Origin of the sequence: Clostridium sp. UBA7503 (genome assembly GCF_002477055.1) — a bacterium.
GTDB classification, from domain to species: Bacteria; Bacillota; Clostridia; order Clostridiales; family Clostridiaceae; genus Clostridium_J; species Clostridium_J sulfidigenes.
The window spans coordinates 1-230686 of the sequence record NZ_DLNT01000021.1 but is presented as its reverse complement, the minus strand read 5'-3'; the positions used below and the strand labels follow the sequence as shown (position 1 = coordinate 230686).

202 protein-coding genes, 1 tRNA gene, 4 pseudogenes and 2 riboswitches (1 of these 209 cut by a window edge) are annotated in these 230686 nt (G+C 29.6%); of the genes and pseudogenes, 164 read left to right on the top strand and 43 right to left on the bottom strand.

Annotated features, from left to right (window positions below; translation table 11 throughout):
• From fabD to B3630_RS06550, 14 genes and pseudogenes are all read left to right on the top strand, one after another.
• A protein-coding gene (gene fabD / locus B3630_RS06615; RefSeq protein ID WP_346896628.1) for an ACP S-malonyltransferase crosses the window boundary here: on the top strand, nucleotides 1–344 show its 3' end. The gene continues 601 nt to the left of window position 1, outside the view; only the last 344 of its 945 coding nucleotides appear in the window; its start codon lies off the left edge, out of view; the stop codon is at nucleotides 342–344.
• Between the two features lie 14 nt (nucleotides 345–358).
• On the top strand, nucleotides 359–1099 hold the full coding sequence (fabG, locus tag B3630_RS06610) for a 3-oxoacyl-[acyl-carrier-protein] reductase (protein WP_346896626.1): 741 nt from the start codon (nucleotides 359–361) through the stop codon (nucleotides 1097–1099).
• Nucleotides 1100–1121: 22 nt separating this feature from the next.
• On the top strand, nucleotides 1122–2360 hold the full coding sequence (gene fabF / locus B3630_RS06605) for a beta-ketoacyl-ACP synthase II (protein WP_346896624.1): 1239 nt from the start codon (nucleotides 1122–1124) through the stop codon (nucleotides 2358–2360).
• A 3-nt stretch (nucleotides 2361–2363) separates the two neighbouring features.
• The gene (accB, locus tag B3630_RS06600) at nucleotides 2364–2876 is read left to right on the top strand and encodes an acetyl-CoA carboxylase biotin carboxyl carrier protein (RefSeq protein WP_346896622.1); all 513 of its coding nucleotides are present in this window, start codon (nucleotides 2364–2366) and stop codon (nucleotides 2874–2876) included.
• Between the two features lie 34 nt (nucleotides 2877–2910).
• Nucleotides 2911–3366: a 3-hydroxyacyl-ACP dehydratase FabZ gene (gene fabZ, locus B3630_RS06595; RefSeq protein WP_346896620.1), complete on the top strand. Its 456-nt coding sequence runs from the start codon at nucleotides 2911–2913 to the stop codon at nucleotides 3364–3366.
• A gap of 19 nt (nucleotides 3367–3385) precedes the next feature.
• Complete coding sequence (locus B3630_RS06590) at nucleotides 3386–4735, top strand: acetyl-CoA carboxylase biotin carboxylase subunit (protein ID WP_346896618.1); 1350 nt, start codon at nucleotides 3386–3388, stop codon at nucleotides 4733–4735.
• Nucleotides 4736–4759: 24 nt separating this feature from the next.
• Nucleotides 4760–5626, top strand: a complete 867-nt coding sequence (gene accD, locus B3630_RS06585; protein WP_346896616.1) for an acetyl-CoA carboxylase, carboxyltransferase subunit beta — start codon at nucleotides 4760–4762, stop codon at nucleotides 5624–5626.
• Between the two features lie 30 nt (nucleotides 5627–5656).
• Complete coding sequence (locus B3630_RS06580; protein ID WP_346896614.1) at nucleotides 5657–6463, top strand: acetyl-CoA carboxylase carboxyltransferase subunit alpha; 807 nt, start codon at nucleotides 5657–5659, stop codon at nucleotides 6461–6463.
• 239 nt (nucleotides 6464–6702) lie between these two features.
• On the top strand, nucleotides 6703–7578 hold the full coding sequence (locus B3630_RS06575; RefSeq protein ID WP_346896612.1) for a DegV family protein: 876 nt from the start codon (nucleotides 6703–6705) through the stop codon (nucleotides 7576–7578).
• Between the two features lie 87 nt (nucleotides 7579–7665).
• On the top strand, nucleotides 7666–8313 hold the full coding sequence (locus B3630_RS06570; protein WP_346896610.1) for an amidase domain-containing protein: 648 nt from the start codon (nucleotides 7666–7668) through the stop codon (nucleotides 8311–8313).
• A 176-nt stretch (nucleotides 8314–8489) separates the two neighbouring features.
• Nucleotides 8490–9356 carry a type I methionyl aminopeptidase gene (gene map, locus B3630_RS06565; RefSeq protein ID WP_346896608.1) on the top strand — a complete coding sequence of 289 codons (867 nt, stop codon included), beginning with the start codon at nucleotides 8490–8492 and terminating at the stop codon, nucleotides 9354–9356.
• A 211-nt stretch (nucleotides 9357–9567) separates the two neighbouring features.
• Nucleotides 9568–14961: a diguanylate cyclase gene (locus B3630_RS06560; protein ID WP_346896606.1), complete on the top strand. Its 5394-nt coding sequence runs from the start codon at nucleotides 9568–9570 to the stop codon at nucleotides 14959–14961.
• Nucleotides 14962–15217: 256 nt separating this feature from the next.
• On the top strand, nucleotides 15218–18145 hold the full coding sequence (locus B3630_RS06555) for an insulinase family protein (protein ID WP_346896604.1): 2928 nt from the start codon (nucleotides 15218–15220) through the stop codon (nucleotides 18143–18145).
• A 59-nt stretch (nucleotides 18146–18204) separates the two neighbouring features.
• Nucleotides 18205–18720 (top strand): annotated as a pseudogene (locus B3630_RS06550) (nicotinamide-nucleotide amidohydrolase family protein); the annotation flags it as partial.
• Between the two features lie 33 nt (nucleotides 18721–18753).
• Here the strand turns inward: B3630_RS06550 and B3630_RS06545 are convergent.
• The 4 genes from B3630_RS06545 to B3630_RS06530 form a co-directional block, all read right to left on the bottom strand.
• On the bottom strand, nucleotides 18754–20025 hold the full coding sequence (locus B3630_RS06545) for a S8 family serine peptidase (protein WP_346896602.1): 1272 nt from the start codon (nucleotides 20023–20025) through the stop codon (nucleotides 18754–18756).
• A 132-nt stretch (nucleotides 20026–20157) separates the two neighbouring features.
• Nucleotides 20158–21048, bottom strand: coding sequence for a selenium metabolism-associated LysR family transcriptional regulator (locus tag B3630_RS06540; RefSeq protein WP_346896600.1), 891 nt, complete (start codon nucleotides 21046–21048; stop codon nucleotides 20158–20160).
• A gap of 100 nt (nucleotides 21049–21148) precedes the next feature.
• Entirely contained in the window at nucleotides 21149–21580 is a 432-nt protein-coding gene (locus B3630_RS06535; RefSeq protein WP_346869862.1) for a DMT family transporter, read from the bottom strand.
• A gap of 133 nt (nucleotides 21581–21713) precedes the next feature.
• Nucleotides 21714–22262 carry a hypothetical protein gene (locus B3630_RS06530; RefSeq protein ID WP_346896598.1) on the bottom strand — a complete coding sequence of 183 codons (549 nt, stop codon included), beginning with the start codon at nucleotides 22260–22262 and terminating at the stop codon, nucleotides 21714–21716.
• A 340-nt stretch (nucleotides 22263–22602) separates the two neighbouring features.
• Here B3630_RS06530 and B3630_RS06525 point away from each other — a divergent pair, with 340 nt between their 5' ends.
• The 6 genes from B3630_RS06525 (at nucleotide 22603) to B3630_RS06500 (ending at nucleotide 28414) form a co-directional block, all read left to right on the top strand.
• Nucleotides 22603–23859, top strand: a complete 1257-nt coding sequence (locus B3630_RS06525; RefSeq protein WP_346869864.1) for a UDP-N-acetylglucosamine 1-carboxyvinyltransferase — start codon at nucleotides 22603–22605, stop codon at nucleotides 23857–23859.
• A gap of 40 nt (nucleotides 23860–23899) precedes the next feature.
• Nucleotides 23900–24685 (top strand): MBL fold metallo-hydrolase, encoded by a 786-nt coding sequence (locus tag B3630_RS06520; protein WP_346869865.1) that lies wholly within the window; start codon nucleotides 23900–23902, stop codon nucleotides 24683–24685.
• Nucleotides 24686–24824: 139 nt separating this feature from the next.
• Nucleotides 24825–25415: a GerMN domain-containing protein gene (locus B3630_RS06515; RefSeq protein ID WP_346896596.1), complete on the top strand. Its 591-nt coding sequence runs from the start codon at nucleotides 24825–24827 to the stop codon at nucleotides 25413–25415.
• An 83-nt stretch (nucleotides 25416–25498) separates the two neighbouring features.
• Entirely contained in the window at nucleotides 25499–25996 is a 498-nt protein-coding gene (locus tag B3630_RS06510) for an SEC-C metal-binding domain-containing protein (RefSeq protein WP_346896594.1), read from the top strand.
• Nucleotides 25997–26120: 124 nt separating this feature from the next.
• Complete coding sequence (locus B3630_RS06505) at nucleotides 26121–26762, top strand: lactate utilization protein (RefSeq protein ID WP_346896592.1); 642 nt, start codon at nucleotides 26121–26123, stop codon at nucleotides 26760–26762.
• A 317-nt stretch (nucleotides 26763–27079) separates the two neighbouring features.
• Nucleotides 27080–28414: an FAD-dependent oxidoreductase gene (locus B3630_RS06500; protein ID WP_346896590.1), complete on the top strand. Its 1335-nt coding sequence runs from the start codon at nucleotides 27080–27082 to the stop codon at nucleotides 28412–28414.
• 125 nt (nucleotides 28415–28539) lie between these two features.
• Here B3630_RS06500 and B3630_RS06495 read toward each other — a convergent pair whose 3' ends face one another.
• Nucleotides 28540–29397 carry a fused DSP-PTPase phosphatase/NAD kinase-like protein gene (locus B3630_RS06495; protein WP_346896588.1) on the bottom strand — a complete coding sequence of 286 codons (858 nt, stop codon included), beginning with the start codon at nucleotides 29395–29397 and terminating at the stop codon, nucleotides 28540–28542.
• A 280-nt stretch (nucleotides 29398–29677) separates the two neighbouring features.
• On the opposite strand from B3630_RS06495, the gene rlmH reads away from it, so the two are divergent.
• Complete coding sequence (rlmH, locus tag B3630_RS06490; RefSeq protein WP_346896586.1) at nucleotides 29678–30157, top strand: 23S rRNA (pseudouridine(1915)-N(3))-methyltransferase RlmH; 480 nt, start codon at nucleotides 29678–29680, stop codon at nucleotides 30155–30157.
• A gap of 167 nt (nucleotides 30158–30324) precedes the next feature.
• Nucleotides 30325–32292: an AAA family ATPase gene (locus B3630_RS06485; protein WP_346896584.1), complete on the top strand. Its 1968-nt coding sequence runs from the start codon at nucleotides 30325–30327 to the stop codon at nucleotides 32290–32292.
• Between the two features lie 14 nt (nucleotides 32293–32306).
• Here B3630_RS06485 and B3630_RS06480 read toward each other — a convergent pair whose 3' ends face one another.
• Nucleotides 32307–32486 carry a hypothetical protein gene (locus tag B3630_RS06480; RefSeq protein WP_346896582.1) on the bottom strand — a complete coding sequence of 60 codons (180 nt, stop codon included), beginning with the start codon at nucleotides 32484–32486 and terminating at the stop codon, nucleotides 32307–32309.
• A gap of 154 nt (nucleotides 32487–32640) precedes the next feature.
• Here B3630_RS06480 and B3630_RS06475 point away from each other — a divergent pair, with 154 nt between their 5' ends.
• The gene (locus tag B3630_RS06475) at nucleotides 32641–34158 is read left to right on the top strand and encodes an Eco57I restriction-modification methylase domain-containing protein (RefSeq protein ID WP_346896580.1); all 1518 of its coding nucleotides are present in this window, start codon (nucleotides 32641–32643) and stop codon (nucleotides 34156–34158) included.
• Nucleotides 34159–34220: 62 nt separating this feature from the next.
• Here the strand turns inward: B3630_RS06475 and B3630_RS06470 are convergent, their stop codons facing one another.
• Entirely contained in the window at nucleotides 34221–35162 is a 942-nt protein-coding gene (locus B3630_RS06470) for a BsuBI/PstI family type II restriction endonuclease (RefSeq protein WP_346896578.1), read from the bottom strand.
• Nucleotides 35163–35727: 565 nt separating this feature from the next.
• On the opposite strand from B3630_RS06470, the gene B3630_RS06465 reads away from it, so the two are divergent.
• From B3630_RS06465 to B3630_RS06355, 23 genes are all read left to right on the top strand, one after another.
• Nucleotides 35728–36069, top strand: a complete 342-nt coding sequence (locus B3630_RS06465; protein WP_346896576.1) for a hypothetical protein — start codon at nucleotides 35728–35730, stop codon at nucleotides 36067–36069.
• Between the two features lie 5 nt (nucleotides 36070–36074).
• A complete protein-coding gene (locus B3630_RS06460; protein ID WP_346896574.1) occupies nucleotides 36075–36368 on the top strand; it encodes a hypothetical protein in 294 nt (97 codons plus the stop codon).
• Nucleotides 36369–36513: 145 nt separating this feature from the next.
• Entirely contained in the window at nucleotides 36514–36822 is a 309-nt protein-coding gene (locus B3630_RS06455; protein ID WP_346896572.1) for a DUF960 domain-containing protein, read from the top strand.
• A 12-nt stretch (nucleotides 36823–36834) separates the two neighbouring features.
• Nucleotides 36835–37182 carry a hypothetical protein gene (locus tag B3630_RS06450; protein WP_346896570.1) on the top strand — a complete coding sequence of 116 codons (348 nt, stop codon included), beginning with the start codon at nucleotides 36835–36837 and terminating at the stop codon, nucleotides 37180–37182.
• Nucleotides 37183–38078: 896 nt separating this feature from the next.
• A complete protein-coding gene (locus tag B3630_RS06445; protein ID WP_346892579.1) occupies nucleotides 38079–38351 on the top strand; it encodes a Mor transcription activator family protein in 273 nt (90 codons plus the stop codon).
• Nucleotides 38352–38353: 2 nt separating this feature from the next.
• Nucleotides 38354–38626, top strand: coding sequence for a hypothetical protein (locus B3630_RS06440; protein ID WP_346896568.1), 273 nt, complete (start codon nucleotides 38354–38356; stop codon nucleotides 38624–38626).
• Between the two features lie 15 nt (nucleotides 38627–38641).
• On the top strand, nucleotides 38642–39469 hold the full coding sequence (locus B3630_RS06435; RefSeq protein ID WP_346896566.1) for a hypothetical protein: 828 nt from the start codon (nucleotides 38642–38644) through the stop codon (nucleotides 39467–39469).
• Between the two features lie 241 nt (nucleotides 39470–39710).
• Nucleotides 39711–40814, top strand: coding sequence for a hypothetical protein (locus B3630_RS06430; RefSeq protein ID WP_346896564.1), 1104 nt, complete (start codon nucleotides 39711–39713; stop codon nucleotides 40812–40814).
• Nucleotides 40815–40937: 123 nt separating this feature from the next.
• Complete coding sequence (locus B3630_RS06425) at nucleotides 40938–43496, top strand: hypothetical protein (protein ID WP_346896562.1); 2559 nt, start codon at nucleotides 40938–40940, stop codon at nucleotides 43494–43496.
• A gap of 496 nt (nucleotides 43497–43992) precedes the next feature.
• The gene (locus tag B3630_RS06420) at nucleotides 43993–45651 is read left to right on the top strand and encodes a recombinase family protein (protein ID WP_346896560.1); all 1659 of its coding nucleotides are present in this window, start codon (nucleotides 43993–43995) and stop codon (nucleotides 45649–45651) included.
• A gap of 71 nt (nucleotides 45652–45722) precedes the next feature.
• Nucleotides 45723–46640: a restriction endonuclease gene (locus B3630_RS06415; RefSeq protein WP_346896558.1), complete on the top strand. Its 918-nt coding sequence runs from the start codon at nucleotides 45723–45725 to the stop codon at nucleotides 46638–46640.
• Between the two features lie 24 nt (nucleotides 46641–46664).
• Nucleotides 46665–47093: a hypothetical protein gene (locus B3630_RS06410; protein ID WP_346896556.1), complete on the top strand. Its 429-nt coding sequence runs from the start codon at nucleotides 46665–46667 to the stop codon at nucleotides 47091–47093.
• Complete coding sequence (locus B3630_RS06405) at nucleotides 47086–48195, top strand: hypothetical protein (RefSeq protein ID WP_346896554.1); 1110 nt, start codon at nucleotides 47086–47088, stop codon at nucleotides 48193–48195. Before B3630_RS06410 ends, B3630_RS06405 begins: the two co-directional genes overlap by 8 nt.
• Before the next feature lie 357 nt (nucleotides 48196–48552).
• A complete protein-coding gene (locus B3630_RS06400) occupies nucleotides 48553–49110 on the top strand; it encodes a hypothetical protein (RefSeq protein WP_346896552.1) in 558 nt (185 codons plus the stop codon).
• Between the two features lie 260 nt (nucleotides 49111–49370).
• The gene (locus tag B3630_RS06395) at nucleotides 49371–50414 is read left to right on the top strand and encodes a Fic family protein (protein ID WP_346896550.1); all 1044 of its coding nucleotides are present in this window, start codon (nucleotides 49371–49373) and stop codon (nucleotides 50412–50414) included.
• Between the two features lie 301 nt (nucleotides 50415–50715).
• Nucleotides 50716–51426, top strand: coding sequence for an HAD family hydrolase (locus B3630_RS06390; protein ID WP_346896548.1), 711 nt, complete (start codon nucleotides 50716–50718; stop codon nucleotides 51424–51426).
• Nucleotides 51427–51472: 46 nt separating this feature from the next.
• A complete protein-coding gene (locus B3630_RS06385; RefSeq protein WP_346896546.1) occupies nucleotides 51473–52249 on the top strand; it encodes a nucleotidyltransferase domain-containing protein in 777 nt (258 codons plus the stop codon).
• Nucleotides 52250–52615: 366 nt separating this feature from the next.
• Entirely contained in the window at nucleotides 52616–53170 is a 555-nt protein-coding gene (locus tag B3630_RS06380) for a sigma-70 family RNA polymerase sigma factor (RefSeq protein ID WP_346896544.1), read from the top strand.
• Nucleotides 53163–54599 (top strand): DUF4367 domain-containing protein, encoded by a 1437-nt coding sequence (locus tag B3630_RS06375; protein ID WP_346896542.1) that lies wholly within the window; start codon nucleotides 53163–53165, stop codon nucleotides 54597–54599. The genes B3630_RS06380 and B3630_RS06375 overlap by 8 nt, the downstream gene beginning before the upstream one ends.
• Nucleotides 54600–54794: 195 nt before the next feature.
• Nucleotides 54795–55298, top strand: a complete 504-nt coding sequence (locus tag B3630_RS06370; RefSeq protein ID WP_346896540.1) for a kinase — start codon at nucleotides 54795–54797, stop codon at nucleotides 55296–55298.
• Between the two features lie 166 nt (nucleotides 55299–55464).
• Nucleotides 55465–56082, top strand: coding sequence for a cyclase family protein (locus tag B3630_RS06365; RefSeq protein WP_346896538.1), 618 nt, complete (start codon nucleotides 55465–55467; stop codon nucleotides 56080–56082).
• Between the two features lie 233 nt (nucleotides 56083–56315).
• Entirely contained in the window at nucleotides 56316–56933 is a 618-nt protein-coding gene (locus B3630_RS06360) for a hypothetical protein (RefSeq protein ID WP_346896536.1), read from the top strand.
• Between the two features lie 424 nt (nucleotides 56934–57357).
• The gene (locus B3630_RS06355) at nucleotides 57358–57708 is read left to right on the top strand and encodes a DUF2200 domain-containing protein (RefSeq protein ID WP_346896534.1); all 351 of its coding nucleotides are present in this window, start codon (nucleotides 57358–57360) and stop codon (nucleotides 57706–57708) included.
• Nucleotides 57709–57862: 154 nt separating this feature from the next.
• Here the strand turns inward: B3630_RS06355 and B3630_RS06350 are convergent, their stop codons facing one another.
• On the bottom strand, nucleotides 57863–59143 hold the full coding sequence (locus B3630_RS06350; RefSeq protein ID WP_346896532.1) for a M28 family peptidase: 1281 nt from the start codon (nucleotides 59141–59143) through the stop codon (nucleotides 57863–57865).
• A 342-nt stretch (nucleotides 59144–59485) separates the two neighbouring features.
• Between B3630_RS06350 and B3630_RS06345 the strand changes: the two genes are divergently transcribed.
• A complete protein-coding gene (locus B3630_RS06345) occupies nucleotides 59486–60298 on the top strand; it encodes a DUF2225 domain-containing protein (protein WP_346896530.1) in 813 nt (270 codons plus the stop codon).
• A gap of 140 nt (nucleotides 60299–60438) precedes the next feature.
• Here the strand turns inward: B3630_RS06345 and B3630_RS06340 are convergent, their stop codons facing one another.
• Complete coding sequence (locus B3630_RS06340; protein ID WP_346896528.1) at nucleotides 60439–61761, bottom strand: sodium-dependent transporter; 1323 nt, start codon at nucleotides 61759–61761, stop codon at nucleotides 60439–60441.
• Between the two features lie 538 nt (nucleotides 61762–62299).
• Between B3630_RS06340 and B3630_RS06335 the strand changes: the two genes are divergently transcribed.
• Nucleotides 62300–63292: a DUF4003 family protein gene (locus tag B3630_RS06335; RefSeq protein WP_346896526.1), complete on the top strand. Its 993-nt coding sequence runs from the start codon at nucleotides 62300–62302 to the stop codon at nucleotides 63290–63292.
• Between the two features lie 91 nt (nucleotides 63293–63383).
• Here B3630_RS06335 and B3630_RS06330 read toward each other — a convergent pair whose 3' ends face one another.
• From B3630_RS06330 to B3630_RS06320, 3 genes are all read right to left on the bottom strand, one after another.
• Nucleotides 63384–63830, bottom strand: a complete 447-nt coding sequence (locus B3630_RS06330) for a threonine/serine exporter family protein (protein ID WP_346896524.1) — start codon at nucleotides 63828–63830, stop codon at nucleotides 63384–63386.
• On the bottom strand, nucleotides 63830–64612 hold the full coding sequence (locus B3630_RS06325; protein WP_346896522.1) for a threonine/serine exporter family protein: 783 nt from the start codon (nucleotides 64610–64612) through the stop codon (nucleotides 63830–63832). Before B3630_RS06325 ends, B3630_RS06330 begins: the two co-directional genes overlap by 1 nt.
• 235 nt (nucleotides 64613–64847) lie before the next feature.
• Nucleotides 64848–65090, bottom strand: coding sequence for a hypothetical protein (locus B3630_RS06320; protein ID WP_346896520.1), 243 nt, complete (start codon nucleotides 65088–65090; stop codon nucleotides 64848–64850).
• Nucleotides 65091–65381: 291 nt separating this feature from the next.
• On the opposite strand from B3630_RS06320, the gene B3630_RS06315 reads away from it, so the two are divergent.
• The 4 genes from B3630_RS06315 (at nucleotide 65382) to B3630_RS06300 (ending at nucleotide 69915) form a co-directional block, all read left to right on the top strand.
• On the top strand, nucleotides 65382–66050 hold the full coding sequence (locus B3630_RS06315) for a response regulator transcription factor (protein WP_346896518.1): 669 nt from the start codon (nucleotides 65382–65384) through the stop codon (nucleotides 66048–66050).
• 170 nt (nucleotides 66051–66220) lie between these two features.
• Nucleotides 66221–67072, top strand: a complete 852-nt coding sequence (locus tag B3630_RS06310; RefSeq protein WP_346896516.1) for a sensor histidine kinase — start codon at nucleotides 66221–66223, stop codon at nucleotides 67070–67072.
• A gap of 180 nt (nucleotides 67073–67252) precedes the next feature.
• Complete coding sequence (locus B3630_RS06305; protein WP_346896514.1) at nucleotides 67253–68005, top strand: ABC transporter ATP-binding protein; 753 nt, start codon at nucleotides 67253–67255, stop codon at nucleotides 68003–68005.
• Complete coding sequence (locus tag B3630_RS06300) at nucleotides 68005–69915, top strand: ABC transporter permease (protein ID WP_346896512.1); 1911 nt, start codon at nucleotides 68005–68007, stop codon at nucleotides 69913–69915. Before B3630_RS06305 ends, B3630_RS06300 begins: the two co-directional genes overlap by 1 nt.
• A 121-nt stretch (nucleotides 69916–70036) precedes the next feature.
• Here the strand turns inward: B3630_RS06300 and B3630_RS06295 are convergent, their stop codons facing one another.
• Nucleotides 70037–70678 (bottom strand): undecaprenyl diphosphate synthase family protein, encoded by a 642-nt coding sequence (locus tag B3630_RS06295; RefSeq protein WP_346896510.1) that lies wholly within the window; start codon nucleotides 70676–70678, stop codon nucleotides 70037–70039.
• A gap of 161 nt (nucleotides 70679–70839) precedes the next feature.
• Between B3630_RS06295 and B3630_RS06290 the strand changes: the two genes are divergently transcribed.
• From B3630_RS06290 to B3630_RS06260, 7 genes are all read left to right on the top strand, one after another.
• Nucleotides 70840–71517 carry an ABC transporter ATP-binding protein gene (locus B3630_RS06290; protein ID WP_346896508.1) on the top strand — a complete coding sequence of 226 codons (678 nt, stop codon included), beginning with the start codon at nucleotides 70840–70842 and terminating at the stop codon, nucleotides 71515–71517.
• Entirely contained in the window at nucleotides 71517–74042 is a 2526-nt protein-coding gene (locus B3630_RS06285; RefSeq protein WP_346896506.1) for an FtsX-like permease family protein, read from the top strand. The genes B3630_RS06290 and B3630_RS06285 overlap by 1 nt, the downstream gene beginning before the upstream one ends.
• Before the next feature lie 57 nt (nucleotides 74043–74099).
• Entirely contained in the window at nucleotides 74100–74777 is a 678-nt protein-coding gene (locus B3630_RS06280) for a response regulator transcription factor (protein ID WP_346896504.1), read from the top strand.
• Between the two features lie 3 nt (nucleotides 74778–74780).
• Entirely contained in the window at nucleotides 74781–75800 is a 1020-nt protein-coding gene (locus tag B3630_RS06275) for a HAMP domain-containing sensor histidine kinase (protein WP_346896502.1), read from the top strand.
• A 565-nt stretch (nucleotides 75801–76365) separates the two neighbouring features.
• Nucleotides 76366–76677: a thioredoxin gene (trxA, locus tag B3630_RS06270; protein ID WP_035134706.1), complete on the top strand. Its 312-nt coding sequence runs from the start codon at nucleotides 76366–76368 to the stop codon at nucleotides 76675–76677.
• A gap of 57 nt (nucleotides 76678–76734) precedes the next feature.
• Nucleotides 76735–77598 (top strand): NAD(P)/FAD-dependent oxidoreductase, encoded by an 864-nt coding sequence (locus B3630_RS06265; protein ID WP_346896500.1) that lies wholly within the window; start codon nucleotides 76735–76737, stop codon nucleotides 77596–77598.
• Between the two features lie 150 nt (nucleotides 77599–77748).
• A complete protein-coding gene (locus B3630_RS06260; protein ID WP_346896498.1) occupies nucleotides 77749–78180 on the top strand; it encodes a MarR family transcriptional regulator in 432 nt (143 codons plus the stop codon).
• A 107-nt stretch (nucleotides 78181–78287) separates the two neighbouring features.
• Here B3630_RS06260 and B3630_RS06255 read toward each other — a convergent pair whose 3' ends face one another.
• From B3630_RS06255 to B3630_RS06240, 3 genes are read right to left on the bottom strand one after another with little or no spacing between them, the layout of a single operon-like run.
• The gene (locus B3630_RS06255) at nucleotides 78288–79544 is read right to left on the bottom strand and encodes an MFS transporter (RefSeq protein ID WP_346896496.1); all 1257 of its coding nucleotides are present in this window, start codon (nucleotides 79542–79544) and stop codon (nucleotides 78288–78290) included.
• A 33-nt stretch (nucleotides 79545–79577) separates the two neighbouring features.
• On the bottom strand, nucleotides 79578–79826 hold the full coding sequence (locus tag B3630_RS06250; protein ID WP_346896494.1) for a hypothetical protein: 249 nt from the start codon (nucleotides 79824–79826) through the stop codon (nucleotides 79578–79580).
• 45 nt (nucleotides 79827–79871) lie between these two features.
• Complete coding sequence (locus B3630_RS06240; RefSeq protein WP_346896492.1) at nucleotides 79872–79997, bottom strand: hypothetical protein; 126 nt, start codon at nucleotides 79995–79997, stop codon at nucleotides 79872–79874.
• A gap of 209 nt (nucleotides 79998–80206) precedes the next feature.
• On the opposite strand from B3630_RS06240, the gene B3630_RS06235 reads away from it, so the two are divergent.
• Both B3630_RS06235 and B3630_RS06230 read left to right on the top strand, forming a co-directional pair.
• Nucleotides 80207–82222: a penicillin-binding transpeptidase domain-containing protein gene (locus tag B3630_RS06235; protein ID WP_346896490.1), complete on the top strand. Its 2016-nt coding sequence runs from the start codon at nucleotides 80207–80209 to the stop codon at nucleotides 82220–82222.
• Nucleotides 82223–82389: 167 nt separating this feature from the next.
• Nucleotides 82390–83190 carry a MerR family transcriptional regulator gene (locus B3630_RS06230; protein WP_346896488.1) on the top strand — a complete coding sequence of 267 codons (801 nt, stop codon included), beginning with the start codon at nucleotides 82390–82392 and terminating at the stop codon, nucleotides 83188–83190.
• A 60-nt stretch (nucleotides 83191–83250) separates the two neighbouring features.
• On the opposite strand, the gene B3630_RS06225 is transcribed toward B3630_RS06230, so the two are convergent.
• Nucleotides 83251–84132 carry a nitroreductase family protein gene (locus B3630_RS06225; RefSeq protein ID WP_346896486.1) on the bottom strand — a complete coding sequence of 294 codons (882 nt, stop codon included), beginning with the start codon at nucleotides 84130–84132 and terminating at the stop codon, nucleotides 83251–83253.
• Between the two features lie 174 nt (nucleotides 84133–84306).
• Complete coding sequence (locus tag B3630_RS06220; RefSeq protein WP_346896484.1) at nucleotides 84307–84528, bottom strand: thioredoxin family protein; 222 nt, start codon at nucleotides 84526–84528, stop codon at nucleotides 84307–84309.
• A gap of 569 nt (nucleotides 84529–85097) precedes the next feature.
• Here B3630_RS06220 and B3630_RS06215 point away from each other — a divergent pair.
• Nucleotides 85098–86414, top strand: a complete 1317-nt coding sequence (locus tag B3630_RS06215) for an HAD hydrolase family protein (RefSeq protein WP_346896482.1) — start codon at nucleotides 85098–85100, stop codon at nucleotides 86412–86414.
• 207 nt (nucleotides 86415–86621) lie between these two features.
• Here the strand turns inward: B3630_RS06215 and B3630_RS06210 are convergent, their stop codons facing one another.
• Nucleotides 86622–86804, bottom strand: a complete 183-nt coding sequence (locus B3630_RS06210; RefSeq protein ID WP_346896480.1) for a hypothetical protein — start codon at nucleotides 86802–86804, stop codon at nucleotides 86622–86624.
• Between the two features lie 379 nt (nucleotides 86805–87183).
• On the opposite strand from B3630_RS06210, the gene B3630_RS06205 reads away from it, so the two are divergent.
• The 7 genes from B3630_RS06205 (at nucleotide 87184) to nifJ (ending at nucleotide 97291) form a co-directional block, all read left to right on the top strand.
• Entirely contained in the window at nucleotides 87184–87903 is a 720-nt protein-coding gene (locus tag B3630_RS06205; RefSeq protein ID WP_346896478.1) for an accessory gene regulator B family protein, read from the top strand.
• Between the two features lie 41 nt (nucleotides 87904–87944).
• Nucleotides 87945–88679 carry a LytTR family DNA-binding domain-containing protein gene (locus tag B3630_RS06200; RefSeq protein WP_346896476.1) on the top strand — a complete coding sequence of 245 codons (735 nt, stop codon included), beginning with the start codon at nucleotides 87945–87947 and terminating at the stop codon, nucleotides 88677–88679.
• The gene (locus tag B3630_RS06195) at nucleotides 88666–89895 is read left to right on the top strand and encodes a sensor histidine kinase (protein ID WP_346896474.1); all 1230 of its coding nucleotides are present in this window, start codon (nucleotides 88666–88668) and stop codon (nucleotides 89893–89895) included. Before B3630_RS06200 ends, B3630_RS06195 begins: the two co-directional genes overlap by 14 nt.
• A 239-nt stretch (nucleotides 89896–90134) precedes the next feature.
• The gene (locus B3630_RS06190) at nucleotides 90135–90938 is read left to right on the top strand and encodes a hypothetical protein (RefSeq protein ID WP_346896472.1); all 804 of its coding nucleotides are present in this window, start codon (nucleotides 90135–90137) and stop codon (nucleotides 90936–90938) included.
• 13 nt (nucleotides 90939–90951) lie between these two features.
• Complete coding sequence (locus tag B3630_RS06185) at nucleotides 90952–92085, top strand: ATP-binding protein (protein ID WP_346896470.1); 1134 nt, start codon at nucleotides 90952–90954, stop codon at nucleotides 92083–92085.
• A gap of 6 nt (nucleotides 92086–92091) precedes the next feature.
• Nucleotides 92092–93495, top strand: coding sequence for a VWA-like domain-containing protein (locus tag B3630_RS06180; RefSeq protein ID WP_346896468.1), 1404 nt, complete (start codon nucleotides 92092–92094; stop codon nucleotides 93493–93495).
• A gap of 277 nt (nucleotides 93496–93772) precedes the next feature.
• Nucleotides 93773–97291, top strand: coding sequence for a pyruvate:ferredoxin (flavodoxin) oxidoreductase (nifJ, locus tag B3630_RS06175; RefSeq protein ID WP_346896466.1), 3519 nt, complete (start codon nucleotides 93773–93775; stop codon nucleotides 97289–97291).
• Between the two features lie 54 nt (nucleotides 97292–97345).
• On the opposite strand, the gene B3630_RS06170 is transcribed toward nifJ, so the two are convergent.
• Both B3630_RS06170 and B3630_RS06165 read right to left on the bottom strand, forming a co-directional pair.
• On the bottom strand, nucleotides 97346–97477 hold the full coding sequence (locus B3630_RS06170) for a hypothetical protein (RefSeq protein ID WP_346896464.1): 132 nt from the start codon (nucleotides 97475–97477) through the stop codon (nucleotides 97346–97348).
• A 146-nt stretch (nucleotides 97478–97623) separates the two neighbouring features.
• Entirely contained in the window at nucleotides 97624–98544 is a 921-nt protein-coding gene (locus tag B3630_RS06165) for a CPBP family intramembrane glutamic endopeptidase (RefSeq protein ID WP_346896462.1), read from the bottom strand.
• Nucleotides 98545–98800: 256 nt separating this feature from the next.
• Between B3630_RS06165 and aroB the strand changes: the two genes are divergently transcribed.
• The 9 genes from aroB to B3630_RS06120 all read left to right on the top strand — a co-directional run bounded on the left by aroB (nucleotide 98801) and on the right by B3630_RS06120 (nucleotide 106240).
• Nucleotides 98801–99862: a 3-dehydroquinate synthase gene (aroB, locus tag B3630_RS06160; RefSeq protein WP_346896460.1), complete on the top strand. Its 1062-nt coding sequence runs from the start codon at nucleotides 98801–98803 to the stop codon at nucleotides 99860–99862.
• Nucleotides 99863–99873: 11 nt separating this feature from the next.
• Complete coding sequence (gene aroA, locus B3630_RS06155; protein ID WP_346896458.1) at nucleotides 99874–101157, top strand: 3-phosphoshikimate 1-carboxyvinyltransferase; 1284 nt, start codon at nucleotides 99874–99876, stop codon at nucleotides 101155–101157.
• On the top strand, nucleotides 101135–102211 hold the full coding sequence (gene aroC / locus B3630_RS06150; RefSeq protein ID WP_346896456.1) for a chorismate synthase: 1077 nt from the start codon (nucleotides 101135–101137) through the stop codon (nucleotides 102209–102211). The genes aroA and aroC overlap by 23 nt, the downstream gene beginning before the upstream one ends.
• A gap of 35 nt (nucleotides 102212–102246) precedes the next feature.
• On the top strand, nucleotides 102247–102753 hold the full coding sequence (locus tag B3630_RS06145; protein ID WP_346896454.1) for a shikimate kinase: 507 nt from the start codon (nucleotides 102247–102249) through the stop codon (nucleotides 102751–102753).
• 95 nt (nucleotides 102754–102848) lie between these two features.
• The gene (locus B3630_RS06140; protein WP_346896452.1) at nucleotides 102849–104003 is read left to right on the top strand and encodes a helix-turn-helix domain-containing protein; all 1155 of its coding nucleotides are present in this window, start codon (nucleotides 102849–102851) and stop codon (nucleotides 104001–104003) included.
• Between the two features lie 141 nt (nucleotides 104004–104144).
• On the top strand, nucleotides 104145–104636 hold the full coding sequence (locus tag B3630_RS06135) for a sigma-70 family RNA polymerase sigma factor (RefSeq protein ID WP_346896450.1): 492 nt from the start codon (nucleotides 104145–104147) through the stop codon (nucleotides 104634–104636).
• Complete coding sequence (locus B3630_RS06130; protein ID WP_346896448.1) at nucleotides 104633–105301, top strand: zf-HC2 domain-containing protein; 669 nt, start codon at nucleotides 104633–104635, stop codon at nucleotides 105299–105301. The genes B3630_RS06135 and B3630_RS06130 overlap by 4 nt, the downstream gene beginning before the upstream one ends.
• Nucleotides 105302–105477: 176 nt before the next feature.
• Entirely contained in the window at nucleotides 105478–105657 is a 180-nt protein-coding gene (locus B3630_RS06125) for a hypothetical protein (protein WP_346896446.1), read from the top strand.
• Between the two features lie 373 nt (nucleotides 105658–106030).
• Complete coding sequence (locus B3630_RS06120) at nucleotides 106031–106240, top strand: hypothetical protein (protein ID WP_346896444.1); 210 nt, start codon at nucleotides 106031–106033, stop codon at nucleotides 106238–106240.
• Nucleotides 106241–106308: 68 nt separating this feature from the next.
• Here the strand turns inward: B3630_RS06120 and B3630_RS06115 are convergent, their stop codons facing one another.
• Complete coding sequence (locus B3630_RS06115) at nucleotides 106309–106815, bottom strand: ferritin-like domain-containing protein (protein WP_346896442.1); 507 nt, start codon at nucleotides 106813–106815, stop codon at nucleotides 106309–106311.
• 564 nt (nucleotides 106816–107379) lie between these two features.
• Between B3630_RS06115 and B3630_RS06110 the strand changes: the two genes are divergently transcribed.
• The 14 genes and pseudogenes from B3630_RS06110 (at nucleotide 107380) to B3630_RS06045 (ending at nucleotide 120486) form a co-directional block, all read left to right on the top strand.
• On the top strand, nucleotides 107380–108039 hold the full coding sequence (locus B3630_RS06110; RefSeq protein WP_346896440.1) for a CPBP family intramembrane glutamic endopeptidase: 660 nt from the start codon (nucleotides 107380–107382) through the stop codon (nucleotides 108037–108039).
• 149 nt (nucleotides 108040–108188) lie between these two features.
• Nucleotides 108189–109496, top strand: a complete 1308-nt coding sequence (locus B3630_RS06105; protein WP_346896438.1) for a hypothetical protein — start codon at nucleotides 108189–108191, stop codon at nucleotides 109494–109496.
• A gap of 125 nt (nucleotides 109497–109621) precedes the next feature.
• The gene (locus B3630_RS06100) at nucleotides 109622–110179 is read left to right on the top strand and encodes a glycerol-3-phosphate responsive antiterminator (RefSeq protein ID WP_150845407.1); all 558 of its coding nucleotides are present in this window, start codon (nucleotides 109622–109624) and stop codon (nucleotides 110177–110179) included.
• 249 nt (nucleotides 110180–110428) lie between these two features.
• A pseudogene (gene glpK / locus B3630_RS06095) lies at nucleotides 110429–111925 on the top strand (glycerol kinase GlpK).
• Between the two features lie 26 nt (nucleotides 111926–111951).
• Nucleotides 111952–112395, top strand: coding sequence for a GNAT family N-acetyltransferase (locus B3630_RS06090; RefSeq protein WP_346896436.1), 444 nt, complete (start codon nucleotides 111952–111954; stop codon nucleotides 112393–112395).
• Between the two features lie 177 nt (nucleotides 112396–112572).
• A complete protein-coding gene (locus B3630_RS06085; RefSeq protein ID WP_346896434.1) occupies nucleotides 112573–114000 on the top strand; it encodes an NAD(P)/FAD-dependent oxidoreductase in 1428 nt (475 codons plus the stop codon).
• Nucleotides 114001–114012: 12 nt separating this feature from the next.
• Complete coding sequence (locus B3630_RS06080; protein ID WP_346896432.1) at nucleotides 114013–115263, top strand: FAD/NAD(P)-binding oxidoreductase; 1251 nt, start codon at nucleotides 114013–114015, stop codon at nucleotides 115261–115263.
• Nucleotide 115264: 1 nt separating this feature from the next.
• The gene (locus B3630_RS06075; protein WP_346896430.1) at nucleotides 115265–115624 is read left to right on the top strand and encodes a DUF1667 domain-containing protein; all 360 of its coding nucleotides are present in this window, start codon (nucleotides 115265–115267) and stop codon (nucleotides 115622–115624) included.
• Between the two features lie 97 nt (nucleotides 115625–115721).
• Nucleotides 115722–116057 carry a hypothetical protein gene (locus B3630_RS06070; RefSeq protein ID WP_346896428.1) on the top strand — a complete coding sequence of 112 codons (336 nt, stop codon included), beginning with the start codon at nucleotides 115722–115724 and terminating at the stop codon, nucleotides 116055–116057.
• Nucleotides 116058–116259: 202 nt separating this feature from the next.
• Entirely contained in the window at nucleotides 116260–116769 is a 510-nt protein-coding gene (locus B3630_RS06065; protein ID WP_346896426.1) for a methylated-DNA--[protein]-cysteine S-methyltransferase, read from the top strand.
• A 123-nt stretch (nucleotides 116770–116892) separates the two neighbouring features.
• Nucleotides 116893–117825 (top strand): M15 family metallopeptidase, encoded by a 933-nt coding sequence (locus tag B3630_RS06060; protein WP_346896424.1) that lies wholly within the window; start codon nucleotides 116893–116895, stop codon nucleotides 117823–117825.
• A 44-nt stretch (nucleotides 117826–117869) separates the two neighbouring features.
• The gene (locus B3630_RS06055; protein ID WP_346896700.1) at nucleotides 117870–118979 is read left to right on the top strand and encodes an amidase domain-containing protein; all 1110 of its coding nucleotides are present in this window, start codon (nucleotides 117870–117872) and stop codon (nucleotides 118977–118979) included.
• 70 nt (nucleotides 118980–119049) lie between these two features.
• Complete coding sequence (locus B3630_RS06050) at nucleotides 119050–120000, top strand: type I phosphomannose isomerase catalytic subunit (RefSeq protein WP_346896422.1); 951 nt, start codon at nucleotides 119050–119052, stop codon at nucleotides 119998–120000.
• Nucleotides 120001–120165: 165 nt separating this feature from the next.
• Nucleotides 120166–120486: a DUF1622 domain-containing protein gene (locus tag B3630_RS06045; RefSeq protein ID WP_346870102.1), complete on the top strand. Its 321-nt coding sequence runs from the start codon at nucleotides 120166–120168 to the stop codon at nucleotides 120484–120486.
• A 19-nt stretch (nucleotides 120487–120505) separates the two neighbouring features.
• Here the strand turns inward: B3630_RS06045 and B3630_RS06040 are convergent, their stop codons facing one another.
• Genes B3630_RS06040 through B3630_RS06025 form a run of 4 tightly spaced genes read right to left on the bottom strand, consistent with a single transcriptional unit; the run spans nucleotide 120506 to nucleotide 128050 of the window.
• Complete coding sequence (locus B3630_RS06040; RefSeq protein WP_346896420.1) at nucleotides 120506–122362, bottom strand: S8 family peptidase; 1857 nt, start codon at nucleotides 122360–122362, stop codon at nucleotides 120506–120508.
• A 3-nt stretch (nucleotides 122363–122365) separates the two neighbouring features.
• Complete coding sequence (locus tag B3630_RS06035) at nucleotides 122366–124252, bottom strand: S8 family peptidase (RefSeq protein ID WP_346896418.1); 1887 nt, start codon at nucleotides 124250–124252, stop codon at nucleotides 122366–122368.
• 36 nt (nucleotides 124253–124288) lie between these two features.
• Nucleotides 124289–126184 carry a S8 family peptidase gene (locus B3630_RS06030; RefSeq protein WP_346896416.1) on the bottom strand — a complete coding sequence of 632 codons (1896 nt, stop codon included), beginning with the start codon at nucleotides 126182–126184 and terminating at the stop codon, nucleotides 124289–124291.
• A 3-nt stretch (nucleotides 126185–126187) separates the two neighbouring features.
• Nucleotides 126188–128050 (bottom strand): S8 family peptidase, encoded by a 1863-nt coding sequence (locus B3630_RS06025; protein ID WP_346896414.1) that lies wholly within the window; start codon nucleotides 128048–128050, stop codon nucleotides 126188–126190.
• A 245-nt stretch (nucleotides 128051–128295) separates the two neighbouring features.
• On the opposite strand from B3630_RS06025, the gene B3630_RS06020 reads away from it, so the two are divergent.
• Nucleotides 128296–129171 carry a tRNA 2-thiocytidine biosynthesis TtcA family protein gene (locus B3630_RS06020; RefSeq protein ID WP_035134780.1) on the top strand — a complete coding sequence of 292 codons (876 nt, stop codon included), beginning with the start codon at nucleotides 128296–128298 and terminating at the stop codon, nucleotides 129169–129171.
• Nucleotides 129172–129259: 88 nt separating this feature from the next.
• Here the strand turns inward: B3630_RS06020 and B3630_RS06015 are convergent, their stop codons facing one another.
• Nucleotides 129260–131242: a sodium-translocating pyrophosphatase gene (locus B3630_RS06015; RefSeq protein ID WP_346896412.1), complete on the bottom strand. Its 1983-nt coding sequence runs from the start codon at nucleotides 131240–131242 to the stop codon at nucleotides 129260–129262.
• Between the two features lie 537 nt (nucleotides 131243–131779).
• A complete protein-coding gene (locus B3630_RS06010; RefSeq protein ID WP_346896410.1) occupies nucleotides 131780–132544 on the bottom strand; it encodes a SagB/ThcOx family dehydrogenase in 765 nt (254 codons plus the stop codon).
• Nucleotides 132545–132829: 285 nt separating this feature from the next.
• Between B3630_RS06010 and B3630_RS17455 the strand changes: the two are divergent.
• From B3630_RS17455 to B3630_RS05975, 6 genes and pseudogenes are all read left to right on the top strand, one after another.
• Nucleotides 132830–133495 (top strand): annotated as a pseudogene (locus B3630_RS17455) (ATP-binding cassette domain-containing protein).
• Nucleotides 133488–133667, top strand: a complete 180-nt coding sequence (locus B3630_RS05995) for a hypothetical protein (RefSeq protein WP_346896404.1) — start codon at nucleotides 133488–133490, stop codon at nucleotides 133665–133667. The pseudogene B3630_RS17455 and the gene B3630_RS05995 overlap by 8 nt, the downstream one beginning before the upstream one ends.
• A 266-nt stretch (nucleotides 133668–133933) precedes the next feature.
• Nucleotides 133934–134755, top strand: coding sequence for a hypothetical protein (locus tag B3630_RS05990; protein ID WP_346896402.1), 822 nt, complete (start codon nucleotides 133934–133936; stop codon nucleotides 134753–134755).
• Between the two features lie 408 nt (nucleotides 134756–135163).
• Entirely contained in the window at nucleotides 135164–137449 is a 2286-nt protein-coding gene (helD, locus tag B3630_RS05985) for an RNA polymerase recycling motor HelD (RefSeq protein ID WP_346896400.1), read from the top strand.
• 247 nt (nucleotides 137450–137696) lie between these two features.
• Entirely contained in the window at nucleotides 137697–139358 is a 1662-nt protein-coding gene (locus B3630_RS05980; RefSeq protein WP_346896398.1) for a glutamine--tRNA ligase/YqeY domain fusion protein, read from the top strand.
• Nucleotides 139359–139554: 196 nt separating this feature from the next.
• A complete protein-coding gene (locus tag B3630_RS05975) occupies nucleotides 139555–141603 on the top strand; it encodes a family 10 glycosylhydrolase (RefSeq protein ID WP_346896396.1) in 2049 nt (682 codons plus the stop codon).
• Nucleotides 141604–141684: 81 nt separating this feature from the next.
• Here B3630_RS05975 and B3630_RS05970 read toward each other — a convergent pair whose 3' ends face one another.
• Nucleotides 141685–143712 carry a HAMP domain-containing sensor histidine kinase gene (locus B3630_RS05970; protein WP_346896394.1) on the bottom strand — a complete coding sequence of 676 codons (2028 nt, stop codon included), beginning with the start codon at nucleotides 143710–143712 and terminating at the stop codon, nucleotides 141685–141687.
• A gap of 243 nt (nucleotides 143713–143955) precedes the next feature.
• Between B3630_RS05970 and B3630_RS05965 the strand changes: the two genes are divergently transcribed.
• Nucleotides 143956–145041: an ion channel gene (locus B3630_RS05965; RefSeq protein ID WP_346896392.1), complete on the top strand. Its 1086-nt coding sequence runs from the start codon at nucleotides 143956–143958 to the stop codon at nucleotides 145039–145041.
• Between the two features lie 96 nt (nucleotides 145042–145137).
• Here the strand turns inward: B3630_RS05965 and B3630_RS05960 are convergent, their stop codons facing one another.
• Nucleotides 145138–146706 (bottom strand): MutS-related protein, encoded by a 1569-nt coding sequence (locus B3630_RS05960; RefSeq protein WP_414633003.1) that lies wholly within the window; start codon nucleotides 146704–146706, stop codon nucleotides 145138–145140.
• A gap of 197 nt (nucleotides 146707–146903) precedes the next feature.
• Between B3630_RS05960 and lexA the strand changes: the two genes are divergently transcribed.
• Nucleotides 146904–148406 carry a transcriptional repressor LexA gene (gene lexA, locus B3630_RS05955; RefSeq protein ID WP_346896388.1) on the top strand — a complete coding sequence of 501 codons (1503 nt, stop codon included), beginning with the start codon at nucleotides 146904–146906 and terminating at the stop codon, nucleotides 148404–148406.
• Between the two features lie 107 nt (nucleotides 148407–148513).
• Here lexA and B3630_RS05950 read toward each other — a convergent pair whose 3' ends face one another.
• Nucleotides 148514–148882, bottom strand: coding sequence for a hypothetical protein (locus B3630_RS05950; protein WP_346896386.1), 369 nt, complete (start codon nucleotides 148880–148882; stop codon nucleotides 148514–148516).
• 181 nt (nucleotides 148883–149063) lie between these two features.
• On the opposite strand from B3630_RS05950, the gene B3630_RS05945 reads away from it, so the two are divergent.
• The 10 genes from B3630_RS05945 to B3630_RS05900 all read left to right on the top strand — a co-directional run bounded on the left by B3630_RS05945 (nucleotide 149064) and on the right by B3630_RS05900 (nucleotide 159739).
• Complete coding sequence (locus B3630_RS05945; RefSeq protein WP_346896384.1) at nucleotides 149064–149597, top strand: hypothetical protein; 534 nt, start codon at nucleotides 149064–149066, stop codon at nucleotides 149595–149597.
• Nucleotides 149598–149790: 193 nt separating this feature from the next.
• A complete protein-coding gene (gene murI / locus B3630_RS05940; RefSeq protein ID WP_346896382.1) occupies nucleotides 149791–150579 on the top strand; it encodes a glutamate racemase in 789 nt (262 codons plus the stop codon).
• Between the two features lie 80 nt (nucleotides 150580–150659).
• The gene (locus B3630_RS05935; protein ID WP_346896380.1) at nucleotides 150660–151175 is read left to right on the top strand and encodes a peptidylprolyl isomerase; all 516 of its coding nucleotides are present in this window, start codon (nucleotides 150660–150662) and stop codon (nucleotides 151173–151175) included.
• Nucleotides 151176–151190: 15 nt separating this feature from the next.
• The gene (locus tag B3630_RS05930) at nucleotides 151191–151562 is read left to right on the top strand and encodes a DUF3783 domain-containing protein (RefSeq protein ID WP_346896378.1); all 372 of its coding nucleotides are present in this window, start codon (nucleotides 151191–151193) and stop codon (nucleotides 151560–151562) included.
• Nucleotides 151563–151645: 83 nt separating this feature from the next.
• Complete coding sequence (locus B3630_RS05925) at nucleotides 151646–152338, top strand: helix-turn-helix domain-containing protein (RefSeq protein WP_346896376.1); 693 nt, start codon at nucleotides 151646–151648, stop codon at nucleotides 152336–152338.
• A gap of 59 nt (nucleotides 152339–152397) precedes the next feature.
• Complete coding sequence (locus B3630_RS05920) at nucleotides 152398–154119, top strand: S8 family peptidase (protein WP_346896374.1); 1722 nt, start codon at nucleotides 152398–152400, stop codon at nucleotides 154117–154119.
• 92 nt (nucleotides 154120–154211) lie between these two features.
• Nucleotides 154212–155576, top strand: coding sequence for a peptidoglycan-binding protein (locus B3630_RS05915; RefSeq protein WP_346896372.1), 1365 nt, complete (start codon nucleotides 154212–154214; stop codon nucleotides 155574–155576).
• A 162-nt stretch (nucleotides 155577–155738) separates the two neighbouring features.
• Nucleotides 155739–156416, top strand: a complete 678-nt coding sequence (locus B3630_RS05910) for a response regulator transcription factor (protein WP_346879853.1) — start codon at nucleotides 155739–155741, stop codon at nucleotides 156414–156416.
• A 1-nt stretch (nucleotide 156417) separates the two neighbouring features.
• Nucleotides 156418–157929: a HAMP domain-containing sensor histidine kinase gene (locus B3630_RS05905; RefSeq protein WP_346896370.1), complete on the top strand. Its 1512-nt coding sequence runs from the start codon at nucleotides 156418–156420 to the stop codon at nucleotides 157927–157929.
• Between the two features lie 34 nt (nucleotides 157930–157963).
• On the top strand, nucleotides 157964–159739 hold the full coding sequence (locus B3630_RS05900) for a heme NO-binding domain-containing protein (protein ID WP_346896368.1): 1776 nt from the start codon (nucleotides 157964–157966) through the stop codon (nucleotides 159737–159739).
• 106 nt (nucleotides 159740–159845) lie between these two features.
• Here B3630_RS05900 and B3630_RS05895 read toward each other — a convergent pair whose 3' ends face one another.
• Both B3630_RS05895 and B3630_RS05890 read right to left on the bottom strand, forming a co-directional pair.
• Nucleotides 159846–160751 carry a radical SAM protein gene (locus tag B3630_RS05895; RefSeq protein WP_346896366.1) on the bottom strand — a complete coding sequence of 302 codons (906 nt, stop codon included), beginning with the start codon at nucleotides 160749–160751 and terminating at the stop codon, nucleotides 159846–159848.
• Nucleotides 160752–160901: 150 nt separating this feature from the next.
• Nucleotides 160902–161978, bottom strand: a complete 1077-nt coding sequence (locus B3630_RS05890; RefSeq protein ID WP_414633002.1) for a transporter — start codon at nucleotides 161976–161978, stop codon at nucleotides 160902–160904.
• Nucleotides 161979–162488: 510 nt separating this feature from the next.
• Between B3630_RS05890 and B3630_RS05885 the strand changes: the two genes are divergently transcribed.
• A complete protein-coding gene (locus B3630_RS05885; protein ID WP_346896362.1) occupies nucleotides 162489–163424 on the top strand; it encodes a TIGR01212 family radical SAM protein in 936 nt (311 codons plus the stop codon).
• A 27-nt stretch (nucleotides 163425–163451) separates the two neighbouring features.
• Nucleotides 163452–164168, top strand: a complete 717-nt coding sequence (locus B3630_RS05880) for a 2-phosphosulfolactate phosphatase family protein (protein ID WP_346896360.1) — start codon at nucleotides 163452–163454, stop codon at nucleotides 164166–164168.
• 59 nt (nucleotides 164169–164227) lie between these two features.
• On the opposite strand, the gene B3630_RS05875 is transcribed toward B3630_RS05880, so the two are convergent.
• Complete coding sequence (locus B3630_RS05875; protein WP_346896358.1) at nucleotides 164228–164425, bottom strand: hypothetical protein; 198 nt, start codon at nucleotides 164423–164425, stop codon at nucleotides 164228–164230.
• Nucleotides 164426–164694: 269 nt separating this feature from the next.
• Here B3630_RS05875 and B3630_RS05870 point away from each other — a divergent pair, with 269 nt between their 5' ends.
• Nucleotides 164695–164949: a phage holin family protein gene (locus B3630_RS05870; RefSeq protein WP_346870067.1), complete on the top strand. Its 255-nt coding sequence runs from the start codon at nucleotides 164695–164697 to the stop codon at nucleotides 164947–164949.
• A 75-nt stretch (nucleotides 164950–165024) separates the two neighbouring features.
• Here B3630_RS05870 and B3630_RS05865 read toward each other — a convergent pair whose 3' ends face one another.
• Nucleotides 165025–166200 (bottom strand): class I SAM-dependent rRNA methyltransferase, encoded by a 1176-nt coding sequence (locus B3630_RS05865; RefSeq protein WP_346896356.1) that lies wholly within the window; start codon nucleotides 166198–166200, stop codon nucleotides 165025–165027.
• 260 nt (nucleotides 166201–166460) lie between these two features.
• On the opposite strand from B3630_RS05865, the gene B3630_RS05860 reads away from it, so the two are divergent.
• From B3630_RS05860 to B3630_RS05660, 41 genes and pseudogenes are all read left to right on the top strand, one after another.
• On the top strand, nucleotides 166461–168017 hold the full coding sequence (locus tag B3630_RS05860) for an ABC-F family ATP-binding cassette domain-containing protein (RefSeq protein ID WP_346896354.1): 1557 nt from the start codon (nucleotides 166461–166463) through the stop codon (nucleotides 168015–168017).
• Between the two features lie 296 nt (nucleotides 168018–168313).
• Entirely contained in the window at nucleotides 168314–168988 is a 675-nt protein-coding gene (locus B3630_RS05855; protein ID WP_346896352.1) for a SatD family protein, read from the top strand.
• On the top strand, nucleotides 168978–169802 hold the full coding sequence (locus B3630_RS05850) for a DUF3307 domain-containing protein (RefSeq protein ID WP_346896350.1): 825 nt from the start codon (nucleotides 168978–168980) through the stop codon (nucleotides 169800–169802). Before B3630_RS05855 ends, B3630_RS05850 begins: the two co-directional genes overlap by 11 nt.
• A 664-nt stretch (nucleotides 169803–170466) precedes the next feature.
• Nucleotides 170467–171624: a flagellin lysine-N-methylase gene (fliB, locus tag B3630_RS05845; RefSeq protein ID WP_346896348.1), complete on the top strand. Its 1158-nt coding sequence runs from the start codon at nucleotides 170467–170469 to the stop codon at nucleotides 171622–171624.
• 101 nt (nucleotides 171625–171725) lie between these two features.
• Nucleotides 171726–172490: a molecular chaperone DnaJ gene (locus B3630_RS05840; RefSeq protein WP_346896346.1), complete on the top strand. Its 765-nt coding sequence runs from the start codon at nucleotides 171726–171728 to the stop codon at nucleotides 172488–172490.
• A 279-nt stretch (nucleotides 172491–172769) separates the two neighbouring features.
• On the top strand, nucleotides 172770–173912 hold the full coding sequence (locus tag B3630_RS05835; RefSeq protein ID WP_346896344.1) for a 1-propanol dehydrogenase PduQ: 1143 nt from the start codon (nucleotides 172770–172772) through the stop codon (nucleotides 173910–173912).
• 598 nt (nucleotides 173913–174510) lie between these two features.
• On the top strand, nucleotides 174511–175341 hold the full coding sequence (locus B3630_RS05830; RefSeq protein WP_346896342.1) for a MerR family transcriptional regulator: 831 nt from the start codon (nucleotides 174511–174513) through the stop codon (nucleotides 175339–175341).
• Between the two features lie 453 nt (nucleotides 175342–175794).
• Nucleotides 175795–176886, top strand: a complete 1092-nt coding sequence (locus tag B3630_RS05825) for a hypothetical protein (protein ID WP_346870058.1) — start codon at nucleotides 175795–175797, stop codon at nucleotides 176884–176886.
• 4 nt (nucleotides 176887–176890) lie between these two features.
• A complete protein-coding gene (locus B3630_RS05820) occupies nucleotides 176891–177157 on the top strand; it encodes a hypothetical protein (RefSeq protein ID WP_346896340.1) in 267 nt (88 codons plus the stop codon).
• Nucleotides 177158–177277: 120 nt separating this feature from the next.
• Nucleotides 177278–178390 carry a hypothetical protein gene (locus B3630_RS05815; RefSeq protein ID WP_346896338.1) on the top strand — a complete coding sequence of 371 codons (1113 nt, stop codon included), beginning with the start codon at nucleotides 177278–177280 and terminating at the stop codon, nucleotides 178388–178390.
• Nucleotides 178377–178643, top strand: coding sequence for a hypothetical protein (locus tag B3630_RS05810; RefSeq protein WP_346896336.1), 267 nt, complete (start codon nucleotides 178377–178379; stop codon nucleotides 178641–178643). Before B3630_RS05815 ends, B3630_RS05810 begins: the two co-directional genes overlap by 14 nt.
• 294 nt (nucleotides 178644–178937) lie before the next feature.
• Nucleotides 178938–179234 (top strand): BMC domain-containing protein, encoded by a 297-nt coding sequence (locus B3630_RS05805; RefSeq protein ID WP_346870054.1) that lies wholly within the window; start codon nucleotides 178938–178940, stop codon nucleotides 179232–179234.
• 25 nt (nucleotides 179235–179259) lie between these two features.
• Nucleotides 179260–179568, top strand: coding sequence for a BMC domain-containing protein (locus tag B3630_RS05800; protein ID WP_035134854.1), 309 nt, complete (start codon nucleotides 179260–179262; stop codon nucleotides 179566–179568).
• Between the two features lie 40 nt (nucleotides 179569–179608).
• On the top strand, nucleotides 179609–181102 hold the full coding sequence (locus B3630_RS05795) for an aldehyde dehydrogenase family protein (protein ID WP_346896334.1): 1494 nt from the start codon (nucleotides 179609–179611) through the stop codon (nucleotides 181100–181102).
• 49 nt (nucleotides 181103–181151) lie between these two features.
• Nucleotides 181152–183692, top strand: a complete 2541-nt coding sequence (gene cutC / locus B3630_RS05790; RefSeq protein WP_346896332.1) for a choline trimethylamine-lyase — start codon at nucleotides 181152–181154, stop codon at nucleotides 183690–183692.
• 109 nt (nucleotides 183693–183801) lie between these two features.
• The gene (gene cutD / locus B3630_RS05785; protein ID WP_346896330.1) at nucleotides 183802–184755 is read left to right on the top strand and encodes a choline TMA-lyase-activating enzyme; all 954 of its coding nucleotides are present in this window, start codon (nucleotides 183802–183804) and stop codon (nucleotides 184753–184755) included.
• Between the two features lie 39 nt (nucleotides 184756–184794).
• The gene (locus tag B3630_RS05780) at nucleotides 184795–185148 is read left to right on the top strand and encodes a BMC domain-containing protein (protein WP_035134859.1); all 354 of its coding nucleotides are present in this window, start codon (nucleotides 184795–184797) and stop codon (nucleotides 185146–185148) included.
• A complete protein-coding gene (locus tag B3630_RS05775) occupies nucleotides 185145–185591 on the top strand; it encodes a EutP/PduV family microcompartment system protein (RefSeq protein WP_346896328.1) in 447 nt (148 codons plus the stop codon). The genes B3630_RS05780 and B3630_RS05775 overlap by 4 nt, the downstream gene beginning before the upstream one ends.
• Nucleotides 185592–185730: 139 nt before the next feature.
• Entirely contained in the window at nucleotides 185731–186411 is a 681-nt protein-coding gene (locus tag B3630_RS05770; protein WP_346896326.1) for a cobalamin adenosyltransferase, read from the top strand.
• Nucleotides 186393–187238, top strand: a complete 846-nt coding sequence (gene eutJ / locus B3630_RS05765; protein WP_346896324.1) for an ethanolamine utilization protein EutJ — start codon at nucleotides 186393–186395, stop codon at nucleotides 187236–187238. Before B3630_RS05770 ends, eutJ begins: the two co-directional genes overlap by 19 nt.
• A gap of 18 nt (nucleotides 187239–187256) precedes the next feature.
• Nucleotides 187257–187559, top strand: a complete 303-nt coding sequence (locus B3630_RS05760; RefSeq protein ID WP_035134867.1) for a BMC domain-containing protein — start codon at nucleotides 187257–187259, stop codon at nucleotides 187557–187559.
• Nucleotides 187556–187819, top strand: a complete 264-nt coding sequence (locus B3630_RS05755; protein ID WP_035134869.1) for a EutN/CcmL family microcompartment protein — start codon at nucleotides 187556–187558, stop codon at nucleotides 187817–187819. The genes B3630_RS05760 and B3630_RS05755 overlap by 4 nt, the downstream gene beginning before the upstream one ends.
• Nucleotides 187820–187897: 78 nt before the next feature.
• The gene (locus B3630_RS05750) at nucleotides 187898–188560 is read left to right on the top strand and encodes a cupin domain-containing protein (RefSeq protein ID WP_346896322.1); all 663 of its coding nucleotides are present in this window, start codon (nucleotides 187898–187900) and stop codon (nucleotides 188558–188560) included.
• A 17-nt stretch (nucleotides 188561–188577) separates the two neighbouring features.
• The gene (locus tag B3630_RS05745) at nucleotides 188578–189255 is read left to right on the top strand and encodes a BMC domain-containing protein (RefSeq protein WP_346896320.1); all 678 of its coding nucleotides are present in this window, start codon (nucleotides 188578–188580) and stop codon (nucleotides 189253–189255) included.
• A gap of 34 nt (nucleotides 189256–189289) precedes the next feature.
• Entirely contained in the window at nucleotides 189290–190888 is a 1599-nt protein-coding gene (locus B3630_RS05740) for an acetaldehyde dehydrogenase (acetylating) (RefSeq protein ID WP_346896318.1), read from the top strand.
• Nucleotides 190888–191538 (top strand): phosphate propanoyltransferase, encoded by a 651-nt coding sequence (locus tag B3630_RS05735; RefSeq protein ID WP_346896316.1) that lies wholly within the window; start codon nucleotides 190888–190890, stop codon nucleotides 191536–191538. The genes B3630_RS05740 and B3630_RS05735 overlap by 1 nt, the downstream gene beginning before the upstream one ends.
• Before the next feature lie 72 nt (nucleotides 191539–191610).
• Nucleotides 191611–191901 carry an ethanolamine utilization microcompartment protein EutM gene (gene eutM / locus B3630_RS05730; RefSeq protein ID WP_035134878.1) on the top strand — a complete coding sequence of 97 codons (291 nt, stop codon included), beginning with the start codon at nucleotides 191611–191613 and terminating at the stop codon, nucleotides 191899–191901.
• 415 nt (nucleotides 191902–192316) lie between these two features.
• Nucleotides 192317–192500: riboswitch (cobalamin riboswitch) on the top strand.
• Between the two features lie 343 nt (nucleotides 192501–192843).
• Nucleotides 192844–193464, top strand: coding sequence for a DUF4430 domain-containing protein (locus B3630_RS05725; RefSeq protein WP_346896314.1), 621 nt, complete (start codon nucleotides 192844–192846; stop codon nucleotides 193462–193464).
• 72 nt (nucleotides 193465–193536) lie between these two features.
• Entirely contained in the window at nucleotides 193537–198129 is a 4593-nt protein-coding gene (locus B3630_RS05720; protein WP_346896312.1) for a hypothetical protein, read from the top strand.
• Between the two features lie 25 nt (nucleotides 198130–198154).
• On the top strand, nucleotides 198155–202144 hold the full coding sequence (locus tag B3630_RS05715; protein WP_346896310.1) for an Ig-like domain-containing protein: 3990 nt from the start codon (nucleotides 198155–198157) through the stop codon (nucleotides 202142–202144).
• 137 nt (nucleotides 202145–202281) lie between these two features.
• Nucleotides 202282–203409, top strand: a complete 1128-nt coding sequence (locus B3630_RS05710) for a DUF4430 domain-containing protein (protein WP_346896308.1) — start codon at nucleotides 202282–202284, stop codon at nucleotides 203407–203409.
• A 1-nt stretch (nucleotide 203410) separates the two neighbouring features.
• Nucleotides 203411–204397: an energy-coupling factor transporter transmembrane component T gene (locus tag B3630_RS05705; protein WP_414633001.1), complete on the top strand. Its 987-nt coding sequence runs from the start codon at nucleotides 203411–203413 to the stop codon at nucleotides 204395–204397.
• Nucleotides 204387–206117 (top strand): energy-coupling factor transporter ATPase, encoded by a 1731-nt coding sequence (locus B3630_RS05700; protein ID WP_346896304.1) that lies wholly within the window; start codon nucleotides 204387–204389, stop codon nucleotides 206115–206117. Before B3630_RS05705 ends, B3630_RS05700 begins: the two co-directional genes overlap by 11 nt.
• Nucleotides 206096–206977, top strand: coding sequence for an ECF transporter S component (locus tag B3630_RS05695; protein WP_346896302.1), 882 nt, complete (start codon nucleotides 206096–206098; stop codon nucleotides 206975–206977). Before B3630_RS05700 ends, B3630_RS05695 begins: the two co-directional genes overlap by 22 nt.
• On the top strand, nucleotides 206974–207771 hold the full coding sequence (gene srtB / locus B3630_RS05690) for a class B sortase (protein WP_346896300.1): 798 nt from the start codon (nucleotides 206974–206976) through the stop codon (nucleotides 207769–207771). The genes B3630_RS05695 and srtB overlap by 4 nt, the downstream gene beginning before the upstream one ends.
• A 299-nt stretch (nucleotides 207772–208070) precedes the next feature.
• On the top strand, nucleotides 208071–208499 hold the full coding sequence (locus B3630_RS05685; RefSeq protein WP_346896298.1) for a GNAT family N-acetyltransferase: 429 nt from the start codon (nucleotides 208071–208073) through the stop codon (nucleotides 208497–208499).
• 18 nt (nucleotides 208500–208517) lie between these two features.
• A complete protein-coding gene (locus B3630_RS05680) occupies nucleotides 208518–209294 on the top strand; it encodes an HAD-IIB family hydrolase (protein WP_346896296.1) in 777 nt (258 codons plus the stop codon).
• A gap of 26 nt (nucleotides 209295–209320) precedes the next feature.
• Nucleotides 209321–210646: an erythromycin esterase family protein gene (locus B3630_RS05675; protein WP_346896294.1), complete on the top strand. Its 1326-nt coding sequence runs from the start codon at nucleotides 209321–209323 to the stop codon at nucleotides 210644–210646.
• A 28-nt stretch (nucleotides 210647–210674) separates the two neighbouring features.
• Entirely contained in the window at nucleotides 210675–211991 is a 1317-nt protein-coding gene (locus B3630_RS05670; protein WP_346896292.1) for an erythromycin esterase family protein, read from the top strand.
• Between the two features lie 65 nt (nucleotides 211992–212056).
• A pseudogene (locus B3630_RS05665) lies at nucleotides 212057–212624 on the top strand (DUF4269 domain-containing protein).
• 132 nt (nucleotides 212625–212756) lie between these two features.
• A riboswitch (cobalamin riboswitch) is annotated at nucleotides 212757–212947 on the top strand.
• Nucleotides 212948–213085: 138 nt separating this feature from the next.
• A complete protein-coding gene (locus B3630_RS05660; RefSeq protein WP_346896290.1) occupies nucleotides 213086–213511 on the top strand; it encodes a hypothetical protein in 426 nt (141 codons plus the stop codon).
• A gap of 54 nt (nucleotides 213512–213565) precedes the next feature.
• On the opposite strand, the gene B3630_RS05655 is transcribed toward B3630_RS05660, so the two are convergent.
• On the bottom strand, nucleotides 213566–214459 hold the full coding sequence (locus tag B3630_RS05655) for a DUF1002 domain-containing protein (protein WP_346896288.1): 894 nt from the start codon (nucleotides 214457–214459) through the stop codon (nucleotides 213566–213568).
• A gap of 236 nt (nucleotides 214460–214695) precedes the next feature.
• Here B3630_RS05655 and pepV point away from each other — a divergent pair, with 236 nt between their 5' ends.
• Nucleotides 214696–216099, top strand: a complete 1404-nt coding sequence (gene pepV / locus B3630_RS05650; RefSeq protein WP_346896286.1) for a dipeptidase PepV — start codon at nucleotides 214696–214698, stop codon at nucleotides 216097–216099.
• A 422-nt stretch (nucleotides 216100–216521) separates the two neighbouring features.
• On the opposite strand, the gene B3630_RS05645 is transcribed toward pepV, so the two are convergent.
• Nucleotides 216522–216989, bottom strand: a complete 468-nt coding sequence (locus tag B3630_RS05645; protein ID WP_414633000.1) for a YmaF family protein — start codon at nucleotides 216987–216989, stop codon at nucleotides 216522–216524.
• 248 nt (nucleotides 216990–217237) lie between these two features.
• Between B3630_RS05645 and B3630_RS05640 the strand changes: the two genes are divergently transcribed.
• Complete coding sequence (locus tag B3630_RS05640; RefSeq protein WP_346896284.1) at nucleotides 217238–218479, top strand: hemolysin family protein; 1242 nt, start codon at nucleotides 217238–217240, stop codon at nucleotides 218477–218479.
• Between the two features lie 91 nt (nucleotides 218480–218570).
• Here the strand turns inward: B3630_RS05640 and B3630_RS05635 are convergent, their stop codons facing one another.
• Nucleotides 218571–219251, bottom strand: a complete 681-nt coding sequence (locus tag B3630_RS05635) for a lysoplasmalogenase (protein WP_346896282.1) — start codon at nucleotides 219249–219251, stop codon at nucleotides 218571–218573.
• Between the two features lie 433 nt (nucleotides 219252–219684).
• On the opposite strand from B3630_RS05635, the gene B3630_RS05630 reads away from it, so the two are divergent.
• Nucleotides 219685–221592, top strand: coding sequence for an endonuclease MutS2 (locus tag B3630_RS05630; protein ID WP_346896698.1), 1908 nt, complete (start codon nucleotides 219685–219687; stop codon nucleotides 221590–221592).
• Between the two features lie 67 nt (nucleotides 221593–221659).
• Nucleotides 221660–222847: a cyclopropane-fatty-acyl-phospholipid synthase family protein gene (locus tag B3630_RS05625; protein ID WP_346896280.1), complete on the top strand. Its 1188-nt coding sequence runs from the start codon at nucleotides 221660–221662 to the stop codon at nucleotides 222845–222847.
• Nucleotides 222848–222932: 85 nt separating this feature from the next.
• Here B3630_RS05625 and B3630_RS05620 read toward each other — a convergent pair whose 3' ends face one another.
• Nucleotides 222933–223376 (bottom strand): hypothetical protein, encoded by a 444-nt coding sequence (locus tag B3630_RS05620; protein WP_346896278.1) that lies wholly within the window; start codon nucleotides 223374–223376, stop codon nucleotides 222933–222935.
• 141 nt (nucleotides 223377–223517) lie between these two features.
• On the opposite strand from B3630_RS05620, the gene ybaK reads away from it, so the two are divergent.
• On the top strand, nucleotides 223518–223994 hold the full coding sequence (gene ybaK, locus B3630_RS05615; protein WP_346896276.1) for a Cys-tRNA(Pro) deacylase: 477 nt from the start codon (nucleotides 223518–223520) through the stop codon (nucleotides 223992–223994).
• A gap of 67 nt (nucleotides 223995–224061) precedes the next feature.
• Here ybaK and B3630_RS05610 read toward each other — a convergent pair whose 3' ends face one another.
• Entirely contained in the window at nucleotides 224062–224715 is a 654-nt protein-coding gene (locus B3630_RS05610; protein WP_346896274.1) for an HAD family phosphatase, read from the bottom strand.
• 163 nt (nucleotides 224716–224878) lie between these two features.
• On the opposite strand from B3630_RS05610, the gene B3630_RS05605 reads away from it, so the two are divergent.
• Entirely contained in the window at nucleotides 224879–225295 is a 417-nt protein-coding gene (locus B3630_RS05605; protein ID WP_346896272.1) for a hypothetical protein, read from the top strand.
• Between the two features lie 329 nt (nucleotides 225296–225624).
• Here B3630_RS05605 and B3630_RS05600 read toward each other — a convergent pair.
• Nucleotides 225625–225700: transfer RNA gene (locus tag B3630_RS05600), tRNA-Pro, on the bottom strand.
• A gap of 212 nt (nucleotides 225701–225912) precedes the next feature.
• Between B3630_RS05600 and B3630_RS05595 the strand changes: the two genes are divergently transcribed.
• Both B3630_RS05595 and B3630_RS05590 read left to right on the top strand, forming a co-directional pair.
• Nucleotides 225913–226338, top strand: coding sequence for a hypothetical protein (locus B3630_RS05595; RefSeq protein ID WP_346896270.1), 426 nt, complete (start codon nucleotides 225913–225915; stop codon nucleotides 226336–226338).
• Nucleotides 226339–226418: 80 nt separating this feature from the next.
• Nucleotides 226419–227654: a glycoside hydrolase family 10 protein gene (locus B3630_RS05590; protein ID WP_346896268.1), complete on the top strand. Its 1236-nt coding sequence runs from the start codon at nucleotides 226419–226421 to the stop codon at nucleotides 227652–227654.
• A 16-nt stretch (nucleotides 227655–227670) separates the two neighbouring features.
• Here the strand turns inward: B3630_RS05590 and B3630_RS05585 are convergent, their stop codons facing one another.
• Together B3630_RS05585 and murC are read right to left on the bottom strand one after the other, a co-directional pair.
• On the bottom strand, nucleotides 227671–228597 hold the full coding sequence (locus tag B3630_RS05585; RefSeq protein ID WP_346896266.1) for a PhzF family phenazine biosynthesis protein: 927 nt from the start codon (nucleotides 228595–228597) through the stop codon (nucleotides 227671–227673).
• A gap of 77 nt (nucleotides 228598–228674) precedes the next feature.
• Nucleotides 228675–230051 carry a UDP-N-acetylmuramate--L-alanine ligase gene (gene murC, locus B3630_RS05580; RefSeq protein ID WP_346896264.1) on the bottom strand — a complete coding sequence of 459 codons (1377 nt, stop codon included), beginning with the start codon at nucleotides 230049–230051 and terminating at the stop codon, nucleotides 228675–228677.
• A gap of 434 nt (nucleotides 230052–230485) precedes the next feature.
• Here murC and B3630_RS05575 point away from each other — a divergent pair, with 434 nt between their 5' ends.
• A complete protein-coding gene (locus tag B3630_RS05575) occupies nucleotides 230486–230629 on the top strand; it encodes a hypothetical protein (protein WP_346896262.1) in 144 nt (47 codons plus the stop codon).
• Nucleotides 230630–230686: the final 57 nt, after the last annotated feature.

Below are 230686 nucleotides of genomic sequence, written 5' to 3'. Positions count from 1 at the left end.
CACAATTAATGGAAAATGCATCTAAAAAATTAGGAGATGTATTAAGTGAGGTAACTTTTTATGAAAGCAATATAGAAGTAATACCTAATGTTACAGGAGAGGTTTTACAAAACGTAATGGAACTTACACAGTTGTTAGAAGCTCAAGTTAAATCTTCTGTAAAATGGCAAAAGACCATAGAAAATATGATTGATATGGGAATTAATACTTTTATAGAAGTGGGACCAGGAAAAGCCCTTAGTGGTTTTGTAAAGAAAATAAATAAAGATGTAAAAATATTAAATGTTGAGGATAAAGAATCAATTTATAGTACATTGAAATATTTACAAGAAGCTCATGTATAGGAGAGGATATATATATGTTTAAAGGGAAGAATGTGGTAGTTACTGGAGGAAGTAGAGGTATAGGAAGAGCTATAGCTATAGAGTTTGGTAAAAAAGGAGCTAATGTGGTTATAAATTATGTTAGTAGTGATGCAGAGGCAGAAAAAGTTGCCGAGGAAATAAAAAGCCTTGGAGGAAATTCTATTTTAGTAAAAGGAGATGTAAGTAGTTTCGAAGAAGGGAAAAAATTAATAGATGAAACGGTAAAAGTTTTTGGAACTATAGACATATTAATTAATAATGCAGGAATAACAAAAGATGGATTAATTATGAGAATGAAAGAAGAGCACTTTGATAAGGTTATAGATATAAATCTTAAGGGTGTATTTAATACTTGTAAGAGTGCAGTATCTCACATGCTTAAACAGAGAAGTGGAAAGATTATAAATATTTCTTCTGTAGTAGGAGTTGTAGGGAATGCAGGTCAGGCAAACTATGCAGCATCTAAAGCTGGTGTTATAGGACTTACTAAGTCAATAGCTAAGGAAGTAGGAGCTAGGGGGATAACTGTAAATGCTGTAGCACCAGGATTTATAAAAAGTGATATGACAGATGTATTAAGTGAAAAAGTAAAGGATGGTATGTTAGGACTAATTCCTCTAAATAGATTTGGAAATGTAGAAGATGTAGCAAGGACTGTAATTTTTCTTGCATCAGAGGGTGGAGACTATATAACAGGTCAAGTTATAAATGTAGATGGCGGAATGGTAATGTAGTTATTTAAGGAGGACATATAAAGTGAATAGAAGAGTAGTAATTACAGGCATAGGAGCATTAACCCCTATTGGTAATGATATTAACAGCTTTTGGGATGGAGTTAAGAATGGTAAATGTGGCATAGATTTTATAAAATCTATGGATGTAGAAAAGTTTAAGGTTAAAATAGCTGCAGAGGTTAAAGATTTTGACCCTACAGAAGTTATTGATAGAAAAGAAGCTAAGAGAATGGATAGATATTGTCAACTTGCTATGGCAGCAGCAGAGGAGGCAGTAAAATCTTCAAATTTAGATTTAGATAGTATTGATAAATATAGATTTGGTGTTTTAATTAGTTCAGGAATTGGAGGACTCGATACATTAGAAAATGAATATAAAAGAATGTTAGAAAGAGATACAACTAAGGTATCACCATTTTTAATTCCTATGATGATAGAGAATATGGCAGGAGGAAATGTTGCTATAAAATATGGTGCTAAAGGGCCATGCCTATCTGTAGTGACAGCTTGTGCTACAGGAACTAATAGTATAGGTGAAGCTTTTGAGATGATAAAGGCAAATAGGGCAGAGGTAATGATTACAGGCGGTACAGAGGCATCTATAACATCAATAGGTCTTGCTGGATTTACTGCATTAACGGCTTTAAGTAAGAGTGAGGATCCTAAAAAAGCATCTACTCCTTTTGATAAAAATAGAAGTGGATTCGTAATGGGTGAAGGAGCAGGAGTTTTAATTTTAGAAGAGCTCCAGCATGCAAAGGCAAGAGGTGCAAAAATATATGGTGAAGTTATTGGATATGGAGCTACTTGTGATGCTTATCATATCACTCAGCCTAGTGCTGATGGAGAAGGGGCAGCAAGAGCTATGCAACTTGCCATAGAAGAAGGAAATGTAAGGTTAGAAGATATATCATATATTAATGCTCATGGAACTAGTACTCCATATAATGATAAATTTGAAACTATAGCTATTAAAAATTTATTTAAAGAGCAAGCCTATAAGATCCCAGTTAGTTCTACAAAATCAATGACAGGACATTTATTGGGAGCATCAGGTGCTATAGAATCAATTGTATGTATAAAGGCTTTAGAGGAAGGGTTTATTCCAGCTACTATTGGTCTTGAAGAGAATGATGAAGATTGTGATTTAGATTATGTTCCTAATATTGGAAGAAAAGCAGAACTAAAATATGCTTTGTCTAATTCTTTAGGATTTGGTGGTCATAATGCTACACTTTTATTTAAGAAATGGGAGGAATAAATTATGAATTATGAAGCAATTGAAAGGCTAATTAAATTAATAAATGATTCCGATCTTAAGGAATTAGAACTAGAAGAAGCAGGACTTAGAATAAGGATGAGCAAAAATGATTCTAGCAAAATTATTTATAATGAAGATGCTAGAAAATTAAATGAATCTAAAATAACAGATAAATGTGATACAGAGTTTGTTAGTTATACTAACAATATAAGTGATAATACCTCAGTAATATCAACAAAGCATGAAGAAATAATTACTGAAGAGAGTAATTTAGAAGAATGCTTTATAGTTAAGTCACCTATGGTAGGAACATATTATTCTTCACCTACAGAAAATGGAGAACCTTATATAAAAATAGGAGATTCAGTATCAAAGGAGTCAATTCTGTGCATAATTGAAGCTATGAAATTGATGAATGAAATTGAATGTGAAGTTGAAGGAACAGTGGATAAAATCTTTGTTAATAATGGAGATGTAGTAGAATTTGGTCAGCCTATAATGGCGATAAAACTGTAGAAATATAGATTATATAAAGGAGGTAGTATAAATAATGTTAGATGTAATAGAAAGTGATGTAATAAAACTCAATATAAAAGAGATACAAGAAATAATACCTCATAGATATCCATTTTTATTTGTAGATAAAATAGAAGGTTTAGAATCAATGAAAAAAGCAGTAGGGTATAAAAATATAACTATGAATGAATATTTTTTTCAAGGTCATTTTCCACAAGAACCAGTATTACCTGGAGTGATAATAGTAGAAGCTCTTGCACAAGTTGGTGCCATTGCATTACTTTATGATGAAAAGTTTAGAGGCAAGATAGCCTACTTCGGTGGGATAAAAAATGCTAGGTTTAAGAGAAAAGTTATACCTGGTGATAGATTAAAATTAGAAGTTGAAATTATAAAGATAAAAGGACCAATGGGTATTGGTAAAGGAATTGCCACAGTTGATGGAGTAGTAGCTTGTGAATGTGAATTAACCTTCGCAGTAGGAGTATAAAAGTAAGAGAGGTAGCCGTATGTTTAAAAAGATATTAATTGCTAATAGAGGAGAAATTGCAGTTAGAATAATTAGGGCTTGTAGAGAAATGGGAATACAAACTGTAGCTGTATATTCTGAAGGTGATAGGGAAGCTTTGCATGCACAAATGGCAGATGAGTGTGTTTGTATTGGACCATCAGCCTCAAAGGATAGTTATCTAAATGAAAATAATATATTAAATGCTACTATTTTAAAAGGTGCAGAAGCTATTCATCCAGGATTTGGATTTTTATCTGAAAATAGTAGATTTTCCAAAATGTGTGAAGAGTGTAATATTAAATTTATAGGGCCCACAGCAGAAAATATAAACAATATGGGAAACAAGTCAAAAGCCAGAGAACTTATGGAAAAGGCTAATATACCAGTAGTACCAGGATCAAAGGGAATTATAAACAATGAAGAGGAAGCTATAGTAATAGCTAAAGAAATAGGATATCCAGTAATGATAAAGGCCTCTAGCGGAGGCGGAGGAAAAGGAATTAGGATTGTAAATAATGAGAATCAGCTTATAAGTGATTTTAATGCAGCAAAGAGAGAAGCAAAAGTTTCATTTAACGATGATTCAATGTATATAGAAAAGTTTATAGAAAAACCAAGGCATATAGAAATACAACTCATAGCAGATAATTATGGAAATACAGTATATCTAGGAGAGCGTGAATGTTCTATACAAAGAAAAAATCAAAAGGTGTTAGAAGAAGCACCATCAGTATTTATAGATGATAGTATGAGAAAAAAAATGGGAGAGACTGCGGTTAAAGCAGCTAAATCTATAGGGTATGTAAATGCTGGAACTATAGAATTCCTAGTAGATAAGCATAAGAAGTTCTATTTCATGGAGATGAACACTAGAATACAGGTAGAGCATCCTGTAACAGAAATGGTAACAGGAATTGACTTAATAAAAGAGCAAATTAGAATAGCTTATGGAGAAAAGTTAAGTTTTTCACAAGAAGATATAAAAATTACAGGTCACTCTATTGAGTGTAGAATAAATGCGGAGGATCCTTATAAAAATTTTAGACCTTGTCCAGGTGAAATAACTAATTTATATGTACCTGGTGGAAATGGTATTAGGTTAGATTCTGCGGTATATCAAGGATATAAAATTCCACACTGCTATGATTCAATGATTGGTAAACTTGTAGTTCACGGTAAAGATAGAGAAGAAGCTATAAGCAAAATGAAAAGAGCATTAAGTGAATTCATAATAGAAGGAGTTAGTACTAACATAGACCTTCAGCTTGATATTTTAACTAATGAGAGTTTTGTAGAAGGAACGTTTGATACAGGGTTCTTAGAAGCATATCTTAATAAAGTTAAATAGTTTAAATCTAAATGAGGTAATTATATGAAAGATTTAAGGTCATTATTTAAAAAAAATGTTTATATCGAAGTAAAACCGAGTAATAAAGAGAGCGAGATAAAAAAGAGGCCACAAGTACCTGATGGAATGTGGATTAGGTGTCCTAAATGCGGTAATACCATATATAGAGGAGATTTAGTAAATAATTTAAAAGTGTGTTATTCTTGTGGAGGACATTTTAGACTTACAGCAAGAGAAAGAATTAAGCAAACAATTGATGAAGGAACATTTAAAGAATTATTTGCAGATATCATTTCAGACAATCCTTTAGATTTTCCAGAATATACGGAGAAGGTAAGTAAGATACAAAGAGTTACTAATATGAAGGAAGCTGTTATAGCTGGTATAGGAAAGATAGATGGTAATACTGTAGTTATATGTGTTATGGATAGTAATTTTCTTATGGGAAGTATGGGAAGTGTAGTTGGAGAGAAGATTACACGAGCTATAGAATTAGCAACAAATGAGGAGCTCCCAATAGTAATATTTACTTGCTCTGGAGGAGCAAGAATGCAAGAAGGAATATTTTCTCTTATGCAAATGGCCAAAACGTCAGCAGCCTTATCCTATCATAATGATAAGGGGTTACTATATATATCTGTACTAACAGATCCAACCACTGGAGGTGTAACAGCAAGTTTTGCAATGATAGGAGATATAATACTTGCTGAACCTAATGCACTTATTGGATTTGCGGGACGAAGAGTTATTGAGCAAACAATAAAGCAAAAGCTACCAGATAATTTTCAGACAGCGGAATTTCTTTTGGAAAAGGGCTATGTAGATAGGGTTGTACACAGAAAGGATATGAAGAGTACTCTTAGTGCTATTATAAAAATACATGTGAATTGAAGATACAAGGAATAGAGGTGTTGGAAGTAGATGGATAACAAGTTTAGCTCGTGGGAAAAGGTAAGTATAGCACGTAGTATTAAAAGACCTACAGCACTTAACTATATTAATAGTATATTTGAGGATTTTATAGAGTTAAAAGGCGATAGAGGCTATGGTGATGATAGTGCCATAGTAGGTGGTATAGCTAAATTTGAAAATAAAAGTGTTACAGTTATTGGAATACAAAAGGGCAATAGTACTAAAGAAAATATAGAAAGAAATTTTGGAATGCCAAAGCCAGAGGGATATAGAAAAGCATTAAGACTTATGCTCCAAGCAGAAAAGTTTAAAAGACCTGTAATTATTTTTGTAGATACTCCAGGTGCCTTTTGTGGGATAGAATCAGAAGAGCGCGGTATAGGGGAGGCAATTGCTAAAAACCTTATGACTATGAGCAATTTAAAGGTTCCTATAGTTTCTATGATTATAGGAGAAGGTGGAAGTGGAGGAGCATTGGCTCTTGCTGTTGCTGATGAGGTATGGATGCTTGAGAATTCTATATACTCAATTTTATCTCCAGAAGGATTTGCATCTATTTTATATAAAGATGTTACTAAAGCTAAAGAGGCAGCTGAAATAATGAAAATAACATCTTCAGATTTATTAGATTTAGGAGTTATTGATAGGGTTATTAAAGAACCTAAAGGAGGAGCACAGGAAAATTCAAATAAAATGATTTTAAGTATAAAAGCAAATTTAAAAGAAGTATTAGAAAGATTAAGTAAAGAACCTGTAGACTCTTTATTGACTAAGAGATATTATAAGTTTAGAAAATTAGGTAAATATATAGAATAAACTAATAAAATATGGTAATATATGACTAATTATAATATAGTATTGATGTAAATTGTTTTAACTTATAGTAAAATGATTATAATACTAATAATAATTGGTCTATTTTATTTTGTTAATATATAATTAAATGAGTAATTGAACTAGCTATTATAATATAGAAGAGACCATAATTAAAATTAAGTATATAAAATGAATGTAGTAGAAGCTATATAAATTTATAAATGAGAGGAATATGATATATGAATAACAAAGTAGTTTTAGTAGTTGATTCTGGTAGCGATTTACCTATTGAATTTATAAATCAACCTAACATAGTAGGTCTACCTATTGGGTGTAATTTCAAAGGCCAAGATATAGAGGATTATTTTGGTCAAACTTTAGATATTAAAGAGTTTTATGATGGTTTAAGAGCTGGAGATATGTATACTACATCCCAGATTAATGTATATAGATTTGAAGAAGCTTTTAAAAATATAGTAAAAGAAGGAAAAGCAATTATTTATGTAGGACTATCTTCAGGGTTATCAGGAACTGTAAATAATGCAATAAATGCGTCTTTAAGTGTGAAAGAAGAATATCCAGATTGTGATATAACTATAATAGATACATTATCTGCTAGTATGGGAATAGGATTACTAGTATATAAGGTTTATGATATGATGAAAGAAAATAAATCAAAAGAAGAAATAGTTGAGTTTGCGGAAGGAATAAAACTAAAAATAAATCATTACTTTACAGTAGATGATTTAAAGCATTTAAAAAGAGGTGGAAGAGTATCAAGTTCTGCTGCAACGGTGGGAACTTTACTTAGTGTGAAACCGGTACTTCATATGAATAATGATGGGAAACTAATACCCCTTAGTAAGGTTAGAGGTAGAAAAAAAGCTATGCTAGAGCTTGTAAAAAAATTTGAGGAAAGAAGCATAGGAGAAGATCAACTAATAACTATTTCTCATGGAGATTGTGTAGAAGATGCAAAGTTGTTAGAAGAGTTCTGTAGAAAAAGCGGAAGAGTTAAGGAGTGTATAATTAATAATTTAGGACCGACTATAGGCAGTCATACTGGTGCAGGACTATTAGCACTATTTTTTGTTGGTAATAGAAGAGAAGAGTAAACAAATCAGTAGATTGTGAGTATATAGGTATTATAGAGGTTAAATTACAACCTAATTAGTTTTATTATTTAAGATGGGAGGTTGATTATGAAGAGTATAACACTACTTAAAATAATCAAAAGGAGCAAAAGTAAATCCCAACTTAAAGATGAGATAATCAATAGAAAAAACTATGTATATAATAGAGCAAGAGCAAAGGCTTATGCTGAAGCTTATGCAGAGACTCCCAATGTAAAAGAATACCCTGTATTTAAGGATAATGACTGTACTAATTTTATAAGTCAAGTTTTAGTAGCAGGTGGAATGAAAATGAAGGGGGCAGATTATAGAAAGTTTACAGATTGGTTTTGTTATACTAAAGATCCAATGGCTTTAAAGAAAGTTTCCCTGACATGGAGAAGTGCGGAATACTTTAGAAAATATTGGGGAAACAAAGATGGCCATGGAAATAATATGGCAGATGAATTTAAGGAGTTAACAGTAGAAGAAGCAATAGCTAGGTTTGATGAACTATATACTTATATTATGATAGGTGATGTTATACAATATGCAGACAGTAACAAAAAAATATATCATTCTCAAGTAGTACATGCTAAAGAGTTTAATGTAGCATTAAATAGAAATGACTTATTTATAGCTCAGCATTCATTGAATAGAAAGCATGTATCTTTATACGAATACTTAAAATTATTAAAGAACAAAAAGGGAAGATATATTTATATTTATCATTTTTAATTGTTTAAAGTTTTGTAGATGTATTTCTACAAAACTTTTTTATTATTATTTACTATTAAAATATGGGAAGAAGGAATAAGTGATATAATAGAAGTAAAACATATAGTATATAAAATAGAGTAATTATGTAATAGATTTATATATGAATGTAAGAGGTAATTATGATGGAGGTTAACATGGATAAATTAAATAGAAATGATAGTTGTTGGTGTGGAAGTGGATTTAAATATAAAAAGTGTCATATGGAGCAAGATAAGTATTTAGAAAAGTTAAGTGAACAGTATGGATATAAAATACCAAGAGAAATTATAAAATCTCAAAAGGATATAGGGGGAATAAGAAAAAGTTGTGCGCTAACTAAAGAGATACTAGATATGGTAGAAGAAAAAATAACAGTAGGAATATCTACAGAAGAAGTAAATAGATGGGTCCATGAATATACAGTATCCCATGGAGCATATCCAGCTCCTTTAGGATATCATGGTTTTCCTAAGAGCACCTGTGTATCTATAAATAGTGTGGTTTGTCATGGTATACCAGACGAAGAAACTATAATAAAAGATGGTGATATAGTTAATGTTGATGTAACTTGTATTCTAGATGGTTATTATGGTGATTCAAACAGAACATTTCTCATGGGAAACGTTAGTGATAAAGCAAGAGATTTGGTACAAACTGCTAAAGAGTGCTTAAAGATAGGAATAGAGCAAATAAAACCTTTTAATACTTTAGGAGATATAGGATTTGCTATAAATCAGCTTGCAACTACCAAAGGATATTCTGTAGTTTATGATTATGGTGGTCATGGTGTAGGTAATGAATTTCATGAAGAACCTTTTGTGCCTCATATAGGACAAAAAGGCGAAGGAATGATTCTTTTACCAGGAATGACATTTACAGTAGAACCAATGATAAATGAAGGGGTACCAGAAACTGTTGTGTTAGATGATAACTGGACTGCCGTTACAGAAGATAACAAGTTATCTGCTCAGTGGGAACACACCATACTAGTTACTGAAGATGGGTATGAAATATTAACTTAATATATATTTGTATACAATAGGGTTAAAAATTAATATTAAATTGAAGATTTTTGTCTAAAAATACAAGAAATTATTTTGTCATTAAGAAAATGGATAAGTACATTATTACGGTGCTGTATGGTATAATATGTAATAAAGATAGATAGTTATGAGTTATTTAACAATAATCTACATCAAACTTAATATTATTTTAATTAGGTAGGTACTAAATATGAAGATAATTAATGAAAGATATAAAATAGTGGAATTATTAAACCAAAATAGAATTTATTCTGTATATGAGGCCATAGACATAAATAATAACATGTCTATGGTAAACATTTATGTTGTAAATAATTCTAATATAGAAAATAAAATAATTAATTATTGTATAACTGAATATGAAAAAATACCTACTATAAAAAATGATGTTATAAGAATTTTAGATTTTGGTGTAGTAAACAGTGTAGATAACAAAGATAAGATGGATAATTATTATTACACTACAGAGGTTTATAGTAATTACAAGATATTGCTAGATGCTGTAGAAAGCATTTCTGAAGAAATATTAATTAAAGTATTTTTAGAAATATGTGTAGTAGCATATAATCAAAGTTACAATTATATGAAAGTAGTTCCATTTAGTGATGACAATATATATGTAAGTTTAGATTTTAAAATTAAATTAAAAGATAAATTAACCACACTTTTACAATCAAGAGAAACAGGTATAGCTAGTTATTCAGAAGACATAGAAGAGGTTACTTCTAATAAATTTAAAGAAGAGAGATACTATATAAATAGATTATGTGAAATATTAATTAATATTTCATTAAAAAATAAAGGAAGATATAGAGATTCTAAAACTTGTAAAATAATTATAAAACACATGGAAAATAATGAAGGACAAGAATATAAAGAGTTATTTGGAGTAAAACTATATAATTTAATAGATAAACTATGTAGTAGTAGAGATAACTCAATAAATAGTATTTTTGATATTATTAAACAAGTTAATTCTATATATAACATGAACTTTAAATATGAAGTTAATAGTGAAAAAAGAGAGTTAAATTTTAATATCCCATTAATAGGTAGAGATGAAGAGCTAAAAATGATTATGGAGTCCATAAATCATATAGTTAAATATCATGAAACTAAAAATATTATATTAATTCATGGTGAAATTGGAATAGGTAAGACTCGGTTATTAAAACACATAAAATACATTATGAATGTTAAAGAAAATAAAAGGCTTAGATGTTTTTATATGAAAAGTAATAAAGAAGAATCTACGAAAGTTACTATTGCACAGTTATTAAGAAAAATAGTGAGTATTGCAGATAAAAATTTAATTAGCAAATATAAGAAAGAAATAATGCTGCTAGCTCCAGAGATTTATGGAGATAATAATAATGAAAATTTAGGCTATTTTAAACTAGAAAATAAAGAGAGACTTATACTTATAGCTAAGATATCATCATTTTTACAAGAGTATTACTATGATAATCCAGGGGTAATTATCATAGATGATATGAATATGTATGATACATTAACACTAAATTTAATTCAATATATGTTGAACAAAGCCTATTTTAGGACTAATGTTCTTATTATTATTGGATATAGGGATGGTGATTGCCTTAATAACAATAATTTTACACAGTTTATTGAATACATTGAAGACAAAGTTGCGTTAAGTGTTCACCTTAGATCATTAACAGAGAGCAATTCTGCAAAGATGCTAAGAAATATATTAAATGTTGAGAAGATATCTGATGAATTTATAAGTACATTTTATAAATATTCAATGGGAAATCCATTATTCATTGAAGAGTCCTTAAAGGATTTATGTAATAGAGAGATCATATATTTAAACGAAGAAAATGGTAGATGGTATAAGCCTGATAACCATGATATGTATATGCCAATGAATATGGAAAAGGTCTGTGAAACCCAATTAAAAAATGTGGACAAACTATCCTATGAAATTTTATATATAATTTCATTCTTTTATACCCCAATGCCAGTAAGAGTATTAAAAGATGTACTTACAACAAATGAAAGTGATGTAGATAATGTAGTTGATCAGTTGGTAGCTAAGGGTATACTATATAGTTCCATAGGGGATAATGGATTTGTGTATACCTTTTATAATAAATTTTTAAGAAGTTATCTATATAAGGATTTGGAGCAATCTAAAAAAGAAGATATTCACAGAAAAATTGTAGTAGTGCTTGAAGGATATTGCTACGATGAATTAAATATCTATATAGAAGAACTTATCTATCATCTTGAGATTTTAGGGCTTGGTAGAAAACTTATATACTACTATAAGAAAAACGAGCAGAGATTAGAGAATATGAACAGTGTAAATGAGGCTATAAGATATAGTTTTAAGATTCTTCAAATCATTGATAAGTTTGAAAATAGAAATGAATTTATTAATGATGAAATAGAAACTAATATGAATTTAGGTAAGTTATACAATAGTATATCTGAAAAAAGTGTGGCATTAGAGTATTATATTAAAGCTCAAGAACTATGTAAGTTTCAAGATAAGATAATTACTAATATAGATATTATGGTAGAAATGATTTGGATATACATAGATTTATGTATGGAAGAAGAGATTGAGTACTACACTAAGAAGATATCAAAATCACTAGAAAGTGTAGACTATTTAAAAGGCACTATAGAATACTTAAGAATAATAGTGAGAAACTCATACAATACTGGAGAGTATGAGAAGATTAAAGATGTATGCAGGGAAGGAATAAGACTTTGTAAAGAAGAGCATATGGATTATAAAGTTGGTTTCTATAATAGTTATTGTAATGCATTAATTGCCCAATGTAAGGAAGAAGAAGCTTTAAAGATATTAAAAGGAACAGTTACCGAATGTTACGAAAAGAACTATACTAAAGCATTACCTAGAATATATAATAGCATTGGAGTTATATATGGTGATTATTATCAATATGGTGATGAAGCACTGAATTGGTTTGATAGGCTTTATAAAATAAGTAAGATTGAACAAAATAAGTTTTATGAAGTAATAGCTTTATCTAATATGGGATTTTTTAGTTATGTTTTAGTAAATTACGATGAAGCATATAGGTATTTAAATAAGGCTTCGAATATAGCTACTCAAAACGAATTAATATATATGAATTTTTATAATTATGTATATATGGCATCTACATTATATAAGCAAGGAAAGTATTCTGAATGTTTTAGATATATAGATATATGCAATAAATATATAGAAAGAAATTCAATTTTTGAGCAAGAATTAGTTCCATACTACATATTGGAACATTATATCAATTCCTTAATTGGTAATAGACAAAAAGCTATGGATTATTTATTAGAAGGTAAAAAGGCTTTCGATAATACGAATTCTTTAATGAAATATAAAATGGAGCTACTTTGTATTATAAACAATATACTTATAGAGAGAAAAATGAAAAGTATAGAAGAGATAATAGAGGCTAGTGAAAAGATAGTATATGTAGATTTAAGGGTATCAATGCTATCCGATGGAGTTTTACAACTTTTAAATCAAGACTTAAATGGTGTAGCTACAGAAATATTTTATTACATTAAAAATTTTGAACATCAAATAAAGTCTGATCTTAATAAATTGACTTTAATATATATTAAAGCTGTTATAGATAAATATATGCCTATAGATGAATTAGAAGAGGCATTAGCTCAATATAAGGATATTAAAAATTCTAATTTATTATGGAAAATATATTATAAAATAGGATATAACTATTATGAGAATGGAGATAGGGCTAAAGCGGCGTTATATATTTCAGAAGTCTGTGATATAATACATGATATATTATTGCAAATTCCTAAGAACTATAGAAAATCTTTTTTACAGAATCAAGGAAACATGGTGGATTGCTTTCGAATACTACTACAAATAAAAAGTTACTATAATCAAAGAAAAGGAATAAAGTTAGATCAAATAAATATTAATACAACAGAAAACATTGAAGATTTATTTCAAATTATATTAGAGAGTGATTTTGTAAATGAAGAATTTATAAAATCACTAAAGGATTCATCTAAGGATTATCTTACAGATATTGATAGTATTGAGGACTTACTAAATAACTTATGTGGAAATAGTCAAGAAAGTATGGACATCATATGCAAATATATAAATTATGTTAGTTTAGCAACGAAAACTAATATAATAATAGAGAATAATAATACATTTTCTATAGTGTCAAGTGATGGAAATGATGTAGAACTGCCAGATGATATGTCTATAGTTAACATAGCTAGAAATAAGGGAATACCTATTAGGTTAAGTAGAAAAGTTATTTGTGATGCTAATGGGAATATACTAAGTTATGACATTGAAAATGATATAAAAGCAGCTATGTGTATACCAATAACTCAAATTTCTAAAAATAGTAGAGGTATGAGTAAATATGATTATAATCATGATGTATTAGGATATGTATATGTGGAAAGTAAAAGGAAATTAAATAACATAAATGAGGAGACAATGCATCAGTGTGTAACTATATGTAGAATTTTGTACATGATAATTGATAAACTTAATATAAAAAGAAATTCTACTATAGACAAGTTGACTAAGACATTAACAAGAAGGTATTTAGAATCCTTTATTCATGAACAGATAGACAGATCTTTTAATTTCAACTCTGAATTTTCAACTATAATGGTAGATATAGATAAATTTAAAACCATTAATGATACCTTTGGACATAGAATGGGTGACCAAGTATTAAGTAAGATATGTGAAGTAATTATAAAAAATATTAGACAAGATGATGCAGTAGGAAGATATGGTGGAGAAGAATTTATTATAGTATTACCTAATACAGGTATAGAGGAAGCTAAGAGTATAGCTGAAAGAATTAGAGTGAAAATTTATCAGGCAAAAGTTATGGGAGATAAAAGAGTAGTAACAGTAAGTTTAGGCGTAGCTAATTATCCTAATCATACGACTACCTATGAAGAGCTTATTGAAAAAACAGACCAAGCTTTATATGCAGCTAAAAATAGTGGTCGTAATGTTACTAGAGTATGGGAAGAATCCTATGGTTCTAAAATAAGCACTACAAATAAATTAAGTGGTATAGTTGTAGGTAGTGAAAACCAAGACTATAAGAATGTCTCAACTTTAATTGAATTCATAGATTTGATTAATTCAGAGGGAAATGTAGATGAAAAAATTGCCATTACAATTAATAGAATTACAGAAATTGTTGAAGCTGATTCATGTACATTGTTTACCATAAAACAAGGAGAATTAGTCAATAGATACTCTAAAACTATAGATGAAACACGGGATAAATTTGATGAAACACGTAAATACAATAAGATTAAGGCTACAATAAATTCAGGAGAAAATATTTGTGGAGTAGATTGGGATTGCATAGATGAATATGATGAAATTAAAAACATTCCTGATTTAAAATCTAATATTATAGTTTTATTAAAAGACAAAATAGATATAATTGGAGTAATATGCTTAACAGCATCAATTAATCATAAGGAGTTTACTTATGATGAATTAAATTTTGTTAATACTTTAGGTAAAATAATTGTTCCAATCCTAAAAGAATATCAATAATATTAAACTTATAGGTATGAAATTAGAGAGCTAGTTTCATACCTTTTATCATAAATAGATAATTAATAAAAACTTAAAAGTATATATTCTTATATATAGTATATATAAGATATAATTTAAGTATGAGTTATAGCAAAAGGTATTTATAAATTATTTAAAATTTATATTAAAATATAATAATTAATATTAAAGTTTGGGAGATAAATAATAGTAGTACTATTAAAAGATAAAATAATAAAATAGCAGGAGGAGAAAGATGAATTATAATTTAGGAAAAATATATCATGGATTTAAGTTGTATAGAGAAGAAAAGGTTGAAGAAATAAATTCTATAGCTAGAGTTTTTATACATGAAAAAACGGGGGCAAAATTATTACATATGGAAAATGATGATTCTAACAAAGTATTTGCAATAGGGTTTAAAACACCACCAAGCGATGATACTGGAGTTGCTCATATATTAGAGCATAGTGTATTATGTGGTTCACGCAAATTTCCTACAAAAGAGCCATTTGTAGAACTTATAAAAGGATCATTAAACACATTTCTAAATGCTATGACCTTTAGTGATAAAACTATATATCCACTAGCAAGTAAAAATGAAAAGGACTTTTTTAATTTAATGGATGTATATTTAGATGCAGTGTTTTATCCTAATATATATAATACGAAGGAAATTTTAATGCAAGAAGGTTGGCATTATGAATTAGAGAATTCTGAAGATGAGCTAACTTATAAGGGTGTAGTTTATAATGAAATGAAAGGAGCCTTTTCATCACCAGACGGAGTGTTAATGAGAGGAATTCAAAAATCTTTATTTGAACATAATACCTATGGATTTGAATCAGGTGGAGATCCAGAATTCATACCAGATTTAACTGAAGAGGAGTTTTTAGGATTTCATAGTAAATACTACCATCCATCTAACAGCTATATATTCTTATATGGAGATGGAAACTTAGATGAGAGATTAGCATTTATTAATGACAATTACCTAAACAATTTTGAAAAAAAGGATATTGATGCTGAAATATTACCAGAGAAGCCTTTTGAAGAAATGAAAGAGGTTGTAACAGAATATTCTATTTCTAATGAAGATAATGAAGATGAAAAAACTTTCATGGCATTAAACTTTGTTATTGGAAAATGTACTAATGATGAATTATATATTAGTCTAAGTGTTTTAGAATATCTTTTATTAGAAACTCAAGGAGCTCCATTAAAACAAGCAATCCTTGATGCTAACCTAGGAAAGGATGTATATGGAAGCTTTGATAATGGGATTTTACAACCGGTATTTAGTATAGTACTTAAAAATAGTGATGCAAATAAAAAAGAAGAATTTAAGAATGTAGTGTTTGATACATTAAAATCTTTGGTTAAAAATGGAATTGATAAAAAACTAATAGAGGCATGCATAAACATTACAGAATTTAAGTTAAGAGAAGCAGATTTTCAGGGCATGCCTAAAGGTTTATTCTATTATATGACAGCTATGGATAGTTGGCTACATGATGGAGATCCGTTAATTCACTTAAAATATGAAAAGAATATGGAAAAAATAAAGAAAGCACTAACTTCAAATTATTTTGAACAATTAATTGAAAAATATATATTAAACAATAATCATAGCTCATTAATAGTATTAGCGCCTAAAAGGGGTTTAGCAGATGAAAAGGATAAAAAATTAAGAACTGGATTAAAGGAATATAAAGAAAATCTATCTGTTGAGGAAATACAAGACATAATTAATGAAACAAAGTCTTTAATAAATAGACAGAACACTCCTGACCCAGAAGAAATATTAGAGACTATACCAGTATTATCAATAGATGATATAGACGAGAAAGTTGAAGAATTAGGAGTTATAGAGCAGGCTGTTTCCGGAGTGAAGCTACTTCATCATGATGCATTTACAAGTAAAATTGCTTACTTAGATTTTATGTTTGATAGCAGAACCATAGCACAAGAAGATATTTCCTATCTAAGTCTATTAACCACACTACTAGGCAAAATTAATACTAAAACCTATAGTTATGTGGATTTATCTAATGAAATATTAATTAATACAGGTGGAATATATTTTAAAAATGAAGTATATGGCGATAGTAAAGATGTCCTTAGATATAGTACTTACCTTGAAGGGCATTGTAGTGTAGTAGTAGATAGAGTACCAAGAGCTTTAGAAATATTGGCAGATATAATTAAGAATACCTCCTTTGAAGATAAAAAGAGGATAAGAGAACTTATAAGAGTTTTAATATCAAGAATAGAAATGAAGCTTATGGATAGAGGACATCAAGTTGCAACTACAAGATTAGGAGCTTATTTTTCTCCTGCTTATGAATATATAGAAAAAACTTCAGGATATGAGTACTATAAATTCTTAAAGGAAATAGAAAATAACTTTGATGATAGAATAGATAGTGTTATTTTGAAATTTCAAGCTATAATGAATAAGGTATTTAATAGAAATAGCTTAATAGTAGCAGTAACTGGTAAAGATGAAGAAGTTACTGCTGTAAAGAAGAACATTTCAGAGATATTAGAAGTATTATCTGATGAAGAAGTACAAATTAACAAGTATGGCTTCCATGAAGAAAACAAAAATGAAGGAATGCTTACTCCATCTAATGTTCAATATGTGGCAAAGGGATATAACTATAAAAAATTAGGATATGAATACACAGGAAAGTTATTGGTGCTGAAAACTATAATTGGCATGGATTATCTATGGAATAAAGTTAGAGTACAGGGTGGAGCTTATGGAGCTTTTGCTAATATAGTGAGAAGTGGTAATTTTATGTTTGCCAGCTATAGAGATCCTAATATAAAAGAGACCTTAAAGACTTATGATAATGCAGCTAGATACTTAGAAAGTTTTACAACTACAGATAGAGAAATGTTAAAATACATTATAGGAACTATAAGTGAACTAGATATGCAATTAACTCCATCCATGGCAGGAGATGCAGCAGTTAGCTATTATATAAGGAGAATATCTAAGGTGGATAGACAACAGGAAAGAAAAGAAGTGTTATCTACTACAGTTAAGGATATTAATAACTTCTCAAAATTAGTAGCAGATGTTATGAATATGAATTATATAGTGGTTCTTGGTAATGATGGTAAGATTAAAGAAAATAAAGATGTATTTAAAAACTTAGAAAATGTGTTTAACTAAGGGGGGAGAAATTTAATCAGAAGTTATAATTTACTTATGAATTCTGATTAAGATTAACTATGATAAATGATAGTGTGTATGGAGAAGGAGAGATTACTCTAGAAGATGCAATAGGAGAAATGTTAGTTAATAAGGGTTTAACTATTTCTACTGCAGAATCCTGTACAGGAGGAATGGTTGCAGCAAGATTAATTAACTATCCTGGTATATCAAAAAGCTTACTTGAAGGAGTAGTAACCTATAATAATCAGACTAAAATCAATAGAATTAACGTAAAAAGAGAAACTCTTGAGAAATTTGGAGCTGTTAGCCATGAGGTAGCAGCTCAAATGGCTGAAGGAATAGCGAAGACTTCAGGATCTGATATAGGAATATCAACTACAGGAGTAGCGGGTCCAGGTGGAGGAACTGCTGAGAAACCAGTAGGAAGAGTATATATAGGATTATATTATAAAGGCAAGGTTACCACAAAAGAATTAAACCTTTCTGGAGATAGGCAGGAAATACGAGAAAAATCTACTATAAATATTTTAGATATGTTAAGAAATGAATTATTAAATGATAAATTAGTATAAAAAAGTAAAGCACCCCATGTAAATGAGGGCGCTTTACTTTTTATGTTTATGCTTATTTTTATTATCCTTATTAATTAAAATAGAAGACAAATCAGTACCAATTAAGTTGTTAATATTTATATATCCATTACCTTGTTTATATTTTTTATCATTTATCAAGGTTGAATTTATTCTCAATAAAGTATATATATCATCAAAGGTAAACTCGTTGTTTATTTCAAATAATAGTGCACAGATACCTGCTATAAAAGCACAGGATATAGATGTTCCACTACGAATAGTATAAGGTGATGTAAGCGGTGGGGGATATATTTTTTCACCATCTCTCTCGGATATATAATTACAGTCTGTGTTTAAAGATATAATATTATCACTTGCAGCAACAAAATCAGGTTTTTTTAATATTTTATTAGAGCCGCAACAGGAATAATCACTTATTTTATAAGTAGAATTTGTATCTATTCCACCTATTGTAAGCACCTTATCAGATAGAGCAATACCTTTTATAGTATCTTCTTTATCTTCATTATTACCAGCAGGTACAACTATTATTATGTTTTTATTTCTAAGTAAGGTAAAAATTTTATCATATAGAGATAAAATAAACTTATTTAGAGTAGTTATTTCAAAAGGTGCACATACTATTTTTATATTAAATTCATCAATACTATTATATAAACATTCCAAAGCAAATAAAGTAGCTGAAATATACCCTTTACCAAGCTTATTAAAGGCTTTTACCATAACTAAATGGCTATCAACAGCAATGCCATGTTGTTTTACTTTTTTATTTGTACCTTCTCCACATATTAATCCAGAAATAAAAGTCCCATGACCATTGTCATCATAAGGGTATGTTGAACCATTAATTATATCAATAAATTTTTTTACTTTATTTGATGGGGTAGATAAATCTATATGTGGATACACGCCACTATCAATAATGCCAATACCTATGCCTTTACCTGAAACCTCTTTATTTTTTAACACTTCAAATCTCTTGTTATCTAAAAAAATTCCATTGGCATGAAGGATATTTTTGTTGCATAAAAATGCTATGTCATCAATGCATATATACTTAACTTCCGGAAGCTCTATAATTCTTTTAATAGCTCTTTTGGTAGCAAGTACACATAAACAATGCAAGGATTTAATATTATACAAGACTTCACCTTTTGAGGATTTAATGTATTTCTCTATTGAATTTTTAATACTACCGTATTTAATTATTATTCTATATCTATTATAAATATCATTATCCATCACATTTTTAAGAGTTGGGTCAAGTTTTTTATTAAAAAGCATAAAATACTCCTTATATACTTATTACACTTATTAGTATATGTAAACTAGGAGTATTTGTTAAAGCTTTTATTTATTATAAAAATAAAAGCTAAGATTAAGAATTTTTATATTCTCATCTTAGCTTTTAAAGTTTTATAAATTATATATATTCTTACACATAGAAAAAAATGCTCTTGCAATAGGAGTAAGAGTTCTTTTAGAGCTTACTATTAAGAAGAGATCTCTTCTTAAGTCTACATTTTCTACTCGGCTTATACGCATGTTACCACTAATAAAGCCATCATCACATAGACTTTTACTAATTATAGAAATTCCTAATCCTAGATTAATAAGTTTAAGTTGAGCATGTACACTATTTACCTCACAAAGAACTTTTAATTTCTTAGGATCTATTTTGTTAGAATGAAGCTGAGCTTCTAAAGTATGTCGAGTGGCAGATTCTTTTTCTCTTATTATAAAAGGATATTTTATTAAATCATCAATGGAAATAGTTTCAGATAAATTTAATTTAGAATTAGAAACAATAACAAGTTCATCTTCTATTATCTTATAACTATTTATTTTTGAATTATCTATGATTGTACCAACTAAACCAATTTCACATTTAAGATCTATAATATCTTTGATTATAGATACAGAACCTTGTTCTTTAATGTTAAATTTAACGTTTGAGTAGAGTTCACTAAAGGTTGAAACAAGAGTAGGTAGTAAGGAATTGCATGGCGTAGTGCTAGCAGCAATGTTTAAGACACCAGTAATATTATTATTGAAATTAGATAGATCGGTGATAGCATTATTCCTTAAATTTATAATATCATTAGCATATTGTAGAAAAGATTCTCCTACAGGTGTAAGATTAACTTCCTTAGATGTTCTATCAAATAATTGAATATTAAGTTCTTTTTCTAAACTGGAAATATGAGAACTTATAGTAGGTTGAGATAGGTAAATAGCATTTGCAGCCTTAGAAAAACTTCTAAGTTTAGATACTGTAATAAATGCTTCTAATTGTTTAAAATCCATAGTCTACCTCCTATTAATAATAATTTAAGATTTATATGAAAAAAAGATTTCTATTTGAGAACTGTTAAAACTCCTTACGAAAAAATAGAAAAGATATAAGCTATCCTTTCCATTTAAAAACTATAATTCCAGCTATCATTATGACAACACCTATGCATTCTCGTATTCCATATCCAGCTTCAGTAGAGCCAAACCAACCAAAATGATTGATAAGTGCAGCTGCAATAAGTTGGGCAATAAGAATAGTTGCTACAGCTATAGCCGGGCCAAGACTAGACATACCCTTAATTACTGTAAATGTAATAACAGCACCTAATACTCCGGCTAAAAGGTAAAGTTTGTTAGCATATTTTAAATTTCTAAAGGTACCGTCACCTGCAAAGAATAACACTATTAGGGCAGTTATAAGTGCAATAGCTTGAGTTAATACTGTGGTTTCCCATAGTCCGATTTTTTTTGAAAGTTCTGTATTAAATACACCTTGAACACTCATAGTTACCCCTGCAATTATTGAGAAAATTATACCCAACATAAAAACTTTCACCATCCTTTTAAAGATAGCTTACCCTAATATGGATATAATTATTTAAAATTTAAGGGGTATATCTTCGCTTAATTCTATTAATTATAAAGTTAAAATTATAGAAAAGAAATTGTTTTTAATATTAAAACTCTTTTAAATCATAACTTTTAACTAAAGTGTCTCTTCTATTGTTAAGCTGTTTCCAAACCTCGATTTTATTTATCTTAGTAAAATTAAACAAATCAGTTTTATCTTTACTTTCATCTAAGGTAAATAAGCTATTTGAATAAGCCTTTCTAATCGCATTGTTAGCATTAGAAATAGGCATGTTAAAATAGGATAGTGTTGAGAAATCTTTGACACTTATACCATGAGTATTAAGCATGTCAAACATGCTTCTAGATATCTTGTTTATGTATCCTTTATCTTTAACTTTTAAGTTTACAGTATTAGATGTATCGTTAATGAAAATATCATTATCAATTCCAACTTTAAATTTTTTATAAGGAGATAAAATTTTTGAGATTATCTCATCTAATTTATCAAGCTCTGTATTAGACACAGAACCTAGAGGAATGTACAAATTAGATATGTTTTTATACAACTTATATTTCTTATTTAAAAATTTTTGGATAGATATAATGTCATCAACAGATTTATCATCCACCAATGCAACTAAATAATATTTCATTTTTTCCTCCCGAATGTAGATTTTTATTATAAAGTATTATATTATTATAAAATACTTTAACGCTACAATTAACAGTATTATAACATATAATAATAGGTTATAATAGATATATATAGTTAATTATATTTTTACTTTTATATGTATATAAAAATTAAAAATAAAAATTACACTTATAAATTTAAAATTTTTATTAAAATATACGAACATTGTGATATAATTATAACTATGAGATTTTAACATTTAAAAATTAAGTTTAATTGACATAGATATAGATAGACATTAAATTAAGTTAACATATGTAAAGTATGGACATTATATAAATAGTGAGGATGATACCTGTATGGAAAAATTAGTTATAAATGGAGGCAATCCATTATTTGGAAATGTAAATATTAATGGCGCAAAAAATGCAGCTGTAGCAATTTTACCAGCAGCAATTTTAGCGTCTAAGGGAGTTTGTACAATAGAAAATGTTCCTAATATAGAAGATATAAATTGTTTAGAAATTATTTTAGAATATTTAGGATGTAAAGTAGAATCAAGTTGTAATTCAATTAAAATTGATAGCACAAATATAGTAACAACCAATGCTACAATCCCAGAAGTAAGGAATATGAGAGCATCCTATTACTTATTAGGATCATTATTATCTAGATTTAAAAAGGCTAGAGTAGAACTTCCAGGGGGCTGCCCTATTGGAGATAGACCAATAGATCAGCATATCAAAGGATTTGAAGCCTTAGGAGCTACAGTTACCATAGAACATGGTGCAGTAAATTTGGTTGCAGAAAAATTAGTTGGAACAACTATATATTTTGATGTAGTTAGCGTAGGAGCTACAATAAATATCATGCTTGCAGCGGTTCTTGCGGAAGGAACCACAGTTTTAGAGAATGCAGCAAAAGAACCACATGTAGTAGACGTAGCCAATTTCCTAAATACTATGGGGGCAAATGTAAAAGGTGCTGGAACTGATGTAATAAAGATTAATGGAGTAGAGGAACTTTCAGGATGTAATTATTCAGTTATACCGGATCAAATTGAAGCTGGAACCTTTATGATAGCAACAGCAGCTTGTGGTGGAGATGTTACATTAAATAATGTAATACCAAAACACTTAGAATCTATTTCAGCAAAGCTTGTGGAAATGGGTATAGAAGTTATAGAAGATGAGGATAAAGTTATAGTTAGAAGTGGAAATAACCTTAAAGGTGTAAATATAAAGACTTTACCATATCCAGGATTTCCAACAGATGTACAACAGCCAATGAGTACTCTTTTAACTATGGCACAAGGTAGAAGCATTGTAAATGAAAGTATATATGAATCAAGATTTAAGCATATAGATGAGTTAAAGAAAATGGGTGCAAATGTTAAAATAGAAGGTAGAATAGCTATAATAGATGGAGTTAAAAATTTATCTGGAGCTAATGTTAAAGCAACAGATTTAAGAGCAGGTGCAGCTTTAGTTATTGCAGGTCTTTCAGCCCAAGGAAAAACTGAAGTTGAAGGCATTGAACATATAGATAGAGGATATTTGTATATAGAAGAGAAATTTAAAGCTTTAGGTGCAGATATTAGAAGAGTAAATATATAAGTTTTATATGTATTATAGATACTAGATTGAGGAGATAATTATGAAATTTTGCCCATTATTTAGTGGTAGCAGTGGGAATAGTATATTTGTATCAGAAAACAATAGTAACATTCTAGTGGATGTGGGAATGCCCGGTAAGGCTATCGATAAAGAATTAGGGGATATAGGTATAAATCCTAATTCTATAGATGGTATATTTATTACTCATGAACATTCAGATCACATTAAAGGGGCCGGAGTATTTTCAAGGAAATACGATATTCCTATATATGCACCAAGTCTCACCTGGGAAGCCATGGATGGGAAAATTGGAAGTATTAAGGAGAAGAATATAAAAATAATTGATGGTAAGTTTACTGAAATTAATGATTTGACCATAGAGAATTTTCCTATACCTCACGATGCAGCATGCCCTAGAGGTTATAGAGTACATGGCTCTAAAAAATCATGTTGTATAGCTACTGATTTAGGTCACTTTTCTATAGAAGTAAAAATGGCACTAGAAGATAGTGATATGATTTTAATAGAGAGTAATCATGATATAGAAATGGTTAAATTTGGGCCATATCCATATCCGTTAAAGCAAAGAATACTAAGTGCAAAAGGACATTTATCCAATGAAGATTGTGGTAAAGCTATAGTAGATGTTTTAAAAGGAAATCATAAAACTATATACTTAGGGCATCTAAGTAAAACAAATAATTATCCAGAGCTTGCTTATGAAACTGTGGCAAGTGTATTAAGGGAAAATAATATTATCGTACAAAAAGATATAGAATTAAAAATGTGCAATAGAGATAGGCATAGTATATTATCAGAAATATAAACAGGTTCTTAGCTTCTTTGAAGCTCTAGAAATCGTTATCCAGGGACGTAGCCACTCTTTACTCCCACTTTGAAGAAGATGTAGTATTAGAGTAGGTAGTCATCGGATAAAAAGTTTGGTTAGAAATAGGAGGTGTAGAATGAAAAAGAAGACCTTTAGTTTAATATTAACAATAACAGTAGTTATAATAGCACTAGTTGTAGGAGGAATTTACCTTACAAAAACTATGAGTATAAAGAAAGATAAGGCAAGTATAATAAGTAAAGAGAAACTTGAAAATACTAAAGGAGCTACAGAGGATGATGGCTATATTGATATAACTTTATATTTTGGAGGAGATGCTGAAAAGTCCGAGCTTATAAAGGAAGAAAGACTAATTAATAGTGAAGACTTAATAGGTGAAATGATCATGCAAGAACTCATCAAAGGGCCAGCTAAAGTTAGTGAAAAAAGCAAGCCTATTTTACCAAAAGAAACAAGACTTTTAAGTTTTTCTATTAAGGATGGCATAGCAAATATTAATTTAAGCCCAGAAGCTATGTTTCAAATGTCTGAAGTTCAAGAAGTAACAATACTTAAGTCTATATCAAATTCTTTGAGTCAGTTGAAATCTGTGAGTAAAATAATGATTACAATAGATAATCAAGGTGTTGAAAGTTTAGGTGGAAACTATAATATATCAAAACCATTTACCAAGGATGAAATAGTTACTTTAAAAATACAGAAATAAGATATTATTGAAAGATAAATAAAAATTTATTATAATTAATAAAATAGATAAACAAATTTTGTTATAAAGAAGGAGAAAATAACATGAGCATATATAGCAATTGGACAAATTATGTTGTAGAGTATGTAAAGGAAAATGGAGAACCTGCATTTTGGAAAGAGTATGCAAAGGTTGAAAAATCAATATATACAAAAGCCTTAACAATTGATGGCGGTGTTATTAGTGGAAAGTTCTCTGAACTAGTTAAAGAATTTGAAGTTAATGAAATTTACTTTATGGGATTCTTAGATGGAATAAATGAAAGTATAGATAAAGAATTAGATCTTGAAGCTATAGAAAGTGATTCAGAAGTTAGCTTCAAAATAGATTATGAAAAACTATACTTCAATATGCTTGATTCTAAAGCAGACTATCTATATACATTATCACAATGGGATAGAATATTCTCACCAGAAAAAAGAAAAGAGATACAAAAAACTTGGAGAGAATCAAAAACAGTAATAAATGAAATTAAAATTGGTAGAAATGATGCATGTCCTTGTGGAAGTGGCAAAAAGTATAAGAAATGTTGCGGAAAATAATATAAACATTAGCCCTAGTGAATTTTTTATTCATTAGGGTTTTTTATATATGTATTATTGTAAGATATTCTATATATGGCTATGATATAATTAATTATATGATAAATTTACAGGGGGATTGTTTATGGATAAAAATATGAAATGGCTAAAGGAAAGTAGGGTTAATGTCACAATTAATTCACTTAAAAAGAATGGTATGAATGGCTATTTAGTAAATAGTCATGAAGAACTAATTGAGAAAATTAATGAACTTACCAATGATGGTGATACAGTAAGTTGTGGTGGTTCAATGAGCCTATTTGAAACTGGAGTTATTGATTATTTAAGAAGTGGAAAATATAATTTCCTAGACAGATATGAGCATGGGTTAAGTAAGGATGATTTGAAAAAATTATATAGAAACACTTTCTCTGCTGATATATATTTTACTAGTACTAATGCAATTACAAAAAAAGGAGAATTATACAATGTAGATGGCAATGGAAATAGGGTAGCAGCTATGTTATATGGTCCAGATAAAGTAATAATTATAGCAGGAGTAAATAAAATTGTAGAGAATATTGAAGAAGCTATTAAAAGAAATGAAAGAGTATCAGCACCTGCAAATTGCAAAAGATTAAGTAAAGTTACTCCTTGTGTAAAGGTGGGACATTGTATGGATTGTTCAAGTGAAGAGAGAATATGCAATGAATATACTATAATAAGAAGACAGGGAAATAAGGATAGAATACATGTAATTTTCTTGAATGAGGAATTAGGATATTAATTAAAATACAAATATTAGAGTAAGGCTTTAGCAAAATAAGTTAATCTAAAATATTTTGCTAAAGCACTTTTTTTATAATTATATGAAAAATAATGAAAATTAAAGAGAGGTTAAGAGAATGAAAGCTTATCTTTCTATATATACTAATAGCATGGTTGAATAAATTGATATTTGAGGTAAAATATTATTAGATAATGATTGTTAAATAACAAACATTGTTAAAAGAATGTGATTAAATAACTTTTACAATACAATATAATATAAAAATATGTAAGAATAAATTTTATTTAGATGTAAATTATAGGAGGTCATGTATTATGAAAATTGCAGTAATAGGATGTACACACGCAGGAACAGCAGCGGTAGTAAATGCGAAACAACTTTACCCAGATAGTGAGATTACAGTTTATGAGAGAAATGATAATATATCTTTCCTTTCTTGTGGAATTGCTTTAAGTGTGTCTAATGTAGTAAATGAACCAGAAAAATTATTTTATAATTCCCCAGAAAATTTAAATAACCTTGGTATAAACATGAGAATGAATTATGATGTAACTGATATTGATATGGATGAAAAAATAATCACAGCTACAAATTTAAAGACTGCCGATATAGTAAAAGAAAAATATGATAAATTAATTTTAACATTGGGATCGTGGCCAATAGTTCCTAATTTTGAAGGAAGAAACCTAAAAAATATATTACTATGTAAAAATTATAGTCATGCAAAAACAATTATAGAGAAGTCAGTTGATGCTAAGAGTGTAACAGTTGTAGGAGCTGGATATATAGGAGTAGAACTTGCTGAAGCCTTTGAAATGAAAGGTAAAAATGTAACCCTAATTGATGCAGAAGATAGAATAATGAGTAAGTATCTTGATAAAGAATTTACACAAATAGCAGAGAATGAATTTAAAAATCGTGGAGTAAAACTAGCTTTAGGTGAAAAAGTTCAAAGGTTCGAAGGAGAAAATGGTATAGTATCTAAGGTAGTAACTGATAAAGGAAGTCATGAAGCGGATTTAGTAGTACTTTGCATAGGATTTATACCAAGTACAAGTTTAGTAAAAGGAAAATTAGACACTCTTCCAAATGGAGCAATAATAATAGATGAATATATGAGAACTAGTGTTAAAGATGTATTTGCAGCTGGAGATTGCTGTGTTGTAGAATATAATCCAGCAAGGGATAAGAGATATATTCCTCTTGCAACTAATGCTGTAAGAATGGGAACCTTAGTTGCTAAAAACCTAGTAAACCCAACTCTTAAGTATATGGGAACCCAAGGCACTTCAGGAATAAAGATATATGATAAATGTATAGCATCGACAGGGTTAACAGAAGAGGTTGCTAAGAAAACCACATCTATGGAGATTGACTCAGTAATGGTTAGTGAAAATCATAGACCAGAGTTTATGCCAACCTATAAGGAAGCAACCATAAAGCTTGTTTATGACAAGGCAACAAGAAGAATTCTTGGAGGACAGATTATTTCTGATGAAGATTTAACTCAACACATGAATACCCTATCTGTAGTAATTCAAAATAACATGACCATAGAAGAACTGGCAATGACAGATTTCTTCTTCCAACCACACTTTAATAAACCATGGAGCTTATTAAATACTGTAGCTATTAAAGCACTAAAGTAATATATAAGTTATATTATATATAATTTAAAAATAACTCATCATAATTAATATGGTGAGTTATTTTCATAGTAAAATAGATTGCTTTGATAAATTTAATAAAAGTAATGAGATAACAGTTAAAGTTTCTATGAAATCTGTTTATTAGAGTTAGATTCACTAGACTTACAATTATTGTAAAAATTATTTAAAAAATCATAAACTTCTCCTGAATAAAATTTATCACTAGTATTTTTATCCATTTTGGATAATAAGACTTGGCGAGTAATAATATCATTTAGATTAACTTCTTTACAATTTTTCATAATATCGTACATTATCATAAAAGTCGTAGTTCTTTCAAGTCCTTCATTTCCATGGAAATGAAGCCAACTGCCCTCAGGTTGATTTTTTACAACTTCCATAAAATAATTTACCATAGCCTCTGTAGGTAAATTTTTATATGTTACAGGAATACGAATATAAGATAATGAATAAGCTTTAGACTGCTCAGCTTCATTTTGAACTTTTGAAGGTATAATTACATCTTTAAAGCCTTCTAAAGCAATAGCTTTATTAAGTGGAATAGATTTTAATCTAGAGTTTTCATCAGCAATGATTTCATTTACTGTTAAGCCTCTATTTGCATCGTTGTTAGCATTTTGCCAACTTACAGGAATCCCATCAATAAATCCATGGGATTCTTCTCTTAAGTCAATAATCGTTATAGGCACATTACCTATAGACTCTTTCATTAAAGGAACTCCAGTTTTAGAAAATTGACCACTACCAGAAATATTAAGCTTATCTAGACCAGACAAATTTATATTTTCTGAAGGAGTAATTTTATCTGTGCTCTTTCTAAAATATTTTGGTAATTCAAAAGCAGTTGAAGAATCAACCATTAACTTTACATCTGGAATAGGAGTAGCATAACATACAATATAATTAAAGGATAGAATTATAGTTAAAAAAGCAAATAAATTAATCTTTAAAAAATTTTTCATATTTAGACACCACCTATATAATATTTAATTAGTATCTATTATAATTTTACCTATGACATTCTAAATTATTCATAGTAAAATATAGGTATTATTGATGTGGTGCTAGTATAGTTTATTGTAAAACTATACAAATAGATTAATATAAAACTAGAAAAATAGTTAACTATGAAACTATATAACTAGTTAACTATTTGTTCTGTTCATGCGGGTTTTAGCGGTTTTACTGCTTAATAGTATTATGAACTTATTAGTTAAATTAAAAAAATTAGGAGGATGTTTAGTGAATATAACATTAATAACTGTAGGAAAAATAAAAGAAAAATATTTAAGAGACGCCATAGATGAGTATTCTAAGAGATTATCAAGATACTGTAAGCTTGAAATAATAGAACTTCAAGATGAGAAAACACCAGATAATGCATCAGAAAAGGAAGAACTTCAAATAAAGGATAAAGAAGGTCGAAGTATATTATCAAAAATTAAAGATAATGCTTATGTTGTAGCTATGGATTTAAAAGGAAAACAAATTTCATCAGAAGAATTTGCAAATTTCATAGATAACTGTGGATTAGAAGGAAACTCTAATTTAGTTTTTATCATAGGAGGAAGCTTAGGCCTATCAGATCAAGTTATAAAAAGAGCTAATTATAAAATATGTTTTTCTAAAATGACCTTTCCTCATCAATTGTTCAGAGTAATGCTTCTAGAACAGATATATAGGGGATATAGGATAATAAAGGGTGAACCGTACCATAAGTAAATGCGATTTTTACTAAATTTGGATAATTAATCATAGAGAGAGATTAACCATGTGTCGTCTCCATTATGAAACCATCGACAATACAGAAATATGTTGCTGAAGGTTATTTATACTAAATAATATATGATATAATATGTAATATAAATGAATTATCTTGGGAGGGTAAGATGGACATAGAAGGGCTGATAATAGAAGGGTTTAAAAGATTTAATTCAAAAACGGTATTTGATTTTAGTAATTCAAAAAATATTAATACAATAAGTGGTAAAAATGGATCCGGTAAAACTACTATAGCAGATGCGTTATTATTAATACAACAATCCATATTTCTAAAATTATTAAAAGAACAATATAGTAATAATTCATTTACTAAGTTAGTAGAAAAAAATTTTGCAGAGACAGTGAAAGCGTATATGTGCAAAAATAATCTTACCATTGAATTAAAGCTAAAAGATGGAGATGATAATATTGATATTGTATTCTTTGCTTATGAAAGTGAATTGGAAATAAGTTGGGAAATATTATTTAACCAAGGTGAAGAAATATTGTTACAATATTGGAATTTACATCAACCTAATAATATAATAATGTTTGTTGGATCTAATAAATATTATAATGAAAAGAATATAAAATTTTCGGATTTAAATATAGAAACAAGTTATACTTTACCTGTTGATAGAGAAATCTGGTTAACTTTAAATATGATATTTTTTCCTAATAATACATTTAACCTATTATATCAAAACTTATTTAAGGATTGGGCGTATGAAAGATTAATACCAACAAAAGGGAGAATAGATTTATACTTTAAACTGTCTCAAGGGTTTGTAAAGAATATATTTGAAAACTTGCAATTCTCAAATTTTTCTGCAAATAAATTCAAAGAAAATGAGGTTGTTCATTTAGTCTCAAATAAGAATACTGGTAGTAAAAAGTATGATATGAGACAGTTAAGCTCAGGAGAAAAAACTATTTTATATTCTTTTATGTATTTAAATTTAGTTCAACGAGTTAGTGTAATGATAATTGATGAACCAGAAAATAATTTACATGAAGAAGTAATATGTAAATTATTAAATATATTAAAGTTACTTACTAACAAAGAAAGAACTTTTATAGAAACATTAGAAGAGCTGAATTTCGAGGAAAACATTATTGATAAAGTGAAAAAATATAATAAGAAGTTGAATAGCAGTAAAATAGGACAAGTTTTTTTATTTACCCATTCAAAATCTTTAATATACTCAACATTTGAAGATGGAAGTAATTATGTATTAGATGATACTTTGAAATTTATTGATTATGATGAATGTGAGAAAAAATTGAGAGAAGTGGGTATAAGTGCGTTATATAATAGGGTATTATTTGTTGAAGGAAAGACAGAAGTTGAATTATTCAGTGTTTTGACCCAAAAAAATAATATAAGAATAGAGAAAATTGAAAATTGTGATAAATTGGTAGCTACATATAGATGTATTAAAGAAGTAGAACATTATGTTAATGATTTAAAATTTATATTTTTAATGGATTCTGATGAATCAAATATAAAGAAGGTAAACGATATTATAGAAGCTAGAAACCAAGACTTTATATTGCTAGATAGACATGAGATTGAAAATTATTTAATAGACATACCGATATGGGTAAGAGCAGCTAAGAAATTTGCAGATGAAACTATTGTGGATGAAATAACAGAGAGTTATATTAGTGATGAATTATACAATGCTGCTAAAACTCAAATGGACAATTTTAAAAAACAGTATATATCGTATGGGCTAAATAATATGATAACATCAATAATACAAGTTAATCATAGAGACATACCTTTAGGAAATGAAGCGTATAGTAAATTTGTAGATGGTATAATAAATAAAAGAAAAATATTAGATTATATAGAGCAGTGTAAAAAAATTTTTGAAGAATGCAATAATAAGTTCAATGATGAGAGTTTTAACGAAGATTGGATAAAAGTCTGCCCAGGAAAGCAAGTTATAAATATTGCAGCTGCTAGGATTGGTAGGAAAATAGGAGTTTCTAGAGAACGATTAATAAAGGAAGTTAGGATATTATCTAACTCCGATAAAAATTCACCTCTGTATAAATTAATACATGATATAGAAGATAGATTAAAATAAAAGAATAGAATTCTCTATTCTTTTATTTTATTTAGAAAATATAAACATTCTCTTATAAAAAAATTATTTTCATTTATGAGTTCTTCATCAGAATCGCATGAATTAAACCAATATGATATTGATTCATATGAATAATTAAGCAATTTTTCTAGCCTTAAGATTTCTTCGGGTGAAAGATTTAATATCCTATTCAAAATAATAACCTCCTAGTTATTAATATGTATAATTTATAGTTTTTTATAACAAAAAGTATATATTTTAGTATTTAGAGCAAAAGTTTTAGATATACTTTTATTTAAGATTAAGCTACTATATATATATTCAATAAAAAAAGAAAGAGTGTATAAGATGATAGATAAAATAGAAAAAAATCATATAAATAATAAAGAAAACTTTATTGATATTTTTAACAATCAAAACATTTATGTTCATAAAAAGAGCAAAGAGAAATATGCACAATATTATACTGGACAAAATATAGCTAAATACATGGCTAATATGTTCAAAAAGATTAATAAAAAAGTTATAAAATTATTAGACCCAGGATGTGGAGTTGGTATATTAACAGCTGCTTTTTTGGAGAGATTGTTAGAAATAGAGAACAGAAAAGTTCAAAAAGTTATTATAACTTTGTATGAGATAGATAATCATGTAATTAAAACATTAAATGATAATATGAAAAAAATATTAAACATATGTATGGAGCATGGATTAACTATTGAATATCATATAATTAATGAAAATTTTATTCAGAGCACTTCAGTTAAGGATAAATTTGATTATGTGATAATGAATCCTCCATATATGAAGTTAGATGATAATTCTGAGGATGATATTATATTAGAGAGTTTGGGGATAAATGTAACTAATTATTATGCTGCATTTGTTTCACTTGCAATAAGAATGTTGGAAAATAACGGGGAATTGGTTGCTATAACTCCAAGAAGTTTTTGTAATGGAGCATACTTTATAGATTTTAGAAGAGATTTATTAGCAAAGATGACGTTTGATAAAATTCACCTATTTGAATCAAGAAAAGATTTATTTAAAGAAGATAATGTATTACAAGAAAATATTATTTTCCACTGTATAAAGAAACAAACAAAAGATAAAAATAGAATACAAATTATTCATAGTTATGCTAACTTAACAGATGGATTAAGTGTAGAAGAAAAAGTATTTGAAAATGTTGTTTATCCAAATGATAATAATTTACTTATCAGAATTGTAAGGGGATCTGAAGAAGAAGAAATAGCAAAAAAAATTAATTCGTTAGATTGTAGATTAGAGGATTTAGGATTAGAAGTATCAACAGGACCAGTGGTAGATTTTAGAGAACCCAGAGAAACTCAAAGTAAGGAAAGAATTCTTAATGGAATACCATTCTTTTTTAGCGAACATATTTCTATTTATGGGATAGAGTGGCCTAAACTTCAATCAAAGAAATATAATTATATTTCTTTAGATGAAAGTAATATAAATAGGATGAGACATAATGGTAATTATGTGTTACTTAAAAGAATGACTTCAAAAGAAGAGAAAAGAAGAATTGTTTCGGCAGTATGTGAAGGAAATAATTATGATTATGAGTTCTTTGCGTTTGATAATAAATTGAATTATTTTCATATTAATAAAAGAGGGTTGCCAATTAAAATTGCTAGAGGATTATCATTATATTTAAACTCAACGATACTAGATAGATATTTTAGAACATTTAGTGGAAATACTCAAGTAAATGCTACAGATTTAAGAAGCTTACAGTACCCTGCTAGAGTACAATTAATGCAATTAGGTGAGATATATGATTATGTATTTAACAATCAAAAATTAATTGATGCAGCAATCGAAGATATTTTGTTTAACTAATCTAATGAACCTAAGTTTTTTACAACTTAGGTTCATATTTTTATATAATTATAAAAAACAAGCTACTTATATGGTGAATACTCAATTTTTGTTAAAGTTTCTATGATGTATACTGTAGTTTCAGGAGCTATTCTATTTGAAAATTCCTTAAATTTTTTATCTGTTAAAAAAACCGTATTCATATCTAATTCATATGGGCAATACATAAATAATTCTTGTAGTTCTTTATAACGTAAAGTATCTACTGGACCAGAAGAAGCAACAGCTTCAAAGATAATAATTCTTTTTTTATCATTATCAAAGAATATTAAATCAGGATATTTACTATCTTTACTAAAAGGTATATTTAGTTGTTTAACTAATTGCTCATTGAAATATTTGTCTTTTTGTTCTGTATCTCCAATATGAACTATAGTTGGATTGGCTGTTTTAGTTAATATAATATCTTCGACAATAAACTTAGATATTATATTATGCTCCCCAGGTGAGTATTCGAGATCTTTTTTAGTAAAAGTTTCATCATTAAATGGTGGTATAATCTTAATAGATATTAGAGATAAACGTTCTATTTGTTTTTGTCTATCAATAACAGTTTGGTTTATAAAGGAACTTTTTAGTGTATTAAAGATATCACTTCCAAAGCTATAAATTAAAGTTTCAAAATTTGGATTAATAGTGTAATTAGTATTTCCAGAATTAATAGGTCTTTCAGGTAAATCTTTATTTTTCTCTATAAGTCCAAAATCAAGTAAATTCTTTAGCGCAGTCTTTCTAATAGATTCTCTAGTGTTTTCAGCATAGTTTTTTCCAAGTTTAGCATTAGCAAAAGATATTATATCGGTTATTCTAGCACCATCATAGAGACAGCTTTTACCTTTCATAAGAGAAGGTACAGAAGTATCTTTACTTAGTAATGCTAAGAGAGATGTATGAGTAATATCTGTATTTGCATAATTAGGAAATCCTATCTCCTCTAATATTTTTTTTATTACCTCAGAATTCATAATTCTCCTCCTTAAATAAACTGAAAAAATCAGAAATAATATTGAAACTAAAGGCATTTTAAATAAAATTTAAAACTGCAATTTTGCAGATTGTAATTATAATATAATCCTTTTATTAAAAAATGTCAATAAAAATTTGATAAATTTAATTAAATAAATTATTGTAATAAATACATTAGTAGAAGTCGGGAAAAAGAAAATGATACTAGAAATAACATTAACATCATCAGTTTATATTGTATATAAAAACAAAGTGTTATTACATATGCATAAGAAATATAAAACATTTTTCTATTAGGTGGATATATATTGTCAAATGAATTACAACATGAAAACTGTTATTCGGGATTCATACGAAGAATCAGGGTTACGAATAGAGTTATAATAAGTTAAAGGGAATTAAGGAAGAAAAATTATTTTGGAATTTACCTGATATATATCAAGAACAAACAATAAATGTTAATAAAATATTATAATAACTTTACAAATATATATTATAAAAGTAATAATAGCTCCTACTTGTTTTCACAAGTAGGAGCTATTAATATTTTAGGAGGTATATGAAATGGAAAAAATATTTGGTAAGGAGCAATTAGAAAAATTAAGAGATTATCCTATAGAAATTATTAATAGTATATATGAAACTATACAAATACTAGATGTAAATTATGGAACAAATAGACATGTAGATAATGACTTAGGGGGCTATGTAATTATAGTAGAAAATATCGTAGATATCGAAATACTGAAACAAGATAAATTACAAGGATTAGTAGAAGAGTATACTGATTTAATTGAATGTAGTGAAGGAGTTAATTGGACTTCTTCACTATTTTTACTTTCAAATGATTATGCAATAGTAGTAATATGTACGGAAGAACTTTCTAAGTATTTAATCGAAAGGTGATAATTATGGCTCAAAAGGTAATTAAAAGTACTCAATACTGTAACATAATTAAACAAGGAAAACTTAGAGATAAAGAATACACTTATTGTATTGAAAAAATTTATGTTAAGACAATGAGAAGGGAAGAAATAAGATTTAGTCTTTATAAAGATACTGTTAGAGCTGATAATAGGTATATTCCAAGGAGTCTTGATGTAACAGAGGTAGAGTTAATTGAACTACTAAAGAATTCAATTAAAGAAAAAGTGTTTTCAGGTGAATTCATTGAATCATTAAAACAAGAAATAAATAAGTTATAAAGTCTTAATTGCTATTGATGGTAGTAATTAAGGCTTTTTCTATGTTCCAAGGGAGGTAAAAGAATGAAATATGTTATATGTGTTGGAGTTATAAGAAAAGGACAAATGATTATAAAAACTAATAATAAGGAAGAGGTAAAGGTAAATGTTCAATCAAGATAATAGATATATGACAAGAGGTGTACAAGAAAAAGTACCATTGGAGCTACAGCTATTTATGTGGAGGTGTATAGATGAATTAAAGAGTAAAGGAGAAAAGCTAGATTATCTACAAGTATTTAATTTAACCAATGATAGGGTAGATGATTTATTCTTTCAAAAGATAGAACATAGTCAAGAGATACCTAAATATAATAAAGTTTTTAGAATATTTGCAGATGAAATTATAGATGCAAATATTTTTGTAATAGATGATAAAACTCACTCTACAATGCTACTAGCAGAAGAATACTAAGGAGGTTTTAACATGAGAACATTAGTAAAAGAAAAGCCTTTTAGCTATGACAGTAAGGAACTTTTGGGAGTAATGCGTTTTGATTTCTATGATGGTAGATTAGCTAATCAGTGGAACCCAAGGGAGTTAATAATTGAGCTAAATAAAAGAAATGAAATAGACATAGGAAAGCTACAAGAAGAACTCAATTATATTCAGTTCACGTTAATAAAAGACTTGAATAAAGTTGTAGATCTATGTAATGGAATAGGGTATGATAATGAAACTTTAATTTACATAGAGCTTAAAGAAGGTAAATATGTTATTAAGCTAATACCTGTAATAGATAATTATTCTTACATATATGCTTATAAAAGATAGGAGGACGATACATGGATATAGTAACTGTAGTAAGAGTTGTTGGAACAATATTAACTGTGATAGCTGCTTCAATAGAAGCAATAGGAAAAAAAGAGTAATGCGTGTTCAATAATAACTAATAATTGTAATATCGTTGTAATTAAGAATTAATAATCTTAATACAGCGATATTATAATAAAATAATAGTAGTATTTTTTTGTCCTTAGTATTTCTTAAAACAGGAAAGTAAAACAGTGATTGTTTCAACATTTCTAAAAGTAACGAGAGTAATGTTCTAAAAAATAAAAAGAACCCTAAAATCAAAACATTAAAATAAGGAACTTGAAATTAGGAATTGGGACTTGGAAAATCCAACGGGGGGTAGGGGGGCATAAGAACCTGGAAAAATAAAAATTGAAATAGATAGTGGATCTATTTCAATTAAAAATAATAATAAAGATACAATAATTAAAACTAAAAATATGTAATCAATTAATAAGTAATGATATGCAAAATTGATTTAAGAAATGAAATTGAATTAAGTCAGCAAGTAGAATAAACAGATGAAATTAAATAGTTCAATCAACAGAAATACATAAAAAAACCACAATAAACCATCAGAAAACAGCATTTTGGAAAGGTGCGAAGAAATGTGCATTCAACATACAAAGCCTTCAATAAGGGCTAAATCAACTGTTTTTACTCAATGGTTCAAATATATATTATAAATCTGATAACAGAGTTAATGTTTCTAAAAGAGAAGCATTAACTCTTTTTATTAGGGTATTTAAGAAAGGAGCTTCTGATGTGGTTGGAAATGTATCATTTAAGAATTATTTAGCGAATTTTTCATTGAGTTATTCGCATGAATATTCATGTTGGAGCGGTTATTATTTTTAAGGAGGTGAAGCTAATGTATGCAATTAAAAAAAGAAGATTTTAATGGAGTGTATTCAACAATTTTTGAGCATCTGGGAGAAGATATTACTAGGGATTTATACAATTTATTTCGAGGACAACAATTTAATTTTCCAATGAAATTATACTCTAAAGAATATGTCTTAAGATACTTAAGTGAAAATTATGATGGAAATAATATAAGAAAGCTAGCAAGAAACCTTGATTACTCAGAAAGATGGGTACAAGTAATTATAAGTAAAAATAAAATAGAAGTAAAAGGGGATAAGTAAAAATGGAAGTATTAACGGTAATTTGTGCAATCATATTGGGTACAATAATCTTTTTAGGCATCAATACAATTTTTGATATATGGTATGTAGGTTGTGGTGCAATGGTAGGAGAATGGTTTGTCTGTGTTATAATATCAGGAATTTTAGTACAGTTTTTAGGGGGAATAGTTGGGGGATTATTTTCAGCATTGTGGTTTTTAATAAAAATTGTATTAATTATAGCAGTTGTCGGTGGAATTGTAATGTTTATTTACGACAAGGTTAGAGGTAAATAAGGGGGGAATAAAACTATGAAAAAGAAAATAATGATTATTGCGACTATAGTAGTACTATTTATTATAGGATACATAGGGATGGGGAATAATGAAGAAAAGAGAATGATAGAAAATAGTGTGAAAGCCATAGAAGCAAGAGATTATGATTATGCAGAGGAAGCTTTAGGAAGTGTAGTAGATGGCAATAATAAGAAAGTAGACAAGCTATGGAATATTATAAAATGCTACAAAGGTGCACAAACAGAATTTTATGCAGGTAATATTGATAAGGCTAATGAATACTTAGATGACATGAATAGCCAGTATAAGAAGTATGATACATTAAAAGAAGATGTTGAAAATTTAAAAGCCGAGGTTAAAGAAAGAGAAACTTACATAAAAGAGCTAAGGGAAAAAATTCCTGAATATGAAAAGGTACTTAAGAATAAAGAATATGAGAAGTACAATGAAATTCAAAGCGAGATTAAAGAAGTTGGCAATAAAGACTTTTATCTTAAATTACCACAAGATATTTTAAATAAATTAAATCAATTGGAACTTAGTTTGGGAGAAGGTATAGGAGAATATAATTCAATAAAAGCAGAAAAGCAGAAACAAGATGAAGAAAAAGAATTAAAAGCTACTGATGAAAAATTTACACCAGAAATGGCTAAAGAATATGCTGAAAAAGACACTAATATAAACACTGACAATACAAGATTAGAAATCATTCCTACACCAGAATATAACGAAGTAGGAAGAAAGTATTATAAGGTTGCTGTTTATTTAAAAGATAATAATGAATTGATATACTATTATTCAGTTTATGCAACAGGTGGAACACAGTTTTTAAGTTATAACTAAGTGTTAATAAAGCTTTATTTATCATTAGAGATAGATAAAGCTTTATTTTTTTTGATAAAATTAAGTAAAATAAAAATTATTTTTAAAGTAATTTTTATTAGAATAATGTTTTTATTGTTAAAGTTTATTGTAAAATATCGTTGTTATTGTTAAATTCATATTGCAATAATGACTATATTTTCATTATATAATAGAGGTAAGAATTTTTATAACAATAATTATAAAGAGGAGAAATTAAATCATGACAAAGATAAACGATAATAAAGATGATAGGAATAAGTGTGTAAATGAATGTTTGAATGGAGCTAATAAGTACTATTTATCTGGGAAATATGATGTATCTATTAGAACTATTGATAGATGGATATCTGATTCAGGTGTAAGTAAGGTAGAACTTAGGATTTCAAGAAGACATGACAAGATTCCAATGGATATACAATATGAAGTATTTGAAGTCTTAAGTAGTAATCCTATATTTTATGGATACAATAATTCAGAATGGAATGTAAATAGAGTTATTAATTATATAAAAAGGATATATGGCATTGAAGTTAATAGGAGAATGGCAACAGCTTTAATTGAAGATGCGATAAATTTAGACTATATCTATACAATAGACCAAGTTTATGATGATATAGAAAGGTTAGATGAACTAGGCTATAGTGTAGTGTTACTAGATTTTATTAAAATTGGTAGGATTAAAAGATTAGAGGTAGAACCATTAGGTATAAGAGATTATACAGATGATATACTTGATGTTAATCTTGTAATTGCTAGAGCTGATGAAAATGTATATTTAGATGTGATTGTATCGGAATTAGAAATAGTTGATAAAGAAAAGGGAGTTACTGTATATAAAGCTAGAGATAAGCAAAATATAATTAAACAAGAGATTCAGAGAAAGTCAATTGTAAATGATAAATATGAATTATTGAAAAAAATAAAGGAAGTTGAAAGTAGAGAGAACATTGTATTTATAAGTACATATGATAAAGATATTGAAAAGCTACAAAAAAAGAGAAGTAATATAAAATATTTTATTGTAGATGAAGTCATATATAGTGAATTACTACAAAGTAAGTATGAAGGTGAATATGTTAAATCAATACCACAGTATATGTATGATGATAATAATAGAAATAGACGTTTTAGGAATGTAGCAGATATAAGCAAGACAATAGAGGGAAAGGTAGAATCATATGTCTTAAAAGTTACTAATGATAAAAATGACATTAAAAATAATATAAAAATAGAAAATGAAAAAGAAGATTCATTACGTATAACAGGTAAAAATGAAGGAAAACCCTTTAAAATATTAAATTCAGACTTCATATATAACATTTAAGACAGAGGAAATGGTTCTCTGTCTTTTATTTTCAAAATAATTCCATTGAGGTGAGAAAAAAATACCCATATCATATAATAATTCTTGTAAGCAACGAAGATAAACGCCGAGGAGGAATAAAAGATGATAAAGAGAAATAATGAATTTAAAAATGAGGTTATGAAAGGGTTAACAGTACTTGAAAAGATGGACAGACCTATAGAAATTAGGATGATTAAGACTAATGATGGAACAAGAAGTGGGTATTATCAAGATAAGGAGAAACTTATCAGTGATATTGAAAGATATGACGGAGTTAATAACATCTTCTTCACACTAAATGATTTTTCAGAGGACTTATTAGCTAGAGGGAAAGACAGGTTACTAAAGTATGCTAAAAATACTACTACTGACCAAGAGATAGAAAGAAGAAAGTTACTTCTTATAGATGTAGATCCAGAAAGACCAGCAGGTATATCTTCAACTAATGAGGAACTTGAATCAGCCAATGAAGTACTAAAACAGGTAGTTGGATATTTAAGTGATAATGGATTTCCAAAACCAGTAATTGCTTGTAGTGGCAATGGTGGTCATGCCTTATACAAACTAGATGTACCTAACACTAAGGAAGTAACAGGACTAATCAAGGAGTTCTTGGTTACTTTAGATAAGAAGTTTAGCAATGAAAAGGCTAAGATAGATAAAACAACTTACAACGCTTCAAGAATAACTAAGTTATATGGAACAATAGCTTGCAAGGGAGAGAGCATAGAGAATAGACCACATAGAAGGTCAAGGATAATAGAAAGTCCTGATGAACTTGATGTTGTTGAAGAAGCTTTAATAAGCAAGGTAATCTCGATGGAAAATGAAAGTGAGACAGTTAAAGATGAGATAAAAGCAAGTAAAAGTTCAACTAATAAAAATACTACAAATGGTAGTATAAACATTGAAGAATGGCTTGAAAGATACAACATAGAAGTATCGCATAAAAAAGAAGAGTCAGATAGAACTTGCTATGTACTTGAAAAATGTCCTTGGAACTCAAGCCATACAGATAAATCGGCTTCCATAACACAATTTCATAATGGAGCTATTAGTGCTAAATGTCATCATGATAGTTGTTCACATGAGAATTGGAAAACTCTAAGGGAACGTTATGAAGGTAAAAAAGACAAGGGTACAAATTGTAAAGAGGATAAGAAAAGTCAAGCTGATATGATGATTGAGTTAGCAATGGAAGCAGGAGATATATTCTTTCATGATGAGTTAGTTGAGAAATATGTTGCTATCGAAAGTGACGGTAATCCAGTAGTACATAAAATTAGTTCACAAGACTATAAGTCTTTTTTAGTGAAAAGGTTCTTTAAGGAAACTAAGAAAGCACCATCAAAAGATTCAATCAATCAAGCTGTTGGAGTCTTAGAAGCATTAGCTCAATATGAAGGAGAAGAGATTAACGTTGCAAAGAGGTGTACTAAAAAAGATAACGCAATTTACTATGATTTAGGAGATAAGCAATGGACTTTTATTAAGATTACCAAGAATGGTTGGGAAAGTGACAATAGTGGACAGATATTATTTACAAGACGAAAGACAATGAAAGAACAAGTTTTACCTGAGAAGTATGATGATATTTCTATACTTAATAAGCATTGTAGGTTTAAAACTGATGAAGATAAAGTTCTACATATTGTAAGTATCATTACTAAGTTTTTACCTATAGGAAATCCAATAGTGGTTTACCATGGAGAAAAGGGAGCATCAAAGACAACTACAATGAGAATGGATAGAAGTATAGTAGATCCGTCAGCAAGAGATGTTATTTCAATGCCTAAGAGTGGGACTGATTTATCATTGGTTCTCCATAATAATTACCTACCATGTTTTGATAACATAGATAGTATTTCAGCTGAAAAAAGTGACATATTATGTACAGCGGCTACTGGTGGAGGCTTTAGTAGAAGGAAGCTATACACAGATGATGAAGAGACTATATATGAGTATAAAGTTCCAGTAATTCTTAATGGAATAAATGTTGTAGCAACAAGACCTGATTTACTTGATAGAAGTTTACTCTTGGGGTTAGAGAGAATATCAGAAGATGAAAGAAAGGAGGAAAGCGAAGTGTGGGAAGAGTTTAATAGAGATAAACCTAAAATGTTAGGTGCTATATTTAGTACAATTTCTAAGGCTATGGATATTTACCCAAATGTTAAATTAAGTAAATTAGGAAGAATGGCTGATTTCACTAGATGGGGATATGCAATAGCTGAAGCTTGTGGAATTGGTGGAGAAAGATTTTTAAATGCATATCTTGATAATCAGTATAAGGCTAATGATGAAGCAGTTAGTTCGAATCCAATAGCGGTAGCCATAGTTAGACTTATGGAGAAAACTCAATCATTTGAGGGTTCTGCATCAAAACTGTTAGAAGTGCTAAATTCTATAGCAGAGGAGGAAAAAATTGATACTCAATCAAGATTATGGGCAAAAGAACCTAATGTACTAAGTAGGAGGTTAAATGAACTAAAATCTAATCTTCTTATGGAATGCATAACATTTTCTACAAGTAATACTAGTTCAGGGAGAAAAATTCAAATACGTAAAAGTCCGAAGAATCTTATGGAAAGACAAGCCGCTATGGATAAATCAGTAATTAATGATTTAATGAAAGCTGAACCAAAAGAGATAGAATTCTAATTTAATAATGACATTATCGCAGTTCAATACTTCGATAATGTCGGTATTTTCAGATTAACTAAGGGAGCAATCAGGTTAGTAAATATAGATAAAAAGAGGAGAATATTATGGATAAAGAAGTAAAAGTTGATGAAATCATTGATATTATATCAACGATAATTCTAGAGTATGTGGAAGAAAAAGTGGAGTGTAGTACTTAGTTACAAAGGCAAAACCTATGCCAACTAATAAAAAATGAAAATATTGAAGTTGCTGAAGTATGGAAGTATAAAAATAAAAAACAGTAAAGATTATCTAAAGAAGTGTGTGATTAATCAAAGGTTTTCAAGAAAGAACTTCAATTATGAAGATAAGATTATACTTGATTATAGTGAGCAGGATTAAGCAGATGTAATGATTTATTATATTAAATATATATTATTAATGTGGTTAGGGGGTTTCTAAAATAATTCTAGAAACCCTAAGTATTAACTATGTACAAGAGAGGAAGTGTGTTATGAATAGAAAGAAGATAATAGCAATATACACTAGGGTTTCTACATTGGAACAGGCAGAAGAAGGTTACAGTATAGATGAGCAAGAAAGATTGCTGATGGATTATTGTAGAAGGAATAACTACGAGGTTTATAAGTGTTATTCGGATAGAGGTATTAGTGGTAAGGACATTAAACATCGACCTGCACTAAAAGAATTGCTAAAGGATGCTGAAGACAAGAATTTTGATATGGTAATTTCATGGAAGATTAATCGTATTAGTCGTAAACTTGCAGATGTATTAAAGATTATAGATACCTTTGAAAAGAATAACATTACATTTAAATCTTACTCAGAGCCTTTTGAAACAGATACCCCAGCAGGTAAAATGCAATTTCAGATGATGGCACTTATAGGGGAATTCGAAAGAGGTACAATAGCACAGAATGTTAAGATGGGAATGTGTGCAAGAGCTAGACAGGGTCTTTGGTGTGGAAATAGAGTTTTAGGTTATGATTTAGTTCCCATGGAAGATTCAGAAAAAAAGAAGAGGAAAGAAACTAAACTACAGATAAATCCAGAGGAAGCAAGAATTATTAAACTAATATTCAGTATGTATGCTAATGAAGGAAAAGGATATAGAGCTATAACTACTAAACTTAATTACTTAGGATATAAGACTAAGAAGGGAAATGATTTTTCAGTAGGTTCAATTAAAGATATACTTACTAATCCAGTATACATAGGTAAGATAAGATATAACTTAAGACAAGAATGGAGTGAGAATAGAAGACGTAATATTAATCCAGAACCAATAATAGTAGATGGAATACATGAAGCTATAATTGATATGAATACATGGGATAGGGTACAAGCTATAATGGAAGAAAAGAAAGGTAAGCCTTCAAGAATCTATGACGGTGAGTATCCATTAACAGGAATATTAAAATGTCCAGTGTGTGGTGCTGGAATGGTAATAATGAGAAATGGTAAGAAGAGAAAAGACGGAACTAAAGCAACATACTATGCTTGTGGAGCATGGAAGAATAAAGGAACAGCAGTATGTAATAGTAATGCAATAAATGTAGAGAAAGCAAATGAGTATGTTTTTGAAAAGCTATCGGAACTGTTATCTAATGAGACGATGATAAAGGCTATTGTAGCTAATATAAATAAACAAAGAAAAACCAGAGTTGCCCCTGCTAAAAAGGAAACTCAAAGAATAGATAAAGAACTAGAAAAGTTAGACAAAAAGAAGGGAAAAATATTTGAAGCATATGAGGATGAGTTAATCTCTAAAGAAGAGTTCTTCAGTAGGAAGGAAGAATTAAACGAAAAAATACAAAGATTACTAGAAGAAAAAGAACCTTACACAGTAGCGATAAGCGAAGATACTGAGCAACAAGTACCCTATGAATTAATAAAGAGTGTACTAGAAAACTTTAGTATGCTTCTTGAAAAGAGTGGTAGTAGGGAAGAAAAGAAATTATTAATTCACATGATAATATCAGAAATAACCATTAACAGACTAAGAGAAATAGATTCAATAAAGTTAAAAATAAATGATAATTTAATAGAGTATATAAGTAAACAAGAAGGAGTATCTAAGAAGGGTACTCCTTCTTGTTTTATTTTAAGAAATATTGGAATAAATACTTTAAATTTAGAGATTGCTATATAAGTTAAAATGGTATAATTATCTTATGGAATTTAAATAGATAAATTTAAAAAAACTATGGGGAGAGATAGTATATGGCAATACCAACATATGAAAGAATAATGCTTCCATTATTAGAAGTGTTAAGAAGTAATGAGATCTATACTAATAATGAATGTATTGAGATATTGGCTAGAAAATTGAATATTACAGAAGAAGAAATGAACTTATGCTTTCCAAGTGGTAAAAAGAGAGTATTTTATGATAGAGTAAATTGGGCAAAAACTTATATGAAGAAAGCTGGACTAGTAGAGGCACCTAAAAGGGGTTTGGTTAGGATTACTAAATTAGGATTAGAATTGTTGCAACAAAATCCAAAGCAGTTAAAATCTAAAGATTTATTAAGATATGATAGTTTTTATGAATTTGTAAGTTCAAGTAATAGAGATCAAAATCATAATGAAAATAATGAAGTAGCATTAAATGAAAAAACACCATCAGAAGAAATTGCAAATGCTTTTGAAGATTTAAAGACCTCATTAGCAGATGAAATATTAGAAAAAATCAACTCATGTTCATTTGAATTCTTTGAGAAATTGGTAATAGAGTTATTGATTAAGATGGGATATGGTGGTTCAAGAGAAGAGGCAGGAAGAGCAACTAAGAAAACAGGTGATGAAGGTATAGATGGAATAATTAATGAAGATAGGCTTGGTTTAGATAGTATATATATTCAAGCGAAAAGGTGGAAAGACACAGTAGTTGGAAGACCTGAAATTCAAAAGTTTTCTGGTGCACTAGACACTCCAGGGGCAAGTAAGGGGATTTTCATAACAACTTCAACTTTTTCTAAAGAAGCTAGAGAGTATGTTAAAGCTATAAATACAAAAAATATAGTTTTAATTGATGGTATGCAGTTAGCACAATATATGATTGAATTTAATGTTGGAGTATCTACAGAAATAGTATATGAAGTTAAAAAGATAGATACAGATTACTTTATTGAAGACTAGTTTTAGGATTTATGGAGGTATATTATGATAAGGCACTTAACAACTATGTATGCATATGAAAAAGTATTGCAAGATGGTGTTATAAAGGCACGAAGAAAAAATGGGAGAGAGAAGGATGTTATATCATTTGAAACATTTAACAATAATGATGTTCTAGTTTCTATTTTTCTAAAAGAAAAGGGGAAAAATATAATTGCAATTTATTTAGATGAGAATAGGCTAGAGAATGATGGATTTATAGTTTATAAAACAAATTCATCAGATTTAAAAAGTAGACAAGAATCTAAGTATACAACAAAATATGAAAATATAGTCAGATATAAAGGGGATAAGGCTGATAAAGATTATCGCAGTATAGGAGAATATGTTCATGTGCAAGGAGATATACCTGTAAAATATATAGAATATATCAAGGAATATAATTATAAAATTGAGGTGATAAAATATGAATGAAAATAATTTTACATTATATTATCCAACTATTGAATTTAAAAATCCTTTATGGCTTTGGTCAGCAGCTTTATTATGGGATAAAGTTTATCGTATCGTACCAGCAGGATATAAACCTAAAGATTGTGAAAATATAAGAAGATTAATAGAAGAAAGTGACTTTGTTAAGTCTATGGACCCAAAGCAATACTCAAAAGAGTCTGTAGAAGAATTTACGTTATTTATTAATGATAAAGAGAAATCATGGGCATGTGCATTAGAAAGTGCAAAATATCGTAACGAACAATATACTAAATTTCATAAAGATAAAGTTGATGTGAAATTAAGAGAAATGATTTTAGCTAAAGATATAAAAAATAGTGATTGGTTAGATGTTGATGATGAAATGGCTTCGTTATATATGTTGTATTTGGCAGGAAATATAGCTAAAAAAAATAATCTAATACTTTCAACTGATAGTTCAGAAGCTTGGTGTGGAAGAAACTTTTTTAATTATAATGGGAAAATTGACTCGGAAATATTGGATGAGGATGTAACAGCTTTAAGCGCTGTAACAATTAGTGAGGTAATACCTAATAGTATTATTAATCTAACTCCAAATGAGTTGATAAAATTTAGAAATAACTCTAATGATGAAAGAAGGGAATTTTTTAAAAGCATTAATGAGTTGAATAATGCATTAAGTGGGTGTTGTGACGGTCAAGTAATTAAAGATATTTTAAATGAATATATATTAAAGATAAAAAAATCAAAAGAAGAGTATAAGAAAAGAATGAGAGATATAAAGGTATCAGGCTTTTTAGGAGTAAAAACAGCTGTAATTCCAATTGCTATTCCAGTAATGGAGTCAATTACTAATATCTCTGAAGCTATGAGAAAAGAATTAGGCATGCTAGGAATTGGAATAGGGATTGCAGGAACATGTTTTGATATACATAAGGCGATTAAAAATGAGAAAAAAAATCATGAATGTAATTATCTTTTAGAATTAGGACGAAGATGTATAAACCCTAGTTTTGGATATCCTACTTTAAATAAAAATAATGTTCATGAAGGATATCATAGTTTATTGAACTATGAATTAAATCATTTCATATATGATTAATAAAGGAAATTTATTTAATTTATTAATCATATTATTATATAAAAAAACCTCACTTAATACCGATACGGTGAACCGTACCATAAGTAAGCCTCTAAATCTTTGATTTAGTTAGGCGAACTTACTCAGCGAACGAAGTGAGTCGAGTTTCCTTTAAGACCAAGTGCGGTTTATAGCTTTAGGCATTGATATGAATGCCTAAAGCTATTTTTATAAGTAAAAATACCGTACCATAAGTAATAAGATAAAATGATTTTTATATACAGTATATAAAAAATATATAATTAATAGTAGAATCGGTAGTGCAATATACTTTTTAAATATAATATAAATAGTAAATTGGTGGGGGTGAATTTTGCTATGAGTAAGAAACCATATGTTATTACCATCAACGCTATATCTGGCGGAGGAAAAACAACAATAACTAAAGAGTTGCAAAAGCAACTACCAAATTCAAAAACATTATATTTTGATGATAGATCCTATGATTCTGATAGTGGTGTAGACGATATTTGTAAATGGATTGAAGGTGGTGCCGATGTTAATGTATTCAATCTTGATTTGTTAGCAGAAGATATAGAAATGCTAATAAATAAAACACCGGATTTTATTGTTATGGATTATCCTTTTGGATACAGGCATAATTTGATTGCTAAATATATTGATTATTCAATATTTATAGATACTCCGTTGGATATTGCATTAGCAAGACGAATTATTAGAGACTATGATAATACAACTATTCGCAATATATTTGATGACATGAATCATTATTTAACACAAGGAAGAAATGCTTATTTATACGGTTTAGATTCTACAAAATTAAGTGCTGATTTTGTAGTAGATGGTAGCAAATCAGTTAGTGACATTGTAGCTATTATTATTAAAAAGATACTTGATATTAATTACACAAAATGAACACACTTGGCACAAATACAAATACAAATACAAATACAAATACAAATACAAATACAAATATAAACTTATAACTTAATAAATTGAAAATCTTATAATAATTCCACATTAAGAATAAATCTTATCGTTTATAGTTAAATGATAAGGTTTATTTTATTTTAATATAGTATTTTAAGAAAAAATATAATCATTTTAATTTAAATGATTATATTTATGATAAAATGAAATAATAAAAATATAATATGAATGAGGGAGAATATATAATGATTTCTTTTGAAAATAATAAATTGAATAACTTATCATTACCAATGAGTATAGTGAGAATGTTAACTACTATAAATGAATATAAGGGGAAGCAAGATTTATATAAAAAACAATCCCCTCAAATATTAAGCACACTTAAAAATGTAGCAGTTATACAAAGTGCGGAATCATCTAATAGAATAGAAGGTATTTATACGTCAAATAAAAGATTGCGTGAAATAATGGATAACAAAATAGAACCAAGGGATAGAAGTGAAAGTGAGATAGCAGGGTATAGAGATGTATTAAATACTATTCATAGTGCTTTTGATGCTATACCTGTAAAATCATCTGTATTATTACAATTACATAGAGATTTATATAAATTTTCATCAGCTAAAGGTGGAAATTATAAAAATACTGATAATGTGATTGAAGAAATATTGCCTAATGGAACTAAATATATAAGATTTAAGCCTGTAGATGCTTTTAGTACTCCAAGCTATATGGAGAGACTTTGTGAAGAATATAGAAAGGAGATTGCAAAAGAAGAGATAGAGCCATTAGTTTTAATAGCTGCATTTATATTAGATTTTCTTTGCATCCATCCTTTTAATGATGGAAATGGAAGAATGTCTAGATTATTAACACTTTTACTTTTGTATCAAAGTGGTTTTGAGGTTGGAAGATTTATTAGTCTAGAAAAAATTATTGAGGATAGCAAAGAAACTTACTATGAAGCACTGAATAAATCATCAATGTTATGGCATGATGGGAAAAATAATTTATATATATGGCTTGAATATTTTCTTGGAGTTATTATAAAAGCATATAAGGAATTAGAGGATAGAGTAGGCTGTATTGAAAATACTAAGGGCAGTAAGAGTGAAAGAATAGAAATGGCTATAGAAGGTAAATTAGGGTATTTTACTAAGAATGAAATAAGAACTATATGTCCTGATGTGGGAGAAGCCACTATAAATAGAGTGTTTGAAAAGTTGAGAGTTGAAGGAAAGATAGAAGCTGTAAGTAAGGGAAGAAATTCTAAGTGGAAAAAACTATAGGGAGAAGATGTATATAATTAAAATCGAAAACCTTACTTGCAATGGATACGGTGAATCATACAATAAGTAAGCCTCTAAATTTTTGATTTAGTTAGGCGAACTTACTCAGCTAACGAAGTGAGTCGAGTTTCCTTTAAGACCAAGTGCGGTTTATAGCTTTAGGCATTGATATGAATGCCTAAAGCTATTTTTATAAGTAAAAATACTTTATCATAAGCAATAGCATACTTACAAAATATGTTACAATAAAATTATGAACAATTTTGAGTAATAGACAAGCGGTAATTTATGGAGGGGTTTTATGCGAAAAGCTAGAGTTATAGTTTTTGACTTATTTGACACATTGCTTCATGATATTAAATTTGATTTTAATTCGGGCTTATGTTATCTACATGATAGTATTTTATCAGAAGATACGGATAAAGTTGAATTTCTAGAGTATGCAGTTACATATTGGAAAGATCTTTATGATAAAAGATGCGAGGATAATTCAGAATTAGCATTTGAAGATGAGCTTTTAGATTTCAAAAATAAATATGGTTTTAAAGTGAATCATCCACTAGAAGAAATTCTATATAATTGTGCACTAGAAATAAATACCACTGAATTATTTAATGACACGATTTCTACTTTAGAGCAACTTAAGTTGTTAGGAATTCCTGTTTATTTATTAAGTAATTCCATATTTAAAAAGGATGTAATGAAAAAATTCATTAACCAATATGATTTAGAAAAATATTTTGTTAATGTACATTTTAGTGCAGATTATAAGATAAGAAAGCCACATAAAGATTTGTTTAAAATTGTATTTGATGATATTAAAGAGTATGATGCTAGTATTGAAGCGGGACAAGTTTACTTCATTGGCGATAATTTTGAAGCTGATGTTCTTGGAGCTGAAAATTTTGGTTTTACACCAGTTTTTATAAACCGTAAACAAGATACTGACATTAATAATAAAAATTTTATTGAGATTAAATCGCTAAGTGAATTATTGAAAGTAATTAGATAAATTCTAATTTTATATAATTAAGATTAAACTTTTAGAGGTGATAAAAATGAATTTTCCAACTAAGATTGGAACAGATAAAGATGGATATATAATGAAATTTGCATCTAAAGATAATATAAATTCTAATTACATGACATTAATAGAACAATTGATAGAAATATTAAAATATAATATTGGTAATAAGTTACATAGCATATATGTATATGGTAGTGTTGGTAGGGGAGAAGCCATTTTAAGCAAATCTGATGTTGATTTATGTATAATAATAAACACACCTCTTAATGCAATAGAATTAGATAATTTGAGAAAAGACAAAGAACAATTTTTAAATAAAAATAAAAGTATTCCAAAGGTAGATTTTGATATTGGAATGATAGATGATGTTTTAAATCCAGAAAATTTATATTATTGGGGGTTTTGGATAAAGCACATATGTGATTGTTTATATGGAAAAGACTTATCTGTTAAATTTCCTAAAATGAAACCTAATAAAAATATATGTAAATCTTTAAATAATGATATTATTGGAACTCTCTCGGAGTATAGAGAATTAATAGTTAAAGATAATTTTAATAATTTAGATTTAAAGTCATCCTTAAAACGAATTATAAGAGGAGCATACTGTTTAGTGTCAGCAGAGGATAAAAGCTGGGTAATTAATACAGAAGATATATTAGGTATACTCAATCATTATTTTCCTGAAGAATCAAAATTTAAAGAAATAGAATTAATTCTTAAGGATAAAGCAGAAAATTCATCTACAAGAATTTTAGAAATTATTGAGTATTTTATACTTTGGTTTAAGCAGAATAAAATTAAATAATTAATGAATTATAATTAAGAAATATAAACACGCACCGTAGAGTAAGGTACGAAAACCGTACCGTAAGTGATGCTCCAGATCTTTGAATTGGTGAGCAGAATTTATACACCGTACAAATAAATGTGAAAAATAGCTTTAGCCATTGATTTAAATTGGCTAAAGCTATTTCTATGAGTGAAAATATCATATAATAAGTAATATTAAATTTTTAAGAATGGAGAAATGTAATAAACAATTATATATGATAATTATAGTAAAATTAAGTATAATAAATTAAAAAAAATATTTTAATACAAAAATGTCGCAAATTTAAGTTTCGTTCGTTATATTAGTTGAGAGTACTCTTAAAGGATAAGGAGTGATTAAGTGAAATCTTCATCAGATGAAAATATTCAAAATAGCATGTTAGAACAGCTTTATGATGCTTACGAACATAAAATGTACGGCATAGCATATTCAATTTTAAATAACGTAGGTCAAGCTGAGGATGCAGTTCAAGATGCATTTATAAAGTTAATTCCATATATAGAAGATATTAACAGTATAGCAAGTGTACAGACAAAACGATTAATAACATACACAATAAAAAATATTTCAATTGATATATATCGTAGGAATATGAAAGAATCTGAACTATTTACTAAAGGGTTAGAAGAACCAATGGTAAGTGAAAATCAAAAAGAAAGTGCTTATGTAAAAACAGTAGAGGATAGACAAATCGTCATACATTTACTTTCTAGTTTACCATCAAAATACCGTGAGATAATTAGGTATCGTTGTTATTACGAATTTAGCTATAAGGAGATATCACTATTGTTAAATATCAGTGAAAAGGCAGCAGCTAAAAGATATGAACGTGGAAGAAAGTTGCTAAAAGAACTGATGGAAAAAGAAATGATGGGAGATGAAATGTATGGATAATAAGATTGATATTGATAGAATGACATATCTTATAGGTGAAGAAGATGCTATGGAAGAATTGGATAAATTTACAGAACTACATGATTTCTCAAAAAAATATGAAAGTGAGAAGATAAAAATGATTAAAAAGGTAAAAAGTGTAGAGCCTATTCATATATCAAATAGAAAAAGGAAAGGAATGACAAGGAAAAAGACTATAGTGCTTATTGCAGCTATTACAGCCACCTTAGCACTATCCTTAACAGCTTATGGGATAAGTAAAGGAATTATATTTACAACAACTAAGAACGAAGAAACAGGAATTACTACTGTCGAGGCTCAATCAGAAATTCCTATTGAAGGAATACCACTAATCAATATAACTCCCGGATATCTTCCAGAAGGATATAAACAATATAAAGGAGATGCCTCCAAATATTTTCTTAATGGTGACGCTTCTGCAGGAGGTGGTGAGATAATAATATATCAATGCGACTATGTGTATGAACCTCCAAAGTATGAAAGTATAGAGGAAACTACTATTGGTGGTGCAAAAGCGCTGATTACCACATACAAAGCTGGAGATAGTACTATCGATTTATGTTATGAAGGGGATGGGCAAATTATTAGAGTTCGCGGACTTAATGGCATTTCTTTAGAAGAACTTAAAAAGGTAGCAGAAAACATTAAATACGAAGTAATTCCAGGAAAATTCATGGTGCAATATAATCCAGCTACTCATGAATTTATTGATAGAACAGGAGACACCACTGAGCGGCCAATTCCTGCTGATGGTATACGTGCTATGGGAGAAGAAATAACTAGTAAAAAGTCTGCTCTAACTTATATTGTAAAAAACGCTGAAATTATGGATAAATTACCTGCATTAGATAAAAGTGATTTCCATAATTATGATGAGTATTCTAAAATGATAAATAAAGACGGAACATTAAAGGATTATAAAAGAGTTTCTGTTAAATGGGAAAACAATGAAATGAAAAAAGTTACTGAAACAGCAAAATTAAAGTTTGCCTACGTAACTGTAATCATGACAAATCATTCTGATACAAAATTAATAAACGAATTTATTAATCCACAAGTTGAGCTTAGGACGAAAACACCAGATGGCACCCTTGAAGCTTTTACTAATAATCGTGATTTTAGTAGCGACCTTGCAAAAATTAAAGTACCAATATATTTTGATCAACTTAAGCATGAAGAAACTAAGAAATCAGATATTGATCAAACGGAGCTTGATAAGTTAGGCTTTAAAAATTATGATGAGTATAAATCTTTCTATGAACATATAAAATTTATGTTGTGCGATTTTGAACCAAATGAAACTAAAGAAGCCCATTTTATTTATGTAGTAGACGCTGATCATATTGATGATGCCTACATTCACATATCTGCTGGTGTTCCTCTTTCAAATTATGTTAAGCTAAAGTAATTAAATTAAAATCTATGAGGGCTATCTTAAAAAATACTTTGAGATAGTCCTTATCATAAGTAGTAATAAAAACTATTTAAATATACAATTTTTAATAAAATGATATAATTAATAGTAGACAATGTTTGTATAATCTATATTTTAAATATGTGGTATAAAATGTTAGTTTAGTCAATTTGAAAGGACATATAATATATGGATAAAGAGATTAAGTTAATAATACTAAGGGGCAATTCAGGAAGTGGTAAAACTACAACAGCAAAGGCATTACAAAAAAAATTTGGTCATGGAACCATGTTAATATCACAGGATGTGGTTAGAAGAGAAATGTTATTTGTGAAAGATGGGCCTGATACAGAAGCAATTAATCTATTAAATGAACTTGTACTATATGGGAAAAAGCATTGCAATGTTGTAATTTTAGAAGGTATTTTAAATTCAAAGTGGTATAAAAAACTATTTGAAAATTTACATGATGAATTTGGTAATGAAATTTTTGCATATTATTTTAATATACCTTTTGAAGAAACCTTAAATCGTCATAAACAAAAACCTAATGCACATGAATTCGGAGAGAAAGAAATGAGAAAATGGTGGAATGAAAAAGATTTAATAGGCTTCATTCCAGAGGTATATATACATAAAGATTTAAGCTTAAATGAAATAGTGAATATCGTTTTTCAGGATGTTATAAAGTGAAGACCATAATTTAAAACTAGGCACCGGGTGGTGGAAATACTACCTTATTGAAATAACTTAAGGGGTTTTGACAAAGGACTTTTGAGTAGATTTTTTGATTATTGCTTTTGTTTTCTCATCAGAGGAGAGATTAGATAGATTAGCAATTGTAAAGGAGAATAAATAGATGGATAAATATATTGATTTAAGTTATACCATAGAAAATGGACTAAGTACTCATCCTTACGATGAAGAGCTAAAGTTATATAAAAATAGATTTTTGGTTAAAGATAAATACAATGACACTAAACTAGAAACTGGTATGCATGTTGGAACTCATATTGATGTTGTTAGTCATATGTTAGATAGTAATGTTTTAATTGATGATTATCCAGCAGATAAGTTTATTGGAAAAGGGTGTTTACTTGATGTTAGAAACCAAGATATTATTAAAATGAAAAAGAAGTATTTAGATATTGTAGAAAAGGATAGCATAGTTCTTCTATATACTGGTTTTGATAACCAATTTGGATGTGCTGAGTATTTTACTAACCATCCCATAGTTGAAAAGGAGTTAGCTGAATTTTTTATAGATAGAAAGATTAAGATGATTGGGATGGACTTGCCATCTCCTGATAAATACCCATTTCAAATTCATAAAATGCTACTAGATAAAGATATTCTTATTATTGAAAACATGAAAAATCTCGGAAGTTTATTGAATGTAGATAAATTTGAGATTATTGCATTGCCTCTTAAAATAAAGGCAGAGGCATCGCCTGTGAGAATTGTAGCTAGGATTTAAATTTAGAATACTAATTCAAAAAATTGATAGTATAACGATACTTAGAACTCTACTATAAATAAATAAGAAAAATAGTATTAATATACTATATTTACAAAATGTTGAGGAAAATAATTTGTTTCTGTATCAAAACCAATTAACTGAAAGATTTATGGAGGAATTTATGCTTTTATACATTAGCTGAGAATGTTTTGTTTAAAATGTAGATATAACAGTAGATAGGAAGTGAGAAAATGAATCATAAAATACAAAGAATTAATAGCTATGAGGATGATAGGTTTGATAAAACTATTTTAAATCAACATGGGGCCTTTATTGTTGATGAAAAGTATAAATGTAGTTTTAAAATAATAAATAAAGATTCTGCTATTGTATTATTTGATAAGGAAGTTGATATATTTCAATTAATAGATGAATTTAGATTTTATTCTGAACATATTATTAGTTTCTATGAGGAAAATATGGAATTAATAAAAGCTTTTCCACCCAATAATATATTTCACATAACTATTAAGGATATTCAGCCTTCACAGTTTTTCGTTGATATAGACAAAGTTAAAGCCATAGAGTCTTTCATAAAAAATGAAGAAGATATTATCATTCCTCTAACAAAAATCAATGGTTCTTTTATATCTTTGGATGGACATACTAGACTTTATTATGCAGTAAGTAAGGGATATTCTAAGGTAAAAGGCTATTTAACAGAATCAGATGATTACCTAGAGGACTTTGTAAAAGAAGCAAGGAAAAGAAAAATCTATTCGCCATATGACCTTAAGTTAATATCTCATGAAGAATATAAGATAAAGTGGTATAAGTTTTGTGATGATTTTTTTAGTGAGAGAGAATAAAAGATTTAAAGCTTTAATGCATTGTATAGTAGTTGAAAATAGAGAGAGAACTCAATGAAATTGGGAAACTAACATTAACTTAGATGAAAAATATAAATATATAAAGCCATAGAATAGAGCTTCTGAAAACAATGATTTTATAAGTAGTGTTTCTGCTAAAGCTTATCCCACTGGAATGGTTGATATCTCCTTTATAATAATAAAAAATACTATTGATTTATATTAATAACACAAAAGAGTCCAAATAAATAAAACTCTATAAAAGTTAGTAGTATAATAGGTGTAAGTTCATAGATTCCTAGGATTAGATAAAGCAGACTTAATTTTATAGTAAAATAGAAGTGCAAGCTCACCTCTATTTTTTCATTTTTGAGTAGATATTTTTGTGGTATAATATAAAAAATTGTATAAGGGAGAATTTATTATGAGTAAACATAATATCTATACAATGAGTGTAGCAAAAATCTATCCTTTTTTGGTTACAAAGGCTGAGAAGAAGGGACGTACTAAAGCAGAAGTGGATGAAATCATCTGTTGGCTCACAGGATATAGCCAGGAAGAATTAAAAGCTCAATTGGAAAAACAGATAGCATATGAGACCTTCTTTATGGAAGCTCCTAAGCCGAACCCAGCAAGGGTTTTAATTAAAGGTGTGGTTTGTGGTGTACGAGTGGAAAATATCGAAGAACCAATTATGAAGGAAATTCGCTATCTGGATAAGCTCATCGATGAGTTAGCAAAAGGAAAATCCTTGGATAAGATTTTCAGGAAATAATGATTAAAGTGAAAACAAAAAATACTAATGATATTTTGTAGAACGTGATGGATGAGATTGCCTCGTTATTTACTGCGGATTCAAGAATATCACAAGTAACATAAATTATATAAATAAAGAAGCTTACAGCTGGTGATGTAAGCTTCTTTTCCTATTATTTCTTTTCGGATATTTCTTCTTTTTTAGGGTCTTTATCAAAGTATTCATCTAATTTCTTTCTCATGTTCTCTGGAATCTTTTTCTCTATTGGGAAGGCTACTGAATTTATAACTGATTCACTGAATTCTTTAGTTATAATAGTAGTCAATTCTAAGGCTTCAGCACTTAAATATTCCATAACGTCGTTTCTTGTGTGAATGAAGGCTCCACCCTGTGGTGCAAAACGACAGAAGGTAAGTGATGGGATTCCCACATCAGCAAAGGCTGTAGAATCACTTGAGTATATGTCTTGTTCCACCTTAAGTGGGAAACCTTTAATCTTAGCCATTTGATCAATATAATTAACTAAACTTTGCTCTGCAGTAATCAGAGCCATTTCTTTTCCAAGAACAGAGCCAGCCACGTCTACGTTAATCATTAGAAGGTGTTTTTTAAGCTCTTCCTCGTGATCCTTTAAGTAAGCTTTACTTCCAAGAAGTCCAACTTCTTCAGAGCCATACCACATAAATTTTACAGTTCTCATTGGTGGATTTTCTTTAAAGTGTCTTAGAAGTTCCATTATAATAACTGAACCAGCTCCGTTGTCATATACTCCAGTACTGTAAGGAACACTGTCATAATGAGCACCGAAGGAGATTATCTCCTCAGGGTATTTAGTACCTTCTAAAGTTACCACCACATTTTGAGAAGTTAGCTCTACATCTTCCATGATTATCTCTACATGGATTTTAGAAGTTTTGTTCTTAACCATATGGAAGCAGTCTTTCATACGCATGTTAATTGTAGGTATTCTTCCATGCTGTGTATTCTTTTCACGGATTCTAGCTATAGAAATATCAGTTTTATCTTCTTCATCCATGGCAGTACCAGACATAGTTATATATCCAGCAATACCAGCATCCATAAGTTTCTTATAAAGTTTAGGATTTGGACGAGTATTTATAAGTACAAATTTTCCTTTAAGATCAACTAAATTCACATCCAACCCGTCTTCAATGTATACAAAATCTGCAGTTATTCCACCCTCAGGTGTACCGATTGAGCAGTTATATGGCTCAACCTTATATTCTTTTTCAAAGGGCTCTAAAACCTTTAGTGTAGCTTTTTTAATTACAGAGCTAGGAGCTTTGAAAGACTCTAAGTGTCCTTCATAGTCAATTGAGGATATTTCCTCTAATAAAATGTTAGCAGCTTTTAACTCTTCCTCTGAGCCACTGGCTCTTACAAAACCAATTTTCTTTAGTAATTCAAATTCTCTTTCAGCATTAATCTTCATTATGTTTCCCCCCCTTATTTGTCCATCTAAATATATTATACTAGAGTTGTATGAAAATTGAAAATATAAATATATGTTTCTAAAGCTTGCAAATAACTTACTACAAGATATATATATATGGTAAAATTCAATCAAATTAAGTTAATAATATCTCACAATAATAGCTACTAACCTAATGCTAAATCCATGATGAATTGAAATAAACCTTTATTTTATTATATAAATTTGATATAATATAAATTTATGTTAGTAGAATTACATATATTTAAATACACTTGTTAGTATAGAATGCTATAGCGTATGATAAATGAAGAACATTACTAAAGTAGGGGGCAACTTAGTATGATTAAAATTTTTTCTTCGTTAAAAAGCTTAGGACTTAATTATGAAGACGATATAGAGTTATATACAAAAAAAGAAGATAAATACGATGAAGAAACAAAAGATAAAAAATCAACAAAAATTGATATTAATACATTACTTTATGATAAGAAGGTTACTTGTCCAGTTTGTTTAAAAGCTTTTACATGTAGAGTTGTAAAGGCGTATGTTCCTAAAGTAAAATCAAAAGATACAGATGCTTTTATAAGATATGAGGGGGTAAATCCATATTTTTACGAAGTATTGGTATGTCCAACATGTGGATATGCAGCATTAAAAAGTGATTTTCAGAAAATACAATCCTATAAACGTGAAGTTATACTTGTAAAGATAGGCAATCAATGGCAAGGTAAAGAATATCCTCAAGTTTATAATGAAGAAATCGCAATTGAACGTTATAAACTTGCATTACTAAATGCAGTGCTAGGAGAATTTAAAGATAGTACAAAGGCAATGATTTGCTTGAAAATTGCATGGATGTATAGACTTCTAGAAAATAAAGAAGATGAGAAGGCATTTTTAGAAAGAGCACTTCAAGGATTTGTTATTGCTTATGAAAATGAACGAACTCCAATATACGGATTAAGTATTTATTCTTTACAATATATTATAGGTGAGTTATATAGAAGAATAGGGGATTATACAAATGCTAAACTATGGTTAGGAAGAGTAATCTTAAGCAAGGCAGATCAAAAACTAAAAGATAAAGCTAGAGACATGAGAGATTTAGCAAAAGATTTAGAGATAAAAGCAAATGAAGCTACTTATGAATAGAGATATATGATTGTATATTAATGAGGTATTTAAAAGACTTGTGGTTATCTACTATTAAGTATATAAATTTTAGCTAAGATTATAATAAAGCCTATAGTTTATTTTATAAAAGAAAACTATAGGCTTTATTATATTATATATTAACCAATACCACCGTATATTAATCCTAAAATTATTACAATAATAGTTGTTGGCACAAAAACATATTTTCCAAAATTCATAAACCATATATCAATTTTATATTTTGATCCTAAATTTAACTGAGCTAGAGTCTCATCTCTATCAAGTATGTAGAAGAATACAACAGCAGTAATTAATGCACCCAATGGAGATAGTACTATAGTAATAAAATTTGTGAAATTGTTAAATAAAGGGCTACTTAAACTTAACGGTATAGCTAGTATAAAAGCTGAAATAGCAGTAATATAAGTGGTCTTCTTTCTACCCCATTTAGTTAAATTCATAATTGCTTCTACGGGACCCTCTAACATAGCGATAGAAGATGAAATAGAGGCAAAAATAATACTTAAGAAGAATAAAGCACTTAATACTTGCCCAAGTTTCATAGTCTGGAATATACTTGGTACAGTTACAAATAGTAAAGCAGGTCCAGAGGTAGGGTTTAGACCTAAAGCAAATACTGCTGGCATTATTACAAAGGCAGCAAGGATAGCAGCTAAAGTATCAAAGGACGCTGTAGTTATAGCACAAGTAGGTATATCAAAATTTTCATCTGTATAGCTACCACACATAACCATACAACATCCTGTTAAGGATACTGTGAAAAAAGCTTGTCCAAGAGCCATAACCCAAGTACTTGGATTTAAAAGGTATGACCAATCAGGAGTAAGGAGATACTTCACACCCTCCATGGAATCTGGTAGACTTAATGATTTGGCAATTAGAAGTATAAATATAATAAATAATAAAGGTATAATGATTTTATTTATTTTTTCTATACCCTTAGAAATTCCAAAACTAACTATTATTAAAGTTATAACAACAGCTAAACCATGCCAAAATACTGTAATATTACTATTTATAAAAGTAGTGAAGTAAGACTCTATATTTATAGTTAGTATCTCACCAGATAAACTTATGAAAAAATATTTTAATACCCAACCAATAACAACGGTATAGAACATAAATATACCAGTTAGTCCTAGGGTTGGAATTATAGATATAATAGAGCCATGTTTAATATTTCTTTCTTTGAATACCTTTTTAAGTGCACCCATTGACCCTATTCTAAACTGTCTACCAAAAGAAAACTCAGCAATTAACCCAACTGTTCCTAGTAGTACTACGAAAATAAAATATGGAATTAAGAATGCAGCACCACCATTTTCACCTAATCTATAAGGGAACATCCATATGTTTCCTAATCCAATAGCAGCTCCAACACATGAAAGAATAAATCCAAATTTACTAGAGAATTTTTCTCTGTTTTTAGCGTTTTGCAATTTTATTACCTCCTAGAAATATGATATAAAATATTTATAATAATAAAAAAGACTCATAGTTTATACTATGAGACCCTTAACCTAGGATATAAAAAGCCTCATAGTTTATCTATGAGGCTAAATTTATTGCAACATAAACTCTTTAGCTATCATAGATACAAAACACTCCATTGGTGTGGTTTGTATCTATGATAATTGTTATATAGACACAAACCTATCTAAAAAAGCTAAAGAAAAAGTCATTATTTAATTTTGAAATTGATAGGTTCGTTTTTAAATTCATAATCTTATCTCCTAATACGATATTTTATGTTATGTATCATATCATTGAAAAATATAGAAGTCAATAGATAGATACAGAATATATATTACTATAGTTATACCTATGAATAAAATATAGAAGAGTAGAATTTAAAATGCTATAATAAATTATATGGAAATACAGTAATTATTTATAAAAATTATTATAACAATCATATTATAGAGTAGGAATCAGGATTATAGTCAATATGAGAAATTAAAGGAGAATATTAAAATAATGAATACTAGAATCGAAAACAGATTAGATATATTTGCAGATTATACAATGCAATTAGGTAAAGTAATGAAATGGGATTATAAACTGTCACATATGTTATGTTCAATGCTATATACCAATGAGGAACGTATATTAGATGCAAATCGTATAAAAGAAATGAGAGAATACATTAAAAAGAATACAGGAATATTTTCTAGTTTTAAAGGGACTACTCTCCCAATAATAGCAACAATACTATCTTTAGATGAAAATCCAGAGAGATTATTTACGGAAACTAAAATGTTATATGATAAAATGAAACAGCAGAATTTTCGGGGGTCCGAGTATCTTACCATTGCGGCAATGCAGGTTGCTAAAATAAAAACTGAATGTGAATACAATAGAATTATTAGTCGTATGAAGGAGTTTTATGATAGATTACGTAAAGTACACCCATTTTTAACAAGTAAAGATGATTATATTTATGTTGCAATGGTGGCAATGACAGATATTGATTTGGAATTGGCAATGAGACGTGTAGTAACAATAGAAGATAGATTAAGACCAACCCTTGGCGGAGGAAATGATATGCAGGCCTTGGCACTTGTGTTACTTCTTGCAGATAATGACGATGATGAATTATGTAAGAAGGTTTTAGAGTTATATAAGTGCTTAAAGGATAAGAAGTATAAATTACGTTATAACGGAACAATGTCAACTCTTGGAGTTCTTGCCATGACTTCTAATGATATGAACCTTATAGCAGAAGAATTAGTGAATGGTGCAGAATACTTAAAAGATAAAAAAGGGTTTGGAGCATTTTCCATTAGTAAAGTGCAACGTGCTATGTTTTCTGCAAATTTTATAGCACTTCAATATGTTGGTGACATGAAGAATAATCTATTAGAAGGAACCATATCTAATAATATTACTAATATTATTATTGCACAACAGATGGCAACCATTGCAGCAACTATGGCAGCAACCTCAGCAGCGGCGAGTTCAGCAAATTAGAAATATAAAAAGTCTATACACATAAAAGTCTGTTGAAGTAAATAATTAAACTTAACAGACTTCTTTATTTTTAAATTTTTTAATAGGTAATTTATATTTTACTGCGTTTACATTTATAATTGGTTAAATGATAGACAACAACTGAAACTACAATAATTCCAACAGCAATCCCTAAGGAGGTTTTAAGTGTATTAAGAGCGTAAAGATCAAATTTTATTTTATTTCCAGCTAAAGCATAACTCATAGAATAGTATAAGCTGCCACCAGGTACAAGAGGTACGATAGATGGCAATAAAAATACAGTTGTAGGTGCTTTATGAATTCTAGCTAAGAATTCAGAGTATGCTGTACCTAGAATTGAGGCTATCATGTTAGATATAAAAATATCATTCCAATAATAAAAGGAAAGTAAATAGATACACCAAGTAATAATACCACCAATAGATGCATAGAATATTCTTTCCTTTTTTATATTAAATAATAAGGCAAATCCTAGGCTACCTATGTAAGCAGTAATGATTTGAATTAAATACTTCATTATTGCAATATACCTCCTAATATAATCAATGAAATAGCAAAACCACAGGCAATAGCTATGGCAATTAATATGGATTCAGTTAATCGTAATAGGCCAGCTATAATATCACCACAAAGCATATCGCGAACGGAATTTATTAATGGAATTCCGGGAATAAGAAGCATAATATCTCCTATAATAATTTTATCAACATTAGAGCCTATTCCTATTTTAGTAAATAAAATTGCAGCTAGCCCAGTAATAATTGAGCAAACAAAGGTATATATTAATTGATTAATGCTTTCTCTTTTGATAAAAGTATCAATAAGGAATATAAGTATACCAATGATTGCAGTAGCAACAGCATCTATAAGATTACCACCAAAAAAGATAGAAAATCCACTAGAAGCTAATATGTATCCTAGGCAGGAACTCCACCTTATACTGGGTTCACTTACTGATAGTTGTTGTATTTTATCCTTTATTTCATTGAAAGAAGGTTTAGTTTGACATATATATCTAGATAAGGAGTTAAGCCTCTCAAGTTGACTAAGGTCTGTTCCATAGGAGTAAATCCTTCGTGTTTGTGTTAGAGTTTCTTCATTACTAGTTTTTATTGTAGCTATAATTAATGATCTTATTGAAAAAACATCTATACGATCAATTTCATAAACCTTACAAATACGAATAATTGTATCTTCAACACGATTAGTTTCACCACCAACTCGTAGCATATGCTCACCAATATCTAAGGAAAGGCTTAGTATTTTGGACGCTTCAATTGTAATTTCATTCTCCTTCATAAATATCTCCTTTAAGTTAGTTTATATTCCCATATCTATAATATTAGAATATAAATATTATTACAATGAGATAATTCTAATAAGTTTAATTTATGTATTTAAAATACAAATAGATGTTAGTCAGAATTAAAATGTTAAAGAAAAAAATCAAAACACCTGAATAGTATTTTAACTAATCAGGTGTTTCTTTATATTGATTTATGAATTACCACAAGTGTGAAAATTACTTAAGTTACTACCAGAATAATCCACGTCTACAGCAGTTGTTTCCAAAGCCACCAAAACCGCCACAACCCAATAATACCAACCATATTAGCCATTGGTTATTATTACAATCACAACCAAAATTAGAATTGCAATTACGGTTTGAAAATCCTGTACAACAAGAGGTTGGACATCTGTCACAACATGAATGTATATTACAACAACAGCAGCAATCACATTTACAATTAGAATGACGTCTTCTATGACTACTCATATATATTACCTCACTTTTTATATTTACTCCTAAGATTATGTTTTGGGAGTATGTAATATAAAAGGAATTTGAAATACACTAAAATAAATACATATGATTTATAAAGATGTATCTCACTATTATGATATGAAGATATTGAATTTAAGTTACAGGATAATGATGATTAAAGTTGACAGGTGTAAATGATTAAGTAAAATAAGGAATATTTTAATGAGTTTGTTTTTATTGTATAATGTAATAAATGTAAGTAGTGTTTTATATTTAAATATAAAAAGATAAGAAGGAGAAAGTATGAAGGAAATATTATTAGTGGAGGATGATTTAGATTTATCAAAGGAATTGTCTTTATCATTAAGTAAATGGGGATTTAAAGCAAACGTAATAGAAAATTTTGATAGGATACTAAAGGAGTTTATAGAAAAAAATCCACAGCTAGTAATAATGGATGTTAACTTGCCTTATTATGATGGCTTTTATTGGTGTAAGAAAATTAGAGAGGTTTCAAAGGTACCTATAATATTTTTATCATCAAGAGATTGTAATATGGATCTGGTTATGGGAATTAATAATGGTGGAGATGATTATATTACAAAACCATTTTCCATGGAAGTTTTAATAACTAAAATAAATGCATTACTTAGAAGGACATATGATTATGCAGGAAATGATTCCATAATGTATTACAATAATGCAGTTTTAGATATGGAGAGATGTACATTTAAATATGGTAATAATATTATTGAGTTAACCAAAAATGAAATTAAGATATTGTCTGTGTTAATTAAAAGCAGGGGTAAGATTGTCTCTAGAGATAGGCTTATGATGAGCCTTTGGAATGATGACGAATTTGTTAGTGATAACACATTAACGGTTAACGTAACAAGGCTTAGGAATAAGATTAAAGAAATTGGGCTTGATGACTTTATTAAAACAAAGAAGGGTATTGGATATATGGTTTAATGAACACAGGAAGATTTATTAATGAAAAATTATTAAATATAATATGCTTTATAACTGTATTTATAGTATTAAATTTATTTTTATTCTGTTTAACTTCATTTAGAAACAACTTGAAAGATTTAATATATGTAGATTTTATTATTACGAGCATATATTTAGTGTTTTTATTTATGGAATATAGTAAGTGGAAAAAAGTATATAGAGAAGTATATAAGTTAATGAATGATAATAAAGAGATTTTAATTAATGATATTAATGGTGAATCATTAGAAGAGGAAATAATGTCTTATATCATTAGAAGTAAAGATTATAATAAGTATAAAAGCATAAAATTATATGAAGAAAATTTAAGTGATATGGAAGAGTATATTTCTAAATGGGTACATGAAATAAAGATTCCTATAAGTGCATTAAATATAATATCAGAGAGAATAGAAGATGGAGATATAGGACATAGCGTAAAAAATGAGGTTGAGAAGATTAATTTTTTAGTAAATTCAGTTATGTATGGGAGCCGGTCTACCGCTTCAGCTGAAGATATATTTCTTAAAGAAGAAATATTACAGGATATAGTAAAACAAAGTGTAAAAAATAATGCCTTCTTTTTAATTAAAAATAATATAGAAATTGAAATAAAAGATTTAAATTATAATATTTATACTGATAAGAAGTGGTTAGCTTATATTTTGGATCAAATTATTAATAATTCTATTAAATATATAAAAGGGCAGGGGAAGATACAATTTTATGTTAAAAATAATGAAAAGTATGTAGAATTGTACATCAAAGATAATGGAATAGGAATATCTAAAGAAGATATAGACAGAGTTTTTAACAAAGGTTTCACAGGAACTAACGGAAGAAATACCACATATAAATCTACTGGTATGGGTTTATACTTCTCTAAAAAAATAATAGATAGATTGGAACATAAAATAGAGATTGAATCAATTCAAGGAGAATACACTATTTTAAAAATAAGATTTTATAAAATATCAGATTATCTAAAAAGCTTGACTTAATTAAAGAGTTATCTATGTAATGGCGTTACAATTAATCCTCAATGTTACCAAAATGTAACCTTAGAACTTTAAAAGTAACTTTAAGCAAAGGAAAACCAATATAAAAACTATTATAATTAAATTAAAGATTAGATATTGATCTAAAAATAATTAAGTGTGATTATATTGGAGGAAAAAGCAGTGAAAGAAATATTGAAATTAAATGACGTAGATAAGGAATATGGAATTAAAGGATTTAGGAATAAGGTTTTAAAAAAGGTTTCTCTTACAGTTAATGAAGGAGATTTTATTTCTATAATGGGGCCTTCAGGAGCCGGAAAAAGTACTTTGCTAAACTTAATATCTACACTGGATAAACCAACTAAAGGTGAAATAATGCTAGATGGAGTAGATATAACTAAAATTAAAAATAAAGAATTATCTAAACTTAGAAGAGATAATATAGGTTTTATATTTCAAGACTATAATCTTTTGGACAATATGAATTTAATGGATAATATAGCATTACCCCTTGCATTAGGGAAGAAAAAAAGTAAGGAGATAGAGGACAGAGTTATAAAAATTGCAGATTTATTTGGACTTAAAGAGCACTTGAGAAAATATCCTTATGAGTTATCTGGTGGACAAAAACAAAGGGGAGCTGCTACTAGAGCTTTAATAACAAAGCCTAAGGTTATATTTGCTGATGAACCCACGGGGGCTTTAGATTCAAAGTCATCTTCAGATTTACTAGAATGTTTGAATAGGGTAAACAAAGAGGAAAGGGCCACAATTATAATGGTTACTCACGATGCATTATGTGCCAGTTATTCAGATAGAGTTTACATATTAAATGATGGAGAAATAAAATGTCAATTGAATAAGGGTGCAAATAGAAAAGAGTTTTATGGAAGGATAATAGATTTATTAGCATCTTTAGGAGGTGCGAAGTAATGAGTATTTTCCAAATAGCTTATAACAACTTTAAAAACAACATAAAGGTATATACTATGTTCTTTATTTCAATGGTATTTTCTGTAGTTATCCTAAGTAATTTTATGATACTAATGGATGGAGATGCTTTGCAGTATTTAGGTACTTTAAATGAGAAATATACAAAACTACTATTACAGATGTTAACTTCAATACTTGTAATATTTATGTTTTTCTTCATATGGTACTCATCAAATATATTTTTGAGAAATAGAAAAAAGGAGATTGGTATTTATACTTTTATGGGGCTAGACTCTGCTACAATTGGGGAGATTTATTTCATTGAGATTATGCTTATTGGATTAAGTTCATGTTTTCTTGGTACAGGAATAGGTATTATATTATCTAAATTTTTTCAAATGATAGTGTTTAAGTTAGCAGAATTTAATATAAATGTTACTTTTAATGTAACAGTAAATTCAATAGTGTATACAGTTTTAATATTCCTTGGAATATTTTTATTTATGAGCGTAAAAGGATTTATAAGTATTATTAAAAGTAATGTGATAGACCTATTAAATGATAGTAAGAAGACGGAAAAAATGCCTAAGATAAATTGGAAGATATATATAGCTTCGTTTGTTTCATTAATGTTAATTATAGCTGGATATTATCTAATACTTCATAATAAAATGAATGCAGTTACTACATTACTTCTAGTTTGTCTAGGTACTTATGGACTATTTGGGACTGTGTTACCAGTTGTATTTGATTTTTTTATTAAAAGAAAATCTATTTTATATAATGGACAGAATATAATAACTATTAATAATTTAGCTTATAGATTAAAGAAAAATTATACAACTTATGCAACTATAGCAATTCTTACAGCTTGTACAGTAACAGTACTGGGGACATCAGTTGCAATGAGAGCATCATATAGTGAATCAGATGCTAATAATAGATTATATTCAATATCTTTCTCTTCATCAAATGAAATAACAAGTAAAGAAAAAATTAAAGATATCTTATCTGTAGTTGGAGAGGAAGAGTATGAATTAAATACTAAAGTATTAAAAGCCAAAGAGACTCTTAAAGATGTACCTGATTATAATAATAGTAATTATATAATAGTATCATATAACCAATTAGTTAATATATTAAATACTAATAGAAATAAAGATACCTTAAATAAAATAAATGAAGAGATGGTTAAAGGCGATCAAGTAATTTTAATTGAGAAGCCAGGAACCATAGCTAGTCTTTATAGCTATGATAATATAACTGTAAATGATATTAAATTTAAGGTGAGTGAAAGTAAGTTTAGGTTACGTACTTTTGGTCCAGAATTAAATTTTAGAACTATTGTTGTAAATGATGAAAATTATGAGAGAATAAAATCTAATAGTAAATTAGTTAATTTCTATGGAATTAAGGTAAATAATGAAGAAGAGTTTCTTAATATGAAAAAATTAGAACCTATGCTGGATGAGCTGAGTAAACATATTGATATAGAAACAACTCATGCTACCTTGGGTATATATGAAAGTAAAAGAATTGAGTGGATGAAAGGTATTTATGCAATAGGAGCATTTTTATTTTTAGTATTTATTTTAGCAGAAGCTAGTATAATCTATATTAGGATATACAGTGATGCCAATGAAGATAAAAGTAAATATAAAATATTATTGAATATTGGAGCATCTAATAAAGAATTAAGAAAATCTATAAATAAAGAGATTTTATTATTTTATGTAATACCAGTATTAGTAGGTCTAGTTCATAGCTACTTTGCTATTAGAACACTGGGAGACTTTATGTCCATAGATTTAAAGAGTACTTATATTATAAGTGTATTAGTAAGTATGCTTATATTTGGAGTTAGTGCAATTATTTCAATGAAGACATTTAAAAATATAGTAAAGGTATAAAATATTACATTTATAACTTTCAGTTCATTCATAAATAGGGAATATTAGATTTAAAGTTTTGAATAAGATAAAAAGATATTTAAAGTGAATTACTTTAAATATCTTTTTTATTGAACTTATTTTAACCACCAAGGGTAACATCTTGTTCATTGTACCAATCTAAAGCATTGTAGAAGTCTATAGAAGTAAAATTCGGCCAATAGGTGTCTATTACGTAAAAATCAGAATAAACAGACTGAATTGGTAAGAAACCACTGAGTCTTCTTCTACCTCCCCATCTTATTATTAGATCAATTCTAGAAATATCCTCTGAATGTATATAGGGTAGAATATGTTTATTAGAGGACTTGGATTCTTTTAATAGATTTAAGTCCCACTCCCATCCATAATGGATTAGAAAGTTTACTTTAATACCGCCATTACCAAATTTTTTTCTAGTTGTAAAGGGAATTAAAGCCGTAGGAAAAGTACTTGATTCAGTATTTCCAATAACTAAAATTTCACAATCCTCCTTTGTTAAAAGCATGACAGAATCAATGCAAGCTTGTATAAAAGCAAGCTTTTGCTCAGAGGGACGTTTGGTATTGTCTATAGTAAAACCGTAAAATGTCAACTCTTTTATATTTTCTTTTTGGCAAAGTTTAAATACTTCAAGACCAGGATTTATGCCATGTTCATATCCTTTATCTTTGGTCAGATTATTAAGTAAAGCCCAGCGTCTGTTGCCATCAGGAATTATTCCAATATGATTTGGTATTCTCATATGATCTCAATTAACCTCCGTAAAAATTAAAATTATAATACTATGTTTTCCTTAAAAATATAAAATAAACATAGATAAAAAATACTATTTTGTAAGAAGGTTGTAAGAAGTTAATGATAATATACAATATATAGGAAATAATTATTATGGAGTGATTAAAGATGATTATGTTAAGAGCAGATAAGCTAATCAAAATTTATGGAGAGGAACCCAATATAGTTAAAGCACTAGATGATGTAAGTATAGATATAAATGAAGGGGAATTTATAGCAATAATAGGTACATCAGGTAGTGGTAAGTCTACTTTGCTTAATATGTTAGGGGGCTTAGATAGACCGACTAGTGGTGATGTTCATATACTAGAAAAGAAATTAAGTGCTATGAAGGATGAAGAACTTACAATTTTCAGAAGAAGAAATATAGGATTTATATTTCAAAATTATAATCTAGTGCCAATATTAAATGTTTATGAAAACATAGTACTTCCTATAGAGTTAGATGGAGTAAAGATTGATAAGGAATATGTAGATTCAATTATTGATACTTTAGGATTAAAAGAAAAACTCACTAATATGCCTAACAACTTATCAGGGGGACAGCAGCAGAGAGTTGCAATTGCAAGAGCACTAGCGACAAAACCTGCAATAATATTAGCAGATGAACCAACGGGAAACCTAGACAGTAAAACAAGTATGGATGTTATTGGACTTTTAAAGATGACTAGCAGTAAATTTAATCAAACTATGGTCATGATTACTCATAATGAAGAAATTGCACAGCTTGCTGACAAAGTTATTAGAATAGAAGATGGTAAGGTAGTAGTAAGAGGTGATAGGTAATGATATTTGAAAATAATAACAAGGAAGTAGTTAAGAGAATAACTAAGAGATCTCTTAAAACTAATAAAACAAGAAATATATTTGCTATTGTGGCTATAATTTTAACAACTTTTATGATTTCCACAGTTTTTAGTATAGGCATTAGTTTCGCTAAAAACTATAGGGTACTAAATTTACGTATGCAAGGTACAACGGCTACTACAACTTTAAAAGGAGCAACCAATGACCAATATGAAAAATTAAAGAAACTAGATATATTTAAAAGTTTAGGATATGAAATTAATGTAGGTAGGGTTAAGGCAGATTCTTTAGAGAAGAATAAAACAAAAATAAATATGGAATATCATGATAAAGTAGATTGGGAAAACCAAATAACTCCTTGTATAAGCGATATTGAAGGAGAATATCCTAATGAAGAAAATCAGATTATGGCATCTACAAAAGCATTAGAATTTTTGAATTTAAAAGATGTTAAAATAGGGGACAAAATAAAAGTTTCCTATGAAACAAAGAGTGGGTCAAAAGAGTCGGAATTTTTGTTAAGCGGGTATTATACTAACTATGATATTGTTCAAGATACAGGATATTTAATGGTTTCAGAAGAATTTATAAACAAAAACAATCTATCCTTGGAGAATGATGGAATTGCTCTTATGACTTTAAAGAGTAGTGAAAAGGATAGTGCACCCGATATTTTAGGTTCGAAAATTCAGTGTAAACAAGGACAAGAGTTCCAATATAGCTATGATATAAGTGAAGAGTCATCAAGTGCTGCAATTGCAACTGTAATTACAATAATAATAATAGCATTATTTATAGTGCTAAGTGGATACTTACTTATTTACAATGTTATGTATATATCCGTAATCAAGGATATTAATTTTTATGGTCTTATGAAAACTATAGGAACATCACCACGACAAATAAAAAAAATCGTTAAGGGGCAAATTTTAAGATTATCTAGAATGGGTATTCCTGTAGGCTTAATACTAGGAGCTATATTTTCTTTTTTTATTGTACCAATAGTTATGGGTGCTCTTAAGAATGGAAGATACAATGAAAGCGCAATGCCAGCTAATGTATCCTTTAATCCTCTAATTTTTGTTGGAGCGGCACTATTTGCACTATTAACAGTAATACTAAGTTGTAATAAGCCAGCTAAAGTTGCTAGTAGTATTTCACCAACGGAAGCTTTAAGATATTCTGGAACAAAGGTAAAGAAACAAAAGAAAAGTAGAAAATCAACTAATGGAGGAAAGCTTTATAAAATGGCTTGGTATAACGTTTTCCGTGATAAAAAACGTGCGATAGTTGTATTTCTTTCATTATTCATGGGTATTATAACTTTTCTCAGTATCAATACATTTCTAGATAGCCTTGGGGTAGATAATTTTATAAATAGGTATAATAAAAATGATTTTGAAATTCAAAATATTAATACTGATAAGGAGAAGTTAGATGAAAATTTAGTAGATAATATTAAAAGTTTGCAAGGAATTAAAAATGTAGCTATAACAAAAGTAAGTATGGGTGAGTTAGACATGACTAATAACTTCTTTTTACCTTTAATTGAAGAAGAACATATAAAAAGAGGAATATCTCAAGAAGAATTAAACGCATTTTTAAATAAAATTAAAGAAGAACCTAATATATATTCTAGTTGGATTCTTGGAATAGATGATGAAATTATAGAGAGATACAATGAATATGCTGATTATAAAATAGATATAGAAGAATTTAAAAAAGGGAGCTTAGCTTTAATTCAGCCAAGATTTTATGACGGAAAGGATAAGTCACCTTATACTGAATTGAAAGGTAAAAATTTCAATATGAAAGATAAAGGGGTTACTGCTAGATATAAAGCACAAATTATTAGTGATGCTAATGGAGACCTACCTTATGGCTTAGGTGGAGTAGTGGGTGCACCAACAATTTATATTAGTAATTCAGCTATGGAGAAATTAGATAAAGATGCAGTATATTACTTATTACAAATAAATGTTGAGGATGCATATGAATCTGAAATTAAACAAGAATTAAAGACATTAACTAATAATCGTGGTTTATGGTTAGAATCCAAAAGTGATATTAGAGAAGAATTTAGTAGTACATCAATGGTAATGAAAATATTTGGGGGAGGAATTTCTGGCATTCTTATATTAATTGGAATTTTAAACTTTATAAATGTAATGATTACAGGAGTTAATGTTAGACTAAAGGAATTTGCGGTGATGGAAAGCGTGGGTATGACTAAGAAACAAATTAAAAAGATGCTTACTGTTGAAGGAGCATATTATGCAAGTATAACTACTTTATTTATTTTAACTTTGGGAATGGGAATTATATACGGAATAGCAGAGTTAACAAAGAAAATGGCAGATTATGCAGAGTTTGTATTTCCTACAGTGCCACTATTAACTTTAGTAGTATTTATATTTTTAGTATGCTTAATTACACCTTGCGTTGTATTTGAAACATCTTCAAAGAAAAGTGTAATAGAACGTATAAGAGAAACAGAAAATTAATTTAAGTGGCAGATTTATACAATCTGCCACTTTTGTTATAATGGAAAAAGAGGTGGTATGATGAGGACAATTCTAATAATTGAAGATGATAAAATTCTTAATAGGGGTGTTACCTTTGCATTAAGAAAAGAGGGATATAATATACTCTCGGCTTATACAAAAGAGGATGGAAAGAATTTAATTTTAAGTAATGAAATTGACTTTTTGTTACTTGATGTAAATTTACCTGATGGAAGTGGACTGAAGTTATGTGATGACATTAGGAAAACAGTTAATTTCCCCATTGTACTTTTTACTGCTAACGATACAGAAGAGGATATGGTGAAGGGATTTGAAAGTGGTTGCGACGATTATTTAGCAAAGCCATTCTCCTTAGAAGTATTAAAGCATAAAGTTAATGCTATATTAAGAAGGCAGTCAGTTGATACTAAAGATATTTTTCAATATAAGGATTTAAAAGTAGATTTTTATAGAAAATCTGTTTTTGAAAGAATGAATGAAATTAATTTAACTAGAACTGAATATAAGCTTTTAGAACTACTTGTTAGAAATAAAGGAAAGGTGATGACTAAGGGAATGCTTCTAGAAAAGCTTTGGGATGTTAAGGGTAATTTTGTAGATGAAAATACTTTGAGTGTAAACATAAGACGTATTCGCAAGAAAATAGAATCAGATTCTAAAAATCCTAAGTATATTATTACGGTTTTTGGTATTGGATATGTGTTTGGAGAATAGTATATGAGAAGTAATTTTTATAATATAAAAAAGATGTTTCAAATAGCAATTATATTAATTTGTTTAGTATTCACTACCTTTATAGCTATTGAAATGAAGAATACTAAGGTTATTATTGCTTCCATTCTTTTTTCAATAATAATTATTTTAGTATTTTATATATATGAAAGACTATTTGAAAGTTATATGAAAGATATACTTGTAAAGCTTTCTGATATGTTAGCAACAATGGCTGATATGAAGGAGAAAGAGGTATTTTCTATAGTTGAAGATTCGATTTTTTCGAAACTTCAATCACAAACTATTAGGTTAACTCGAATTTTGAAGGCTCAAAACAAACAAATAGAAGATGATAAGAATGAAATAAAAGCGTTGATTTCTGATATATCTCATCAGTTAAAAACACCACTGACAAATGTAAAAATGTATGGAGAGTTACTTCAGGGCAATAATTTGACAGAAGACGAGGAAATAGAGTTTCATGAAATAATGATGAATTCTTTAAATAAGCTTAGTTTTTTAGTGGAAAGTATGATTAAAATGTCTAGGCTAGAGAGTGGAGTGATTCAGCTAAAACCATCATATGAAAGCTTAAATGAAACTATATTATTAGCAATAGGCCAAATTCGTAAAAAGGCAGAAAATAAAAATATAACTCTAGAACTAAATGAAAAAGATAAAGTTATAATTTTGCACGATAGAAACTGGACAACAGAGGGTGTATTTGATATTCTGGAAAATGCAGTAAAGTATACAAGAGAAAATGGAACAATTAATATTACCATACAAAGTTATGAAATGTTTGTAAGAATAGATATACAAGACAATGGTATAGGGATTAGCGAAGAGGAACTACCTAAAATATTTAGTAGATTTTATAGAGGAAAGAATGTTGGAGATTCTGAAGGGATTGGTATAGGACTGTATTTAACAAGGGAAATTATTTCAAAGCAGGGTGGGTATATTAAAGTAAAATCAGATGATGAATGTACTGTGTTTTCAGTATTTTTACCTGTTAAGTAAATTATTATCTAATAAGATAAATTAACATTTTTAATGATTCAACAAAAAATAGTTTGCAGAGGAAATGGAGTGTTCTAATGAGAATTATTTTTTTAATTATTTTATAGGAGATTAATTATTAAATATTTTTACAAATGATAAAGGTGATTCAATGGACATATTAAATAGCAGTATAGGTATTATATTTATTTCATCTTTAGCTTCTGTATTATACTACTTTGAGATAATGCAATTTGTGTAAATATAATAGGTGACCTTTAACAAAAAACTGCAGCTACAATGACTTTTTCACTATGTGGTTTTGCAAACATATCTTAATAACTTCATAATAAAAATATCATTATAATAAATAAAACCTATTTAAGTATGAAATAATATAATTAAAGGGTTTACTATTATTAAATTTTAAAACATAAGATTTCATTATGTAATTATATAAAAATATTTTTAAAATGACTTGACATTTAATATATAAACATGTAAATTAGTATTAATAAATTAAATTGAACAAAATTTAATTTATATAAATAATATTTTAGTAAATTGATTTTAGGAGGAATAAAAGATGGCAAAGATAGTTAATTCGGCTGAATTTAATAATGAAATAAAAGATGGTGTAGTAGTAGTAGACTTTTTCGCAACTTGGTGTGGACCTTGTAAAATGTTGGCTCCAATATTTGAAGAATTATCAACTGAAATGGAAGGCAAAGTTAAATTTATAAAAGTTGATGTGGATCAATGCCCAGACATATCAATGCAATATAGTGTAGCATCCATTCCTACAATAATAGTATTTAAAGATGGAAAAAATGTAAATACTACAGTAGGTTTTGTACCAAAAGAAAGAATAAAAGAAATTGTAGAAGCTTATATATAATAAAAATATAGGAGATTACTCCTATATTTTTAATCTGTAAATTTGGAGGATAAAGCTATGAGTGAAAGATATGATATTGCAATAGTTGGTAGTGGACCAGCAGGAATATCAGCAGCTTTAAATGCAAAAATAAGAAATAAAAGTTTTGTCATATTTGGTAATGATGAACTTTCAAATAAATTAGTAAAAGCTAATGAAATTAATAATTATCTAGGTTTCCATGGTAAAAGTGGTAAAGAGATACAACAAGAATTTATCAATCACTTAAGAGCTATGGATATAAAAATAACAGAAGAAAAAATAAATAATATATATGCTATGGGAGATTACTTTGCTTTAATGGTAAATAATAAAACCTATGAAGCAACTTCAGTAATATTAGCTACAGGAATTCAATATGGTAAGCTATTCCCTGGTGAAGAAAAACTTCTAGGTAAGGGTGTTGGATATTGTGCTACCTGTGATGCACCACTTTATAGAAATAAAGTAGTTACAATAATAGCCTATAGTAAAAAAGAAGAGGAAGAGGCAAACTTTATTACTACTTTAGCATCAAAGGTATATTATATTCCTATGTATAAAGAGTTTGTAAATGTTCATTCATCTATAGAAGTAGTAAATGATACACCAGTAGAAATAATTGGTGAAGATAAAGTGGAAAAGCTAGTTTTAAAGAATAAAGAAATTACTACTGATGGTTTATTTATACTAAGAGATAGCATATCACCAGGTCAATTAGTTCCGGGATTAAAAATCGTAGATAATCATGTAGAGGTTGATAGGCTAATGCAAACGAACTTAAAAGGTTGTTTCGCAGCAGGAGATATAGTAGGAAGACCTTATCAATATATAAAGTCTGCAGGAGAAGGAAATGTGGCTGCATTATCAGCGGTTTCCTATGTAGATTCAAAGGAAAAGTAAAATAAGAGATATTTGTATGAATTATTTATAATGTTATTCAAATTATTTGTTGTATTGACATATAAATTTTAAAATTGTAAAATAATCTCAAACAATATGGTTTATTAAGAATTAATTTTAATAAGTCATTCTGTGAAATGGAGAATTTATATGAAGAATTGTGAATGTATTAAACTAGAAAATCAAATATGTTTTTCTCTATATGCAGCATCAAGAGAGGTAATAAAGTTGTATAAATCCATTCTTGATAAGCATAATCTTACTTATACACAATACTTAGCTATGTTAGTGTTATGGGAAGAAGAAAAAATGACAGTTAAGGACATTGGTAAAAGACTACACTTAGACTCAGGTACTTTAACTCCATTATTAAAAAAGATAGAATCTATGGGGCTAATTACAAGACATAGAGACGTAAATGATGATAGAGTAGTCATAATAGAATTAACAGAAGCTGGCTTAAAGCTAAAAAGTGAGATTTTAGATGTGCCAGGAGAAGTATTTTGCAAATTGAATATATCTAATGATGAAGCAAAGGAGCTTAAACGCAATTTAGATAATTTATTACAAAGTTTAGAATAGTGTAGCAAAAGCTTAATAACTATAGTAAATATTCATACAAAGTTAGTTATAGAAAAAACTATGGATAAAAACCTCTTTAGATTTAACTAAAGAGGTTTTTTCATGGGTTAAGCTTGAACTTTAATAGAGTTTAGTGAATACATAAAAACTGAACCTATTCCTACTACTATTGCTACTATTATCCAAGCTTTATTCATTCCTATAGAGTCTATCATAGAACCCATTATGCTTGGTCCTATGGCGTTACCTGTACCATAAATAAGTGGTAAGAATGCATTTACTCTACCCCTATGAGAAGCAGGAGTTAAATTAGCTATAAAGGTTCCAGAATTTGTAGAGATTGCAATTTCCCCAATGGTTATTATTAATATTACAATGAAGAATAATGACAGTTGGGATATAAAACTGCAGGAACCAAAGGCAATGGCATATAGTATTCCTCCACTAGCAATTATACTAAGGGTTTTATATTTCTTTGTTAGAGAGGTAATTATAGGAGTTAATAGAATTACTATAAGACCATTGCAACTAGCTAATATTCCAAAATACCTAGCTCCATTACCAGAACCAAAGATTTGTCCTAATTGAAGTGGAATTGCAAAACCCCATTGAGCATAGGCGAACTGAAAGGTAAGCATAAGTAAAGCATAATATATTAGAATAGGCCTCTTTAAAAACACCCTAAATACAGAACCAGTTTCTTCTTTTTCAAGACTGGATACTTGATTTTCATAATCCGATTCAGAACTATTAGAATTTATTAATTTAGGATGAGTTTCTTTAATAAATAAGGAAATTAATCCAATAGAAATTAATGTAGTTATTGCATCACCAATAAATACTAAAGGAAGATAGCTTTCAAAAAGAAGTCCACCTATAAAGGGGCCAATGGCAAATCCTAGATTAAGTCCCATATAGATTAAAGAAAAAGATGCTTTCCGATTCTCACTTGTAGTAATATCTCCAACCATTGAATCGTAAGCTGGTTGTGCTAATGAAGAGAAGCAAGAAGCTAAAATTATGAAAAAGATTAGGGTAGTAGAGGGTTTTATAAAGCCACAAACTATAAAAAATACAGCAGCAAAACTTTGAAAAAATATAATAACTTTTTTTCTACCAATTGAATCTACTAGTTTACCACCTAATATTATGCAAAGACCTTGAGGAATTGCTGTAAGCGTTAGAATTAAGCCAGCATCCTTTATGGACATTCCAACCTTTTGGGTGATAATTAGGGATAATAAAGGATAAACAAATGCACCTATACAGTTGATCATTTTACCTAAAAAAAGTATGTACACTTCTTTTGGTAAGCCTGTATAGGTACTAAAAATATCATTAAATTTATTTTTATTAATATGCATAAAATCTCCTTTTATATAACATATAAATTAAGTTTATAGTAGTTCTAACTCTACTACTGTATCTTTTTCATCAGGAAGAATTGCACTAGGTAAGTTTATAAAGGCATCAGCTTCAAATTCTTCTGCCATCCATGGAAACTCTACTTTAATTTCAGAACAGTCTTTAAGCAATCTAGCTTTTTTAATTTTGCCCCTTAGATTGTTTAGATTAGTGTGACCGATTCCTCTATCATAAATATGAGCATAAAGTAGCTTTCCACTTTTCACCGATAATATTATCATATAAAAAGTCAAACCACATTATATCAATTTTACCGTAGCCAGTAACTAATTCCTTAACTTGATTATGAAAATACTTAACATAATTATCATTCCAAATCTAGCTTCTTGGAACCATTTAGTTCTTTCTTCACTTTGAAGATAAATTTTGCTTTCATTTTCAATATTTATCATGATTTTATCAATCCTTTCTATTTAAATTATACATTAATATTTTTAAAATTTGTAAAAGCTTCACTTTTATTTTTAAGAAAATTCATTGAATAAAAGTTTATATAAACTTACAATAGAGATAGTAGTTTATTTATTGAATTGAATAGATAAGATTATATTCAAACTGTGAAATATCCAGTAAGAAAATACATTTTATAAGGAGGATAGCAATGAAAAATAATTTAAAGAAACTAAGCTTAATTATTGGAACTATAATTATAGGTATAGCTTTATTTACAGGTTGCTCTAGGAAAGATGAAATAAAAGATGCCTTTAATATTTATAAAAATGCTTGGATTAAGCAAGATTTTAAAAGTATGTATAATATGCTTTCAGTGGAATCAAAAGCATATATAAACGAGGAAGAATTTTTAGAAAGATACACTAATATATATAACGCTATTGTAGCTAGTAATATGGATATTCAAATAGTAGGAGAAAAGGAAAGAGATAAAAAGTCATTAGAAATACCATTTACTATGACCATGGATACAGTAGCAGGAAAGGTAGATATCAAAGATTATAAAGCAACTTTAGTTAAAGAAGAGAATGGATATAAAATAAAGTGGAATGAGAGTTTAATATTCCCTGAAATGGAAAAATCAGATGACAAAGTGAGAGTAGAAGATTATTACTCTAAACGTGGAAGTATATTAGATAGAAATGGAAACTTTTTAGCACAAGATGATATAGTAAAGTCTGTAGGAATTCATCCAAGTAAATTTGAAAATAAAAAGTCAGAAAAAATAACAGCTATGGCAACTATATTAGACATAAGTGAGTCATATATAGAAGAACAGCTAGCAGCTAATACTAATCCAGATTATTTTGTACCAATAGTATCTGTACTTCAATCTGATTCTGAAAAGTTAAATAAGCTTTCCACTATTGAAGGTGTTCAAATAAACAATAAAAACTCTAGAGTTTACACTGGCGGAGAAGCTTTTGGAAATCTAGTAGGATATGTGGGAGCCATTACAGCAGAAGAACTAGAAAATAATAAAGATAAGGGCTATTCACAAACAAGTCTCCTTGGAAAAGCTGGTCTTGAGAAGGTTTATGAAGATATATTAAGGGGTCAAGATGGTGGAGAAATATACATTGAAAAGGGAGAAGAAAAAATAACTTTAGCTAAAACAGAAGCAAAGAATGGTCAGGATATAAAACTATCAATAGACCCAGAGCTTCAAAGTAAGGTATATAGTGAAATGAAAGGTGAGAAGGGAGCATCTACTGCAGTAGACCCTAAAACTGGAGAAGTTTTAGCTATGGTAAGTTCACCTTCCTATGATCCAAATATATTTGTAACATATAAAACAAAATCCTTAAGTGATCAGTGGAAAAAGCTTAATGGTCAGCAGTTTGACAATAGGTTTAATAATGTATACGCACCAGGCTCTACAATGAAGCTAGTTACAGCTGCTATAGGATTGGATGTAGGCGCACTTAATCCAGGAGAAACTATGGATATTAAGGGATTAGATTGGCAAAATAATTCATCATGGGGTGGATATAAGGTTACGAGAGTAAAAGATCCTGGTAAGGCTATAAACTTAAAAGAGGCTACAAAATACTCAGATAATATTTATTTTGCAAGAGTAGCATTGAATATAGGAGCAGATGCCTTCATAAATGGAGCTAAAAACTTTGGGATTGGAGAAGAGATAACTTTTGATTTCCCAATGGAAACTTCTCAAATTAGTAATGATAATACTTTAAGTAAAGAAATACTTCTTGCTGACACAGGATATGGTCAAGGTGAGGTGCTTATGTCACCATTAGATATTGCATTATCATATAGCGCATTAGGAAACAATGGAGATATAATGCAGCCAAGACTTAACATTGGAAAAAATCCGGAAGCAAAAGTTTGGAAAAATGCTATAAAGGCAGAAAAAGTACCAGCTTTAGTAGATGCTTTCTCAGCTGTAATAAATGATGCAGATGGAACAGCTACCACTGCAAAAGTAAATGGATTTAATATAGCTGGTAAAACTGGAACTTCAGAGATAAAGAAAGACCAAAAAGATGAATCGGGTAAAGAAAATGGATGGTTTGTAGCTGTAAACACAGATGATTCTAAAATTGCCATATCTATGATAATAGAAGATGTAAAGGGTAGAGGCGGTAGTGGAATACCAACAGCTATGGTTAAAAATGTTATGGAATACTATTTAAAGAAATAATTATTCTTTATGGTGAAAAGTTATGCGTAAGATTTTTATTACTGAAATCATTTCAGTGTGTAAGGAACTTTTATTTTACAGTAGTGTAAAAACAGGAGACATAATGTGTCTCCTGTTTTATTATAATATTAGACTTAATTTTATTTAATATATGAGGTGAAAATGAAGTGAAATTTAGTATAGGTGAAATGGCTAAACTACATAATATAAACATACAAACTTTAAGATACTACCATAATATTGGATTATTAGTTCCTGTAGAAGTAGATTCTAAGTCAGGTTATCGATATTATGATAGTACATCTAGTCAGAGGTTGTGGAAAATAAAAGCATTACAGTCTACAGGATTATCTCTTAGTGAAATTATGAAGATTTTAAGTGGGGATATATGTGAAACAGAAAATTTGTTTAACAATTTGAAAAATGTAATTGATGAAAACATAGAGAACTTAAAAAAAGTTTCTTATTATGTAGAAGAACAATTAAAAAATATAAATGATTTAAGGGAAGGAAATTATTCTACAGAGCCGAGAATTATGGTATTAGAAAGAAGAGAAGGATATTTAATAGACGTAAATGAGAATAGTACTATAGATAATGTAATAAGGTCTTTAGTAAGTTTTGATAGAAATTTTAGTATTAGTGTAGAAGTTATGTTTAAGCCGTCAAGGTTAATAAATATTAATGATAAAGGAGAAACTCATCTTAAAAGTTATCTGGCTCTTAGCAAAGAAGAAAATCTAAATGATTCTAAGAATAAATACACATTAAAAGAAGGGGTCTATGGAGTCATTGACCATATAGGTAGTCGGGACAGTTTAAAAGAAAGTTATGATAGCCTATTAAAATATATAAAATCTTCAAAGATGGAATTACAAGGAATCGGTATAGAAGAGTTGATTATAGGTCCAAACATATCTGATAATAATGAAGAATGGGTGAGACAGATTCAGCTATTATTGAAATAGTAATTATCGTAAAATATTTAAAGGATATAATTGGTACATTATATCCTTTAATTTTAACATCTATTTGTCACCAGTAGGAAAGTCCTCTCCCATAATCCATGTAAATCCATATGCCTTAAGGGCTTCTATAAAATTCTTATTTCCTATACAAGACCAATTTGCTTTATAGTGAAGACCAAAATATCTTTGCGCCATATTAATATAACCTTGCTGTTCTATAGATGTAATAATTTTATTACTGTAATCTTTGCCACCTATATCTAAAGTCACTTCTTTCATTGATTCCATATTAGTTGGACTAAGGGGGAATTTTTTAGAATTGTATTTTTCATTTTGCAGCTTTACTAAAGTATCTATAGTTAAGTCTTTATAGCTTTCCTCATGAACTATGGCTTCTATGCCTAACTTTGGAGCAGGAATTAAAGGTTGATTTGGATATCCAATACTTAAAAGAACTACAGGGAATACGCCTTCTGGAATATTAAATATAGATTTTAATTCCATAAAACAACTTTCTACTGTACCTATATATACAGAACCTAAACCTACAGAATCAGCAGCAGTACAAATATTTTGAGCACATATTATTGTATCTTGAAGAGCAATCCAAAAATGCCTATAACTCTTGGTAGCTACAAAAGGAGCATCAGAGGCTTCACACCAACGTTGAATTCTTCTCCAGTCAATACAGAATAGAAGATTAACAGGTGCATTTTTAACTAGTGATTGCATATCGCATTCATTAACTAAACGTTCCTTAGTCTTATCATCAGTTATCTTTATTATAGAGTAAGGTTGAAGATTTCCTCCAGTAGCAGCATGTAAGCCGCAAGATATAATCTCATTTAGTAGTTCATCAGGAATTTTCTTATCTAGAAAGCTTCGGCAACTTGCACGTTCACATAATAATTTGATAGTATCATTTAAATATTCCTTATTCATAAAATCATCTCCTAAATTTAATATTTTATATTTCAAAGGTTAAACCCTATAGGGGCTATAGAGTCAAGGAAGTTTATACAAATATAAAATAATTTTAATAATTATCTTAAGTTAATATATAAAAATTACCTTTTAGTTATTATAAAAATTACTAAAAGGTTGAAAAGGATATTATTAAAATATTAAACTATAATATCTATTTATATTTTTATCTAACTCATTTATGACAATGAACCTAGATTTTCTTAGGGTTTCTTTTCCTTGAGTAAAAAGTAAAATTGTAGGGGCTATAAAAACTGAAAATTCTGCACACAAGGAAGGAAATTCATCAATACTAATTTTTATAGATTTAACCTTAGGATAATTAGAAAGCAAGTCATCTACTTTACAAAGCAAGTCATCATTTCCTCAAAAACATTTCCCAGTAAAGAAGCATAAAAGTAAATCAGAAGTATCAATTAGTTTTAAAAGATCTTCTTTAGAATTTAAGCTATTCATTTATGAACCTCCTATTAAGTTTATATATTTATATTATCTAATAAGATATAACTTTATTCATTATAAAAGTCAAATCAAAACTTAGATAAATACGTCATTTAAACAGCTTATTAATAAGTAGAAAGACACCAATTCCTAGGCAAAGAAATATAATCATAATAATTATAGGTATGAGTTTAAAAAATTCAAGCATGAGTTTCTCCCCCTTAAAATCCTATATTTATAGTTATACTTATTATATAAAGGTAATAACAACAAATTCCATATAATTGGAATAATTATATATGGAAAATATGCTGAATGTCAATATGAATTATTTATGTAAACTTCAGAATAACTAAAGTTCATTGGATTTTAAAGAATATTTGAATATTTATATGTAAAATTAGAATACGTTTAAATATAAAAAGTTATAAATACTCATGGTATAATGTATTATAAATTATAAGTTAAAGAAGGGGATTTTAATGCCAAGGATAGGAATGAGGATTATAAAATCAGCAGTGGCAGTCTTTATATGCTTTTTAATATATTTAGTAAGAGGCACAGGAATGCCATTCTATTCAGCAATAGCGGCAATTTTATGCATGCAACAAGGTGTGGAGAGTACTAAGCAGGTTGGTTTAAATCGTACCATTGGGACTTTAATTGGAGGTATCTTTGGAGTGATAGTGTTATTATTAGAAAGAAGATTTATACCTGAATATATGCCACAACTAAGATATCTATTAACATCTATAGCTATCATACCTTTAATATATACTACTATATTACTTGAAAGACAAACAGCATCCTATATTAGTTGTGTAGTATTTTTAAGTGTCGCTATAAATCATGGAGATGATGTAGTTCCTTATGCATTTACTATTAATAGAATTATAGACACTTTAATTGGGATTTTTGTAGCTTTAGGGGTTAATGCTATGAGGTTACCTAAGAAGAGGAATACTAAAATTTTGTTTGTAAGCACACTAACGAATACTTTAATGGATTCTAAAAATCAAGTTAGTGCCTATACTAAAGTAAAACTAAAGGAAATGATAGAAGAAGGAGCACTAGTGACATTAGTAACAGATAAAACTCCAGAAACTGTAGCACCTATAGTTAGTAGTATGGATATTAAATTACCAGTAATTACAATGAATGGAGCAGCAATATATGATTTTAATGAGAAAAGCTATGTTTACCATGAAGGAATAAATAATGAAATAGCTGAAAGAATTTTAAATATATGTGATGAGTTATCTATAAACACCTTTACTCATACTATAATTAATGATGTGATGCACATTTATTATGGTAATTTTACCAATGAAGAAGAAAAGAGATTTTATAATTTAGAGAAAGTACTTCCACTAAAAAATTATATATATAGTAAACTACCACAAGAGCTAGATGTAGTTTGCATCATGGTTATTAACAAGATAGATAAAATAGAAATACTACATAATAAGCTTAAAGGATGTAGCGATTATGAAAATATCAAGGTTATCTATGAAAGATATAATGAAGATTACTATATTTTAAAAGTATATAGTGGTAAAACATCTAGAGGAAGCGCTTTGATTAAGTTAAGAGAGATGATTAAAAGTGACAAAGTAGTTGTATTTGCTGGTGTAGAACAGGATAGTTCTATGCTTAAAGTAGCGGATGAAGGATATATAGTAGAAAATGCATCTATTAAAGTTAAAGAAAATAATTCACAAATCATAGGAGATAGTGAAAGTGATTCTGTAGTAAAGACTATTAAAAAAATATTTTATTCAAAAGTAATTAATTATTAAACTAATATATTAAATTTAAAGCTTCATTATTTTTATTTATCAACAAAAATAAAACACAGTAAAGTACTAAAAGATTAGATACTTTACCGTGTTTTACTTTTTATATAGGGGACATTGACTTTACACTCTATAGTCACAATTACAATTAAATTGATTAATTACATATATTAAGTTAAATTATTGAATACAATTTATTATAATAATAATCTAATCATTACTATGAATTTTACGTAAGTTACATATAAGGAGTAGTAATACACAAATACCTAAAAATGTAACAGTAGTAGGGTCAGATGTCTTTATCAATCTAGGCACTGAAAATAAGAAAATCAATATAGCTATAATAGAAGCTATCAAATCTAATTTTAAATCTTTTCTGATAGATTTCATCAGAAGCACCTCACAATAAAAGATTCTAAATATAAATATAAGTTTAGTATAAAGTGAATATAGAGGTGCTTTATGTATATTAATGAAAGGAATTTAAGATTATTATTTCTATTAATATTTTACTGGTGTTGTAATTAAACCACCTCTATATAAGTGTGTTATTCATATATGATTATAGCTTAAAATAATCTTGTAGTGTGGTTTTTGGAACGAAAGGTCAAATATCGAACATGTAAGTTAAGAATTAATGTAAAATAAAGTTTAAGTGTGAAAAATAAGGAATTTTAGGTATGGAATAAGTAATTTCATGAAAATTCAAAATAAATCATATGGAAATGGTGTATAATTTTGTTAAAACTTGAAATTAAGAAGGGATTTTATGATTAGTATTTTAGTAAAAAAAATTGTAAATTTTATTGCCACAGAATCTAATATAGAAGATATATATTATCTTGATAGAATTAGATATGGGGTAGAGATTTTTATAAGTGAAGGGATTAAATTCTTTATAATACTTTTAATATCTATTATACTTAAAAGATTACCTGAATTTTTCATAATTACAGTATTAATTTTAGGTGTTAGAACTAAACTTGGAGGTGGGCATTGTAAAAGCTTTGCAAGATGCTTTATAAAGACTACAGGAATATATTTAAGTATGTATTTTTTATCTTCTATAATAATAATACCAAGATTCATAAGAGTTTTAATATTAGTATCTGTTGTAGCTACAATTTTTACTGCTAAATATAGAACTAAGATTAAAGTAATAGAAGCTCCTAAGGTAATTTTAAAATTAAAATTAAAGACAAGCTTCATATATTTATTTACATATACTTTAGTAAGAGTAATAAATGATTCTGTGTACATAAATCTTGTATTATTATTTGGAACATATATGATTTATGAATATTATATGAATAACAGGGGGAAATCTGTAATGAAAAATTTAATGAAAAAATTCGACTTAAGAAAACTTATGAGTGGTGTATTAACTAGTGCTAGTATAGGAGTAGGAGAAGCAGCTTTGAAATCTCCTTCTATATTCTTTTGGGGAGAAGTAGAATTACCATTAGAATTAAGAGAAAAAATTAAGTAATAATTATCTAAAATGTGCTATAATTGTTAGGGGTGATGAAGATGCAATTATTGTTAATAGAAGATGATATTATTCAAAGTGATAATTTATCTAACCTAATTAAAGAAAGCTATAATAATGTGGAGCTCCTAACGACACATTCATTTAAAGAGTCATTAAAAGTCATTAGTGAAAAAAATGTTGACTTATTCTTTATTGACATCAACTTACCAGATGGATCTGGGATAGATATAGCTAAAAAAATTAGAGCTATGGAAGGTTATGAATTAAAAGGAATAGTATTTATAACAAGTCAAGGCTATCAGATGGTAGATGCATTTAAAAATATACACTGCTATGATTTTTTAATAAAGCCTTATAGTAAAAAAGATATTAAAAGAATCATAGATGTGTTTATGAAAGAAAATGTTAAGAAAAATGACAATCGAAAGTATAGTATGATAACTATAGAAAATAAAATAACCTATAAACTATATCATGATGATATAGTTTTTGCTGAGTATATACCAAGGAAGTGCAAAATTGTAACAGTTAAGAATGGAGTAATTTATGCAAAATTATCTCTAGGGAAGCTTTTAAGTATGATTGAATCAAATAGTATAGTACAATGCCATAAATCATTTATTGTAAACACTAAATATATAAAAAGAATAGACAAGATGTATACTAAATTATGGAAAGTTCATTTTGTTAACATTAGTGATATTATTGATTTATCTATAAGTTACTGTGAAAAAGTGTTTGAAATTTTAGGGTATGAAAATGAGTATAAATAATTTTTTAGAGTTGTTTACATTAGGTATGATTTGCAATATTTTATTTGATAAAATTAATATTAAAAATGTTATAATTTCTATCATATTAGCATATGTTTTTGGTATTGTTATAAAAATACCAGTAGTTACTTTAGGAGCTTTAACTATAATATATGCATTAATAAATAAATTTTTACATAATGACACTTTTTATAAATCTCTAATAAAGATAACTATATCATTATTAGTTTTAATGATAGCAGAAAGTATTGTTGGAATTATAGTAGGTATATTAGATATAAATACAGAAAGTATAAATTTAACCCTAACATTAGTGGGTGTATTTACAATTACCTTAGGTACTATATATTATTTTACTAAATATATTAAGTTGAATATTTCAACTATACCTAAAATAAGTACTAAAATTATCATAACAGGAATAGTGAATTTATTTCTAATATTAACTATATTAATATTTATAAATGATAGTCATTTTATAGGCAGTGGATTAAGAATTGGATTATTTTCAGCATTGTTAGTATTTATTATAATAACTATGATTTTATGTAGAGATATATATAAAATTATGAAGGAGAATGAGATATTAGAAATTCAAAATAAATATAATTTGATTTTAAATGAGTATATTGAGAAGTTAAGGGCAAGTGAACATGAATATAAAAATCATTTAAATGTGATATACTCTACCCTTCAGGTGGGAAATTATAATGAAGTTAATAAAGTCATAAAGAAGTATATAGAAGATATAACTTATAAAGACACTTTAACAAAGCTAATGACTATAGATAATATAATTTTAAGAGCTCTTATTTATAGTAAAATTTGTGAAGCAGAAAAAGCCGGTGTAGATATAAAGTGTAACATTAAAAATAGCTTGAATAATATAAAGATTAGTCAATCAGATATGGTAATTATATTAACTAATTTATTAAATAACGCTATAGAAGCAGCTAAGGAAAGTTCAAATAAATTAGTTGATATATATATAGATGAAGATTATTCAACTAACGGTAGATATGTTATCACCATAAAAAACACTGTAAAAGATATGAATAAAATAAATATATCATCAATGTTTAAAGAAGGATATTCAACGAAGGGTTCTAGTAGAGGTTATGGACTACATAATGTGCAAAAAATAGTGAGTGGTAATAAAGGCAATATTTTAATAGAAACAGATGACGATATGCTTTCTGTTGAAATACATATTTAAAAACTTAAAAAATGGATATCAATAAATTTTGATATCCATTTTTTTCGAAAATAATCATATATAGCTTGAAGAAATTATAATAAAAATATTCAAAAAAGTGCTTTTAAATATACTATAAAATGATATAATTAAATGGATAATTATTATTACTTAATAAAGTTATTGTTTAGTAAAGGGTATGTAGTTATAAGATTTTTTACAAATCTTATATGCGCTATGAACCTAGGAGGAATATGGTTATGGATTATAATAGAGCTATAGAAATGGTAAAGAGGAATCCAATTATTATAAAAACTATAAAGAACCCAACAGAAGAAATGAAGCTTTTGGCTGTAGAGAAGGATGGAATGTCTCTACAGTACATAAAAAATCCAACAGAGGAAATGAATATAAAAGCATTGAGGAGTAATATAAATGCTATTGAATTTATAGATGAGCCTACCTTAGAAATGAAAGAGTATGCAGTAAAAGAAAGCTGGAATACTTTAAAATATATAGATACTCCTAGTGAAGAGCTAGTAAAGCTAGGGATTGAACAAAAGGGATGGGCTATTCAGTATATAAAGAATCCTAGCTGTGATCTTCAGAGATTGGCTATTGAGAAAAACTATGATTCCATTAAGTATATAGAAAATCCTTGTGAAGAGGTGCAGCTAGTAGCTGTAAATATTAGCTATGATGCCCTAAGGTATATTAACAATCCTAGTGAAAAAGCTGAGATATCTGCCATTAGAAATAATGAAGCTGCTATCAAGTTTGTTCATAATCTAAATAAAGAAAAGATGATAAAATTTTTGAAAGAAAATATACTAGTAATTAAATATCTTATAAAAGACATATCTATAGAAGAGCTTGAAGGAGTATTAAAAGAAAGATTATCTAGTGAAGATATAGAAGAGAGCTATATAAGAAATTTTATCAATTGTGAAAGTATAAATAAAAAGTATAATAATATTTCTATGGATAAGATTATATTTATTCATAAGTATGGAAGTAGTAGAGCAAAAAGAGTTGCTATAGATGAAAAGCTAAAGATTATGTAGGAGGATAATACAAATGAACTTTAATGATACATTAAAAAGTGTAGAGCTTGTAATAGAAACTAATGAAGTACCTCTTATTGTAGGAGAGAGTGGAATAGGCAAGACTGCTCTTGCAAAGACTTTGGCGAGACAAAGAGAATGGAGTTTAGTTGTTATAGATGGAAACCTTTTAAAGGAGGGTGAAATAGGTGGACTCCCTACAGTGGAAGAATATACTATTAAAGATGAACATGGAATAGTTGTAAGTAAAAGGGCAACCATTTATGCTATTCATACAAAGCTTAGAGAAATAGATAATCTTATTTTAGATGGTAAAGAGGTACTTTTGTTTATAGATGAAATAAATAGGTGTGATCATAGTGTACAACAAGAGCTTATGAATTTGATATTAAATAGAGAGATAAATGGATATAAGCTTCATGATAAAGTAAAGATATTAGCTGCAATGAATCCATCCAGTAAATACGGTTCAGACTTTGATTATCAAGTAGTAGATATGGATGCGGCCCAAGAAAATCGCTTTGTTTGGCTTAACATGGAAAGTGATGCAAAGGGTTGGATTAAATGGGCTTCAGAAAATAAAATTGATAGAAAAGTAATAGAATTCATATCTACTTTTCCAGAGCATCTACACAATATTAATGAAGAAGATATAAGGGCTACACCGCGAAGCTTTGAAAGAGTGTCTAAAAGTTATAAGTTATATAAAGAAAATAAAGACAGTATACCAAGAAGAGTATTTTTAAATGTTTTAAGAGGTAATCTTGGAAGGGTTATCGCAGAGCAGCTTATGGATTTTATAGAATCGGATAATACTGCTTTAATTTCTCCAGAAGAAATATTTGAAGAAGACGTTTTATCAGAGCAGGTTAAAATTAGAATATCCAATGAGAGCCACACTAGATTATATTTAACAGGTAGTAATATGATAAATTATATTAGCAACAAAGTTGAAGAGCTAGAAGGAGCAGGTATAAATAAAGTTATAGATAGATTTGTAGAGTTCCTTAGCTTTTATCCAGTAGATTTAATGATTGGAATTATGCAGGATATGCGAGAAAGACAAAAGAAAATATATGATTTCATATTAGAAAATGAAGACTTTGTAGAGAATTACTTTGCCGCTTATACTGAAATAAAAGGGTAGATAGCCATGAGTAAGAATTTTGAAGAATTAAGGGTTAAGCTTTACAATAGGATAGCTAATATAGTTAATAGTGGAGAGATGTTTAAAGCTAGAAGAGATGGCGAAAAATTTATAGTAGATATGCCAGAAGAGTTAGAGGTAGAGTTTTATAGACTAATAGATAGAGTAAATCTAGCCATTATGGAGGATAAGGAAAATTTCTATGGATACTTTTTATTTCAGGTAAAAAGAGAAATAAGATATGATATAGCTACACCTACAGCTATAAGTTTTAAGAGAGCTAAATATATAATTTATTTTAATCCTCTTATGTTTTTACAACTTAATTTGAGTCAGATGCAAGGGACTATAAAACATGAAATACATCATATTTTAGCATTGCATCTAGTAAGAGCAAAGGAATTAAGAAAAAAATACAGTACCTTAGCTGTTAATATGGCTATGGACATAGTTTCAAATCAATATATTGATTTCTTACCTGCCTATGCAACTACCTTAGAGTGGGTAAATACAAAATATAATTTGAAGTTAGAACCATATAATTCTATGGAGTACTATGTGAGAGAAATACAAGGAGAATTAGATTTGTTAGAAGAGGACGAAGAAGGAGAAGAGGATGATTCTAAAGGCGATACTAAGGATGAATATGATCCTAAAAAGACTCATGATACCTGGAATGAATCTGATGATATAGATGATAAAACTCTGAAATCCTTTACGGAGAAATTTGCAGAGCTTTCTAGTAAAGGAAAGCTTCCAATAGAGATAGAAGCTATGCTAAAAACTTTAAAGGGAAGTGAAAATGAAATCCCATGGAATATTTATTTGAAAAAAATAATGGGAAGCTTAGAGAGTAGTAAGAAGAAAACTATAACAAGAAGAAGTCGAAGACAACCAAATAGATTAGATTTAAAAGGGGAGTTAAGAGGTCATAGGGCTAAAGTTGCTGTAGCCATTGATATAAGTGGAAGTATAAGTGATGCTGAGTTTATGCAAGCTATGAAAGAAGTACTTTCAATAGTAAAAAATTATAATAGTGAAGTAACTATAATAGAGTGTGATAGCAATATTAGAAGAGCATATAGGGTTAAGTCTGTAAAGGATATAAGAGAAAGGGTTACTAAAGGGGGAGGAACACAGTTTACTCCTGTATTTGAATATATAAATAACACTGATACTAACTTACTTATATATTTTACCGATGGTAAAGGTGAAGATAAATTAAAGGTTACTCCAAAAGGTTATAGAACTTTATGGATAATATCAGGCAGAGGATATAAATTATCTTTAAATGAGCCTTATGGAGTAGTAAAGAGGCTCAAGGCTATAGAAGATAAGGATGAGTTTATAGATATACATGACGTAAGAAATGATGGTTGGTCCATGAATAGTGTTGAACCTACAATATAAAGTATTAAAAATTATATAGTTTTACCAATGAGGCTTTTACAAAATGGATAATTCTATTTTTCAAAGCCTCATTTTCTTATAGTTAGGTAATAAGTCTTTAATAAATTCTAACGCTATACATAATATCCACCTATTTAGCTCAACATATAAATGGTATAAGAGTAAAATTAAAGATTTATAACTTAGAGAAAAGTAACAAAAGGATATTGAGGCATTAGATATATGTCTAAATACCTTCATACCAATATATTTAAACTGTAAGAAAAGAGGTAATAACATGAGAAAAATGAAGACTATGGATGGTAATACAGCAGCAGCACATATATCATATGCATTTACAGAAGTAGCTGCTATATTTCCAATTACACCATCTACACCTATGGCTGAGCTAGTAGATGAATGGGCCGCTAAGGAAAGAAAAAATATATTTGGTCATCCTGTTAAAGTAGTAGAGATGCAATCTGAGGCAGGGGCAGCTGGAGCATTGCATGGTTCCTTACAAGCAGGAGCTCTATCATCTACATATACAGCATCACAAGGCCTATTACTTATGATACCTAACATGTATAGGATGGTAGGAGAAAGATTACCTGGAGTTATACATGTTGCAGCTAGAGCTCTTACTACGTCATCCTTAAGTATATTTGGTGACCATCAAGATGTTATGGCTACAAGACAAACAGGATTTGCAATGCTTGCAGAAGGTTCTGTTCAGGAGGTTATGGATTTAGCAGCAGTAGCACATTTAAGTGCTATAAAGGTTAGAATGCCATTTCTTAGTTTCTTTGATGGCTTTAGAATTTCCCATGAAATACAAAAAGTTGAGGTTATAGAACAGGAAGAACTTGCAAAACTAGTAGACTATAAAGCTATTGATGAGTTCAGAAAAAATGCTTTAAACCCAGATCATCCAGTTACAAGAGGAACTGCTCAAAACCCTGATTTATATTTCCAAATGTGTGAATCACTTAATAGATATTATGAAGATATACCTACTGTAGTAGAAAATTATATGAGTGAAATAACAAAACTAACAGGAAGAGAATATCACTGTTTTGATTACTATGGATCACCGGATGCAGATAGGATAATCATATCAATGGGTTCTGTATCTGAAGTAGTTGAGGAAACCATAGACTATCTGAGTGCTAAGGGAGAAAAGGTGGGTCTTGTAAAAGTAAGACTTTATAGACCTTTCTCTATAGAGAAATTTATAAAAGTTATACCAAGTACAGTTAAGAAGATAGCAGTACTCGATAGAACTAAGGAGCCAGGTTCCATAGGGGAACCTCTTTATCTAGATGTAGTAAGAGCACTATTTGGAAAAGAAAATGTTCCATTAGTAGTAGGCGGAAGATTTGGACTTGGTTCAAAGGATCCAATTCCAGCTCATATAGCTGCCGTATTTGAAAACTTAAAGGAAGATAAACCTAAGGATAGATTTACTATAGGAATAACTGATGATGTTACAAACTCATCTTTATTGCCAAAGGAAGATATAGATGCTACGCCAGAAGGAACAACTTCTTGTAAGTTCTGGGGATTAGGGTCTGACGGTACCGTTGGAGCTAATAAGAGTGCTATAAAGATTATTGGAGATCATACAGATATGTATGCTCAAGGATATTTCTCTTATGATTCTAAGAAATCAGGTGGAATAACTATTTCTCACTTAAGATTCGGTAATAAACCAATTAAATCGCACTATACCATTGATAAAGCGGATTTTATTGCTTGTCATAATCAATCTTATGTCTATAGTTATAACTTATTACAAGGGCTAAAAAAGGGCGGAAAGTTTCTTTTAAATACTCAATGGACAGAAAAGGATTTAGAAGATAGATTACCAGCTGACTTAAAAACATATATATCAGAAAATAATATAGAGTTTTATACCATAAATGCAGTTAAAATAGCCCAAGATATTGGGTTAGGTGGAAGAATAAACATGATAATGCAAGCTGCTTTCTTTAAGATAGCAGATATCATACCTATTGAAGATGCGGTAAAATATTTAAAAGAAGCAGTTATAACTTCCTATGGCAAGAAGGGTGAAAAAGTTATAAATATGAACCATGCTGCCATTGATTCAGGAATAAATTCTATAACTAAGGTAGAAGTTCCAAGTAAATGGAAGGATGTTAAGGATGATAAGTTGGATATAAAGAAGGAATATCCTGCTTTTATTAAGGATATTGTAGTACCAATGAATAGAATGGAAGGAGATAATATTCCAGTTTCTACATTGGTTAGAGAAGGAGTAGATGACGGTACTTTCATGGCAGGTACTACTGCTTTTGAGAAGAGAGGAATAGCAGTAAATGTGCCACAGTGGATTCCAGAGAATTGTATTCAATGTAATCAATGTTCATATGTATGTCCACATGCCACTATTAGAGCCTTCCTGTTAGATGAAAAAGAAAAGGAAAATGCTCCGAAGGATATGAAGTTACTAGAAGCTAAAGCTCTTAAAACTGAACCTGCAATGTTTTTTCATATAGGAGTTACACCTTTAGATTGTACTGGATGTGGAAACTGTGCGGAGGTTTGTCCAGCCAAGGAAAAAGCTTTAGTTATGAAGCCTCAGGATAGTCAACATGATCAAATAGAAGTTTGGAATTATGCTGTAGAAAACATTGCAAACAAGAAGAATCCATTGAATAAAAGTACTGTGAAGGGTAGTCAGTTTGAGCAACCTCTACTTGAATTCTCAGGTGCATGTGCAGGATGTGGAGAAACTCCATATGCTAAACTTGTAACTCAATTATTTGGAGATAGAATGATGATAGCTAACGCTACTGGTTGTTCATCAATTTGGGCAGCTGGAGGACCATCAACAGCCTATAGACCAAATAAAGAAGGCTATGGACCAGCATGGGCTAACTCACTCTTTGAAGATAATGCTGAGTATGGTTTTGGGATGTTCATGGCTGTTAAAACTATAAGAGAAAGAGTTGCACAAAACATAAGAGAAGCTCTTGACAGTAGCATTTCAGAGGCAGCTAAACCAGTGTTACAGGATTGGTTAGATAACATGGATAAGAGTGAAGGTACAAGAGATAGGGCAACTAAGTTAACTCAAGTTCTTCAGAAAGAAAATAGTGAAATAGCTAAGAAGATACTAGAAGATAAAGAATTCTTTGTTAAGAGATCTCAATGGTTATTTGGAGGAGATGGATGGGCTTACGATATAGGATATGGTGGCCTTGACCATGTATTGGCATCAGGAGAAAATGTAAATGTATTAGTCTTTGATACAGAAGTTTATTCTAATACAGGAGGTCAATCATCAAAATCAACTCCAACTGCTGCAGTAGCTAAGTTTGCAGCATCAGGAAAGCGAACTAAGAAGAAGGATTTAGGAATGATGGCTATGAGCTATGGTTATGTATATGTAGCTCAAGTATCCATGGGAGCAGATAAAAATCAAACTGTTAAAGCCATAGCTGAAGCTGAAGCTTATGATGGACCATCATTAATAATAGCCTATTCTACATGTATTAGTCATGGTATTAAAGCTGGAATGTCTTATTCACAAGAAGAACAGAAGAGAGCAGTAGAGTGTGGATATTGGACTTTATATAGATATAATCCAGATTTAAGAGGAACTAAAAATCCATTCTCCTTAGATTCAAAAGCACCAAATGGAAGCTTTAAAGACTACTTATTAGGTGAAGTTAGATATGCATCCTTAGCGAAGGTATTCCCAGAAGTGGCAGAAGAATTATTTGCAAAGACAGAAGCAGATGCCATGGAAAGATATAATACCTATAAGAAGTTATCAGTTCAAGAATAAAAAATTAGAAGGCCATGTCATAGTGATGATATGGTCTTCCATAATTTAAATGCATTATGAATTTTTATTGATATAAATTTTTAATGCTTTAATTACAAGTATAAGTACATAAAGACCTAAACCCCAAAATAATAAAATTATTGGTAAAACAATTAACATAGGAATAAAAGCAAATAAAGTCTCCATAAAAACCCCCCTATAATAAATTAAATTTATTTTTTATATATAATCCCATGAACCCCCATGGTTACAACAGCTAGTAAAATAGGAATATATATAAGTAGTGATATAGTTCCATATATAACTATATCATAATTTTTATATATAATAATTTAAAATGATTCATCAGATGCTTTAGAAACAGAATTTTTAGGGACAAATATCACAAGCAATATAGATACAATTAATACAATTGTACAAGCAAGGCCACCTTCAGCTCCAAAGTTACCACCAGAAAGTAAAGAGTAACTAAAGCTATTAACTTTCAAAATAGAAGGTCCTATGTTCATTCCACTAACAAGAATTCCATATATATTACCTTGAGCAAAGTTCCACATGGTATGAATTGCACATACTCCAATAATATTATCTGTACGATAAGCATAAACGGAAAAGAATATGCCAACTAAAATAATATTAATCATTGGTAGTATAGAAAATCCTGAATTGAAAATATGGAGAAACCCAAATAAACAGGAATTCAAAATAATACCGAGAACAATTCCATTTTTAGCAGCAATAGAAGTTAATAAAAAGCCTCTACATAAAAATTCTTCGCTGGCACCTTGTATCATAAAACCGATAAAGAAAAGAATAATTATAGGAAGAGAAGACAGGGTAACCTTAACAAAGGTTAATTGCCCAGAAATCATTAGAATCAAAACAACAGTACTAAACATAATAAATCCTACTATTAATCCAATTCCATATTCTTTAAATGCACCTTTTTTTATTAATCCCATAGAGCGAAGGTTTCTTTTTTCGCTAAATTTGCAGTATAAAATACAGATGATAATTAAAAATACAGTACCAAATAAATCTATAAGATTTAGAGTTTCATTAGCTATAGTCATAGATAATCCATTGGATTTAATAATGCTTATAATACCTATTATTGACATAGGAATCACAAGTATAAATTGACTTACTAAAATAAGAACTAAGGATATAAGTAAGTTGAGAAACGGATTATGTTTGAGTTTAGCTTTTTTTGCTTCCTCAATCATAATAGAAGGTGTGTTAAAAAATTTCATAAAAATCCCCCAATTAAAATTATAAAGCATATACAATGATGTATATGTAACATTATATTATATTTTACACTATTTATATTAATGTACAATATATATAATATAAAATGAGTAATTTAATACATAAGTTTCTATTAATGATTTCATATGTGAAAATATAATTCATTAATGTATAATAATTAGTAATAAATAACTTATAATAACAGTAAGTAACTATTTAAAATAAAAGGAGAGAACAATAAAGCGGAGGAAGATAATTATGAGAAATTTACAAATAAACCTTCCCAATAATCAATATGAAATTCTTATTAAATCAGGAATTATAAACAGTATAGGTAAAGAGATTTCAAAGATTTATAAAGGAAATAAAATAGCTTTAATTACTGATGAAAATGTAGATGAATTTTATGGAGATATAGTTAAAAAGTCTTTAGAGGATAATAATTTTAAAGTTTTAAAGGTAGTTTTGAAACCTGGTGAAGGTAGTAAATCAATGGAATCTTTAATGAAGCTTTATAATGAACTTTTAGATTTCAAGCTAAATAGAGGAAATTTAGTTATAGCTTTAGGTGGAGGAGTCATTGGAGATTTAGCAGGCTTTTGTGCAGCCACTCTCTTAAGGGGAATTCCTTTTGTTCAAGTTCCAACATCACTACTTGCCCAAATAGATTCATCAATAGGAGGTAAGGTTGCTATAGATTTACCTAGAGGAAAAAACTTAATAGGTAATTTTTATCATCCTAGGGCAGTATATATTGATCCTCAGGTGCTTAAAACCCTAGAGAAGAGATATGTAAATGATGGATTAGGTGAAGCTATAAAATATGGATTAATAAAGGATAAACAGCTCTTTGAAAAGTTTGAAAGTATAGAAAGCTATGAAGTTTTATTTGAATATATAGAAGATATAATATATAAATGCTGTAATATAAAAAAACAAGTAGTAGAGCAGGATGAAAAGGACAAGGGAGAGAGGATGACTTTAAATTTTGGTCATACTATAGGTCATGCTATAGAAAAACTTGAAAATTACAAGGGCGTTTCTCATGGAGAAGCCGTGGCTATAGGGATGTATTCTATAGCGCTTAGATGTGAGGAGCTAAATATATGTAAGGATGGAGTTGCTAATAGAATAAAAAGATTACTAGATAAATTTAACTTGCCCTATGATTTCCAAGGAAAGACCAGGGAAGATATTATTGATGCTATTTCAGTAGATAAAAAGACAATAGGAAATTTTATAAACCTAATTCTTATTGAAGACATAGGTAAGGTTTTTATTCATAAGGCTAGCCATGAAGAATTAAAAAAGTTTATTTAGGAGGAAAAGCGGTGGATAAAATTATAATAAAACCCAAGGTACTTAAAGGGAATATAGTTGTTCCTCCTTCTAAGAGTTTAGGACATAGAGGGATAATAGCTACTGCGCTAAGCAGAGGAATATCTAGAGTGGATAATATACAACTCTCTAAGGATATTGAAGCTACTATGGAGATAATGAAGGAGTTAGGAGCAGTTGTTAACATTGAAGGTCATAGTTTGCACATTGATGGAAGGAAGATGTTTTCCTATGAAAAGAAACTAGATTTAAGGTGTAAAGAATCTGGCTCCACCCTAAGATTCCTAATTCCACTAGCTTTAACTAAAGAGGGGGACTATATATTTCATGGAGAAGGAAAGCTGATTTCAAGACCACTAGAACCATATTATGAAATCTTCGAAGAAAAGGGTATAAAATACTCAACAGAAGATGGCGGTTTGCCTTTGAAAGTAAGGGGAAAACTTACTAGTGGTACATATAGAGTTAGGGGAGATATAAGCTCACAATTTATAACAGGGCTACTGTTTTCTCTTCCCATTTTAGATGGTAATTCTAAAATTGAGATAACTACAAAACTAGAATCTGAGGGATATATAGATCTTACTTTAGATATTTTAAAGGATTTTGGCATAGAGATAGAAAATAATAATTATAAAGAGTTTAATATTAGAGGAGCTCAAAAATATAATAGTAGAAATTATTATGTAGAGGGAGATTATTCACAGGGAGCCTTCTTTTTAGTAGCAGGAGCATTAGGTTCTTCTATAGTGTGTTCTGGTCTAAATAAGAATTCCCTTCAAGGAGATAAGGTCATATTAGATATTCTAGAAGCTATGGGGTGTAGTATGGAAGAAAGTGAAGAAGGTATAAAAGTAAAACCTTCTAGGACTAAGGGCATAGAGATAGATGCCTCTAATTGTCCAGATTTAGTTCCAGTTCTTACGGCTCTTGCTAGCCTTTCAGAGGGGGAAACTAGAATAGTAAATGCTAAAAGACTTAGAATTAAAGAGTGTGATAGACTACATGCTATAACTAAAGAGTTAAATAAACTAGGAGCAAATATAATAGAGTTAGAAGATTCTTTAATAATATCAGGAGTTAATGAATTAAAGGGTGGAGAAGTTGATTCCCACAATGATCATAGAATAGTAATGGCCTTGGCTATAGCAGCTACAAGAGCTAAAGGTAATGTAATCATAAATAATCCTATGGCCATAGAAAAGTCTTACCCTAATTTCTTTAAGGATTATTTTAAATTAGGGGGTGAATGTGATGAGTTCAATTATAGGGAATAAAATAAAAGTATCAATTTTTGGAGAATCCCATGGTGATGCCATAGGAGTTGTTATAGATGGGTTACCAGCGGGTCATAGGATAAATTTTGACTTTGTTCATGAAGAAATGAGAAGAAGAGCACCAGGTAAAGATTCATTGTCTACTTCTAGAGTAGAAAAGGATATGCCTAAGGTTTTAAGCGGGATTTTTGAAGAAAGAACTACAGGAGCACCACTATCAGCCATAATTGAAAATAACAATACTAAATCTAGGGATTATTCAGAGCTTAAGGTAAAGCTAAGACCTAGCCACTGTGATTACCCAGCTGTGATTAAATATGAAGGATATAATGACTATAGAGGTGGAGGACATTTTTCTGGTAGGCTCACAGCACTTTTAGTCTTTGCAGGAGCAATATGTAAGGAAATTTTAAAAGAACATGATGTGTATATAGGTTCACATATAAAGTCTATAGGAAAGATAAAAGATCATGGCTTTGACAAAGTAAATATAAGAAAAGAATTATTACAAGAATTGAGGGAGGATAGATTTCCTACCTTAAATAAGATTATTTCCGAAGAAATGAAAAAAGAAATTTTAGCGGTTAAAGCTTTAGGAGATTCTATTGGAGGTATTATAGAAGGCGCTGTTATTAACCTGCCAGTAGGACTTGGAAGTCCAATGTTTCACTCAGTAGAAAGTATATTATCCCATATGCTTTTTTCTATTCCAGCAGTTAAGGGAGTAGAATTTGGAGAAGGATTTAATATCTCAACCCTAAGAGGTAGTGAGGTAAATGATCAGTACTATATTGAAGGCGAGGATATAAAAACCTATTCTAATAATAATGGGGGAATTCTAGGTGGAATTACTAGTGGAATGCCAGTTACATTTTCAGTAGCATTTAAACCAACGCCATCTATAGCTTTACCACAGAAAACTGTAAACATGGAGACCAAAGCTGATGATATTTTAGAAATTAAGGGAAGACACGACCCTTGTATAGTACAAAGAGCAGTGCCAGTGGTGGAGTGTGTCACTGCCATTGCTATTTTAGATATGATGCTTCAGTAGAATAATATATAGGTATTCTAGAAGGGAGAATAGTTTTGAATAATATCATATTAATAGGTCTATCAGGATGTGGGAAAACATGTCTAGGTAATATAATTAGTAAAGAGGAAGAAATAAGTTTTATTGACTTAGATGAATATATAGAAGAAAAAAACAATATGACTATAAAGGATATGTTTAATATTAGTGAAGAATTCTTTAGAGAAAGGGAAACAGAAGCAGCTAAAGAGGTTTCTAAACTAGAAAATACTCTTATAGCCACTGGTGGTGGAGTTATAAAGAGAAAAGAGAACATGGATGCTTTAGGAAGAAGTGGATGTATAATATTTATAGACAGAAAACCGGAAAAAATAATAGAAACTTTAGATATATCAAATAGACCGCTTTTAAAAGAAGGAAAAGAAAAGATATATGATTTGCATAAAGAGAGATATATGCTCTATAAAAAATATGCTCATATTACTATAGATAATAATGGTAGCAAGAATAAGGCTATTAATATTATAAAGGATATAATTAAAATTAAGCTCCACAAGGGTTAGTATTAATAGATATATTCCTTAAATCTTATATATTTATAAAGTCATATATGGATCCTTTTTAATATTATATTAATATAGGGAGTTGAGGTGAGATCATGGATACTAAGAAAATACTGTCTATCATAAAACGGCAAGAAGGATTAAAGCTAGATTTTAAACAAAAGCTTTCTTTAGATTTTGAAAGTGGAAAAAAGGAACTAGCTAAAGACGTTTGTGCCATTGCTAATTCAAAGGGTGGAAGAGGATATATAGTTGTAGGTATTGAGGATAAAACAAAAGAGTTAATAGGCTTAGATGAAAGTGAGGTTTTCACAGAAGAACAAGTGCAGCAAATAATATCCTCTAGATGTGAGCCACCAATCCCAATCTCTGTAGATGAGTATAATATAAGTGAAAAAAGGATTTGTATAATTACAATATATGATGGAGAACAAAAGCCATATCAACTTAAGGAGAACGGAGCATTTTATATCAGAAGAGGCTCTACTACTGATACTATGAGGAAACAAGAGCTAGTAGAAGCTTTTGAGGAGAATTTAGATTTTTTTATTGAAACTTCACAAGTGGTGAGAAGTGATATAAATCTTATAAATATGGAGATAGTAAAAAAATATTTTCATAAAAAAGGTATAGTTATAAATAGTTCTAATGAAAAATTTCTTATGAGAAGTGCAGGAATATCATACACAGATAATGATACTGGAGAAGAGAAATGTACCTTGGGAGGTCTTTTAGTATTCTCCGATAATAATAGTCTTTGCATACCTCAAAATATGATCAGGATAACTAATAATTTAGGGAAGGTAAAAGAACGAGTAAATGTTGTACAAGGTAATCTTCTATCTATGATAGATAAAAGCGAAGATATATTAAGAAAAATATTGCCCAAGAATTATCCTATAGGAGCTATAGTTGAGGCAATAAACAATGCAGTACTTTATAGGGAGTATTCTTCTATAGATAGAGTTATAGAGGTAGTAATATCTAGAAACAGTATAATAGTTAATAGCCCAGGACAAATGATACAGAACAATTCCACAGGAAAAAGAATTAACTATAATAGAAGAAACATGTGGCTTTATGAAAAACTAGTAACACTAGATGAAAATAAAAGATTTTTAAACAATGAAGGTGGATTTGGAAGGATAAAAAAGCCTTTCAAAAAAAATGTGACCTTTATAAACTCTAGAGCAGAAGATTGTTTTAAGGTAATCTTACCAGGAACAAAACTCTATGAAGGTAAAAGATAGTGATTAATAAGGTTAATTAGCAGTAAGTTTATAATCCTTATAAGTAAAAGATTAGACGATAAAGTAAGAATTAGAATTTATCGTCTAATTTTTTTGTAACGAAATTAATATTTTACGTACTTACTATTAGGAGGTGAAAATGTGGAAGATATAGAAGTATACTATAAAAACCATGGGAAAAAGGTGTATTACTATTTATTATCTATGGTACATGATGATAATTTAGCAGAAGAGCTAACACAGGAAACTTTTTATCAGGCTATGAAAACTATTAATAAATATCGTGGGGATTGTAAACCTTCTGTATGGCTTTGTCAGATTGCTAAACATGTTTGGTACAAACACCTTGAAAAGAATAAGAAATATGAAACTATTTCAATGGAAGAAATAAAAATAGATATAATGGATTCTTATGATCTAAATTCTGAGGTTATGAATAGATTTGATAAGTTAGCTTTTTATAAGAAGTTGCGGGAATTAGATGATAATATGAAAGAGGTTATTTATTTGCGAATTTCGAGTGATCTATCTTTTGCAGAAATAGGTGAAATAATAGGGAAATCAGAGAACTATTCAAGGGTAATGTTCTATAGGGGAAAAAAGAAGTTAATGGAAGGAGATCTGACAAAATGAAAATAAATTGCTATATAGTAAAAGATTTATTGCCAAGTTATGTTGATAATTTGACAAGTGATGAAACCTGTAAAGATATAGAAGAGCATCTAAAAGAGTGTAAAGATTGTAATAAAGAATTTCAGCAAATGATAAAACCTATGTCTGTTACAGATAAAGAGAAGCAAAACAATACCAAGGAAGTACATTATTTTAAAAAATGTAAGAAAAAATATTCAACCATGGTTAAGTTATTGATTGCAATAGCAGTTATATGTGCATTGCTATTTGCAGGATTAGTTATAATACTAACCTCGGCATATCATCAGCAGTATAATAATAAAGGCGTAGGTAATTATTTGCATATGAGTATAGAAGAGAATGAAAGTATCGATTTTATTGGGGATTATGATGATTATAATATATATACATATAGATTAGAAGAAGCATACTTTATTGATTTTTTTGCAAATCGAATAGAAATAAAAGATGCATTTCAAAATGGTAAAACATCATTAAAAGATATGACTAAACATTTAGAACTAGTAAATGAAGAAAATGGTAATAAGATATATGAATTTGAAAACTATCAAATTATTTTTAGTAAGGAGATATGTGTAATAGCTCCATTATCTATAAAGGGAGAAGTTATAATTCAAGCTGTTGAAGACTACGTAACAGAATAAGATTATTTGTTCACCAATTTTGCTATTAAGTTGGAATTTCATGCACAGAATATAGAATTTTGTGCATTTTTCTATAAAATAAGCTGATTACAGGTTACAATGTGGTTATTAAAATCAATACCCTTTAAGTGGAGATAGATTTAGTAGTTTAGCCATTGAAAGGAGGAAAAAAGATAATGAAAAAAGTAATGTGGTTAGGTCTTTCTATAGAAATAACAGTATTGATAATAATGTTATTATTTGTTGTATTCAAGAAGCCAGTACCAGGAGTACTCGTTGGTATTTTTGTAGCTGGAATGTTAACAAGTATAATATCTTCATTTTTCGTACAACGAGAGAAGATTAAAGAAAATTAAACTATTTATCTGTACAAAATTTTATATAGGAAATTAGTCATATTTTAAACTATGAAACTAGTTAAATATAATCCTAGGTAACTATATAACTTTTTAACTAGTTAACTAGTTGTTGTCACCTTGGGGGTTTGCGGGTTTTTTGAATATTTTATTTATTAATGAATAGAAATTTATATTAATTTAAGTGGAGGAGCAAAATGGTTAGTTGAAATTAAATAAAAAGTATTAAACTAAAAGGAGAAAAATTATAATACGAATTATTTATCAGGATTTACTGTAATTTTAACCTGTTTTTTTACCTTCTACTGTTTTTATGAATCTATGTTTTCAATACACTTATGTGATAGTGATAATATTAATAAGGAAGATTTCAATGAAGTATTGTATTTTTATTCCATGGAAAGTAATTGGATTTATATTTGAAGAATTACTTCTAGGAATAATATCTGTTGGTATTACAATACAATTTCAATGGTCCTGGCCAATTATGTTAATATTGTATATAGCACTTAGTAGTATAGGACATTTTATTATTTTGACAATTAAAAGTAAAGAAGAAATAAAAGAAGAGTATTTTAATTAAGGAGAGAACCCATTACAGATTGAGTATATACATTCTGTAATAGGCTCTTTAAAATTCAGAGTAGGAGCCTACCTTCTTCTACAGACTTCATTATAAAGTAAAACTAAAGTTTTAATGTGAACTTCTTCGTCCTTTACTATTCTTTCAAGTATTTCTGTTACCTTTTCATCTTTAATTAATTTTATAGTTTCTTTATATTGTCTAATGGTAGCTTTTTCACCGTCTATATCTTCACGAAGCATGGAGGCTAGATTTGAGCCATATTCAATAAATTTAGGTGTCCAATGTCCTTTATTAATTTCAAATCTAGGATTTCCACCAAGAGCTATGATAAGTTTCCCCAAGATTTCTAGGTGCTCCAGTTCTACCCTAGCTATATCCTTTAAGCAATGGGATACATCTTCAAATTTTTCAGACATAGCTAGGCTGTGATATATATATTGATTTACATAAGTTAGTTCTGAAATAGCACCAGCATAGTTAATTTGTATTAAGTGTACATAAGATTTATTTTTATCCTTGCAACCTATTTCTGGATAAGGTAAATCTGCTTTATATATATTCTTAGCTTCCATAGCATATCTCCTTAAAAATTTTTACCATATATAATATGGGGATGAATATATTTTAGTGAGAGTTATTTATTACTATTGTTGAAAAAATAACATAACATATATCTAAAAATGTAGTTTTTATCTATAAGGCTTAATCCTAGTTGTATAAAAGGTTCAAATGGAGTGGAATATTGGAAATGTGGAAGACCAAAAGTTAAGAAAAAGGGAAGGGTTATAAGAAAAATTTGCAAAGGGAAGTTAATGAGAGGATGCCTTGACTGTTCTTATGTGGAAGTCATATACTTAATTTATAAAATTATACTTTTTAATTAAAAACATATTTAAGTTTATAAAAGTTGGAAATTTTTACATTAAAAATAATTGTACGAATTATTTAATATCCATAAGAGACAAAGGAGGGGGTTAGCAATTTAGGTCTAGTAATTGATTGTCATATAAATTTAAGTCATGACATGCTAAAAATTCAACTTAAGCTGTAACTTAAATTTATGTACTATTTTTAACTGACAACATTGGAATTAAGCCAACTTAAATTATAAAATACATAAAAAGGGGAGACTTTAGATGAAAATTAACAAAAAAATCATATATCCCATAGCTCTTATAGGTATATATATGGTGTATTTCTTTTTCTTAGTAAAATACTTATATAATAATGATTTACTTATAGGTGTTAATAGTATTACTAAAGCAAATATTGGAATACAATTATTAGGTGACTTTCTAGCTAACTTACTTATTGTAATAATTATTATGTCAATTATGCTTAGAAGAAAACAATCATTAAATATAGCTGGAACAACGAGAAATGGCAAGATAGTTGCTTGTATTTTATTTGCAATTTATATAGGAATATTTTTTATCAAAGGTGATTTTTCACTAGCAGGTATATATAAGCCCTTCTTTTTTCTAATTGTTGTAGGATTTTCAGAAGAGTTTATTTTTAGGGGATACTTATTTACAGAATTAGATAAAGAGCTACCAACATATTTAGCCATAATAATCAGTGGGATGATGTGGGGTGCTATGCATGCTGCAATTCCAATTGCTGTAAATAGCTATTCAGGTATCCAATCTTTCAGTGCTATTATATCAACCTTTGGAGGATATACTGCCGCTGGAGCAATATTTGCTTTATTATATAAAAAGAGTAATTCTTTGATAGTTCCTATTTTAGTACATGCACTATTAGATTTTTATCCTGTATTGATGAACAAGATATAACTATTATCTTGAAAAGTTCGCAGTGTAAACATATTCATTGTATAAGTTTAACTAATAAACAGTAAGAACATACATAATTTATTTTTAAAATATAATATTGCCAAGTGAACTATTGATATAGCTATTATATAGAAAGGAAGAAAGTTATTATGAAAAAAGTGAGTGTAAGATTACTATCAATTTTCTTAATACTAGGTATATTATTAACTGGATGTAAGAAAGAGGAGCGTTCAATTGAATTCTCTGATAAAAGTTTAGAACAATCACCTGAGAATAGAAAAATCATGCAAGAGTATTTAAAAGAAAACTATAGTGCTATAGATTTAGAAGATGAAAGTGAATTTAAAGATTTAGACATTATGGATTCAGGTATAGAGGGAAAGGAAATCTTTTTTACTGCAGAGCTTCATGGCACTAAGGCTAATGAACAATTAAACATGAAATTCTTAAAATATTTTAAAGAAAAAACAGATTTTAAATATTATTTATGTGAACTTCCCTATAGCGATGCTTATTTTATAAATAAGTATTTAGATACTGGGGATATAAAAATATTAGAAGATATATATAAGCCACTAAAAGGAACATTTGGATGGAATAAAGATGGTTATAACCATTGGAAGAAATTATATGAGTATAATAATACTCTACCTAAAGAGAGTAGAATAGAGGTTATAGGTGTGGATATAGAACATCAACCAATTAATGCCTATAGGTTTATAGTAGATATTTTACCAGAAAAGGAAGCTCCTGAAGAAATAAAAGCAGTAATAGATAGGATTAAAAGTACATTTAATGATTTAGATAAATTTGATGAAACTTTTGCTCAATATTCAAAGGAATTGCAAAAGGATATAGAAAATAAGGAAGATATGTATAGAGAGTATCTTGGAGAAAACTTTACTGGTTTTAACCTTGCAAATTTGAACATATTAAATAAAGTGAATATAGATAATCATACTGAAGATCAAGTGGATTGGAATAATACTAGAGATAAAATGATATATGAAAATTTTCAAACTCTTCAAAAGGAATTACCTAAGGGGAAATATTATGGACAGTGGGGACTTAACCATACATTTCAAAGTAAAGAAAAAGATAAGATGTGGTTTGCTGCCTATTTAAATTCTGATGACTCAATATTTAAAGATAAGATTTTGACAGTGATATATAATTACGATAGTTGTGAGAGAATGGGTAAATCAGGAGATGGTGGCTATACCACCAATGAGCTCCATGTTGTTTATCCACAAATCAAGGAAACTAATGATTTATTAGAAGGCAATTTGAATATTTATAAATTAACGGGTAAGGATTCACCTTTTTCTGAAACACCAATGTATTATACTAATAATAACCTAGAAGAGCTAGAAGCAAGTATGTTAGATTTTTTTCAATATATCGTTTGTATAAGAAACTCTAAAGCAACAGAACCACTTAATGATGAATATAATTAAGTGATGATGACTTTAATTATAATTTCTGAGGCTATCAAAATAAAATTTTAGCTTAATTGACAAAAAAATTTAAACATGTAATAATTAAAAAAACATGTTAAAACAGTTCCGAAAGGGAGTTAAGTATGGATTTAATAAAGTTATTAGAGGAAAATCCTATAATAGCAGCAGTTAAGAATGAGAGTGAACTAGATATAGTACTAGATTCAGATGTTCAGGTAATATTTGTCCTATTTGGTGATATACTTAATATTAAAGAAATAAGTGAAAAGATAAATTCTAAAAATAAGATAGGTATTGTTCATATCGATTTAGTAGATGGTATTACTAATAGAGAAGTTGGAATAAAGTACTTAAAGAAAGAAACTCAGTTTAAAGGCGTAATAAGTACAAAACCTCAGGTAATTAAATATGCTAAGGCTTATGACTTGTTAGCAATACAGAGAGTATTTATCTTTGATACTCTTTCACTAAATAATGCAATAAAGCATCTAGGAGAGGCCTGTGATGCTATAGAGATATTACCAGGGGTTATACCAAAGGTTATAGAAAAACTTGCAGAAAAGTCTAATAAACCTATAGTCGCTGGAGGACTTATTGAAAGTAAGGAAGAAATAATTACAGCTTTAAAATCAGGAGCAACCTGTGTATCTACTACAAAAGAAGAAATTTGGGCTATGTAGGCTAAGAGTGATGAGAGAGGCTACATAAGACTAGAATGCTAGTTTTATGTGCCTTTTTATTATTTATAAGAATGATTTTATCCGATGACTACCAGCTCTAATACTCCTACCTTCTTCAAAGTGGGAGTAAAGAGCTGTTACGTCCCTGGATAACGATTTCTAAGCTTCAGAGGGAGTAAAGACTCCCTCTGAAGCAAAGAATTCTGTTTAAACATAGATATTTAAGTAATTTATGGATGGAGGATTAAAATGGCAGATTATATAATTGCATTAGATCAAGGAACTACAAGTTCTAGAGCGATAATTTTTGATAAGGAACAAAACATATTAGGGGTGAGTCAAAAGGAATTTACACAAATATATCCTAAAGAAGGATGGGTAGAACATGATCCTATGGAGATATGGAGTAGTCAGTACTCTATGCTTCAAGAGGTTATGGCAAAGTGTAATATATCACAAAAGGATGTAGCTGCTATTGGAATAACTAATCAGAGGGAAACTACTATTGTATGGGATAAAAACACAGGGATGCCAATATATAATGCAATTGTATGGCAATGTAGAAGAACAGCTCATATATGTGATGAGTTAGTAGATCAAGGTTTTAGTGAATATATAAAAGAAAATACAGGATTATTAATTGATGCATATTTTTCTGGAACAAAGATTAAATGGATTTTAGATAATGTGGACGGAGCGAGAGAAAAGGCTGAAAGAGGAGACCTTTTATTTGGAACTGTAGATACTTGGCTAGTATGGAAGCTTACTAATGGAAGAGTTCATGTTACAGATTATACTAATGCTTCAAGGACTATGCTCTATAACATCAAGGAATTAAAATGGGACGAGAAAATATTAGATATATTACAGATTCCTAAATCTATGTTACCTGAAGTTAAAAATTCCTCAGAGGTATATGGTCACACTAATTTAGGTGGAAATGGAGGAATTAGAGTTCCTATAGCTGGAATAGCAGGAGATCAACAGGCAGCTTTATTTGGTCAGGCGTGTTTTGAAAAGGGAAGTGCTAAAAATACTTATGGTACAGGATGCTTCTTATTAATGAATACCGGTGATGAGATAATTAGAAGTAAAAATGGATTAATAACTACTATTGCCATAGGAATAGATGGAAAGGTTCAGTATGCTCTTGAAGGTTCTGTATTTGTTGGAGGAGCAGTTATCCAATGGCTTAGAGATGAATTAAGAATGATAACTGATGCTGTGGATACTGAGTACTTTGCTAATTAGGTAGAGGATAATGGGGGAGTATATGTAGTTCCTGCTTTTGTAGGACTTGGAGCACCATACTGGGACATGTATGCAAGGGGAGCAATCTTTGGATTAACCCGTGGAGCTAATAGAAATCATATTATAAGAGCTGCCTTAGAGTCCATAGCCTATCAATCAAAGGCTGTTATTGATGCCATGGCTGAGGATGCTGGCTATAGAATTGAAAAGCTAAAGGTAGATGGAGGAGCAAGTAGAAATGGATTTTTGATGCAATTCCAATCAGATATTATATGTCAAGAAGTTACTAGACCGATAATATCTGAAACTACGGCCTTAGGGGCTGCATATTTAGCTGGTCTTGCAGTAGGTTTTTGGAAGAGTAAAGAAGAAATTGCAGAAAAGTGGTTTGCTAGTAAGACTTATACGCCAAACTGCGATAAAGAGACTTCAGAGAAACTTTATTCTGGATGGGAAAAGGCTGTGGCAAGGACTAGACAATGGGAAGAAGATTAGTTAAATTTATTTTATGGAGGTAGGCTATGGAAATTAAAATAAAGAAATTTAATGAATTAACTACAGAAGAGTTGTATAAAATTTTAAGAGTAAGGAATGAAGTATTTGTAGTAGAACAAACTTGTATTTATCAAGATTGTGATAATAAGGACTATAATTCATATCACTTGTATGTAGAAGAAGGAAATGAAGTAGTAGGATATTTGCGAATAGTTAATAAGGGAATTTCCTATGATGAGATGTCTATTGGAAGGGTATTAGTTAAGGAGAATCATAGAAATAAAGGATTAAGTAGAAAAATCATGTTAGAAGCTATTAAGTTTATAGAAGAGAAACTTAATTCTACTGAAATTAGAATATCTGGCCAAGTTTATATAAAGGGATTTTATGAAAGTCTTGGCTTTAAACAAGTATCAGAGGAGTACCTAGAAGATGACATCCCTCACGTAGAAATGGTATATAAAAAGTAAATTATCCCCTTAAGCTTAATAACTAAATAGCAGTTTCATGGACACTTTTTAAAAAAAATGATATACTATTAGTGTAAATGAAATATTAGTGCTGATAAGAGATTTAGAGACAAGCACAAAATAAGGAGTTATCCTTGTTTTGTCTTGTCTTTTTTGCGATTAAAGGAGGAAATTTTAATGTATGATATAGCTATAATAGGTGCTGGAGTAATTGGAGCTTCGATATTTAGAGAACTTATGAAATATGATTTAAAGGTAGCAATAATAGATAAGGAAAATGATGTTTCAATGGGGACAACTAAGGCAAATTCAGCCATTGTCCATGCAGGCTACGATCCTAAAGTAGGAACTTTAATGGCAAAGTATAACCTTAAGGGTAATGAGATGTTTGAAGAAATTTGTAATGAGTTATCAGTACCTTTTAAAAGAAATGGTTCTTTAGTAATTGGATTTGATGAAGAAGATATGGAAACTATAAAAGAGTTATATGACAATGGAAATAAAATTGGTGTTAAGGGACTACAAATTTTAAATAGAGAAAAAGTACTGGAAAAAGAGATTAATTTAAGTGATAAAGTTATGGGTGCGCTATATGCACCAACAGGAGGAATTGTTGGCCCTTTTGAATACACAATAGCCCTTGTGGAAAACGGAGTAGATAATGGTGGGGAGGTTAAATTAAATAGACAAGTAATTGGTATAGAAAAGAAAGAACATTTTATTATAAATACAGCTGAAGGTGAAGTTATAGAAAGCAAATATGTTATTAATGCAGCAGGGGTTTATGCTGATAAAATACACAATTTAGTTTGTAAAGAAGCCTTTAAGATAAATCCTATTAAGGGAGAATATTTTGTTATGGACAAGAGCCAAGGTGAGGTAGTTAGCCACACTATATTTCAATGTCCTTCTAAACTTGGGAAGGGTATATTAGTGACACCTACAGTTCATGGAAATTTATTAGTAGGTCCAGATGCAGAAAGTGTAGAGGGTAAAGATAATGTTGCAACTACAGCAGAAAACTTAGAGTTTATTAAAAATACTGCTGTGAGAACCACAGATAAAATTAATTATACAGAGAGTATAAGAAATTTTGCAGGACTTAGAGCAAATCCAGATTGTGGAGATTTTATTGTAGGAGAAGCTAAGGACGTAAAGGGCTTTATAGATGTAGCAGGAATGAAATCACCAGGATTGTCTTCAGCACCAGCAGTGGCTTTAGATGTGGTAGAAATTCTAAAAAATTCCGGACTTAAGGCTGAGTTAAAAAACAATTTTAAAAATACTAGAAAGCAAATTAACTTCATGGAATTATCCAGTGAAGAAAAGGCAGAGCTTATAAAAAAGGATAGTCGATATGGAAAAATAATCTGCAGATGTGAAAGTATAACAGAAGGTGAAATTATAGATAGTATAAAGAGATCCTTTGGAAAAGTAACTCTAGATGGAGTAAAGAGAAGGTGTAGACCAGGTATGGGAAGATGCCAAGGTGGCTTCTGTGGTCCTAGAGTTCAAGAAATAATTGCAAGAGAGCTAGATGTTTCAATGGAAGATATAGTTCAAGAAAGCGATGGATCATATATTTTAATTGGAAGAACTAAATAGGAGGAAACATTTATGTATGATTTAATAGTAATAGGTGGAGGTCCAGCGGGACTTGCAGCAGCTTATGAAGCTTATAATAATGGAGTAGAGAAAATACTAATAGTAGAGAGAGATAGAGAGCTTGGAGGAATACTAAATCAATGTATTCATAATGGCTTTGGACTTCATACTTTTAAAGAAGAGCTTACAGGGCCTGAATATGCTGAAAGATTTATCCATATGATAAGTGATACTAGGGTTGAAGTTAAACTTAATACCATGGTATTAGAAATAAAAGAAAATAAAGAGATTCATATGATAAATGAGGAAGATGGATATTTAATTCTAAAGGGAAAAGCTATTATTCTTGCCATGGGATGTAGGGAAAGAACTAGAGGAGCTATAAATATGCCAGGGGATAGACCTTCAGGAGTGTTTACAGCAGGAGCTGCTCAAAGATATATAAATATGGAAGGATATATGCCAGGAAAGGAAGTTGTGATCCTAGGATCAGGTGATATAGGTCTTATTATGGCAAGAAGAATGACTTTAGAAGGTGCAAAGGTTAAGGCTGTAGTAGAGCTGATGCCTTATTCTAACGGACTTAATAGAAATATTGTTCAGTGCCTAAATGATTATGATATTCCCCTTTATTTATCACATACTGTAACTAAAGTTGTAGGAAGAAAGAGATTAGAAAAGGTGGTAATTGCTAAAGTAGATGAAAGCAAAAAGCCAATAAAAGGTTCTGAAATTGAGTTTCATTGTGATACTTTATTATTATCTGTAGGACTAATACCAGAAAATGAGTTATCTTCTAAGGCTGGTATTGATAAGGATAGAAGAACAAATGGACTTATAGTGAATGAAAGCATGGAAACTTCTGTAGAAGGAATATTTGCCTGTGGAAATGTAGTACATGTTCATGATTTAGTAGACTTTGTTAGTGCAGAATCTAAGCATGCTGGATTTTGTGCTGCCAAATATATTAAAGGTAAAAATGACAAGGGGAGTTATGTAAATATAATAAATGGTGAAAGAATTAATTATACAGTTCCTCAAAGATTAAATGTAGAGGCGATAGAAGATAAACTAACTGTATTTATGAGAGTAAATAATATATATCATAATAAGAGGCTTGTGGTTAGATGTGGTGATGATATAATCACTAGCTTTAAAAGAAGTCACTTAGCACCATCGGAAATGGAAAAGATTTTACTTAGCAAAACTCAATTAGAAAAGATTACAGGAGATATAACAATTTCTCTGGAGGATGGTGAATAATATGATAAAAGAATTAATTTGTATAAGTTGTCCTATGGGATGTCATTTAAAGGTAAATACTGAAACAAAAGAGGTTACAGGAAACACTTGCAAAAGAGGTGAAATTTACGGGATAAATGAAGTAACGAATCCTGTAAGAGTTATAACTACCACAGTAAAAGTTAAATATGGTGAGCTCCCTGTTATACCAGTAAAAACAAAAACACCTATTCCTAAAGAGTTAAATTTTAAAGCTATGGAAGTATTAAATTCTATAGAGATAGAAGCTCCAATTTCTATGGGGGATATTATAGTGAAGGACATGCTAGGGACTGGAGTAGATGTGGTGGCTACTAGAAGCTTAAAGAAGAATATAGAATAGGATAGTAAATATATTTTAAAAATAATAGAGATTTAGAATAATAATTTATAGGTTGGAATAATATATTTACAATGAAGCATTTTTAAGGTAGGAGTTTATGACGCAGAGAAGAATTATTGAAAGTTATGGAAGAGATCTAGGTTTTACTATAGATCAGTTATGTAGACTTATAGGTTCCTATAAAATCTTAGTTGATACAGCAAGCAGTGTGAACTGTATTACCATTGCTAATAAAAGGGACATTAAAGGTGCTCTTAAAAGAGCACAGGAAGTTGGTTGCTTAATAGATGAGCTTATAGATGTTTTAGATTGTAGTATATGTACCTGGGGCAATTATATGAAATTAAAAACTGAGTATATAAACTCTAGATTAGATTTATGCCTAATAGAAACCGAAGTTGAAGAAGAAATCAGATTACAACCAGGGCCTTAATTAAATAAAATATATTATAAAATAATCGAGAAGATGTTAATATATATGTATTAACATCTTTTAATTTTATCCGATGACTACTAGCTCTAATACGCTCACTTATCTTAAAGTGGGAGTAAAGAGCTGCTACGTCCCTGGATAGCGATCTTTAAAGCTTCAAAGAAGCTAAGAACTCTGTTTATAACGAAAGAGGGGTAACTTTATGTGGTATGATTATTTTGACTCTATTATAGGAACTATATATGTGGTTATGGATGAAAAGGGCGTAGTGAAGATAGAACTTTTTCAAGATGGATGGAGAGAATACCATAACCTTAATAAGGGAAGTTTAGAACATAATAAAGAGAGGTGCTTAACGGCTATAACTCAGTTAAAGGAATATTTTAATGGAGAAAGGGAAGAGTTTAACTTACCATTGTCAGTAAGGACTACAGAATTTAGAAATAAAGTTTGGCAGGAGCTTATGAATATACCCTATGGAGAAACTAGAAGTTACAGTGATATTGCTATAGCAATTGGAAATCCTAAAGGTGTAAGAGCTATAGGTGGGGCCAATAGAGCTAACGAGTTCCCAATAATAATTCCTTGTCACAGAGTGATTGGAAAGAATGGGAAATTAGTAGGATATGCCGGAAATCATACGCACATAAAAAGTAAACTTTTAGAATTTGAAAAAAAAAATAAAGATATTTTTATTAAAAAAACTCATTAATTTACCAGTCATAAATAATTGTATATTTACACAAAATAGGCTAAAGGACATTTTAGTCTATTTTTTATTTTAAATAAGAGCGTAAGTCATTTTTGTGTTAGTTTTTTTGCTAGGAGGATATATATGAAAAAGCTATTTTTATATGGAGTCATAATTTTAACTATATTAGTTACTTTCCCTAATAGTATGGAAGTATTTGCAGATGACATAGAAGATAATGATGAAATTAATTACAATACTACAATGAAGCAAGATATTCTTGCCTTAATGATGGCGTATCCGGAATTTATAACTGGAGTTGAAAAAAGTGAAGAAGGAAAGGTATTTATAATAACGGCTACAGGAAAGAAAATACTATATGATGATAAGCAATCTAAGGACTTTAACGGAAAAATGGATAATGCAGACCTTCAAGATATACTAGAAGATATTTATCCGCTTACTATGCCTGATAAGCTTTTAGATATAAATAGAGATCCAGGTAGATTTAGAAATTATAATCTATTAAATGAAGCTTATGGAGGTAGTGAAAGAGTAGTATCATCTAACCTTATAAGTGTTCCAGCACCTTATAAAAACTATCAATTTAATAAAAATAATGGGGCTGCAGAAAGTTTAAAGAAGGCTATGGAGGAGTTAAAACAATTATCTTTAGGCAACGGAGCTGTATCATCACTTCTAAATCCTATTAATGGAACTTTCAATTATAGAGTTATATCAGGTACAGGGAAGCTGAGTCCTCATGCCTATGGTATAGCTATTGATATTAATAGTAATCCTAGTGACTATTGGAAGTGGGCATCTAGAGATGCTGGAGAAAAGAGGATGTTATCCTATCCTAAGGAATTGGTAGATACTTTTGAAAAAAATAACTTTGTATGGGGTGGAAAATGGGGTCATTTTGATATTCTCCATTTTGAATATAGACCAGAGGTATTAATAAAGGCAAGATATTTTGGCGAAACCTTTAAAAAAGATATGGATTGGTTTGGTGAAGTACCAAGAGATGAAAAAATAGATAATTATATAAACATTATTGAAGGAACTTTAAATTAATAATTAACTAAAGAGCTAAAATGAGGAGGACCTTTATGAACATTATGAGATCCATAAAAAAGATACTTACATGGAAGCTGATATTTGGAATATTACTAGCTATTATTATTGCAAATATATTTTTTTCTAGGGCTAATGCTGAAGATGTAGATGAAGAAGTAAAGCTAGAAATTAAGAATTTTATTGAAGAAACTATTGCAAAGCGTAATAGAGCCATTGTAACTGGAGAAGAGGAAAGCATTAAGTCAGTTTATGATATGGGAACTAAGTATGGTACATGGGCCTATGAAAATGAAGAGAAAAAGATGATTTATCTTCACAATTGGGAACAGAAGCAAGGGGTTAAAATTACAGAAATACTTCCCAAGGTAGTTGTAAATCGTATAAGTGAAAAGGATAATGGATTCAAAGTTAACTTTACATGTTCTACAGAATATAGGTATGTTTATGAAGATAGGCCTGAAGAAGTTAATGCGGCTAGGATAGGGACTTATCATGTGCTTACTTTAATAAATAAAGGGGACAATTTCTTGATAAATAAGGAATGGTATACAGATCCCTTTGCAGATTCTTTAAATTTAGAAAAATTAAAAGTAGATGATGTAAAAGAATTTATTTTAGCTCAAGAACCTAAAGATTTCTCAAATTTAGATGAAAGAAGGAAAGCGTCGGTAGAATATGCCAATAAATATTGTGGAGCAGCTACAGAAGAAGAATTTGGTTATAAATATAATAAAGATTATAGAAATTTTAATCCAGAAGGTGGAGATTGTGCTAACTTTGCTTCACAGATATTGCATGAAGGCGGTAAATTTAAGAAAAATTCATCATGGAATTATTCCAAAGGAGAAGCTACAGCATCTTGGGTAAATGCAGATAAGTTTAAGGGTTATTGGGTATATAGTGGAAGGGCTTCAGTAATAGCTCATGGAACCTACGATAAGGTATATAAAGCCTCTTATCAGCTTATGCCAGGAGATTTTGTTGCTTATGAAAAAAAGGGGGATATTAAACATATCTCTACTGTAACAAATGCAGATTCTAGAGGTTATGCTTTAGTTACTTGCCATAATACTGATAGAAATGATGTGCCTTGGGACTTGGGTTGGAGTGATAAAAATATTAAATTTTGGCTTATAAGAGTTCATTATTAAAAATATTTAATTAACCTTATTAGGATACATAGCATACCTTAAAATATAAACATTTATATTAGAGGGCAATATGTATCCTATTAAATTTGAAAATTTATATTATGAAAAGATTTGGGGAGGAAGAAAGCTAGAAGATTATAGAATAAATCTTCCTAAAGGAAACATAGGAGAAAGCTGGGAAATTGCCTGTCATAAAAATGGAATGAGTATTATTAGTAATGGAAAATATAAAGGAAAAGCACTTATTGAAATAATTAAGGAATATAAAAACTTAATTGTAGGAGATAAGATATATATAGATAAATTTACAGATAGAAATTTTCCACTACTTATAAAGATTATAAATTCTAATGAGAATCTATCTGTGCAGGTACATCCTAATGATGAGTATGCTCATAGAGTAGAAAATGATAATGGTAAGGTTGAGGCTTGGTATATTATAGATTGCAATGAGGGAGCAGAAATAATTGTTGGTACAACAGCAGGATGTACAAAGGAAGAATTTAAAAGAAGTTGTAAGGATGGTACTGTGGAAGATTGCATGAATAAAATATTAGTTAAACCTGGGGAGTTATTTTTAATAGAACCTGGATTACTTCATTCCATAGGAAAAGGCATATTACTAGCAGAAATACAACAAAATAGTGATATTACTTATAGAGTTTACGATTATAAGCGAGGAAGAGAACTCCACATCGACAAAGCATTGGATGTAGTTAATTTTAATGGCATGCCTAAGAGTCTATGTATAAACAATGATTTAGTAGTACGAAATCATATGAATTCAGAAAAATTTAATATAGATATATACAATATAAAAGGAAGCTATAGTGAAACTAGTGATAAAAACAAGTTTTTTGTATTTACCTGTGTAGAAGGTAAAGGTAAAATTAGCTTTGTTGATGAAGGGATTAGAAAATTTATTGATATATCTATTTTGGAAAGTTTTCTAATACCAGCATATTTAGGTGAATATATTTTAATAGGGGATATGAAGTTAATAAAAAGCCATATATTTTAAAACAAAAATAGTCCTAGACTTATATAGAGAAATCTATATAAGTCTAGGGCTGAAATTTTCAAGCTAATAACAAACTGTTACATAACTGGTTATTAATAAATGGACAAGTCGCTATTAATATAATAATATACAAGTAATAGCAAATTAATAAGGGGGTGTTTAACATTGGAACATATTATTACAGCCATAATAATACCTAGAGTTATTTCATTGTTAGAATTAATGGGAACTACAGTAATTCTAGTAGCTGGAATGAAGGCATTTTATAGATATATTCTAAGCTTATTTAAACAAATTAATTGTTCTATAAAGGTAGATTTTGCACAAGCATTAGCACTTGCACTTGAGTTTAAATTAGCTGCAGAGATTTTAAAAACTGTAATAGTAAGAAATTTTGATGAGATGTATATATTAGCTGCAATAATATTACTTAGAGCTATACTAACCTTTGTTATTCACTGGGAAATAAAAAGTGATGGACACTAAGTATATTATCAATTTAAGCCTACTCATTATACTTTAATCTATTCAATAGACTTACTGGTAGTGAAGTTTCTACATTATCATCAAATTTCCTAGTAAGATTAGCAGGTTGTGAAGTTGGACTTATAAGTGGTGCTAGCTGACCTTGTTGAGAGTAAATTCCCCTGATAGCATCAAAGACTCCTCGCATATCCAGAATACCGTAGCCCCAAAATTCATTGGGATAGACCTCGTTAGGTCTTTTTCGAGTTCCTCTTATTAAAAAAGTTTTTATGCTTTCAGAAGACAATATAGGAATATTTCCTTCAGTTATACTCCATTGATAAAAAAGAGCTATAGCACCAGCAAGTACTGCTGTGGCAGCACTAGAACCTGATATAGTAGCTATGGTGTTATTTAATCCAGTAGTTAATACATTTATTCCTCCACAGGTTATTTCAGGCTTTATCTTATTATTTGAGGTAAATCCAACTCCAGAATTTGAGCCTATAGTATTAGTATTTTGGTTATAAAATGCAGTAGTAATAGCTAAATTACTAGTTGAAGGTATAGTGAGAGTTGTAAAATTATCTGGATTTAGTAGTGCTGTACCAAGCTTAGATAAAGGTCTTTGATCAATCCAAACATTAAATAAACCATTTACTATATAATCTCCATATAAACTTATATTCCATACACCTGGAGCGATGTTTGAAAAAGTTAAAAAAATTAGCTGATTACCGGATACAATTTCAGGGAAATAATAAACTATTCTAGTAGTAGTATTTTCATATAAAAAGCTAATGTTTGCACTTTGACCAATCTTTACAGGAATTCTGGGAATTACCTGTCCACTAGGAGAAGTTAAACCCAAAGACATTTTGTCTGGGTAGGCACACCATATAGCTATATTTAAATCACCTTGATTTGGATCTACTGAAAATTCGACAGATTGAGTTTCTCCAGTATTAGATATATATCCAGAAGCATGAGTTTCAGAACTACCTTGATTACCTGTGCCTAAAGCAAAGGTTACTGTAGTAGAAAAAGAATAGTAATCAATAAGTTCCTCTAGAGCATTAGTGCCATCATGAGCACCTAGGTTGCTGCTAACAGGTAGAAATATAACCATAGGTCGTAGGTATATAGAACGTTGACGTAAAAGATAAACCATAGCTGTAGCTATATCTGTATTACGATAAACTGGAGTGCCAGGAGCTGACGGGTCTAGCGTATCTCTTATCTCCCTTATAGGTCTTAGTTTAACAGATATAAAATCACAGTTTGGAGCTGCTCCTTTTATATCTCCATATCCTCTAGCACCAATTATACCTGCACATTTAGTTCCATGTCCATTAGTATCTATTTGTGGAACTATAGAATAAGGATTACCACCTGATTTATTTAGGGAAATAGCTTCATTTATTTGTGCTTGTGAATACTCACTACCGTAACCGATACCAGATGGTGTAAGTCCAGTAGTATCAGTTTGATCCCAAATAGATAATATCCTAGAGGTATCGTCTTCTCTGGTAAACTCTACATTTAAGTAATCTATACCGGTATCAATAGTACCTACAATTACACCAGTTCCTGTTAAATCTATAGGATTACCTTCAGAGAATTGAACTATGTTAGAAGTTTCTAGGGGGGACAGTTGCGTAAGTATAAAATCATTAGGCGGCTCAATTATATTAACAGTAGGTAGAGAAACAATTAAGTTTTCATATCCAACTTCCACAAATATAACAGCCATATAGGGGGTTAGGATTACAACACTAGCTTGAGGTATTTCAGCAATAGAAGCAGCTATATTACCAGTATAGTAAATTATAAAGCTATTGTACTGTAAAGGGTTATCTAATTGTTGGGTTACTTCTCTTAAATCTTTTAGATTCATGGATTAATCCTCCTTATAGATATCATCTATTCGTGTATATAATTCAATAGGCATTTTTATAGACGAATTAAGTGGCAAATGTTTTTCATAGTAAGAATTATTAACGCTATAGTTCCTAGGTAGACTTGATGATCTAAGATTTTCAAAGGAGCCAAGAAGATTTAGCATGCCATAACCCCATTGAGGATTTGGGTATATATCACCAGATCTTTTACTAGTTCCTCGAGTTAAATAAGAAATAATAGAAGGTCCATATATATTGGGATCATTACCAAGAATTATGCCCCATTCTAGGATAAGAAGGGTAGCACCACAAAGTACAGCTCCAGCTACAGAACCACCAGAAATTATATTAGTTTCATTATTTAATCCCGTAGTTAATGCCATAACACCACCAGTAGTTAAGTTAGGTTTAATTCTATTATCTGCAGTAAAACCTCTACCAGATTCTACGGCTATAGTATTATTATTTTGATCGTAGAAAGATGTTGTTATGGCTTTTCTAGCATTTGCAGGAGCTTGTAAAGTTGTGTATGGATTAGGATTAATTACTCTAGTGGTCAACTGTATAAGAGGTCTTTGGGGTAGCCACATATTATATTGCCCATTAACTATATAATCCCCTCTGAGTCTCAGTTGCCAAAGTCCGGCTTTGGGATTTTGTATAGTTATATATACAGCCTCATTTCCGGTGGAAAATTCGGCACTGGTAAAGGCAATACTAATTACACTTTTTTCAAGGATAAGAGTGACTTGCTCAAACTTATAGCCTACTAGTTGAGGTTGTACAGGTTCCGCAATTTCACCATTAGGAGAAACTATAGATATAGATATTTTATCAGGTCTTTGAAGCCATAGCATAAGAACTAAATTATCTTCATTTAGCCCTACAATAAATTCTATAATTTCTAAGGAATTGGTCTTTGAAAATCTACCATAGGCATGAGTTAAACTAGAACCTTGATTCCCAGTATTAGTAACGAATACAAGCCCCCTTCGCGATGAGAAGAAATCAATATCTTGTTCTATGGATGATAAACCTTCGTGTCCACCCCAATTTGTTCCTGTAGATAACAAAACACTCATAGGTTGCAATAGATTTCTATCATTATAATTTATAACAAATCTTATGCCAAGATAAATATCAATACCTTCAAAAATTGGAGTGCTTCTTCTATTGTTAATTCCTACTAACTTAAGATTGCTGTTTTTTGCTTCCTTCAGCTTAACAATTATAAATTCACATTCAGGAGCACTTCCTACTATGCTATTTAGACCCCTTGCACCAACTAAACCAGCCATATTTGTACCATGCCCTATTTCATCTCTTGAAGGGACTATGTCATAGGGATTACCACCTTCAGTAGAAGCTTGGATAGCTCTATTTATATCATCACGGCTATAAATTGTACCAAAAAATGCTATATCATCATTAGTATTTATGTCACTTTCAATAGTCTGATCCCATATTGCCGCAATTCTTGTATTTCCATTTGGATATTGAAATTGTGGGTTTAAGTAATCTATACCAGTATCAATAATTGCAGCTATTGTGCCATCTCCTGTAAGATTTAAAAAAGTTTCTCCATGAAATTGTGTTATGTTAGCAGCATCTACTGGTTGGATAGCTGTAAGTGTATATGGAAAACTAACATCTATAATTAGATTATCTGTTATTCCTGAATACTTGGTAATAAAGTCAATATAACTATTGGCACGAACCACTACAATATAATCTATTTCAGAAACTTTAAAGGCACAGGCATAATCTATATCATTAAGTATGCTAACAAGATCCCTATCATATTGAACAAATAGGCTTACATAATCTTCACTAAGATAGGCTTCTTTACATGAATCAATTTGTCTAGATGTATTTAAATTATTCATTAATAAACTTACATCTCCTAAAACTTGCTTATCTATCTATAGTATTCTAAACAATGTAAAGTAGTTACAATTAGAATAAAAAACCCTGGAAGGGTTTAGTCTTCTAAATAAATCATAAGGTATATATGTCTCAATATTATCATTGTAATATCTAGAGAAGCTAATATCTCCTAAAGTTATAGGTATTGCTAATAAATCTGGATGAGAATAGATACCTCTAATAGAATCGAAGGTTCCACGGATATCAAGAATTCCATAACCCCAAAATTCATTAGGATATGCTTCATTAGGTCTCTTTTTTGTTCCTCTAATTAGTAAGGTTTTAATATTTTCAGAGGATAACATATTGAAATTACCATTTGTTACTCCCCATTGATAAATTAAGGATATTGCTCCAGCCAATACTGCAGTAGCTATGCTAGAGCCGGATACAGTTGTAGTAGTATTATTTAGTGAGGTAGTTAACACATTTACACCACCACAAACTAGGTCAGGTTTAATCTTATTATTTGCTGTAAATCCAATGCCGGAATTTAAATCTATATCATTAGTATTTTGATTATAAAATCCAGTGGTAATAGCTAAATTGCTAGTAGATGGAATTGTAAGAGTTGTAAAGTTGTCAGGATTTAATAGTTCAGTTCCAGGTTTGGATATAGGCTTTGGATAAATCCAAATATTATATAAGCCATTAACTATATAATCACCGTATAAATTTAAAGTCCATATGCCAGGGGCAATATCAGGAAATTCCAAGTAAATTAATTCGTTACCAGATATGGTTTCAGGGAAGTAATAGGTTAAAATAGCAGTATTTTTTTCATACAAAAATTTAAGAAATGCTTTTTTCCCAAGCTTTACAGGAATCCTTGAAATTACTTGACCGCTAGGAGAAGTTATGCCTAAAGAAATTTTATCGGGATAGGAACACCATGTGCCTAAGTGGAATTCTCCTTGATTTGGTGCTACAGAAAATTTAATAGAGGCAGTTTCTCCCGTGTTATTTATATAACCAGAGGCATGGGTTCCAGAATTGCCTTGGTTACCAGTGCCTAAAGCAAAAGATACCTTATTACTAAAAGAATAGTAGTCTATGAGTTCCTCAATAACATTAGTACCATTATGAGAGCCTAAATTACCACTAACTGGCAAAAATATTACCATAGGAAGTTCAGAGATATAATGCTGTTGTATAAGATAAAGCATAGCTGTAGCTATATCACAATTACGATAAACTGGAGTACCATTTTGGGAAGAATTTATAGCATCACCTATTTTTCTCCAAGGTCTTAATTTTACACATATAAAATCACAGTTAGGAGCAACACCTTTAACTTCACTATAACCTCTAGCACCAATTATACCTGCGCATTGAGTACCATGACCATCAGTATCAATTTCAGGAACTATAGAATATGGATCACCGCCATCAGCTTTAAGGGAAATAGCTGCATTAATTTGTTCTTGTGAATATACAGTACCGTAATTAATATTAGGTGGACTAGGGCCATCATTATTTGTTTGATCCCAAATAGATAATATCCTAGAGGACCCATCTTCTCTAGTAAATTCTTTATTTAAGTAATCTATGCCGGTATCAATGGTGCCAATAATGACTCCTGTACCAGTTAACTCCATGGGGATACCTTCAGAAAATGGTATTATGTTAGAAGACTGCAAAGGTGATATTTGAGAAAGCATAAAGTAATTATCGGGTTTAATTATATTAATATTGTGAATATCAACTATTAAATCTTCATATCCAATTTTAATGAAGATAACTGCCATATATGGATTTAGGATTATAACTGTAGCTTGGGGAATAGTACTAATAGGAGTAATTATATCACCGGTATAATAAACAATATAACTATTATATTGGGATGTATCATCTATTTGTGTAGTTATTTCTCTTAAATCTGATAGATTCATATATTATTCCTCCATATCCATAGTATCATCTATTCTTCTATATAGTTCCTTAGGCATGTTTATAGAAAATATAGAAGGTAGATGATTTATTGTTTTACTATTACACTTATTGTACTTTCTAAATAATGAGGTTGATCTTAGATGTTCGAAAGAACCTTGAAGATTAAGCATACCGTAGCCCCATTCAGGATTTGGATATAAATCTCCAGCTCTTCTATTAGTTCCCCTAGTTAAATAAGAAATAATAGTAGGACCATACATATTGGAATCATTTCCTAGTATAATACCCCATTCAAGCATAAGTAGGGTAGCACCACATAATACTGCTCCAGCCACGGAACTACCAGAAATTACAGTATTCTTATTATTTAAACCAGTAGTTAATGCCATGATACCACCTGTAGCTAAATTTGGTTTAATTCTATTATCAGCAGTATAACCACGACCAGAATCCACAACCACTGTATTGTTATTTTGATTATAGAAAGCGGTAGTTATAGCTTTTTTTGCATTGCCTGGAATTTCTATTGTATTATAAGGTGTAGAGCTTATTATTCTAGTAGTTGGTTCTATTAAAGGTCTTTGGGGAAGCCACACATCATATTTACCATTTATTATAAAATCACCTTTAAGTCTTAATTGCCATAGACCTTCTTTAGGATTTTTAATTGCGATATATACAACTTGATTTCCAGTTGTAAATTCTGAACTTGAAAATAGAATACTAATTGTGCTATCTTCAACCACAGAAATAATCTCTTCAAATTCTGTAGCTACTAATTTAGGTTGTATAGGTTGTGAAACTTCACCACCAGGAGAAACCACAGATATGGATATTTTATCTGGTCTTTGAATCCAAAGCATGACAGATAGATTGCTTTCTTTTGAACCTACAATAAATTCTACAATATCCTGGGAATTGCTTTTAAGGAACCTTCCCTCAGAATGGGTAGCATTAGCGCCCTGATTTCCACAACTGGTTACAAAAATAAGACCTTTCCTAGAAGAAAAATAATCAATATCTTGCTCAATAGAGGTTAGTCCTTCATGGCCACCCCAATTAGTTCCTGTAGATAATAAAATACTTATTGGTGTTAAGGAATTAGAATCTTTATAATTCATAACGAATAACATTGCAAGAAGTATATCAAGACCTTCGTAGATGGGTATGTTTTTTCTGTCATTGACACCAATTAATCTAAGATTACTGGTTTTAGCTTCTTTAAGTTTTATAACAAGGAAATAACATTCAGGAGCACTACCTGTTACTCCATTTAAGCCCTTGGCCCCAACCAAACCAGCCATATTTGTACCGTGTCCTATAACATCTCTTGAAGGAACTATATCATAAGGATTTTCTCCCTTATCAAAAGCTTCAATAGCTTTATTAATTTCTTCCCTAGCGTAAAAGGTACCGAAAAATGCTGCAGGATCATCATTTATTTTATTATTTTCAATGGTTTGATCCCATATACCTATAATTCTTGTGGTTCCATCATCATTTTGAAATTGAGGATTTAAATAGTCTATACCTGTGTCTATAATTGCAGCTACAGTATTTTTACCCTTAAGATTTAAGAAGGTATTTCCATGGAAGGGAGCTATAGAAGAAGACTGTATTGGGTCTATAGATGATAAAGTATAGGGATAGCTAACATCTACTCTGAATATTTCTCTGAATTTACGAACAAAAGGACGGTACTCCCTAGCTATAACGGAAACATAGTATATTGTATCAGATAGCTTGTAAGCATAAGCATAGTCTACATCTTTGAGAATATTAACAAGATCTTTTGTAGATAAAATGAATAGAGTAACATAATCTTCACTTAGATAGGCATCTTTAAATGAACTTACATTATCCATAAAAAACTTACATCTCCAGAAAGTGTTTATCTATTTATAGTATTCTATAGTTCTTAAAGTAGTTACAAATAGTATATTTTATCACTGTAATTTTTAATTAATCTATGGAGGGAAGAACAAATAGTGGTATGACAAAAATTTATAAAGGTGCTATAATATCAAAGTAAGTTTATAGTGTAAAGATATAAACTTAATATTAGAATTATGTAAAGTACATATATTAAAAAATATACGAGGTGAAATAAATGAGTGGTGTAGCAGGAGAAGGTTGTGAAATATTAGTCCCTTTTAATGAGAGAAAGCCATTAGAAGAAATAGAAAGAAGTTTAATTAAAAAATATAGAAAGTCAGTATGGTCTAAGTTTATTAAGGCTATTAGAGAATACAACCTAGTAGAAGAAGGAGATAAGATAGCTGTTGGAATATCTGGAGGTAAGGATAGTATAATAATGGCTAAGTTATTTCAAGAATTAAAACGTCATGGTCAAGTAAATTTTGAATTAGAGTTTATTGCTATGGATCCAGGATATCATCCACAAATTAAAGAACTTTTATTGGATAATTGTAATTATTTAAATATACCAATACATACCTTTGATTCAAAAATATTTGACATTATTGATGAGATAGCAAAGGATTATCCTTGTTATATGTGTGCTAGGATGAGAAGGGGGGCATTATATTCTGAAGCTGAAAGGCTTGGATGTAATAAGCTAGCATTAGGACATCACTTTAATGATGTCATTGAAACTACAATGCTTAATGTACTTTATGGAGGAACTTTTAAAACTATGCTTCCCAAACTTAAAGCAACCAACTTTAAAGGATTAGAGCTTATACGTCCTCTTTATTATGTTGAGGAAAGCTACATAGAAAACTTTATACAAAGTAGTGGTATATGGCCTCTTAACTGTGCATGCATGGTAGCAGCAAAGAAGATTGGTAACAAGAGACATGAAATAAAGGATATGATAAAAGAAATGAAAAAGAATTTTAAAGATGTGGATAAATCTATATTTAAGGCTGCTGAAAATGTGAATATGGATGCAATTTTAGGTTGGCAAAAGGATGGACAAAAACATTCTTTCTTAGAAGAATATGATGGAGAATTTTTAGATTAGAAATCAAGATATTAAATTAAAAAACCTCTTATTTTAGAATTAAAATTCTAAAATAAGAGGTTTAATATTTTAACTTATAATTAGATTTCTATAAAAGTCCACCTATTGAAACAAATAGTGAAGCAAAAACTAAAGAAACAATTGTCATAAGTTTTATTAATATGTTGATTGATGGACCTGATGTATCCTTAAATGGATCACCAACAGTATCTCCAACAACAGCGGCTTTATGAGCATCGCTACCTTTACCACCGTGAGTACCTTCTTCAATGTACTTCTTAGCGTTATCCCATGCACCACCAGAGTTAGACATGAAGATAGCAAGCATAACTCCAGAAACAAGAGCTCCTACTAGAAGTCCACCTAAAGCCTCTGTACCAAGTAATATACCAATTACTAGTGGCATAGCTACAGCCATAACTCCAGGAAGCATCATTTCTTTTAATGCTGCAGCTGTTGAAATTTCAACACATCTTTTGTAATCAGGTTTTCCTGTACCTTCTAAGATACCAGGAATGTTTTTAAATTGATTACGAACTTCAACAATCATTTTGTTAGCAGTTTTACCAACTGACTGCATTGTAAATGCTGAGAATAAGAATGGAAGCATACCTCCAATTAATAAACCAACAATTACTTTAGGATTTAAACAGTCTATAGTAGTTAATCCAACAGCTTGAGAGTAAGAAGCGAATAATGCTAATGCTGTAAGTGCAGCAGAACCAATAGCAAATCCTTTACCCATAGCAGCTGTAGTATTACCTACAGAGTCTAATTTATCTGTAATCTTACGAACTGATGAATCAAGTCCTGCCATTTCTGCAATACCACCAGCATTGTCAGCAATTGGACCGTAAGCATCAACTGCAACAGTTATACCAGTAGTTGAAAGCATTCCAACGGCTGCAAGAGCAATACCGTATAAGCCAGCGAATGAATAAGCAACTAGTATAGCAATAGCAATTAATATTATAGGAAAAGCTGTAGATTCCATTCCAACAGCAAGTCCAGATATTATTGTTGTTGCAGAACCAGTTTCAGATTGTTCAGCAATTTTCTTTACTGATTTATAATCACTTGAAGTGTATACTTCTGTTAACTTACCAATTAATAAACCAACTATAATTCCAGAAATTATTGCGAAGAATGGTAAGAAATCTCCAAAGAATTTTTTACTAAGTATAGCAGAAGATATAACAACTAATATACTAGCTAAGTAAGTTCCACTATTTAAAGCTTTATGTGGATTTTGGCTTTTACTATTATTTACAAGCACAATACCTATTATAGAACAGAAAATTCCTACTGCAGATATTATAAGTGGGAAAAGAGCTCCCTTTACTTGAAAAGCAACTACGCCTAGTGTAATAGCAGATATGATAGAACCAACATATGATTCAAATAAGTCTGCACCCATACCAGCAACATCACCAACATTATCACCAACGTTATCAGCAATTACTGCTGGGTTACGTGGGTCATCTTCAGGTATACCAGCTTCAACCTTACCAACAAGGTCAGCTCCAACGTCAGCAGCCTTAGTATATATTCCCCCACCAACACGTCCAAAAAGAGCTAGAGTAGAAGCTCCTAAACTAAATCCAGTAAGTATTTCTGTTTCCTTTGTAAAAAAGTAAACTACACTTACTCCTAGAAGTCCAAGACCTACAACACACAGACCCATAACAGCTCCACCAGAGAATGCAATTGAAAGTGCTTTACTCATACCAGATGTTCTAGCACCTTCAGCAGTTCTTACATTAGCTTTAGTAGCTGTATGCATACCAACATAACCTGCTAGAGTTGAGAATAATGCTCCAACTAAGAAGCAAACAGCTGTAACCCAGCTACCTATTCCTACACCAATTAATACAAAAATAATTGCACAGAAAATGATTAATACTTTGTACTCTGCCTTTAAGAAAGCAGCAGCACCTTCACTTATAGCTGAAGCGATTTCTTTCATTTTATCTGTACCTTCACTACTTTTATTAATTTTTGATAGTAGTAAAAAGGCAGAGATTAAAGCAAGCAATCCAGCAACTATACAAACATAGATAAGATTGTTCATAATAAAGTCCCCCTATATATTCTTATTTAATTTTATTTAACAACTGAAGTGAAGGGTTTAACCTAGACTTCAATTGGATTTGTCCTATGTATTAACCTTGTATATGATACAAAAAATATTACGATATATCAAGCAGAAAAATTAGCCATTTTAAGTTAAAATGGGTAATTAATATATAAATTCATGTGAATAAAGATTCTAGAGAGATAAACTGAATTAATTGATATTTCATAATAAATATGTATTTAAATACAGTTTAAATCTTATTAGTACTAATAAATGTTATCATCATAATAATTTTATGTCAAATATAAGTTGAATTTTATTTAAATATCTTTGAATATATTAAAAGAAAATATAGAATTATTTTAATATACTAAATTGTGATACATTTTATATGTAGAAAGAAAGTATTAATGCCACCTTATAAATATAAATTATGATTAATAATTGTAGTTAATTTATATAAAAAGGACACCTTAAATTTTACTTAAGCTATCCTTTAGATTTTGTTAAATATGGTATACTATTAGTAAATTATTTACTTACTTTGCCAACTGGAGCTACATAGACTACAAATTCATTTTCGCCATCTAATCCAAGAAATTTATCTATAAGTTTTTGGTCATAGGCTCCTACAGCACAAGTACCACAATCTATAGCTTGGCAAGCAAGATAAAGGTTTTGACATACATGACCTGCATCAAGTAGCATAACTTTATGGGCAGCATCTAGATATCTCCATTCACCTCTATAGGGAATACAACTCCATATAAATGTTACGGCACTATCACCAACAAAGGTTTGCTCACAAGCTATATCAGAAAGTTGAGATGATAAAGTAGAATCTTCTAATATAAGAAGTAATTTATGGCTTAAGGGAAGGTATCTGTATAAGCCATTCTTAATGCCCCTAATGTGATTTATTACTAAGTATGTCTCAAAGGGATGACGAGCACCTCCAGAGGGTACGGTTCTTAGGGTTGCATAGTTATTAGCAGTAACTTTTTTTACACCTTGTGTACACCAAAGAAGAAAGGATAGTTCCTCCAAACTTAGATTATTATCAGTAAATTTACGATGACTTTCTCTTTGATTTATAATGTCTAATATATTAGATCTAACTAAAATTTTATCTGTTACCTCAGGTAAGTCTATAGTTTTTTCACTTTCATCATAAGGTTTTTGTAAAGGTGGTTGAGGTAATTTTTTTTGTTGATCGGATAACTCATATTCCCCTTCATCCTCTTCTGTTGAAAAGCTAGATTTCATAAAGTGTCGAAATTTCCCAATGTTTTTCATTAAATACAACTCCTTAAAAAGTAAAATAATGTGTTCATAAATGAGCTTAGTTAGATTTATTCTTGATTCTAAGCAATTACTTAAGAGAATAACCTCATCCTATTATTTCATAATAAGGTGCAATTTTAAATAGATAATTTGTAAAATATGTGATTTAATAATTGATAGGATATATGAAAAAATTTCTTATTTAAATAGTTGTTCTGCCCATGCGGATTTGAGAAGATTAGGGGGAGAAAAGTGGAGTTAATATTAAAAGATATACAAAAAAGTTTTGAAAATAAAATGGTGTTAAAAGGAGCATCTTTTACTTTTAAAAAAGGAAAGATATATGGACTATTAGGAAGAAATGGTGCAGGTAAAACTACTTTATTTAATTGTATAAGTGGAGAGCTAAGCAAAAATTCAGGGGAAATCATCTTAGAGAATGGATTGGGTAATGAAGGAGAGTTAGATTATTCTAATATAGGATTTGTTTTTGCAGATCCAGTATTACCAGAGTTTTTAACAGGTTATGAGTTTGTTAAATTCTATATAGATATAAATAAGGATAAGATTAATGACATTAAGGCCGTAGAGGAATATTTAAATATCATAAAAATATCTAAGGCTGATAGTCATAGATTAATTAAAACCTATTCTCACGGAATGAAGAACAAGCTCTAGATGTTATGCTTTTTAATAAGTAGACCACCTGTAATTTTATTAGATGAACCACTAAGTTCTTTTGATGTAATTGTGGCACTAGAAATTAAAAATTTATTAAAGGAAATAAAGAGTGAGCATATAATTATATTTTCAACTAATATATTACAGCTTGCCATGGATTTATGTGATGAAATTGTAGTTCTTAATTACGGAATATTAGAGGAAGTTCCAAGTGAACTTATAAAAAGTGGAAAATTTGAGGAAAGCATCATGGAAATCTTAAAGGAGGACAATTATGATTAGAACTTTTACTAATACATACAAATTCTCCTTTGTACAAGGTGCAAATACATTCATATATTTCATCAAGAGGATTCCGCTAATAGGTAAAAAAGTTCCAGAGAGTCTTTACAGTAAAACAAAGGCTAAAATTACTCTTGGAATTATATTTGAAATATTGTCTTTTTTATTTTAAGTCCTATTCTAGGACCCATTATAAATACTACTTTAATGCCACGAGATGAAAAACCTTTCAACATGATAAGATTAATGAGGGTGTATGCTAAAAAGTACTTTATAAGTGAAATGGTTTATACCAAAATTTTAGCTTTTATACATTTTACTCCCGTGATGATGGTACTGTTTTCTCCAGTAAAGGGAATAATTTTGACCTTTGAGTTTATACTCATTAGATTCATATGGGAGTTTATTCATTTATTTGGATTTAGTAGATTTAATGAGATGATATCAAATATGGATATATTTATTGGGACATTGGTGATTATTTGTCCTTTACTAGCTTATGTTCCTTTATTTTTTCATGTTAATATAGGACTTCATAGGTGGATATATGATTACAGGATTATTATCCTATTATTTTTATTGTCAGTTTTATCTCTTAGATATATCTTTAAATACAAAAGATTTAAGGATATTGGTAAAATTATATGCACTAAGGATAATGTTTTAGAGAAACAAAAATTAGTAAAAGATGTTGAGTTTAAAGATGTAGAAATAAATGAGAAGAAGATAAAAGTAGAAGACTTGAATTCCAGTATCTATGAAAATAAGCAAGACTATGAATATCTTAATGCTATATTTTTCAAAAGGTACAAAAAACTTTTATCAAAGTCTTCAAAATATATAATTATAGGAAGTTTTATAGTAACGATGGTTGCCATTGGATTTATTTTGTGGAAACCAAGTGATAAGGTGGGGATTATAGATTTTTTCAAGAATAAAACTTCTGGTTGGATATTTGCAATGTACTTTTTATCTACGACAGAAAGAATTTGTAAAGCTATGTTTTTTAATTGTGATATAAGCTTACTTAGATATGGGTACTATAGACAAAGGGAAGCTATATTTTCTAATTTTAAATCTAGGTTAAAAAGGGTAGTTGTCTTTAATATTCTTCCTGCTTTAGTAATTTGCTGTTGTATAATTTCCATACTAATAGCATCTGGAGACCTTAAGGCAATATTAGAATTAAGCTATTTATTTTTAAGTATAATAGCCTTGGCTTGCTTTTTTTCCATACATCATTTAGCCATATACTGCTAACTTAGAGGTTAAAAGTCCACTATTCAGGGGAATTAATACAGTAATGTATGTAGTTTGTTATATGTGTTCAGGAACTGATAGCTCTTCCTATATGTTTAGTATAGGAGTAATCATATTCACTGTAATATATATGATTATAGCATTAATATTAGTTTATAAATTAGCACCTAAGACATTTAAACTTAAATAGATAACAAATATTAAAAAACTTCTATGAATTTGTAAAGATTTAATGTATAATATATAGGCAACTCATAAACAAAGAAATATTTCATTATGATTATGATAAGCTCTTAGAAAATTATAGGATTAGTGCAAAAAATATTACATTATAAGCAAAGAGGAAGAATCCAAGGGGTTTTTCCTCTATATTTTTTCAAAAATACAAGAAGTGAGAGGTGAAAAACAATGACAATTAATAGAGAAGAGACTTTGAAGGAAGAAATGAAATTCAGTAGTACTAAGGAATGGATAGAAGAACAACTTTTAAACACTGAGAAAAAGTGTGAAGAGTATGAAAAGAAAGTAGCAACTCTTAAAAAATCTTCAAGGGGTACTTTTAGTACAGAACTAATTTTAGCTGAGAACATTCAAGACTTCGCCAATAAAGATTTGCACAAGTATAGTGAAAGCAAAGATAATCCATACTTTGCAAGAATTGATTTCAAGGAAAAGATAAGAGATGTGGAAAGTTTTTATATTGGTAAGTTTGGACTTATAGATGAAGTTAAAAACGAAGAGGTTGTCATTGATTGGAGAGCACCTCTTGCCAATTTATATTATAGTGGAACTTTTGGAACAGCATCTTATACTGCTCCCATGGGAGAAATCCAAGGTGAGCTACTATTAAAAAGAAAATTCCAAGTTAAGGATGGGAAAATAGTAAATATCTTTGATGAGGGAGTAAATGAATTAATAGTTCCAGTATCAGAAGATGGAGAAGAACTAGTAGATGAGTTTTTAAAAATAAATCTAGAAGAAAATATGAGTAAAAAGCTGAAGGATGTAGTAAATACAATTCAGAGGGAACAAAATGAAATTATTAGGGCATATAAAAATAAACCAATAATTATTCAAGGTTCTGCAGGGTCAGGAAAGACTACGGTAGCATTACATAGATTAGCATACCTAGTATATACTTATGGAGATGAAATGAATAATAGAAACATACTAGTAGTTGCACCAAACCAGTTATTTTTGGACTATATATCAGATATTTTACCAAACTTAGGAGTTAGTAATGTAAAACAGTCAACCTTTGAGGAGCTTTGTAGTACAATTTTAAATGTTAAATATAAAATAATAACTAAGGATAAAAAGCTTGCACATATAATGGAGTGTAGGGATGAGGAAGAAATTAAATACATTACCGCATCCAGCAAGATAAAAGGTACTATGACCTATAAGACCATTATGGATAGGTTTATTAAATATTTAGAAAGAAAAAGTTCTGAAGTAGAGGATATATTAGTAGATGGATACATTTTATTTTCATCAAAGGAAATAAAAAGATTATATATAAAGGATTTAGAAAATTTACCTATTAACAAAAGAAAAGATGAAATAAATAAATACTTTAAAGGTAAATTGAAAAGCCGAATAGAAGAAATTAAAGAAAAGATAGAAAATGTATACTTTTTTAAGATAAAAGATATAAAGGATAGAAAAGATATATCAGAGGAAGATAAAAGAAAAGAAATAATTAAAACCTATGATGAACGAGATGAGCTTATAGCAGGACTAAAAACTAAAGGTAGTAAGGCATTAAAAGAGTTCTTTGGTAATTGGAAGAAGATAAGTGTAGTAGATAGCTATATAAATTTTTATAATGATGAGGAAGCATTTTCATCTGTAACAGATAATTGCATACCTAAAAAGTTAGCTGATTATATGAGAGATGAAATAAATAATAATATTGCCACTAAAAATATAGACTGCGATGATTTAACGGCGTTGACATACTTACAATTGAAGTTAGAAGGTGTCAAGGGAGAGAATTATATTCATACTGTCATTGATGAAGCACAAGATTATAGTATTATGCAGTTTAGTGTATTGAAGGAGATATCAAAGAATAACTCCATGACTATAGTGGGGGATTTAGGACAAGGAATCTATAATTATAAAGGAATTAATTCATGGGAAAGTTTAATAGAAAAGGTATTTAGCCAAGATGCCACTTATATAACTTTATCCCAAAGCTATAGGTCTACAGTAGAAATAATAGAGTTTGCAAACAAGGTATTAGAAAAGCAAGAGTTAAATATAAAACCAGCTCTTCCTATATTAAGACATGGAGATGAACCTAGGGTTATTAATGCTAAAGAAGATGAAGAAGTAAGAGTTATTGAATCTTTATTAGAAGAAATATATAGTAAGAATAAAAAAACTGTAGCTATAATTTGCAAAACCTATACTGAGTGCAAGGAATTACATAAAAGGCTTAAGAAGGAGTCAAAATATAAATGGGAACTTATAGAAGAAGGTCAAAGTAAATTAGATATAGATAAGTTAATTATACCTAGCTATATGACCAAGGGGTTAGAGTTTGATGCAACTATTGTTTACAATTGTAATGAAGATATGTATAGAAATGAAGCCTTAGATAAAAAGTTGCTATATGTAGCTTTAACTAGAGCATTACATCTTCAATATGTAATGTATAAAGAATCACTTTCTTCTTTACTTGTATAGGTATAAGCATAATTGCACTAAGGAATAATAGGTTATAGTTTAAAATAGAAGTTATTGTACTATAATTTAAAGGGAATAGAAAAAAAGTGTAAATTATGATATATTTAAGGTTGTGTAAGTCAAAATAATTAGATAATTTATTGATAATATGAATTATGTTTCGATAATGAAGGTATATGAATGCCATTATATTATTAAATTATTTGATAATAACCTAAATAAAATATAATAAGAGGAAGTGATTATTATGGGAGAAAATATAGGAAATACGTCTTCAAATTTTATTAAAAGAATAGTGGTGGATGACTTACAGAGCAAGAAACATGACAATATAATTACTCGTTTTCCACCAGAACCAAATGGATATTTACATATAGGACATGCAAAATCTATAGTTTTAAACTTTGAGTTAGCAGATGAGTTTAATGGAAAGACAAACTTAAGATTTGACGATACAAATCCTACTAAAGAGGATACTGAATATGTTGAATCTATAAAAGAAGATATAAAATGGCTTGGATTTAACTGGGATGATTTATACTTTGCATCAGATTATTTTGAGGAAATGTATAATAGGGCAGTACTCTTAATTAAAAAAGAATTAGCCTTTGTATGCGATTTAACTCCTGATGAAATAAGAGAATATAGAGGTAGTCTAAAGGAACCAGGAAAAGAAAGTCCTTATAGAAATAGAACCGTTGAAGAAAACTTAGATCTATTTGATCGTATGAGAAAAGGTGAGTTTAAAGATGGAGAGAAGGTTTTAAGAGCGAAAATTGATATGAACTCTCCTAATATAAATATGAGGGATCCTATAATCTATCGTATATCTCATACAGCTCATCACAATACAGGAGATAAATGGTGTGTATATCCAATGTATGATTTTGCGCATCCACTAGAAGATGCAATTGAAGGCATAACTCATTCAATCTGTACTTTAGAATTTGAGGATCATAGACCACTTTATGATTGGGTAGTAGAAGCGTGTGAAATGGAAAGTACACCAAGACAAATAGAATTTGCAAGATTAAATATTACTAATACAGTAATGAGTAAAAGAAAACTTAAAGCTTTGGTAGATGAAGGTATTGCTGATGGATGGGATGATCCAAGAATGCCAACTATAGCTGGATTAAGAAGACGTGGGTATACTCCTGAGTCTATAAGAAACTTCTGCAGAGAAATAGGAGTAGCAAAAAATGATAGTATTGTAGATGAACAATTATTAGAACATTTTATTAGAGAAGATTTAAGTGCTAAAGCACCAAGAACCATGGGAATTATCAGGCCTTTAAAGGTGGTTATAACAAACTACCCAGAGGGTGAAGTTGAAATGTTAGAGATTGAAAATAATCAAGACGACCCATCTATGGGTAAAAGGATGGTACAATTCTCTAAGGAAATATATATTGAAGAAGAAGATTTTATGGAAGAGCCACCTAAAAAGTACTTCAGATTATTCCCAGGAAATGAAGTTAGACTTAAGGGAGCATACTTTATAAAGTGTAATGATTTTATTAAAGATGAGTCTGGAAAAGTTGTTGAGATTCATTGTACCTATGACAAGGAAACTAAGAGTGGAACAGGATTTACAGGTAGAAAAGTCAAGGGTACAATACATTGGGTAGATGCTAGCTCTGCTATACCATCAGAATTTAGACTATATGAGCCTTTAATAAAGGATGAAGAAATTGATGAAAATAAAACTTTCCTAGAATGTGTTAATCAAAACTCTTTAGAAGTATTACAAGGTTATGTTGAAGATAATATGAAGGATGTAAAATCAGATGAGAGCTTCCAGTTCTTCAGGCATGGATATTTTAATGTAGATTCCAAATATTCTACAGAGGATAAACCTGTATTTAATAGAATAGTATCTTTAAAAAGTTCTTTTAAAATAAAATAAAAATATCACCTCTTAATTTTTAAAAATTAAGAGGTGATATTTTTCATAAAGTATAATATTAAATATACTCATAGATTTACTATATATGAATTATATGTTACATTTTAGGTAGTAATATAAACATTAATGGTGTAAGGTCGTTAATTATAATATATGGACAAGCATAAAAACTGTATGTAAGAATAAAGGAGGAACTATGAAAAAGATATTAACTGGTTTACTAGGCATCTTTTTAGTATTTTCAGTGATGAATACTACTGCTTTTGCAGATACTAAAGAGATGAGAGGCGCATGGATTAGCACCGTGTGGAATCTTGATTGGCCAACTGTTGGTGCTAGAAATAATGTGGTCCAACAAAAACAAGAATATATAGCACTACTAGACAAGCTACAAGCAGCAGGACTAAATAGTGTTATAGTGCAAGTAAGACCTAAGGGAGATGCTCTATATAATTCTAGCCTTAATCCTTGGTCTGATATACTTACTGGAACTCAAGGCAAGAACCCAGGATATGACCCATTGGCATTTATGATTGAAGAAACTCATAAAAGAGGAATGGAGTTTCATGCTTGGTTTAATCCCTATAGAATAACAACTTCTGGTACAGACGTAAATACACTAGCATCAAATAATATGGCTAGGAAGAACCCTAGTTGGGCTATAGCTTATAACAATGCATTATATTATGATCCAGGCAATCCACAGGTGGTAAATTATTTAGTGGAAACTGTAGCTGAAGTAGTGAAAAATTACAAGGTAGATGGAATTCATTTTGATGATTATTTCTATCCAAGTAAATCTTTTAATGATGATACTAGCTACAGTAAGTATGGTAATGGAATTAATAAAGATGACTGGAGACGTGCTAATGTCAATACATTGATTCAGAAAGTACATGCCAAAATTAATAGTATAAACTCATCAGTATCCTTTGGAGTAAGTCCAAGAGGAATATGGAAAAATGCATCTAGTGATCCAGCCGGTTCAGCTACAAATGGTGGACAAAGCTACTATGATATATATTGTGATTCTGTAGCATGGATAAAGAATGGATGGGTTGATTATATAAATCCACAAATATATTGGACTTTTGAAAATAGTGTAGCTCCCTATGGAGTTCTTGTAGATTGGTGGGCAAAACAAGTTCAAGGCACTAATGTTAAGCTTTATATTGGACATGATGTTTCTAAAACTGAGGTATCTAATCAAATAGAAAAACAAGTAAATTATAGTAGAGCTAATTCAGAAGTAGATGGAAATATATATTTTAGAGCAAAATTTATATCTGAAAATAGTACACTTCAATCAAAATTAAAACAGTTAAATAAAGTTACACATAAACAACTTAAGGGTTTAAATAGATATGAAACATCAGTAAAGGTAAGCAAAGAAGGTTGGAGTAGTGCAAATACTGTGCTATTGGTAAATGGATATGCAAATGCTGATGGTCTTGTAGCAACTCCATTGGCATCGGCTTATGGAGCTCCAATAATTTTATCAGAGAAGAATTCATTACCAAGTGAAACTAAGGCAGAAATAAAGAGATTAAATCCATCTAAAGTAATACTTATAGGTGGGAAAACAGTTCTTTCAGATAGTTTGAAAAAACAATTACAAGAAATCAAACCTAATTTGGATATCGATAGAATAGGCGGTGCTACTAGATTTGATACTTCACTTTTAGTAGCTAAAAAACTAGATACCATAGTAGATGTGAATAAATCTTATGTATGCTATGGGTTAGGTGAAGCAGATGCACTATCTATAGCAGCAAAAGCTGGAGAGGATAAAGCTCCTATAATTTTAGCTGAAAAGAATGCTATACCTAAGAGTACTATAGATTGGCTAAGAGGTGAAAGCCTTCAAACTGCATACTTTATTGGAGGAACAACCAATATAACTAAAGCTGTAATATCACAAATGAATTCTATAACATCTTCAGATGTAAGTGGAAATAGAGTTGCAGGTAATAATAGATATGATACAAATGCAGCTGTGATTAAAAAGTTTTATACTAACTCAGGTCAATCTGGTATTAGTGTTACTAAGGGATTAGTATTAGCAGATGCATTAACATCTGGTCCATTAGCAGCAAAATTAAAGACACCTATAGTGCTTGTAGACACTGAACTAAGTAACAATCAAAAACAGGTTTTAAGTACAAAACAAGCATCCTTAGTATATGAGATAGGAGGAGGCATAAATCCTTCTGCAGTGCAAGATGTTATAAATAGAGTAAGGTAATTTGAAATATTATTCAAATTAAATAAACTCAGTTAATGTAATGATCATTACATTAACTGAGTTTTTTAATATATGATATTATTATATGTTTATGTTAGAGTCTATGTCAGAGAATTCTACCATGAGTTTCTCGCTATTATTAGTAATATTTTGTGATATATGATTTTCCACATCTAAAGTGGCCCTATCAACTTCCTTTATAGGAAGGGTAAATATAAATTCACAACCTTTGTTTGGTTCACTTTTAAGAATAATGGAACCATCTAAAAGTTCTACTAGAGATTTTACCAAGGAGAGACCTATACCACTACCCTCTTTACTTTTAGATTTTTCATTTTTTACTTGAGTAAATCTTTCAAAGATGCTTCTTTGCTTATCTTTAGGAATACCAATTCCAGTATCCTTTACTGAAACAGATATGGATTGTTTTAAACATTTTAAAGTTACGTATATACATCCTCCTTTAGGGGTAAATTTAATAGCATTTGAAAGAAGATTTAATATAATTCTATCTAGTTTTTCAGAATCTAGGGGCATATAAACTTCTTCTTCATTAGTATCAAATACTATAGAAATTCCTCTAGCAGATGCATATTCAAGTACAGACATAGTGATATCTTCTACTACTTCTACTATATTTTTAACTTCAAATTCTACATGATAAAATCCAGAATCAATTTTCGTCATATCAATTAGATTATTTATAAGCTTAAGTAGTCGAAATCCATTTTGACGTATATATATTAGTTTAACTTCATCATCTTTATTAGCAAAAGTAAGTTTGCCGTTATCTTTATATATATCTAAAAGTTGTAGCCCGGATAGTATAACATTAAGTAAAGTACGTATTTCATGAGAAAAGTTAGCTAAAAATTCAGTTTTAATTTTATCACTTATCAGAAGTTCATCATATCTTTTCTTTGCAACAATCATATTTTTAGCATTATTTGTTTTTTGGATTGTTTGAATAGCTAACATTATCATACATACTAGCAAAATTAGAAGTAAAAGAAATACTATACCTAGAGAGACGCCTTTATTTATCCAACTATCATTTATAAATATAACATTCTCGGGAAGAGAAGAACGAGATATATTTTTTATTGTTACTTCCGATGCATCAAATAACAAGGTACTACCAGGATCGTATATACTTGGAATATCCTTTGGTTTTGTACCATTTATTACACGAATAGCAGTTTCATAAATGATTTTACTGTGATTTTTTGCAAATAATATATGTCCACCGATAGCTCCATTTCCAACATAAGTTTCTTTAAAAGTATATAATTGACCATGGGAATAGTTTTTTATAATATGTGTTGTATTCTTGGGTGAAATTATAATGTTAGAAGTATCTTTGAAATTACCAACAATTATTGAAGGTGTATTGCTAGGGTATTGAGATAATTTATAGCATAAATCATCAATATAATCACTTTTTATAAAATTAAATCTTAACACATTAGTATAATATGGAATAGTATCTCTTACTTGGTTTTCTATATACTTAGATTCTATAGTATTATCCAATAAAATATTTATTTCAGAAGTGTTTGGATTTGTATGTAAAATTAAATCAACTAGGGTACGTACATTAACTGGTTCCATTACTCCAGTAAAGTTATTAAATGGATAGGAAGACAGCTTACTAACATCATTAATACCACCATATACCACAGGTACATTTGTAAACATAGGAGTATTATAATAATTTCCTACAAAATTCAAAGATTCATCATCAAGAGTAACAATTAAATCAAATTTAGTATTTTTATATTTTAATGACCATAGGTCAGCTTGCTTATCTAAATAGGATTTGTCATCATTTGTTATAGATAGGAATTCTGTTCGTGTATGAATATTTAAGTCGCTTGAAGTTAGTGAAGTTTTGAGATTATCTAGGAGATAAGATTCCCAGAGTTCATTTTCGCTTTGAGAAGATAAAATTAATACTTCTTTATACTTTAAAAGGGATTGATCAGTATCACTTGATGGCGTAGCAAAAACTGTGATAGAGTTAAAGGACATAACTATGACTAAAACTAAATTCACTAATACATATATAAATTTATTTCTTTGACAGGAGAATACATATTTATCATTCATACAAATCACCTAACATATCTATACTTGATTTTAAAATATATTTAATTGACTTGGAATAAAGTATTTGAGCAAGCATCCCAAGAAAGTATATATATCGACATAATAATTATATCATGAAAATTATATAGATAATAGAATATTTTTAACATTGTATTAATTATTAATATATTTATTATTATCTTAGAGAATATAATAAATATATTTCCATAAAATAATACTATTAAAATTGTGGTGGGAGTATATATGAGTAGTGACTGTGGTGTGAAATGNNACGGTAAAATATTAAAATTTAATTATGAAAATCTAAAACTTAATGGGAATACGAAATCAGATTATAATAATATTAATTTAGAGGATGTATGTTATAGTAATTGTGAATTTAAAAATATGAATTTTAAAAATAATTGCTTTGCAAATGTTATATTTATTAATTGTAAGTTTGTAAATTGTAGATTCATTAGAGGAAAGATAAATTTAAGAAATTTTTTGGAGTTTAATAATTGTATTTTAGACAAAATATACATTAATAATTGTAATTTTTCAGCTTTATATATAAAGGAATGTTCATTATATAAGGTTGATTTTAAAAATAGCTTTATGAAAGGTTGTAATTTTGTAAAAAATAGTTATGATGAGGTTAGATTTATAGATGATTGTAATTTAATGGACTGCATAATAAAAGATATGGAAGAAACCATGGATATAAAGTTTATTAACGAGAAATCTTATACTAAGCTTAATTATGGTTCTTATATAGGAAAATTCAACTATAAGGATATGAAAAAAAATAATACCTGTAGTAATAATAAAGAGCCATGTAATTGCATATGTAATTGTAATTATCTAAATATTAGTTTTAGCTACATGGATTTTGGTGAACAATATTTAAGAAATCATGTAGGTGGAAGGTATGGTAGGTGTTTTTATCAAAGTAAATTAGCTTTTCATAGGACGCTTAGAGGTAGGAAGAAATTTTATTCTTCCGTGGCCAATATAGTATGTGGCTATGGTGAAAAGCCTTATAGAAGTTTTATGTTATCTTTAATTATTATTTTGATATTTGCTTTATTATACATGATTACTGGTATAAACTGCTCCAACGGAGTAATTGGAATTAGTGGGTTAGCAGGTAATTTTTCTGTTAAAATGCTATTTAAAAATATAATTTATTGTATTCACTTTAGTTTAGTTACATTTTCTACAGTAGGATATGGTGATTTATTGCCATATAATATGATGGGGGTTATACTAAGCAGTATAGAAATACTTATAGGAATTATAATGATAGGAATTTTGACATCTACTTTAGTTAGAAAGATGACAAGATAAACAGATTTACAATTATTAAAGCATGTACATAGAATATAAAGCAAGGTAAATTTTATGGGAGGTCACTTTTGAGTGAACTCCCATAAAATTTTATTGTTATATAAAACCTTCTATATGTTTTGCTCTTTCAAAGGAATTTTCTATGATTTCATCTGGATATCCAATATATTTTAAAAGTTTTATTGCATTTTTTGTTTGAGATACTCCTTGTTTCAGTTTATAGTCAAAGGAAAGCCCTTCGTTACTATCTACATCTTCACTGAAATAAAAGAAATCATAGTAATCTTTAAGAATATCAGCTAGTTCCCTATCATGAGTAGCAACTATAGAAATTGCTTTTTTAGAGTTAATATATTTTAGGATTTCAGCTGAAGAAGCAATTCTTTCTACAGGATTTGTACCTCTAAAAATTTCATCTATGGCGCAGAAAATAGGAAGAGGTTTTTCTGTAGCTTTTATAATTCTAAGGATGGATTCAGCCTCTGCCATGTAATAGCTTTTCCCTGCATTTACATCATCGCTTGGACTAATTGAAGATACAACATTGAAAAAGCTAGCTTCGTAATTTTCAGCTAGTACAAAATTGAAACTTTGTGCAAATACTATGTTAATTCCGAGCATCCTTAAGAAAGTTGATTTTCCAGACATATTTGTACCGGTAAGAATGATACCATGTTTATTAATATTAATGGAATTTGCAACAGGATTTTTAACAAGGGGATGAATTCCTTCAGAAATATTTAGCTTTAGTCCCTGATAAAATTTTGGTTTGGTATATGGTATATCAAGTCCACTTTGGTAGCTTGCCACAGATGCTAAAGCTTCAATTTCTCCAATTATGTAATATAAGTCTAAGAGGTAATTCTTTTTCTCCTTAAGTTCACTACTAAGTTTATAGTAAGCGGCTTCTTCTAACAAAAGTGGTACAGAGATGAACTCAAAGAAACCTTCAAACATGGTGGTAAACCCAACAAGTCTAGTTCCTCTATCTATGGTTTTTATATTGTTTAAAATATTGGTTATTTGGCATTTATAGTCCTTAAGTTCAGAAATATTAAGATTTTTTAACTTTTTCGCAGCAACGATTATTTTTCGTAGGTATAATAATCCTTTATCTTTGATATTTTTAGCTTCAGCCATATTTATAAATGCATTAACCCATAAAATTATAGCAAAACCAAACATATACTTAGGATTTTTGGTCATTATAGATATAAGTATTATTAGTATAGGTAGAAATTTACCTAAGAAAGTATATAAGTAATATTTACTCTTATTAACTTTAAGATATGTTTCTAGCATTTCTATAAAACAGTCTTTATTATCGAATCCCATATTAAAAAAATGCATTTGAACTTGGCATTTTTTATCTTCATTATCCTTAAAGAAGCTAATTATATTATTTCTTCTGTTAAGTTCTTTTTCATCTATAATAATATTCCTTATCATAGAATATAAAGCAGATTCTCCTGCGCTACTATAGGTTCTATCGAATTTTTCGTAAACTCTATTCATATCTAGATCATTGAAACTTTGTTCATCTAGAAAATATTCAGTTTTAGGTCTGATATCAAATAACCGTCTAATAGACTTGAAGTTACGTACCCTTTCATTATCTCGTTTAGAATCTTCTTTAATATAGTTAAATTTGATTTTAGACAATATATCACTTCCAATACATGTTATTATTTAACATTATAACTCATTATTATATTTTAGTCTAACAAGTAGGGACGACCTACTATTTTTTTAGGAAGAATATGAGAGTTTATGATATAATATGAGGTATATTATAAATGTAGTAGAAGAGGATATATTAATTATATATTTTAGTGAAATAGACAGTGAATGGAGGTGATTTTATGGATATTAAACAGGCCTTAAGTAAATTTAAAGCGGATAAGAAGCATAGATTTTTTATAATCAATGGCAAAGAAGGTATAGGGAAAACTAAAGCAGCTTTATCAAGAGCTATATTTTTACAAGACAATTATTGCATTAGAGAAAATGAAAATATATTATTTATATCTAATGAGGTTTTAGAGGATACTTTAGAAGAGGTAAAGCAAGATGTAAATAGAAATAATACGTTCTTTGCATATTTAAATAATAATGTTGAGGTTTGCAGTAAAAAACAATTAATAAATAAATGTTTCCAGTATATAACATCACGCAACCCTTTGAAAGGTAAAAGGTTTTGCAATAAGGATGTGACAAAGGCTTTCATTTTAGAAGGAATTGGAGAATTGCGACAGAAGGAAAGAAGAATAAATAAGATTATATTAACAAAAAATATAGATTTTTTATTCGATGAAATTCTCTATATAAAACATTTGAATATAAGCTCCCTTGAAGAATATCAAAATTTAAATAGAAAAAAAAGAGGGTTTTCATTAAGAAAGAATTCTAATAGTAGAGAAGCTATTTATAAGTTATATATGTGGTATTGTAACTACATGGAAGAAAATAGGCTAATTGATTATATAGATGAGTTTAAAATTGTTTATGATAATATAGATAATCTTAAAGACTTAAAGTATGCACATATAATAATAGATAATGTAGAACAGTTAACCATTGAAGAAGTAAAATTTATTCGTGGACTTTTAAAAGATTTTACTTATAGTAACTTTATTTTGGTAAAAAATATTAATCCGATTGACACAGGAAAACCTTGGCTTCAATACTTTAAACGAAATAAGGATGTTAATATTTTTGATAGTAATAAATATAAGGTTGTTAATTGTAGTAAAGTATCAAAGAAAAATGTGACTAAAAAAATTATAGAACAAACTATCGAAGACCAAATTAATAAAGAGTTGAAGGAAAGTGAAATGGTTAAAAACAATGAATATATTGAAACCTATAAATATGTAGATTTAAAACATAATATATCTCATGATTTTGCCATAGATACTAGTAATTATAATGAAGTTATTTTAAGCCCTAACACTACTAGTGAGATAATAGGAGATAAGGAAATAAATAAAGTTCCAGTGTACAATGAGATTGCTGCGGGGCAACCTATTTCTATTAATAATGAAATAGAAGGGCAATTTAATGTTCCTATATATTGGCTTAAAGGGGTACAACAACCTTTTATATTAAAGGTAAAAGGGGATAGTATGATTAATGCTAATATTGAAGATGGTGATTATATAGTTATAAATAAGCAAACTATGGCAAATCATAATGAGATAGTTGCTGTAAGTATAGATGGAGAAGCTACCCTTAAGAGGCTATGGTTAAAAGGAAATAAGGCAGTATTAATGCCAGAAAATGATAAATACTATCCTATAGAGATTAAAGAGGATAATGCTTATATTATTGGGAAAGCTGTAGGGTTAATTAAGTCTATTAGCTAGCATCTATGTAAGTATTAAAATAATAACAAATTATTTTATGTATACAGGTAGAGTAAATAATTTATCTAAGTTTACTCTACCTTTTTATTTTATAGTCTCAATAATGCTTATAAAATAAAGATCAATAGAATGTCTATAAAGCCACCTATAGCTATAGAAATCCAATTTAGAAAAAGATGAAAATTTATATTATTAAGGGTATTAAAAATGTTATCTTTATTTTTTGTAAAATCTTTATTGTCCATATATTTAGAATATATTTCATTTAAAATATAATATGACATACCTAAAGATTTGCTGTTTATAGCTGATGTAATAGACATTAATAACATGATTAAGCCTTCTACAAATATAATATCTTTAAAGAAAAAGTTAGTTAGTGGTGTAAATATCCCTGCTATAGCTAGAGTTAGAATACTCCACATCACACCACAGATAAATAGCTTTAAAGTAATTTTTACTGATGTATTTTTCATGAAATTCACCTCGCTTGAAAATGAATTCTTATTAAATTATAAGAGTTTAATATAATATATGATTAAAAAGCCATTTAGGTAATGGAAATAAGAAAAATGTAAACCGTAGAAACTTACTAAGCCATGGTGTATAATTATCTGTGAAGTTTGGTTTAATCTGATTATGAGAGGGAGAGATTTTATGTTAAGTAGAGTGAGATTAAATTTAGAAGCAGTAGAAGCAATGCTTTATTATTGGCAAGCAGCGTCTGAAAAGGATAACATTTCAGAATCATTTTTCTATGATGTAGCAAAAATGCCAGGATTAATTGTTGCCTATGATGATGAATTTAATGGAGAATCTGTAAGACGTGCTTTAAGCGCTATAAAAAATAGAGAACCTTTTGATGGAACTAAAAAAGAAAAGAAGTTCTGGAACAACAATATGTGGATGATGGAAGACTTAGAATTTACACATGCAATGGCAACACCACTAAAAGTATTAAATTTAGATTCATTAGCAAGTGAATTTCAGAATGAAGAAAATAAATATAATTATGATGAAGTAGAAGTTATTTTCTCACCATTACATTCTGATGAATATATAATCTCGGGAAATAAGTTAATTATAAATTTCTTTAGAATAAAGATTGATTTAATGGATGGTAAACCAACTATTGGAGATATAGAAATAATAGAATATATTAAAGAAAAGATTAAGGAAGTATTACAATAGTGACAATACTGTAAAATTAATTGAAGAAAGGGTGTTGAAAGATGACCTAAATTAGTCATAAACAATACTCTTTTTTAACTATATTTTTACATAATGCATGTCTCATACTTTTAATAATCTTTTAGCTGTAGTATTATAGTTATAGGATATATGAAGAAATATCTAAAAACTAAGTAGTGTGGTGTAATGAAGTATGGACAAAACTAATTTTAGTATAGGATTTTTTGATTCAGGGGTTGGAGGTATTAGTGTCCTAAAGGAAGCAGTGAAGCTACTACCTAAAGAAAATTACATATATATAGGAGATTCTTTAAATGCACCCTATGGAGTGAAAACTCCAGAGGAAGTTAGAAAGTTAACCTTTAATATGGTAGATAAGCTTATTTCTATGAATGTGAAAGCTATAGTAGTGGCATGCAATACTGCTACTAGTATCGCAATCGATGAATTAAGAAGGATTTATAAAGAAATCCCCATAATTGGAATAGAGCCAGCTTTAAAGCCGGCAGTAGAGAATTATGGTAATGGAATAATAGTGATAATGGCTACACCAATGACTTTATCTGAGAATAAATTTAGTGAACTAAGAGAAAAATATAATAAGGCTTCTGATATTATTTCAATGCCATGTGATGGTTTGGTGGAAATCATTGAAGGCGGAAATATTAAGGGTGAAGCTGTAGAGGGATATTTAAGAAATAGGTTTAAAGATGTACCTAAAGAGAGAGTGTCCTCTGTAGTTCTTGGATGTACTCATTATCCATTTATTAAAGAAGCACTAGTGAATGTTATAAATGATGATGTTGCTATTATAGATGGTAGTTTAGGAACAGTAAAACAATTGAAGCGTAAGTTAGATCAAAAAGGTTTATTAAATAATAATAATGAACAAGGCACTGTTAAAATATATAATTCTAAGGATGATAAAAGTTTAATAGAATTGTCATATAAGTTGCTTGATGCAGATAAAAACAGCAAATAACTCTGCTTATAATGAGTATAATAAATTACATAGACATAATTAAACAATTAATAATATAAAGAAAGAAAAGAGGAAGATGTATGAATCCAATAGTAACTTTTGAAATGGAAAACGGAAAAATAATGAAGGCAGAATTATATCCTGAAATAGCTCCGAATACAGTAAAAAACTTTATAGACTTAGCTTATAAGGGATTTTATGATGAATTAATTTTCCATAGAGTAATACCAGGTTTTATGATTCAGGGTGGTTGTCCAGAAAAATCAGGAATGGGTGGCCCAGGATATTCAATTAAAGGAGAATTTAGTGGAAATGGATTTAAAAATGATTTAAAACATAATAAGGGTGTTTTATCAATGGCTAGAGCTCAACATCCAGATTCAGCGGGTTCTCAATTTTTTATAATGGTTGCAGATGCACCACACCTAGATGGAAGTTATGCTGCCTTTGGTAAGTTAATAGAAGGTCAAGATGTAGCAGATGAAATAGTAAGCTCTCAAACAGATAGAAGAGATAGACCATATGAAGATCAAGTTATAAAATCTGTAACTGTAGAAACTTTTGATGTAAACTACGGAGAACCAGAAAAATTATAATGGAAGGTATTTAATATGAATATACTTAAAGATAGATTAATTATAGCTTATGGGCTTAATGATGAAGAGATAGAAAAATTAAATATAAAGTTCAAAGATATATGTATAAAACCATGTGTATCAATAAATGAAAATATGGGAGAATATACTTTAGAGCATATATTAAAAGAAGAGAGCTTATCAGATAGTGATACTAAACTACCTGAAGAAAAAGTTATTATACTTAATGGGTTTTTAGGGATTTATCTTCAACAAGCTGTTAAAAAGGTTAGAGAAGTTTTAGGTCCAAAGCCAATATTAGCGTCTACTACCCCAAATTCTATTAAAATGACTCTTCATGAATTGATAGATCATTTAGTAAAAGAAAGACAATATTATCAGAAATAATTTTTAAGCCAAATAATTTAGAAATCCTCTATGACTAGAGGGTTTCTATTTAGATTAAGGAGATACAGGGAGGATAATTAAGAATGAGTACTGTTGGAGAAAGAATTAAGCAAGGAAGAAATACTAAGGGAATGACTCAAAAGCAACTTGCTAAGAAGCTTGGAGTATCAGAAAACTATATAAGTGACGTTGAAAATGGAAAAAAAGTTGTAGAAGAAAAGTTTATAGAAAGAGTAGGTAAGGTTTTAGGTGGAGATCTTGCAGAAATGACTACGCTGTTTGATAATATAGCTTATGAAGAAAGAAAATCTTCAGAAAGTAATCTAAAGACACATAATGCAGTAAAAGCTAATAAAGTAAAAAAAACTATAAATGAAGTATGGAATGATGCCTTTAGTTCTGTTCTTAAGTCTGTAGGAATTTATACCTATGATTTAAACAAGCCTATAGGAAAAAAAGAGTTGCCTGTTATATCAAATAAAATAGAAGGATATGCTCAGGATAAGGTGTTATATATTAAAATTGAAAATGATGATTTGTTAGGGTTTAGAATTTGTCAAGGAGATTTAGCATTTGCTAACTTAACTTCTGAAATAGAAAATAATAAAATATATCTCATTGATATAAATGGAGAAAGAGTGATAAGACAGTTAAAGAAGCTAGATAGTAATAAGGTTTTAATAATAAGTAACAAAAATATGGTTCGTACAGAGACAGCTCATCCTAAAGATATAAAGGTTATTGCAAAATTAAATACATTAGAAGTTCGACTATAATCAATTTAATAACATTTTTAGCATACATTCATACTATAACTATATAAGAATTTGGAGGTATGGGTGTGCAAAAGGCTGATGGGTTATTAAATTTACTTATAAATGTACCAGAGAGCATAAGAAATGAGATTATATATGGATATGGAATTGGAGATGTTGAAGAAACTAACATTGAATTGATTATACTATATAGTGGAACTCCAGAGGTAATGAAAGAGAAAATAAATGCTATTGGAGGTACCTTTGAAGACTTAGATTTCGGTTATGGAATTGTAACTATACCAAGAGGAGATATTGAAAAGCTAATAGGAATAAGAGAAATCAACTATATAGAGTTACCTAAAAATTTATATTTATCCTTTGAACCTAGTAATAGAGCTTCATGTATAACAGAGGTAAATACTAATTATGGATTAGAGGGAGAAGGGGTACTTATAGGGTTCATAGATTCTGGAATAGATTATGTAAATCAATCATTTAGACTTGAGAATGGGGATACAAGGATTGATTTTATTTATGATTTATATGAAAATAGAAGAATTTATACAAGAGAAGAGATAAATGCAGCTTTAAGAAGTCCAGATCCATACTCATTAGTACCACACTTTGATAGAGCAGGCCATGGTACTCATGTGGCTGGTATAGCTTGTGCTGGAGGGAATATACCAAGGAGGTTTTATGGGGTAGCTCCTAGAAGTTCTATAGCTATGGTTAAAATGACAAGAGAGATAGGAGGACAGGGAGCAAAAAGTACCCAGTTAATGAGAGGAATTAAATTCTTAATTGATAGAGCTTATGAATTAAAAAAGCCTCTGGTTATAAACATAAGTTTTAGTACAAATGATGGAGCACATACTGGAGATAGTTTGTTAGAGCAGTATATAGAGATAGTTTCTACAGTACAAAGAGTTAACATAGTTGTAGCAGCAGGAAATGAAGGAGATAGAGCACATCATGTTGGTGGCGAACTGGTTGGAGAACAAGAAATACGATTTAATGTTGGAATAGATGAAAGATTATTAATAATACAGTTATTTAATTCATTTTTAAAGGATATTGATTTAAATCTTATATCACCAAGTGGAAATAGTAGTGGTGAATTAAGATTAACTAATGCATTAAATCAAGGAAGAATAGGTAATACTGAGTATATTGTATTCAATACAGGGCCAACACCTTTTAGTATAGATGGTGAAATAATAATTGTACTTTCAGGAGTAGGAGAAGAAACCATTGCTAGTGGAATATGGACTATGAACATGACTACTAATGAAAATGTTCTAGGAAGTTATGACATGTGGTTACCTATTGCAGAGGGATTAAATATTGCTACGAGATTTCTAAGACCAAGTACAAGTAATACTGTAGGTATACCGGGAACTATAGCAGATGTAATAACCGTTGGTAGTTATAATTTTATAAACTCTACTATATCACCTTTCTCAGGAAGAGGAAATGAAGAATTAAATCCTGTAAAACCTGATTTAGTAGCACCAGGAGAAAATATTGAATCATCTACTCCGGGAGGTGGTTTTGAGCCACGTTCAGGAACATCGATGGCTACACCTCAAGTGGCTGGGGCATGTGGACTTTTAATGGAATTTGGAATTGTAAGAGGAAATGATCCTTATTTGTATGGAGAAAGGTCAAAATACTTTTTATTAAAAGGAGCAAATAGAAGTAGGATAGATGTACAGTATCCTAATAATAGTTGGGGATATGGTACCTTGTGTCTTGCAGGAGCTCTTAAGGTATGGAATAACGAAGTAGCTTCAAGGTAAGATTAATTACAATTTTCTTATAAATAATATGTAACTTTTCTATGAGGGTAATCATAATATATATATTGAAGTATTATTTTAAGGAGAAATTTATGGCAGATATAGGCAGGTTACAGGTTCAAGTGTATAGAGTAAATACAGCTATACCGATAAGTAATGCCGATATTACAATATCAAGAGCAGATGGAGAAACTAGAGAGCAAGTTACTACCCTAACTACTAATCCAGAAGGACAAACGGAGACTATAGAATTAGAAACTCCAGAAATAGAAAGGTCATTAAATCCAGATAATACCCTTATACCTTATGCTCTTTATGATATAAATGTAACGGCAGAAGGCTTTGATGAAATAAATATAAGAGGATGCCAAGTGTTGCCGAGACAAACAGCGTTACAGATATGTAATCTGATTCCAACAAGTCTTAATAGAGAGATCACAGAGGATGAAGATGTACAGGTAGTCAGGGTTATAGAAATTCCACCTAATGTTCAATTTGGTGATTTTCCACCTAAGATACCTGAGGACCCTGATAAGGCTTTGCCACCTCCACCAAGTGGTTTTGTAGTTTTGCCGGAGCCAGTTGTACCAGAGTTTATAATCGTACATGCAGGAGCACCAACTAATACAGCAGCACCAAATTATACTGTTCCATATACAGACTATATAAAAAATGTAGCTAGTTGTGAAATTTATGCGACTTGGCCAGAGGCAACTATAAGAGCTAATGTATATTGTATTATTTCATTTACTCTAAATAGAATATATACAGAATGGTATAGAAGCAAGGGATTTAATTTTGATGTAACAAATTCTACAGCATATGATCAAGCTTTTGTTTACGGAAGAAACATATTTGATAACATAAGTAGGATAGTAGATGAGTTATTTGCTACCTATGTAAAGAGGTCAGGAGCTAAACAACCTTTACTCACGCAATACTGTGATGGTAGAAATGTTCAGTGCCCAGGATGGCTTACTCAATGGGGCAGCAAGGATTTAGGAGCTCAAGGATGGATTCCATATGATATATTAAGAAACTTTTATGGAAGTAATATAGTTCTTGAAAGAGCTGAAAAGGTTTCTGGAAGTCCAAGGTCATATCCAGGCTTTACCTTGAAACAGGGAGCAAGTGGAGAGCCAGTTAGAACCACTCAAACCTTTTTAAATAGAATATCACAAAATTATCCTCTAATACCTAAAGTAGCTATTGATGGAAAGTATGGTTCTACAACTGCCAATCAAGTAAAAGTATTTCAACAGGTATTTGGTCTTCCGCAGACAGGTGAAGTAGATTATGCTACATGGTATAAGATTTCGGCTATATATACAGGAGTAACTAAAATCGCAGAATTAAGAAGTGTTCATGAGGAAGAAGTTGAATATTCATACTTTGTTCCACATTGGCCATATAAAGATGCACCGGATTTACCTAGAATTAAATATCCTAAAAATTGAGTATATAATCTATTAATGAACTTCGAAGTTATCTCGGAGTTCATTTTTGCGTATAAAAACAACATGCAAAAAATACTTTAATAAAATATTCAAGTAAATAATTATAGAGTAAAAAATAAGGTATAATTATTGATAAGAAGAAAAATACAAGGAGTTATGGATATGGATAATATAAAGGTATTATTAGTTGATGATGAAGAAAATATTAGAAACTTGTTGGAAGCTTATTTAAAAAAGGAAGGGTTTATAACATTACATAGCTCTAATGGTAAAGAAGCTATTGAGATTATAGAGAATGAATCAGTAAATTTAGTGGTACTAGATATAATGATGCCTGTTTTGGATGGATTTGAGACATTAAAGGTTATAAGAAATAGATGGAATATACCAGTAATAATGCTTAGTGCAAAGGAAGAGGAAGAAGATAAGCTTTTAGCATTGGGATTTGGTGCAGATAATTATGAAACAAAGCCCTTTAGTCCAAAGGTTTTAGTAGCTAAAATTAAAGCATTAATAAAGAGGAGCTATGGAAGTAGTATAGATAAAAGTACGGGAATTGTGATAGGGAATCTTTATATAGATGAAGAAGGTCATAGAGTTATGGTAAGTGATGAAGAAATTAATCTTTCACCAACAGAATTTTCTTTGCTTATATATTTCCTGAAAAATAAAAATATAGTTCTTACTAGAGAGCAAATTCTTACAAAAATATGGGGTTATGATTTTGAAGGAGATATACGGGTGGTTGATACTACGATTAAGAGACTTAGAGAGAAGCTAAAGCACATGAATAAAGTGATAGTTACAGTAAGAGGCTTTGGTTATAAGATAGAGGTTTAGTATGAATAAAATAATTAACTACTATAAAAAAATAAAAGAAAATATAGAAAAAAGTATTACATTGAAAATGTTTGTTGTAACTACTGTGGTGTTTATAGCATTTTTGACTATTACTCTTTTAAGTCAGAGAATATTGTTTGAAAAGATATATAATGATAAAAAGGAAAATGATATTAAAAGCAATGTGATAAAGTTTAGGGATACTCTAAGTAATCCAAAGGATGAAAGGGAAATAATAGAGAGTATTAAGAAGTTTGAGAATAATTATAACACATCTATAGGAGTGGTAAACACAGAAAATAATATTATAGTGACCTTTAAAACTGACTCAGAAACTATAGATAGTAAAAATACAGAAATTTTTAATTATGTTATTAAAACTATAAAGACAGATCCGGAACTATTAAACGAGATGATTAATAAAAAACAGGTAACTATTTCATTTAAGAATGGCGAGAACACTAAATATTTAGCTTCTGCACTTCTACATGAGAATAATATAATAGTAGGATTTACATCTTTACAATATGTAAAAGAAGCCATGGGGGTTATAGGGATATTTTATAAGTATTTTTACTTAGGGGCTATAGTAGTAATAGTTATATTAGCATTAATTTATTCGAAATTTATTACAAAGCCATTAAGAGAAATAAATAAAGTGGCAGTAAGAATGAGTAATTTGGATTTTAGTCAGAGCTGCACTATGGTATATGAAGATGAAATTGGAAACCTTGGGGAAACATTAAATTTTTTAGGACAAAACTTGGATAATTCTTTAAATTCATTAAAAGAAGTTAATAGAAAACTACAAAATGATATCCACAGAGAAAGAGAAATTGAGATTATGAGAAAAGAGTTTATAGCAGATGTATCCCATGAATTAAAAACCCCTATTACTTTAATAAAAGGATATGCAGAAGGTATTAAGGATGGCGTATTTTTAGAAGACAATATGAATTCATCATTAAATGTAATTATAGAAGAATCTGATAAGATGAGTAATTTAGTTAGAGATATGCTTCAAATATCATCTTTGGAAAGTGGAAAGGTAATCCTTAATAAAGAATTATTTTTTATTGATAATTTAGTGAAAAATGTTGTAAAGAAATTACATCATAGTATCGATAATAAGAATGTAAAAATAGATTTGAATCTATATGAGAAACAAATTTATGGGGATGCATTTAAGATAGAACAAGTAATAACCAATTTTCTTACGAATGCAATAAGGCATACTCCCTGTGAGGGAAGTATATTTGTTAAAATGTACCCACGGCGGAATATGACTCAGTTATCTTTTGAAAATACAGGCGAGCTTATTAATAAGGAAGAAATTGATAAGATATGGGATAAATTTTATAAGATAGATAAGTCAAGAAATAGGAAAGATAGTGGTACAGGGCTTGGACTATCAATTGTTAAAAATATAGTAGATTTGCACCAAGGTAAATGTGGAGTTGAAAATACCAAAAGAGGTGTAAGATTCTATTTTGAATTGCCAAATCAGTGCTAATATACTATAGCCATAGAAAAGAGGGGTATTAATTATGAAGGGCACAGTTGTATCAATATGGCTAAATACTTGTAGAAAACTTTATAATGATTCACAAGTAAATGAAGCTATGAATCATGCTGGATGGGAGACAAATAAGATATTTTCTCCACTAGAAGAAGTAGACGACAAAGTAATAGCTAAGTTTATTTCAAAGCTATCAGAAGCTAGAGGTTTAACTAAAGAGAAATTATGGAATGATATAGGAAAAGACAATATACAATCCTTTGTTAATGTATATCCAGTATACTTTAAAAAGAGAAGTGCATATGAATTTTTAAAATCACTAAATGATATACATATAGCAATAACTAAGAAAATTTCAGGAGCTAAGCCTCCAGCAGTAGATATTGTTCAGGCATCTAAAAGAAAAGCGGTGATGACTTATTCATCTAAAAGAAAGATGTTTGATTATTTCTTAGGTATGCTTGAAGGAACTTTTGAATATTTTAATGAACAATTAGAGTATGAAATTTTAGAAAAGTCTGGAGATGTGATGAAAGTGGAAGTGACTTTTGAAAAAGAAATAAATAGCAAAAAAAGTTATGGATTTAATAAAATCTTATCACTTGGATTTGTAAAATCATTATCAGTTAAGGCATCCATATTTACTTTTATATTAACTCTTATTGGATCAACATTAATACTTGGAGTTAAAAGTATAGTTCCAGCTTTAGAAATTACAGCTGTAGCTACAGTAGTAACCTTTATAGGTACATATTTATTATTAAGACCTGTTAAAGCTATCACTGGATTAAAAGAAGATAAGGAAACATATGATGTTATTAGCACCAAGGATGAGCTTGAAGGATTATATGAAGTTATAAAATCAGGAACTAATATATCTTCAATGGATATGACAGAGTTTGATGCTAATGTTAGTGAGATGGTAGAATATCTTAATAAGGTTAAAGCTATTTCAAATGTAATGGAAGGCTCATCTAAAGAAATATCTACAGTAGTAGAACAAATGTCAGAAACTAGTGTGGATCAAGCTAACAATACAGAAAGAGTAGCATCAGGATTGAATGATAATATTAGAGCTTTAAATAACTTAGTAAATAGTGAAAATGAAAATAAATTAGCTATGGAAGATACTATAACAAAAATTACTGCTGGATTTGATGAGATAAAGACAGTAAGTAATAATATTCAAAAAACATTAGACAAGTTCCAAGAAGTAAAAGAAACTGGAATAAAGTTAAACAATAAAGCTAGTGATATTACTAATATAGTATCAATAGTAGCTCAAATTTCCGACATGACAAATCTTTTAGCATTAAATGCTTCTATAGAAGCAGCTAGAGCTGGAGAACATGGTAGAGGTTTTGCTGTTGTTGCAGAAGAGGTAAGAAAGCTTGCGGAACAAACTAAAGATGCTGTTGAAGAAATTAATTTAAATCTTAAAGAATTTGCAGAGGATATTAAATATACTGTAGACAGCATAGATGAGCAGTATGTAGCCCTTGAAAAACAAACTGATGGATTAGAAAGAATTAGGGATATAAGTGCGGGTACTACTACTGCTGTTGATAAAGTATCAGAATCAATGATTACTACAATCAATGATTTAGGTAGAGAAGTTAAAGCTATAGAAGGAATGTATGATAATGTGGAATCATTAGCAGCTATTGCAGAAGAAAATTCTGCATCATCTCAAGAAGTTAGTGCTAGTGTAAATACCTACACGGATGAAATGATTAAACTTACAGAAGCTATAGGTGAGGTTCAAAGAATTACAGAGTATTTTAGAAGTACACTAGATGTATAATTAATGATGAAAGCATTCTTAAGGTAAAGTTAATGAGATTTTACCTAAGAATGCTTTTTATTTTTTTAGTTTTATTATTTTCAAAGAGATTTATAATATTTGAGTTTTAAATCCCTTGTAGATTGAAATCTGGCACATAAACTGTTGAGTTAGAGCCAGGTTCTTGGATAAAGGCATTTTTAAAGCCTAAATCTATACAGTAATCTATTAAAGAGTCATAATGAATAGGGTTAAGAGGTTTATTAATTTCATCATATTCTGCTGCTTTAAACATAGGTGTATACTGATTCATTAGGCTTAAATATACTGAATCTCCGAAGGTTTTGTATATGTAATCTACTATTTTTTTTGAATCGAATAAAAGTCCAGGGAGCATTAAATGTCTTATGATAACACCTCTAATCATAATTTCTTTATTATTAAATATTGGAATACCTACTTGATCCACCATTTCCTCAATAACCTTTGACGCTATGGTGAAATAGTTAGGAGCAGAAGAATACTTTATTGCATATTTATCATTAAAATATTTTAAATCAGGAATATACACGTCTATGTATCCTTTAAGAGTTTTAATGATTTCTATGTTTTCATAACCATTGGAATTATAGACTACAGGTATATTAAGTCCATTTTCTTTTGCTTTATCTAAAGCAATTATTATTTGAGGTATATAGTGAGTAGGATTAACTAAGTTTATATTATGGTATCCTTTAGATTGTTGCTTTAAGAATATTTCACTTAATCTTTCTATAGAAACTTCCTTACCTATGTCAGACTGACTAATATCATGATTTTGGCAAAATACACATCTAAGGTTACAATTTGAAAAGAAAACTGTACCAGAACCATTAGTTCCAGATACACATGGCTCTTCCCACATATGACCATAGGCCTTAGCAACTTTTACTTTAGCTCCACTTTTACAAAAGCCTACCTTTGTAAAGTTTCGATTTATACCGCAATTACGAGGGCATATATTACAATTATTGAGAGCAGTTAAATCTTTCATAATTAAGTATCTCCTTACATAATAAATATAGCAAATACTATATTTATATTTCAAAGTAAATAAACACTACTAACATAGTAGTGTTTATCTTATATAACATCAGTATAATTAAATAGGAGCAAAAAGTGAAGTAGCCTATATAGGTTTTAATTATTTTTTTACCTTATTCATCTTAAAGTAGAATCCAATGCATTGAGCTATAAATACCAAGCTAATTATCCCAAAACCGGGATATAAGAAAGTTATAAGCTTTTTAAAGCCTATTTGAGATATAGGAAGAGCTATTAAAAGAATGAGTACAACACCTCTCTTATAAGGGATGTTATATTTATTTTCAAGGGTTTTACCAACACTATATATATCTGAAACTTCCGTAGAAAACATCTCACACCAAATAATACATAAAAGAAGAATTTGCATTAAAGAGATAAACTTACTAGCTACAAAGAGTAGTGGAATTTCATATTTAAAGATTTCAGGTATATTGGCCATTAACATTGAATTAATTAAGAAAGCAAGTAGAGTAAGGATAAGAGCCCCAATGGTTAATCCACAAATAATAAGGCGCTTATTTTTGATTTCTTTACTAATGGGAACAAGAACTCCGCTACAGGATAACATATTAAATCCTGCATAGAGAAGTGATGATATAATCCACTGTTTATCAATAATAAGGTTTTTATATACGGGTACTTGCTTCATATAGTCTATAGATATAGTATCCTTTGAAAAAATAAGATAAAGGACAAATATAGTAATAATTATAGTAGTAAGGCTAGGTACTATTATAGAATTAATAGCTATTAGACCCTTAGTATCATTTAATAAGGTAATAAGTGCTATTCCAGCCATTAGAAATACTCCAACAAGTCTTGGAATACCAAAGTGTTGATAAAGTAAAGCACCACTACCTGCAAGAATTATAGCAGCTCCTGAGATCAAAAAGAAGCTAGTAAGATAATCCGTTATTTTTCCAAAGAAGCCAGGGCTTACAAGGGTTATAAAATCAGTATAGGAATTTAAGTCATATTTTAAACTTATAGACACTATAATGGAGCTTATTATTATGTAAAATACTGCACAGAGAAGAAGTCCATAAAAACTTGAAAACCCATAGGTAGAAAAAAATTGAGTTATTTCTTGACCAGAAGCAAGGCCTGCTCCTACAATGGTGCCAATAAAAACAGTGGCAGCTTGAAAAATTAATTTAAGATTCTTCAAAGTTATCCCTCCAAATTATGATAGCTTGTATATTTATATTGAAGTCCACAGAAGAATATGTGGAAAAGTATTAATATGTGGAAAACTTTTTAAAGGATTGTTAGTAAATTTTCATATAGGTATCTGAAAATAAATAATAAGTCAAAGATGAGAAGTATATTTTGAGTTAGACAAGGAAACAGGTTCCGCAGATAGTAGCACTATCTAAGGATTCTGTTGACGAAGTATAAACAGAGTTCTTTGCTTCAGAGGGGGTTTTTTTACTCCCTCTGAAGCTTAGAAATCGTTATCTAGGGCCGTAGCCGCTCTTTACTCCCACTTTGAAGAAGATAGGAGTATTAGAGCGGGTAGGCATCAGATAATACAAAATAGGCCAGCATTCTGACTTATTTATTTTTTGAAGATGACTTAGTGGATTTTGAAAGATAAAAGAGTTAAACTATAATTGAATATAGAAGATTACTATATAGATATATTTAAAATAGATAATAGAAGAATAGGATAGGAAGATTAGAAATGAGAAAAGATTTTAATGGAAAGAGATATCATAGTTTAAATTATTTTTTAAGAAAAAAGTTTAATGGACAAAAAACTTTTAAAATATCATTAGATGGTGGATTTACATGTCCTAATAGAGATGGAAAATTATCAAAAGGTGGGTGTATATTCTGCTCTGAGAGTGGCTCAGGAGATTTTGCTGGAGATAGGTTATTGTCTATAACTGAGCAGTTTATTGATGTAAAGGAAATGATGAATAAAAAATGGAAAGATGGTAAGTATATAGCTTATTTCCAAGCCTATACAAATACCTATGCGCCTGTAGAAGTATTAAAGAAAAAGTATGATGAAGCATTAATACAAGAGGATGTAGTTGGACTTGCCATTGCTACAAGACCAGATTGTTTAGAAGAAGATGTGTTAAAATTATTAGAAAACTATTCAAAAAGGGTATATACTTGGGTGGAACTTGGACTTCAAACTAGTAATGATACTACAGCTATCCTTATAGATAGAGGATATAAGTTAGAAGTATTTAAAAAAGCAGTGGAGGAGTTACATAAAAGGAACATAGATGTGGTGGCACATATAATCTTTGGACTTCCAGGAGAAAGTAAAGAGGATATGTTAAGAACCGTTAAGTATATTTCTAAGCTTCCCATAAAAGGAGTTAAGATTCACCTTCTTCATGTAATGAAAAATACAAGGCTAGAAAAGCTGTTAGATGAAGGCAAGATTACATTACTAGAAATGGATGAATATATTGACCTTATAACAAAGGCTATAACAATGTTACCACAGAATATAGTAATTCATAGACTTACAGGAGATGCTCCAAGAAATTTATTAGTAGGTCCTATGTGGAGTTTGAAAAAGTGGGAAGTCTTAAACGCCATAGATAATAAGTTAGTCACTGAAGACCTATATCAAGGAAAATATTATAAAGAAGATTGATTTAATTATAATTAGGGGGAATAGTACATGAATATTGATATAGTTATATCTGCACAACATATTAAACCAGAAAAATTTAAAGATAGGATAGTGGTTGTTATTGATGTCTTAAGAGCAACTTCAGTAATGGTTACAGCATTAAATAATGGTTGTGATAAAATAATTCCTGTAAAAGAGATAGAAGAGGCTATAGATATTGCAAGTAAAGATAGAAATAAATATCTTTTAGGAGGAGAAAGAGGAGGGATAAAAATAGATAAATTTGATTTCTCCAATTCACCTTTAGACTATATTGAGGATATAGTAAAAGGTAAGAGTCTTATAATGACTACCACAAATGGGACTAGAGCTATTAAAAATAGTGAGGAAGCAGAGAAGATATTTATAGGTGCTTTAATAAATGGAAGAGTAGTAGCAGAAAAATTAGCTAAATTAAATAAGGATGTAACCTTTGTAAATGCAGGAACCGATGGAGAATTCTCTATGGATGATTTTATAGCAAGCGGGTATATAATCAACTGTTTAAGAGATATAATGAAAAACCATTTCACCTTAACAGATATAGCAAAAACTTCAGAATATGTATATATAAATAATCCTAGTATAATAAGTTTTGTAAAAGATGCATTTCATTATAAAAGGATGAAGGATCTTAAGTGTAATGAAGATTTAAGATATTGTCTTTCAAAGGATTTAATAAATATAGTTCCAGAATACAAGGATGGAGAAATAAAGATATATTAATGAACAGAGTTATGAGCTTCAGAGGCAGTTTTACTCCTACTGAAGCTTAGAACTCTATTTTAAGAACTGCTACTTTTAGTAGTTCTTTTTCTTTTAGCTAAAGTTAAAAATATAACTTCATATACTACAGTATATAAGGTAAAGAGAGCTATGAAAATAATTTGCTCAATATCATTCATTTTAGACGTAGCAAACAATATTATTATAGGGAAACAAAAAACAATCTGAACAAATCTTAGAATGGATAAGCCTTTCATAACATCACCTCTTACCAAATATTACCATATTATTATTATTACACTTTTAGAACTAACATTCAATAAAAACTGTACAACAAATTTATATCTCATTATCCTTATAATTTAAGAAAATGAAAGAATAAAATTACATTATGTAAAAAAGGAAAATATTAGATGATATGTATGAAGATATATAATAGTAAATAACTAAAATTTTATTGAATTTATATAAAATAATGTACTCATATAAGTATAAAATGAATAAAATATATAAAGGGGGAATATTTATGGAATTCTTTAGTTATATTACAGAGAATGCATTGATACTAATACCAGTGCTATATATAATTGGTATGATTTTAAAAGGAACAGAAAAGATAAATGATAAATATATACCAATAATCTTGCTTCCTGTAGGCATACTGTTATCTATAGGAGTTATGCACAGTTTTAGTGCTGATGCTATAATTCAGGGTGTTTTAGTTACTGGGGCTAGCGTATATGCTAACCAACTAGTAAAACAAGGTCAAAAGAAAGAGTAAATAAGATTTAAATATAAGAGCTATATAATTTATAAATCAAATAAGATTATAAATTATATAGCTCTTTATAAGTAATTAAACTACTTGGAAGATATAAAATTTTAAGTAGTATGATTCATCACTATTCCATAGAATTGGGTGGTCAGGAGCTTGAGTTCTAAATTCTACTTGTCTTAGGGTAACCTTTGCATCTTTAGCTGCACTAGCAATGGTATCTCTAAATAGTTCAGGATTCATAAAGTGAGAACATGAACATGTTATAAAATAGCCGCCTTTATTCACTAATTTCATTCCTCGAAGGTTTATTTCTTTATATCCTCTTGTAGCACTTTTAATAGTAGAACGAGATTTAGTAAAGGCTGGTGGGTCAAGGATAACCACATCATATTTTCTGCCTTCATCAGACCACTCACGAAGTACATCAAAGGCGTTGTGACATTCAAATTTAACTACATCTTGTAGATTATTAAGCTCTGCATTACGTCTACAGAATTCTACTGCATGCTCTGATATGTCTACTCCTAATACTGATTTAGCACCAGCAACACCAGCATTTAATGCAAAGGAACCAGTGTGAGTAAAGCAGTCTAGCACAGTGGCATCTTTGCAAAGCTTATGTATAGTAGCTCTATTTTCCTTTTGATCTAAGAAAAATCCTGTCTTTTGACCATTTTCAACATCAACATAGTACTTAACACCATTTTCAACTATCTGAATCATAGTATCAAATGGTTCAGTTAAAAAGCCTTTAATCTGTTCCATACCTTCAAGGATTCTAACCTTAGCATCACTTCTCTCATAAACCCCTTTAGCACCATATTCTTCTACTAGAATTTTTACAATAATATCTTTATATTTATCAATCCCTAGAGCTAGAGACTGAATAACGTAGTAATCTTCTAATTTATCAATTATAAGTCCAGGTACAAAATCAGCTTCTCCAAATAAAAACCTACAGCTAGAAGTATCTATTATTTTTCTTCTATATTCCCAAGCAGCTCTAAGTCTTTTTCTAAAAAATTCTTCATCAATTTCTTCATCAATATCTCTAGTCATAATTCTTATAGTAATTTTAGAAACATCATTAATATAACCTTTTCCGATGAATTCCTCTCTGCAATTATATACTTCTACAATGTCTCCATTTTCATATTCACCATCATATTCTTCTATATCAGTAGAGTAAACCCAAAGGTGACCATTCTCCACACTTTTCCCTTTTCCCTTTAGTAGATAGAATTTACAAGCCATTTACATCCTCCTATTATCAAAACAATTAATTATTAATAATTTATATTGGTAAATTTAAAATTGTTATATCTAAGAAATAAATTTACTAAACTTTATTTAGACCTCTTATAGTATAAATTTATAGAGAGGATTTTGCAAATAAATTATTTAATTTTTACCATAGAAAAATCTTTATTAGTAAAGTATAATATTCTTGGTTTGAATTTTTCGAACACATACCATTTAATGGTAATAGTCAAAAGGATATAGGAGGAAAATATATGAGTATACTTACAGTCAAAAATATAAGTCATGGTTTTGGGGATAGAGCAATATTTGAAGATGTATCCTTTAGATTATTAAAAGGGGAACACGTAGGTTTAATTGGAGCTAACGGTGAGGGTAAATCTACATTTATGAATATAATAACTAGTAAACTTATGCCTGATGAAGGTCAAGTGATTTGGTCTAATAATGTTAGAGTAGGATATATGGATCAACATGCTGCTCTAGAACAAGGATTAACTATAAGAGATGTGCTAAGAGATGCATTTAAATATCTATTTGATTTAGAGACTGAAATGAATGAACTTTATGGCAAAATGGGTGAAATGGACGAAGATCAAATGAATAAGGCATTAGAAAGAACTGCTGTTATTCAAGATATGCTAGATAATAACGGGTTTTATGTTATAGATGCAAAGGTTGAAGAAGTTGCTAAGGGATTAGGACTTTTAGATGTAGGACTAGATAAAGATGTAACGGCTTTAAGTGGAGGACAAAGAACTAAGGTTTTACTTGCAAAGCTTCTACTTGAAACTCCAGATATATTACTTCTAGACGAGCCTACAAACTATTTAGATGAAGCGCATATAGAATGGCTAAAGAGATATTTACAAAGCTATGAAAATGCATTCATCCTAATATCTCATGATATTCCTTTCTTAAATTCTGTAATTAATCTTATATACCATGTGGAAGATAGAAAGTTAAGTAGATATGTAGGAGACTATGAAGAGTTTAAGCGAATATATGAAGCAAAGAAAGAACAGCTTGAAAGAGCATATCAAAGGCAACAAGCTGAAATTGCAAAACTTGAAGATTTTGTTGCGAGAAATAAAGCTAATGTTGCTACATCGAACATGGCTAAATCAAGGCAGAAGAAGTTGGATAAAATGGATAGAATAGAGCTTTCTAAGGAAAAACCAAAGCCAACATTTAGCTTCAAAACAGGAAGAGCATCAGGTAAGGTTATCTTTGAAACTAAGGACTTGGTTATAGGATATGATAGTCCATTAACAAAGCCTCTTAATATTTATATGGAAAGAGGACAAAAGATTGCCCTTGTAGGAGCCAATGGATTGGGAAAAACAACTCTACTTAAGAGCCTTATGGGAGACATAAAACCTATAGGTGGAGAAGTTACCCTAGGTGACTATCAACAAATAGGATACTTTGAGCAAGAAGGTGCATCAGGAAATAAAAATACTTGTATAGAAGAGTACTGGAGTGAATTTCCTAGCTGCACTCAATACGAAGTCCGTGCAGCCTTAGCTAAATGTGGTTTAACTACTAAGCATATAGAAAGTATGGTTATGGTACTATCAGGAGGAGAAGCTGCAAAAGTAAGACTTGCAAAGCTTATAAATAGGGAAACCAATATATTAATCCTTGACGAGCCTACCAACCACTTAGATGTAGAAGCAAAGGATGAGTTAAAGAGAGCATTACAAGAATATAAGGGAACTATATTACTAGTTTGCCATGAACCAGAGTTTTATAAAGATGTAGTAACTGACATATGGAACTGTGAGGACTGGACAACAAAGATTGTATAATAAATATGTAAAATTATGTTGTTAGGTGAGGTGTTATTTTACACCTCATTTTTAACTTTAACATACAGTATAAGCAAATAATTTAAACTACTAAACAATATATTATTCCAATTAAAAAAATTATTTTTAAGAAAAAAGAAAAAGTATATTAATACTACTGCAAGAATATCAAAAAAGATGATGCTATTGTAAGTGCATCAAAAAAGATGATGCTATTGTAAATGCATCATTGTTGAAAAAGTATCTAATAAATGTTAAAATTAAAGAAATATTTATGAAATTATGAGGTAATAATTATGTACTTTGCAATTATAGGTGATATAGTTGAGTCAAAAAAGATATTAAATAGAAATCAAGCTCAAGAAACACTAAATCATATATTAAAAGATATAAATATTGAATATGAAAGAAACATTGCTGCAAAATTTATTATTACATTAGGAGATGAATTTCAAGGCTTATTAAGTAATCCTATTCATTTATTTGATATTATTGATAAAATTAAGTTTAAAATGTATCCTATAAAAATTAGGTTTGGAGTTGGGATTGGTAATATTGATACTAATATAAATAAAGAGATGGCATTAGGGGCTGACGGTCCAGCATATCATTATGCTAGAAAAATGATAGAGAAAATTAAAATATTAAATAAAACAAACAGTAAATCACAATACAATACAGATATAGGGGTTAGTTCGATTTATAAAACTGATATAGTTAGTTTAATCAATAATAATTTATGTTTATGTTACTTTATAGAAGAGAAGTGGACAGATAAGCAAAGAGAGCTTATCGAAAAAATAATGTTTTCAAATAAGACTCAAAGGGAAATTGCTAATGAATTAAATTTAGCTCAATCAAGCGTACAAAGGAGATTAAAAAGCTCAGGATATTATAATTATATTTATGTAAAACATAGTTTGAATAGAGTTTTGATGGAAGTATGGGGAGAATATAAATATGCAGATTAAATTTATTGTATTATGCTTGATAGCACATGTAATTGGGGATTATTATTTTCAAGATGATGAAATGTCAGAGTTAAAGAAGAAAAAAATAGGTGGCATATTTAAACATTCAGTATTGTATAGTATTCCATTTATTTTAATTTTATTTTTGTTTGAAAAAAGTTATAGGATAACAGGATTAATACTATTATTATGTTTAGCTCATTTATTGATAGATGTAGTAAAATATTATTCATATAAGGGATATTTAAAAATATTTCATACTGCATGTAAAAAGAATAAAGTAAAAAAGTATATTAAACCATGGATAATATATATATTTGATCAAGTGTTACATATAATTTTACTTATAGCTGTAATAGTTTGTTTTAGGGAGAATTTATATTATCCAATAGATACATTGTATATTGTATATAGTATATTGGGTATCGATGGATTAACGGTTTTAAAATGGGTATTGATGGTGTTATATATGCATAAGCCAGCAAATATAACTTTTAAAATAATATTTTCAGGATGTAAACCTAAGGAAAACTTAGTTACTAGTAGTAATAATTTGATATTTAACAATAGCATCAATAGCAGTGTTGATAATAATAGTAGTAATAATGGTGCAATTATAGGTTTTTTAGAACGTATAATAATTGCTATGTTTTTATATAACAATCAATACTCGGCTATAGGATTTATTTTAACAGCAAAGTCAATTGCTAGATATAATAAGATTTCTGAGAATGCAGAATTTGGTGAGTATTATTTAATTGGAACATTATTTAGTACTTTATTTGTTATAGTTATTTATAACTTTATTTTTTAATCAGTTAATAAGATATTTTAATATATTAACTTGAATTATTAATTGAAATTATTTTTATAAGGACAACTACTGCATAGTTTAAATGTTAGATATCTACAGCCAGTAACAATCTTAGTAGCTATCGATTATTAAATTAATTTTCTTATTAATTTACATATTTTTCTATTGGGATATTCATATGAGTCTCTCCATTGTTAAGTGTTTTTCTGCAAATTAACCATAACAAAGGAGAGGCTCATTTTCTATACTTTTCATCACTTTTTATGTGAAAAGCAAAATATTAATAAATATAGATATTAAGCTATGCATGGTTTTTATTTTTTTATTAATAATTCAGGATAAAGCATATAGTTTTTGATAAAAGTATATTTTCGAAAAAATAAGAGTGTGAGAAGAAAAGAATGATGTTAGAATAAGTAAAAGTATATTTACAATATAAAATTATGAGAATATGATAAAATAGAATTTAAAATAAGGCATCTTCAAAAATAAATAAGTCAGAATGTTCGTCTATTTTGTGTTATACTGCGTCAACAGAACCCTTAGATAGTGCTACTATCTGAAGAACCTGTTTCCTTGTCTAACTCAAAATATACTTCCCATCTTTGACTTATTATTTATTTTCAGATACCTTAAATATATAATAAAAACTTTGAGGTGAAAAATGAAAATAAGAGTACCGAAATATCTTAATAAATTCAAATGTATAGCAGATAAGTGCGAGGATACATGTTGTGCTGGTTGGGAAATTGTTATTGATAAAGAAACTTATAATTACTATGAAAATCTTAGTGGTAGCTTTGGTGAAAGACTAAGAAGTGAGATAGTCAATGATGGAGAAGATAATATATTTGTATTGAAAAATGGAAATTGTGCCTTTCTAAATAAAAACAAATTATGTGATATATATAATGAACTTGGAGAAGATGGTCTTTGCTATACTTGCAAGAGGTATCCTAGGTATATGGAGGAATTCGGGAGCTTACGAGAAATAGGTATATCACTTTCCTGTCCAGAGGCAGCAAGGATAATGCTAGGTGATTCTAATAAAGTAGAATTTGAGTTAAGTGAAGATTATGAGATTATAACTTCTTATAACGATATTGATGGAATGCTTTTTATTGAGCTTATGCAGTGTAGAAATATAATTTTCAATATATTTCAGAATCGTAATATTGATTTAAATATAAGAGCTACTATAATTCTTGACTTTGTAAAGGAAGTTCAAGACAAAATAGATGAAGATGATCTAACTAACTTAAATACCATTAAAGAAAGATATTTGGATAAGAATTTTATAAATAAGACTATTAGTGATTTGGATAAGCATAGCAGTGATAAAGAACATTGGTATAATGATATAGAAGAATATTTTCATATATTTAAAGGCTTAAAGCATATAAATAACAATGATCCCTTAGGCTTAGATAAGGTGTTATCTTATATTAAGAGTAGTGATGAGAATAGAGAAATTTATCTAGATAAATATAAGGAATTTAACAATTTTTATAAAGGTAATATGTATAAGTTTGAAAATATATTAGTTTACTTTGTGTTTAGATATTTTATGAAAGCTGTCTTTGACTATGATGTGGCTGCTAAAGTAAAGACTGCCGTGGTGAGTTACTTAATAATTAAGCAGTTATGTGTAGTAAGGTGGATAGAAAGTGGAGATTTTAGTGAGGAGGATATTGTAGGTATAACCCGTATCTATTCTAAAGACATTGAACATTTAGAGGAAAATATAGATACCTTGGCAGAGATTTTTAAAATAAATCCTGTATTTAGAGAAGATAGAATTATAAATATATTAATAAATTAAAAATAGAGTACTGGATGAACAAGTGATATTTAGGTTATTTTGACTATAAAATATTAGATTACAAATGAAAAAGTTAAACTTATAGTTAGAGAAGGAGAGATATGGAACATTATAAAATTTTAGGTGTTGATAAAAATACATCTATGGAAGAGATAACAAAAGCTTATGAAGATAGGGTAAATAAATTTAAAGAAGAGATAGAAGATGAAAAAAGAGTAAAATCTTTTATAAATGTGTTTGATGAAGCCTATAAAAAAATAAAAGAAGAGAGAGAAAAAAATCGAAATGAGCAAACTGTGATTATAGATAATCAAGTGAAAGATTTAAATAATAACTTTCATAAAGATGATAGTAATGGCTATGAGAGCTTTAATCAATATGAACAAGAATCTACAGCTGGTAGAGAAAAGAAGAGATCATCTTCCAAAAGCACATCAATAGGAAAACAAAAAAGAGCTAAAAAGAAATCTACAGGATATAGAGAAAATATTAAATCTGAAAAACAAAGCAAAAATGACAATAGTAGAAAAGCAGGAAGTAATAAAAAAAATAGTGCGCCTTCCCTCACGCAATTGCCGCTTAAGATATTGTTTATGCCTGTAGTAGCTATATTATCCATAATAATATTTCTATGTAAAATATTAAATATAATATCTTGGATTGCATCTAAGATTATAATAATAGCAGCCATATCTATATCTGCTATTCATGGATATCAAATTTATATTGGACATGTTATTCAATATAAGATATTTGTATTATGTGCTGTGGGCTTTGTAGTTTCTTTATTTTTACCAAGCATCCTAAAAATGCTTGTATCTACGTTAAGTAAAGTAAATAGCACATTAAAAAAGTTTGTTTTTTAATGTTAAGTGGTAGAAATGTAACTATGATTGTTTTTTATCTTTACGCTTCTAAAATATAACTTATCATATATTTTACATGAAGGTAATTTGAAAAATTTTTACTTAATGCAAACTGACTGAACCTTATGTTGCAATAGTATTTTATTACTGATATAATGAATCAAGTAAAGTTTAATATAAACTTTTTTGATTGTTATAATTGTGGGTTAATTTTATTTTAAAGCAAAGAAAACTAATTCATTCATATCTTGAATATTTTTAAAATAGGAGAGATTGTATATGAAAGAATTTAGTATCAACACAAAGGTCTATTTTGGACAAGGCTCTTTAGAAAAACTAAATGAAATCAAGAATAAAAGAGTGCTAATTGTATGTGATAAATTCATGGAAACATCAGGTATGGCTGAGAAAGTAAAGCAAAAGCTTGTTGATTGTCAAGTAGCAGTATTTAGTGATATTATACCTGATCCATCTGTAGAAGTTATTGCTGAAGGCATTCAGAAATTACAAAATTGTGATGCTCAGGTTATGATAGCTCTTGGTGGAGGTTCATCAATTGATGGAGCTAAAGCTATGAGAGAATATGCAAAAAAAATTACTGGTGGAGTTTCTTGTATAGAAGAATTCTATGCTATACCTACTACAAGTGGTACAGGGTCTGAAGTAACTGAATATGCAGTAATCACAAATAAACAAGAAGGATTAAAATATGCTCTTGCAGATAAATCCCTTCTTCCAACAGTTGCAATTCTTGATCCGGAACTAGTAAAATCTGTACCTAAAGCTATAACTGCTGATACAGGAATGGATGTTATTACACATGCTTTAGAGGCTTATGTTTCAAAGAATGCCACTGATTTTTCAGATGCTCTTGCAGAGAAAGCACTTACTTTAGCTTTTAGATTTTTACCACTAGCTTATGCTGATGGAAATGATGTATTGGCAAGGGAAAAATTGCACAATGCATCATGTCTTGCTGGGATGGCATTTAATGCTGCGGGCTTAGGAATTACTCATAGTTTAGCTCATGCTGTAGGTGGGAAATTACACATTTCTCATGGAAGAAGCAATGCAATGATACTTCCTTATGTAATAGAATATAATGCCAATTTAAATAAAGGTGCTTTTAATGTAGAATATGACCTAGCATCTAAAAAGTATCAAAGAGTTGCCAAGTTATTAAAATTACATGCGCCAAATGTAAATATTGGTGTTAATAATTTAATTAAAAGCATTATAGAACTTCAAAAGACTTTGATGATTCCAACAACATTAAAAGAACAAGGTGCTGATATGGAGCTAGCTGAAGCATCAAAAGAAGAAATAATTACAGCCGCTCTTAATGACATATGTACAACAGCAAATCCTAAAGAAGTAACAGGGGAAGATTTATCAAAAATTTTAGAAAAAGTTTTTGGATAAAATTTTGTATTTTATACCACTCATTAATGGGTGGTTTTTTTATTGGTTCTGCTAAACTCCTTAAATTTAGGCTAGAATGTTATACATTCAACTTAATGTAATAAATTTCCTCTTTACAGTTTGACTATAATATGTAATATTATTTATACGAATAATATATTTTTTCTTTAATTTTATATGGTAAAATATTCATTTTAAGGTTAAATATTATTTTTCAATTATTTTTGAATATTATCAAATTTTGTTTATTTAAATTCATATAATTAAGTATTTACAACTCTCGTCATAATAATATCCATTTATTTATATAAAAAGTTTGATATAGCAATTAGCTAAGATTTCATTAGGATTTTTATTATATATAAGTTTATGATAAACATTTTGAAAATTGCAAGGAATTTGTGTCTCTTAGAATAAATTTAAAATCTTTATAAATATTACAAGGTGAAGTTATTTTTTTAATGCTTATAAGGACTCCTCCTTATATTCTTTACATTTAGTGGGGGAAATTCTTTTTAATAAAGTTTTAAAATCTTTAGAATAAAATGATTTAGATTTTAAAAACAGCTAAAAATATTATAAAAGAGGTGAACTTAGTATGGGAGAAGAATTATATTCCATAGGCAAAGTGGAAGAGATATGTAAAATAACAAAAAAAGCACTTAGATATTATGATAAAATGGGCATATTATCACCTGATAAAGTAGCTGATGAAAGTGGTTATAGATATTACAGCAAGAAAAATTTACTATCTGTACCAGTAATAAAATATTATAAGCAAAGTGGATTTAAGCTAGAAGAAATGAGATCTTTTTTACAAGGAACAACCTATGATTTTTTTGATAAAAGTTTTAGAACAAAAATTGATGAATTAAGAGAACTTGAGAAGGAAATAAATTTAAAGATAAGATCTGTAAGAGATTGGCATGCACTTATAGTTGAGGCGCAGATGGTAATTGAAAATAATGTTTGTGATGTCTCTATAAAATATATAGATGAGTGCAATTTAATCTTCTTAAATCAAAATTTTAATTATGATTATATGGATTGTATAATTAACATAGAATTTAACAATTATATTGATAGTATAAATAATGCAATAACAGGGCCTGTAATTATATGTTTTCCATCTTTTGAGGATAAGATTAATGGGAAATGTAGTAAGATGAAAATAATGCAAGAGACTATTTTAAAATGTAAGGATGAAGAAAGTATTGAATATGGTGGATGGTTAGCAGCTTCTTGCTATCATATAGGTACTCATGAAACAATTAATGAAACATATAAAAAAATAAAAGGATGGGCTAAGGAACATGATTACATATGTTCTGAAGAATCTTATGAAAGATATGTAACAGATTATTGGACAACTAAAAACACTGACAAGTTTGTAACGGAAATTTTGATTAAAATTAGAAGAAAGAGATAGATTCATTAAACTGAAAATACTGAAAACGTTGACCGTAGGGTAAGGGATAAAATGTCGATAAAACTCGGTTTGTAAAAAAATACAAATATATCTTTTAAAAAAAATACATATATTTCTTTTATAAAATAAAATTTCTACTCCTTGATATTGGCGGAAACTAGTATTTAGCACTTAAAATAACTGGCACAACTAACTTATAATTATTTATTAAGTTAGTTGTGTTAATTTTTTTTGAATTTTGATGGTAATTACATGTTGACTTTACCCCATAGGGAAAGGCATATAATTTAATTGTTAATAAAATAACCACAAGATATCAAATGAAAAGTTATTCAATAGTTTAAAATGAAATATCCCAAATTATAACAATCACAAAACATTCTCATTGTAAATTTTTATTTAATGATATAAATTTAAAAGTTATTATCAAATAAGTGGAAGGGGATTTATTTTATGAAGGAAGTTTCGAAAACGGTAAGTTTAGAAGCCATTACTGCAAAAAACAAATTATCATCTGATTTCCTTAAAAAAGGTATTTCAATTGCTCTTTTTTCAGGTCTTATGTATGGATTTTATTCAGCATTTTTAACATTGGGAATGACTAAAGGAGTATGGGGTGATTGGTATGGTGCTAATACAGCAGGTTTATCAGCAGTAGTTATTACATATGTACTTGGTGCCCTTGGTAGTGCCGTAAACGATACATGTAGTGCTGTTTGGGCAGTAATTTATGCAACTGTTAAAGGTAAACTTGGAGATTTCTTTAGATGTCTTAAAACCAAACCAGGTGCTGTAATGATATTGGCAGCTCTTATCGGAGGACCAATTTCAAGCACAGCTTTTGTTGTAGCTTTACAGATGGCGGGTTCAATTGTTATTCCAATTACAGCTCTTTGTCCAGCTATCGGTGCTATTTTAGGAAGAATATTATTCAAACAAAAACTAGATAAACGTATGATGCTTGGTATTGCCATATGTGTTGTATCTAGCTTTATGATCGGTAGTACTAGTATTGGTGGAGATGCTCCAGCTGGAATGTTCCTTGGAATTTGTATTGCATTTATTGCAGCTCTTGGATGGGGATTTGAAGGTTGTGTAGCTGGATATGGTACATCTATGATTGACTCAGAGATTGGTATTACAATTCGTCAAGCTACATCTGGGCTTTCAAACTTAATAATATTAGTACCTTTATTTGGAATGATATTTGGAGATGGAATTAAATTTTCAACTAATTTAGTTACTCAAGCATTTACAAGTGGGCCTGCAATGATATGGTTTGCACTAAGTGGTCTTTGTGCCTTTGTTTCATACATGAGTTGGTACAACGGTAATAGTATGTGCGGTGCTGCTCTTGGTATGGCTTGTAATGGTACATATTCCTTCTGGGGTCCATTCTGCTGTTGGATAATTCTTGGAGTGATAGGCGGTATGGACGGATGGGCATTACCTCCAATCGTATGGATTTCTGCGGTATTAATGATGTTCGGTATCCTTGTAATAGCTATGAATCCAATGGATTTGTTTAAAAAGAAGGAGGTATAAGATAATGAAGCCGCTTAATTATGCAATATTAAAACATTTTACAGAAATTGATGAAGCTTGTGCTGATGATGTTATAAATGCTCTAAAAGGAGAATATGGCAACTTTAAAGCTTTAAAAAAGAAAGCTGTAATTACAGCTTTAATGACAGCAGAGGCAAATAGTCTCATTGAAGAAACAAGATTTGAATTAGATAAAAATGGTGAGTTGAGAGTTTATTATCGTGCCCACGAAGATGGTGCTGCTACAATCAACAAATATATAAAAGATTAAGAAAAATTTTTGAATTAATTAATTAAAAGGCTCATTGCTATAATTTATGTTTCATAGGGATGAGCCATAATTATTTATTAATATACAAAAGATATGGTTAATTGAAAGGAGTTTTATTTTATGAAAGAAGTTTCAAAAGCAGTAAGCCCACAAGCTATGGCTGCAAAGAAGAAATTATCAAGTGATTTCTTCAAAAAAGGTATATCTCTAGCTTTATTTTCAGGACTTACCTATGGGTTATATACAGCATTTCTGACTATGGGTATGACAAAAGGAGTATGGGGTGACTGGTATGGCATTAATTCAGCAGGTTTATCGGCATTTGTTATAGCATACTTACTTGCGGCACTTGGTAATGCAATAAATGATACATGTAGTGCAGTTTGGGCGATTTCATTTGCATTAGTAAAAGGTAAATTTAAAGACTTTGTAAGATGTATTAACACTACTCCAGGACGAATTATGATATTAGCAGCTCTTATTGGAGGACCTATAGCTGGTACTGCTTATGTTATAGCTCTTCAAATGGCTGGACCAATAGTTGTTCCAATATCAGCTCTTTGTCCTGCTATTGCTGCTATATTAGGAAAAATTTTATATAAGCAGGAGTTAAATAAACGTATGGCTTTAGGTATTGCAGTATGTGTATTTGCTAGTTTCTTAATTGGTAGTACAGGCTTTAGCGGTGGTGCTTCAGCGAATACTTTAATCGGTATTTTAATAGCTATTATTGCAGCCCTTGCATGGGGGTTTGAAGGTTGTGTAGCTGGATATGGCACATCAATGATAGATCCAGAGATAGGTATTTGTATTCGTCAAGTTACATCAGGTATAGCAAATTTATTTATCCTAGTTCCGGTTTTTGGAATTATGGCTGGTGGAATGAATATTTCTATTGACCTTGCTATACAAGCATTCACAAGTGGTCCTGCAATGATTTGGTTTGCATTAAGTGGTCTTTTATCATTTATCACATTTATGACATGGTATGCTGGAAACAGTATGTGTGGAGCAGGGCTCGGAACTGCATGTAACGGTACATATTCATTCTTTGGACCATTATTCTGCTTATTATTATTAGGAGTATATGGTGGAATGGATGGATGGTCATTACCTTCAGTTGCTTGGATTGGAGCTGTAATAATGATGTTTGGTATCCTTACAATATCTATGAATCCGCTTGATTTATTAAGAAGAAAAAAAGAGGAGGATAAAATAGATGAAGCCGCTTAATTATGCAATATTAAAATATTTTACTAAAGTAGAAGAAGCTTGTGCAGATGATGTTATAGAAGCATTAAAGGGACAATATGGAAGTTTTAAAGCTTTAAAAAAGAATGCTGTAATTACTGCGTTAATGACAGCAGAAGCAAATGGTCTTATTGAGGAAACAAGATTTGAATTAGATAAAAATAACGAACTAAAGGTTTATTATCACGCCCATGAAGATGGTGCAGCTACAATTGACAAATACATAAGAGATTAATTTTTAACATTACCCTATGGGTAATGCTCATAAAGAAAAATATCTTATGAATTTAGTAAAATAGTTATTCTTATTAAACATTAAGAAAAGACTTTACTCTTAACAGCATAATTTCTTGTAAAAATATTTAAGAATTTTAATGCAAGAAATATATTGACTTTCCCCCAAAGGGTAAGGGATATAATCAATATATAAGAACAAACAAAAGATGCATGCAAACATAGATATAATATATAGAAGTTATGTAGTTAAGCTAAAGTATATTGAGCTAAAAATAGGAAGGAGGAATTAGTAATGAGATATTATGGAGATGAGGCTTTAGGCCTTGTAGAAACAATAGGATTGGTTCCTGCACTTGAGGCTGCAGACAAAATGCTTAAGGCAGCTAATGTTGAATTAATTTCATATGAAAATATTGGTTCAACACTTGTAACTATTATGGTAAAAGGTGATGTTGGTGCAGTAAGATCTGCTGTAGAAGCAGGTGCTGAAGCAGCAGCAGCAATTGGTAAATTAACAGCACACAATGTTATGCCACGTCCAATTAGAGAAGTTGGAGATATCGTTTCAGTACACGATATCGACGCATAAAGCATAGAAAGGAAATGATTTACATATGTCAAGATATGAAGCTTTAGGATTAATCGAAACTTTTGGTCTGGTTTTTGCTTTAGAAGCAGCAGACGCTATGTGCAAAGCAGCAGATGTAGAACTAATAGGATATGAAAACGTTGCGTCAGGTTATATATCTGTTTTAGTTCGTGGTGATGTTGGTGCTTGTAAAACAGCAGTAGATGCTGGTGTTGCAGCAGTTGAAGGAATGGAAGGTGGAAGCCTTTATAGTTCAATAGTTATTCCAAGGCCACACCAAGATTTAGAAAAAATAATAAAACGTTATGCAATTACAAATCTTGTAACAGAATAATAAATAAAAAAACTTTTTATAAGGAAAAGGAGAGAGAAAAATGAATATTATTGATAATGATTTACTCTCCATGCAGGAAGCGAGAATTCTTGTTGAAAATGCTCGTGAGGCACAAAGCAAATTAGCAGCTTTCCCACAAGAAAAACTTGATGAGATAGTTGAGCGTATGACCGAAGAGATTGAAAAACATTTAAAAGAACTTGCAAAAATGTCTAATGAGGAAACTGAATGTGGAAAGTGGGAAGATAAACATATTAAAAATCACTTTGTGTGTAAGTATCTGAAAAACAGACTTAAGGGTATGAATTGTGTAGGTGTCATTAGTGAAGATAAAATGAACAAGACAAAGGATATAGGAGTACCAATGGGTGTTATTATAGCCTTTTCTCCATCAATGAGTCCTGTTTCTACAACCATATATAAGGCCTTAATTGCAATTAAGTCAGGAAATGCAATTATATTTTCGCCTCATCCAAGAGCTAAAAATACAATTTCTAAAACAATTGATATTTTAATTAGAGCTGGAGAAGGGGTAGGGCTTCCAGAAGGTGCACTTGCATATTTGCATACAGTGACTTCAAGTGGTTCATTAGAACTTATGAATCATAAAGATACTTCACTAATAATGAATACAGGGGTTCCAGAAATGCTTGATGCAGCTTATAAGTCCGGCAAACCAGTAATTTATGGTGGCAATGGAAATGGTCCAGCATTTATAGAACGTACTGCTGATATTGATCAAGCTGCTAAAGATATTATTGACAGTAAGAGCTTCGATTATGGAGTTGTATCTGCTGCTGAGCAATCAATTGTTGTGGATAGCTGCATAGTAGCTGAAGTAAAACAAGAACTTATTAAAAATGGTGGATACTTTATGACAGAAGAAGAGGCTGAAAAATTGGCATCAATCTTATATTACAAAGATGGAAGTTCTGACATGGATATGATTGGGAGATCGCCACAATTTTTAGCTAAAAAAGCTGGATTCAGTGTTCCTAAAAATATAAGAGTGCTTATATCTCAGCAAAAATTTGTATCTCAAAAAAATCCTTATTCAAGAGAAAAGCTTTGTCCTGTTTTAGCTTTTTATATAGAAGATGACTGGATGCATGCTTGTGAAAAGTGTATAGAATTATTACTTAGTGAGAGACATGGACATACACTTATTATACATTCAAAGGATGAAGAGGTTATTCGTCAATTTGCATTAAAAAAACCTGTTGGAAGAGTACTTGTTAACACTCCAGGAACTTTTGGGAGTATGGGAGCAACCACAAACTTGTTTCCATCAATGACTCTAGGCAGTGGATCTGCAGGACATGGAATGACTTCAGATAATGTTTCACCTATGAACTTAATATATGTACGTAAAGTTGGATATGGAGTTCGTAAGGCAGATGAAATTGTTGGGATGATGGACAATGTAGAGAATTCCAATTGTGAAGTATTAAAAGATAAATTAAATGTAAATGAAATTGATAGCGTAAAGCTATTAGAGAGTATTTTGAAAAAAGTTTTAAATGACTTAAAATAATAGGTCATACTAAATGTATGAAATATATTAAAGAATGTGAGGGAATAAATTGGATATTCGTGAATTTTCAAATAAATTTATGGAAGCTACTCAAAATATGTCTGATGAGGAACGTGCTAGTTTAATGAAGATGTTTTCTAGTGTTTCCAAAGAAATAACAAAGGAAGAATCAACTACTAGCTGTGTTGTGTGTGACAATAATGGTCAAATTCCAGATGGAATAACAGAGCGTTTAGTTAAGTTAAAGGAAAAATACTTAACTCATGTACCAACAATCACTACTCACAAAGCAAGAGTTATTACTCAAATAGCAAAAGAAAACCCTGGTATACCTAAGGCAATTTTACGTGGTAAGTCTTTCAAGCGTTGCTGTGAAACTGCACCATTAGTAATTCAAGATAATGAGCTTATCGTTGGTGCACCAAATGGACAACCTCGTGCTGGATCTTTCTCTCCTGATATATCTTGGAGATGGATGAGAGACGAGATTGATACAATAGGAACTCGTGCACAAGACCCATTCTATGTTTCAGAAGAAGATAAGAAAATCATGCGTGAAGAATTATTCCCATTCTGGGAAGGTAAATCAATTGATGAATACTGTGAGAGTCAATACAGAGAAGCTGGAGTATGGGAGCTTTCTGGAGAATCTTTCGTATCAGATTGTTCATACCACGCATTAAACGGAGGAGGAGACTCTAACCCAGGATATGATGTTATCTTAATGAAAAAAGGTATGATTGACATAGTAAAGGAATGTAACGAGAAATTAGCTGACCTTAGCTACGAAAGACCAGAAGATATGGAGAAAATATACTTCTATAAATCTCTAATCGATACTGCAGAGGGTGTTATGATATATGCTAAACGTATGTCGGACTATGCTGCTGAACTTGCTGCAAAAGAAACTAATCCTACTCGTAAAGCTGAGTTATTAAAAATTTCAGAAATAAATGCTAGAGTTCCAGCTCATAAGCCAAGCACTTACTGGGAAGCAATCCAATCAGTTTGGACTATAGAATCATTACTTGTAGTTGAAGAAAACCAAACAGGTATGTCTATAGGACGTGTTGACCAATATATGTACCCATTCTATAAAGCTGATATTGAAGCTGGACGTATGACTGATTTTGAAGCATTTGAGTTATCTGGTTGTATGCTTATAAAAATGTCTGAGATGATGTGGCTTACAAGTGAAGGAGCTTCTAAATTCTTCGCAGGGTACCAACCATTCGTTAACATGTGTTTAGGTGGAGTTACTAGAGAAGGAAGAGATGCTACAAATGAATTAACATACCTTCTAATGGATGCAGTTCGTCATGTTAAGATATATCAACCAACTTTAGCTTGTCGTATACACAAAGCATCACCTCAAAAATATCTTAAAAAGATAGTTGATGTTATCCGTGCAGGTATGGGATTCCCAGCATGTCACTTTGATGACGTTCATATAAAAATGATGTTAGCTAAGGGTGTTTCTATAGAAGATGCAAGAGATTACTGCTTAATGGGATGTGTTGAGCCACAGAAGTCAGGAAGATTATATCAATGGACTTCTACAGGATATACTCAATGGCCTATATGTATAGAACTTACTCTTAACCACGGTGTACCACTATGGTATGGTAAGCAAGTATGTCCAGATATGGGAGATTTAAGCAATTTCAAGACTTACGAGCAATTTGAAACAGCTGTTAAAGAGCAAATTAAATTCATTACTAAATGGACAAGTGTTGCTACAGTAATTTCTCAACGTGTTCACAGAGATCTTGCACCAAAACCACTTATGTCTATGATGTATGAAGGATGTATGGAAAATGGTAGAGGAGTAGAAGCAGGCGGAGCTATGTATAACTTCGGACCAGGAGTAGTATGGAGTGGTCTTGCTACTTATGCAGACTCTATGGCAGCTATAAAGAAATTAGTATTTGAAGATAAAAAATATACACTACAAGAAATAAACGAAGCTTTAAAAGCTGATTTCGTTGGGTATGAACAACTTAAAAAAGATTGTTTAGAAGCACCTAAGTATGGTAACGATGATGATTATGCAGATTTAATCGCTGCAGATTTAATTAACTTTACTGAGCAAGAACATCGTAAGTATAAGACATTATATTCAGTTCTTAGCCATGGTACTTTGTCAATCTCAAACAACACTCCATTTGGACAACTTACAGGAGCTACAGCAAATGGACGTAGAGCATGGATGCCTTTATCAGATGGTATAAGTCCAACTCAAGGAGCTGACTTTAAAGGACCAACTGCTATAATTAAATCTGTTTCTAAAATGTCTTGCGAGGATATGAATATAGGTATGGTTCATAACTTCAAGTTAGTAGCTGGTCTTCTTGATACACCTGAAGGTGAAAATGGAATCATTACATTATTACGTAGTGCATGTGCCCTTCAGCTTGGAGAAATGCAGTTCAACTATTTAGATAACAAAACATTACTTGAAGCACAAAAACACCCAGAGCAATACCGTGATTTAATTGTTCGTGTTGCTGGATACAGTGCATTCTTTGTTGAGTTATGCAAAGACGTTCAAGATGAAATTATCAGTAGAACTGTGCTTACACACTTTTAATTAAAAAAATTGTATAAAATCTGTAATCTGCAGCAGTGTTCTGTAGATTACAGATTATAAATAAGATATATATTAAAAATCAAGGTAATGAAACTGGAGAATGAAAAATATGAGTAATGAAAACTTAGGTATAATCGAACGAAAAGCGACGATTTTTAATATACAGAAATATAACATGTATGATGGAGATGGAGTAAGAACTTTAGTATTCTTTCAAGGATGTCCTCTTCGTTGTAAATGGTGTGCAAATCCTGAAGGACTAGTTAAAAAGCATAGAGTTATGTTTAAAAGTAATTCATGTGTTAATTGTGGGGCTTGCGTTTCTGTTTGTCCTGTTGGAATACATACCATATCTAATGAAACTTTAAAGCATGAAGTTAATCGTGATATTGATTGTATCGGATGTGGTAAGTGCAAAGAAGCTTGTCTTAAATCTGCTTTAACAATAGTTGGAGAAGTAAAAACTATTTCGGAACTATTGGAGATTGTAGAAGAAGATAGAACTTTTTATGAAGTTTCTGGTGGTGGTGTTACATTAGGCGGTGGTGAAGTTTTAATGCAGCCTGAAGCAGCTTGCAGTTTGTTAATGGCATGTAAGCAATCAGGGATAAATACTGCAATTGAAACTTGTGGTTATGCAAAACTTGAATCAGTACTTAAGGTTGCGGAGTTTACAGATTTATTCCTATTTGATGTTAAACATATTAATTCTGATAGACACTTTCAGTTAACAGGTGTGAGGAATGAACAGATTTTAGAAAATCTGCAAGAACTACTTCGCCGCAAATATAATGTGAAGATTCGTATGCCTTTACTTAAAGGTATAAATGATTCTCAAGATGAAATTGAAAAGACTATGGAGTTTTTAACACCATACAAAGATTATAAAAATTTTAAAGGGATTGACTTACTTCCATATCATAAGATGGGGGTAAATAAATACAATCAATTAGGAATGGAATATCCTATAAAGGATGATCCAAGTTTAAAAAATGAAGATTTAGATAGAATAGAAGGATGGATTAAAAAGTACGATTTACATGTAAAAGTAATCCGTCATTAAATAATTTTCAAATAGATAATAAGATGGAAGGTAAGGTTTATGGGAGATTTTCTTGATAGAAACATACAGCGTGTTATACAAGAGTCAGTGCCAGGAAAGCAGATTACAATAGCACATATCATTGCATCACCTATGTCTGATATATATGAACGTCTTGGAATCGATGAAAAAGGAGCTATAGGGATTTTAACTCTTTCCCCATATGAAACTGCAATTATAGCTGCAGATATTGCTACAAAATCTTCTAATGTTGAAATTGGGTTTCTTGATCGTTTTACAGGTTCTGTTGTAATAAATGGTGATGTTCAAAGTGTGGAAACAGCACTTGGAGCAGTAAACGATACGTTAAGAGATATGCTTGGATTTACTCCGGCACCCATTACAAGGACATGAGAAAAAAGCGCATAATGGTAATTGGACCTTCAAGATGTGGTAAAACCACATTAGTTAATGCCTTAAATGATTATGATGGTCCGCTAAAACGAACACCAGATTTAATTTATGGAAAAAATACTATTGATGTTCCAAGTGCTTATTTAGAAAATTCATGGATGTACAAGCATATAATAGCAGCAGCTCAAGATGCATCTCATGTGCTTATATTGGTTGATCAGTCTAATTGCAATGAAATATACTCCCATGGATTTGCAAAGTCTTTTAGATGCCCGGTGATTGGAGTTATTACAAAATGTGACTTGATACCTGAAAATGAAGAAAAATGTTTGCGACAGCTAAAGAACATAGGAGTATCAAAGCCATATTTTAATATTAGTTTTCCAATGGGAACAGGAATTGATGCTTTGAAAAAGTATTTATCCGATGACTACCCGCTCTAATACTCCCAGCTTCTATCAAAGTGGGAGATAAGGGCGGCTACGTCCCTGGATAACGATTTCTAAGCTTCAGGTGGAGCGAAAAAACTCCACCTGAAACTAAGAACTCTGTTTATTTGAAAAAGGTGAGGAGTAAAGGTCAATGATGAAATTTATTACCGAAGAGTATTTGAGAGATTTATATCGAAAAGAACCTTTTAATACCTACAAGTTACAACAAGGACAGCGCCTTACACCTGGAGCAGCTCAATATTTGTCTGACAAAAGAATAACAATGAATAATGATGATTCTAAAAAAGATAAAAATGTTTCTCAAGAAAATAAGACTGAAGCAGTAAAACAAGAGAGAAACACTAATTTAAATTTTAAGAAACTTTGTTGTAAGTTGAAATCCATGGAGGCAGTATTTCTTGTTACTAGTAGTGAAATATTAAAAAAAGATATCATTTTAGCACAAAATGTTATGAATTTAGGTAGAAAAATATCAAACATCAGAAATGTTGTGGAAGGAAAAGGTGTTCTTGAGCCTATTTACTGCAAAGAATGCACTGGAATTAATCCATTAAATTTCATGACTGACCTTGATGATTGTTTTGAAATAACAGAATTTCATATGCAGCTTGAAAAAAGCAATGCAATTTTAAAAATGAATGCACTACGTTGTGCTTTACGAGAATTACAATTTGATATAATTGATACCTACAAAAATGATGATGACGGTTTAAAAAATAGAATTATGGAGAACACTAATTCAATAATTAATTCGCTGTCTCAATTGATTTGTTCAGCAGTAGGAGGAGAAAAATGTCAAAGAAAAAATTAACTTTTGGATATTGTGATAAGATGGTTCAAGATTTTGAAGAGGTTATAGAAAAGCCAATCCTTAATGGATCTTCTGTTTATTATACAGGTGTGGACTTAGGTACTGCTTGTGTAGTATTGGCTGTTTTAGATGAAAACTATAAGCCAGTGGCTGGTGCATATAGATATGCAGATGTGGTTCGTGATGGTATGGTTGTAGACTATATTGGTGCCATAAGAATTGTTAGAGAACTTAAGCAAGAAATTGAGGAGAAATTGAATACAGAGCTTCTTTATGCAGCAGCTGCAATTCCACCTGGAACAGATGCTTTAGATTCTGGAGCAATTAAAAACGTAGTTCAGTCAGCAGGATTTGAACTAACGAATCTGTTAGATGAACCTACTGCTGCCAATGCTGTACTTAAAATTCAAAATGGTGCAGTTGTTGATATAGGTGGTGGTACAACTGGAATATCAATTTTAAAAGATGGAAAGGTTGTTTATGTTGTTGATGAACCAACAGGAGGTACTCATTTCTCATTAGTTATTTCTGGTGCTTATGGAATGCCTTTTAAAGAGGCAGATAAGTTTAAAAGAAATAATGAAAACCACAAAGAAATTTTACCTGTGTTAAAGCCAGTAGTTGAAAAGGTGTCATCAATTATTAACCAGCATATCAAGAATCATGATGTGAATGAAATTTCTTTAGTTGGTGGTACTTGTTGTTTAACTGGAATTGAAGAAATTATTCAGAAACAGACTGGAGTTTATACTCACAAACCTAAAAATCCTATGTTTGTTACACCACTTGGAATAGCATTAAGTTGTACACAAGATATTATGGAATAATAAGGAGAGTGTTTAAAAGTGGATTTTAGAATTATAAAATCACCTTCCCAGAGCACTAAAGACATTCTTATAAGACGAATCGGTGGAAATTGTAAAACCAAATTAGACGGTGTTGATGCAATAGGACTTGTTCAAGGCAAGCTTATCGATATGATATATGCTACAGATATTGCTGAGAAAAGTGCTGGTGTCACTGTTGAAGATATAAAGGGCACATGCCCCCAACATATGGTTTTAATTGGAATTTTTGGCGACACATCATCAGTTGAATCTGCAATAAATGAGATTAAACTGAAAATGAAAGAAGGAAAAACAATATGATAGTAGCAAGGCTTATTGATAATGTATGGGCAACTAGAAAAGCTGAATCACTTAACGGACTTAAATTTATGCTTGCTGAGGAAATTGGTGGAGTAGATGAAGGACGTAGATTTATTGTTGTTGACAATATCAGTGCAGGTATTGGTGATAGAGTTATCGTTAGTACTGGATCATCTGCTCGTAGAATGTTAGGTGATGATAATATACCTGTAGATGCAGTTGTTGTTGGAATAGTTGATAATGATTGTAACTTTGGTTAAACACAATCTTTCTTAAAAATAATCATAGGATTTTAGGTTTTTTATAGATACCAATATTATTTGAAAGGAAGTGAAAATGTGAAAAAATTAATCTGTGCAAAAGATATTGAACAATTAATATTAAAGGGTGAAAAAGTATTTTATATAGATGGTAGTGAAATAATTACACCATCAGCTAAGGATCTTGCAAAAAACAATGAAATACTATTTACTACAGAAGCTCCTGCACCTAAGGTAGAGACTTTAAAAGTTAAAAAGGTTCCAAGCATAGAAGGTATGGATAGTGAAATGATGCTTAATTTCTTCAGAGCAATGATGGACAAGGGTCTTTTACAAGAAATGCTTGAATGTTTAAAACCAAAAAATCTTCTATTTGAAGCTGAAAGTGATCCTAATGGACTTAAAGTTGTTAGAGGAAAAACAGTAAAAATGGATGTGTTCGACACTGGAAATCCAAATGCAAAGGCTTATTTTCAAGAGTTAGTAAGCAAAGAAGAATCAAAAATGAGTGCTGGATTTTTAGTTATTGAAAATTCAAAATTTGATTGGGAATTAACTTATGAAGAGATTGACTATGTTATCGAGGGAACTTTAACAGTTGAAATCAATGGAAAAACATATACAGCTCATGCTGGAGATGTGGTATTTGTTCCATCTGGTTCTAAGGTAGTTTGGGGTTCTCCAGATAAAGCAAGGGTATTCTACACAACATATCCAGCTAACTGGGCAGATCTTTTATAAATTAGGGGGATTGACCTATGCAAGCACTTGGTTTAATAGAAACAAAAGGATTACTTGCATCTATTGAGGCAGCTGACACAATGGTGAAATCCGCAGATGTAAGTATTATTGAAAAGACCTATGTAGGTGGCGGTCTTGTTACAATTGCAGTTACAGGTGATGTAGGTGCAGTAAAAGCAGCTATAGAAGCTGGAGTAGCAGCTGTCAAAAATCTTAATGAAGAAGCTTTAGTATCAGAGCATGTAATCCCACGTCCTCATGAGGAGTTGGAAAGCATAATTGGAGCTAAATCTTCAGTGGAAACTCAAGAGGCTTTAGTATCTGATGAAAAAGTTGAAGAACCTGAAGAGATTCAAGAGATTCAGCAGATCCAAGATGCAGAAGACTTAGAAGTTGTAGAAGAAATTCAAGAAACTGAAGAAGTTGAAGAAATTCAAAATAGTGATGCTTTAGACAATGATTTAGATAAACTTCATAAGGGAAGTTTAGAGAATCTACATAAAGATGATGTAGATAATTTAGTTATTAAAAATGGTATTGAAAAAACCATTTTAATATTATCTAAGCTAAAGGTAGTTAAGCTTAGAAATCTAGCTCGTGAATATAAAGATTTTGGAATTACAGGTAGAGTAATTTCAAAAGCAGGTAAAAATCAATTGCTTACCAAATTCAAGTTGTATTACGAGAAAAATTAGATATTGTAAGGTTTACGAAAGGAAGTAATGACCAATGGAGAACTTTGATAAAGATTTACGTTCAATACAAGAAGCGAGAGATCTTGCTAGACTTGGAAAGGTAGCAGCTAATAAAATTGCTGATTATACTGAAGAGCAAATCGATAAAATTTTACGTAACATGGTTAGAATTGCAGAAGAAAATGCAGTTTGTTTAGCACAAATGGCAGTTGAAGAAACTGGTTTTGGTAAAGTTGAAGATAAAACTTTTAAAAACCATTTAGCAGCTACTATACTATATGAATCAATTAAAGATATGAAAACTATCGATATAATTAGAGAAGATGAGGTAAACAAGCTAATAGAGATTGCTGAGCCAGTTGGTTTAGTTATGGGTATAGTACCTTCAACAAACCCGACTTCTACTGCTATTTTTAAAGCTATGATTTCAATTAAATCTCGTAATGCTATAGTATTCTCACCACACCCATCTGCTGCAAAATGTACAATTAAAGCAGCTCAATTAATGCACGATGCAGCTGTTGAAGCTGGTGCGCCAGAGAATGTTATAACATGTGTAACTTCACCTTCAATTGGAGCTACAAATGAGTTAATGAAAAGCAAAGAAGTTGCTATAATAATAGCTACAGGTGGTCCAGGAATGGTTAAAGCTGCTTACAGTGCAGGAAAACCAGCTCTAGGTGTTGGTGCAGGAAACTCTCCAGCATACATAGAAAAAACTGCTAATATAGAACAAGCTGTTAGAAATATTATGGCAAGTAAAACTTTTGATAATGGTACAATCTGTGCATCAGAACAATCAATAATCTGTGAAGAATGTAATGAAGCTGCAGTTATTCAAGAGTTCAAAAAGCATGGTGGATATTTCATGACTAAAGAAGAAACTGATAAAGTTTGTAAATTATTATTCAAAAATGGACATGCCATGAATGCTAAATTTGTAGGAAGAAGTCCACAAGTTATTGCAAGTGCTGCAGGAATTGAGATTCCTCAAGGAACAAAAGTGCTTATAGGAAGACAAAACGGAGTAGGTGAAGGTAATCCATTATCATTTGAAAAACTTACAACAGTTCTTGGATTCTATACAGTAAAAGATTGTTATCAAGCATGTGATTTAAGTATTGAATTACTTCAAAATGGAATTGGTCACACAATGAGTATCCATACTGAAAATAAAGATATAGTTATGAAGTTTGCTAAAAAGCCAGCTTCTCGTATCCTTGTTAACACTGGTGGAACACAAGGTGGAACAGGTGCAAGCACAGGTCTTAATCCTTCATTCACTTTAGGTTGTGGTACATGGGGAGGAAGCTCAGTATCTGAAAATGTTACTCCTGAGCACCTTATAAACATTAAGAGAGTTGCTTATGGTTTAAAAGATTGCGCAACATTAGCATCTAATGACCCAACTTTCAACTGTATAAAAACTGCTGAGAATTGTCACAGCGTACAAAATCAACTTATGAATATGAGTCCAGCTCAAATTGCAGCAGCTGCAGCGGCTTTAAATAAAGATAACACTTGCGTTAACAGTACTAATACTTGCACTGAATGCAATACTGATAGCACAAAAAATGAAGAGCTTTTAGATTTAGTTAATCAAATAGTTGCCGCTATGAAAGGGGCAAACTAATGGATAATTGTGAAGCAGTATTAAAGCTTTTACTAGAAGCTGTGAAAAACGATGGACAAAAAACTGTATCTCAGGGAAATTCATCTGAGATTCCAGTAGGAGTTTCCAATAGACATGTACATCTTTCACAAAAGGATTTAGAGAGTCTTTTTGGTACAGATTACAGTCTTACAAAACTAAAAGACTTATCTCAACCAGGTCAATATGCATGCAAGGAACTTGTAACAATTTGCGGACCAAAAGGTGCAATCGAGAAAGTTAGAATCCTTGGACCTGTAAGAAGTAAGACTCAAGTTGAAGTATTAAATGGAGATTGCATTAAACTTGGAGCAGCATCAAATGTAAGACTATCTGGAGATTTAAGCAGAACACCTGGAATCACATTAGTAGGACCAAAAGGTTCTGTTCAAATTGAAGAAGGCTTAGTAGTTGCTCAAAGACATATTCACATGACACCTGAAGATGCTAAAAACTTAGGAGTTTGTGATGGAGATACAGTATGTATAAAATTTGACGATTTAAGAGGCGGAATATATAGTAATGTAGCTATTAGAGCTAATGATGCTTCAAAACTTGAATGTCATCTTGATATAGAAGAAGCTAATGCAATGGGCATTAACTCAAAGTCAAAAATAACAATAGTAAAGTAAAAAAAGCAACAAAATAAGTGGTTATAATTAAAAATTATAATATAAATAAAAGATATTTAGGAGGATTATAAAATGAAATACGATGCATTAGGAATGATAGAAACAAAAGGTTTAGTAGGATCAATTGAGGCAGCTGACGCTATGGTTAAAGCAGCTAACGTATATTTAATAGGTAAAGAATATGTTGGAGGCGGACTTGTAACTGTTATGGTTAGAGGAGATGTTGGAGCTGTTAAAGCTGCTACAGATGCTGGAGCTGCTGCTGCACAACGTGTTGGAGAATTAGTATCAGTTCACGTAATCCCACGTCCACATTCTGAGGTTGAAGTAATTCTTCCATCTTCTAAAGAAGCTGCAAAATAGGATTTTAATAACGTTTTAAAATAGAAACGTCGCTAAAGATAATTTAGCGGCGTTTTCTTTTTTGACAAAAATAATACTTTATTTGTTAATTATATTAATCATGAGTAACTGTTATATAGAATTGTGGGAATGGAAATTGTTTGTACCTTAAGAAAATATGGAATTTTATTTGTATATTATTATATTTAGTTATGGGTAATGGTTCTAGTATAATTATTTTTGAATACTATTTTAATATGAAAGTTTAATTAAAAATTATAGAATTTATTGTAAAACAATATATGTATAAATATATAAATAATAACACATATATATATAGTTGACAATTTACATAATTATACCTATAATACAAATTGTAATAGTAGTATAATTTACATAAAATAATATATGTAGAACTACTAATAAAAATTTAATCGTAATCATTGATTTATTTTATGACGAAAAATATTCGTTAAGGAAGTCGGTGTAAATCCGACACAGTAAATCCCTACTGTAAGGGTGACGAACAAAGCAAAATGCCACTGGTATAAAAACTGGGAAGGCGCTTTAAGTAGGATGAACCTAAGTCAGAACACAACAGTAAGATGAATCAATAGATTGCATTGTACAAGTTTTACCAATTATAAAGCATGGATATCTGAAGGCATAACAGGTGTTTATTTTTTACGTCCATTTTTAAAAAAATGGGCAGAAAAGCTTAATTACAGAGCACAAAAACTAAACTTCTATAGACATAAAATTTTTAGAAATTTATAAAAATGACTGAAATGAAAATTATAGATAATTACATGCTGAAATAAGGGGGGATGAAATTATTGGTAAAATTCATAACATTACTATTCATAAAAAATGATATAAAGGTAACAAATACTTTTATTATGGCGAATTAGAATGGCAAAAAAGTGTTGTGTTCAGGGGATAAAAGAATGGGGAGGATTATAAATGAGTAAAAAAATGAAAAAGTTTTTGGGTTTTCTTTTAGTTTTAGTTATGACATTAGCTATTAATGTAAATGCAAATATAAATGCTAATGCCTTTGCAGATGCTAATGAAACTGTTAATGTTCAGATTAAGGCGTATGGAGATACCTATATTAATGAAACAGTAAATCTTAATGATTTAAAATCTAAATTAAGTTCAATAAATTCAGATCATTTATATAGTACACAACCATATACTAATTATTCTACCGAAGGTATAAAGACACCAACTACAGCTGATGCTTTAATTTTTGCTTATAACCAATACTATATGAGTCAGGGAGCAGCAGAGGTAACTCCATTACTTGATACTAATTATCCAAATACATCAGCTGCTATTAGCTATAATTGGGATTTAAAGCCATATGCTGGCAAGCCAGGAATCTACTTTCTTTACTTCGACGGAATGACAACTGTAGATAATGGTACTGTTCAAAATCCTGATGGCACTCATACTTGGACTGGTGATACATGGACTTTCTATGTAAATGGAGTTAAATCAGATTTATATGCTAGTAACATTTCATTAACAGATGGTATGACAATTGTTTTTGATTATGGTACAGTATCCGAAACTTGGTAAAATTAGATAATAAAAATATTTTAACAGATGATTAAAGAACTCCTTTAATCATCTGTTTATTTGGGGGATAAAATGAATAAAATAAAAAGATTTATCGTATATCTATGCGTAATGTGCATTGTTATAACAGCGATACCTGTTAAAGCCTTTGCTAAAGATGAAGAATCTAGTAAATCTACAGAGTTAACCAGTCTAATAGTAGCATGTTCTACAGCTCACCAGCCGAGTTTGGTTTGGCGTGGTTCACAAGCCACTAAAATAGATGGTAAAGATAATGTTTATTACGTTGATCTTTCTAGTGGGATTATTGGATGTCTAAGAATCACAGGTACTAGAAAATCAAATACAGCAAAAATTACTATTGAGGATATGACAGATCCAGAGAATAAATCTAAAACAAATTTATCTATTAACTATGATAAGGGTTATGAACTTAATGAAAATAATAAACTAGTTGAAAATAAAGACAATAATCCCTTCTGCAGTTTTGAAAAGTCTACAAATCAGAGCGATTTTATAAAAGCTGCTTATGGAAGCAATGTATTTAAAATAACAGTAGAAGATGGGGATAAGAAAGAAGAAAATTATTTAGTAGTTTCCTTTAAAAAATCTACCAATGATTTAGAGAATAATTGGCCAGATAAAATTAATATATTAGATGGAAAAACTTCTAAGCCCTTAACTAATGAATATCAATGTGGCAACGAAATCATGGCAAAAACTAAGGGAATTGGGGTTTGTGGAGAAGATGGAAAGTGTAAAATTCCAGAGGATACTTCATCTATAAGATTGCAATTAGAAAAATCAGTGACGTCATCTAAAAATGCTTTTTATGAAGGTTGTGAAGATGGCTTTTATAGGACAAATTCCTATGAAGTTAGCTTCAATGGAGGACCATGGAAACAAACTGGTGGTAATGAAATAAGTGAAGAGTTTGCTTTAAAACAAGGATTAAATATAGTTCAGCTTACTACAAGTTCAATTGAAGCTTTCCAAGAACCAAGAAGAAAGTCACTTGGAGGAATAACTCTTTTATTATATAGAGATGGAGAAAATACCTATGAAGTTCCAAAAGGAACGGATACTTCTATAAAATCTGTAAAGATATTTCAAGGGGCTAATGATAAAGCTCATGCAACAGATAGATTTGCAGAGCTATTGTATACTAATAAAATTGATGAAAAAGCAAGTATTAATTTAACTTCTTCAAATCCCTATGTATATATTCAAGTGGAAACTAATGATCCAGCAGCAGAGGTATTTATACCAAACAGTAAAGTCATTGATGGAGGATACTTTTTTAAATTAGATAGTGATAAAAATGATGTAATTCCAATTAGTGTTATCCCAGCTACTGGAGATATAGGTGCTCAGGCATTGCATAATATAAATATTAACTGGCAAATTACAGAGGCAAGTCTAGACAAGTTAGAGGTTATTGGAGGAAAACTAACAAAATATTATAAGAAAAATTTAAAGGATTATTATCTTATACCTGACTCCTATGATTCTAATGTAAGTTTAAATTTTATTCAAGGAACAGAAAGTAACATTGAAGTTTATTTAAATAGAATTGATTCTAAGCCTATTGAGATTACAAATAATACTGTAGAAGTAGATCCTTCAAAAGTACATCAGGTTATACTAAAGGCTACTTCTTTAGATGGAATTACAAATAGTTATACTGTTGTAATTAAGAGGCCAGATTCCAAGGATACATCAGGAGATTATGAGAAGACAAAGGGAAAAGCTTCAGCAATATTAAAGAAGGCTATTGATGGATATAAAAATAAAGAAAAAGACAAAATAAATGGAAATTATTGGGACGTATTTTCTATGACTAGTGCTAATGAAAGCTTAGATGGATACTATGTATATGATGTAACTAAGCATAGATTAGGTCAAGCTACGGATTATGCAGCTATTATTTTACAGTTAACTATGATTGGAGAAAATCCTTATAATTATGATGGTGTAAACTATGTAGAAGGACTTAAAAATTGTAAAGATGAAATGGGGTCTTATGGACCTTTTGCTTGTAATATTTGGGCATTATATGCACTAGATGCTGCGGGATGTTATGATGAGAATTTAGTTAATATTGTAGCTGGCTCAGCATATAGTAAGAATTTTGATTTAGATATGCGTGGTTGGGCTCTTGCAGCAATTCAAAACCATTTAGATGTGGAGGGAGTTGCTGAAAAAAGCTCTATAGCTATTGAGCGTATGAAGTTAAATCAAGATGGTTCTGGTACGGATAAGGCAGCCTTTGAAAACCCTTACTATTCCAATAGTAATCTTTCTAGTCATGCTTGTGTAATAATGGGGCTTACTTCTGCAGGAATTAATATAGAAGATGAAGATTGGAAGGTAGATGGAGTTTCTCCATTAGATGTAATAGACAAACGTCAGGATAAAGAGAATGGGAAATTTACAAGTACAACCTATGGAGATTCCTATAATACACAGGTTATTATCGCTTTGGGGGGAATTATTAATAGAGATAATGTTTGGGCAGCTCAAGTTCTTACTTTAGATAAGGTAGAGAAACTTTTAGAAAAAGCAAAGGAAATTAAAACTAATCCAATCCTTCAAAAGCAAATAGATTCACAAAGAGAAACGCTAGAAGAATTATATAATAAAAACTCTGGTAATGCCCTTGGCATGGGCGAAGATTATTATGCTTTATATGACTTAGTAGGTTTAGCTGATGAAAGTTGGAAACCTAACACATTTATGGGGACAGAGGAAGAAAAGCAGGAAGTAGAGGATGTTATAAAACAAATTGAAGAGATTTCAAATATAGAAAAGTTAACTTATGCAGATAAAGCTAAAGTAGAAGCTGCAAAAAGTGCTTTTTTTAGATTAAAACGTGTTCGTGTTGAAGGAAAAGAAGTTGGATCGATATTATTACAACACTATGTAAATAATAGTTATATTTTAGATGAAGCTATTGCTTTCATTGAAAATGAAGAAAAGCTACATAAGGAAAATGCAGAAAAGTTAACTAATGAAATATTAAAGTATAAAGATGTGGGTTCTATTAAGTTAGAGGATAAAAACAACATTATGGACTTAAAGCAGAAGGTTGATGGCTTAGGTGAAGAAGTTTCTAAGTGGATTTCAGGTGAAATAGTACAGATTTTAAATGATGCTATTAATCGTGTTATTAATTTAGAAGTAGTAACTCCAGTTATTGTGGAAATTAAGAAATTAGAAGAGGGAGTTACTATCTTAGATGGACCTTTCTTGAAGGAAGTAAGAGCTATGTATGAAGCATTAACTAAAGAACAAAAAGCTTTGGTTAAAAATTATTACTTACTTGTAAGCTCAGAAAAGGAGTTTAATAAGCATCAGATTGAAAATGTAGTAAATCAAATTAAGGAATTACCAGAACCAAGTAGTTTAAAGAAAATACTTGATGGAAAAGCAGAAGAAATTACAATTACTCCAAAACAAATTGAACAGATTGCAAAAGCAAAAGCTGCATATGATGCTTTAACACCAGAGCAACAAGTTGCTATTGAAGCAATGGAAAATGGAGAGGTCTTAGTGACAAAATTATCAGAGGATGTACTTATAGCTGAGGAATATGAAGGTTATATAGAAGCATACTTAGATCCATTAGTTGAAAAAGTTAAAAACTTTAATATTCCAATGAGTGCAAATCAAGTAAGTTATGCAAAGGAAATTTTTAATGAATATAACAAAAATGAAAGTGTGAAGACGTACCTAGATAGTATACCTGGGATAAAGGAAAAAATTACTAGTATTAAAAAAGGTATTGAAGAATGGAATGAAGCATTTAAGAAAGCTGATTCTGTTAAGATATATTTTACTGATGCAACTGAGAATGCGGATGAAAATCTAGTTTCAAAAGATACCGTACAAGGTATTAAACTAGCATTAGAAAAATATGAAGAGTTACAAAGAAATTCAGAAAATGCAGCAAGTATTTTAGAAAATGAAATGGCTAGTTTAGAAAGGCTAAAAGATAAAATTTATGCAAAGAAAAAGCAACTTAATGAAGAGAACAAGGTAGCTAGAATTTCAGGTAAAATTCCATGGGATGTGGAATTAGAAATCAAGGAAGTAGAAGTTAAAAACTATGATGCGTTAAAGAGTTATTTATCTAAATATAAGGATGCTTCAATGGTTAAAGCAGTAAGTGTTAATAGCCTTGAAATAATGTCCGATGGAAGATTAAAGCAGTATATTCCTGAAAAAGATTACATTGCTACTTTATTTACTCATGAAGATTTTGCAAATAAAAATGTTTATTTAGCTATGTTATCAAAGGATGGAGTGAATATTTTAAATAGTAGTGTGTCTGGTAGTGATGTTACCTTTACTATGGATAGTAGTAGTGGAGAGTATGCAATAGGTGTCAAAGCTGTTAAAACAGTAGAGCCATCCAGTGATGATACAATTGATGGTAATAAAGAAGGGGATATAAATAAAAACAGTGGAAATAAACAAGGAAAGGCAACTAGCTTGCAGCCATCAGATAAAGGTGAAAATATAAGTAATAGTTCTGGAAAAACTTCATCAGCACCTAAAACTGGAGATGTTTTACCACAAAAGATGTCAATTATGCTTACTTTAATTGTTATAGGTATCGGTATATTTATTACAGCAAAAAAATACAAGGCTGCCAATAGGTAGGTTTTATAGAATTGGGGTTGAAAAAATGAAGTATAAGAAAAAAGATAGAATTCGAAAGTTAACAGCAGTTCTTTTGCTTCTATTTATGACAGTTACCACTTTTCTGGGAAATTATAAACCTGCTTGGGCAGATGCGGAAAATGGTATTGTAACAGTTACCGTTGAGAGATTTTCAATAGGTAAAGGATATGTAATTGAGCCTAATATGGTATCAATAAGAGAAGGGGAAAACTATGTTTCTCTATTAAAGAGATTTTTAAGTTCTCAGGGATATGGGTATGATATTCACGATACTCAATATGGTGCATATTTAGCTTCTGTTCATAATGCAGATACACAAGATATGAAGTTAAATATTCCTAATTCCATATTAAAGATGGCTAGTGCAAATGGAGATTTTACATTAAATAATAATTTGACTAATGCTTATGCACCAAAGTTATCAGAATTTTCCTATACAGGAACTTCTGGATGGGTATATTCCATTAACAATGTGTTCCCTAACGTAGGAATTGGCAATACGTATCCTAAAAATGGTGATGTATGTAGGTTACAATTTACTATTTATGGAACAGGAGCAGACGTAAGTGGTAAAGATGTAAGTAGTGGGAAAGTTTACTACACTCCAGCCGATAGAAGTAAATTATTATGTAAGGTAGCAACAATAAATCAAGCAAAGGATATTTGGTTTACTGTAGATGGATGTGAAGTGGCTTATGATAAAGCTATGAAGGTTTTAAATAACTTTGATGCAACTCAAGCAGAAGTAGATACAGCATTAAGTGAACTTCCTTCCATGGAAGCTGTTTATCCTAAATCTGTAGCATTATTAGACAGTAATCTATCTATAGATATAGATGAAAAAGATAAGCAACTTAAAGTATCTCTTTATCCTGAGAATACTACTTTTAGTAAATTAGTATGGAAGTCTTCGGATGAAAGAGTGTTACAGGTAGATGAGGAAGGAAAGCTTTTACCAATTTCAGTGGGTAAGGTTGATATTACGGCAAGTACAATAAATGGATATAGTGCTACATGCCATGTTACAGTAAAGAATCGACCATTAACTGAAATTGTATTAAATAAGTCAAGTTTTTCTTGTGAAAGAGATGATACATTTCAATTAAAAGTAGTAGAATGGATACCTGAAAACACTACGGATGATAAAAATGTAACCTGGACAACTAGTGATGAAAAAGTTGCTACAATATCTGAAAATGGGTATGTTGTTGCTAAAAAATCAGGTGAAGTAGATATTAAAGCTACAACAAAAACTGGAATTAATGCCATATGTCATGTCACTGTAGGAAATAGTAAAGAATTAGTAGCAGCTATGGAAAAGAAAATTTCTCAACTTCCAAATTCTGCTGATATGAAAATAAAAGATGTTAAGGGAGTTTATGCGCTTAGAGATGAGTTTGAATCTTTAAAAGATGAAAGTAAAGCCTATATTTCTGAGACTATAATAAGTAAACTAAAAGCTTGTATAGAAAAAGCTGATATATTAACTGTAATTTCTAAAATTAATAATTTGCCGTCTATATCTGTTCTTAGGCTTGAGGATGAAAGTAAGGTGCAAGAAGCAAGGACATATTATGATGCTTTAAGTAGTAAAAATCAAAAGCTTGTTGGAAGACCTTATATAAACCGACTTTGTAAGGCCGAGAATCGCTTAAAAGACTTAAAGAAAGAAGCAAAAGATGTAGAAGATAAGATGATGAAATTACCTGACAAAGTAACAATAGCTGATATTGACTTAGTTATTTCTGTAAGAAATGCTTATGAAGGTGAGCTTACCCAGGCACAAAAAAGTATTATTTCAGAAGAAGCTAAAAACAAGTTGACTCATGTAATAAGTAGTTTGCAAGGATCAATTACAAGGGTCATAGATGCAGTAGATACTAGTCAAGAGGTTGATATTAATTCAAAGGAAATTCAAGAATTTCTTAAAGCTATAGCTTTTTATGAGGATATGGAAGGAATAATGGAAATTCCAGAGGATACAAAGAATAAAATTGATGCTACAAAAAAATGGATTGAACAAGCAATTCATACTTGTGAAGGTATTACTGTAGAAAGTCCTTGGTATATAAGAACTAAGGTATCAGATATAAATGGAAAAACAGAATTCCTTAAACAGATAAAAAAGGCTTATGATTCTTCTAAAGCATCTATAGTTTTTGCAGAAGAGATTAGCTATGAGGATATCAGAAATAAATCTAATTATTCTCAAGAGAAGACTGTGGAAATTACCTTTAAGTTACCGGCAGAATATGATTCTATGGAAAATCCAAAGGTATTCATGGTGAAGGATGGAAAAATTAAGGAGTTAGATGCAACTTATAATGCTGAAAGTGATAGTATAACTGTTCATTCTCGCTCCATTGGAAAATTGATTTTAGCTGATGTACCAATAGCTATAAAGGATATTTCTGTTTCTTCTACAGCACAAGTAGAAAAAGGTGGAACTATATCTTTAAAATCCTATAAACTACCTGAAAGTGCTACAGAACCCCTAGAAATAAGATGGAAGTCATCTAATGATAATATAGCTACTGTAGATGATAATGGTGTAGTCACTGGAATTAGTGAAGGTACTGTAACAATTACAGCTTCCTTAGCTAGCAGTATGGATATTAAAGCTGAATGTAAGGTTACAGTAGTTACAAAGGCAAACTCTCTTTCTAAAAGTGTTGAAGAAATTTTAAAGGAGACAAGAGGATATATTATTTCTATTGATAAAAATCCTGCAAAGGGTAGTGAATGGTTTGTAATAGGTTTAGCAAGAGGTGGAATGGACATAAATAGTGATTATTTTGATACTTATTATAATCATATGGTAAATTACTTAAAGGAGAAGAATGGAAAGCTAACAGATACAGTTAAATATACTGAATACTCTAAAGCTATTGTTACTATGACTTCCATAGGAAAAGATGCTAGGAATATTGGAGGATATAATTTACTTGCTAACTTAGCTGACTTTAATGAAATTAAAAAGCAAGGAATTAATGGACCAATATGGGCTCTTATTGCTTTAAAGACAAATCCATATTATGTTATTCCTGAAGTTTCTGGAGTATCAAAGCAGACGACAGAAGAAGGATTAATAGATTATATTCTTTCAAACGCAAAAAGTGATGGTGGATGGAATTTATCAGGAAAATCAAGTGATGTTGATTTAACAGCAATGGCGTTACAAGCTATTGCACCTTATTACAATAAAGAAGGAAGAGAAAAGGTAACTATAGCAATAAATAAAGCACTTTCATTTTTAAGCAAAAATCAGCTAAAAAATGGAGGATTTGCTACTAGTGGTGTAGAGACTTCTGAATCTAATGCTCAAGTTATTACTGCTCTTTGTGCTCTTGGAATTAATCCAGAGACAGATAATAGATTTATTAAAAATGGTTATTGGTCAGTGGAAAATATACTTAAATATCATATACCAGGTAGTGGGTTCATGCATGTAAAAGCTGAAGCAGGTAATAATGGAGGTGCTGAAGCAGGTATAATTGATGGAATGGCAACTGAACAAGCTTATTATGCGTTAGTTGCTTATAACAGATTAAAAAATGAAAAAACTTCTTTATATGATATGTCAGATTTATCCATAAAAATTGGTGATAGTGGAGATAATTCAGGTACGGGAATTAACAATGAGAATCCTGGACCTGAAGTAGAAGTAAATAAAGTTGAGAATAATATCTCCAGTATTTTAAGTAAAGCCATAAAGGGAAAAAGTGTTTCTAAAGTTTCCAAAACTACTAATACTGCAAATAAAAATGATAAGAAAAGTGTAAATAAAAACACTAAAAAAGATTCCAAGGCAGATGAAGAAGGCTGGAATTTTAAAGGTGGAGAATATGAAGGCAGTAAGGGTTCTTTAGATGCTAGATTAGAAGGAAAAGCAAATGAAACTGAAGGTATAAAAGAATATTTACCCTATGCCCTTTGTATTTTATGCGGAGTTACAGTTGTAGGAGTATGTATTTACTTTAAAAAGAAAAAGTAATAATTTTAAAATGACGCTGATTCTCATATATAGAATTATGGGAATTGCTCGTTAAAATGTAGTTTTATATGTAAGGAATATGCTGAACATTAGTGTATTTCTTACATATAATTCATTTTCGCAAGGAGGAAAATAATATGCGCAAAACTTGGTTAAAAATAATTGCGTTATTAATATGTATAGTTTTTTTTATTACTGGTTGTGGTAAAGCTAATAGTACTCATAACAAAGACATGCAGAGTAAAACAATACCAGAAAAAAATATCTTATCGGAAGATGGTATAGTATCAGAGGATATTATGCTAGGAATATCTGGAGTAGATAAGGTTTTTTCCTTTGAAGGAATGGATAGTAATGGAATTAAGTATACTTGGTTTTATGATGGAAAGAAAGTTCAAAATCCTATAGAGCAAAAGTTGAAAGTAGAATTTTCTAAGGAAAATTTAGATGATATAAAAATTGCAGCTAATAATGCTACAGTTGGACTAGAAATGAAACTTGAGAAAATGCAGTTGGCAGCTCCAGTACAATTAAGCATTATACTTACTGAAAAGTGGGATGCTGATAAGATTTTGCTTTGTAAGTATATAGATGATAAAGTTAAAAAAATGGAGGAGGTTGAGATTGAAAACACTAATAATGAAGGGAAAGAATGTACTAAGTTAACTTTTCAAGTTACAGAAGCTGAGGGTACTTATTATTTATTAGGAGGTAAAACAAAAAAGAAATTAGATAAAGAAGTAAAAAGTGAGGTAAATTTACAACAAGGGAAAAGTGAAAACTCAAAAGAACAGGCTAGTGTAAGTGAAAAATCTGATGATAAAATAAGTACTTCTTCAGGAGATAATTCTTCTCCAAAGTATACTTGTACAATATCCGTTGAATGTGGAACAATACTAAATAATTGGAATGAGCTGAATAAAAATAAAGCTGATTTTGTTCCATCTGATGGTTGGATTTTAGGAAGCACAACTGTGGAATTTACTCCAGGAGAAACGGTTTATGATATTCTTGGAAGAATATGCAAGGAATCTAATATACAAATGGAGGCAAGCTTTACTCCGATGTATAGTTCCTATTATGTAGAAGGTATAAATCAACTTTATGAATTTGACTGTGGGAGTCTATCAGGTTGGATGTATAGGGTAAATGGTTGGTATCCTAATTACGGATGTTCTAAATATGAAGTAAATGATGGAGACAATATTGAGTGGAAGTATACTTGTGACTTAGGAAGAGATGTTGGAGGATATATGGGTGAGTGATATGGAAGAAGAGAAAAGAGATATATTTGAATCTTATCATCCTATAGTTAATTTTCTTTTCTTTTTATTAGTCTTAGGAATAACTATGTTTTCACAGCATCCTATGGTTTTGATTATTTCATTTTTATCAGCATCATCTTATGCTATTTTTTTAAAGGGATTAAAAAAGGTAGCAAAATTTAATTTTTTATTTACACTTCCAGCTATGATAATAGTGGCTTTGGTTAATCCTGCATTTAATCATTATGGTGTAACACCATTGTTTTATTTAAAGACAGGAGCAGTTACTTTAGAAGCTATTGTTTATGGAATAGTATTAGCATGTAATTTATTTATAATTATACTTTGGTTCACATGCTATAACGAGATAATGAGTAGTGATAAGTTTATTTATCTATTTGGACGTATAATTCCAGCAATATCCTTAGTATTGTCCATGGCTTTACGATTTGTTCCTAAATTTATAGAGCAAGTTAAGGAAACTAGAAATGGACAAAAATGCGTTGGAAGAGACATTAAAAATGGTGGTTTTATAAAAGGAATAAAATATGGAATTAAAATTATTTCTATTTTAGTTACATGGTCATTAGAAAATGCCATTGAGACTTCGGATTCCATGAAAGCAAGAGGTTATGGATTAAAAGGAAGAACAGCTTTTTCATTATATAAACTAGATAAAAGGGATAAAATTATGCTCACAATTCTAGTAATGTTATTTTTAATATTTTTTCGCGGAGTAAAAGCTGGATATACCAATGCAATATATGATCCTATGATTAAAATAGGCGGCATGACATTGTCTGTAGGTGTAATGTTAACATGGTTAGCATTTGCAACCATATGTTTTATACCTTGTATTTTGAAAGGTTATGAGGTTATATTATGGAAAAAGCTATATAGAAAGATAGAGAGAAAAAGAAATATTCCGTCTTATTTATATACATTGATGGGAGAAGAGAGGATAGGTGAGAAAGAACATGGAAGATAAGAATTGTATTATAGAAATCAAAAACCTTACTTTTTCTTATCCGTTGCAGAAACATGCTTCTCTAAATAACATTAATTTGTCCATTGAAGAAGGTGAATTTATAGTATTTTGTGGGAAAAGTGGTTGTGGAAAAAGTACTCTTTTACGTCATTTAAAATCAGTACTAGAACCTCATGGAGAAAGGTTCGGTAAAGTGCTATATTATGGAACAAAATTATCGCAAGTATCTGAAAGAATTCAAAGTGCAGAGATCGGATTTGTATTACAAAATCCAGATAATCAAATAGTAACGGATAAGGTATGGCATGAATTAGCCTTTGGCTTAGAAAGCTTAGGATATGATACTCAAACCATTAGACTTAGAGTAGCTGAAATGGCATCATATTTTGGAATACAACAATGGTTTATGAGAGGTGTTAGAGAACTTTCAGGTGGACAAAAGCAACTATTAAATTTAGCTTCAATTATGGCAATGCATCCAAAGGTATTAATACTAGATGAACCAACTTCACAGCTTGACCCAATTGCTGCTTCAGATTTTTTAGAAACTGTTAAGAAAATAAATAGAGATATAGGAACAACAGTTATACTGACAGAGCATCGTTTGGAGGATGTAATCCCCTTTGCAGATAGGATATATGTTATGGAAAATGGAGAGATATTAACTGAGGGAACCCCTAGAAAAATTGGAGAAAGCTTAAAAAAGCTTGAAAATGATATGTTTGTAGCAATGCCGACGCCAATGCAAATTTATACTGGGGTGAATAATGATTATATATGCCCATTAACGGTAAGAGAAGGAAGAAGATGGATAGATAATATAGTAAAGAATAAGAAAAGTGTTGATTTTAAAAATATAGAAGAAGCAAAAGAATCAATAAACAATGTAAAAGTGAAAAATAATATAGATGTTCCAGCTATAAAAGTAAAGGATGTATGGTTTAGATATGGTAAAGATATGGTAGACGTTGTAAAAGGTTTATCAATGGAAGTCAAGGCAGGTGAATTTTTTGCCTTGGTAGGAGGAAATGGAACAGGAAAGAGCACAACACTTAGCTTGTTAGCACGTATAAGGTTACCACATAGAGGTAGAATATGGTTAGATGGAAAAGCGTTAGAAAAATATACAGATAAGGAGCTTTATAATGGATTCTTAGGAGTATTACCTCAAAACCCTCAAAGTTTATTTGTGAAAAACACAGTAGAAGCAGATTTGTATGAGATGATTGATGGAAGAAAACAACGAAAAACCGACGCTTATCCAATTGATATGAAAAAGTATGATGCAATAAATGGTATAGTATCTCTGACTAAGTTAGAAGCATTAATGGAGCGTCATCCCTATGATTTAAGCGGCGGAGAGCAGCAAAGACTTGCCCTTGCAAAGATGCTTTTATTAAGGCCTAAAATTCTTTTAATGGACGAACCTACTAAGGGCATTGATAATTACTACAAACAAGAATTAGGGAAAATACTAAAAAAACTTACAGAACATGGGGTTACAATTTTGCTCATATCCCATGACGTGGAATTTTGTGCTCAATATGCAGATAGGGTAGGGTTATTCTTTGAAGGAAATATAGTGTCAACTTCTAAAGCAAAAGAGTTTTTTGCAGGAAATAGTTTTTATACTACAGCTGCCAATAGAATGGCTAGAAAGCATTATCCAGAGGCAGTTACTGTAAAGGATGTGATAGCGTGCTTAGGGAAAAAGCTTTAGATGAATTTTTAGACATGTTTCTAGAGAATAAAAATAAGGCAGAAGTTGATATAGATTTTTGGAAAGAAGATAAGAAAAATATCAAAGAGGTATTAAAGGGCAACATTTTCGAAGAAGGAATAAGAATTTCTAAGGAAGAAAAGAGAAAAATCCCCAAACGTACGTGGGTTGCAATGTTTTTAATATTAGTAATGATTCCAATTACTGTGTGGATAGGAATTACATATTTAAATGATAGAAAGTATTTGTTTATTAGTTTAGTTATAGTGATTTATTCCACAATTCCTTTTTTTATGATATTTGAAAGTCGTAAGCCAAAGGCTAGAGAATTAGTTATAATAGCTACATTGTCAGCCATTGCAGTGGCTGGTAGAGGCGCATTTTTTATGCTTCCTAGTTTTAAACCAGTAGCAGCTATAGTGATTATATCTGCCGTTTGCTTTGGAGGAGAATCAGGTTTTTTAGTAGGAGCCGTATCAATGATTGTATCAAATATGTTTATGGGACAAGGTCCATGGTCTCCATGGCAAATGTTTGCTATGGGTATAATTGGATTTATTGCTGGGATTTTATTTAATAAAGGCTGGTTAAAAGCAAGTAGAGGTTCTTTGTGTATATATGGTTTTTGGTCTGTATTTATTATATATGGAGGAATAATGAATCCTGCCTCTTTAGTAATGATGTCTAAAAGGATTACTTGGAAAGGGTTATTAGCTGTATATATTTCAGGAGTTCCTGTTGATTTGGTACATGCTACAGCTACTGTTATCTTTTTATGGATTATAAGTAAACCTATGATTGAAAAGCTAGAGAGAATTAAGGTTAAATATGGATTGATTGAAGGGGAAGATACTAAATGAAGAGAGAAGAAATATCTGAAAAAGCTAATAAAGAGAACAGTGAAGCTAAAGATAAGAAAAAGAAGGATAATAGAATATTAAATATTATTATGATTTTTGCTATATGCATTATAGTTTATGGAATATGGAGTGTAATATCTTTAAAGACGCAATATAAAAAAGCAGGAGAAGAATATGAAAAGTTACGTAAAACAATGAGTATATCCTCTGAAGAAAATTTACTAGATAAAGATGCTCCTAACTTAAATATAGATTTAAAACAATTAAATAAAGAAAATCCAGATACTGTGGGGTGGATTTATTACCCATGTCTTAATATCAATTATCCAATTATGAAAGATGAGGATAATACTTACTATATTAAGCATACATTCTCAGGGGATAAAAATGATATAGGAAGTATTTTTTTGGACTGCATGGCAAGTGAAGACTTTACTGATGACAATACATTTTTATATGGACATAATGCAATGGATGGTTCTATGTTAGGTAGTTTAAAAGATATAAGAGAAGTGGGTGTAGTAGAGAAAAATCCTTATTTTTGGATATATACTGAGAATGGATGGCAAAAGTACAGTATATTTTCTTATCATGATGCTAAAAAAACAGATAATACTTTTAAAATAAAGTTTGACAATGAAGAAGAACATAAGGCGTTTTTAGATCACATAGTAGAGCTATCAGAAGAAAAAATAGATGTTAAAGTTTCAGAAAAAGATAAAATTGTAACACTAGCTACATGTACAAGCAACTCATCTATACGATTTGTAGTCCATGGAGTAGAAATAAAGTAAAACTGAGTAAAAACTTCATTTGATTCAAAGAACTATGTTTATGTGACTCTGTGTTAGTGTTTGTATAGTCCATAGTGATTATTCTCTGTGTATGTATTTTTTTATAGATTAAATCATAACACAGAATAATCCACTATGGTTTTTTTATTGGTTCAATTTGATTATACAGCTAGTCTAAAATTTTATAAGTAAAGTTAAGAGAATAAATTTAACATAATTTTAGAATAACTAGATAATTATGTATAATATGTATTATACTTATTTAAGTAAGATAGTAAAGGTATTCGGAGGATTTTAGTATGGAAATATTAGAAATGAAAATTTCAAACTACGAGGATATTTTTAAATTATGGACTTCTACCCCTGGAATGGGTCTAAGAAATTTGGATGATTCTAAAGAAGGTATAGATAAATTTCTAAGGAGAAACCCTACTACTAATTTTATAGCTGAAGAGGATGGTAAAATAGTAGGAAGTATATTATGTGGACATGATGGTAGACGAGGATATATTTATCATACTGCTGTAGATATGAGATACAGAGGAAAAGGTATTGGGAAAAAGCTAGTCAATTCAGTTATTAATGCCTTAAACGGTGAAGGAATAAATAAAGCTGCACTAGTTGTATTTACTAATAATGAAGTTGGGAATGGGTTTTTGAGATCTATGGGATGGGAGAAAAGAGAGGATTTAAATTACTATAATTCAAGCATTAATAAAGAAAATTAATTTAGTTGGGGGATTAATATGGAGAAGAAGATAAAATTGATTATAACTGATTTAGATCGAACCTTTTTAAGGACGGATAAAAGCATTTCTAACTATAGTTTAGATGTTATAAGAAGATGTAAGGAACAAGGAATATATATTGCTATAGCTACAGCTCGTTCTGAACGGGCAGCTGCTAAATACATTGGATTAATTAATCCTGATATTGTAATTTCTAATGGGGGAGCATTAGCAAAGTGTAAAGATGAGGTTATTTATAAATGTATGCTATCAGCACAGGTATCTGATTCCCTAATTAAAGATTGTGTTATGAGTTCAAATATTGGTGAAATAACTGTTGAAACTGAAAGTGGATATTATAGCAATAGTGAAGAGTTAAATAAACATGGCGAAGATTATACTCATGCTAAATATACTGATTATTCCAAATCACTAAATTGCATGACCTATAAAATAACAGTAGAAGTTTTAGAAAATAGTATTGCAGAAAATCTAGCCTTTAAATATCCACAATGTAGTTTTCTAACTTATGTTGGAGAAAACTGGTGTAGATTTGCTCATAGAGATGCCACAAAAATTAATGCTATTAATGAGATAGTTAAATATTTAAATATAAGCCTAGAAGAGGTAGCTGCATTTGGTGATGATATTAATGATATAGGAATGACAAAACATTGTGGACAAGGCATAGCAATATCAAATGCAATTGAAGAAATTTTAGAATGTGCATCGCATATTACAGGAAGTAATGATGAGGATGGTGTAGCAGCTTATATTAGAGAAAATTTCTTATAATAAATTCATTAAAGGAGTGCTTTAATATGAAAAAGAAACTAAGACTTATATCAACATGTTTAATCTCTATTCTTTGTTTAACTGCTTGTTCAAAGGTAAATGAAAATCCGGAAGTAAAGGCTTTGAAAAAAAGTGTAATACCAATAAGTACAGTAGAAGCTGGTAATGGCTTTAAAGATTTAATGCCACTTAAGGATATATTAAAAGATAAAAAAATAGTTGCCATGGGGGAAGCAACTCATGGCACTAGTGAATTTTTTAAAATGAAGCATAGATTCTTTGAATTTTTAGTAGAAGATATGGACTATAGAGTATTTGCTATGGAATGTGACGGGGGTGGCGGACAAGTCATAAATGATTATATTTTAAATGATAAAGGTAGTTTAGAAGAGGCTTTAGAAGCTACTAAATTTGCTGTATGGAGAACAGAAGAAGTAAAAAACATGATAAAGTGGATGAAGGAATATAATGATGATCCATCTCATAAAGAAAAAATTAAATTTTATGGATTTGATATGCAGGGGATAGTAGATACACTTCCTAAACTTAGTTATTATTTAGGGGAACTAGACAAAGAGCTACAGACTAAGGCAGAAGAAGATACTCTTAACACAATTTATAGAAACGATATTAAAGCTCTTACAAATGAACAACTTGATAGTATCCTATTAAATATAAATGAAATTAAGAAAGATATGGAGAATGTAAAAGAAAAGTACTTAAATAACAACTTACAGAATGAGTATGAGTTAGCTATATGGAATCTGAACCTCGTATCCCAATGTGCAGAATATAATATAGAAGTTAATAAAAGTGTAGATCAAATGGTTCAATCAGTTGCAGCAAGTAATTTACGAGATAAATATATGGCGGCCAATGTTAAATGGATACAAGAGCATGAAGGTAAATTAGGAAATGATAAGGTTATGCTATGGGCACATAATTTACATGTATCATCTATGGACGGCAATTTTAAATATATGGGTAAAAATTTAAAGGAAATGTATGGAGATAAGTATTATTCTATAGGATTTGAATTCTCTAGGGGAAGTTTTAATGCATCTAATGATATGTCTACTGGGACTATGACAAGATTTGATATAGATAATAATGGTCCTGAATATTTAGCATCAAAATTTGATAAAACTCAGATACCTATATCATTTTTAGATTTCAATTCAGCATCTGAGAATAAAGAGGTATCAAAAATATTATCAAACAATCAAACTTTTAGTCTTATCACTGCATTTTATGATGAGAGTATTCCAAAAAGCTTTCAATATATACCTAAAAATTTGTTTGATGGGTTAATATATATAAAAGAAACTACAGAGTCTAAGCTAGTAGACTAAAATAATAGCTTAATGGGGGATAATGAATATGAAAAAGAAACTAAAACTTATATCAACGTGTTTAATCTCTATTCTTTGTTTAACTGCCTGTTCAAAGGTAAATGAAAATCCGGAAGTAAAGGCTTTGAAAAAAAGTGTAATACCAATAAGTACAGTTGAAGCTGGTAATGGCTTTGAGGATTTAATGCCACTTAAGGATATATTGAAGGATAAGAAGATAGTTGCTATGGGGGAAGCAACTCATGGGACTAGTGAATTCTTTAAAATGAAGCATAGATTCTTTGAATTTTTAGTAGAAGAGATGGGCTATAGAGTCTTTGCTATGGAATGTGATGGTGGAGCTGGACAAGTTATAAATGACTATATTTTAAAAGGAGAAGGTAATATAGAGGATTCTTTACCTGCATTATATAGAACTAAAGAAGTAAAAAACATGATAAAGTGGATGAAGGAATATAATGATGATCCATCTCATAAAGAAAAAATTAAATTTTATGGTATGGATAATGTCATTATAGTAGATACACTTCCTAAACTTAGTTATTATTTAGGAAAACTTGATAAAGAGCTACAGACTAAGGTAGAAGATACTCTTAGCATAATATATAGAAACGATATTAAAGCTCTTACAAATGAACAACTTGATAGTATTCTATTAAATATAAAAGAAATTAAGAAAGATATGGAGAATGTAAAAGAAAAGTATTTAAATAACAACTTACAGAATGAATATGAGCTAGCTATATGGAATCTAAACCTTATATCTCAATGTGCAGAATATAGCATAGAAGTTAATAAAAGTGTAAATGTATATGTTCAATCAGTAGCAACAAGGAATATACGAGATAAATATATGGCGGCCAATGTTAAATGGATACAAGAGCATGAAAGCAAATTAGGAAATGATAAAGTTATGTTATGGGCGCACAATACACATGTATCATCTATGGATAATATATATAGATATATGGGTAAAAATTTAAAGGAAATGTATGGAGATCAGTATTACTCTATAGGTTTAGAATTTTCTAGAGGAAGTTTTTATATATGGAATGCAGGCGATATTTATAGTAGAACTTTGACAAGATTAGATATAGATAATAATGGTCCTGAATATATATCATATAAGTTTGATAAAACCCAGGTACCTATATCATTTTTAGACTTTAATTCAGCATCTAAAAGTGAAAAAATATCAGAAATGCTATCGAAGAATCAAACTTTTAATTATAGTGGTGGATTTTACGATGATGAAAATACTCCAAAAAGTTTTCAATATATACCTAAAAATTTATTTGATGGATTAATATATATAAAAGAGACTACACCTTCCAAAATACAATAAGGCATTAAAGTTTGCAAAAATTATTAAAATGAAAAAAGAGTAACACAGTTAAGAGGATAATTTAGATGAAGAACAAAGATTTTATAAATATAGACTACCTTAAACATGGTAATATAAAACAACAAAATGCATATAAAGTACTTAAGGAGATAGATATATTTAATGTTTTAAGAAAGTTTAATCCAATATTAGTAGGGACTATACCTATTAATATTGATATAGAAAACAGTGATTTAGATATAGTATGTGAAGTTTATGATTTTAAGGAATTTCAGAAGATAGTAGAAGATAGGTATTCTATGTTTAGTAAATTTCATATAAGTAATAATAGTACAGATAATGAGACAATATTAACTATAAATTTTTATGTGAATGATATTGAAATAGAAATATATGCTCAGTCATTGGATAGTTGTAAGCAGGCATATGGTAGTTGAAGATAGAATACTTAGATTAGGTGGAGAAAGAACTAGAGAAGAGATTGTTATACTTAAGAAAAGTGGATTGAAAACAGAACCAGCTTTTGCAAGATACTTAGGCATTTATGGGAATCCATATGATGAGCTATTGAAATTAGAAGAATATAGTGATAAAAAGATTAGAGATATGTTAGATAATATTAGAAATAGTTAGTTATATTTAGATATTTAACAATAAGCATTAAAAGAAGTACTAAAACTTCTAATTTGAAGGCAAAACAATGGTTAGGGCTATAATTAATGGTTTGACATGAAAATTAGAAGGGTATATTATAATATTAACAATTGAATATTATGGAATATGGGTTCAGTTATATTTTCCTATAACTGATTAAAAGAGAAGTTGGGTGAAAATCCCACACGGTCCCGCCGCTGTAAGAGAGGAGTTTTCTTCTAATTATGCCACTGTTTTTATGGGAAGGCAGAAGAAAATAATGATACTTGAGTCAGAACACCTGCCTATTTTTTACGCTATAATTCTACGAGAGATGGAAGGGTGTGATTTAATCTATGATAAATAAGATTTAAGACCTTTTAGTTTTAGTAGCTAAGAGGTTTTTTATTATACCATTAATAAAGTATTAAATTTATGTTATTAATAAGGAGTGATTGTATATGAAAAGAGCGCAATTTGATAAAGAAAGCTTATTACTAGTTATATCAGAAGTGCCAAAGGTCTTAAAAAACTTAGATAATATTATAGACACAAACAATGAAAAAGTAGATTCTACAGAAGGCAATTTTAAGATAGAATTCACTAAGTTTATAGAGCTTTTAGGTAAATATATGAGTAAATGCTTAGTAACTATAAGCGAACCTTATAATGAAAATTTATATAGTGTAAGTATAGACAAATCAGTAGATGCTGGATTTTTACCACAAATATCATCTGAATTTTATAACTATTTAAAAGGCTTTAGAAACTGTGAAGAAACTATAAAAAATGTATCGTATAATGAACTATATAAATTCTATGTGGATAACCATGGTAACATGGATAAATTATATGAACATATGATAGAGTTTACTAACAAGTTATAAAAAATAAACCGTACCCTAAAAGGTACGGTTTATTTTTATAATTGAATCTTTATTTTAGTTAAAAAGTGAACTGAAGAATTCGCTAATCCAGCTAAATAGTTTATCGAAGAAGCCTGAATCCTTAAGTTCTTTTCCTAGAGCTTCCATTTCATCTTTAAATTTAGATGCACTTTTGTCTAAAGTATCCTTAAGTTTAGAATAGTCTAAGTCTAGGTCATTTATATTAGACATTAATGTAACCATATTGTTTTGAATGGTAGCATTTATATCTACATCATATTTTTTTTCAACTTTTTCAATAATTTCTTTAATTTCCTCCTCGTTAGAAGGCTTGTCTTTTATAACAGCTGTTTTAACTTCGTTGATAATTGCAGAAGCTTCTGTATCACCTATCTCTTCAGCTAAGTCTAGGGATACATCTATCTCTTCTTGAGCTGCTTTTTTATTAGAGGTAGATAATTCACCACCCATTATATTCTCAGCACCAGCAAGTATTCCAGCAAGGGCTGATTCTCCAGTTACTTCAAAAGGAGCTGAGGCTGTAACCTCTGCATTCAATATTCCAGAAGTAATTAATGCATTTGCAAGCATATCATTAGTTACTAGTGTTAAGTTAGAAGAGTTTACTGTTACGCCATTTTCCTTTTGTAATAGCTTAACATAGGCACTAGAATACCATCCACCTGTAAAATTGGCTAATTCTTTTTCATCAAGACCAAATTGTTTTAGTGCCATTTTACTGTCTACATATATAGCTTCAATATTGTCTGGAGCTTTAAAGTACTTTCTTAATTGAGCTTCTTGGCTATCACTTAAATCAGAACCAAAGCTTAGAATTTCACCACTTGGGTATTCACCATGAATATCTGCAAAAGCAGTTGTAGGTATAGATATACATGTTAAAATACCTATAGTCATAGCTAATTTTTTAAAAAATTTCTTTGACATGTTAAATTCTCCTTATACTTAAAATGTAAGTAATACTATCTAATAATAAAATCTAGATAGTTACTTTATATATCTAATTATATATATTATATTTTATATTTATATGATATAGAATAAATATTAATAAATTTGTAAGAAATGAAAAAAGTGAATTAACTGTGACATCTATGGAAATAAAACAATTTTAGTATTAGAATGGATTTATAGTTAAATTTTAAAATAAAGGTGGGATTTGGGTGTATAAAAATCAAATAGAAGAATATTTTCACAATCATAAGGATGAAATGTTAAATGACATATGTGATTTAATAAGAATAAGAAGTGATAGATCAGAGGCTAAAGAAGATATGCCTTTTGGAGAGGGTCCAGCAAAGGCTCTTAAGGCCGCTTTAGAGCTAGCAGAAGGTATGGGGTTTAAAACTACAAATTATGATAACTATGTAGGAGCTATTGATTTTAATGATAAAGAAAAGCAATTAGATATTTTAGCCCATCTAGATGTAGTACCGGTTAGTGATGATTGGACAGTTACAAAACCTTTTGAGCCAATAATAAAAGATGGTAAATTATATGGAAGAGGTTCAGCTGATGACAAGGGACCAGCATTAGCAGCTTTATATGCTTTAAAGGCTGTTAAAGATTTAAATATACCTTTAAGTAAAAATGTTCGTCTTATATTAGGAACAGATGAGGAATGTGGAAGTTCTGATATAGCATATTACTATAAAAAAGAGAAAGAAGCACCTATGACTTTTTCACCGGATGCAGACTTCCCTGTTATAAATATTGAAAAGGGAGGACTACATAGTCCCTTTGAAAGTAAGTTTGAAGAAGATAACAACCTGCCAAGAGTGATTTCTATGACTAGTGGAGTTAAGGTTAATGTGGTTCCAGATACTGCAATTGCAGTTGTGGAAGGCTTCACAGAGGAAGAAATAAATAAATATTGTATAGATGCAGCAAAAAGTACAAATTTAAAATTCACCTTTGATAAAGATGGTGAAAGCTGGGTTATTAAGGCTAAGGGAGCAGGAGCACATGCGTCTACTCCTGAAAATGGAAATAATGCTCTTACAGGAATGTTACAATTACTCACATCTATGTCATGCGCTAATAGTGAAGGATTTAAGAAACTATGTGCTGTTAGCAAGTTATTCCCACATGGAGATTTCAGGGGGGAAGCTTGTGGTGTTAAGATGAGTGATGATTTATCTGGTGAATTAACTATAACTTTAAATATATTTAAATATACTACTTCAGAGTTAAGTGGAATCTTTGATTGTAGAGCGCCACTTTGTGCAACTAATGAAAATGTGCGTGATGTTTTAAGAGACAATATGGCAAAGGATAATATAATCTTATCTAGTGATGATATGTTCCCAGCTCATCATGTTGATGAAAACTCTGAGTTTATACAAACTCTTTTGAAATGTTATGAGGAATATAGTGGACAAAAGGGTGAATGTATAGCCATAGGAGGAGGTACCTATGTTCACCATATTAATAACGGAGTAGCTTTTGGATGTACAATGCCAGGTACTGATAATAATTTACATGGTGATGATGAGTTTGCAGTAGTAGATGAACTTCTACTTAGTGCTAAAATATTTACTCAAGTAATTATTGATCTATGTAAATAATATTTTAATTTAATAAGCCTAGTTAGGATAAATAGAATAATAATTTCATTTATCTTAGCTAGGCTATTTTATAGTAGTTAAATAGGTAAGAAGAGTATTGAATATTCTTATTAGTATAACATGAATTTAACCATGTTATAAAACAGCAAAATTCCTGAAACCCGCATGAATAAAACAAATAGTTAACTAGGTTTATATGTAAATAGTTTCCTATATAACTATTTATATAGGAAACTACTCGACTTAATAAGTTTTGGGTTGTAATGAACTCTAGTTTCATTCCTTTAAAAATACCTGGGGGGGACAAATTTTAAAAGGGAATCTTATGAAGCTAGAGTATGTATAGATAATATTGTTTATACTACAACCTAGACTTATACCAGGTTGTAGCAATTATATTATATGTCAAAGAAGGATGTATATTATCTTCTACCTTCGCATACAGTTGGACCTTCAATTAAAGTTGCAAAATTGTATTTATGAGTATGATCATCTTCTTCAGTAGTTGTTCCCTTTACAAAGTGAACATGTCTTCCATTTCCAACAGGAATAGCCGGACTGGTTGTATCAGAAATTTCATGAAAGTGATTATAAAAATCAGTGTTTGTTTCAAGTCTATGCACATGTGAATTTCCACTAGGAATGGCTTCTCCAGTTACACCAGCAAATCTATGATTATGAACAGAACAATCTGCACAAGCTAATTTTGTACTACCATTATATTCATGGACATGTCTTTGAACTCTATGTCTATTACATTCACTACAAGGACTACTATTAGAATCAAAGCTAGAGCAATTGTTGTTATCATATTCATAATTATTATAATCAGAATAACACTCGAAATCATCGGAGTATTCAAAATCATTATTATTAAATGTATTACTCATTTATATTCCCCCTATGCCATAGTGACATATTATATATTATGATTATTCTGATATATTGGTTACACCTTTATAATGATTTTTAAAACTTATTTTATTAAAAGATATATTTTTCTTATAAAACCTTTTAGATAATATTTTAGAGTGAAATGTAGCATAATTAAGATATATATTTTATTTCATTAATACTTTTAAAGTTTGATTTAATTCCAATAGAATTAGATATTAGTTAAGGGAGAGGAGGAGTAGATTTGAGTTCAATAATATATATACAGATTATAGGATTAATAATATTAATAATGCTATCTAGCTTTTTCTCTGCATCGGAAACTGCCTTAATGTCTATTAGCAAGATAAGAGTTAGACATATGGTAGAGGAAAACATAAAGGGAGCTAATAAAGTTAAGGAATTAACGGATAATCCTAGTAGTTTATTAGCATCAATCTTAGTTGGGAATAATATTGTAAATATAGCATCATCTTCTTTAGCAACGGTTTTAGCTATTAATCTTATTGGAAGTAGAGGTGTGGCTATAAGCACTATAATAATGACTGTAATAGTACTTATTTTTGGCGAGATTACCCCAAAAACTTTAGCTTCACAAAATTCAGAGCAGGTATCACTAAGAGTTGCAAGTCCAATATTTATTGTAAGCAAGATATCTAAACCAATAGTTATCATAACCACTACAATATCAAGTTTCTTTATAAAACTACTTGGAGGGAAAAGTGATAGTAATAAACCATTTATAACAGAAGATGAATTAAAAACCATGGTAGACGTTAGTGAAGAAGAAGGTATATTAATGTCAGAAGAAAAGGATATGATTCACAATGTGTTTCAATTTGGAGACCTTTATGCAAAGGATGTTATGGTTCAAAGGGTAGATATAATAGCTTTAGATATAGAGGAAAGTTTAGATAAGATTATTTCAGTTATAAAGGATGAGGGATTTTCAAGGATACCTATATATTCAGATACTATAGATAATATTGTAGGTATATTAAATGTTAAAGATATTATATTTATGGAATATACTAAGGATTTTAGTTTGAAAAATTATATGAGAGAAATAACTTATACCTACGAATTTAGAAAAGTTACAGAGCTCTTTAAAGATATGAATAAAAATAGGCAGCACATGGTAGTAGTCCTTGATGAATATGGTGGAACCGTTGGGATTGTAACTATTGAAGATTTAATAGAGGAGATAGTTGGAGATATAAGCGATGAATATGATGATGAAGAACCAGAAATATATGTGGTAAAGGAAGATGAGTATATAGTTGGAGGAAGTGTTAAAATAGAGGATATAAATGAACTTATAGGAACAAAAATTGAGTCCGAGGAATTTGACTCCATAGGTGGATTTATAATAGGTGTGCTAGGAAGATTCCCTAATATAAGCGAAGAAATAATTTATAGCAATTATAGATTTATAATTGAAGATATAGATCGGAATAGGATAAAGAAAATTAGAATATATACATAGGTTGGAGCAAATAAAGAATAGATATTAATAAAGCATTACTAATATCTATCTTTTTATTTATAAAATTTATATTACTTATGTTGTAAAGCTGCTATACAGCTAAACTAAGAGCTATAAGACCTTGTCCTACATAGTAACATAACAAGTTCAATGCTGTCATGTAAGATGGTGATTTTTTATGAAAATATATAAAGCATAAAATTAAATCAGATAAAAAGAAGAGACATGCACCTATAATTATAAGTATAGTACTTAAAAAGGTTTCATGGATTAAGGAAGTTAATGACAATGCCCTTGTAACCATAAAACTAATTATAATTGAATAAGTAACAACTAGTTTATAGGCTCCCTTAAAATCAAAGCCTTTTATTAGATTTAAAAATAGAATAGAGATTATTGAAATTAGTATAAATAATAGAACATGCCAAATTAGTACAGGTGTAAGAGTAGCAAAGGCTAAAGAAAAGAATATATGTGCAATAGAAAAACTAATTAATCCATATACAAACATTTTACTAACTTCATTCGACTTAGTATTATTAAAGGCAAGAAATATATCCCCAATCAAAGACATTATTAATGCTAAAAGTACAAAGATGAAATATTGTGGATTGGAATCAAAGGTTTTATATCCACATATGCATACAGAGATAAATAGTAAGCTGGTAATAGTTTTAACAATGGGCATTTTATATCCTTGAGGATGATAATTAAAGTATATTAGAAATCCTAGTGATATTAGCATGAATATAAAAAATACAAGTGATAACATACTTAACCCTCCTTTTAATAATAGTGTTAAAGTAATTATAGCATATGTTACATATAAGTAAAACAATGGAAATGAGAATATTTTTATTAATAGACATATATTATTTAATAAAAATATATTGATTTTTTATAAATTATGCTTTAACATTAAATTACATAGATTTCGAAAATGAAAGAGAGGTATTTTTGTGAGTGTCTAGTATCTAAAATAGTAATTAAATATTAATCTTAAAAATTAGGGTAATAGGTACCTTTGTTTGTTGTGGGATTAATTAAAACTATTAAAGATACAAGTCCACGAAATTTACCTTAGGATAGCTATAGCTATCTTTGTTAATGGCAAGTTTAAAGCGGTGGGAGTATCCATGGCTTTTTTATTTTGGAAATCTATGAAAGATTTCATGGACTTAATAATAAGTAAAGGAATCGTGAAAATGAATATTAGTACATTGGAAAAATTACATTATAATAAAATAAAGGAAATTATTAAATCTTATTGTGTAAGTGGATTAGGAAGAGAATTACTAGATAAACTTCAACCTAGTAATAATATTAAACAAGTGAAAAGAATGTTAGAGGAAACATCTGAAGGAAGAAATCTTATAGATGCTTCTTATCACATGCCATTAAAGGGAATATTTAATATTACTCCTTTGATAGATAAGATTGAAAAAGGCTCAGTCCTTGAACCATCAGAGCTAACAACAATAGATAATTTTTTGCGTGGATGCAGAAAGGTTAAAATTTTTATAGAAGATAAAGAAGGATATGCTCCAACTTTAAGTGCTTATGGTAAAGGTATCACAGAATTAAAATATATTGAAGAGGAAATAGAGATTTCAATTAAAGGAAGCATAGTGGATTCTAATGCTGGTAAAGAACTTAAGAGAATCAGACGACATATAGAAAGTTGTGAAGAAAAGATAAAAGAAAGGTTAGATAAGTTTATAAGAAGTAGTGCCAATAAAGAATATATTCAAGAATTTTTTATAAGTCAAAGGAATGGTAGATATACAATTCCTATAAAGGTTTCCTATAAGAATCAAGTTCAAGGGTCCATAGTAGAAGTGTCTTCTAAAGGGACTACTGTATTTATAGAGCCAAGTTCTGTATCAAAGTATACTACAGAGCTGACTACACTAAAATCAGAAGAGGCCATGGAAGAATATAGAATACTTGCAACTTTAACTGATATGATATTTGAGAGGATTAAAGAGCTAAAGATAAATATAGAAGTCATTGCAGAATATGATATGATTCTAGCAAAAGCAAAATATAGTAAAGATATAGATGGAATACAGCCGATTCTAAATAATCATGGATATATAAATATAATTAAGGGTAGATATCCATTAATTAAAAATGCCGTTCCACTAGATTTTAATATAGGAAATGATTATAGAACCTTGATTATAACTGGACCTAATGCAGGGGGGAAGACAGTGGTGTTAAAGACAGTGGGACTTCTTACATTAGCTACGCAAAGTGGATTTCATATAGGTGCTCAATCAGGAAGCGAGGTAGCCATCTTTGAGAAAATATTTGTGGATATTGGAGACGACCAAAGTGTGGAAAATGCTTTAAGTACATTTTCATCTCATGTCAATAATCTTAGCGGAATTTTAAAAGAGAGTAATAAAAATACACTTCTTCTTCTGGATGAGATAGGAAGTGGCACAGAACCTAATGAAGGAGCAGCACTTGCTATTGCGATACTAGAAGAGTTATATCATAAAGGATGCATCACCATAGCATCTACTCATTATGGGGAGATTAAAAACTTTTCTCAAAATCACCCTGATTTTGAGAATGCGGCTATGGAATTCCAAAGGGAGACATTAGATCCACTATATAAGCTTTCTATTGGGAAGAGTGGAAATAGTAACGCCCTTTATATTTCAAAGAAAATGGGTATATCTGATAAAATAATAGATAGAACAAGAAAATATATTGAAACTAAAAGTTATAGCTATGAATTGTTAAGAGATAGCAAGATTACTAAAAATAAAGAAGTTGATAATTATAGTGATGAATCCTATAACTATGAAAAAGGTGATAGAGTTATTGTTCTAGATAAGAAGTTACCAGGGGTTGTGTATAAAGAAAAAGATGAATTTAATAATGTAATTGTATTTTTAGATGGTCAATTTATTGAAGTGAATTATAGAAGATTAAAACTAGAGATTAGTGCTATAGAGTTATATCCTGAAGGTTATGACTTAAATCAGATTTTTATAGCTTATAAGGAAAGAAAATTAGAACATGATATAGAAAGAGGTTCTAAGAAAGCCCTTAAAAAAATACAAAAGGAATCTAAAAAGGGAATTGTAAACAATAAGTAACTTTTGATTTTTTATAGAAAATATTGTCCATAATATAGAAAGAGTTTGTTGATTAATGGAGGAAATTATGGCAATAGAAAAAAGTTTAATTGAAGGATTTTTAAAACAGTTTGATACCACTCCTTTTTCGGTAAAATATAAGGATGAAGAGGAATTTATTATAGGTGAAGGTGAACCTAAGTTTAAGATAGCTATAAGAAAATTACCTAATAAAACTGATTTACTAAAAAGCACTTCTCTCACTTTAGGAGAAGCTTATATGAATGGAGATATAGATTTAATAGAAGGAGATTTATACTATGCTCTTGATACCCTGTTAAGTCATGTAGATAGGTTTACTTTAGATATGAAAGGGCTTAAAAAGTTACTTCATACATCTACGTCATTAAAACATCAAAAGGAAGAGGTATGTTCTCATTATGATATAGGAAACGATTTTTATAAGTTATGGCTTGATAAAACCATGAGCTACTCTTGTGCTTACTTCAAAAATGGTAATGATACATTAGAGGGAGCTCAGATGAATAAAATACATCATATACTTAACAAGCTCAATTTAAGAGAAGGTATGAGTTTACTAGATGTTGGATGTGGCTGGGGTTATTTACTAGTGGAAGCCGCTAAGAAATATAAAATTCACGGTGTTGGTATAACTTTAAGTGAAGAGCAGTATAAAGGGTTTACAGAGTTAATTAGAAATGAAAATCTAGAAGATTATCTACAGGTTAAGCTGTTAGACTATAGAAAGTTAAAGGATTCAGGTATGACTTTTGATAGAGTAGTTAGTGTTGGTATGATAGAACATGTTGGCAGAGAGAACTATAACTTATTCTTTAGTAATGTAAGTGCTGTATTAAATCCTAAAGGTGAGTTTTTACTACACTATATAAGTAGTCTTCATGAATCACCAGGAGATCCATGGATTAAGAAATATATTTTTCCAGGGGGTGTAATTCCTAGCATAAGAGAAATAATGAATACTGCTTGTGAGCATAAGTTTTATACTATAGATGTAGAGAGTTTAAGACTTCACTATAAGAAAACTCTGCTTTATTGGTATAAAAACTTTGAAGATAATATTGATGAAATTAAAAAAATGGTAGATGAAAGGTTCATAAGGATGTGGAGAATATATTTATGTTCTTGTGCGGCTTCATTTAATAATGGAGTTGTAGATTTACATCAAATGCTATTTACTAAGGGAGCTAAAAATGATCTTCCACCTACAAGAGAATATATGGATAAATATTTCTAAACAATAAAACGACTAAGTATATCTTAGTCGTTTTATTTTAAAATCACAATAATAAATAATATAAATATTTTCTTTAGCTGAAGTTTTAATTTTTTATAATGTGGGTTTCTATAATTTGAAGTTCTTTAACCAACTCTTGTCTAACAAAACCTTTTGTATTTACTGTGTCAGAGGTTATAACGCGTACCTCGTACCATAAGATTTCCAAAGCTTCAACTGAATCGAGAATTGCTACTCGTGAGTTAGATGGTATGGAGCGGAGTATAGGACTATTACTGAGAGGTGAAATATAAAGAGAGCACCGCTTTATTGTTTCACCAGTATTAAATCTAATAGGCCTAGAGTAAACTTTTAGAGTTTCATTTGGCTTATTAATGGTATTTAATTGAGATGTTAAACTATTATTTTGTTTTGTTAGAACTCTTACTTGAATATTTTGTTTGTTATATTTATCATTTAAAAGATAATATAAAATTCCTAATCCACCAGAGGTAAGAAGTAGGACATAAATGAAAAAAGTTTTTATCATGAATATACCTCCATAAAAGAGCTTGGTAGTATAAATATATTCCTTTTATTTATGAAATAGACTTAGTAAAATTAATATGTAATATTAATAAAACTAGTAAAAGTTTAGTGATATAATTCTATGTGAGGAGTTGATGAATAAATGGCTAATACTAAAACTAATGTGATGAGGATACTAGATAATAGTAATATAAATTATAATATATATACATATGAGGTTAAGGATAGTGATGTAGATGGAATATCAGTAGCTAATAAACTAGGAGTAGCAGTAGAAAAGGTATTTAAAACTCTTGTTACAAAAGGTCATAGTGGAGATTTTTATGTGTTTATAGTTCCTGTTGTAAAGGAACTGAATCTTAAGGCGGCGGCAAAGCGTGTAGGAGAAAAGTCGGTGGAAATGATAAAAGTTAGTGATATGCTTAAGATAACGGGATATATTAGAGGAGGATGCTCCCCTATAGGTATGAAGAAAAATTATAATACTGTAATTGATGATTCATCCCTGAATTTAAATAAAATCATTGTAAGTGGTGGTAAAATTGGATTTCAAGTAGAAATAGCACCAAAGGATTTAATTCAGCTGATAAATGCTGAAACCAGCCCCATTGTGAATTAAAATATATAAAAGAAATAAAGGTTGTCCTAGAAGATAAATTAATTCTTACTAAGACTACCTTTAATTATTATATAGCTAAAGAAAAACTAATATAATCTAATATAAAATCATCAGCTAAAGCTTTCATGTCATTATGCTGCTCTAAAGAATGTTCATCATATACGCCTATAACCTTCATACCAGCTTTTTTAGCACCTTGTATGGCTGGAAGTAAGTCTTCAAAAACCATGCACTTATCTGGAGAAACGCCTAATTTATTGGCTGTTAGAAGATATACATCTGGAAAATCTTTTCCCCTTTTTACCTCATTAGTTAAGGTTATTGTATCAAAATATTCATATATTCCATTAGCTTTTAAGCAAGCTTCTAAAAGTAAAGTGTTATTGCTTGTAGCCAGTGCAATTTTTATACTATTTTCTTTAAGTAGATTAAAAAATTCTTTAACACCAGGTTTTAGTTTCACTTTATTACAGTAAGCTTCGTAAGCCATGTCATTCCAATGCTGTTTAATTTCTTCTAAGGTATAGGGCAAATCAAAGGAATTCTTAAAGTAAATAGCTACTTCATTAAAGCTAAGATGAGCAATGTCATTATTTAATGATGGAGGTACATTTAAATTATGTTTAGCTAGGTATTCTGTATCGATTTTATTCCATACCCACATAGAATCAACTATAGTACCATCCATATCAAAAATTGCAGCGTCTATATTTTTAAACATATATTATCACCCCCGCATATTAACATAACAAATAAAACTTTTAATGTAAAGTGTAATGAATATAATATGGAAACTATCTCTTACTACTAATAAAATTAATAAAAAAAGAATGTAATAAAATTAAAAACATATAATGTATTAGTAAAATATAAGGGGGAAAACTATGGATTTCTTAGGTAAGTTTTGGGGTATTATTTCGATTATATTTACTTTAGGAGCATTATCAAGAGTAGTATCTTTAGGATTTTATAATAAGTTTATTAAAGGTTTATCAAAGAAAAAACATAGAGCTATAATAACTAAAACTATTAACATAAATAGTATTTTAGAAGAAAATCATGGGGTGTTTGGAGTGGGTGCATTTATTTCTTGTATAATTCATATGTTAATAATGAATTATAAGGAAAGTTTTTCTTTTTGGGGGATTGCAACCTTTATATGTGTTTTAATAATGGCAGCTACTGGAATTATAAATAAATTTATTTATAGAGATAAGGGGGGACAAGTAAGAAAATTTCATACAACTATAATATTAATATATATTGTGTCCTTAGTAATGCATATAATTTTCACCAAATGATATATTATTTAAGATAAGATGATAATAGGTGTAATAAAAAAAGATAGTGCTCTTGTAACAGATTTTAGATTTAGTTACAAAACACTATCTTTCTATAGTAAATCAAAACATATATTGTAAACAGAGTTCTTTGCTTCAGAGGCAGTTTTTAATCCCGCTGAAGCTTACTAACAGAATTCTTAGTCTCAGTATTTTCGATACTTAGAATTCGTTGTCCTTTAGGGGAAATCGTTATCCAGGGACATAGCAGCATTTACTCTCACTTTAGGAGTATTAGAGCTGATAGTCACCGAATAAAATAAAAAGGAACATGACATTCATGCTCCTTTTGGTCGGGGTGACAGGGATTGAACCTGCGACCTCATGGTCCCAAACCACGCGCGCTCCCATCTGCGCCACACCCCGCCGACAAAAATTATTATATGATATATTTAATAGGTTGTCAACATATTTTATGCAAAAAGTTTTGCGATATTATATATTATTTTTAAAAGTGTAATAAAAGGTATTATAAAACCAGTATATTGTAAATAATAAAAGATGTTACTGAATATAAAAAGTTTAATAGATATATTTACATAATATGATTGTCATTAAAAAATGGAGGAGTACAAAAGATGAAGGAATATAGTTTTAGTGAGGCTTCTAAAAGATATATGAGAAAGCAATTGTCTAATAGTATACTTTTATCAAGTCTTTTACTGATAATTACAATAGGATTATTTATAAGGAACAATCTTTTTTATGGGAGATTTTTATTAGTGTTTTCTATAGTAGGACTAATAGTTACAGGCCTTGTTACTAAAAAAATAAGAATTATTGATGAGCTAAATTATATAAAAGTATACAAAGATAAATTTTGTATTAATAATAATATGAATGGAAAATCAAAAATTTTTTATTTTAAAGATGTATATAAAGCAAGGAGGGATAATAAAGGGATTATATTTTACGTAGGGAAAAGAGATTATAGAATATTATCTAGTTTTTTAGAACAAAGTGAAGTTGATGAACTTTGGAAGAAATTTTCTAGGTATAAATAGATATATTTACTATAATTAAAGTCTATAGATTAGATTATAAGCATAGTTATATATTATTCTTAAATTAAGGGGGAGCATAAATGAATAAAATGAATCTTGCTACTTTAGGAGTAATTATATTAGTTATTTTGGGATTAGTGTGGATTATATATTTTGATAATATAGATAATAGTAGCCATAAAATAATTAATAAAAAAAGAGAAATAATAAATTATGATGAGATAAAGGGAATTTGGTTATCTTATTTAGATTTATCAGCTATGCTTAAAGGGAAAAATGAAAATGAATTTAGAAAAAATATATCACAAGCAATAGATAATGTAGAATCTATGGGGTTGAATACTTTAATTGTACAGGTAAGACCTTTTTCTGATGCCTTATATCAATCTAAATATTATCCATGGTCTATATATTGTTCTGGCATAGAAGGTAATGCTCCGGGCTATGATCCTCTTCAAGTTATTATAGAGGAAGCGCATTTAAGAAATTTAAGAGTAGAGGCTTGGATTAATCCCTATAGAGTTAGAAGTGATAGTGTTAAGTTGCCGCTGTCTTCAGAGAATCCTGCTAGTAAATGGGTAAAGGATGGTAGTGATAATATAATAAAATGTAATGGTGGAATATATTATAATCCTGGCAAAGAAGAAGTTAGGCAACTTATAGTAAATGGAGTAAAAGAAATAGTGGAGAACTATGAAGTTGATGGAATACATTTTGATGATTATTTTTATCCATCTAGTGATGTGTCTATAGATAGTAAAGCTTATGGTCAGTATGCAAGTTCAGGAGGAGAGTTAGATTTAGAGAGTTGGAGACGTGAAAATATTAATATTCTTGTAAAACAGGTTTATTCAATTGTTAAAGAGATAAGCCCAGAGGTAGTCTTTGGAATAAGTCCACAAGGCTCTATGGATAATAACTATAATAGCCAATTTATTGATGTGAAGAAGTGGGTTCAAAACCCTGGATACATTGATTATATTTGCCCACAAATATATTATGGCTTTTTAAATGATAATAGCAATTTTCAACAAGTTATTGAAGAGTTTGATAGTCTTGTTACTGAATCTACAGTAAATTTATATATAGGGTTATCTGTATATAAAGTTGGTAGTGAAGATACTTGGGCAGGTAATGGAAAGGATGAGTGGAGAAATAGTACAGGCATATTAAAAAGACAGGTGGAAGCTTCAAGAAAGTTAAAAAAGTACAAAGGAATATTACTTTTTAGGTATGACTCTTTGTTTAATCCATCATCAAATGTAAAAAGTCAGATACAACAGGAGAGAGAAAATTTAAAATCTTTATTTAAGTAAAAAAAGAAAGGGGTGACTATTTATAAGTCACCTCTATAGTTTTTTCTATACTTCCTATGCCACCAACTTTTATTAAATAGTCATTATGAATAGCTTCACCCGTGCAGATAATTTCACTTGGATTATTCATGTAATAACCTTGTTCGCAACATATGGTTAGTTTATCTTTAAAATCAAGTATGTTATGTTTCATTATGTACGCACATAATGCACCATTAGATGTGCCAGTAGCACTTTCTTCATCGATACCTACACTAGGACCGAAGTTTCTAGTTGCAACAGTGCTTTTAGAATTTTCAGTTTCTAAAGAGAAGGCATGAAGACCTACTAAATTTAAGTTATCTGTGTATTCTTTTAAGCCTTGAAAATCTGGGTTTATTCTTTTTAGAGCATTTAGAGATTTAACTGGGAACATTATATCTTTAAGCCCTGTAGAAATTATCATAGGTTTTAATGCATGACCTTGGATTCCGGCATCTTCTACGGTTATTCCTAATATATCACAAAGTTCTTTTATATCATCAATATATGAATAGAACTTAGGATTAGTTTGAGTCATAAGCACATAGGCAATTTTTTCATTATCAAAATAAACTTCTATGTCTAAAATACCGGCAAGAGTTTTTTGTTTTAATTTTACTGAACCTGTATTTGGTGTGATAAAGCCTAATCTAGCTAAGGTATAGAAAGTGGCGATGGTAGCATGACCACATAAATCAACTTCTATTGAAGGGGTAAAAAATCTAACCTCATAGTCATACTCGTCACATTTTGGTTTTATCACAAAGGCAGTTTCAGAAAGGTTTACTTCTTTTGCTATAGCTGCCATGTCATTGGAGGATAGGTCATCACAATCAATAACTACACCAGCCTTGTTTCCACCCATATCATTGTGAGTGAAGGCATTAACTATGTATACGGTTTTATTAAAATTTGAATTCATTTTGTCACCTCGTTTATATATTAAAAATATAGCTATCTCAATTAAAGGATAGCTATATTAATTGGTATAATATAAAATTAATTAGCTAAATACATTTCACCAACAACATTTATATCTCCAGCACCTACGGTAATAATAAGATCACCATCTTTGGCCTTTGATTTTAAGTGATTAACTATTTCTTCAAAACTATGATAGTTTATTGCATCAACTCCTGTAAGTCTTATAGCATCGCCTAACTTTATCGAATTAACAATTCCAGTATCTTTTTCACGAGCAGCGTATATATCTGCTAATAATAAATGATTTACTCCATTGAAGGTTTTTACAAAGTCATCAAAAAGAGTTATAGTTCGAGTGTAGGTATGAGGTTGAAATACCACGTATAAATCTTTGTGAGGATAATTTTTACAAGCATTAAGAGTAGCCTGAATTTCTGTTGGATGATGAGCATAGTCATCTATTACAGTAATACCGTTTTTAGAACCCTTAAATTCAAATCTTCTATGAGTTCCTCCAAAATTAGATAATCCTTTAATTATAGATTCATTAGAAATGTTAAGAGCTAAGGATGTACATATAGCAGCTAAAGAGTTAAGTACATTATGTTCTCCAGGAACATTTAAGGCTATAGAAAATAACATATGATCATTTTTATATAAATCATAAGAACCACAACCAAGAGAGTTATAAGTTATATTTTTAGCTTTATACTCACCATTATTTATTCCGTAAGTCATTATAGTACATTTGTGATTATTTAATATATCAGAAACATTACTATCATCACTATTGCATACAAGAAAACCATCCTCTGGTATGATATCTATAAATTTATTAAAAGTATCTTTTATGTGATTTATATCCTTATAAAAATCTAAATGGTCTGCATCTACATTTAATATAATTCCTATATAAGGATGAAATTTTAAGAAAGAGCCTTTATACTCACAAGCTTCGGTAACAAAGTAATCACTATTTCCAGCAAGAACATTACCCTCTATAACATCTAATTCGCCACCTACTAATATGGTAGGATCCACTTGTTCTTCAATTACAATATGGGCAAGCATTGAAGTTGTGGTTGTTTTGCCATGAGTACCAGCAACAGCTACATTATATTTATGGCCAAGCATAATTCTTCCTAAGAATTCAGCTCTATCCATCATAGGAATCTTTAGTTCAATGGCCTTTTGAAACTCAGGATTATCCTCACTGATAGCAGCAGTGTATACTATTAAATCTGAAGCCTGTATGTTATCTGCACTGTGTCCAATATATATATTTGCACCTTTATTTCTAAGTTTTTCAACCATATTTGAATTTTTCATATCTGAACCAGATACAGTATATCCGTTCTTAAGTAGAATCTCAGCAAGACCACTCATACTAATGCCACCAATACCAATAAAGTGAACTTTTTTATTTTTATCTTGTAAAAAATTAAAACTCATATAATAACAACTCCTATATAAAATATAATACTACATCCATGAATTTATATATTAAAACATAGTTATAGATCAACCTAATAACCATTGTATGTGTATAAAAATAAATGAATACCTAATATAAATTATATACAAAAATCTATATAAAAAACACATATATTTTATAAAGCTTCGTAATTTATATATCTTTAGGAAAAATGGATAAAAATATCTAAAAAATTTAAAAGAAAATTCAGAAAAAGGCTTTTCGGATAGGAATAAATATGTTAAAATAAAAACAAAGTTAGAGATGGTTTTTAAGCATAATAACTAATTATATTTATTAAGTATCTAATTAAAAAAGATAGATATTTTCTAAGTATATGCATATTTAATATCAATTACAATAACTACTAGGGCATGAGGCTAGTAGAAATTTTCTGGAGGAGTGTGTTAAAATGTTAACAATTGGTCTGAGAGAATATGTAAATTGGCAACTAAATATTAATGGTGAAGAAGAGGATAAAATGCTCAATACTTGTGAAGAGAATGACATCATGGGTATGGAGTTTGAATATTTATTGTGGCAATTTAGATTATAAATTGCTAAGTCTATTTTAAAATCCCTATAATAATCGTAAAAGGGGGCGTCGCAAAAT

Coding starts and splice junctions, on each gene's coding strand:
- fabG (WP_346896626.1), top strand. CDS start 359: ATGTTTAAAGGGAAGAATGTGGTAGTTACTGGAGGAAGTAGAGGTATA.
- accB (WP_346896622.1), top strand. CDS start 2,364: ATGAATTATGAAGCAATTGAAAGGCTAATTAAATTAATAAATGATTCC.
- fabZ (WP_346896620.1), top strand. CDS start 2,911: ATGTTAGATGTAATAGAAAGTGATGTAATAAAACTCAATATAAAAGAG.
- B3630_RS06590 (WP_346896618.1), top strand. CDS start 3,386: ATGTTTAAAAAGATATTAATTGCTAATAGAGGAGAAATTGCAGTTAGA.
- accD (WP_346896616.1), top strand. CDS start 4,760: ATGAAAGATTTAAGGTCATTATTTAAAAAAAATGTTTATATCGAAGTA.
- B3630_RS06580 (WP_346896614.1), top strand. CDS start 5,657: ATGGATAACAAGTTTAGCTCGTGGGAAAAGGTAAGTATAGCACGTAGT.
- B3630_RS06575 (WP_346896612.1), top strand. CDS start 6,703: ATGAATAACAAAGTAGTTTTAGTAGTTGATTCTGGTAGCGATTTACCT.
- B3630_RS06570 (WP_346896610.1), top strand. CDS start 7,666: ATGAAGAGTATAACACTACTTAAAATAATCAAAAGGAGCAAAAGTAAA.
- map (WP_346896608.1), top strand. CDS start 8,490: ATGGATAAATTAAATAGAAATGATAGTTGTTGGTGTGGAAGTGGATTT.
- B3630_RS06560 (WP_346896606.1), top strand. CDS start 9,568: ATGAAGATAATTAATGAAAGATATAAAATAGTGGAATTATTAAACCAA.
- B3630_RS06555 (WP_346896604.1), top strand. CDS start 15,218: ATGAATTATAATTTAGGAAAAATATATCATGGATTTAAGTTGTATAGA.
- B3630_RS06545 (WP_346896602.1), bottom strand. CDS start 20,025: ATGCTTTTTAATAAAAAACTTGACCCAACTCTTAAAAATGTGATGGAT.
- B3630_RS06540 (WP_346896600.1), bottom strand. CDS start 21,048: ATGGATTTTAAACAATTAGAAGCATTTATTACAGTATCTAAACTTAGA.
- B3630_RS06535 (WP_346869862.1), bottom strand. CDS start 21,580: ATGTTGGGTATAATTTTCTCAATAATTGCAGGGGTAACTATGAGTGTT.
- B3630_RS06530 (WP_346896598.1), bottom strand. CDS start 22,262: ATGAAATATTATTTAGTTGCATTGGTGGATGATAAATCTGTTGATGAC.
- B3630_RS06525 (WP_346869864.1), top strand. CDS start 22,603: ATGGAAAAATTAGTTATAAATGGAGGCAATCCATTATTTGGAAATGTA.
- B3630_RS06520 (WP_346869865.1), top strand. CDS start 23,900: ATGAAATTTTGCCCATTATTTAGTGGTAGCAGTGGGAATAGTATATTT.
- B3630_RS06515 (WP_346896596.1), top strand. CDS start 24,825: ATGAAAAAGAAGACCTTTAGTTTAATATTAACAATAACAGTAGTTATA.
- B3630_RS06510 (WP_346896594.1), top strand. CDS start 25,499: ATGAGCATATATAGCAATTGGACAAATTATGTTGTAGAGTATGTAAAG.
- B3630_RS06505 (WP_346896592.1), top strand. CDS start 26,121: ATGGATAAAAATATGAAATGGCTAAAGGAAAGTAGGGTTAATGTCACA.
- B3630_RS06500 (WP_346896590.1), top strand. CDS start 27,080: ATGAAAATTGCAGTAATAGGATGTACACACGCAGGAACAGCAGCGGTA.
- B3630_RS06495 (WP_346896588.1), bottom strand. CDS start 29,397: ATGAAAAATTTTTTAAAGATTAATTTATTTGCTTTTTTAACTATAATT.
- B3630_RS06485 (WP_346896584.1), top strand. CDS start 30,325: ATGGACATAGAAGGGCTGATAATAGAAGGGTTTAAAAGATTTAATTCA.
- B3630_RS06475 (WP_346896580.1), top strand. CDS start 32,641: ATGATAGATAAAATAGAAAAAAATCATATAAATAATAAAGAAAACTTT.
- B3630_RS06470 (WP_346896578.1), bottom strand. CDS start 35,162: ATGAATTCTGAGGTAATAAAAAAAATATTAGAGGAGATAGGATTTCCT.
- B3630_RS06465 (WP_346896576.1), top strand. CDS start 35,728: ATGGAAAAAATATTTGGTAAGGAGCAATTAGAAAAATTAAGAGATTAT.
- B3630_RS06460 (WP_346896574.1), top strand. CDS start 36,075: ATGGCTCAAAAGGTAATTAAAAGTACTCAATACTGTAACATAATTAAA.
- B3630_RS06455 (WP_346896572.1), top strand. CDS start 36,514: ATGTTCAATCAAGATAATAGATATATGACAAGAGGTGTACAAGAAAAA.
- B3630_RS06450 (WP_346896570.1), top strand. CDS start 36,835: ATGAGAACATTAGTAAAAGAAAAGCCTTTTAGCTATGACAGTAAGGAA.
- B3630_RS06445 (WP_346892579.1), top strand. CDS start 38,079: ATGCAATTAAAAAAAGAAGATTTTAATGGAGTGTATTCAACAATTTTT.
- B3630_RS06440 (WP_346896568.1), top strand. CDS start 38,354: ATGGAAGTATTAACGGTAATTTGTGCAATCATATTGGGTACAATAATC.
- B3630_RS06435 (WP_346896566.1), top strand. CDS start 38,642: ATGAAAAAGAAAATAATGATTATTGCGACTATAGTAGTACTATTTATT.
- B3630_RS06430 (WP_346896564.1), top strand. CDS start 39,711: ATGACAAAGATAAACGATAATAAAGATGATAGGAATAAGTGTGTAAAT.
- B3630_RS06425 (WP_346896562.1), top strand. CDS start 40,938: ATGATAAAGAGAAATAATGAATTTAAAAATGAGGTTATGAAAGGGTTA.
- B3630_RS06420 (WP_346896560.1), top strand. CDS start 43,993: ATGAATAGAAAGAAGATAATAGCAATATACACTAGGGTTTCTACATTG.
- B3630_RS06415 (WP_346896558.1), top strand. CDS start 45,723: ATGGCAATACCAACATATGAAAGAATAATGCTTCCATTATTAGAAGTG.
- B3630_RS06410 (WP_346896556.1), top strand. CDS start 46,665: ATGATAAGGCACTTAACAACTATGTATGCATATGAAAAAGTATTGCAA.
- B3630_RS06405 (WP_346896554.1), top strand. CDS start 47,086: ATGAATGAAAATAATTTTACATTATATTATCCAACTATTGAATTTAAA.
- B3630_RS06400 (WP_346896552.1), top strand. CDS start 48,553: ATGAGTAAGAAACCATATGTTATTACCATCAACGCTATATCTGGCGGA.
- B3630_RS06395 (WP_346896550.1), top strand. CDS start 49,371: ATGATTTCTTTTGAAAATAATAAATTGAATAACTTATCATTACCAATG.
- B3630_RS06390 (WP_346896548.1), top strand. CDS start 50,716: ATGCGAAAAGCTAGAGTTATAGTTTTTGACTTATTTGACACATTGCTT.
- B3630_RS06385 (WP_346896546.1), top strand. CDS start 51,473: ATGAATTTTCCAACTAAGATTGGAACAGATAAAGATGGATATATAATG.
- B3630_RS06375 (WP_346896542.1), top strand. CDS start 53,163: ATGGATAATAAGATTGATATTGATAGAATGACATATCTTATAGGTGAA.
- B3630_RS06370 (WP_346896540.1), top strand. CDS start 54,795: ATGGATAAAGAGATTAAGTTAATAATACTAAGGGGCAATTCAGGAAGT.
- B3630_RS06365 (WP_346896538.1), top strand. CDS start 55,465: ATGGATAAATATATTGATTTAAGTTATACCATAGAAAATGGACTAAGT.
- B3630_RS06360 (WP_346896536.1), top strand. CDS start 56,316: ATGAATCATAAAATACAAAGAATTAATAGCTATGAGGATGATAGGTTT.
- B3630_RS06355 (WP_346896534.1), top strand. CDS start 57,358: ATGAGTAAACATAATATCTATACAATGAGTGTAGCAAAAATCTATCCT.
- B3630_RS06350 (WP_346896532.1), bottom strand. CDS start 59,143: ATGAAGATTAATGCTGAAAGAGAATTTGAATTACTAAAGAAAATTGGT.
- B3630_RS06345 (WP_346896530.1), top strand. CDS start 59,486: ATGATTAAAATTTTTTCTTCGTTAAAAAGCTTAGGACTTAATTATGAA.
- B3630_RS06335 (WP_346896526.1), top strand. CDS start 62,300: ATGAATACTAGAATCGAAAACAGATTAGATATATTTGCAGATTATACA.
- B3630_RS06330 (WP_346896524.1), bottom strand. CDS start 63,830: ATGAAGTATTTAATTCAAATCATTACTGCTTACATAGGTAGCCTAGGA.
- B3630_RS06325 (WP_346896522.1), bottom strand. CDS start 64,612: ATGAAGGAGAATGAAATTACAATTGAAGCGTCCAAAATACTAAGCCTT.
- B3630_RS06320 (WP_346896520.1), bottom strand. CDS start 65,090: ATGAGTAGTCATAGAAGACGTCATTCTAATTGTAAATGTGATTGCTGC.
- B3630_RS06315 (WP_346896518.1), top strand. CDS start 65,382: ATGAAGGAAATATTATTAGTGGAGGATGATTTAGATTTATCAAAGGAA.
- B3630_RS06310 (WP_346896516.1), top strand. CDS start 66,221: ATGGAATATAGTAAGTGGAAAAAAGTATATAGAGAAGTATATAAGTTA.
- B3630_RS06300 (WP_346896512.1), top strand. CDS start 68,005: ATGAGTATTTTCCAAATAGCTTATAACAACTTTAAAAACAACATAAAG.
- B3630_RS06295 (WP_346896510.1), bottom strand. CDS start 70,678: ATGAGAATACCAAATCATATTGGAATAATTCCTGATGGCAACAGACGC.
- B3630_RS06290 (WP_346896508.1), top strand. CDS start 70,840: ATGATTATGTTAAGAGCAGATAAGCTAATCAAAATTTATGGAGAGGAA.
- B3630_RS06285 (WP_346896506.1), top strand. CDS start 71,517: ATGATATTTGAAAATAATAACAAGGAAGTAGTTAAGAGAATAACTAAG.
- B3630_RS06280 (WP_346896504.1), top strand. CDS start 74,100: ATGATGAGGACAATTCTAATAATTGAAGATGATAAAATTCTTAATAGG.
- B3630_RS06275 (WP_346896502.1), top strand. CDS start 74,781: ATGAGAAGTAATTTTTATAATATAAAAAAGATGTTTCAAATAGCAATT.
- trxA (WP_035134706.1), top strand. CDS start 76,366: ATGGCAAAGATAGTTAATTCGGCTGAATTTAATAATGAAATAAAAGAT.
- B3630_RS06265 (WP_346896500.1), top strand. CDS start 76,735: ATGAGTGAAAGATATGATATTGCAATAGTTGGTAGTGGACCAGCAGGA.
- B3630_RS06260 (WP_346896498.1), top strand. CDS start 77,749: ATGAAGAATTGTGAATGTATTAAACTAGAAAATCAAATATGTTTTTCT.
- B3630_RS06255 (WP_346896496.1), bottom strand. CDS start 79,544: ATGCATATTAATAAAAATAAATTTAATGATATTTTTAGTACCTATACA.
- B3630_RS06250 (WP_346896494.1), bottom strand. CDS start 79,826: ATGATAATATTATCGGTGAAAAGTGGAAAGCTACTTTATGCTCATATT.
- B3630_RS06240 (WP_346896492.1), bottom strand. CDS start 79,997: ATGATAAATATTGAAAATGAAAGCAAAATTTATCTTCAAAGTGAAGAA.
- B3630_RS06235 (WP_346896490.1), top strand. CDS start 80,207: ATGAAAAATAATTTAAAGAAACTAAGCTTAATTATTGGAACTATAATT.
- B3630_RS06225 (WP_346896486.1), bottom strand. CDS start 84,132: ATGAATAAGGAATATTTAAATGATACTATCAAATTATTATGTGAACGT.
- B3630_RS06215 (WP_346896482.1), top strand. CDS start 85,098: ATGCCAAGGATAGGAATGAGGATTATAAAATCAGCAGTGGCAGTCTTT.
- B3630_RS06210 (WP_346896480.1), bottom strand. CDS start 86,804: ATGAAATCTATCAGAAAAGATTTAAAATTAGATTTGATAGCTTCTATT.
- B3630_RS06205 (WP_346896478.1), top strand. CDS start 87,184: ATGATTAGTATTTTAGTAAAAAAAATTGTAAATTTTATTGCCACAGAA.
- B3630_RS06200 (WP_346896476.1), top strand. CDS start 87,945: ATGCAATTATTGTTAATAGAAGATGATATTATTCAAAGTGATAATTTA.
- B3630_RS06195 (WP_346896474.1), top strand. CDS start 88,666: ATGAGTATAAATAATTTTTTAGAGTTGTTTACATTAGGTATGATTTGC.
- B3630_RS06190 (WP_346896472.1), top strand. CDS start 90,135: ATGGATTATAATAGAGCTATAGAAATGGTAAAGAGGAATCCAATTATT.
- B3630_RS06185 (WP_346896470.1), top strand. CDS start 90,952: ATGAACTTTAATGATACATTAAAAAGTGTAGAGCTTGTAATAGAAACT.
- B3630_RS06180 (WP_346896468.1), top strand. CDS start 92,092: ATGAGTAAGAATTTTGAAGAATTAAGGGTTAAGCTTTACAATAGGATA.
- nifJ (WP_346896466.1), top strand. CDS start 93,773: ATGAGAAAAATGAAGACTATGGATGGTAATACAGCAGCAGCACATATA.
- B3630_RS06170 (WP_346896464.1), bottom strand. CDS start 97,477: ATGGAGACTTTATTTGCTTTTATTCCTATGTTAATTGTTTTACCAATA.
- B3630_RS06165 (WP_346896462.1), bottom strand. CDS start 98,544: ATGAAATTTTTTAACACACCTTCTATTATGATTGAGGAAGCAAAAAAA.
- aroB (WP_346896460.1), top strand. CDS start 98,801: ATGAGAAATTTACAAATAAACCTTCCCAATAATCAATATGAAATTCTT.
- aroC (WP_346896456.1), top strand. CDS start 101,135: ATGAGTTCAATTATAGGGAATAAAATAAAAGTATCAATTTTTGGAGAA.
- B3630_RS06140 (WP_346896452.1), top strand. CDS start 102,849: ATGGATACTAAGAAAATACTGTCTATCATAAAACGGCAAGAAGGATTA.
- B3630_RS06130 (WP_346896448.1), top strand. CDS start 104,633: ATGAAAATAAATTGCTATATAGTAAAAGATTTATTGCCAAGTTATGTT.
- B3630_RS06125 (WP_346896446.1), top strand. CDS start 105,478: ATGAAAAAAGTAATGTGGTTAGGTCTTTCTATAGAAATAACAGTATTG.
- B3630_RS06120 (WP_346896444.1), top strand. CDS start 106,031: ATGAAGTATTGTATTTTTATTCCATGGAAAGTAATTGGATTTATATTT.
- B3630_RS06115 (WP_346896442.1), bottom strand. CDS start 106,815: ATGGAAGCTAAGAATATATATAAAGCAGATTTACCTTATCCAGAAATA.
- B3630_RS06110 (WP_346896440.1), top strand. CDS start 107,380: ATGAAAATTAACAAAAAAATCATATATCCCATAGCTCTTATAGGTATA.
- B3630_RS06105 (WP_346896438.1), top strand. CDS start 108,189: ATGAAAAAAGTGAGTGTAAGATTACTATCAATTTTCTTAATACTAGGT.
- B3630_RS06100 (WP_150845407.1), top strand. CDS start 109,622: ATGGATTTAATAAAGTTATTAGAGGAAAATCCTATAATAGCAGCAGTT.
- B3630_RS06090 (WP_346896436.1), top strand. CDS start 111,952: ATGGAAATTAAAATAAAGAAATTTAATGAATTAACTACAGAAGAGTTG.
- B3630_RS06085 (WP_346896434.1), top strand. CDS start 112,573: ATGTATGATATAGCTATAATAGGTGCTGGAGTAATTGGAGCTTCGATA.
- B3630_RS06080 (WP_346896432.1), top strand. CDS start 114,013: ATGTATGATTTAATAGTAATAGGTGGAGGTCCAGCGGGACTTGCAGCA.
- B3630_RS06075 (WP_346896430.1), top strand. CDS start 115,265: ATGATAAAAGAATTAATTTGTATAAGTTGTCCTATGGGATGTCATTTA.
- B3630_RS06070 (WP_346896428.1), top strand. CDS start 115,722: ATGACGCAGAGAAGAATTATTGAAAGTTATGGAAGAGATCTAGGTTTT.
- B3630_RS06065 (WP_346896426.1), top strand. CDS start 116,260: ATGTGGTATGATTATTTTGACTCTATTATAGGAACTATATATGTGGTT.
- B3630_RS06060 (WP_346896424.1), top strand. CDS start 116,893: ATGAAAAAGCTATTTTTATATGGAGTCATAATTTTAACTATATTAGTT.
- B3630_RS06055 (WP_346896700.1), top strand. CDS start 117,870: ATGAGATCCATAAAAAAGATACTTACATGGAAGCTGATATTTGGAATA.
- B3630_RS06050 (WP_346896422.1), top strand. CDS start 119,050: ATGTATCCTATTAAATTTGAAAATTTATATTATGAAAAGATTTGGGGA.
- B3630_RS06040 (WP_346896420.1), bottom strand. CDS start 122,362: ATGAATCTAAAAGATTTAAGAGAAGTAACCCAACAATTAGATAACCCT.
- B3630_RS06035 (WP_346896418.1), bottom strand. CDS start 124,252: ATGAATAATTTAAATACATCTAGACAAATTGATTCATGTAAAGAAGCC.
- B3630_RS06030 (WP_346896416.1), bottom strand. CDS start 126,184: ATGAATCTATCAGATTTAAGAGAAATAACTACACAAATAGATGATACA.
- B3630_RS06025 (WP_346896414.1), bottom strand. CDS start 128,050: ATGGATAATGTAAGTTCATTTAAAGATGCCTATCTAAGTGAAGATTAT.
- B3630_RS06020 (WP_035134780.1), top strand. CDS start 128,296: ATGAGTGGTGTAGCAGGAGAAGGTTGTGAAATATTAGTCCCTTTTAAT.
- B3630_RS06015 (WP_346896412.1), bottom strand. CDS start 131,242: ATGAACAATCTTATCTATGTTTGTATAGTTGCTGGATTGCTTGCTTTA.
- B3630_RS06010 (WP_346896410.1), bottom strand. CDS start 132,544: ATGAAAAACATTGGGAAATTTCGACACTTTATGAAATCTAGCTTTTCA.
- B3630_RS05995 (WP_346896404.1), top strand. CDS start 133,488: ATGATTAGAACTTTTACTAATACATACAAATTCTCCTTTGTACAAGGT.
- B3630_RS05990 (WP_346896402.1), top strand. CDS start 133,934: ATGATATCAAATATGGATATATTTATTGGGACATTGGTGATTATTTGT.
- helD (WP_346896400.1), top strand. CDS start 135,164: ATGACAATTAATAGAGAAGAGACTTTGAAGGAAGAAATGAAATTCAGT.
- B3630_RS05980 (WP_346896398.1), top strand. CDS start 137,697: ATGGGAGAAAATATAGGAAATACGTCTTCAAATTTTATTAAAAGAATA.
- B3630_RS05975 (WP_346896396.1), top strand. CDS start 139,555: ATGAAAAAGATATTAACTGGTTTACTAGGCATCTTTTTAGTATTTTCA.
- B3630_RS05970 (WP_346896394.1), bottom strand. CDS start 143,712: ATGAATGATAAATATGTATTCTCCTGTCAAAGAAATAAATTTATATAT.
- lexA (WP_346896388.1), top strand. CDS start 146,904: ATGGATATTAAACAGGCCTTAAGTAAATTTAAAGCGGATAAGAAGCAT.
- B3630_RS05950 (WP_346896386.1), bottom strand. CDS start 148,882: ATGAAAAATACATCAGTAAAAATTACTTTAAAGCTATTTATCTGTGGT.
- B3630_RS05945 (WP_346896384.1), top strand. CDS start 149,064: ATGTTAAGTAGAGTGAGATTAAATTTAGAAGCAGTAGAAGCAATGCTT.
- murI (WP_346896382.1), top strand. CDS start 149,791: ATGGACAAAACTAATTTTAGTATAGGATTTTTTGATTCAGGGGTTGGA.
- B3630_RS05935 (WP_346896380.1), top strand. CDS start 150,660: ATGAATCCAATAGTAACTTTTGAAATGGAAAACGGAAAAATAATGAAG.
- B3630_RS05930 (WP_346896378.1), top strand. CDS start 151,191: ATGAATATACTTAAAGATAGATTAATTATAGCTTATGGGCTTAATGAT.
- B3630_RS05925 (WP_346896376.1), top strand. CDS start 151,646: ATGAGTACTGTTGGAGAAAGAATTAAGCAAGGAAGAAATACTAAGGGA.
- B3630_RS05920 (WP_346896374.1), top strand. CDS start 152,398: ATGGGTGTGCAAAAGGCTGATGGGTTATTAAATTTACTTATAAATGTA.
- B3630_RS05915 (WP_346896372.1), top strand. CDS start 154,212: ATGGCAGATATAGGCAGGTTACAGGTTCAAGTGTATAGAGTAAATACA.
- B3630_RS05910 (WP_346879853.1), top strand. CDS start 155,739: ATGGATAATATAAAGGTATTATTAGTTGATGATGAAGAAAATATTAGA.
- B3630_RS05905 (WP_346896370.1), top strand. CDS start 156,418: ATGAATAAAATAATTAACTACTATAAAAAAATAAAAGAAAATATAGAA.
- B3630_RS05900 (WP_346896368.1), top strand. CDS start 157,964: ATGAAGGGCACAGTTGTATCAATATGGCTAAATACTTGTAGAAAACTT.
- B3630_RS05895 (WP_346896366.1), bottom strand. CDS start 160,751: ATGAAAGATTTAACTGCTCTCAATAATTGTAATATATGCCCTCGTAAT.
- B3630_RS05885 (WP_346896362.1), top strand. CDS start 162,489: ATGAGAAAAGATTTTAATGGAAAGAGATATCATAGTTTAAATTATTTT.
- B3630_RS05880 (WP_346896360.1), top strand. CDS start 163,452: ATGAATATTGATATAGTTATATCTGCACAACATATTAAACCAGAAAAA.
- B3630_RS05875 (WP_346896358.1), bottom strand. CDS start 164,425: ATGAAAGGCTTATCCATTCTAAGATTTGTTCAGATTGTTTTTTGTTTC.
- B3630_RS05870 (WP_346870067.1), top strand. CDS start 164,695: ATGGAATTCTTTAGTTATATTACAGAGAATGCATTGATACTAATACCA.
- B3630_RS05865 (WP_346896356.1), bottom strand. CDS start 166,200: ATGGCTTGTAAATTCTATCTACTAAAGGGAAAAGGGAAAAGTGTGGAG.
- B3630_RS05860 (WP_346896354.1), top strand. CDS start 166,461: ATGAGTATACTTACAGTCAAAAATATAAGTCATGGTTTTGGGGATAGA.
- B3630_RS05855 (WP_346896352.1), top strand. CDS start 168,314: ATGTACTTTGCAATTATAGGTGATATAGTTGAGTCAAAAAAGATATTA.
- B3630_RS05850 (WP_346896350.1), top strand. CDS start 168,978: ATGCAGATTAAATTTATTGTATTATGCTTGATAGCACATGTAATTGGG.
- fliB (WP_346896348.1), top strand. CDS start 170,467: ATGAAAATAAGAGTACCGAAATATCTTAATAAATTCAAATGTATAGCA.
- B3630_RS05840 (WP_346896346.1), top strand. CDS start 171,726: ATGGAACATTATAAAATTTTAGGTGTTGATAAAAATACATCTATGGAA.
- B3630_RS05835 (WP_346896344.1), top strand. CDS start 172,770: ATGAAAGAATTTAGTATCAACACAAAGGTCTATTTTGGACAAGGCTCT.
- B3630_RS05830 (WP_346896342.1), top strand. CDS start 174,511: ATGGGAGAAGAATTATATTCCATAGGCAAAGTGGAAGAGATATGTAAA.
- B3630_RS05825 (WP_346870058.1), top strand. CDS start 175,795: ATGAAGGAAGTTTCGAAAACGGTAAGTTTAGAAGCCATTACTGCAAAA.
- B3630_RS05820 (WP_346896340.1), top strand. CDS start 176,891: ATGAAGCCGCTTAATTATGCAATATTAAAACATTTTACAGAAATTGAT.
- B3630_RS05815 (WP_346896338.1), top strand. CDS start 177,278: ATGAAAGAAGTTTCAAAAGCAGTAAGCCCACAAGCTATGGCTGCAAAG.
- B3630_RS05810 (WP_346896336.1), top strand. CDS start 178,377: ATGAAGCCGCTTAATTATGCAATATTAAAATATTTTACTAAAGTAGAA.
- B3630_RS05805 (WP_346870054.1), top strand. CDS start 178,938: ATGAGATATTATGGAGATGAGGCTTTAGGCCTTGTAGAAACAATAGGA.
- B3630_RS05800 (WP_035134854.1), top strand. CDS start 179,260: ATGTCAAGATATGAAGCTTTAGGATTAATCGAAACTTTTGGTCTGGTT.
- B3630_RS05795 (WP_346896334.1), top strand. CDS start 179,609: ATGAATATTATTGATAATGATTTACTCTCCATGCAGGAAGCGAGAATT.
- cutD (WP_346896330.1), top strand. CDS start 183,802: ATGAGTAATGAAAACTTAGGTATAATCGAACGAAAAGCGACGATTTTT.
- B3630_RS05780 (WP_035134859.1), top strand. CDS start 184,795: ATGGGAGATTTTCTTGATAGAAACATACAGCGTGTTATACAAGAGTCA.
- B3630_RS05775 (WP_346896328.1), top strand. CDS start 185,145: ATGAGAAAAAAGCGCATAATGGTAATTGGACCTTCAAGATGTGGTAAA.
- B3630_RS05770 (WP_346896326.1), top strand. CDS start 185,731: ATGATGAAATTTATTACCGAAGAGTATTTGAGAGATTTATATCGAAAA.
- eutJ (WP_346896324.1), top strand. CDS start 186,393: ATGTCAAAGAAAAAATTAACTTTTGGATATTGTGATAAGATGGTTCAA.
- B3630_RS05755 (WP_035134869.1), top strand. CDS start 187,556: ATGATAGTAGCAAGGCTTATTGATAATGTATGGGCAACTAGAAAAGCT.
- B3630_RS05745 (WP_346896320.1), top strand. CDS start 188,578: ATGCAAGCACTTGGTTTAATAGAAACAAAAGGATTACTTGCATCTATT.
- B3630_RS05740 (WP_346896318.1), top strand. CDS start 189,290: ATGGAGAACTTTGATAAAGATTTACGTTCAATACAAGAAGCGAGAGAT.
- B3630_RS05735 (WP_346896316.1), top strand. CDS start 190,888: ATGGATAATTGTGAAGCAGTATTAAAGCTTTTACTAGAAGCTGTGAAA.
- eutM (WP_035134878.1), top strand. CDS start 191,611: ATGAAATACGATGCATTAGGAATGATAGAAACAAAAGGTTTAGTAGGA.
- B3630_RS05725 (WP_346896314.1), top strand. CDS start 192,844: ATGAGTAAAAAAATGAAAAAGTTTTTGGGTTTTCTTTTAGTTTTAGTT.
- B3630_RS05720 (WP_346896312.1), top strand. CDS start 193,537: ATGAATAAAATAAAAAGATTTATCGTATATCTATGCGTAATGTGCATT.
- B3630_RS05715 (WP_346896310.1), top strand. CDS start 198,155: ATGAAGTATAAGAAAAAAGATAGAATTCGAAAGTTAACAGCAGTTCTT.
- B3630_RS05710 (WP_346896308.1), top strand. CDS start 202,282: ATGCGCAAAACTTGGTTAAAAATAATTGCGTTATTAATATGTATAGTT.
- B3630_RS05705 (WP_414633001.1), top strand. CDS start 203,411: ATGGAAGAAGAGAAAAGAGATATATTTGAATCTTATCATCCTATAGTT.
- B3630_RS05700 (WP_346896304.1), top strand. CDS start 204,387: ATGGAAGATAAGAATTGTATTATAGAAATCAAAAACCTTACTTTTTCT.
- srtB (WP_346896300.1), top strand. CDS start 206,974: ATGAAGAGAGAAGAAATATCTGAAAAAGCTAATAAAGAGAACAGTGAA.
- B3630_RS05685 (WP_346896298.1), top strand. CDS start 208,071: ATGGAAATATTAGAAATGAAAATTTCAAACTACGAGGATATTTTTAAA.
- B3630_RS05680 (WP_346896296.1), top strand. CDS start 208,518: ATGGAGAAGAAGATAAAATTGATTATAACTGATTTAGATCGAACCTTT.
- B3630_RS05675 (WP_346896294.1), top strand. CDS start 209,321: ATGAAAAAGAAACTAAGACTTATATCAACATGTTTAATCTCTATTCTT.
- B3630_RS05670 (WP_346896292.1), top strand. CDS start 210,675: ATGAAAAAGAAACTAAAACTTATATCAACGTGTTTAATCTCTATTCTT.
- B3630_RS05660 (WP_346896290.1), top strand. CDS start 213,086: ATGAAAAGAGCGCAATTTGATAAAGAAAGCTTATTACTAGTTATATCA.
- B3630_RS05655 (WP_346896288.1), bottom strand. CDS start 214,459: ATGTCAAAGAAATTTTTTAAAAAATTAGCTATGACTATAGGTATTTTA.
- B3630_RS05645 (WP_414633000.1), bottom strand. CDS start 216,989: ATGAGTAATACATTTAATAATAATGATTTTGAATACTCCGATGATTTC.
- B3630_RS05635 (WP_346896282.1), bottom strand. CDS start 219,251: ATGTTATCACTTGTATTTTTTATATTCATGCTAATATCACTAGGATTT.
- B3630_RS05630 (WP_346896698.1), top strand. CDS start 219,685: ATGAATATTAGTACATTGGAAAAATTACATTATAATAAAATAAAGGAA.
- B3630_RS05625 (WP_346896280.1), top strand. CDS start 221,660: ATGGCAATAGAAAAAAGTTTAATTGAAGGATTTTTAAAACAGTTTGAT.
- B3630_RS05620 (WP_346896278.1), bottom strand. CDS start 223,376: ATGATAAAAACTTTTTTCATTTATGTCCTACTTCTTACCTCTGGTGGA.
- ybaK (WP_346896276.1), top strand. CDS start 223,518: ATGGCTAATACTAAAACTAATGTGATGAGGATACTAGATAATAGTAAT.
- B3630_RS05610 (WP_346896274.1), bottom strand. CDS start 224,715: ATGTTTAAAAATATAGACGCTGCAATTTTTGATATGGATGGTACTATA.
- B3630_RS05605 (WP_346896272.1), top strand. CDS start 224,879: ATGGATTTCTTAGGTAAGTTTTGGGGTATTATTTCGATTATATTTACT.
- B3630_RS05595 (WP_346896270.1), top strand. CDS start 225,913: ATGAAGGAATATAGTTTTAGTGAGGCTTCTAAAAGATATATGAGAAAG.
- B3630_RS05590 (WP_346896268.1), top strand. CDS start 226,419: ATGAATAAAATGAATCTTGCTACTTTAGGAGTAATTATATTAGTTATT.
- B3630_RS05585 (WP_346896266.1), bottom strand. CDS start 228,597: ATGAATTCAAATTTTAATAAAACCGTATACATAGTTAATGCCTTCACT.
- murC (WP_346896264.1), bottom strand. CDS start 230,051: ATGAGTTTTAATTTTTTACAAGATAAAAATAAAAAAGTTCACTTTATT.
- B3630_RS05575 (WP_346896262.1), top strand. CDS start 230,486: ATGTTAACAATTGGTCTGAGAGAATATGTAAATTGGCAACTAAATATT.